Here is a 182,400-nt window from a genome sequence, read left to right as displayed (position 1 = left end):
TTACACCAGTAAGCCCAGTTGCACCAGTAGCCCCAGTCGTTCCTGTTCCGGTTGCACCTGTCGCACCAGTTACACCAGTAAGCCCAGTTGCACCAGTAGCCCCAGTCGTTCCTGTTCCGGTTGCTCCTGTCACACCAGTTACTCCAGTAAGTCCCGTTGCTCCGGTAGCTCCGGTTGTTCCCGTTCCGGTTGCTCCTGTCACTCCTGTTACTCCAGTAAGACCCGTTGCACCCGTGGCTCCCGTAGCTCCGGTTCCGGTTGCCCCTGTCGCACCAGTTACTCCAATAAGCCCTGTTGCACCAGTGATTCCAGTTGTTCCTGTTCCCGTTGCTCCTGTCACTCCTGTTACTCCAGTAAAACCCGTAGCTCCTGTGGCTCCTGTTGTTCCCGTTCCTGTTGCACCTGTCGCACCAGTTACTCCAGTAAGTCCCGTTGCACCTGTGGCTCCCGTAGCTCCGGTTCCGGTTGCTCCTGTCGCACCAGTTACCCCAGTAAGCCCTGTTGCACCTGTGGCGCCGGTCGTTCCCGTTCCAGTGGCTCCTGTCGTACCGGTTACCCCAGTAAGACCCGTGGCTCCAGTAGCCCCTGTAGCTCCCGTTCCCGTTGCACCTGTCACTCCAGTTACCCCAGTAAGACCCGTTGCACCTGTAGCTCCCGTCGTTCCTGTTCCCGTTGCTCCTGTCGTACCGGTCACCCCAGTTAAGCCCGTTGCACCTGTAGCTCCAGTTGTTCCTGTTCCGGTTGCACCTGTCACACCAGTTACTCCAGTAAGTCCCGTTGAACCCGTCGCACCAGTAGCTCCGGTTGTTCCAGTTCCGGTGGCACCTGTCGCACCTGTTACTCCAGTAAGACCCGTTGCACCTGTGACTCCGGTTGTTCCCGTTCCCGTTGCCCCTGTCGCACCTGTTACCCCAGTAAGACCCGTTGCACCGGTGGCTCCAGTTGCTCCGGTTCCTGTTGCACCTGTCGCACCTGTTACTCCAGTAAGACCCGTTGCACCGGTGGCTCCTGTTGTTCCCGTTCCCGTTGCACCTGTCACACCAGTTACACCAGTAGGCCCCGTTGCACCTGTGGCTCCAGTTGTTCCCGTTCCCGTTGCCCCTGTTACCCCAGTAAGTCCTGTTGCACCAGTGGCTCCAGTTGCTCCGGTTCCTGTTGCACCTGTCACACCAGTTACACCTGTTAAACCCGTCGCGCCTGTGGCTCCAGTTGTTCCGGTTCCCGTTGCACCTGTCACACCCGTTACTCCAGTAATCCCCGTTGCTCCGGTTGTTCCTGTACCCGTTGCACCTGTAGCACCAGTTACCCCAGTTGAGCCAGTGGCTCCAGTAGCCCCTGTAGCTCCCGTTCCTGTTGCACCTGTCACGCCAGTTACCCCAGTAAGTCCCGTTGCTCCGGTAGCTCCGGTTGTTCCCGTTCCGGTAGCACCTGTCACACCGGTTACCCCAGTAAGACCCGTTGCACCAGTAGTTCCCGTTGCTCCTGTCGTACCGGTCACCCCAGTTAAGCCCGTTGCACCTGTAGCTCCAGTTGTTCCGCTTCCGGTTGCGCCTGTCACACCAGTAAGCCCCGTCGCACCAGTAGCTCCAGTTGTTCCGATACCAGTTGCGCCTGTAGCACCAGTTACACCAGTTACACCCGTTGAACCAGTCGCGCCTGTGGCTCCAGTTGTTCCGGTTCCCGTTACCCCTGTCAAACCAGTTACTCCAGTAATCCCCGTTGCTCCGGTTGTTCCCGTTCCGGTGGCACCTGTCGCACCTGTTACCCCAGTAAGTCCCGTTGCTCCTGTCACACCCATTACGCCAGTAAGTCCCGTTGCACCTGTGGCTCCCATAGCTCCGGTTCCGGTGGCTCCTGTCGCACCAGTTACCCCAGTAAGCCCTGTTGCACCAGTGGCGCCGGTCGTTCCCGTTCCGGTGGCACCTGTCAGACCGGTTACACCCGTAGATCCCGTCCCACCAGTAGCTCCCGTTGTTCCTGTTCCCGTTGCCCCTGTCACTCCTGTTACCCCAGTTAAGCCCGTTTCACCTGTCGCTCCAGTTGTTCCTGTTCCGGTTGCACCTGTCGCTCCAGTTACTCCAGTAAGTCCTGTGGCTCCGGTTGTTCCCGTTCCCGTTGCGCCGGTTGCGCCTGTGGCCCCAGTTGCTCCTGTTCCGGTGGCGCCTGTCACGCCAGTTACTCCAGTAAGTCCTGTGGCCCCTGTCGCACCAGTTACCCCAGTTGAACCCGTCGCGCCGGTTATTCCCGTTCCGGTTGATCCTGTCGTACCGGTAACCCCAGTTAAGCCCGTTGCACCAGTAGCTCCAGTCGTTCCTGTTCCCGTTGCTCCTGTCACGCCAGTTACTCCTGTTCCGGTTGCACCTGTGTCCCCGGTTGTTCCAGTTCCGGTTGCGCCGGTCGCACCGGTTACCCCAGTAAGACCCGTTGCACCAGTGGCTCCTGTCGTTCCTGTTCCCGTTGCTCCGGTAGCTCCGGTTGTTCCCGTTCCGGTGGCACCTGTTAATCCTGTAGCACCAGTCGTTCCTGTTGTTCCAGTTCCGGTTGCTCCCGTCGCACCAGTTATACCCGTAGATCCCGTTGCACCAGTAGTTCCAGTAGTTCCCGTTCCTGTTACTCCTGTCACACCAGTTACGCCCGTAGATCCTGTTACCCCAGTTAAGCCCGTTACACCTGTGGTTCCGGTTGCACCGGTAGTCCCCATCTCTCCCATGGATCCTGTTGCTCCCGTTATTCCAGGATCGCCCGTGGCTCCTGTTATACCTGTGGTTCCAGTCGTTCCGGTAGCCCCAGTCACACCTGTATTACCTGTAACACCTGTCACTCCAGTGCTACCTGTGGTTCCAGTTACACCTGTTGTGCCCATTGCTCCAACGGCTCCAGTTGCTCCCGTCAAACCTGTGGTTCCTGTGGCTCCTGTTTCACCAGGATCGCCCGTTGCCCCAGTTATCCCTGTCGTGCCAGTCACTCCAGTGCTACCTATAGTTCCCATTCCAGTTGCGCCGGTTACACCTGTTATGCCCATTGCTCCCACGGCTCCGGTTGCCCCAGTCACACCTGTATTACCTGTAACGCCGGTCACTCCAGGATCGCCCGTCGCTCCTGTTACCCCTGTCGAGCCTGTTGCGCCTGTCACTCCTGGATCACCAGTAATTCCCGTGACACCTGTTTTCCCTATGGTTCCGGTTGATCCAGTCGCCCCCGTAATTCCTGTAACGCCGGGATCACCAGTTGTACCTGTAAGTCCTCGGATTCCGGTTGATCCCGTTATTCCTATCGAGCCAGTAGCTCCCGTATTCCCCATCCTACCTACTATTCCCATTGCTCCTGTGATTCCCGTAGCCCCGGTTACACCTGTCTTTCCTTGAAACCCTCTATATCCCCTCGGTCCACGTAACACAGGACATCTGGATCTGACAGCTCTTTTCTTTTTAAGCGCAAGCTTCTTTTTGGATTTACATTTTACTTTTCTTTTAATAGAAACACGAGTGCCTGCTTTTTTTAATTTGCGTTTGGTTGTACTGATTGAGGACATTTTGCGCTCCTTTTTGGACATATAGCTCACAAGAAAATCCCCCCTCCTTGTACACCGTATCTATTCTCCGCTTTTGCAATACTACACTCTATGTCTAGGACAGGTTTTGTGCACCGCCCATTAATGAAGTCATATCAGCATTCAGCATTTTGGTTTAGGTCGTAAGCATTAACCGATTCATAACACATTTTAATTATTGATTGATCAATTACAAATCGACATAACACATTTATTTCTTTTGCAGCTCACCTATCGTCTGTGTAATCCCTTCTTCAAAAGAAGTCATCTTCACCGGCCCAACCTTGGCCTCGTATTTCTTTTTACTCAACACCAGCGGTTCTTCTGTCAAATATAACATTTCAACAATTTCTTTCATTACCGGTACGGCCAATCCAAGCAGTGAAAGCCCTGTTTTGCCGAGGGCTATGACCGGTTTCGCTTTACCCGCCGCCTGTTGTGCAATACGTACGATTTCCTTACCAGATATTATCCCAGCACCAGGGATATTCCAGTTCTGCCGATAGGCATCATCTCTGCTCGCCAACTCCACAACCATGACCGCTGCATCTGGCAAATAGATATATTCTCGTGGCATTTTCATAGTTCCGATAAAAAAAGTCATTTTCCCTTCCGCTATTGCTTCAAGCGTAGACCCCAGGTAAGAAGCCTGATTGGCAGTAGGACCATAATAATCAGGCAAGCGAACAATCATCACTTGCGCTTTGCACCATTTGCTGCTAAATAACATCTGCTCAAAGGCAAGCCGAGTCTTTCCTTTTCGAGTATGCGGCTGCTTTGGATGTTCTTCAGTCACTTCTTTCATTTGTCTTCTGCCATACGGATAAATCCCGTCAATGACGACCACCTTTAGGCCCAATTGTTCTGCCGCCTCCATAACGGATTCACCCAGAGGAATCAGCTTGCTCTCCATTTCGTTATAAGGTACATTTGCGCAATGAAACATTACATCGGCTTCTAGTGAAGCAGCTATAATATCATCGAATCGGAATGCATCTCCAACAGCGATCTGTAGATGATCAGGCGAACCCAGTTTTACCGCAAGTTGCTCCAGTTTTTGACGTGAGCGACCAAAAATGATTGTAGAAATACCACGTTTAATCAATTCCTCTGTAATCGCTGCGCCCGTTCCACCTGTTGCCCCAACCACGATTGCTCTTTCCATTACATCTCAACCTCTTTCTCTCAATTAGTTATTGATCAATTACTTACTTCAACACAATATAACGTATATTTAGTGATTGATCAATAACTAAAATACAAAAAGGGACTCTTCCCTTTCTATCTATCCATAAGCTCTGGCATATCCAGTGCGGTTGATATATTACATAACATCCCGATTGCCAAGAATATCAACGTTCTTTGCTTTGGATTGGCACTGCCTGCGGCTGTAAAAGCTTCCAATACCATATCTCGCACCTCTGCGAATCCTTTTTGCATCGCTTGACGGATGACTTCTTCCTGAACCGTCTGCGCCTGCATTTGCAGCAAAATTTCGTTCTTGTGAGATTTAAGAATCTCTTCATAGGCTTCTGTTAACTCGTTCTCCAACTGATCTGGAGTAGCTGTCTCCACCACCGCTCGGAATGAATCAATCACTCGCGTCCAGGATACCTCAAGTGCTGTTAACAGCAAAGCTTCTTTGCTTTTAAAGAAACGAAAGATATACGGTTGCGAAATATTTGCTCTTTCTGCTACCTGAGCTGTGGTCGCCCGAAAATAGCCAATTTCAGCAAACACCTCAATCGCTGCGGATATGATATCACTACGTCGATTAACCGATACCGCTGCATTTTTAGCCATATTATCACACCTTCATTACATAGTAATTAATTGATCAATAGCTTGAAGTATATAGGAAAGTCTAATGCATTGCAAAGAGACTCATCCCTGCAATCTAAGCACAGCTTAGAAGCTCTCTATTGTTTAAACATTTCTGTGACGTCAATTTCATCCGTATGTATATCGCCTCATTACAGTTTATAATTATTCTCAACCACAATATAAATCGATATAAAGTTACTTGAATGGATAACCTACACCTACGGAACCAAGAAGAATATCGCTTTGGAATAGATGGATTTATCTTCTCATGACTACCCTGTTGCAAAATCAAAACACCCATGATATATTAATTGAGCCATCAATGATTGATGCATCAAATATTGATACGTCAAAGATTAACTTAGCAGATATTACTGACTAAGCAATGGCACTGTATAATGGCAACTTTATGTATTTTGTTCACATAAGCCGTTGTTCATGGTCGAGATTCACCCGGGAGGTCTAGTCATGACACGTGTGTTTTCCAAGGAGGAGCAGATCATCAATCTGCTCAACGGGCTGGGTAACAAGATCAGCCCCAAGTTCGAACGCTGTACGGGCATCAGCTCATCACGCTTTGAGATTTTGCATGAGTTGGACCAGGTGGACGAGATTAATCAGTCCATGTTGCAAAAAATCATTAATATCGACAGTGCGGCGATCACTCGCCATCTGAAGCAGCTTGAAGCCGATTCGATGGTCACCAGACGTAAAAATCCGGAAGACAACCGCGTTACCTTTGTCCGCCTTACGGATGAAGGACGGAAGCAAATCGAAGGTTATAAAGTTGAGAAAACCAATTTTATCAATCAGATTCTACAGGATTTTAGTGAAGAAGAAGTTCATCTGCTTGCTGATTTCCTGGAACGAATGCAAAACAATTTCTAAACCCATATATAGAGGAGAGAACCATACATGAGTACATTCCAAAGCACTTTTCAAAAGACAAATGATTTTAATGAAATTACTTACGGTCGCCGATCTGTAAAACTATACGATCCTGAAGTCAAAATCAGCCGTGAAGAAATGACAGAAATTCTGGCAGAAGCTTCTCGCGCTCCATCTTCCATCAATTTGCAGCCTTGGCGTTTTCTCGTTGTAGATACGGCTGAAGGCAAAGAAAAGCTTGCTCCTCTCGCGAAATTCAACCAAAATCAGGTTTTGACTTCCGCAGCAGTAGTTGGTGTATTTATTGATATGAACAATGTCGAGTATATGGACGAAATTTTTGGTAAAGCTGTCGAGCTCGGTTATATGCCACAGGAAGTCAAGGAAATGCAGCTCAAAACTGTAATGCCTTATTATGAAAATATGCCCGCTTCCGCTCTTCGCGATGTCAATCTGATTGACGCGGGTCTGGCTTCCATGCAATTGATGCTCGCTGCACGTGCTCATGGGTATGATACCAACCCAATCGGTGGTTATGAGAAAGATCAAATTGCTGAAGCATTCGGTATGGATAAAGATCGTTACCAACCCGTTATGCTGATCTCGATCGGTAAATCGGCCAAAGAAGGTCACCCTTCCTACCGTCTGCCTGTTGAGACAATTACGACTTGGACATAATATCAGTCAATGTTTTTATGTGCTCCAGCACCATTTACATTTCAAACAATAACAACATTCTAAATACACTAATGGAGGTTGAATATTATGATTATCATTCACGCTCACTTGCAAGTTAAACCAGACCAGGAACAAGCTTTTTTGGAAGCTACAAAAGTGCTGATCCCTGCAACACGTAATGAAGAAGGCAACATCAGCTATGATCTCGCCAAAAGTACTGAACGCGAACATCACTACACGATGATTGAGCTGTGGAAAGACGAAGCCGCTACAGCTTCCCATAATGCAAGCGCCCATTTCCAGACTTTCGTTCAACAAGCAGCAGCATTCATGGCCGCTCCAATGAACGTTGAAGTATTCGCTGGAGAAGCGGTTAAACACTAAAACATGAGCCTTACATTAATTAATTAAGCAGACCGACGAGATCGTCGGCTTGTGAAAAAGAAACCGCTCCTCGTCATGCTGACGGGTGAGCGGCTTTTTTGATATTGAACGAATTTTTTTATGATGAACATTTTAGTTTGTTGTATTTTATTTGGTATATAGATGCTTCATCAGCTCACGGTTTTTCTGCGTGAACAAGTCATTGTGCGAGGAAACCATTCCATGTGTATTGGCTTCGGGTGCCACGTACAGTTTGGCTTTGTTCACCGCATTGGCTGCGTCCTGGAACGCTCCTGCGATCAAATGAAGCTTCCCTTCATGATGCAAAATATCTCCCGCAGCAAAAATGCCCGGTACGGATGTTTCGCTGACTGGTGTGCCTGCGATCCAATGATCCTTCATATCAATCTTAATATGACTGTTCACAAGCAATTCCTTGTCCCTCTCATAACCGTAGTTAATGATGACCTCATCCACGGCCAGCTCCAATGAAGCTCCGTCCTCATTACGCTTCAGCACAACCGTCTCAATCTGTTGATGATCGTCTGTAGCGACCAGCTTCTCAATCGTTGTATTGAGCAAGCATTCGACTGAACTATTCTCAAGACGTGATATTTCAGCTTCATGGCCTTTCAGCGTATCTTTCCGATACGTTAAATAGACTTGTTTGGCAATAAGGGCAAGCTCGTTTGCCCAATCAATCGCCGCATTACCGCCACCCGAGATCAGAACCGTTTTGTCCTTGAAACGGGACAGCGATTTGACTGTATAATGTAAGTTCGTTACCTCGAAACGTTCTGCACCTTCAATTTCCAGTTTAATCGGCTTCAGAATTCCTCCACCAATAGCTAAAATCACAGTTTTGGAGTAATGTTTTTCCTCAGAAGCGGTGTGCAGTACGAAGTGTCCTTGCTCATCCTTGGATATGGACGTGACCTTTTCTCCAAGAACAACCTCTGGCTGGAAAGTCAGCCCCTGATTGACCATTTGTTCGATTAGTTGTGCGCCCGGAACGGGTTGTAAGCCCCCTATATCCCAGATCATTTTCTCAGGATACACATGTACCTTTCCGCCAAGATAGGGCTGGAATTCAATGATTTTGGTTTTCATTTCACGCAAACCGCTATAAAAAGCTGAAAATAATCCGGCAGGCCCACCACCAATAATCGTTACATCAAACAATTCATGATCTTTCATCTTGAATACCCCATTTCCGAATTGGTTTGTCCAACATTCTTCTTCCATTTATTCCTGCATGGTTAGAACGGCCGAGGACGCATCGAGAGAATAAATAGCTTTTATTGTATTCATCTCAGTCAGCCTTCCAAACCTTTATAATAATGATTCTCATTATCATTTAATACTATAGCAAGGATCATTGAAAATGCGAATGCACAAATCACCAATTTGGGATGTACTATTGTCTAATGGAGGCTTAATTAAGATGCGTGTATTCCGAAGGAGAAACACCAAATTTACTTTTAAAAATTCGACTGAAATAGAGCGGATTGGTATAACCAACACTGATCGCAACATCGCGAATCAAATAACTACCTGATTTCAGCAGCTCCCCTGCCCTCTCCATGCGATAATGAATAACATAGTCAATTGGGCGGAATCCCGTGTATTTGTGAAAAAAGTAGGAGAAACGCTTTGAACTCATGCCATGTAACTCTGCTAGCTCATCCAGTGTCAGCAGATTCATGTAATGTCCATGTATATAAGAGATGGCTTGCTCAATCACCTTTTCACTCGGCGAAGTTCCACTTTCCCGTTGACTGCAGCCTGTAAAAACCTGAACCATGATGCTCAAAAATAATTCTTTGACTCGAAGTTTGCCAATTCCCCCTTGCGCGTGTAATTGTTCCTGCAGCATAACCAGTAATTCAACAACCCTTGGATTGGCCCCGGAGTCCAATTTGAAATGAGAGTCGCATTCCTGAATGCTGTCGCCCTTTTCCAATAGGTCAAAACTATAAAATACTAAATAATATTCATACTCTGAATGACCATTCACTTGTGAGTCCAACTGCATGCCTGGTGCTGCATGAAAAACGGACCCGGGCTGTAATTCGTATATCGTTCCATCTACTGACATACTGGCTTCTCCCCGTACCACAAAAAGAAATCCATGATTTAATGTTCTGAAATCACGCAATATACTTTTGGGCTGTAAAACCAATCGATTGATTCCATCTATTTTAAAAGAATTATCTGCAAATACTGAAGCTAATTGATCCATATCTGTCATGGTAATTCCACCTATCTTTTAGAATCGGTTTAAACTGTGCCTATTTTATCTTATCACACGAATCAAGTCATACTGGGTTGCTTAGTTCACCTTTCCCCCGTCAAAACTACAAACAAAGGCCATCCCTTGTCTTGACGACAAAAGATAGCCTCATTAGCTATGTGTTCAATTAATCTAAAGATTTTTAGATTATTTCTTCAATAATAAATAGACAAAATACGGCACACCGATTAGGGAGACCATAATTCCTGCTGCAATTCCATCAGGATCAACCAGGTTGCGTCCAACCGTATCTGCAATTAATAGAAGCCAGCCTCCAAGCAGAACGGCTACAGGAATAAATAACGAGTTACGTGGACCGACCAGCGCTTTGGCGATGTGTGGAGCCATCAAACCGATAAACGCGATTCCTCCCGTAACCGATACAGCAGATGCGGCAGCTGCAACAGCAATCACCATGAGTACCAAGCGTTCCCGCTCCAGCTTCAACCCCACTCCGATTGCCGTTTCTTCGTTCAATCCCATGAGATCAAGCCGTCTGGTTCTGAACAAAGTAAGCGGGATTAACACAATCAGCCAAGGCAGCAAAGCCCATATGAATGGCCAGTCTGCCCCCCATATGTTTCCGGAGATCCACTTGGCAATAAAGTCGACCTTGGATCGCTCCGCCGAAGATATGATGACAATCATGATGCCTGACAGCGCCATCGAGAATCCAACCCCGACCAACACCATTTTTATGGGATCAAGTCCCTTGGTCCGGCTATAGGAGAACAGATAGATGAGCGCGGCTGTCAGTAATGCACCAATAAAAGCAGCTAACGGTAACATATAAACGAACGTGCCCACTTCAATCGGGAAATACAGAAAGAAGATGGCAACGGCAACACCTGCACCTGAATTGATTCCAATGATGCCTGGATCGGCCAAGTCATTACGCGTAATGCTCTGCAAAATAGAGCCTGACAGCGCAAGCGCCATACCAGCTAGTAATGTAATAAAAATTCGAGGTAATCGGACCGAAAACAGAACAAAGTCTTCTTTAAATGTACCTTGGCCAAATAACACCGGAATTACCCTTTTGAAAGACAACGAGGAATACCCCCAGCTCATACCTACCACAGCCGTGATGAGGATCAGCAGCAAACACACGAGCAGAATCAGTCGTTGCTTGCGAATTCGCGCAGACATTGTCATGAGAACGCTTTGCCCCCTCTACGCACAACGAACAGGAAGAAAGGTAATCCAAGCATGGAAGCAATGGCGACCACAGGTGTTTCGTAAGGTGCATTTATCGTTCGACCCAGTGTTTCGGCAACCAGCATAAACGATGCTCCGGCAAAAATGGATACGGGTATAATATACCGATAATCCGTGCCCACCAATTTACGGACAATGTGCGGGATCATTAAGCCGACAAAGGCCATATTTCCGATCAATGCAACCGACGCTCCGGTAAGCACGATGACCAGCAGGAACAGAACAGTTTTGACGAGTACAAGTTTCTGCCCCAGTCCAGTCGCCACCTCATCGCTCAGGCTAAGAATGTTGATCTGGTTGGAAAGAAACGGAACTACAGCTAAACCAATCAGTATGACAGGCGCAATAGCTTGAATCTGGCCCCATGTCGTTCCGATGAGTCCTCCCGAAGTCCACATGGATACATCCTTGGAAATTTTGAAAAAGATACTGATGCCATCCGAGATGGCATACATAAAAGCGGATACAGCTGCCCCGGCAAGCACTACCCGAATAGGGGATAAGCTCCCCCTCCGCATCGAGCCGAGCACAATAACCAATGCTGCTCCAAGTGCAGCACCAACAAAACAAGCGACCATAATTCCAAAATATCCGAGTGATGGCATGAAAACAAAAGCCAGGGCGAGTGCCATATTGGCACCTGAAGTCAAACCGAGCAGTCCAGGATCAGCCAGCGGATTGCGAGTAATTCCCTGCATGATGCCTCCGGAGACGGCGAGAGCCGCTCCGATCAGCATGGCAGCGAGTTCCCGTGGGAGTCTGATCTCTCGCAGAATAAGAATATTATCGTTCTTCGTCGCAGAGGTCAGGGTCAGCCATAGATTGCGGAATGTCGTTTCTTCTGCGCCAAACATCATGGCGATGATGAAACACACGATAAGTACGAGTACACTACCCAGCAGCTTGGTTGCAAACCGAAAAGGAAGTCGTTTATTTTTCATCGCGTTCAAGTTTTACTTGCCAAGAAAATGTTCGATAAAGAATTCCAGCTGGTATTCCATGCTGAGTGGATCATTGAAGTAGAATGCCTTGGCATCGGCTTCAAATACTCGATTATTTTTCACCGCATCAATATTTTTGTATGTTTCGGTATTTTGGAACGAATTGTCCTCATCGGCATTTTTACTGAATATTACATAGTCTCCCATGTAGTCTTTCAATACTTCGTTCGATACAGCAAAGAATCCGTCTTTCTTAGTAGCTTCCTTGACCTTAACTGGCATACCTAAACCGAATTGATTATAGAGTATTTCCGTTCCACGTCCGAAATTTTCACCATACACATAAAGTTGTTTATTGAACGTTTCAATAACGGATACAGTCGCATTGTCGCCAATTTTGGCTTTGATTTCTTCCCCTACTTTTTTGCTTCGAGCGTCAAAATCGTCAACCCAGGCCTGTGCTTCTTTTTCTTTGTTCACAAGCTTTCCGATCTCCAGTTGTTGCTTGAGGAAGTCCACCTTACCATATGTATAGGTGACTGTTGGAGCAATTTGCTTCAGCTTATCGATGTTCTTGATATCAGACAGGCCGATAATCAGATCTGGGTTCAATTCAATAATTTTCTCCAGACTTTCGTCGGTAACCGCCTCAGTATTCGCAAGTTTATCTTTGAAATTCGGGTTCTCCTTGGACATTTCATCCACACCGACCAGCGGCACATCCAGTGCCATCACGTTTCCTGTCAGGAATCGGGTCAGCACAACCACACGTTGCGGGTGGGAAGGAACTTCCACAGGACCTGTCTCCGATTGATATGTGAACGTACCCGAATCTGACTCGGATGAAGAACCTGTTGAATCCGTGTTCGAAGAAGTGGATTCGTTGGATGTAGTTGCATTCTCCGTTGTATCTTTGGCTGAGTTGCTTCCACAAGCGCTAAGCAATAAGACCAGAACTAATATAAATGGAACAAAAAGCTTTCTCATTAGATGACTCTCTCCCTTTTCTCTTTGAATATGAAAATCATTCTCATTACAATAGCTAATTATAGGCATGCAGGATGAACCTAACCATGCCTTTTTGTTTGAGAAAACCTTTGGATTATTGGATGCCAGTCCATAAGGATACAGCCCGTCCGAGCTGCAAACGAATGGAAACCGGGTTGTAGGGTATCCACTCTTCCTGCTCCAGATGATAGATCCGATTTCGCTTCACTGCCTCAAGCCCTTTCCAGTATTCCGAGTTAAATATACCTTCTGAATGAGCCTTGGACCCTTTTTCATCTGGAAAAACAATGACGAGCATACGAGTGCCCTCGTAATCCTGAAGTTCCGACAGTTGGATAGAGACCGAATGAAATTGGTCGCCAAACCTCTGTATTTCCTGGGCAATCTTGGCCGGAGGACGTAATCCGAGTGATTGATACATCACATATCCGACATTTCTGATTCCATATATTTGTAAAGTATCCGGTTTTATGACGAGAATGGTCAGCGTCTCATTCACAATCTGGCTCGTCTGAATGGCTTCCCGTGCCTGCTGTTCTTCCCTTTCAAAGTCTGCCAGCCATTGTTCTGCCTTCTCCCCCCTTTGAATGGCCTGTGCGATAAACCGCAGATGTTCTTTCCAACCAAGCTCCATCCAAGCAATTTCAACAATAGGAGCGATGGATCTCAGACGTTCAGAACTTAATCCGTTCATATGTAGATGCTGATTTGCTGCAATGATGAGCTCAATATTAGCATCTAGCAATGCGGACTTTATTTGTTCAGGTGAACTGTCAGAATGGATAAAACGTATCGTTTGAGGTGGGCTAACTCCCTCTGTGCTTACATATTCGCTGCTTTCCGAGATGACGACCGCTGGTTCCAATCCAAGTAACATTAGATGGCTTGCATAAGGTGCACACCACACAGCCACTCGTTGAGAAGGTCTGCGACGTGTGTAACCTGAAGGACTCTCTCCTGTCTGCTGCTTGAAGCGACGACTAAGATAGAATTCATCCTTATATCCGACCTTCAGCGCGATCTCACGAAGTGAAGCGGACCCGCCAATTAATAACTCTTTGGCACGGTGAACACGCAAGCGTGAGAGATACTCATTGGGTGAAAATCCAGTAAGCTGCTTAAATAGGATGGAGTAGTGAGAGCGACTGACTCCCGCAATTTCGGAAAGTCCTTCGGTTGTTATCTTCTCACTAACATGGTTTTCCATAAATGTGATGCTGCGTTCCATAGATGGTTGCTCACTCGCAATATATTTTGCTTCCATTCGTTCCAACAGACTCATCAGTACTTGATGAAACAGAATCTGGTTACGCATATGCCTGACTTCATTGCCAGGTAAACGATACATATAGAGCTCCTCAAGCTGTGCTGCAATCGCAGGTTCATAGAACTCAATAAGAGTTTCTGTTGCGAGCACACTGGACCGTCCCATGGCTATCATTGGCAGTGATCTCTTCTGTTCTTGCGTGCGAATGGAGAGGGTGTATATATGAAGTGGATGCATCTGATTCCCCTGTATAACGACATCACTCTGCGCCGGAATAAGGATTACCATGCCATCGGTGAGTTCGTATATGTGATCGTCGAGATGAAGTGAACCCTTACCACTTGAAACGGCCAACAGAACGGTTAGGTTCTCATGGATCCTATGTATCGGCATGGTTGACGTACTATACAATGATTGAATGCTGTCTGCTGTATATATTGGAAAATAGGACTCTGCCCATTCCGAGTTGTTCATTTTCTTATCCTCCGTGACTGTTATGACTGTTAGCGGAAAACTAAAATAATCGTTCCGTTCTGGGGTCACTCAGTCCACTTACTGATGATGGGATGATGCCTGATAAACGGCTCTGCATGACTATTTTAACATTAAGGCTTCCTTCAGAATACTAGCATTCCGATTATAAATAGCTTATACGATTGTCGCCATAACTATGTGAGAGTTCATAAGGAGAATTAGCATAGGTTAATTCAATGCAAAACACGTTCCATAGCATGTTTGTCTTATTATTGTTCTTCTCTTCATCTGGTGCACCTCATAGTCGGATCTTGTAATCATCTGAAAATAAAAAAAGCCCTAATTGAATTAGGGCCAAAGCATAAACCATTGTTGAGTAACAACAACCTTTACCAAAAATTCTGAACGTTATTGCTCTTGTTGGACTGATCTATTCAGCAGAACAGTTACGGCCTCCGCTCTAGTTGCTTTATCATTCGGCGCAAACATATGATTTCCTTTTCCTTGCATCAAACCTGCTTGCTGCACATAAAGGATGCTTCCACTTGCCCAAGCTGCAATATCCTTATCGTCAGCAAAGTTGGTTACAGCATTATTCTCAATGGTTATACCCGAAGCTTTAGCAAGCATGATGGCCATCTCTGCACGTGTAATGTGATCATTTGGATGGAAAGCACCATCGGTGTATCCTTTAATAATACCTGCTTGTACCGCCTGTGCAACTGCCGTCCTTGCCCATGTATCAATTTCGGTCTCGTCTGTGAACGATAGCGATACTGCTTCGCCCTGTGGTTTCAACACATTCATCAGCATCACCGCGAATTCTGCACGTGTTACTGTCGAATTAGGCTTAAACGTACCATCGGTGTATCCGTTGACGATTCCGCTTGCAATCGCTTTTTGAATATTGGCTTCCGCCCAATGTCCGGTAATATCACTGACGTTTATGGTCGGCGTTTTGTCGATGGACAGAACCGCAAACTTGGTGAAGTGATCGACATCGACAGTTATTTGATTTCCGATAACTTTACCACCAACTTCCACCCAAATCTTTTTGCCTTCATCATAATAAAAGACTGCAACTTGCTGCTTGCCTTTAACGACGGATGGATCAAACACGAAGGTCAGTGTAATCGGAGAATTGAAGTTTTCTGCAAAATTTTTCTCAAGCTCATAAACCGGGCTGGCAAGAATCTCGTTATTTTTTAAAAGGCTAAACGTATCCTGCACCTTTTTAATGATCAATTGCAGATCTTTCACAGTGGCGTTAGTCGGAATTGAGATTTTAATCTCGGTCCCCAAGCTAACCTCTCCTGCTTGGCCTGCCATAAGCTTTAGTTGACCATTACTTGAAGTAACCGGAGCATTGTTTGGCTTCGATAATGCCTCGCTAGGAAACGACGAACCGCCGCCCGTCGTTGGAGCCTCTGGTGGGTTCTGCGTCTGTGCAAGCAACGTAATTGTATAAGTTACCTTTGTTACTCCGTCCTCTGCTATAACAATGACTTTCCTGCCAGTTTCCAATGTTTGTGCTACATGAATCCCATCCGCATCGTAAACTTCAAATGTTGCATGTGCTGCAGGGGTAATGGCAGCTTTGAGCGCAGCAAGCGTTGTACCATATGGGATATTTTTAATCGTTTCCTGACTTGTCCCACCTTTACTTACTGTTCCAATAGTGGAATTCAACGTTGCTAATGTATTCACACTGACTTTTAAGCTGATGTCACCGGAGACACTTTCATAGAACGTATCGTCTCCTTCATAGGTTGCCGTAAGGGAATGATTGCCGATACCCAGCTCTGAAGTCGTAAAAGTTGCCTTGCCACTGGATAAAGATACTTGAGCAATTTGCTCCTCACCATCCTGAAAAACGACGTCTCCGGTGGGTGTACCGCCATCCGGACTATCTATCTTTGCTGTCAAGACGACTGAATCTCCGTGCAGTGTTTCCGATTTACTGCTCGTCAACTGAGCCGATGAACGCTTCAGATCAACTGCCTGTTGAAAGAAAGAGTGACTGCCTGCATAGAGGTCATCCCCGTTATACTTTGCCTCTATACTGTTTAATCCGACAGAAAAAGAAGAGACGGAAAGTGTGGCTATGCCATCAACTACAGTTGCTGAGCCTATCAAATGATTCGACCCGTTTATGAAATCAACTGTTCCTGTAAGAGTTTCCTGAAGATCTGAAGACGTTACTGACGCAATTAAATCAACAGACTTTCCTATCCGTGAAGGATTCTCGCTTGAGCTTAACTCGGTAAATGAAGGAATCCGGTTTACCTCATAACTCAATTCAGATGTTTCACTTGAGGAATAATTGGCGTCACCTGAGTACACAGCACGAATGGCGTGTGTGCCGATCCTTAGATCCGCTGTCGTGAAGTTGGCAATGGACGCAGGCGCGAGTAATTCTTCCAAACCCATTGTAATGCTATCATTGCCTTGCCCCCAGAAGGTGAGGGTCTGCGCAGCAGCATCCATAGTAATTTTCGACAAATAACGTGCCCCCCCTTTTGTCCATTGCTTCACGATGTTGCCGGAAGCATCGTAAGCGACAATATTCATAGCATTGTCATTATTGGTATAACTATAAGCCCAGTACGTGTATTGCCCCCACTGAACAATGGGACAGGTATTGTTAGGGCTGTCTGTGCAAACCACTTTACTTCCAGGAGGGATTAAAGCATTTGTAGAAGATGTTGTAATCTTAGGCTCAGGCTGCCTTAAAGGAGCCGTCACCAGAGCTTGTTCCCCATCCATAAAGGTTACCATCCCGCTTGGTATGGTTTGTTCGATTGCCGGATTCGTTACCGTGGCGGTAAAGGTAACTTCCTTTCCATAGGTCGACGATGCGGAACTCGCCGAAATTTCTGTTACCGTCCCCCCCTGTGCAAGAGCCGTGCCAGTCCCAGTATCCATCAGTGTAGGTAACGTCAAAGCGAGAATAACCAAGATTATTATCTTCTGTTTAATTCCGCGAATCATGTTGTGCACTTCTATTTCTCCTCTATATGAATAGTAGCATTGCTGAACTCTCGTTTCCCCTCAGTCACAATGCAGGAATTAACAGAGCTTGGCTGTTGTGCTCCTCCATACTGTACAGCAAAGCTTTCCTCTGTAATCTGAAAAGAAAGCGCTTCCTGTTAGGTATTATTGATATTTAAAATAAATAAACGGTAGTTACTGTTTAGACAGAATCTACCGTGTGCTACTTCAAATAAATTGGCGTGAAGGTTCGGAGCAAAACCGTTTGAAATCGAACCTCGATGACTCCTCATCTTGATCGAGTAGATCCCGAACAATCTCATAATAAGACCTTGCGTCGTCTTCCCTTTTCATCAGGAGCAGCAACGAAATCATTTTGACATGGAGCAGGCTACTCAAGGGATTTAACTCCGCCCACTTGCGCATCAGATTCAATGCGATATCGAAACGCTGTTGTCGCACGTAAACCTTAACTATTGCTTCAAGCAATTCTGCGTAGCCGAGCTCAAGCTCAGCTTGTCGCGTCGTTGCCCAAGCATAACCGCTCCCCGATAGATAACCCTCTCCATATAATTGGACAGCCTTCAGCGCATGTGTTAAGGATGAATTCTGTTTGAATAACCGTACCTCTTCTTCATATGAATCGACATCATCGAATGATACCCGCCAATTCAGACTGTAGCTGCCACCAGCCGTTTTAGTCTGAGATATAAGATCGGATATCCCCGAGACCTCCAAATCCTTACGAAGCTGATAAATCGTCGAATACAAATTGGTTTGCGTCCGCTGTTCGTCCTTCCCATACCATATTTCATCCATAATCTGCGCTTTACTGACCGCTTTTCCTTGATGATGATGAAGATAAGCCAAGAGCTCCTTGGACTTAGAATTACGAAAGCGAATCATGTCGCCGCTCTCCGCTAAAACGTTGAAGGGACCGAAGCGTTGAACTGCAATTCCACGTTTAGACTGATGCGTTGCCTCATTCTTGCTACCGTTCCTTTTCACGAGCCTTCCGATTGTTCGTTCCAGGTCATTCTGCAGAATGGGCTTCAATAAAAAATCGATGGCTTCTACCTCAAAAGCACTCTTGGCATACCCCTCATAGGCCGTCAGAAATGCGATATGAATCTCTGGCCTGCATTCCTGAAGTCGTCGTGCCAGCTCCAAACCGTTTATCATAGGCATCTCGATATCAAGCAAGGCCAAATCGATTCTTTCCGGCTCCGTTAAAATATATTCCAAGCAATCCGTCGAACTATGGAACAAGCCTACTATCTGAACTTGCGGAATCAGTTCCAATAATTTCGTAACTCTGCGAAGAGCTGGCTTCTCATCATCCACCGCAATGATTTGAATCATCCGTTCTCCTCCACTCCTATGACTTTGAGGGATGCTCTTAAAACCTTTGTAAAAATTAAAAAGCATAATATAGAAAAAAAGCCTTCAAACACTTGCAATCTTTGTGTTTAAGGCTTTTTGACATTGGAGCCTAGGGGGATCGAAGCCTCGAACCCCTGACCACATCGCTGCCAGCGATGTGCTCTCCCAGCTGCGCTAAGACCGGGATATAAAAACTCAATATTTCTTAATGGTATGTTTTACCCTTGAATCTTATCTATCGATTGAACCCATCGTCTGTAGCATCCTGATAAACACAACCGCCGCTTGCGCGCGTGTCGACTCCCCCTTTGGATCGAACGTATTTGCGCCCGTACCTGTCATGATATCAAGCTTGACCATCAGGCGAAGGTCCTCAAGATAGGCTGTATCCGCGTTTCCGATATCCTTGAAGCCATTAAGGCTCACCGGCTCTTTGGATATCGGCAACTGTTCAAGTCCCGCCACTGCCGCCAGCATACTAGCCATTTCCTCTCGTGTAAGCGGCTGATTAGGGGAAAAGCTGTTTTCTTTCACAAAGGCGAGCAGTCCGAGCTCCTTCGCTATGGATACCTCGCCTGAATACCACGTACCTGGTCTGACATCGTTGTAGGGCGAAATGTACTTATCAGATGTCCCGCGTCCAAGCGCCCGGACTAACATAGCGGTAAACTCTGCTCTGGTTAACGCTTTGTTGGGATCATACAGTCCTCCGCCTACGCCTTCGACTAAACCTTTGGCTGCAGCAAGATCGACATCTGATTGGCTCCAATGCTGCTGTACATCAACAAAACTTACCGTGTTTTGTGCCACAACGTAGACACTGTTTGAATAGGAGCTGATCTTTACAACCCACACGCCGTCAATCTGTTTCTTCTCAGCTGCAACAAACTCCAATTTCTTTGTCGTTACGTTATAGCGGAATGCCCCCCATTGAGCAGGCATGCCCCCCACGCTCTTGGGCATCGGAATCACTCTTGTAAGCGCCTTGCTGAACTTATCTACCGTTCCGATCGCTTGTCCCGTCTTGGTGTTGATGATATAGATATGAAAATCTACAATCGCACCCATTGCTTGAGCATTCGGGAGGCTGTTTGCAAATACTGCTTGGATGTCCTTATCGCCGGACTTGTCGGTTAGCGTAATTTTAAAGCTAATGTCATCGTTATTCACATTATTCTTAGCTAGCAAGTCCTTCAGCCCCGGAATGAGAGATGCCAGATTGACCGGCACTTGATAGCTGCCGTAAGGGGTCTTGATCTCGATGAAGAAGGTAGCGTTCTTGCCCTCAATGCTCGTTAAAATGCTTGCCGGTATGCTGACATAGGCAAAGCCGTCTTTTGGTGTAACTTCAAGAGTGACGGACGGCTTACTGCTATCGATTTTAGCCGAATCAATCATAATGCCGTTTTGGTCAATATCCAAATGGGTTGAAGCAAGAGGAGTAGTTCCAACAGGAGTAGTTCCACCACTACTGCCACTATTAACAACCTGCGTTACATTAAAGGTTACCGGCGTCATGCCCGATGCCGACACTGTTACCGTAGCTTTATACGTCCCGGCGGCGAGTTCGTCATTGGCTTTTACCGTAAAGGTCGTCGACGGCTTCCCACCATTGAGCGTTGTCACCGTCGGCTGCGTAATCGTAAAGCTACTGGCGTTTGTTCCGCCGAGCGTTGTCGTCAAGCTCACCAAGTCACCAGATCCCGTTCGCGTCAAATTGACCGTTTTCGTTTCCTGCATCCCCGAAGCATAGCCCGCAGTCAGCGCATTCAGCGCCTCATCTGACAACGGGCTAATCGCGTACGTAACAACAAACCTAGTAAATTGGGCTACTCCCGATGTCACCGATGTACCACCAGGCGTCGTTACCGTTACGTCTACGGTTCCTGCACTACCCGCCGGAGCGATGGCCGTGATTTGTGTCGCTGAGTTCACGGTATAGGACGCCGCCGTTGCACCGAACTTCACCGCCGTTGCATCTGTCAGATTCGTACCGGTCAATGTGACGATCGTGCCTCCGAACGTCGGACCCGATGTCGGCGACATGTTTGTAATCGTCGGTTCGGCATGGTACGTATATTGGTCCGCTGCCGATGTCGCCGATGTACCACCAGGCGTCGTTACCGTTACGTCTATGGTTCCTGCACTACCCGCCGGGGCGATGGCCGTGATTTGTGTCGCTGAGTTCACGGTATAGGACGCCGCCGTTGCACCGAACTTCACCGCCGTTGCATCGGTCAGATTCGTACCGGTCAATGTTACGATCATGCCTCCGGACGTCGGACCCGATGTCGGCGACACGCTTGTAATCGTCGGTTCGGCCATGAAGTATGTGTAGCCGCCCATCAACGTTGCGGTTCCTCCTGGTGTCGTCACCACGATATTTACGGTTCCTGCACTACCCGCCGGAGCGGTTGCCATAATTTGCATTGCCGAATTTACAGTATAGGACGTCGCCGCTCTTCCGCCGAACGTAACCCCAGTCGTCCTGGTCAGATTCGTACCCGTCAATGTGACGATCGTGCCTCCGGACGTCGGACCCGATGTCGGCGACATGTTTGTAATTGTGGGTTCAGCCAGGTACGTATATTGGTCCGCTGCCGATGTCGCCGATGTACCGCCTGATGTCGTTACCGTTACGTCTACGGTTCCTGCACTACCCACCGGAGCGGTCGCCGTAATTTGTGTCGCTGAGTTCACGGTATAGGACGCCGCCGCCGTTGCACCGAACTTCACCGCCGTTGCATCGGTCAGATTCGTACCGGTCAATGTGACGATCGTGCCTCCGGATGTTGGACCCGATGTCGGCGACATGCTGGTAATCGTCGGTTCGGCAAGGTACGTATATTGGTCCGCTGCCGATGTCGCCGATGTACCGCCTGATGTCATTACCGTTACGTCTATGGTTCCTGCACTACCCGCCGGAGCGATGGCAGTGATTGACGTTGCCGAATTTACGGTATAGGACGCCGAAGTTGCACCGAACTTCACCGCGGTCGCCCCGGTCAGATTCGTACCGGTCAACGTGACGGTCGTGCCTCCAGACGTCGGACCTGATATCGGCGACAACCCTACAATCGTCGGCGCGGCCATGGACATATACGTATACTGATCCACCGCCGATGTCGCTGAAGTCCCGCCCGACGTCGTTACCGTTACGTCTACAGTTCCCAAACTACCCGCCGGGGCGGTTGCCGTGATTGACGTTGCCGAATTTACGGTATAGGACGCCGCCGCCGTTGCACCAAACTTCACCGCGGTTGCCCCGGTCAGATTTGTACCGGTCAACGTGACGGTCGTTCCTCCTGACGTCGGACCCGATGCCGGCGACATACTTGTGATCGTCGGCGCGATTGCATTGACTAGCACGTTCGCCGTACTGCCCACGTTATTAAACATTAATGCTGCAGCGTTGCCTGCTTCATCCATAATTGATCCGCCATTTAGAGACAAGGCTCCAATAGTAATCCCGTTACTATCGGATAGTCCGGTTTGGACAGTATATCTGAATCGCAACGCGTTTGATCCCGAACCGCCTGCATAGGTTGCATACACAGTTGTTGTTCCTACAACTATAGAGATTGTTGGAGTGTCCGTAACAAACACGACCTCGTCCATGTTCACTGTAAAATTCAAGTCCTCTCCTGCACCATAAGTACCATTGGCAGGAACATCCACGCTTGTCACGGAAGGCCCAACTGTGTCAACAAAGTAATTGTTTGATATGGTGGTTCCGTTCCCCGCAACGCCTGCGGCAGTTACACCTGAGTGATCGAGCGAAATATGGAATGGACCGCTGAAATTGCTTAGGGGCGGCGTGAGGGTTGCGGTATAGTTAATATTGTCATAATTTGTTAATCCACCAAGAGTGCCGCTACCTATGGTCAAATCAGCAAGGTCAAACCCAGTCACCGCTTCTGAAAAGGTAATCCTCACCAGTGACGTTTCTCCGGAAGCCAGATGATCATCAGCTACAAAAATGACGGCTGTTGGAGTGGCCGCAAACGCCTTTTCAAATAAGTACAATGGCAGCAAACTTAAAATGATTACACACACAAATAACTTTCTTATTGTTCTTGTTTGATACATACCCTGTTACCCACTCTCTAAGTTAGGATTCACTTCGATATTCCAACCGGAAAAGAACGTTCTGAACAAATTTTCACACGAAAAAAAGGCTTAACCGTCGAACCATATAAGATGAACTAAGATTAAAATTGGAGCTGATTAATGACTCTGGTTGGCGATAAAATAATTTGTTTCATTAAATCAGCAGGGTTCAATTGCGGACTACATTTCAATCAGGAAAACGTAATTTCACGAAATGCTCTTTGCTCGACCGGTTTTGCTTGGGCAATGTATATATGGCTTTATTTGTGAAATGAAGTCGAACCGCCAAAAAACGCTCATACTGGCGTGTACTGTCTGTTTGTTTCATCCCTTCGGTTAGTTTTTGAATTTTGTTTTGTCATTGTCTATACCGACCTTCGGTTACTTTTTTTCGAATTGGGGAGATACAGCCCTTTTTAGAAACTATGAATTCAAATTATGTAGTAAAAAAATGCCCGTCCAGTTATTTGCTATTATATAACATTATGAGTTTTTTCGTTCAGTAAATTATCGAATGTTCTTGCGAAACGCACTTTCTTCGTTCTATCAGAATATGTCCATAAAAAACAAAAAAACGCAGTTCCCAAGGACTGCGTGCATTTACTATTTTGGTGGAGCCTAGGGGGATCGAACCCCTGACCTCATCGCTGCCAGCGATGCGCTCTCCCAGCTGAGCTAAGGCCCCAAATTATGAATGTAACAAGTTGTCCAACACTGCAATGCTCCGCAGGCGACTCCTATATCATATAAAATACAGCTTTTGCTGTCAACAACTTTTTCTTGAAGCTAAAGTGATTGGAGAAGAACAACCTTTTTACTGGAACACACAGATGGTAACCCCAGAATGCTCTTCCCCTTTTACCCGTTTCACTAATCCTCGTTGTTGTCTTTGGACAATAAAGATTTCAGTTCTTTCATGAACATATTGATGTCTTTGAATTGACGGTACACCGAAGCAAAGCGCACATAGGCTACTTCATCCACTGGAAACAGCTGTTCCATCAGCAGTTCGCCAATCTGACGGCTCTCTACTTCTGCATCGGCTGTATTTCGCAGAGACTTCTCTGCCTCAGATACCATCATTTCCAGTGTCTCCACAGAGACCGGACGTTTCTCACAAGCCCGAATCAGGCCACGGAGAATCTTGTCCCGGCTAAATTCCTCACGACTGCCATCTTTCTTGATGACGATCAGCGGTGTTTCTTCCACCATTTCAAAAGTTGTAAATCGACGGCTACATTGCTCACACTCACGACGACGACGAATCGATTTCGATTCATTGGCCGGCCTTGAATCAAGCACCTTTGTGCCCAGGTAGGCGCAATAAGGACATTTCAAATCAGATCACTTCCCACGTTTTACTTTTTACCAGAAATTGCCTGCATGCATTTAGTTATGAAAATCGTATTGCCGACACATAATACTTTTACCAACCGCGAGGAGGTGAACAGCAATGGCACAAAGCAATGGTAACTCCAACAACCTGGTGGTAACTAAAGCTTCCGCAGCTCTCGAACAACTGAAATATGAAGTTGCTCAAGAACTCGGAATCAGCATCCCACAAGACGGATACCAAGGTAACATGACTTCTTACGAGAACGGTTCGATCGGTGGATACATCACGAAGCGTCTGGTAACAATTGCAGAACAGCAATTGGCAGGTCAATACCAATAATATCTGCATCGTAATACGGTACACAGAGGAGCATGGAGCGGCCGGTGAACAACCGGCCTGCTCGGTGCTTCTACTTATTTTAGAGCATGAATCCAAAGTGTCTTAACTTAGAACGTATTATAGATCTTTACATATTGATTATAATAATAAATGACGCGTTGTACATAGTGCCGGGTTTCACCAAACGGAATATCTTTGACCGTCTCGAATGAACCGTCCCATACGCCATCCCTTAACCATGAGTTCACTTTACCTGGACCTGCATTGTAAGCAGCAATCATAGCCGCTTCATTCCCGTCAAATTGATCTGACAGATTACGTAGATACCAGGTGCCCAGCTGGATATTCCTTTCAGGCTCGTGCTTCAATTCTTCCAATGAGGTTCCCGGAATTTTGGCTTGCTCCATAATCCAGTTCGCGGTGTCAGGCATCAGCTGCATTAATCCGATGGCACCTCTCTTGGATTCCTTGCTTGTCTTAAAATTGGTCTCCACCTTGATGATGGAAGCGATGAGAAACGGATCAACCTCATAACTCTGAGACTGGGCCCGAATCTCTTCCTTATAATGAATCGGATAGAACCATGACATCCAATTGGTATTCAGGAACAGCACCAATACAAAAGACACAAACATCAACAACAGTACCCGTTTCTTACGCAGCAATCTCATATTAGGCCCTTACGATGCAAAAATGAAATGAGTTGCTGCTCCGTCTCTGACCACAAGCCGCTGTTATCGATAACCACGTCAGCACGCTGCTTCTTATCTTCAATATCCATCTGCACGTCTATACGGGCATCTGCCTGTTCTGCCGTCATTCCATCCCGGCTCATCAGTCGTTCTAGCTGCACTGACCTCGGAACGTAAACAACCATCACCTCTTCGAAGCCATCCTCCAGCCCTGACTCGTACAATAACGGAATATCCGATACGACCAGCTTGTCCGGATGTTCAAGCTCGTACAGAGCAGCGCGCTCGCGCATCTCCTTGCGGATCGCTGGATGTGTAATAGCCTCAAGTGCCTTACGTTCCTCTGGATTCTGAAAAACAATACTGCCAAGCTTTTTCCGATCCAGTGTTCCGTCCTCATTCAATATGGCTTGTCCGAACCGCTGAACAGCCGCAGCCAAAACGGGATGCCCGGGCAGCATTACTTCCCGGGCAATAACATCTGCATCAATGAGCAACGCTCCCTTACTGGCGAGAAAGGCGGACACGCTGCTTTTGCCTGTCGCGATCCCGCCGGTTAAGCCAATATTCATTATTTCACCTCACAACAACTTCATTATTCCCATAAACATTAATAAAAGCGCAGGTAACACAGATAATCTTCGCATCCACCGCAGAGCAGCAAAGCGCAACCCAACTTTCATGCCCAGTGACAGAAATGCCCCACTAAACAACGCAATAACTAATGCTGTCCACAAAGTCGGAAATCCCAATAATGCTGCCCCTAATCCTGCACCAAAAGCATCCAGAGAAAGGGCTATCCCCAGCCACATCGCTTCTTGGACGGATATACTGCCCGAGTTATCCATATCCGCCTTCGAGGGACTACGCAGGATCTGAATAACCACACCCAGCTTCCGCAGCTCAAGTGTAAAGACCATTCGTTCCAGAGATCCTCCAGAAGCAGATGGCTCAAGCTCCAGCGCGAGCACCTGATTCCTGCCCTTCGACTGAGCTTCTGGTGAGGCTTGCGTACTACTGCGGATTGTTCCTGCTCCTGCTCCTGTTCCCTCACCCACTCCATTGTCCGATTCCAGCTGTTCCTTGCCCCGTTTTCGAATGAGTTGCAGCAACGACCATGCGCCAATACCGATCAGAATAACCGCTCCAACAATTGAAGCCACGTCCGGAGATACGACATGAGACAGAAGCACACCTACTTGCATCGATAATGCAATAACCAGACCCGAACAGATGGAAATGACGACAATGGATAACAGCGGAATTTTAGTTCTCCGCAGCCCATATGTAATCCCGACTCCAAAACCATCTAAACTAAGCGCCAAAGCAAGCGCCAGTAATGAAATAAAATGATGCAGCACCCCGGATTCCTCCCCTGTGCGGAACTCGTTCCAACTGGCGGCTGCCAGTATGGGTATACGCCCGCTTATTTCTGCCATATCAGTATATGGAGGGAGGAATCCAAGGGTGCTACAATTTGACGATTTCGTTCATGCTACCAAACCCATCAACGATTTAGAGCAGCGGTTGACAGTTTGGACAGTAATGCGTGCCCCTACCACCTACAACACTCTTCTCGATTAATGTGCCACACGTTGCACAAGGTTCAGACTTGCGTCCATATATTTTCAACTGATGCTGGAACATTCCCATCTCGCCCTGTCCATTGACATAGGACTTAATGGAGGAACCTCCTGCATTCACCGCATCCTGGAGCGTAACCACGATCGCTTCATGCAGCACGGTTAACTGGGCTTCGGTTAATGTCTTGGCAATGGTTTCTGGATGAATTCCAGCGCGGAACAAGGCCTCGTCCACATAAATATTCCCGATGCCGACCACATATGCCTGATTTAACAAGACGGCTTTAATTTTGGTCGTGCGTTTGCCAACAGCCTCACGGAATGCAGCTACAGTAAACGCAGGATCAAGCGGCTCCAGCCCCAGTTTTAACAAAGGTTTGGATACCAGTTCCTCCCCTGCATTGAAGAGATGCATTGTACCGAATTGACGAACATCCTTGTAACGTAATTCTGTACCATCGGTAAAGTGAAAGATAACATGGGTATGCTTCTCCACTTCCTCATGTTGTTGGTATACCCCGTACCTGCCTTCCATCCGCAGATGGGAGACAAGCACCAGCCCGTCCAGCAAAATACGCAAAAACTTGCCTCTGCGCTCCACACCGATCACGGTATGTCCCTTAAGTTCCATTGCAAATGCATCTATGTCGTCCGGCCGCTGAATAATCCGCGGCAAGCTAACGGTAACGGAGTCAATGGTCTTGCCAACAATAAGTTGATTCAATGTTCTTCTGACTGTTTCGACTTCCGGTAATTCCGGCATGATGTTCTCACCTCCCCTATATTATAACGGAAGATGGCGCTCAGCGGGACCCCTTCTTGTGTCGAAAACAGTTGAAAAATATTTTGTAAAATAACGGAAAACCCGCTTGGGATCTATTATTTAGCCTCGTACCAGTTTTCTCCGTAGCTGACTTCCGCTTTTAGCGGCACTGACAGCTCCAATGCTTTTTCCATCACCGAAGGAACCAGCTCTTTCATCAGTTCCATTTCATCCGCAGGCACTTCGAATACAAGCTCATCGTGCACCTGTAATAGCATGCGGCTCTTCAGCTTGCGTTCACGCAGTGCTTCATCCATCTGTACCATGGCAAGCTTGATGATATCTGCCGCAGTTCCCTGGATCGGTGTATTCATTGCTGTCCGTTCCGCGAAGGAACGCAGGTTAAAGTTGCTTGCATTGATTTCTGGCAGATAACGACGGCGTTCCAGCAACGTTTTGACATAACCATCCTGACGGGCTTCCTTCACAATATCATCCATATATCGACGCACACCCTGGAATACTTCAAAGTATTGATCAATGAACTGTGCTGCCTCTTTCCGCGTGATATGCAGGTTCTGCGAAAGGCCGTAATCACTGATGCCATATACAATCCCGAAGTTAACCGCCTTGGCAGAACGACGCATGTCTCCATCCACCTCTTCTGGCTTCACGCCAAACACATCTGAGGCCGTCTTCGTATGGATATCCATGTCCTGGACAAAAGCTTCCTTCAGCCGCTCATCATCTGAAATATGTGCAAGGACGCGCAGTTCAATCTGCGAATAGTCTGCTGCCAAAATGGACCACCCTGGTTCGGAAGGAACAAATACCTTTCTGATTTTACGGCCTTCCTCCATCCGAATCGGAATGTTCTGCAAGTTCGGGAACTGGCTGCTAAGACGTCCAGTAGCCGCAATCGTCTGACGGTAAAACGTATGCACCTTGCCATCCTTATCTGAAATCTCTTTGAGGAGTCCTTCTACATATGTGGACTGCAACTTGGCAAGTTGACGATATTGCAGAATATGTTTGACTACATCATTATATGGAGCCAGCTTCTCCAATACTTCGGCATCCGTAGAGTATCCTGTCTTTGTTTTCTTCACCACAGGCAAACCGAGTTTATCAAATAAAATCTCACCCAGCTGTTTCGGTGAATTCAGATTGAATTCCGTACCGGAAAGCTTGTAGATTTCCGCCATCAACCTACTTATATTTTCTTCGAACTCACTACCCAAAGCCTTCAAATCTGCCGTATTAGCCTTAATCCCCTGTTTCTCCATATCTGCAAGAATACGTGACAATGGCATCTCCAGTTCATGGAAAAGTGCGTTCATCTCATTACTCTCCAGTGCCTGCTCTTGGAGTGGAATAATGGCTGCTACTGCCGCCGCTTTACGACATAGAAAATCGCCCAATATATTCGCCTCAGGCACTCTGTATTTTGCACCTTTGCCCATAACCGAATCATCCTCCACGAGGGAAGGCAGACCATACTTCGTGGTCAGGCCGCTAATCGTCTGATTCGATTCAGTTGGATCAAGCAAATAGGCAGCCAATTGCACATCAAAGGACGCTCCAGCAAACTCAATGCCATGCGCATGCAGTGCCAGATCAACACGATGTAGATCATAACCACGCTTGGGTTGATCTGCATTGCCGAGCCATTCTCGTACTGGGGCAGCTGCATCTGACTGGAGCAATTCGGAAGACAGGAATGTATAGGTTTCGGCTGAACCAACAGCAAGTCCAATGAGTTTCGCCTGATGCGGGTTATCACCATGTGTCTCCACATGCAGCACATCAATGGATTCGAGTGAACTGAACAGTTCACTAATCGTTTCTTCTGTTGCAATGGAGGATTCCACTACGGCCGCCGGAACGGCTTCCTGTTCAGAAACTACACTTGCACGGAATGACAGGCGCTCTAGCAAAGACTTGAATTCGAGCTTGGCCAAAGCCGGACCTGCCAGTTCCTCTTTTAAGCCAGCAAACTGCATATCTTCCCAAGTTTGTTCCAATGGAACTTCACGGTGGATCGTGGCAAGCTGCTTGCTCATACGTGCATCTTCGGCGTGAGCCTCAATTTTTTCTTTCATTTTGCCCTTTAGCTCACCTGTGCCGTTAAGAACTTCCTCAACCGAACCGAACTGGTGCAGCAGCTTCAGAGCCGTTTTCTCTCCAACACCAGGAATGCCCGGAATATTGTCGGACGCATCGCCCATCAGACCTTTGAGGTCAATGATTTGCAGCGGGGTCAGACCATAGCGCTCCTTGATCTGAGCGGGATCGTATAGCTCAATCTCGGTTACCCCTTTGCGCGTAAGCCCGATATGCACATGTTCAGAGGCAAGCTGCAGCATATCTTTGTCACCTGACACAACGAGAACCTGTCTTCCGGCTTCATCCGCACGTTTCGTTAATGTTCCGATAATATCATCCGCTTCAAACCCTGCAAGCTCAAACTGGGCAATCCCGAAGCCCTGAAGCAGCTCTTTCAGCAGCGGAAATTGTTCCGACAACTCCGGCGGTGTTTTCTCCCGACCACCCTTATACTCCTGGTAACCTTCGTGTCGGAACGTAACTTTGCCTGCATCAAATGCCACCATCACATGTGTCGGTTTATGCTCTTCCAGCAAGCGCAGCAGCATCGTGGTGAAGCCGTACACCGCATTGGTGTGCAAGCCTTTCGAGTTAGTTAGCGGTGGCATTGCAAAAAACGCCCTGTAAATAATGCTATTTCCATCTATAAGAATAAACTTGTCCATTCCAGCACCTCGCGTATCGTATGGTCAATCCTTCAATCACATCTACTCTCATGATACCATACACACCTGTTACAACAAAAAAATTAGTCATCTTTATAGGCCATGATCTGGCCTGCAAAAAAAAGAACTCCCTCCGCGGATGACCTGTTCACAGGCCGCCCGAGAGAAAGTCCCTTCATTTCGCTACGAATAATACCCCAATTCCACTAAAAACGGTTACCTATTGATTCAAATCAGGGCGTTTTCCTGTTACCAGATACACCGTGCTCTCACCAATGTTTGTTGCGTGGTCACCAATCCGTTCGATATAACGTCCTACCAACATCAAGAGCATCGCTTGGGAAGCCTTATTTGGATGGTCTGTCATAAACGAGTAGAGGTCACTGATCATATGACTGTACAATTGGTCAACCTGATCATCGGTCTGAGCCATTTTGTAGGCCAGATCCGTATTTTCTTTCAGGAAGGATTCAATGGATTCCTCAATCATGGACTTCACGATTTCCGCCATTCTTGGAATATCCACAAGCGGTTTAATGAGCTCCTGCCCATCCATACGAAGGGTCACTTTGGCCACATCCAGCGCAAGGTCACCCATACGCTCCAAGTCACTTGAGATTTTGAAGGCAACAATAATGCGTCGCAAATCCTTCGCTACCGGCTGTTGTGTAATGATGAGCTTGGAACCCAATTCCATAATCTTGTCTTCCAAGGCATTCAGATTCGCATCATTCTTGATGATGACCTGAGCTTTCTCGGCATCCATCGTCTGTAAACTTTCAATAGCACCATCCAACGCTGTGCCTACATGCTCACCCATTTGCCGAAGCAGTGTGCGCAGTTCCTCAAGCTCCTGATCAAATTCTCTTCTGCGAATCATAGATTCCATGTCCTCCTTATCCATCATCTCCGGACACGCCGGGATCGTTCGAACTCAGCTTGCTTATCCGAACCGTCCGGATATATAATCCTCGGTTCTGGAATCCTGCGGTGTGGAGAACAACGTTTCTGTATCTGCTGCCTCCACCACTTCCCCGTTCAGGAAAAATACCGTACGACCCGATACCCGTGCAGCTTGGTGCATGTTGTGGGTTACCATTACAATCGTGTATTTGTGGTGCAGTTCCTTGACCAGTTCCTCAATTTTAAGCGTTGAGATTGGATCAAGTGCAGACGTTGCTTCATCCATCAACAGTACGTCAGGCTGCACGGCCAGAGCACGTGCAATACAGAGGCGCTGCTGTTGTCCACCGGAGAGACTGAGTGCCGATTTTTTGAGCACATCCTTCACTTCATCCCACAGTGCAGCATGAACAAGACTCTGCTCAACCAAACGATCCAGTTCGGCTTTTTGCGTCACCCCGTGAAGTCGTGGTCCGTAGGCCACGTTATCGTAGATCGATTTTGGAAAAGGGTTAGGCTGCTGAAATACCATTCCGACCCGCTTGCGCAGCGTCTCTACTTCAATCTCATTACTATAAATGTCGGAACCGTCCAACATAACTTGTCCTTCCACACGTACGCCTGGAATCATGTCATTCATCCGATTCAATGTACGAAGCAAGGTCGATTTACCACAGCCCGACGGACCGATAAACGCGGTAACTGTCTTCTCCGGCAGGTCCATCGATATATTTTTAAGCGCGTGATGCGTATCATAGTATAAATTAAGTCCTTCAATGTGAATGAGGTCCTTCATGGATGTTCACTTCTCCTTCGCGGCAGGGACAACCAGATTCCCTTACGTAGACCGATGCCAATGATTGAACTTGGCTCTCGGTCATCTATAATATCCTACCCTCTCATTGTAAAAACAGTATCACTTTCATGTTAACGGAATGTAAAAAGAGACATCTTTCACACCCATGACCCTCCTATCCGATCATTGTGTATGAATGATGCCCAGCCTATCTTCGTTTAGTCATCCTCCCGAACCATATCTTCCAGTCTCTCCCGAATGTGCTCGGCCAATTCTCCAGCCGTTTTGCCTTCCTTCGCGATATCCTCTGCTATATGGGACATGCCTGCCACAGCCGTGTTCAGCTGTTTGAATGCAGCCCCTCCTTCGTTTACATGAACGGAGCTGCTGTCAATCTCTGCCGCGCTTGCTCTCACCAGTTCTACAGTCTGTCTGGTCAATCCTCCGATATCATCCAGTAAAGAGGACATATTTCCCGCAACCTCACGGGTCTGCTTGGCTAGTGCACGAATCTCACCAGCAACGACCTGGAAACCCCGTCCGTACTCCCCCGCATGTGCCGCTTCGATGGAAGCATTCATAGCGAGTAGCCCACTTTGGTCAGCCAATGAACGAATGGAACGTGCCATCCCGGAACCCATGTCGATAGAGCTCAGCATGTCATCAGCGTGTTTCTGCTGACCCTCCATATGCTGATATACACGGTTATAGGAAGCATCAACCTGACTGAGACTGCTCGCTCCCCGTTCGGATAACTGCATGATCTGAGACGCTTCTACCCCAGCCTTTTGAGCGGCTTGAACCAGTTTGGTGACGGAGTCGTTGATTCTCGTTATTTCCTGTCTGCTCTGTGTAATAATATGTACACGTTCTTCCGAAGCCACATGCTGCAGTTTACGGGAAAGGGACATAACATCCCTCATCGTCAACACACCCAGCAATCGGTCTTCTTCCGTAACGATCAAACAATCGTAGAAATATTGCTCACTGCGTGCAAGAGCGATGTCAATAATCGCGGTCGCTTCTGCGTGCACATCGACAATAACAGGAGAAGAGTCAGCTGCGTGTACAACCGGCTTACGATAGAAAAGATCTGCCGCGAAGCGTCCATTCAACATTCGGTATAATGTCTCTCGCATCAACAAACCTAATGGCCGCATGTGATCATCACATAATACAATACACGGATATTCCTGATCCTGATTGAGCAGGCTTGCCGCTTCCCCGCAGGTAGTGTGAACGTCAACTACAGGTATTTGACGGCAATAGTCCCGTAATGAAATTACATTCTCTTTGGTGACCCCAATTTCATCTTCATCTTTTTGTTCTCCCATGGGAGCTACAACTTGTTCCTGTTGCGTATTTATCATTTCTTCGGGCTGGTCGGGCTTCACTTCGAGCAACATGGGCATAAATGCGCAATCTCCTTTACGTATGAGCTCCGTCCTGAGGTGGAATATATAGGTATAAAGTATCACTCAGACAGCTTCATCCTACTCCCTATACGTAAAGGAAAATAATTGTTTATGTTAACGGAATGTAAAAAAAACTCCCCGATCATTGTTAACTTGAATGATGGGGAGTTTTTCTTTTTACAACCAATTTATAACCTACACCGCGAATCGAATCAATATGAACCGATTCCGGGTCCAGCTCCAACTTTTTCCGCAATGAACTGACATGAACGTCCACCGTGCGCTGTCCTCCGATATAATCGAAGCCCCAGACCGCATTCATCAGATCATCCCGTGTAAGCACAACACCCGGCTTCTTGGCCAGATAAAGCAGTACCTCGAACTCCTTGGGACGAAGACTGATGGATTGTCCACCCAGTGTCACTTCATACTTCAAAGGATAAATCTCAAGCTCTCCCAGAATAATACGGGAACCGTCTTTATCCTCTGGTTGCGGCAAATCTTCACCGTTCGAATAACGTCTTAACACTGCATCTACGCGAGCAAGCAATTCGGATACACCAAATGGCTTCGTAATATAATCATCGGCACCTGATTTTAAGCCTTGTACAACTTCGGCTTCACCGTTTTTGGCTGTGAGAATAATGACCGGTGTGCTAACACCCTGAATTCGTAACTTATTCAGAATATCCAGACCGTTCATTCCAGGAAGCATCAGATCCAGCAGAATCAGATCAAACTCCTGGGACAACGCCCGATCATAACCTGAAGATCCGTGATCCTCAGCAATAACATCATAGCCCTCTTGTGTCAGGTTGTACGTAAGCAATCTTGATAATGTTGGTTCATCTTCAATAACGAGCAAACGCTGCGCCATGATACCCCTTCTCTCCTATAGGTTGTCTGTTGCCACAACACTTTCATTATCATAGCACCTAATTGTTAACTCTGTGTAAAACAGCACATTCCTTTTACATTTCACTTCCATCGCACTAGATTTCTTCATCCTGAATTAATGGAAGGATAACACGAAACGTAGTCCCCATGCCAAGTTCACTCTCTACAGACAGTTTGCCATGGTGCAATTCTACCAGATGTTTCACAATTGAAAGTCCAAGTCCAGTGCCTCCCGAGTTACGGGATCTGCCCTTGTCCACCCTATAGAAGCGTTCAAAAATCCGCGGCAAATCTTTCTTCGGAATACCAATTCCTGTGTCGGATACTGCAAATACAACTTCTTCTTCGTCCTCATTATGTTCAACCGACACTTGTAATTTTACCCTTCCGCCCTCAGGCGTGTAATTAATGCCGTTGGATAACAGATTAATAAAGATCTGCTTCATTTTATCCTCATCAGCTTCAATATACAATTCTTCGGGAACATTCATCTCCAGGCGAATTTCTTTCTTCTCCGCCACCTTGGACAAGGTACCCAGGACCATCTCGAAGAACGAATGCACATGCACAGGTGAACACTGCAGGGGAGCCCGTTTGGACTCAATTTTGGATAACTCCAGAATATCTCCGATTAATCGATTCAGTCTGTCACCTTCATCATAGATAATCTGCAGGAATGAACGCTCCGTCTCTTTGTCCTGTACCCCGCCGCTAAGAAGCGTTTCGGCAAAACCTTTGACCGCAGCCACCGGCGTTTTGAGTTCATGAGATACATTCGCGACGAACTCACTGCGCATTGATTCCAGCCTGCGGATCGCCGTGACATCCTGTAGGAGAAAGAGCATCCCCCGATAAGCGCCGTCATCTTCGGACATCGGTACTCCATCAATGCGAATTAATTTTTCGACTGGATTGAACACACTTACTTCTTCATGCATCGGTTCTCGCAATGCAACACTCTCTTCAATCGTGCGTGTCAGCTCATAATGCCGCTTCAATTCAATATATGGTTTGCCAGTAACCCGCTCTGCCTGAATGCCGAGCATACGCTCCGCTTCCCGGTTAACCAGTGCAATGGATTGACCTGCATCAATCATAATAATGCCGCCCGTCATGTTGGCAAGCACACTTTGCAGCAGCGCTTCATTATCCCTGATCGTCTTCAGTTGCATCTGAAGGCTGTCTGCCATTCCGTTAATGGCAAGTCCCAGTTGACCGATCTCATCATTACGAGTTACATCCACTCTAGCATCATAATCCAGCTTGGTGATCCGGTGAGCCACCTTTGTAATATGCTCAATGGGTGATGTCAGTCCCCGCGCAACCCGGTAACTTACCAGAGCCACAATCAGGAACAGAAGGCCCAAGGTGAAGAACATCAAAATCCAGCCCTGCTGAAGACCCTGATCAACAGCTTCAAGACTCATGGATAGTCGAATGTAACCATCAAATTTCCCACTGGGTAACTCGATCATGTCGCTTTGATCCGAATTCACAGGAAGCGCCACATACAGCATGTCCTGCCCTAATGTTGCACTATAACGAATCGACTGACCATAATTTTGCCCAACCGCTTCTTTAATCTCCTGACGGTTCAAGTGGTTGTCCATTGAATTGGGATCGCTCTCCGAGTCGCCAATGACCGTTCCATCTTTATTGATAAAAGTTACCCGTGAATCCGTCAGTCGATCCAGCTCAACCGCACGTTCTGAGTAATATTTCTGTGTCTCTGCATTTTTTGGATTGGTTGCATCATGGAACGGGAACGTTGCTTTTAGCAAGTTGATCTCACGCACCATCGTTTGCTCCAATGCATTAATGTGAGTAGTCTTAAAAACTCTGCCCATCGTATACCCCGCCACAATGACGGAAATACCGATCAGCACCATCATAATGATGGCAAGGCGAATTCGGAACGGTCTCATCTATCTCTTCCTTTGTTATAAAATTAATAATTACATATCCATTTCTATTCGATCACCACGAGTGGTGGGTTGTGAAATGACAAGAAATTCTACGTCTGCTTCGCCCCGATTCTGCATCTGATGTGGCATGCCCGACGCAATTTCTATCCCTTCATGGAGTTCAAGCACAAACTCTTCCCCGTTAAGTTCCATACAAGCCTCACCGCTAAGAATAAAGAAAAACTGACGACTTATCGAATGGTAGTGCCGGGTTTCAGAAGTTCCTGCAGGCATACGTTCATGAATAATGCTCAGTGTTTCATCTTGAACGAGATGCCAACCATCGCACTGTCCACCCCATATATAGTGTGCCGCATTTTGTTTGCTAATCTTCATGTGACCGCCTCCGAAGCTTACTTGTCGGTCTATATCATATCACAGATAGCATGGAGACCCTGCCATTTTTGATTAGCAGCACGCGGCGTCAGTTCTAGAACTATCTCCAGGCAAGCCTAATGATAAAGTATCATGGTTGCATCAACGCCGATCCCGACTTTTGTAAACTGGATCAAAATCATATCTCTTCCGCTATATGCTCATTAAAAAAAGACGTACCGACCAGTCATGCTGGTAACGATACGCCTTCGTTTGAAATACGTCGTCAATAGATTATCCGTTGACCACTTCGCCGCCATTAACGTGCATCACCTGACCGCTCACGTAGGAAGAATCATCCGAAGCGAGATATACGTAAGCTGGAGCCAATTCATTCGGTTGCCCTGGACGTTTCATCGGCTGAGTAGCACCAAATTCACTCACCTTTTTCTCATCAAATGTGGATGGAATGAGCGGGGTCCAAATTGGCCCTGGAGCGACAGCATTCACACGAATTCCTTTCTCCACAACATTCATCGACAAGGAGCGTGTAAATGAAGTGATAGCTCCTTTCGTAGATGAATAATCAATTAACGTCGGATTTCCGCGATATGCGGTAATGGAGGTTGTATTAATGATTGTACTACCTTTCTTAAGATGTGGCAGAGCAGCCTGTGTAATATAAAACATGCCAAAAATATTTGTGCGGAACGTACGCTCCAGCTGTTCTGGAGTAATATCCTCCAGCTGCTGCTGGGGATGCTGCTCCGCTGCATTATTCACGACAATATCCAGCTTGCCTAGTTGATCCACCGTCTGCTGCACGGATTTCCTGGCAAAGGCATTGTCACCAATATCACCGGGAATCAATATGCATTTGCGTCCTTCCTGTTCGACCTGACGCTTGGTCTCTTCCGCATCCTCATGCTCACTCAGGTATACAATCGCTACATCCGCGCCTTCCTTCGCATATGTAACGGCAACAGCACGTCCAATTCCACTATCTCCACCCGTGATCAGAGCAACCTTATCTAACAATTTACCGGCTGCTTTATATTCAGGTTTCTCAAACTCTGGTTGGGGTGCATCTCCGATTCGATACCCGGGGGCTGATCCTGATGTTGGGCAGGCATCGTCTTTTTGTTTTGTGTGTCGGTTGACATCTGGCATTTCTCCTCTCTAAATGGAATGTCTGATCTAGTCTCATTCTGTAGGATGGCATGAACAATACAGATTATTCCCTTTTCCAATGCTCATGCTCCAAAGTCACTGTCTCTTGCCTCGATACATACTTACCACTCGCTTTTGGCGGTTAAACAGAAAAATTCCCAATACTCTAATGGCTGTTTCTTTATCGTTTCTCACAGACATGCTGTCAACTGAGGCAAAGCCGCATTGAATTCGACCTATTATGCCAATCATTCGAAAATTTTATCGAAATTGAACGGATTCACCAACCAAATTGTATTCCTATGCCGTATGAGCTGATGTACAATGTACAGTATACAGATAAGCTTTAAATAAAATTAATCCAGTTTGGATGAAGCGATGTCATGCAGTCATGCTTCCCAACTAAGCAAATATTCTGATCTAATATGGAGACCAAACCCATGGAATCGCACATTAATTCTTATATAACACTTGTAGCAACTTCAGCTGTGCTGAATGTTTTTCTGTGTTTATATACTTATGTTAGAAGAGCAGAAATCCCCAGTTCGAAAATATTCATTCTCTATACAGCAGCTCTGTCGGTTTACACCTTCGGTTACGCGATTGAACTCGCCAGCAATACACTGGAGCAGATGAAATTCTGGACGGTCGTCGAATACATTGGTATGCCTTTCTCCGCCTCTCTTGGGCTGATGCTCATGATGCAATACACGGGTAAAAAATTATCCAAAAAAGCTTCTGCTGCACTGTTTGTAATCCCTTCCATTACCTTGTTCATGGTGGCAACAAATGATTTTCATCATCTTTTCTATAAAAGAGTATGGTTAAGAGAAGACAGTTCCTTCCCTCTAATGGATATTGCCGTAGGGCAATGGTACGTTGTTCATGGTGCATTCACCTTTTCCTGTCTGTTATGTGCCTGCCTTATTCTCGTCGGACAATGGAAACATACCAAAAAGATGTATCGTCGTCAGTTACTCACATTGATCACTTCACAGCTTATTCCCATGGTAGCGGCCTTTGTGTATTTACTTGGTCTGACCCCAGGTGGTATGGATCCTGTTCCGGTTCTCATGTGCATTACATCCGCAATGTATATCTGGGCTATTCTATCCTCCCGTCTGTTAACCATCGTACCTATCGCCAAGGATAGTATCTTTGAGAGCATGCGTGAAGGCGTTATCGTGCTGGATAGTTCCAATCGTCTCGTCGACTATAATAAATCTCTGCGTGATATGCTGCCAGAGCTTGATTTCAGCATGGTAGGTCAACATCTGAACGATGTATGGCTGTCGCTTGCCGGTGAGACCTTTCCAGTGGAATATGGCCGAGAAGGTCTGCAAACCGATCTGTACTGGCAATTAAACGGAGAGACCGTCTGTTATCAGGTGAGAACCTCTTATGTGTATAACAAAGAAGGACAAGCCGTTGGCACACTGATTATGCTGATTGATATTACAGAGCAACGTTTCCTACAAGAACAATTGAAGCAACTGGCTTACTTCGATGGTCTCACCAAAATATATAACCGCACGCAGTTCCTGCTTAGAGGTCGAGAGATACTGAGTGAAGCCCAGCTTAATCTGCGGCCGACGGCCTTTATATTATTTGATATTGATCATTTCAAACGAATTAATGACACCTATGGACATGACGTTGGGGATCAGGCCATCATTCATGTGGTCTCTGTATGTAATCGTTATCTGAATTCGGAGATGTTGTTTGCACGTTATGGAGGAGAGGAGTTTGTTATCGCGGTACCCAATGCCTCCCTCCAAGACGGTGAGCAGCTTGCTGAGAAGTTACGCGTGGCTTTGTTGAATGACCCGCTGGAGGTACAAGGTACTCGTATTCCACTGACTTCAAGCTTCGGAGTGGCACAATATAATGGAGGGTCCGATTCTCTGGAATCCTTGCTGCGTGATGCCGATACGGCACTATATGAGTCCAAGCGTAACGGTCGTAACACCGTATTTGCCCACAGTGTGAGCCTGGGTTAACTAAATATTGTGTATAACTGCTTGAGCCCTTATATGCGTTAATTCAACACGATACACCATGATTGTTTTAAGAATTCCCCCCAGACCGAGCGAACAAAAATAGACAGCCTCTGGGCTGTCTATTTCAATACGGTTCAAGACCTTACTTTCTTATTCAGCTTGTCCCAACGTTTAAAGTGCAAACGCTTTAAGTTCAGCTCTCAAATAAAACTCATTCGCAGCTATTGTTAGATCACTTGGTTGTTCACCATCAGATACACCATAATGAGCAGGAATACGGCAAGCAATGTGCTGAACATACGAATCTTACTTTGTTCTGCACTGACATCACGGTTGCTTTTCACAGCCTCTGCTGCCAAGCGTAACGGTTTACCCATAATGCCACCGATTGCTGCAATAGCCAGCAACAGAACCACTACCACGCCCATCCACAGATAGGAATACTCACCCTTGGTCATCAAGTAACCACCCGTAAGAAGCTGAATTACAAGTCCGTACTGTGCGATACGGTTTAATGAACGGAGCGATGCAAATGCTCCCTCTTGAGCGGCAGCACTCAATGTACGGATTTTGCCCACAACGAATGGCAAGATCAGATAGAAGCCCATCGCCAGTGCTCCAATAATATGGAGCAAATACATAATCATTGTCAAAATGTCCATCCTCCTCAGAAATTTCAGTCAGTGTGCTATACATCACATCTCATTATACTGGGGAACTTATCCAAAGAAAAGAAAACCTCCGGATGATCCGAAGGTTTTCTGTCTGTTCCTGTCAAAAAGTTTTCAAACTTACAAGTTAACTACTGAAATGACGTTACGAACCGAATCCGCAGATTTGTCGAGTCCCGCTTTTTCTTCAGCAGTCAGTTCCAGTTCAAATATTTTCTCAATTCCGTTACCACCCAGAACGGTTGGCACACCAAGGAACAAGTCGTTGTAGCCATATTCCCCTTCAAGGTAAGCAATAACCGGAATGATTCGTTTTTTATCTTTCAAAATGGCTTCGGTCATTTGCACCAATGAAGCTGCTGGTGCATAATATGCGCTGCCGTTTCCGAGCAGGTTAACGATCTCACCCCCGCCAACACGTGTGCGTTGTACGATGGCTTCAATGCGCTCTGCCGGGATGAGGGTATCGATTGGAATACCGCCAACGCTGGAATAACGAACGAGTGGTACCATATCGTCTCCGTGGCCGCCAAGAACGAATCCACGGACGTCTTCAACCGATACATTCAGCTCTTGTGCAATGAATGTGCAATAACGTGCAGTATCCAGAACACCGGACTGGCCGATTACGCGGTTTTTAGGGAAACCAAGCGTCTGATAAGCTGCATATGTCATTGCATCTACCGGGTTGCTTAGAATAATGACGATGGAATCAGGGCAATATTTTTTCACATTTTCACAAACAGACTTCACGATTCCTGCATTCGTGTTGACCAGATCATCACGGCTCATACCTGGTTTACGGGCAATACCTGCCGTAATAATAACAATCTCCGAACCTGCAGTATCCTCGTAGTTGGAAGTACCGACGATATTGCTGTCGAAGCCCTGAACAGGACTAGCTTCCCACATGTCGAGCGCTTTACCTTTAGTCGGGTTTTCCAATTGCGGAATATCAACCAGAATAACATCCCCGAGTTCTTTTTGGGCAAGCATCAAAGCCGTTGTAGCTCCGGTAAATCCGGCGCCGACTACTGTGATTTTTTTGCGCTGAATAGTCACGATTCACATCTCCCCTTACAGGTTTTTAATGATTTGATCAGCAAATTCAGAACATTTCACTTCAGTAGCGCCGTCCATCAGACGTGCAAAGTCATAAGTAACTGTTTTGTTGTTGATGGATGTTTCCATACCTTTGTAGATCAGGTTAGCCGCTTCTTGCCATCCCAGGTGCTCAAGCAACATAACGCCGGACAAAATAACGGAACCAGGGTTCACGACATCTTTGTCTGCATATTTAGGTGCAGTACCGTGAGTAGCTTCGAAGATAGCATGTCCTGTTACATAGTTGATGTTCGCTCCTGGAGCGATACCAATTCCGCCAACTTGTGCAGCCAGTGCATCGGACAGATAGTCACCGTTCAGGTTCAACGTTGCGATTACATCGAACTCACCTGGACGAGTCAATACTTGTTGCAGAGCGATATCGGCAATAGCATCTTTCACGATGATTTTGCCAGCATCTTCAGCTGCTTTTTGAGCTGCATTAGCTGCATCCGTACCGTCTTTTTCTTTAATGATATCGTATTGTGCCCAAGTGAACACTTTGTCAGCGAACTCGTCTTCAGCAACTTCATAACCCCAGTTTTTGAAGGCACCTTCTGTAAATTTCATGATATTGCCTTTGTGTACCAATGTAACGCTCTTACGGTTGTGATCGATGGCATATTGTACTGCTGCACGTACCAAACGTTTGGAACCTTCGGAGGAAACTGGCTTGATACCAATACCGGAAGTTTCAGGGAAGCGGATTTTGTTTGCACCCATCTCCTGTTGCAGGAATTGGATTACTTTTTTCACTTCTTCTGAACCTTCTGCGTATTCAATACCTGCATAGATATCTTCCGTATTCTCACGGAAAATGACCATGTCTACCAACTCAGGACGTTTAACCGGAGAAGGTACACCATCGAAATAACGAACAGGACGCAAGCAAGTGTACAGATCCAGTTCTTGACGAAGCGCTACGTTCAGGGAACGAATTCCGCCGCCGATTGGTGTAGTCAATGGTCCTTTGATCGCTACGATATACTCGCGAATAGCTTCAAGCGTATCGTTTGGCAGCCACTCCCCGTATGTATCGAATGCTTTTTGTCCAGCAAACACTTCATACCATGCGATTTTTTTGTTGCCGTCATATGCTTTTTCAACAGCTGCATCCAATACACGTTTGGAAGCTTTCCAGATGTCACGGCCTGTACCGTCACCTTCGATAAATGGAATGATCGGGTTATTAGGTACTTGCAGTGTACCGTTATCAATTTGAATTTTTTCGCCTTCAGTTGGGTGAGCAAATTTTTCTAATTTCATTAGTATAATTCCTCCTTGGGTTTCGTAGATGCAGTATGATAACACACCGCTTGTCTTATTGGAGGAAGGGTTATGAACGTGCTGCTAATTTCAGCCAACATGTTACACCCCTTCACCCCGTCCTTTTTATTATACTGGTTTTGATGCCATTAGCGAAGTTCGATTGAAACGTACTTCTGATCTGTTGGGCCTGTGTACTCGGCACGCGGACGAATAATACGGTTATCCGCAAGCTGTTCCAGAATATGAGCAGTCCAACCTGATACCCGGCTAATCGCAAAGATCGGTGTAAACAGGACCTCTTCAATACCTAATTGGGTATATACGGAAGCGGAATAGAAATCTACATTTGGTTTCAGACCTTTTTGTCCTGTCAGCAGTTCTTCGATCTTCACTGACATATCGTACAGGCGTGTATCGTTGTTCATTTCACCCAGTTCCTTGGACATCTTTTGCAGATGTTTCGCACGTGGGTCTCCATTTTTGTAGACACGGTGTCCAAAGCCCATGATCTTCTCACGGTTGTTCAATTTTTCTTGAATAGCTGCTTCCAGACGATCAGGTGTTCCAATCTCATTCAGCATTTTCATAACGGCTTCATTTGCACCGCCATGCAATGGCCCCTTCAATGCGCCAATCGCAGAAGTTACTCCCGAATAGATGTCGGAAAGCGTAGCTACTGTTACACGTGCTGCAAATGTAGAAGCGTTCAACTCGTGATCCGCATGCAGGACAAGCGCTTGATCAAGGGCTTTAACAGCGGTCTCGGCTGGTTGTTCTCCAGTCATCATATATAAAAAGTTTTCTGCGATGGAAGCGCCTTCTTTTGGAGCCACAGGTTCTTTGCCCTGACGGATACGGGCTATGGCTGCCACAATGGTTGGCAACTGCGCTTGCAGCTTAACCGCTTTGTTCTCGTTCGCTTCCGCTGTCATCTCGTCAGCCTGCTCATCGTACAGAGCCAGTGCGGATACCGCGGAACGCAGTGCTGCCATGGTACTCATGTTTTTCGGATACAATTGGATTTGTGCAATCAACTCGCTCGGAATCGGCGCGTAATCGCTCAGGCTTTTGCGAAGGGATTTCAGTTCATCCGTAGTTGGCAATTTACCAAACCACAGTAAATAGGCAACTTCTTCAAAGCTTGCATGTTCTGCCAGATCGTCAATATCGTAACCACGGTATGTAAGCACACCGTCTACAATGGAGCTGATCGAAGAGGTTGTTGCAACGATGCCTTCCAGACCTTTGGTAGCTGTCATATTACATCTCTCCTTTAATAAACGAAATCAAGAACCCATCCAGAGTGTCATCTACGTGCTCAAACGCACTCGTCCTTCTTTTGTAACCATTTACATTTTAAAATTAATAAATACCTCAATATCCGGTTTTCATATCTGTCAATCGGTATTTCCTTATCTCATCATACTGGATTTTGTCGTTTATGTGAACATGATGCGAGGTCATCCGCACATCAAACTTCTTTATCGGACTGATAAAGCATTTTTGAAAACCTTTACAAAAACAAGGTTGACATTTTATTCTTTTTATATAAATCCATGCTATAAATCAAGTTTTTATTGCTATATTTTGTGAACATGAGGCATACTCTAGGCAAAAGAAAAGATATAATTCGACGACATCCTGGCGTTTCAAATCAGTGTATTTGCTCTATATTAACTAGATAGCTTCCTATGCTTCCTTCATGGTAGCTTGAAATGGAATAAGGAGAGTTGATGCTTGGATAGAATCATAATGAAACGCCTGTTGCGCGGTTTATGGGTGATTGTTGCGACCATACTCATTGCCGTTGCTATATACCTGCTGTTCCCGCTGTTATATCCTTTTGCCATCGCCTGGATTATCGCTTATGCGATGAATCCTCTGGTGAAGTTGCTTCAATACAAGGCCCGATTTCCCCGCTGGCTGGCTGTAACCTTATCACTAATCATTTATTTCGGGGCCATTGTCGTCGTATTGTCTGCTGCGGTAACCCGTATGGTCAAGGAAGTCATTTCACTAACGACGAGCTTCGACCTTCATGTCGATGAGATTAAGGCTACGTTCATCCGCTGGACCCAGAATGATACGATTCAGAGTTTAATTGGACAGATCAATGAATTTTACAAGGAAAATCCCAACTATCAGGAGACCATTAACAGCAATATTAGCAAAACAACCGAAACGGTAGGTACAGCTGTAACGGACCTGGTCACCGGATTTTTCAACATGATCCTGAACCTGCTCACTTCTCTCCCCAATATGGGAGCCGTATTAATCGTGGTTCTGCTGTCAACTTTCTTTATAAGCAAAAGTTGGACCAGACACAGTATTACCGTATCGGGCTGGGTACCCTCATCCATTCGCAAACCGATTACCGACATATGGAATGATCTGAAAAAAGCCCTGTTCGGTTATGCACGAGCCCAGTTGATCATGATCTCCATCACCGCATTATTTGTCATGATTGGATTGCTTGTGCTCCAGGTTAAGTCTGCCTTCACGATTGCTTTGCTTATCGGTCTGGTGGATCTGCTTCCTTATCTCGGCGTTGGCCTGGTGATGGTTCCCTGGGCAGCATACCTGCTTATGAATGGAGACTTGTACCTGGGGATCGGCATCAGTATTGTATATCTCATTGTGCTGATTGCCCGCCAAATCATTGAACCCAAAGTGCTTGCCAGCAGTGTCGGGTTGGACCCTCTGGCCACATTGGTTGGCATGTTTGTCGGATTGAAACTGTTCGGTGTACTCGGTTTGATCATCGGCCCTGTCAGCCTCGTTATCCTTGATGCATTTAATCGAGCGAACGTGTTCCGTGATCTCCGAACATATATTATTAACGGACGTGTCCGATGAATAAAAAAAGGCACCGCTCATCAGACTGAATCTGGTGGTGGGTGCCTTTCTTTAACTGATGCTGGTATATCCTATTTTTTCGGACCACGATAAAACTTAATACTTCCGTTTCTCATTTTTTTCTCCAGCCAGCCCAGGAAGAATAGACGGTACACTGAACGTGTTACTGGGAACAACAGTGTAAAACCGATCAGATCTGTGATAAATCCCGGGATCAACAGTAGAAAACCACCGACAAAAATAAATAGTCCATCTACCATTTTCCTTCCGGGCACCTTACCGCGCTCCATCTCGGATTTGGCATCAATAAGTACTTTTCGTCCTTCAAACTGCAACATTGCTATACCGATCAAGGACGTGAGAATCATGAGAAGCAATGTCTTTCCGGCTCCAATCCAGTCACTCATAAGAATGAAACCAAACAGTTCAATCACCGGAATGATTAATAGCAGGGCCCACATCCATCTTCGCATTACGTATTACCCCTTTCCTGAAAGCCACACTTTCTCAAGCGCGCTGTAGAGCTCAGAAGCTGCCTTATCCAGCCTGACTGGCTTCCAGTCCCCATTGACCCATACATGTTGGGTAGAGCCTGTAACCAATCGTTCACCAGGAAGGGACTCCTCAGATGACCATACTCGTTGCCCGCTGCCTATCTGCTCATTAAGGTCTGGAGTCATGCGCCTTATGTCATACTCATAGTTCAGTCGCAGACCACTAAATGCAACAATACGGGTGAAAATGATGATGTCATCATCATACCGGGCAGGTTTATGATATTTCACATCCAGTCCGGTTACCGGAAGCAGTAACCCCTGCTCCTCCATTTTACGATATGTATACCCCATTTGGCGAATCATCTCGGTTCGACCGATTTCAAACCAATTCAAATAGTTGGCGTGATAGACCACACCCATCTGATCACTTTCTTGATAACGCACGCGAAGGCGTGCCGTGTACCAACTGCCATTGCTTTGTTGTTGCATGTTACCGGCCTCCTTCGATATACCAATTATTACGTATCTAGCGACGATAAAGTCTCATAAAGATGGAAAAAAAGCAACGGGACGCAAACGCCCCATTGCTTCATTCCTGTTGCTTCTCGTCCAAACACAATTATGCGTTGTTTGGAATTTGGCTTACTTTGATCAGGTTAGTGGAACCCGAACGACCCAAAGGTACACCCGCTGTAATAACAACAAGATCTCCTTCTTTTACAAGTCCGGATTTCACGCCGCCTTCAATTGCATTTTCAAACAAAGCGTCAGTGGAATCAACAAGTCTTCCTTTGACTGGTGTTACACCCCAAGCCAGTGCAAGACGACGGGAAGTTCTGTCTTCCGTTGTCACCGCGATGATTGGAGATTCTGGACGATATTTAGAAATCATGCGTGCTGTATGACCGGATTCAGTCGAAGTAATGATCGCTTTAGCGTTCAGATCTTGAGCTGACAGGGCAACAGATTGGCTGATTGCTTCAGTAACTGTTGTTTGTTGTGCAACACGTTGTTTCAGATACAGCTCTTGGTAAGGTAGAGCAGATTCTGCTTTTTCGGCAATACGGGACATTGTCAGAACGGATTCAACTGGGTATTTACCAGCAGCTGTTTCACCAGACAACATGATTGCATCTGTACCGTCGAAGATCGCATTAGCCACGTCACTTGCTTCTGCACGTGTTGGACGCGGGTTGCGTTGCATGGAATCCAGCATTTGTGTAGCTGTGATAACCGGTTTGCCTGCAACGTTACATTTTTCGATCATGCGTTTTTGTACCAATGGTACTTCTTCCGCAGGAATCTCTACACCCAGGTCTCCACGAGCAACCATCAGGCCATCGGACACTTCAAGGATTTCATCCAGGTTGTCCACACCTTGTTGGTTCTCAATTTTGGAGATGATTTGGATATGTCCAGCATTGTGTTTTTCAAGCAATTCACGAATCTCAAGGACGTCGCTTGCTTTACGAACAAATGAAGCCGCGATGAAATCGACACCTTGCTCGATACCAAATACGATATCGTTAGCATCTTTTTCAGTAATACCCGGCAGAGAAATGGCAACGCCAGGAACGTTAACACCTTTTTTGCTTTTGATCGTACCGCCGTTAACGATACGGCATTTGATCTCGGTGCCTTGTACTTCCACCACAGTCAGTCCGATCAGACCGTCGTCGATCAGAATTGTAGATCCCGGTTCAACATCACTCGGAAGATCTGCATACGTAATGGAGAGACGTTCTTTGGTGCCCAGAATTTCTTCTGTTGTCAAAGTGATGTACTCGTCTTGAACCAATTCGATTGGCTCCACTTCGAGTTTACCTGTCCGAATTTCCGGTCCTTTGGTGTCCAGCAAGATCGCTACTGTCTTGTTCAGCTCTTCGCATGCTTGGCGAATTGCTGTGATCCGTCCGCCGTGCTCATCGAAATCACCGTGGGAGAAGTTCAAACGGGCCACGTTCATACCGGCCATAATCAATTTTTTGGTATTCTCCAATGATTCACTGGATGGACCAATCGTACATACAATCTTTGTTTTGCGCATTTTGGGTTTCCTCCGATTTTAAAGGTCTATCTTTTTATCTCTTTTTCTTTTTCCAACTATTAAATTTACTATACTTTTGCTCATTTGTATAGGAAATTCGTCACATCATTCAGCATTTCCCGACAAATTACCTGCTGTATCGACTTCAACAGGTACTTGAGGGGCCTCAATTTGCACCTCAGGTTCAAACGTGACTGATCCAATCTTACGGAATTTCTCATACCGATCCTGCTTCAATTGGTCACCAGTCCAGCCTTTCATCTCGTCCAGATGACGAACCAATGCCTCGCTAATTGCAGCCGCAGATTCTTCATAATCCCGATGAGCACCACCGCGTGGCTCAGGGATTATTTCTTCAATGACCTCCATCTCCAGAAGGTCTTTGGCCGTTATTTTCATCGCTTCGGCCGCCTGATCTGCCTTGGATGCATCTTTCCAAAGAATGGACGCAGCACCGTTCGGAGAGATCGCTGAGTAAATCGCATGCTCCAGCATCAACACACGATTACCCACAGCCATAGCCAGGGCCCCGCCGCTTCCGCCTTCGCCGATGACCACTATAATAACAGGCACCGAGAGCTTCGCCATTTCCAGCAGGTTACGGGCAATAGCTTCCGATTGACCTCTCTCTTCAGCAGTATTACCCGGATACGCCCCTTTAGTATCAACGAATGTAATAATTGGACGACCAAATTTGTTCGCTTGCTTCATGAGACGCAGCCCTTTTCGGAATCCTTCTGGATGTGCGCTCCCAAAAAAACGGGCGATATTATCCTTCGTATCTTTCCCCCGCTGTTGGCCGATGACCGTTACTGTTTTTCCGTTTAGCTTCGCCAGTCCGCCAACAACCGCCAGATCGTCTCCGAACATGCGATCACCGTGCAACTCAATGAAATCGGTAAATATCAATTGGATTAAATCCAGTGCCGTCGGACGCTGCTGATGCCGCGCCAGATGCATTTTCTGAGCAGCCGTTATGCCGGTATAAATCTCTTCTTCGAGTCTATGATAACGTTCTTCCAGGCGTGCAATTTCATCAGTGAAGTCGATGCCTTTTTCCTGTCCAAACTGTACGAGCTCTTCGATCTTCTTGCGCATCTCAACCAGAGGCGCTTCATATGGCAACTCACCCGCCATTTAGACCCCTCCTTTTTCACTATGCATGTCTAGAAGCTTGCCAAGGGTGGCTCGAAGTTCTTTACGATGGACCACCATGTCCAGCTGACCGTGCTGCAAATTAAATTCTGCCGTCTGGAAATCATCAGGCAGTTTCTGACGGATCGTCTGCTCAATGACGATTCTACCGGCGAAGCCAAATACAGCTCCCGGCTCGGCGATGATGATATCACCAAGGCTCGCAAAACTGGCCGAAACTCCACCTGTCGTAGGATCGGTAATGACCGAAATATACAATCCGCCCTGTTCATCCAAACGGGACAAAGCCGCACTAGTTTTCGCCATTTGCATAAGGCTAAGAATACTCTCTTGCATCCGGGCACCCCCAGATGTTGAGAAAATGATCAAAGGTAAGCGTTTCTCTGTTGCATGCTCAATCGCACGGGTAATTTTCTCCCCTACAACCGAACCCATACTACCTGTGAAGAAGTCGAAGCTCATGACAGCAACAACCACAGGCAAACCTTCTAAAGTTCCCTCACCCGTAATGACAGCTTCCTTCAGTCCTGACTTCAGGCGCTGTTGTTCCAGTTTGTTACTATATCCAGGGAATTCAAGTGGATCAACTGATACCATATCAGCGTCATACTCCACAAACCCTTGCTCATCTAGAACCATGGCGATACGTTCCATTGCATTCAAACGCATATGGTAGCCGCAAGCCGGACATACTTTCAGATTTTTTTCCAATTCCTTGCTATATTGAATCGTGCCGCATTTGCTGCACTTGTTCATAAGTCCTTCAGGTATTTCCCGTTTTGGACGTTCTCCAGCTTCCTGACCTTCGCCACGAAGCGCACGCTCGGAAGGTATGGTGGCGTACTTCCGTTTTTTCTGGAATATATCTTTGAACACAACTACACCTCTCCAGCCGTTGATTTGATGGCCGCAACCTGCAGTCCGTTGCATGTAGCAACTTCATCCGCGCGCTGCGGTAAACCGCTTACGACCCATACGCTGCCATGGGCCTTGTCCAGCATTCACAACAAAAAAATCCGCCGGTATAAGGCAAGGATCAGCGGCTTCTGTCAGCACGATTGATGTTACCTGCAATAACCGAAAGATTGTTGCGCTGATGTTTGAATCTGTCTTGGTAGGGTCTCTGGGAGCAATCTGGTCAGTCCTTGTCCTAACAAAAAAAGAAGGAAGGACAGCAGCATACAATACATGCAAGTCGATTCCTCTTTCCGCTTACGCGGTCAGTCCCTTATGTACCATTGGTACTTCTTCATCTGCCAAGGCACGTCTGATATCGAATGAATCAGGAATGCAGAATCGAATTCAGCACTTCCTGAACCTCTTCCAATTCCCCTGAAGGGACGCGAATCTCAAATTGCTGCTTGGATAAACTGATGGGACGGGTCTGTACCAGAAAACCTTCTTCCGAAAGCTTGGTCTTAATCTTGTCCGCAACCTTTGCTGTCGGTGCAATGTAAATCACCGTCCACATGCCATGTCCGCCCCCTAAGCTAATGTTCAGAGCCCGTATATTGGACTAATGATAACATACCTCACTTTTTTTCTGCAAGGAAGGGTTCGGGACCTTTGGGGAGAAAACGAGATCTAGAGGGACATTTGTCCCGCGAGGATAACCGATATGGTTGATGCAATGTTCCTAAGACTTTCTTTATCAAAAAGGAATTCGAGGCCGCTCAGGGCAGCAACAGCCACCCTGGATGACCTTTCATTGAACAAACAAAAGATACCAAATGAATGAAAACACAAATGAAGAAAATCAGATATCCGATGGATATTTCTTGGCTTTAATATTTTTGTGAGCAATTCGGGCAGAAGCAGCAGCGGCGAGCCCGGCAACCAGGTCGTCCAGAAAAACATGTATAGCTGGTCCTGCTTCGTTCAGATCATGAATGACACCAATCTTTTCTTTATCCAGATAACCAAAACTGGTTAAACCGATCATACCATACACATGGGTAATGCCAAGAGCAAGAGTCTCGTCCACTCCATACAGGGATTCATCCGCCTCCATAATTGCCTGCAAAGGCTGCGGCAAAAGGCGTTTCTCAGCAAGCTCGTCGAGGGCTATACCTGTGTACAGCGTATATTGCACCTCACGTTTCTGCAGTACTGATTTCACACTCGTGACACAGTCATCCATAGTCAGTTCCGGGTGGTACCCTTTTTGCAGACGATATACAATTTCCGCGATTGCATCAATCTGTACACCCCGCCGGGCCAGCATGGCTTCTACGATTTCATATGACATATCTCGACCTCCCGCATCGCTCCCCCGAGGACCCCCAGGTCCTTCGGTGTTCTCAAGTGTATGCGGCAAACTTCCAAAATGTTCATAAAAAATGCGGAATGCACATTCGCTTTGATAGTCTGCTTATCCTATAAATTATGTAAAAAGATTCACATATTACATTCTTGCTTGCGTTCAATATCTCCTTCGCCTGCATACCTGATGGAATTGGTAAAATAAATACAAAAAAACCTGCTCGGCAGTTGGCCGAACAGGTTTCATCATTGGAAATAAGAGAGGTGTCCCAAAAGTCATGAGCATGGCTTGAGATACCTTTCAAGTTTTATTCGATTCGGACCTAACGAATCCAGCGCACGTTATTAGCTCCAATTTCCACAGAACTGCGGTTTAACGAATCACAGAGATGTTATTTCGTCATTCTATAAAGTCGTGCCGCAGTTTTGTACCGGAGTAACGTCACTGAAGTTCGTTAAATTTTGCATTTTACGATCATCCGCCTTTAAGGCGCGGTAGATTCGTTAGCGCTTTGAATCGAGAAACAATCTCTTGCGTGACAGCCTATTATTTTATTTTGACCGTGCCCTCACCCAGCATTTTCTCCATCTCGGAGAACAAAGAGGGCGAAGGTTTAATCCGGTAGGCATCACTCAATGCGAGCAGCTTCTGCTGCTGTTCATAGAAGAGCACCGTCGCCACCGGGCCCGAATGCTGCTGAAGCAACTGTTTCAGTCGGGCCAGAAGCTCGGGCTTCTCCGACTGCGGGGTGATCTTCACGAACACCCGCTGCTCCGCCACTCGTGGCCCACGACTCTGCTCCGTGCCGCTAGCGGCCTCAGGGGCCCGACGAGCCACGGAAGCGGCCCCATTGGCATCGGCCGCCCCAGATCCACCCCCAGCGCTGTGCGACGCTGCCGGACCCTGGCCTCCGCTGCTGCGCTGAGCTCCAGCATTCACGCCTGCGCTGCTGCGTGCAGCTACGGCTCCCGCGCCGCTCGCCTGCCGTGGCGGAGCCGCCGGGCGCGAAGCACTGCCGCCGCCGGGCTTGCCGCGCCGTTCGCGGCTGCGCAGCTGCTGTTCCAGTGCCGCCGGTGACAACGGCGCCACTTCCTCAGCCAGCAGCTTGAACCCTTCGTCCTGCTGCTGCACTTTGGCGCGCACGACGAGCAGTTCACCTTTCCCGACATGCTGCTGGCTGCGCCGCCATACTTCGGGAAAGAGAACCACTTCACAGCGTTCAATCTGGTCTTCCAACTCCATGAACGCCATAGCCTTGCCCTGTTTCGTCGTAATCGACTTCACAGACACGACCATCCCGGCTGCCACGGCCATCGTATCGTCAGCCGCTTCCGTCAGCTCCATAATGCGATCTGCGCCGCTGGATTCAAGCACATCTTCATAGTCATCTAATGGATGACCAGATAGATACAAACCTAACAGCTCACGTTCCAACTCCAATTGCTGACTCCCGGAATAAGGCGGAATTTGAGGATATTCAATCTCCCAGTTCGGCGTCTCGACAAAATCAAACAATTGAATTTGCAGATCCTCGCGTTCTTTGCGCCATTTCAAAGCCGCTTCCACAGTCTCATCCAGCATGGCAAGTAATTGGGCACGGTGCCCAGGCAATGTGTCAAAGGCTCCCGCCTGAATAAGCGATTCAATTACACGTTTGTTGCATACCCGCAAATCGACGCGACGACAAAAATCGAGCAAACTGTCGAACGGTCTTTCCTGCCGTACAATCATAATACTTTCCATCGCCTGGGTGCCTACATTTTTCACCGCAGCCAGACCGAAACGTATCGCCCCGGTTGCTGTATCTGCATCAGAGTTCTGATTCGACAATCCATCTTTCTCCTGTACAGCAGACATTTCATGCTGTTCAGAATGCGAGGACTCCTCTTCCCCAGTTCCATGCAGACGTTCTGCTGTAGAAACAGTCACTACGCCCGAATTAATCCGATCCTCGGACTGCTCTGGCACAGCCGTCGCTGCCTGCCACTCATAGGCACTACCGTCTTCGTCTGGTGAGGGACCCGGGTCATCTGGTAGAGGTGCTTCACCGTACTCCGCTTGTCCGGAATAATGATCATCAACATGTATGGCATGTTCCATCGTAGAACTTGCTGTACCGTCCTCCCCATGTTCTCCCTCTAAACGTTGGGTTTCCGCCGCTTGTCCAGCCTTTGTTCTGTTGGATGATCCAAGTACAGGTGTAAACAGAATGCCGCTCTCATTCACATCTGGTGGAAGTACTTCAATATCCATGCGACGGCATTCCACAACGTACTCCGCTACTTTGCGGTGACTGCCCATAACGGCTGTTAACATCGATGCCATAAAATGAATGGGATAATGTGCTTTCAGATAAGCCGTCTGGAAAGCAAGCACGCCATACGCAGCGGCATGAGCACGCGGGAAACCGTAGTTGGCAAACTTGACGATCATGTCATAGACCAGGTCTGCCTCCGCTTCACTGTATCCTTGCTTAAGACTGCCCTGGACAAAATGTCCACGTTCGAGATCCAGTACTTCCCGTTTCTTCTTGGAAACCGCTCTACGGAGCAAATCCGCTTCGCCGAGAGAGAAGCCCGCCATCCGGGAAGCAATCTGCATAATTTGTTCCTGATATACAATGATGCCGTACGTATCCTTGAGGATGGACTCCAGATCCGCATGCGGGTAATCCACTTCGATCTGTCCATGTTTGCCCTGAATGTATTTGGAGATGAATTCCATTGGGCCCGGACGATACAAGGCCAGCACGGAAATAATATCTTCAAATACACTTGGCTTCAGCTCCTTCAGGACACGACGCACTCCTGCGGATTCAAGCTGGAATATCCCCATCGTGTCGCCTCGACCAAGCATCTCATATGTGAGTGCGTCGTCATCCGGAATATGACGAAAATCCGGAATTTCGCCATTTTCCCCAATCCAGCGCAGACAGCGTTCAATAATTGAAAGGGTACGCAGACCGAGGAAGTCCATTTTGAGCAGTCCAATAGACTCCAGGTTTTCCATGGAATATTGCGTTAAGGCCGTTCCCTCACTGCCCTCCTGAAGCGGAACAGCATCCGTCAGCGGATCACGGGAGATGACAACCCCCGCCGCATGTGTGGAAGCATGACGAGGCATACCTTCCACCTTCATGGCCATATCGAGCAATTCACGTGTTTTCGGCTTGGTCTCATACAAAGCCTTTAGTTCAGGGGTGGCTTCCATTGCCCGCTGAATGTTAATACCAAGCTGTGCAGGAATCAGCTTCGCTGCCTTGTCCACCTCGCCGTAAGGCACATTCAGTGCACGTCCGACGTCCCGAACGGCTGCACGGGCAGCCATCGTACCAAAGGTAATGATCTGGGCGACATGGGCTTTGCCATATTTTTTCGCCACATATTCAATGACTTCGTCCCTACGTTCATCGCTGAAGTCGATATCAATATCCGGCATGGAGATCCGTTCCGGATTCAAAAACCGCTCGAAGAGCAGGTTATACTTCATGGGATCAACGTCTGTAATACGCAAGGTATAGGCAACCAGACTACCTGCCGAGGAGCCACGTCCCGGTCCGGTAACAATTCCCTGCTGATGAGAATAGGCGATAAAATCCCACACGATCAGAAAATAATCCGAGAATCCCATACTGTCTATAACCCGGAGCTCATAATCCAGCCGCTGTTCAAGTGCGGCTCTGAGCTCCGAGTCCGTCCAACGTGATGATTCACTATAGCGCTCTTCCATTCCCTCTTCGCACAACTGACGCAGATAGGTAGAAGGACTTTTCCCTTCAGGAAGCGGTCTGTACTCCGGCAAAATGGATTTGCCGAATTCGAGCTGCAACTCACATGACTCCGCGATGCGAACCGTATTCGCCAAAGCCTCGGGCACATGTGGGAACAAACGCGCCATTTCTTGTTCACTCTTGAGATAGAGCTGATTGGTTCCAATGCGCAGCCGATTCTCGTCATCTACCGTTTTCCCTGTTCCGATGCAGATCAACACATCCTGAAGCTCAGCGTCCTCTTCGGACAGATAATGCGCATCATTAGTCGCCACCAATGGAATATCCAGTTCTGCTGCCAGACGAATCAGCTGAGGGTTCACTCTTTTTTGCTCAGATAGCCCATGATCCTGCAGTTCCAGATAGAAATCGGCACCAAAAATATTTTTGTAACGCAGCGCCGCACGCTTTGCCTCTTCCTCTCGTCCATGCAGCAGATGCTGGGGAACCTCGCCTCCCAGACATGCACTTAAACAGATGATACCCTCGTGATGGGCAGCCAGACTCTCCATATCAATACGTGGTTTGTAATGGAAGCCTTCCAAATGTCCGATGGAGCATAGTTTCATCAGATTTTGATAACCCGTCATATTTTTGGCTAGTAAAATCAGATGATGGATCGGCTGATCCTTGCGGCTTCCCCGCTCTTTGCGAGACCCGGCAGTCATATAAGCCTCACATCCAATGATCGGCTTAATTCCCCGCTCGACGCATGCTTTATAGAAAGGAATAGCACCATACATTACACCGTGGTCGGTCAATGCCAGCGTAGTCATTCCGAGATCCGCGGCCTTATTCACGAGATCCGGTATACGCGCAGCGCCGTCCAGCAAACTATATTCACTGTGAACGTGCAAATGCACAAAAGAACTCATGTTTTTTTCTTCCTTTCGCCATGGACAGTCGCATCAACCTTTTTGCATCAGGTTACTGCACTGTCTTCTTCTATCCGTATTTTTCATCCTTCGGTTCAGACCGAAAGTCGTTTTCTGTATTCATGTAAAATGCTCTATTAATGAAATGAATGAAATATAAGGATTCATCCTAATGGAGCGCGTTTTATTATTCTATTTTATCATAACGTTCGGGGGCACGCCCATACAATAGAAGTACAAGCCGCTCCCCCTGTTACGGACCGAAGACAGGAGGTGTGCTGCTGGGTCTGAAAGGGGTGTTGCCGGATGAGCACATTTTTGTCCAAAGCTATTCTTGATTTCTTCATTGCGTTTGGGATCGTGCTGGGCGGCGCGATGATTGGAGGTATAGGAGCGGTGGTCTCTCTCCAGCCTCCGACACAGACGATGCTTGATGTCGCTGGGAAAATTAAAATTTGGGCGCTCGCAGCGGCCGTTGGCGGTACAATCGATCCGATGCGGGTGATCGAAAGCAACGTGCTGGACGGCAATCTGTCTCCGGCAGTCAAACAAATTTTGTACTTGATATCCGCCTTTATGGGCGCACACATGGGTACTGAACTGGTGAAATGGGTTTGCGGTGGAGGACGGGGTTAGCATGACTCCAGGACAGCGCCCATGAGAATCCCGCCTTTTTCACGTTACCGCCCGCTTATGCGCATGACTGCTGTCTTTGTTCTGGGAATGATCGCCGGTTGTGTCGTGTACAACGGTGTATTTCACCTGAGTTACAACGAGTTGTGGCTCAACAATCAGGAGTTGCAGCTTCAGCTGCATCAGAATGAGGAGGATATTAAAACGCTGAAAAAATACAGTAAACGCCAAACCGTCATCAAGGAAATCAAGGTCCGTGCAGAAGACTCTGACAAAGGTCCGGACGAGGCCTCCCTAAAAGTGATGTTGCAGAAACTGGGGGATGAACTTGAGGTGCTCCGGGGTCGCGACGTCTTCAATATCGATGAGTACAGCAAAATGACGCGGATTATGCTGAACCAAAAAGTGTATACGGTCAGAGAAAAGGAATATACCGTCCAGGTGAAAACGATGCTGGTGATGGAAGGTGTGCTGCAAGTTTGGGTACAGATTCGGATGCACGTTCCGGCTTAGGAAATGGATGACAGCCCCGGAAAAAAACTGCCCTTGCCCTCTGCCTGCATGGTACAATAAGGGCAGTAAATGCTTTCCAGAAAAGGAGCTGCGTCTTTGTGTTCATCGATGTACTCAAATATGCCCTAATCGCCATCTTTGCCCTGGCCATGGTCTGTTCAGCTCTGAACAGCATTCGTTCGCGCAGGACCACTGATCCCATCGCCATAGGTCTTTATCGCTCATGGACCAACATCTGGATGGGTAGCATGCTGATTATTCTTTCCCTCATCCTGATGTTTGTGTTTACCGGTTCTACGCTATCCGTCGTTGTGGAAGCGCTATTTCTGATTATAGGAGCGTACAATCTGTTCGCCGGATTACGTAACCGCAGTTACTATGCTCGTCTTCAGCAGCATGCAGACGGTGGAACTGGCAAGACATCCGGACAATCTGCCTGATGCACTTAGCACGATGTCATTGCTTTTTGCCAAAAAGAGAGTATCCTCATCTATCGAACAAGCCTGAACCATGCCGATTTCGGGGTACAGTTCGCTCTTTCGATAAGAGGATACTCTCTTTTTCTAGGCATGGTCAATGGATTGTAGGGTCATTACCGCTTTGCATACAACATTCCCATCACGGGAAATGACAATATCCATTTTGCAGGTCCGACGACTTGTCTCCAAAATAATGGGACGAACCAGAATCTGATCTTCAATCTGTACCGGACGAACAAAATACGTTGTTACATTATCCACGACATGGTCGTTTCCTGTAACATCCCAGGCTGCGCGCCGTCCCGCCTGTGTCATCACATTCAGCAGAACGCCTTCCGAGATGGTACCAAGGTCTGTCGCCATCTGCGGAATGATGAATCCGTGGAAAAACAATTCGTTCTGCTCTCCGCGCTCTTCCGCAAACCCGTTCCAGATCAGATGATCAAACGTCTCTCCAAGCTGTGGCTGCTTCTGTGCATCACGCATCGCCTGCAATACTTCCTTACGTGTGACGGATGCAATCAGTTTACGGTTCCGATCTACAATCGGCAGGAAGTCAATGCCTTCCCACGTCATGATCTGTGCAGCCGAAGCCAGTGAGGTTTGCAGCGAAGCTGTGATCGGGCGGCGTACGACACACTTCTCAATACTCTGATCCTCTTTTAACTCGCTCACATCTTTCAGACTCACAATACCGATAACCCGGTTCCATTCATCTACTACCGGGAAGCGATGCTCTCCCGTTTCTGAAACCAGCAGATGAAAATCCGCAGCTGAACTGGTCACCTTAAGCACCTGAATGCGGGGTTTCTGACCGATGATATCCTCTACCAACATAATCTTTTTCTTAATCAGTCGATCAAAGATCGCACGGTTAATCATTGAAGCCACTGTGAACGTATCATGTCGGGAGGAAATGATGGGCAGACCCAAATCATCAGCCATCACTCTCACTTCACGGCTTGTACCGAAGCCACCTGTAATTAATACACCTGCGCCCTGTTCGAGGGCAAGGGAGTGTGCATTATCCCGGTTACCAACAATCAACAGGCTTCCCGCGTCAATGTAACGGGCCATGGCCTGCTCTTTCATCGCACCGATCACGTACTTGTGAAGCGGTTTGGCAAGACCGTCACTTCCACCCAGCACATGACCTTCGACGATGGTTACCACATCGGCAAAAGTCAACTGCTCGGTCATACCGCGAGGTCTTTTCTCGATCCGCACCGTTCCAATTCGTTCCTTGGTCACGACCAGGCCGAAGTTCTCTGCCTCTTTTACCGCACGATATGCTGTTCCTTCGCTTACGCCCAGCTCCCGTGCCAGTCCGCGCACCGATATTTTACTGCCTACCTTCAGTTGTTCAATATGTTGAAGCAATTGTTCGTGCTTCGTCACGTTTTCTTCCTGTCCGTCCATCTGTACCACCCCCGAAGATGCATCTGTACTATTCTGTATCTATTATAACACGACCTTAGGAAAATAACCCCATTCTACGTACCTTTCTCCTAAAGAACCTCGCTACATGGATCTGAATAATCGGAGCAGCAAATTACGGGTATAAAAAAAGACCGGTTCCTTTTATGCCAAAGGGAATCCGGCCTTACTTAGACAGATAGAACCATCTCTATTACCATGTCGTATGTGATCCAAACCTTATACAGATTTGCTCTGCTCCTGCTTGTCCACCAGTTTCATCTCCCACTGCCGCAGCTTTGCCCGTCGAACAGCTTCCAGTGCACGCTTCTTCTCTTCATCCACACCAAGAATAAAATGCAGATGTGCACCAATGATTAATAACGAGAACAGCACCCATACGATGCCAAAAATATTAACCCAGTCCATTCCACCAGCAAAGGAAATCCGCGGCAACGCAATAACCAGCATCGACAACGCGATAACCAGATAGATCACATGTTTTGCTTTCTTTAACCTTTTCACCATTCACAGCTCCTTCATTCTTGATCGACTCTATATGTCTAGTCTATGAACGATAAGGAGCTAATATGAGAGGTTCAGGCAAAAAAACGGGACAAGGTTTAGGTTTAGGTTTAGGTTTAGGTTTAGGCTTCAGCGCCACCGTACAGATGACCCAGGCTGTCTGCAATAATTTTGTTCACGTCTTCGATAATGACACTCAGGCGACGTTCAGCGTCAAACAGACGACGGATATTCAGGTTCAGGCTCAATACTTCGAACAGTTTCTCCATTTTCTCCATTTCGTCCGGTGCAGGCATATCCCCACTCATCATACGTTGTTGCAATTCCATCTGTTGATCACGAAAATTATCCAGCATAGCCTTTGCTTCCGGATCTACTTCGATCAGCTTCATCGCAGAAGTAATTTCTTCCACCTCGCTGCTTTCTCTCAGTGCTTTGGCCAAATCATTGGCTTTGTCATAAATGTTCACTATAATTCCTCCTCAAATTGGGTTGTTCTTCTGTTATTCATTCGTATTCATTCGCATTCTCATCGCAACGTTCACCCGTGTTAATACACGTATTTCACTTCCGTCAAACAAAGGTTGCGGAAACATGCCATCCATTACCTACCGAACATCAAATGCATTTAATCCAAATGGGTCAATCACCAAGGGTTATATGTCCTCATATGATGAAGCACATGCCATGTTCAGATGCCGTTCAACTTCGAGATCAGACATCAAGTTGCCGCCCGGAAGGAGATCCGTGATGTCCACTAAAAAAGTAACGATTCAGGTTACCGGCTCGGGCATCCTGCAGGACGACGTCATCATGCTCGGTGAAGGGCTGCTCAAGGCGCTTAAAATCCCTTCGGGAAGGCCGCTTCAGCTGCAATTCGGCTCTTTCCGCCGTGAAGTTACTGTCATCCCTGTTCCCAGGTATGACGGTCTGCGCATCAATCAGACGGTAGCCAGCAAGACCGGCCTTGTTTCCCGTTCGGTCCTGAGCATATCTTATCGTTCAACCAGCCGTACTTTGCGTCTTGGACCCTACATCAGTGTATTGGTCAGCCAGGATTACCCCGATCAGCCCGATCGGCCCTTTGGCTCCATCACGATGTTCTGTCAAGAACTGGTGAACGCCTGCCGGAAGAAGGGCGCCTATGTATCCTTTTTCACACCGGAGGATATTGGAGCGGTAACGGGTTATATGAAAGGCTGGGTGTATGATGACGGCTGGAAAAAGACCGTTCTGCCTATAGCAGACGTCGTCAATAACCGGCTGACGTCCCGTAAGCTTGAGAACAAACCTAGCGTACAGCATTTTATGAAAGAAGTAAAATCGCTCTACGGTACACAAACCTTCAACGAAAAGTTTCTGGACAAAAATGAAGTATTCGATGCCTTGAAGTCCATTTCAACACTGAAGAGGGTACTACCCGAATCCCATTTGCTCAAAGCTTCCGCCACACTCAAAACGATGTGCAATCGATATCCGGTTGTCTTTCTGAAGCCTGTTCGCGGGTCGCTTGGCAAAGGTATCATCCGGGTCTCTCGTCAAAGCGACGGCAGCTTCCTCACCCTCGCTACAAGCGTTGGGGGGACCCGAAAACAAACGTATGCTTCTCTGGATAAACTGTATGCCAGTCTGTCTGGGAAAATGAAAACAACGCGCTACCAGATCCAACAGGGTCTTTCCCTGATTGATAACAGCGGCAGACCCGTAGACTTCCGTGCGCTTGTGCAAAAAAACCGTACGGGCAAATGGAGTGTCACTTCCATCGTCGCACGTATTGCAGGCGGCAGTCACTATGTATCCAACCTGGCACGAGGTGGAAGTCTCAGCACCGTCAAGGAAGCTGTAGCCAAAACCCAATTATCCTCATCAGCCAAAGCTTCTGCGTATGCAGGATTGCATACGGCGGCGCTGGATATCGCCAAAGGCATTGAAGGTGCCATCCCCGCCCATTTCGGTGAACTCGGCATCGACCTTGCCTTGGACACCAGCGGAAGGGTCTGGCTGCTTGAAGTAAACTCCAAACCATCCAAGAACGATAATACGCCACTTAGCGAGAGCAAAATCCGGCCTTCGGTCAAAGCGATGCTGGAATACTCCACCTATCTGGCCGGATTCTGAAGAGTCATCCATTAGAGGAGGTGCAGCGGCATGTTCCTGCAACATCAGACAAACACACTAGCCATCCTGGTTCGGGCAACAGAAGGCTCGCCTCCTTTCGTGGATGAACTCTTCTGTCGTCGTCTCAGTTTGGAAAGCGACCGTTACGGCCTAAATATCATTGTGCTGGCCGTAGCGAATAACCCCAGCGTATCTCGGCTCACACAGGGCTATGTATTTGACAGAGGAGAATGGAACATCGTGCCTCTTCCTGCTGTGGACCTAATCATGGACCGCTGTCTGCTGCCACTTCCCAGAACATTCAAACAGCAGCTTCAGCAGCTAGTTTCCTCAGGCAACGGACACCACGGTCGTTACTGGTCTGCTTCCTTGCCTGGTAAATGGAAGGTATATCGCGCTTTGTCTACTGATATAAGACTGCGTGCTCTTCTTGCGCCTACGACACTTCTTCAGTCGGATACCCGATGGGAGAAATGGCTAGAGCGCTGGCCGAAAGGCATTTTCTTCAAACCTGTATCGGGCACCCATGGTAAAGATACGTTTCGCCTTTATCGCGAAGATCACCACACCTCCTGGATTATGGAGGGCAGAAATACTCGCAATGAATTGATTCACCGTACATTTGAGCATCGCCAGGATGTCTCTGCCTGGCTGGATTCACACAAGGCCGGTAAAAAGATGATCTTACAGCCGTACCTGGAACTGAGTCATCACGGACGACCATTCGACATTAGGGCCTTGATGCAAAAAAATGGGCAAGGACGCTGGTCTCTAACCGGATGTATGGTACGGGAAGGGCCGGCTGGCTCACTCACTTCCAATTTGCATGGAGGGGGAAAGGCGTACCCTGTGCATCCTTATCTGCTGGAACGATATGGGAGCAAGCAAACCAGCACTCTGCTGGAGAAGATCAGGCAGGCTGCTGCCCGCATCCCTACCCTGTTGGAAAGCCAATTTGGCAGACTGGCCGAACTGGGTCTTGATTTCGGAGCAGATGTTCAGGGTCGCCTCTGGCTGATCGAAGTGAATTCGAGACCGGGACGTTCCTCATTCGCAGAGGCGGTTGACCCCCGTATGCACAGTCTGACCTACACCCAGCCGCTTGCCTATGCCCGTTATTTGCTGCAACAACATGTTCTCACGGACGTGAAGCGTCCAATGAAAATGCCGAATACATCCAGCACAGCTGGCCTGAAACCCATCCCGATTCACGGCGGTTGAGGCACGCAGCGCCCCGCTGCCATGGAGCCGAAGGATCTTTTCAGGATAGGAGGATAAATCATGAGTTTGACCTTTTGCAATCTGCATTTCACACAGCAACCGGATAAAGTGGTTTATGTATCCAACGCATTAATGAAAAGCCTAAATCTAACCGGCAAAAAAACGATTCATCTGCGGTTTGGTCGTGACAGGGTGCCCGCAACCATCAAACCGATCAAAAAGGCTGGCAAACATCTCTATCTCGCTTCTGGCATACGCAATCTGATGAACGTTCCGAAACGGGGCAGCATCTACCTCCGCAACTTGCAGAACGATGAAGTCCAGTTGGGTCCACTGATTGGCGTGCTGTCTGACGGACCTTCGTCTGGCTCCAATCCGTTTGGTTCCCGTACCGGTTTTATCAAGCAGTTGCTTCGCGAAGGCAGCCGTAAATCCTATATTTATGCGTTCACTCCAAGAGATATCAACTGGCAGAACGAAACGGTATCCGGTTTTTTCCTTAACGACAATGGAAGCTTCAGTCGCAAAACCGTACCTCTGCCAGACGTCGTGTATAATCGGTTACCCAGCCGCCGCTCTGACTTCTCACCAGCGATCAACCAACTGCGGGAGCGATTCATTCGCCGCAAAATCCCTTTCTTTAACTGGAGTTTCTTTAACAAATCAGATATCTACAATTTGCTGGAGAATGACCCGGCAGCAGGGAGATATATACCTGAGTCCATCACCAACCCGACGGTAGAGCAGATGAAAGAAATGCTGGAACGCCATCAGTTTGTCTATTACAAACCAACAGCGGGAAGTCTGGGCAACGGTATCTATCGATTGACCTACTCTCCCAAACGTGGATATTTTGCCCGATATCGCAAAAAAAGCGGCAACGCACTTCTGCGCTTCGGCTCATTTAACAGCCTGATGCGCATGCTTCAAGGCAGACATGGCAAACAACTTCGCGGTTATGTTGTTCAACAAGGCATCCGGCTTATTGAGATTGACGAATGCCCCATTGATTTTCGTTTTCACATGCACAAGAATGGCAACAATCAATGGGTCGTCGTTGGCATCGGCGCCAAAAAAGCTGGTCGCGGCAGTGTAACCACACATATCAAAAACGGCGGCTCCCTGATGACACCTGAGCAGGCACTCAAACGAAACTTTGGTGACCGCTCTGGAGAAGTGCTTCAGCATGCCAAATCTGTCGCTATTACACTGGCCCAGGCGATTGAAACCCAGCACCAGCATCTGATTGGTGAGATTGGCTTTGATCTGGGCATTGATCAGGAGGAACATGTATGGATGTTCGAAGCGAACGCCAAACCCGGCCGCTCCATTTTCCGTCACCCTTCGCTGCGGCTGGAAGGAAAATCATCAGTGGAGCACATCCTGGAACATTGCCTGTATTTGAGCAAATTCCGGAAGAAAGACGGCATTTGATGAGCTTGCAGGATGATTTTAGACCCGTTATTGCTATCCTGACCATGCATGATGATCAACGGATGTTCAGAGGAAACCATCAAAACTTCCTGGATATTGTGCAGACGGGCGAAAATATGGGATATGTGGTGTACGTCGTGACTGTAAGAGATTTAAACGTGAGCGGCCCCACCGTAAAAGGATACACTTACAACAATGGGAGTGGGAGATGGACTTCACAGTCCTTCCCCCTTCCCCATGTACTCTACAATCGGATTCCCAACCGGGAAGATGAACGCAAATCTTCAGTACAGCGAAAAATTGAAGAATGCATGCATTCTGGAATCGAACTGTATAACCCGTTTTTTTTCAATAAATGGAATCTGTTCGAATGGCTTAAGAAATCCAAATCCACCCAGCAGCTGGTCCCCCATACTCGCCGGATGCGAACAGCAACTGCTCTCGGGACGGTGCTGCGATCACATCCCTACCTATATCTGAAACCAGAGAGCGGCAAGGCCGGCAAAGGCATCATGATGCTCAAGTTCCAGGAAAAAGAACGTCTTCCTTACCGACTTAAAATACAGAGTACCCGAAAAAGCACCACGTACAAAGCAGCAACCCTTTCCAAGTTATGGGCAAGAATTCGCAAGGAGACCGGACACACGCCCTATATCATGCAACAGGGTATTGAGCTGGCGTCATCTCACAAGCGCCCATTCGATCTCAGGGTACTCGTGCAGAAAAACGGCAAGGGACAGTGGAGCGTAACCGGTGTTGGCGCCCGTCTCGCTGGCTCCCGAAGCATTACCACCCACGTTCCGCGTGGAGGTACGGTGGAGGACCCGGAGAAGCTGCTCACCGATCTCTTCGGGGAAGAAATGTCGAATACACTGATGAAGCGGGTGAAGTCCACTTCATTGTTGATCGCGAGACAAGTGGAACGAGGCTCAGGGCATACGCTCGGTGAGATGTCCATGGACCTGGGCATTGACGATCTGGGCGAGATCTGGTTCTTTGAAGCGAATGCAAAGCCGATGAAGTTCGATGAACCGCAGATTCGGCGGAAGTCACTGGAACGTATTTTTCAGTACAGCGCCTACCTTGCCCGTCAGTCCAAACGATGATGAACAGGAATAACAGCAAAAGAAGGTGATTGTTTGTGTCCTCACCTGTTCTGGGCATTATGACGTTGTACTTAAATGAACATCGCGCTCTGGAAGAACGGAGCATATACCGCAGAATGATCCTTGAAGGGCGCAAGCGGGGACTCGATATATATGTGTTCACACCTGCCGATGTACATCCAGGAGGCAAACAGATTGAGGCCATGGTCTTTCATTCAGGAAAAGGCTGGTCCCGGGAATGGCGTTCATTCCCGGATATCATCTTCGACCGTTGCCGCATACAGCGCAATCGCAGATTCCAGCAGCTGCTTGCCTTTCGGCAAAGGTATGGTCACTTGCTCTTTCTCAACCGCCCATTGCGTAATAAGTGGACCATCCATCAGACACTCTCGGCGAAATCAGCCTTTCGTGAGCATTTGCCCGACACTTTTCTGTATCAGGATATGTCCGACGTCAATCGAATGCTGAAGGCCTCCTCCCTGCTCTACCTGAAGCCCATTAATGGAACCGGAGGGCGCGGAATTCTCCGCATTGAACGCAGTGGCAGCGAGGCCAATACAGTTCTCGTACAAGGACGGGACCAGAAGCGGCGGATCATCACCCCGCGTAAAGTCCATCTGTCACGCTTGGGTTCACTTCTCCAGAACTGGAATATGAAAGACAAATATCTGGTTCAACAGGGGATTCAACTCCAGCTTCCGAATGGCCGTGTTCATGATTATCGAATGCTGGTCCAGAAGAACGGCGAAGGACAGTGGGAATTGACCGGATGTGCCGGACGGATGGGTGCGGAGAAAAGTGTTACCTCTAATCTGCATGGTGGTGGTCAGGCCATAGCGATGCACAAACTGATGAAACAATGGATCACGGATGAGAAGCAGCGAACAGAAATTTACGCAACGGCCGAGAAATTCGGGATTGATGTAGCTACGTTTCTGGAAAACACCTATGGCAACTTGTGTGAATTGGCTCTCGATTTGGCGATTGACAAGAGCGGGCACATCTATCTGCTTGAAGTGAATCCAAAGCCTGCGCGTGAGGTGTTTGCCCGCATTGGTGAGAATGATATCTATTCCAAAGCGATCACCCAACCATTGGAGTACGCCTTGTGGGTGTACCGCAATCATGCAAATACAATTCGTCCCCCTCGGGGGGTGAAGGTAACTAAACCGGTCAAACGCGTAAAAGGTAAATCCGCCACCCTCAAAAGAACCAGAGGATCCCGGTGATGACCGTCAGACTTCATTGGTAGTGAACCAAATCCTCCTTGAACTAAAAAACCGACCACTCCAATGTCCGAATGGACTAGGGGTGGTCGTTTTTTTGGGTTTTGTTCTACTCGGCTTCCCGATACAAACGAAGCAGTTCCGTAAAATCAGAGATCAGTACATCTGATCCTGCCAGTTCTTCGTCCCGTCCGAATCCTGCATAGGCACAGCCGATGACGGTCTGGTTATTCATTTTGCCTGCCTCCACATCCGAAGAGCGATCCCCTACCATCCATGCATCCTGAATCCGATGCTTCTCAAGCAGGATCTGAACCAAGTTAACTTTGGAAGGGGTCTTGTACTGTCCAGCACTATACACGCCTTCAAAGAGCGGCATAATCTCATGGGCAAAGGCCACGCCTTTGACATAGTCCTCCAGCCCGTTGCTGGCGACAAACAACCGCACACCCTGTTCTTTCAACGCTTTCAGCGTCTCTTTTACTTGTGGGTACAGCTGCGAGCTTCCCCCATCCAACCCTTCAATCTCCAACTGAAGCAGCAATTCGTCTGCACGTCGATGGGCCGCAACTGAAGCTTCGGGCATAACTACTTTCCATATATCCTCTAGCAACATCCCCAGGCTTCCCAGCATTCGTTCTTCAGGAGGAGTCTCTCCCTCAAAATGCCCTTCGGCCCGCAATGTATCAAACAGCTGATGATAGGCTGGCAACAACAGAGTTTCCGTCTGAAACAAAGTACCATCCATATCAAAAATCATCGCTTCCGGTTTACGCAATACCGTCTCTTTTGTCATGTCCAATGTTCCTTTCGGATTGGGATATGTATTCGGAATCGTTCCCCTTCCATGATAAACATAAACGTTTGGCAGTGTAAACCGCGCAATGTAAAACATCTGTATCGTCGACGCCATACAAAATCCACAAACATTATACTTAAATTAAACAAACTATATACAAGTAAACATCCTTTAAGTATAATACTGAAAATAGTTCTTTAGACACCACACCTAAAGGACTATAATAGCTATTGTTCAAGTTTTTTCGACAAATACATATACCCCAAGGAGAGGCATAACAAACATGAAAAAGCACAGGACCTTCAAAATTTTTTATAAGATTGGTTTAGGTTATTTGCTCGTACTCGCGGTGCTCGCTGGCTCTATTTTATTGATTCAAAACAGTATCAGCCAGTTGCAACGAGAACTGGACTTTCTGGTGGATCACGATATGAAGGTACATGATCTAACCTATGAGATTGAAAATATTATGGTGAACATGGAGACAGGACAACGAGGTTATGTAATTACAGGACAAGAAAACTACCTGGACCCTTATAACACAGGCGTTCAACAGAAGAATATACTCAAGGATCAGCTTGCGGTGCTTGTCTCGGATAACCCGGCACAGCAGGCACTTCTTGAAGAAATCTCGGCTAAAATGGATGACTGGATTCAGATCGCTGGCGAACCGGTTATTGCGCTTCGAAAAGCGAATGATATGGCGGCGATCAGGCAATTTTTTGTGGAGGACCCCGGCAAGAAGGATATGGATGAGATTCGCGGTTTATTGAATACATTTCGCACCAATGAGCTGGCGTTGACTGAAAATCGCACCGAAGCGCTGAAGCAAAAGAACAAAATTTTGAACTGGGAGCTTTACGGAGCGCTTATCGTTGTGGCCTTGATCTCGATCTTTGCAGCCTTGATTCTATCCCGTTCCATTGTAAAAAACATCCGAACAGTAATCCGCGCGCTGAATGACATCGGCTCCTCCAATGGCGATCTGACACTGCGCATTGCCACGCCGATGAAGGATGAAACGCGGGAACTTGCGGAGGCAGCCAATACGATGCTCCTTGGTTTGCAGCAGATGATGCTGGACGTCCAAAGCAACGCTACCACCCTGAACGCCGCATCAGACCGGCTGGACAAAGGCGTGTCCGACAGTCATCTGGCTGGAAAAGAGGTTGCCGCAGCCATGGAACGTGTGGCCGAAGGCGCAGATGAGCAAGTTGCACTTACACAGACGATGGTTGCCGCCATGGAACAATCCCTGACCGGACTCAACCGGGTTGCTGGCTCCGCATCGGAGGCTGCTGAACGCGCTGTACGCACAGAGTCCATTGCACTCGATGGACAGCAGCGAATTAATAATGCGGTTGGCAAAATGGGGACCATCGAACAATCCTTCCTGTCTGTTCAGGGAGCCATTCATGAAATATCCAAAATGTCCGATCAGGTCATCAACATTGCCGATTCCATGTCAGGCATTGCAAGACAAACGAATCTACTCGCGCTCAATGCCGGAATTGAAGCGGCGCGTGCAGGGGAGAATGGACGCGGATTCGCTGTAGTCGCTGGCGAAATTCGGAATCTGGCAGATCAAAGCGCCACCTCTGCCAAAGAAATTACAAGCATTCTGGAGACGGTCGTAGCTGGTATACAGAGCACCGTTCATGAAGTCGAAGGCAGTACACAGCATGTCAGCGAAGGCTTACAGACGATTGAAGACGCGGGCCAAGCCTTTGCGAATATTACGCAGCACATTCAAGACCTCAGCGCTGAGATGCTGGATGTATCCGCTGTGGTTGAAGAGCTCACCACAGGCAGCGAAGCAGTAATGACATCCATTAACGAAGTATCAGCCGTTGTAGAGGACACCGCATCTGCCACGGAGGAAGTATCGGCTATGACCGAGGAGCAGCTTGCGTCGTTACAGGAAATGGCGGATACGTCCAAGCAATTGAACGAAATGTCAGATGCGCTTGATCAATTGGTTAACCGATTCAAGCTGTCCTGACCCTATTGATCAGTCCCAGATAACACAAAGAAGCAGATCCTACTCTATAGGGATCTGCTTCTTTTTTTCAAAATGAAAGAACATTTAACACGAATCCTTTTCTAGCTCAGTACCTTTTTCGATCAGGATTGATCCGGATTACGCAGCGCTTCAAGGACAAGCTGTGCATGATAGCCATCGTTGAAATCGTATATTTTGGCAGGTTGGCCTTGAATACGGGCAATGACGTGTTTAAGTACAGGCAGCTGGCTTAAGGATTCATCCACTTCGACGGGAACAAGCGGCTCTCCGATGCGCCCACTCCATAGTTGGTCCCAGTTTTCCAAGGCAATCGTTCCTTCTGTACCGTAAACCACCATGGATACACGCTCTTCACCTGCAAAATGAGCAATCCCATTTAATTGAATTCGGGTTCCATCCTCTAGCTCCATCGCGGCCTGAACTTCATGTTCACATTCACCTGTATTTTGAGGAAATTGAACCTCACTGTTAATCACACGGATAGCACCAAACACATTTTGGATCATATGAATCCAGTGGATTCCCACTTCAAGAATGAATCCGCCCTGCTCGCGGCTGGTAATCCAGGCATTTTGCTGCCACGCTCGTGGCCACTGAGGGAATTGCAGAATCAGATCGATTTTGCGAATCTCACCAATCGTTTCCTGACGAATCAGCTCTTGCAATTTCACTACTGATGGTTCATGCGGCATGGAGAAATGAATTGCATGTACTACACCAGCCTTCTCGGCTGCCTCGAGCATTGCTCTAGCTTCCTCCACGCTATTGGCCAGTGGCTTCTCACAGAATACATGAATCTTGCGCTTTAATGCCTCCATAACGACTGGATAATGATATTTAGGTGGAACTGCTATGTACAGCAGATCAACCGGATGTGTGTCGAGCAATTGCTTGAAATCCATATACGTCTTCGTCTCCGGATGCGAGGAAGCAAACGATGTCAAATTTTCCTCACTGGAATCGCACACTGCTACAATCTCTACTTTTTCGGATAGTTCTGCCTCTGTTGCCTGATGTATCATATGTATTCCCATTTTGCCCAGACCAATTACGGCCATTTTTATCGTTGTCATTCAACTCACTCCCATCGAATTTCAGTATAACAGAAAGCATAATATTGCCAATCCTTGCACGGATACGAAATGGAAAGCATACGCTTCTAATTTGATCTACACAAAAAAATACATCATATTATATATTATTTTACATTTAATTCTATAAATCTTGTTTATAGGTAATTCGTTGCAGGAATATATAACTAATTTATTTTCTCATATGGGACAAGACATTAAGCGTTTCCAACCTAAGAATCAGGAACTTATACTCATAAAAGCGGTTGACAAAAAACCACAAAAAAAGCTACTCTTCCTATTAACAAGGATTTATTTCCTTTTACAACCTTAGACAACGACATACACTCCAAAAATGGAACTTGACCTGTGGGTCCAAAAACCTATTTTATGAAGCGAGGTGTCCCGCATGAGAACAGTTGCGGACTATTTGGCAGAAGCTCTGCGTAATTTAGGCGTTACTCATGTCTTTGGTATTATCGGAAAATCCATCTGTCCTGCTGTCCTGAAAATGGTCGATTACGGTTTGGAATTCATTCCAGGTCGCCATGAATCCAGTTCAGGCTTTGCCGCATCGGGTTATGCCCTCCAAACAGGGAAACTGGGTGTGGCCTTCGCCACTTCTGGTCCGGGCGGAACCAACTTGCTCACCGCTGCAGCCCATGCCAAGGCCAATAATTTGCCCGTCCTGTTTATTACGGGTCATCAATCCATTCAGGAATTGGGGCTTCCGCAATGTCAGGACTCTTCTTCCTACTTGGCTGATCTGGCGGAGATGTTCCGTCCTGCCACGCTATTCAGCAAACTGGTGGAGCGTGGTGATCATTTCAGCACCATATTGAATCACGCCCTTTCCATTGCACTCGGTCCCAACAAAGGGCCCGTCCATCTCTGTCTTCCTTTTGATGTACAAACCGAACAGCTTGCTGACTTTCGGGTTTTCATCCCGGAGCCAGAACCCCTGATTAGCGTATCCAACTTGAATCGTATCCTCCCCTTACTTCAACAGTCCAGTCATCCTTTAATTATTGCAGGCAAAGGCGTCAGCCGCGCCAGAGCCCATGATGAATTGCTCCATTTTGCCGAACATTTCAATATTCCTGTCATTACTTCTCCTGGCGGAAAAGGTGCCATTGCTTGGGATCATCCCCTATATCGTGGGCCCTGCGGTGTTGGTGGCTTCCCTCATGCAGATGAACTACTGAATCAAAGTGATCTCTATATCGTACTCGGTTCACGTCTAAGTGATATGACGATCTGTAATTTGAAGCCTGAGAACCATCCTGCACATCTGATTCAATTCGACGCTGATCCTACATTCGTTGGTAAAATACTTAACGCTCAAACCTTACATATCACCGGAGACTTGAAGGACAACCTGCAGTTTTTGCTCGGTACACTGACAGAACAACCTATTGTTCCAAAAGAAACGACAACTGTAGATTACACCGTACCTCTCCCGGATCTGCCGAACCTGTCCCTGGCATCCGTGCTGGAAGAAATGAGTGAACTGCTTCCATATGATCATAAGCTGTTTGTAGATGATGGTAGTCATGGTTTTCATGCCGTTCAACGATATAAAGTCAAGAAACCCGGCAGCTTTGTGTTTGACGCCTACTTTGCCTGCATGGGTAATGCCATCGGCATGGCTATTGGGGCCAAGACTGCCGCACCGGAAGAAACCATCGTATGCATTACAGGTGACGGATGCTTCATGATGCTTGGAACCGAGATTAACACTGCTGTATGCAACAATCTGCATGTCATCTTCATCGTCGTGAACAATAAACAGCTGGATATGGCACTGAAAGGCATGGAAAAAACAACAGGCCGAATCGATGGCACCTTGTACGAGGTTCCCGTGGATGCGGCAAAGTTTGCGGAGTCTCTCGGCGCTGTTGCTTTCCGGGCGGAAACACGGGCCGAATTCACATCTGCTCTACAGACCGCGCAGCAGCTGAACCAAGTTACTGTAATTGAGCTTCTTACCGATCGCGACGAGATTCCACCCACGGCTCACCGTACCGTGACTTTGAATTAGGAGGAACATAGGCATGAGTGAACAAGTGACTCAAGGATTGGAGCGTTTTGCAAAGCTTTCGGGTGAATATGGTGCAAAAGCATTGGCACCCATTAAGGATCAGTTCCCTGAGCTCGCCGAATTTATTATGGGAACGGCTTACGGTGATATTTTTCAACGTACCACCATTACCGATCAATGGAAGGAAGTTGCGATTATCTCCTCACTGATCTCACAAGGGCAGTATGAGCAGTTGGGGGTTCATTATACGATGGCGCTAAGTGTCGGTGTAACTGTAGATCAGCTCAAAGGAATTTTGCTGCATCTGGCACCTTGTGTTGGAGCACCGCGGATCATCAGTGCTTTTAATATATTGCTCGCTACACTGGATGAAATCCAATAATTCACTCTTCTACATTTTTATACACGATTCGACTTTTTTATTGATCTTATTACATCTCTACCTTTATAATATGGTTAAATTATCCTTCGAATCCGCCTACATCTCAGAAGCATTCAGCGAGGGCCTCAAGGCCTATGTCTTGGTGAGCGGGATAGCCTTAACTCATTTAAAGGAGAGATAACAATCATGGGAAGTTTTATACTGAATACTGACGTTCCGAACAAGGTGTTGAACATTGAACTGGAGGGCTCTTTCTCTCAAGAAGACGGTTTACGTTCCATCTCGGCATATCAGGACACGATCGCTCCGATTAACACCAAGGAGTATGAGCTGAATATTGATTGCAAAAAGTTGAATGTTACCGCTCCGGAAATTGTGCCTCTTCTCGAGGGCTGCCTGCAGATGTTCAAAAAAGATGAATATAAAAAAGTGGTGTTGACGCTTGAGAATAATGCCATTCTGAAAATGCAGCTGTCCCGTCTTGGACGGTCTGTCGGACTGGAAAATCTTGAGATCATCTCCACGGTTACGACCTAATAAACCAGGCGGACAAGCTGAGGGTTCACCCATCCGCTCAGAAGGAGAATGAAGATGGCTGGAATTCGTATTGTAGATATCGATATCTATCATCCAACGAACAAGGTGGGCAATGACTTTTATATTGAACATTTTGATGCAAGAGGTGTAGATATTCGGGGATTGTTAAAGGCACTTGGGCGTGATACACGTTACAAAATTGACAACGATGATGAGAACTCACTAAGCATGGCCTTTGAGGCCGCCAGTAATTTGCTCGAAAAGACCGGACTCACCGGTGCCGATATCGATCTGATTGCTTATGCAAGTCAAACGCCGGAATACATCTTTCCTACGAATTCCTTAATGATTCATCGCCTGATTAACGGGGCATCCCATACGATCTGCATTGATAGCAATGCCAACTGTGCGGGCATGACCGCAGCCTTTGAACAAGTTAGCCGTCAGATGATGAGCAATCCCAGAATTCGTCGTGCTTTGATTATTGGCTCGGATTACGTGGCTCCTCACGCCAGTCCGGATGATCCTGTATACTTCGCGAATTTTGGGGACGCAGCAGCAGCTGTCATTGTTGAGCGGAATGAGCAGGCTGTCGGGTTTATTGACTCGATCTATCAGACCGATACCTGTGTGTACGGCAATTCTCTTTTCCCGGCACAAGGTCTTGCAAAACTGGGCCAAACCGGTGTTGACGCAGGAGCCTTCCATGTCAAATTCATACCGTTTGATGATTCCATCTGTGTAGGTGCAGCCTCTGAATCGATTCGAACTTTGCTGAGTCGTAACGAAATCGGAGCAGATGAGATCAAAGCCGCTTGTTTCTCCCAATTATCCATTGGCAATATACGTGCTGTATCCGAAAACATTGGCATTGGCGAAGATATCGCCGTCTACATCGGAGACGAGTTCGGGTACACCTCAACCAGCAGTCCGTTTATTGCATTACATCGAGCCATTACATCCGGCCAAATTCAGCGTGGTGATAAAGTGCTGTTCTGGACCGTTGGTGCTGGGTGGCAAAATGTTGCCATGGTCGTTGAATACTGAGAGCTTGACACGGAATTCCAAAAAGCAGGACCATCCTTTTTTAACAAAAAAAAAAGGATGGTCCTGCTTTTTTATTATTTTATATTTGAATGATAACTTACATTGGATAACATTCCATTCCCATTACTTCAAAACCAACGAGGAGCATGCTCTAAACGTTCCTTTCATCGCAAAAACCGCTCCCTTTGCAGAGAACGGCAATGAGAATTGATATGTTGTCCTCATCAGAAAATCTTCTTTGTCTCCCGATCATCCTTCAGAATCTCTACGGCCTCACGAAAACGCAAGGAATGCACAATCTCCCGTTCTCTCAGAAACTTGAGACTGTCCTGTAGATCCACGTCATCCGTAAGATCGATCAACCACTGATATGTAGCCCGTGCCTTCTCTTCCGCTGCAATATCCTCGTACAAATCTGCGATAGGATCTCCCTTCGAGGCAATATAGGCTGCTGTAAATGGCACACCGGAAGAATTCGTATAGAACAAAGCAGAATCACGCTGTGCATAGTTCGGCCCAAGCCCCGCTGCTTCCAGTTGCTCCACAGTCGCATCCTTTGTCAGCTTGTAGATCATTGTTGCAATCATCTCAAGATGAGCAAATTCCTCCGTCCCTATATCATTCAACAGCCCGATAATCTTGTCCGGAATTGTATACCGCTGGTTCAGATACCGCAGAGCGGCCGCCAGTTCTCCGTCTGCGCCCCCATACTGTTCCGCCAGCAATTTCGCCATATGAGGATCACATTTGCTAACCCGAACGGGATATTGCAATTTTTTCTCATACACCCACATGCAGACGCCTCCTCTTTTAAATCAAATCCTACCTGTTACGATCCCTCGAGTTCCCGGCCTGGAACGACTGCAAGGAAACCCGAGGATGTTATCTCACACTTGCCAAGGCCATGGTGTCTGGGACCATTCCCACGGATATTTGGAGAAAGCATGCCCAAAGTTCATCAATGGTCCGTACAATTGCTGAAACTCATGGGCAACCCTCATCCGCTCCTGGCTGAATTTGTTGTATTGCTCAATGCTCTGATAGTCGCCCGGGTGGGTGTCCAGATACAGATTCAGCTCAACCAATACAAAATCCAGGGCCTGAAGTTCCTCCAGCAGCTCATAGTATTTTGCATCACAGGCTTTGGGTGCTTCAGGTTCCATCTGCTTCCACCTTCCTTCCCTTCGAGCTCGCAGGTGTATAAGGACTGTATAAAGCAGGCCACAACGTTCCAATTCTTAAAGCTTCTGCGGGACTGTACTGCGGCCAGCCCATCGGCTGAAATGGGATAAACAATTGCGGAGGAACCAGGTACGTCCGAATCGTCTTCGGTGGACATGGATCAAACGGCCCCACAAAAGGGGCGTAAGCACGAAGCTGCGGATCTGACACAGAACAACGCCTCCTTCATCACTGATTTGGTACATTCGACATCCCTACATTACAAGCTTTCATTTCCCGTCTCTATAACCATATGTCGCTGTCCCCCAAGTTAATCCCATATTTAGCGGAACGCAAAAAAAGACCTTCGAACAACTTCCCCCGCTGGGCAGTGTCCAAAGGTCACTTCATTTGATATGGCGGCATAAGCATCAATGATTATTTCATCAATACTCAGTCCCTGTTACGTTCACGATCATCATCCTGCATCGAACCTGGTTCCTTTTCTTCCATTTCCACCTTATCTTCTTCAGGATCGGGTCGCTTATATACCTTCACACGGGTAATTCGGAGACGGGTGGATTCTTCCACTTCAAAGACATAACCGTTTTGCTCCCGTGTTTTACCTTTGACCGCGCTGCCTTCCAATTCCTTGAACAGCCAGCCGCCAATCGTATCGACTTCCTCATCCTCGATGACAGCTCCCGTCCATTCATGGACCTCTTCAATCAGGGAACGACCATCGATGGAAAAGGCTTCTCCACTGCGCTCCATATGCGGACGTTCGTCCTCGAACTCATCATACAGATCACCAACGATCTCTTCCAAAATCTCTTCAGCAGTCAGCAGGCCGGCTGTGCCGCCATATTCGTCAACCACCAGTGTCATCTGGGAGTGCTTTTTCTGCATCAGACGAAGTACATGACTGATCTCCATGGATTCAGGAACATTCAGAATTGGTCGAACAAGCGCAGCCAGATCATGCTGCTGGTCTGGTTCTGCCAGAAGCAGATCGGTAATGTGGATAAATCCGATAATCTCATCCTTATCCTCAACAGCTACAGGGTAACGGGAATGCTTCGTTGCATTAATTATTTTCAGGTTTTCTTCCAGCGACATATGAGTGTACAGACAATCCATATCCGTACGTGGCAGCATAATTTCACGTGCCAGCATATCGGAGAAATCAAAGATGTTATCCATCAGTTTGATTTCATCCTTGTCGATAACACCACTCTTCGCACTTTGCTTCATCAAGATGCGAAGCTCATCTTCCGAATGGGCCTCCCCTTCGCTGGCGGGTTCGATGCCCGCCAAACGCAGCAGTGCATTGGCTGATACGTTCAGTACCCAGATGAATGGGAAGAAAATTTTATAAAATAACAGCAACGGCGCCGATAGCAACAAAGCCACTCCGTCTGTTTTTTGAATTGCCAGAGATTTGGGCGCAAGCTCACCCAGCACAATGTGCAAGAACGTAATGATACAGAAACCAATGATGACCGATACCGTGGATATAAGTCCTGTGTCCGCTACACCAAGCTTGAACATCAGAGGTTCTACCAGCAATTCGGAAATAGCCGGTTCACCTAGCCAACCAAGCCCCAGCGATGTCAGCGTGATTCCGAACTGGGTTGCCGATAGATAGGCATCCAATTTACCATTCACCTTCAGTGCATAACCAGCCAACTTATTCCCTTCACTCTGTAATTGAGTCAGGCGTGTTTGTCTAACTTTGACCAGAGAAAATTCCGCTGCGACAAATACACCATTCAAAAATACGAGCAGAAACACACAGACCAGATTAAAAACCAACTGCCCAAGATGAAATTCGGTATGAATACCCAAGTCGAAACTCCCCTTTTCTCTCTATTTCAGGAATACACCTGGAATATCAACGTGTAATTGCTTTTCTCGATTTGAAATCCACACCTTTATAATACATATCTGCCACCAGAAGATTCGGACCGCAGCAAGAAGCAGCATCACAATGACAGTTCACTGTCTGATTCAAAGGATGTTCCGCCGACCACTCATGGAATACGTCATCCAGCTTCCGGTCACTAATGTTGCCAAACGCCGGGATGTCGGCAAAATCGGTAACATACACGTTCCCAGTGAACATGTTCACGTTAACGCGGTTACGACCATCGGGATCATTACGAACCGTCACTTTAGGCTCGCTATACAGGCGGTTGATCAGTTCGCGATCCTGCTCTGCTGCACTGCATGCGAAGAACGGAAGTGTACCAAACAGCATCCACATATCCTTGTCACGCACATCTAACAAACGATGAATTGCTGCTCTCATATGATCAAGGGAAAGCACCGGCAGCGAAGAAGCAAAATTCGAATTATACATCGGATGCACTTCATGACGGACACAGCCCATCTCACGGATCAATTGATGAATGCCCTCAAGCTTGTCATGAGTACGGAAATTAATCATGGACTCCGCAGAGATAAACATGCCCGCTTCACTGAGTTTTTGGGAATTTTCAATCATTTTCTCATACATCTTCACCGCGACTTCCCGTTTTACAGGTCTACCACTGTTGGCAAACCCCACTTGGTGAAAGTCATCGGCATTCAGATAATTGAATGAGATATGCATAACGTCCAGATAAGGCAGAAGCTGCTCGTACCGACGGTAATCCAGCGTCAGATTCGAGTTGATCTGGGAACGAATGCCCCGTTCCTTGGCATATTTGAGGAGCGGAATGATCATCTCATCCACAGTCTTCTGGCTGAAGCTCGGCTCACCGCCCGTCAGACTAATGGTCTGAAGGTGCTCCACCTCATCCAGCCTTTTAAGCATCAAAGGCAGCGGAAGCGCTGGTGCTTCACGCATCGTTAACATATCTCCTACCGCACAATGCTCGCAGCGCATATTGCACAGATGAGTCACGGTCATTTCTACACTGGTCAGCACATGGCGTCCATATGTACGCAAAGAGCCGATCGGATCCCAAGGATCATTAGTCGGCGATAAAGGCATCGGTTCTACCGATCCTGAGTTTAGCATGGTCATTGTTCTTCACCTTATTCCTTTTATTAACCTAAAAAGTTTTATTTACAACATACCCCGTCTGCAACTTTTGGAGTTATCTTTAATCATAGCACAATTTCCTGTGCTCTGGCATGAGCATGCTCTGTCCATTACATGACAAAAAACGCCCGCGTAATATCAAGGCCTTGCTGGCCCGGATATTACGAAATGAGCGTTGACCCATTCTCCATTTGACGTCAGGATATCAAAATAATTCGCCACGCGCTGAAGCTGGCGTAGCGTCTTCCACACCCTCAACACCTGTAATCATAACAGACAACGCTGTAGACAGATCGATCTCGTAGGGTGCACTTAATGTCTGTCCGTCTGCATCCTTGAGAACACGAATACGTGGTCGTTGCGGAATGCGCGTATGGATGTCTGCAACAACCCCGACCTCCCCTGTACTCAGCGTGACGGAGATACCTAAGGGATAAATGGCTACGCAGTCACGGAACTTCTCCAGCATTCGCTGTTCATATAAAGTTCCTGAACCCGTGTATAATACTTCCACAGCTTGATGTGGCAGCAAAGCTTGTTTATATACCCGATTGGTTGTCATCGCATCATACGAATCGGCAAGAGCTAGCCATTTGGCGTACTCATGAATCTCTTTGTCTTTCAAACCAAAAGGATAGCCGCTGCCATCAATCCGTTCATGGTGTTGTAATGCGCAATGGGCAGCAAGGAGCGGTATACCCGGTTCGTCTTTGAGAATACGATGTCCATATGTAGTATGCTGCTGTATGATTTTAAATTCCTCATCGCTCAATTTGGCAGGCTTGTGCAGAATTTCTGGAGCAATCTGTGTTTTTCCAATATCATGTAACAAGGCACCCAGACCAATCTCCATTAATTGCTGGCGGGTATAACCCGATGCCACACCAAGAACCAGCGTATACACACATACATTAAGAGAATGATTATACAGGTCAAAATCACTGGCGTTCATATCCATCAGCATAATCATTGCTTCCTTCTGACTGCCGATGTCCTCCAGAATCGTATTCATTAACCCGCTAAGTGCTTTTCCGAAGTGTGGGATTCGGCTTTTGGTTTTGAGACCCGACATACTCTGAAACTGCTGTTTGATCTCAACTAACGCTCTGCGCCTGGTCTCTTCCTGCAGCATATCCGGAATGATGATATCCTCTGTTGCTGCATCCGAAATATACACATATCCAATCCCCAGGTCCTTCAGACGTCCAATCAACCGACTGGTCAGCTCCACTCCCTCACTGAGCAGAACCAAACCCTCTTCACTATAAATTCGTTTCCCCAGCTTCATGCCAGGCTGCAATAGGTTTATATGTACTAAACGCACAGCCTATCCTCTCCCGCTCCGTAGATGTAATTTCCACTAGCCGCCGCTTCAGCAGAAGGCAAGTACTTGTTAGATTTTATGCCAACGGGATCGCAGGCTGTCATCCAGCGCCCCAGGCCTTTTTAATTCCGTTTCGAGCAGGTCACGTATGAATTCAGGAAGTCGATACGATATATCCGTTCCAAGAGCAAGGGACGGATATCCCACGTTAAAGGTAAACATGTCGAGTGTTCCTACCACATATTCATGTTCATCATGAACCGGCTCGCCCTCAATATATATGGCACGGATTTTCTCATATGGAGGCGAATGGGGGTCATACTCCACATCCATACCATCCATGCACAATGTTCCTAAAATATCCCCACGAAATCCAAACCCGATAATCGGTTTACGTGAAAACTCTGACAACAGGGACTGCTCCAGAGCCTCCCGAATCTGAATTCCATTCAAGCATATTGTACAGGCATTAATGGGAGATGGACATAGGGAATGTAACATTCCCTTCGTGATATTCCCCTGCGGAAGATTTCCAAGGAGCTGCCCGGCGTTAACAAGAGACAACTGCGCTCCAGTGAACTGCCGAACTGCCTGGGCAAGCAATGACGCAAACGGTGACTCATGATCGTAATCAATGGTCAGCGTCCTGTCCGTAATAACTGCTGTTTGGCCCAGCGCACGCTCAGCTTCCGTCCGGTGTGTATCTATAGCCAGCGATACGCTTTCTTCGAGCAACATGTTCTGGACCGGAACACAGCCGCTGCTCACCAGTGTAAGTTCATTCGCTTCATATTCCCGCTCCAGTACCACCTTACCGAGCCACTGGCCATACTTGCCTGCCGCTCCAAGCACCGTCTGACCAATGATTAATGGTTCTTCCAGTACATGATGTGTATGTCCGCCCAGAATGACATCGATGCCCTGGATCTGTTCGGCCAATCTGCGATCTGTGGAAAGCCCCAGATGAGACAATATAACAACTACATCCACCTGAGGACGCAAAGCTTCAACTTGCTCACGCAGCGTCTCTACCGGGTCCAATACATCCCAACCCAACAATTCATAAAAAGCGGTAAAGGGTGCTGTAGCACCAAGCAAACCGATGCGAAAAGGCCCCTTCTCCAAAATGAGAGAGGATTTCATCCAGACTGGTGGCAGGCCTGTAGCCTGGTCCACAACATTTCCACATACAACAGGACACAGAAGTCCAGAGTAAGACTGCGCCAGTTGCTCGGATGTAAATGTTAGTCCTTCGTTGTTTCCGATCGTTACCGCATCATAACCGGTCAGGTTAATGACATCCACGTTGGCTGCCCCCAGGGTACCCTCCGTCTCAACTGCCATCCGGTCCATATGATCTCCGATATCCACTACCAGAAATTCTCCAGCCTGTTCCTTCTCGTGTCCGATCATGGCGGCGATGGAGCTCATGGAGCCAAAATGACTATGGATGTCATTGGTGTGTAGAATCGTTAATGTTTGCGCCTTCTTGGTGCTCATCACACCGCCTCCCTCATATCGTCGATAACGTACATTCCTCTAATGGATAAGCATAACATTTTCCGCGTCGTTATGATATATTTATAGGGTTTAGAGATTAAAAAGAGGTGAGTAATTTCCATGAAATTAACAATTCAACTATTTGCAGGAATCGCTGAACGTCTGGGCACATCCCTGCTTGAATATGATTATCCCGGAACGGATCCAACTCCTTTGCAATTAAAAGAAAAACTGGGCCTTGCTTACCCTGAAGCGGCTGCTCAAATACGTGTTTCTTTTCTTGCAGTAAACCAGCAGTATGCTTCTGCCGATATTATAATCAAGGCCCAGGATGAACTCGCCTTAATCCCCCCCGTATCGGGAGGAGATGGTTCCCATTTGAATGGTGACGGACATCGTTCTACCCATCCTGAGCATCGTACGGATGACGGATTATTCCTGATCACCCAGTCCCCACTGTCCGTCGAAGCTACAACGGAGCTCGTCATTACGTCAAACCATGGAGCTGCCCTTACCTTTGTTGGCACCACCCGTGAAATGACCGGACAACAACGAACGGTTCATCTTGAATATGAGGCCTATGTACCTATGGCACTTTCTCAGATGGCAGCTATCGGTAGTGAAATCAATGAACGCTGGCCAGGCGTAAAATGTGCGATTAGCCATCGGATTGGGAAGGTAGACGTAGCAGAGATCAGCGTCGTTATTGCCGTTTCCTCCCCTCATCGCAGTGACTGTTATGACGCAAGCCGTTACGCGATTGAAAGACTCAAACAGAATGTACCCATCTGGAAAAAAGAAATATGGGAAGATGGTTCCGAGTGGAAAGGTCATCAACTAGGACCCTGGAACCCTACAGACAATTAAATAACTAGTCATTCGACCTGTTCGACGGGTGATGAAATTAGTAAATAAGTCGTTGTCAACCCATTTTTTTCTTGTTATTATAATCATATATGTCGATATTAGTCGAGGAAAAGGTGGTTTATACGTGAGAGTGCATGTTACTGATCTTAAAACTGGCGACCTGTTAAAAAATGATGTGTACAACAGTTCGGGTCTCCACATGCTGATGAAAGGTTCCACACTCAGCGACGATGATATTGCCAAGCTGCTGCAGCACGGAATCGATTACGCAGATGTAGAGCATACAACATCTGACCTCCACTCTGATGCACAAACCTTACCTTCCGATCAAACCCGTCTGTTAACTAACCTGTTTAACGATACGATCAAAGGTACAGAATCTCTGTTTGGACAAGCGATGGAGAAGGGTTTTATTGATGAGACTCAGGTCGATGAAATACTGATAACCCTAACGGGACAGCTTGAAAAACAAAAGGACGTTGTCTCCTTGCTGCTGATGCTTGACGGGGATAACGACTATACCTACAACCATTCCTTACAAGTCGGAATGCTCGCTTTTTATATCGCCGGCTGGATGGGCTACAATCCTGAGGAGTGTCTAACCGTGGCCAAAGCAGGATATCTTCACGATATTGGCAAGTCCAAGATTCCTTCTGAAATTTTACATAAGCCGGGCAAGTTAACGCCGGAAGAATTCGAAGAAATGAAGAAACATACCTTATATGGTTATGAGATTGTCAAAGAGTCCACTCAGGACGAGATCCTTGCAACCGTTGCCCTCCAGCATCATGAGCGCGAGGATGGAAGTGGCTACCCTTACGGACTGAAAGGTGACGAGATTCACCCATTTGCCCGTATAACGGCTGTAGCCGATGTGTACAGCGCGATGACGACTAATCGGGTGTATCAGACCAAGCAGGAATTAATCTCCGTGCTATGCGAACTGTACAGCCTCAGCTTCGGCCAGTTGAATGCTGAAGTTACGCAGGAACTCATCAAACACATGCTACCCAATTTTATTGGCAAAAGGGTTCTGCTCACGACCGGCGAAACCGGTCTGATTATCTTGAACAACCCTGCGGATTACTTCCGCCCACTCGTTCAGACCTCTACAGCCTTCATTGATTTAGCGAAGGAAAGAGATGTAGCTATCGTTGAAATTTATATCCAGTAACCATTAGTATTTAGGTATGCGCAGCAGCAGTTAGAGTAACCCAAGCTCAAGTGAACTTCTTACACAGTTATATTATTTGACGCAAAAAAGGGGAGCCGTTAAGGCTTCCCTTTTTGAATACCGATTTGTTCATATCATATTAAATAAAGAATGCTTTAGTGATGATAACCAACAGAATGAACAGTACCAAGATCGCACCCGTGTTTGTGAACATATTGTATCCGCCTACGCCGCCTACGTTGCCCCCACAGCCATATCCTACTTCGCTCATGTGATTGCCTCCTCTTCATCAGGTATACCCTAACATATGACGTTTGCGTTGGGATGAACCGGGCGAACTGGAAACATTCAATAAATGGTTGTCTGCCTGCTTTTGCCTAAATCAATCTTCACATATACTCCTGATCTGTTCGTTAACTTGAGGAACTGGAAGAGACCTTGATTCCCTTCTCCTTACGATACATGATGACAAGTAATCTCCAAAAGTCATAACTGCCTGTTTCGTTCATTATATATGGTTGGTAGTAATGATAAGCTTCCTCAGCCCAAGACGGACAAGCCATACTGGAAATGCTCTTCTGCTGCTGAATCCAGGCTGACTGGGATTCCAGCGTCTTCTCCATCGCTGTTAATCGTGCCCTTTCCTCCGTCGTCATTGGGGTCCCCTCCTGTCCTTCAACCGTCGAACTATATTCAGATTGCAAATATATCCCTGGATCAACAACACCATTTTCACTAGCCGTGTATCCATACGAAGGGGAGCTCGTTTTGCGTACCTCATAATGCACATGCGGACCCGTGCTTTCACCCGTGCTCCCCTGGTTGCCAAGAAGCTGTCCTTGTTTCACTTGCTGTCCAACTTTCACTGCAATTCTAGAAAGGTGAGCATAACAATGCAAGTAGCCCCTATGATCCTGTACTGCAACCGTAAGCCCGTAACCGCCGAATCCTGAGCCTGTAGCACCTTCCGCAGCAAAACGTACAGTCCCGTCCATAAATGCATGTATGGGCCCATTCCATGGCTCTGTGACGAGATCGATTCCACGATGAAATGTCTGACCGCCAGAAATAGGATGAATTCGATAGCCAAATGAACTCGTAATCCGATATCCCTTAAACGGATTTATGCTCATGTATTCACATCCTTTTCTATCATTAGATGCTTAAATCTAGTAAATGGCTTGTGCTATTGATCTTATTTTATTACAAATAAACCCAGGATAGAGCATCCCAGTTCGTTTCTACTGCAATAAAAAAAGATCGAGGGATAAACTCCCTCGATCTTTCTTGATCTGCTATTTAGTTCACGTGAAACTGATTCAGCACAACTTTGCCACAATCAGAATCGACGTTTCGAAACGGGTTAGGGCAGTTGGATTAACCAATTGACCCTTCCATTTCGAATTTGATCAATCTGTTCATCTCTACCGCATATTCCATCGGCAGTTCCTTCGTGAACGGTTCAATAAAGCCCATGATGATCATCTGTGTTGCTTCTGCATCGGTCAAACCACGGCTCATCAGGTAGAAGAGTTGATCCTCGGACACTTTGGATACCGTAGCTTCATGCTCAAGCATGATGTTATCATTCATGATTTCATTGTAAGGAATCGTATCGGATGTGGACTCATTATCCAGAATGAGCGTATCACATTTGATATTGGATTTTGCGCCCTCCGCTTGGCGACCAAAGGAAGCCAGACCACGGTAGGTTACTTTACCACCATGTTTACTGATCGACTTGGATACAATCGTTGATGTTGTATCTGGAGCCAAGTGAATCATTTTCGCGCCTGCATCCTGATGCTGATTTTTACCAGCTACAGCGATGGACAGAACCGAACCTTTAGCTCCGCGGCCTTTCAGTACAACTGCTGGATATTTCATCGTCAGTTTGGAACCGATGTTGCCATCGACCCATTCCATCGTTGCATTTTCTTCAGCAACCGCACGTTTCGTAACCAGGTTGTAGATGTTTGGTGCCCAGTTTTGAATCGTTGTATAACGAACACGAGCATTCTTCTTACAGATGATCTCAACAACCGCACTGTGCAGTGAGTTCGTGCTGTAGATTGGAGCTGTACAGCCCTCTACATAGTGAACGAAGCTGTCTTCGTCCGCAATGATGAGTGTACGCTCGAATTGTCCCATATTTTCGGAGTTAATCCGGAAATAGGCTTGCAGAGGCACTTCACATTTTACGCCTTTAGGCACGTAGATGAAGCTTCCTCCGGACCAGACGGCACTGTTCAATGCAGCGAATTTGTTATCTGCTGGTGGAATAACGGTTGCGAAATATTCACGCAGGATTTCCGGATGCTCTCTAAGTGCAGTATCCGTATCCATGAAGATTACGCCCTGATCTTCCAATTCTTTTTGCATGTTGTGGTATACAACCTCGGACTCATACTGAGCCGATACACCTGCGAGGAACTTTTGCTCCGCTTCAGGGATACCCAATTTATCAAAAGTTTCCTTGATTTCGGAAGGAACTTCTTCCCATGTTTTTCCTTGCTTGTCAGAAGCACGGACATAATACTGAATTTCGTTGAAATCCAATCCGTCAAGATCTCCGCCCCATTTAGGCATCGGCATTTTTTCGAATTGTTTCAGGGATTTCAAACGGAATTCCAACATCCATTCCGGTTCGTTCTTGATTTTGGAAATCTCCGTAACGACTTCTGCAGTCAGACCTTTACCGGTTTGAAAGATGGATTTGTGCTCGTCGCGAAAACCATATTTATACTCTTCCATTTCTGGTGCTTTTTTAGCCATCTTGCTCTACCTCCCTATCGTTATTGTACATTGTCCTCTTCGTCAATTCCTTTGCGTAAAGCATTCCAGGCCAATGTGGCACATTTGATGCGTGCAGGGAACTTGTTCACACCGGATAGGGCTTCGAGATCTTCATAATCGTCGAAATCGACTTCTTCCCCTTTCATCAGTGAGGAGAAACGGTTAGCCATGTTGAGTGCCTGATCCATCGTTTTGCCTTTGACTGCCTCGGTCATCATTGATGCCGAGGACATACTGATGGAACAACCTTCCCCCGTATACTTGGCTTCCTGAACGATTCCGTCTTTCAGCAAAAGTTGCAGTGAAATCCGGTCGCCGCACGTTGGATTGTTCAAATTCACCGTGACAGCTTCATTATCAAACGTTCCGCGGTTCCGCGGGTTTTTGTAGTGGTCCATTATGACACGCCGGTACAGATCATCAAGTTGCATCGCCAAAATACTCCTTTGTCTGGATTAAGGCGCTGACAAGCCGGTCCACATCTTGTTCGTTATTGTATAGATAGAAACTGGCACGAGCTGTTGAACTGACTTCAAGCCAGCGCATCAGCGGTTGGCAACAGTGGTGTCCAGCACGAATGGCTACGCCACTCGCATCAAGCACAGTTGCCACATCATGCGGATGTACATCACCGAGGTTAAATGTAACCACTCCGACATGACGCTTAGCTGGCCCATAAATGGTCAGTCCGTCAATCTCGGCCATACGTTCCGTTGCATAAGCTGCCAGCACACTTTCATGATGAGCAATCTCATCCATGCCAATCTGCTCCAGGAAATCGATAGCAGCGCCCAATCCAACCGCACCTGCGATAATCGGTGTTCCACCTTCGAATTTCCAAGGAAGCTCTTTCCAATTGGATTCATAGAGACCCACATCATCAATCATTTCACCGCCGAACTCAACCGGCTCCATGGACTCCAGCAGCGCCTTTTTGCCGTAAAGTGCACCGATCCCGGTTGGTCCGCACATTTTATGGCCGGATAATGCGTAGAAATCACAGTCCAGATCCTGCACATCCACCTTCATGTGCGGTGTGCTCTGTGCGCCATCCACAACGATGACAGCACCATTGCGGTGTGCAATTTCAGCAATTTGTTTTACCGGATGAACAACACCCATAACATTGGATACATACGCGATTGCTACAATTTTGGTATTGTTCGTAATCGTCTTCTCCACATCAGCCAAATCAATGTTGCCATCCGGCTGTAGCGGAATGTATTTCAATGTCGCTCCCGTTTCCTTGGCTACTTGCTGCCATGGAATCAGATTGCTATGGTGTTCCATCTGCGTAATAACAATCTCATCGCCTTCTTTGCAGACTGAGCGTCCGTAGGACGAAGCCACCAAATTCAGAGCGGTCGTTGTCCCACGGGTGAAAATAATCTCCTGTGTGCGCCGTGCGTTGATAAACTTGGCAACCTTCTCACGTGCGCCTTCATAAGCATCCGTTGCACGGCTTCCAAGCGTATGAACACCACGATGCACATTGGAGTTCTCAAATTCATAATAATGTTTAATCGCTTCGATTACAGCCAGCGGCTTCTGGGAAGTCGCTGCGTTATCTAGGTATACGAGCGGGTGTCCGTTGATTTCCTGGTGGAGGATCGGGAACTGCTCGCGGATAGCCGGGTTCATTGTCCCAGTTTCCGTTCGATGAGAGACTGCAATTGGGTACGCAGTGCTTCCAAAGGAATATCCGCCACCACCGGAGCCAGGAAGCCGTAAATGATCAGGCGTTCCGCATCCGTACGGTTAATCCCGCGCGACATCAAGTAATGAATTTGCTCCACATTGACTTGACCTACAGAAGCCGCGTGACCAGCTGTTACATCATCCTCATCAATGAGAAGGATTGGGTTGGCGTCTCCACGTGCTTTCGGGCTCAGCATCAGTACTTTCTCTGTTTGCTGTCCGTCCGCTTTGGTAGCACCTTTCTCAATCTTCGTGATTCCGTTAATGATTGCAGAAGCCTCTTCACGCATAACTGCACGTGTAATCATCTGACTTGGCGTGTTTTTGCCAAAGTGACGAGCTTCTGTTGTGTAGTTCAGTTTTTGGGAACCGGAACCTACTGCGATAACTTTGGAATCGGAGCTTGAGCCGTTCCCTTTAAGAACCGTCATCGTGTTGCTTGCAGTATCACCGTTGTTCATCTCACCAACGATCCACTCAATCGAAGCGTCGTTCTCCACCACTGCACGGCGGAAAGATACGTCAGTAACACTTGTGCTCAGTTGGTGAACTGATGCGAAACGGACTTTGGCACCAGCTTTCACGAATACTTCCACAACACCGTTATGGAATACAGGTGAAGACAGTTCGCCAGATACATAGTTATCCACATAAGTAACGGAGCTGTTGGACTCAGCAACTACAAGCACATGCGGTGCAAATGTTGCAGTAGCATCATCTGTAAGCAGTACCGCTTGCAGCGGAACTTCAATCTCTACGTTTTTCGGAACATAGAGGAATACCCCACCGTTCCAAAGTGCTGCATGCAGTGCAGCAAGGGAATGCTCATCTGCTTTCACAGCCGTATTCAGATATGGTTTTACCAGATCGCTGTGTTCGCGAACCGCTGTAGCAAGATCCGTGAAGATAACTCCTTTTGCTGCAAGATCAGCAGACAACTTGGAATATACCGTACCGGAATTACGCTGGATAACCAGACTGCCTTCCGCTTGGTCCTTAACCAGATCTTTAATGGAAGCTGGTACTTCCTCAAGGGAAGCAATCGCTTCACTAGCTTTATACGTGCCGTACTCGCTGACATTCCAGCGTTCGATTTTTTGTTTTTCCAGTTTAGGAAGCGCAAGCCCACTTGCTAGCTTAAGGGCTTCGAGACGCTGCTCGGTCAACCAGCCGGGTTCATTGTTGCTTTCCGACAAGGCGCGAAGCGCTTCAGATTCAACCGGAAGAATTGTTTGTGTAGTCATTGATTATCCTCCTCCGTTTTGTCTTTACGCTTGACCTACAGTTTCGTCTGTGATTCCCAGCTCTTCCTTAACCCAGTCATATCCTTCAGCTTCCAGACGGTGAGCCAGTTCAGGTCCGCCAGATTTCACGATACGACCTTGCATCATTACGTGTACATAGTCAGGAGTAATGTAGTTCAACAGGCGTTGGTAGTGAGTGATGATCAGGAAGCCACGATCTTCGCTCTTCATTGCGTTTACACCGTTTGCTACGATTTTCAGAGCATCGATATCCAGACCGGAGTCGATTTCATCGAGTACTACGATTTTTGGATCAAGCAGCATCATTTGCAGAATCTCGTTCCGTTTTTTCTCACCACCGGAGAAACCTTCATTCAGGTAACGGTGAGCAAACTCAGGGTTCATGTCGAGTTCTTTCATTTTACCTTCCATTTGGCGAATGAACTTGATCAGGGAGATCTCGTTACCTTCACCACGACGTGCGTTAATTGCGCTACGCAGGAAGTCAGAATTCGTTACGCCAGCAATTTCACTCGGGTATTGCATAGCCAGGAACAGACCTGCACGAGCGCGCTCGTCTACAGCCATATCCAGTACATCTTCACCATCAAGTGTAATCGTACCTTCTGTTACTTCATATTTAGGGTGCCCCATAAGTGCAGAAGCCAGTGTTGATTTACCTGTTCCGTTCGGACCCATGATTGCGTGGATTTCTCCACCTTTCATTTCCAGGTTGATGCCTTTCAGGATTTCCTTACCTTCGATCGTCGCTTTCAAACCTTCAATGACGAAATTCGTAGCCATGTGTATTGTTTCCCTCCATTGATTAAATTGATGTTTACTGTCGAAAACGAAAAAGCACCTATTAATATCTGAACAGGGCTTCCCCTGAATTTCTCCTGTACTCCAATCTCCAAAGCAAGAATCACTTTAGAATAATTCTAAACTGATTCTCAATGATTATCAAGTCATTTCCTAAGAACTCTTGTCCCTTACAGGAAACATTATTCTATCTGATTCTATAATAAAAGCCAGATTGAATCAAATGACAAAACTTCTACGTCATAAATAGACAGTGAGAAAAATCACAGGGATTCAATCTTTTATCAAATCTGATCCTCTCAATTGAAAAAGGACCTATCCATATCATGGACAAGTCCTTCCGATAAATAACATTACATTTTGAGCATCTCGTTAATCTTCTGTACCTGTTCGTCAAAATCCGCAACGTCCACCACCGGCGTCATTTCGCGCGGCACCGGACCATTCGGAATGGAAATCCATGAACGGCATCCGTTGTATTCAGGTAATACGGGAATCTCCATCGGTTCCTTCAAACGGTACACTCGGAGTATCAATACGTGGAGTGGATCTTTGCGTTTCCACTTTAGTCGGTCTTCGGCAAAATCCGCTGTCCACATATGAAAGTCAAGAAGTCGATCCAGCATCTCCTGATCTCTGATCTCCAAATCCTGTGTCACTTCAGCATATGCAGTGAGACGGATCGTCGAAGCTTCCGGCACCCATTCGGCCAATGATTCCTCAACATAGAAATGATCAGAGGACTTTATCAGTTCTTTACGCTGATGTTCATAAGTCGGATACAGATAGAACGCTGGACTTTTCAACTCAAAACGTCGGGTTTCCTCCACAATCCCGCCTTTGCGCATCACCATAACTTGGCGACCCGTTTCCAGCGCTTTGATTGCGGAGGCCCATTCTTTTAACGCTGGTATCATTGTGCCTATCATAAAGTTCTCCTCCCCAAGTCAGTCTTGTCAGCAGTATAGACGCTCGGCGTCGTCCTGGCAACGTGAAAGATAGGTTAGAGTAACTGTATGATTTATAAGGCAACCAAATCGGTAAATGAGGATGGAATCAGCCCAAGAAAGAGCGAAGCATCCACATATGTTTCTCCAGATCAGCCTTGAAGCCTGTCAGCATATCAGATGTTGGTTGGTCTTCTGCAGCGTCCGCCACTTCAATACCTTCCTGGTACTCGTTCGACAATGTAGCAAAATCCTCGATCAGATTCTGTACCATTGTGTTGGCATCTTCGCCACCAGCTGCTTCCTGAATGGAGGAAATCTCCAGATATTCTTTCATCGTAGCCGCTGGGCTACCTTTGAGGGTAAGAATACGTTCAGCAATTTCATCCATTTGTACAGTCACTTCATTGTAGAATTCTTCGAATTTTACGTGCAGTGTGAAAAAGTTAGGTCCTTTTACATACCAGTGATAGTTATGGATTTTAACATACAGGACGTTCAGGTTTGCCACCTGACGATTAAGTACTTGTTCCACCGATTTTGCTTGATCTGTTTTGTTTTTTGTAGCCATCTTAATCCCATCCTTTTATTATAAAATTAGTCTGACATTCACTAAAAGCAGGTTATCCTGCCGTAAATGACAGAGATTTAACATTTCGGCACCACCCAGTGGTGGGGAGCCTTGTCGGCGGTATTTCTGTCAACCGTCCGGCCTATTTGTTTTTACCCGTACACCGGAAGTTCGAAACAAGTCCAGTATGGGCTGTCTCAAAAAAAGGGTACAAAATCACAGTTATTTCCGATATACTGACATATACCAAGCAAAGAAGTGGGTTTTCCTGTTTCTTCATATATATGGAGGTGGCATTCTTGTCCCAATATCACCCTTTTACACCCCAGGATGCAATCGAACTGGCCAAAACTTTACCGGGTCCGTTTGCGGCAGATGCGAATCTGGAATGTCGTGAGATCGGTGACGGCAATCTGAATTTGGTCTTCCATATCACGGATCAGAACTCCGATAAAAGTATCATTATCAAACAGGCTCTTCCTTATGCGAAAGTGGTCGGAGAATCATGGCCATTGTCTCTGGTACGTGCCAGAATTGAACGGGAAATCCTACAGGAAGAGTATCGTCTATGTCCGGGAATGGTGCCGGAAGTGTACCATTATGATGATGATCTCGCCTTAACCGTGATGGAAGATTTGAGCGATCATGTGATTATGCGTAAAGGCCTCATCGATGGCGGAACATATCCTCTTTTTGCACAACATATTGGGGAGTTCATGGCAAGAACATTGTTTTTCACGTCAGATCTTGGCATGAACCAGCAATTGAAGAAAGAGAAACAGGGCAGATTCGTCAATCCGGATCAATGTAAAATAACCGAAGATCTGATCTTTGATGAACCGTATCGCATTGCGGAGAAAAATAATTATGAGGCTTCCATTGAAGATGAAGCGGAAGCACTTCGTACAGATGGAGAACTTCATCTTGAAGTAGCCTTGCTGCGCGAGAAATTTCTCACCCATGGTCAAGCTCTACTTCATGGTGATTTGCATACAGGCAGTATTTTTGTCACACCTGAATCCACGAAAGTCATTGATCCCGAATTTGCCTATTTCGGCCCAATGGGATTTGATGTAGGAGCCGTGCTTGCCAATCTGCTTCTCCACTACGCCTCGCTGCCAAGTCGAATCCAGGATCAGACGGCTCTTCATGAGCGTGAAACGATTTTGCTGGATATGGTTCGTGACGTATGGACTGAATTCGAATCCCGCTTCCGTGGTCTGTGGACTTCCGACCTGGTTGATCCTATGGCCAAAGCGCCTGGATATGAAGATCTTTATGTACAACAATTATTCAGAGACTCTGCTGGCTTTGCTGGTGCGAAAATGGTCCGTCGTATTGTTGGACTCGCGCATGTCGCAGATATCGATACGATTGAAGATGCAACACAACGTGAACGTGCTCAGCGCAAAGCGCTGGCGATTGGTAAAGCACTCATCAAACGTAATCGCAATCTGAATACCATTGGTGAACTTCTAGATACAGTAGCTACTGCGGTTACTTCTATTAAAGCCTAACTCAAAGAATGATACGGCATAACTCAAGGAACGGAGGAACATCCATGACAACCCCTGAACATCAGCCTCTGTCCTCCCTTATATGGAAACAGGACAAGCTTGAAATGCTTGACCAACGTCTGCTGCCTGAAACAATTCTGATGCTGAAACTGTACACGCCCGAAGAGGTATGGGAATCCATCCACTCGATGAAAGTACGCGGTGCTCCCGCGATCGGGATCGCTGCTGCATTTGGCGTCGTGCTCGGTGCCAAGGCATATGACGGACTTGCCGTACAAGGCTGGTTGGATCATGTAAAATCCATCTGTGCTCATCTTGCCACTTCCCGTCCAACGGCTGTTAACCTGTTCTGGGCGCTGGATCGTATGATGCAAAAAGCCAGTGACCTCGCTGAATTCGGTGCAAATATCGAAGATAGTAATGCTGCTCTTGAAGCGGAAGCTCTCTTGATTCAAAAAGAAGACGAAGAAGTCTGCCGCCTAATCGGTGAAAATGCTCTTCCTTTGTTCGCAGACGGTATGGGTGTCCTCACACACTGTAATGCAGGCGGACTTGCAACCGCGAAATACGGAACGGCGACTGCACCGATGTACCTCGCTCACGAGCGCGGCATCAACCTGAAAGTATTCGCAGACGAAACTCGTCCTGTCCTTCAGGGTGCACGCCTTACGGCCTTTGAGCTCCAGCAAGCCGGTATTGACGTTACTCTGATCTGCGACAACATGGCAGGCATGGTCATGTCCAAAGGCTGGATTCAGGCAGTTATCGTGGGTACAGACCGCGTCGCTGCCAATGGGGATGTAGCTAACAAAATCGGAACATACAGCGTAGCGGTCCTTGCCAAAGCGCACAACATTCCATTCTATGTAGCCAGCCCACTGTCCACCATTGACCTGTCTACGCCATCCGGAGACCTCATTCCGATTGAGGAACGTGCTGCGGAGGAAGTAACCGAAGGATTTGGCAAACGTACAGCACCGCAAGGTGTGAAAGTATTCAACCCAGCGTTTGACGTCACACCTAACGAATATGTAACAGCCATTATTACGGAAAAAGGCGTCGTTCGCGCTCCTTTCAAAGAGAATCTAGCTGCCTTGTTCGCCAAGGATGAAGCTTAATTAGTGGAAACATGTTTTATCGTTTGATATAGGATTTGTACATGTAAATTAAAGAGAGGACTTCCCAGTAGGGGAGCCCTCTCTTTAATTGTTGATTATTCAGGGATTAGATCATCTTGAGCAATGCTTCTACACCCGTCATGCCAACCGTAATGCCCATAGCTTCGGCTTCCGTTGTCACCGACTCCATAGGTGCATGCAGCAGCTGTTCCAATGTGCGCACGCCAACCGCCCGAGCTGCAATAATTTTGCGATCCCCAAGCTTCTCATTAAGTAATCCCACATCGAGTGCTCCGCACATGATATATCCTTTGGATGTATTAATCGTCAGTAATGTCGTTTTGGGCAACTTCACTTCTACCCCGACCAGAACATGTTCTCCAACCACAATCGGCTCCATCGTCACCATAATTTCCCGATACACCTCCTCTTCCACAGGTCACGATAATTGTATGCCTCATTCTGGATAGCGGTGTGGACACCTGCGGAAAAGGATTGGAAATGCATATGGTTTTACTTGATTTCGCCTAAGTGGTTGCTCATTTTCTATGTCTCCAGCACTATGATTATTGCCTTTTTAATGATATAGTGTATTGAAGCATGTTTTTGCTGACATATCTTTTAACGGGGCTGGGATCAATGAAAGAAACCTTATCCAACGAAGAAGAAATCGGCTTTTTATTCAATGTCGATATTCTTATTAAGAGCCGCTCGAATGCATTGGCACTGCAGTCCCTGTTGGAGTTTATAAACAAAGAGGAACAAATTGCAGACTTCCGGATTCAATCCGGCATAGAGCTTGGCAAAATTATTGAAGTGACTCTGCAGTCCAAAAAGGACTCATTCGCCTTTCTTCATAAAGAAAGAAAAAAATCACAATCCAATGCAAGACAGAAGAACTCTTCACCAAATCAAGCGACGGCTTCAACCGTTCCAGTTAAACCACAAAGTGAAATCGAAACACCTGCTTCCCAGAAAGCTCCTTCAACCGAAGCATCCAACACTACCAACGGAAATTCATTCGATGTATGGATTGATACCCTTATCAAAGAAAACCGTCTTACTCGGATCGTTGTGAACAACAAGAACGGCCGGCATCAGAGCATTCCATGCCGAATCTTGAATTTTGATCGGGATACCAGCATTGTAAGCGTCTACCATGTGGATGAAAAACAAGTGTATACGTTCCGAACCAATGAAATTGATGAGTTTCTCTAACTCAATGAGCATTCAAACAAAAAGCAACTTACGGGGGAATTCCATAACATTTCCCAGGCAAGTTGCTTTTTTAGGTATTCATTCATGTAACAATGAACTGGTACATCGTAAGTTGTCCATAACTATGCCCATCCATTGTAAATCATCATGAGCGATCTTTTCCCCGCTGCCAGACGTCTATTGCTAATAACAACCATCCGACAATAAAGGCTACCCCGCCAATTGGGGTGATGGCTCCCAATATTTTAATACCTGAAATACTCAGTACATACAGACTACCCGAGAATATGATAATTCCGATAAATAGCAGGCGTGCTGCCCACTTGAGCTTGGTGGACGGTCCAAGTTGACCCGCTGTAAGACCAATAATCAGCAGTGCGATTGCATGTATCATGTGGTACTGCACTCCGGTTTCATACACGGCTATGGCGTCTGCACCAATTTTTTCCTTGAGCATATGTGCACCAAACGCACCAATAGCTACCGAAAGCATTGTCAGTACAGCACCAAGCATCATCCATTTCCGTTGCATTTAACTTCTCTCCCTTAATTCATCTCTCAACTATTATTTTAGCGAATCCTTGCAGTGTTTACCAGCCAGCTCCGATGCGGAAGGCATTTATATGTCTGGTTATATATACTTTGTTGCGCTTTTGCCTCAAAATCGACGAAAACTGGCGTTAAACCTTGATTTTTATCGATTTTTATGGAAAAGTAAAAAGGAATGCCTTCATTCTCTTGATGAGAATCATAATACCCGGATTAGGTTAATTACACTCATGACCACGATTAAGGGAGGGATAAACCATTTATGGATAATCAAAATAACCAGAATAACAATAATCCTTATCAATCCGGTTACGGCACGAATTATTCAGATCCCAATCATGACAACCTGTTTACACCTTCCCCCTCCGCCCTTGAAGATCCATCCATGGGTCGATTGAAACATTCCGGGCCTGGTATTGCAAGTTTTGTGATTGGATTGGTCTCAATCATTGGTTACATGCTGACTTTTTTTATTGCCACAATGGCTATAAATAGTTCAATTGGCGTTGTAACCACACCGATCCAAGTGGAGGAGATTGCATTACATCCAGCAGTTGCCCTGGCTTCTCTGGCTGTTCTAGTTTGTCTGATTCTTAATCTGGCCGGAATCATTCTCGGCGTGATTGGGCTTATTCTCAAAAATCGAAAAAAAGTCTTTGCTATTATTGGAACCATTCTCAGTGGAGCCATGATCCTGGCGTTTGCAGGGCTTATTATTGCAGGTATCTATATGATGTAGAAGCGTATATCCGCTTTACATTCATTCTTCAAAAATGATAATGAAATAACACTGATTCATCTCAACATGATCCATTTGATCCATTCTATTGCCAAATTTTCGTATCCAAAGGAGATTGACATGTCACGAATCAAAATTTTCACGGACAGCACAAGTGATCTGGCCCCAGCATGGATCCAGCAGCACGATATCGGTATCATCCCTTTATATGTCGTGTTCGGTGAGGAATCACTGAAGGACGGTGCTGAAATTAAGCCGGAGCAGCTCTATGAACGTGTAAGCAGGGATGGGCGTCTGCCCAAAACAGCAGCACCTTCACCTGCTGATTTCATGACGGCATTTCAACCTTACATAGAACAAGGGTATGATATCTTATATATCAGCTTGTCCTCTGAACTTTCGTCAACTTACCAAAATGCAAGATTGGCCAGTTCCGAGTTCCCGGAAGGTCGCATCTCTGTCGTGGATTCTCTGAATCTTTCTTCCGGGATTGCCCTGATGGTGATGAAGGCAGTTCATGCAGCAGAAAAAGGGCAAAGCCTGACGGAGATTACACATCTCGTTGAAGCCATCAAGCCAAATGTGCGAACTGAGTTTGTCATCGATACGTTGGAGTATCTGTATAAAGGTGGACGCTGCTCGGGCATGCAAAACCTGATTGGCAGTCTGCTGAAAATTCGCCCCGTCATTCGGGTAACCGATGGCAAGATGTCTCCTGCCTACAAAGTCCGTGGCAAACGGGAAAAGGCGCTGGAACAAATGCTGCAAAACACACTTAACCATAAGGAACAGATCGATCGCGATCTCGTTATCGTCGTGCATACCATGGCCGAGGAAGACGCGCTTGATTTGCAAAAGTCTCTGCAGGAGCAGACTGGAGCACGAGTGGAATTAACTACGGCTGGTTGCGTTATATGTAGTCATTGTGGTCCCAAAACGATCGGTATCATTTACAACACGGTTTTATAAAAGGCCTCTCATCACACAGCATGTTTCCTTAATGATTAGAATCATGTCTGCTGAAACCATTAAAGACCAAGCCAGAAAGGGCATCCCAAGCTATCGTAGCTCAGGATGCCCTTTTTCTATTGTAAACATGTAACATTAATAACTTTTTGTTTTCAGGTCGTTCAAACTTTTGAACGCATATCCTTGCTTACGTGCCTCATCAATGATGGAAGCTAGCGCCTCCGTGTTATCCTTCGACACAGAGTGAAGCAGAATGACTGCTCCCGGATGAAGCTGTTTCAGTACCTGCTGACGTGCATACTCTGTCCCACGTTGCACTTTGGTATCCCAATCTTTATAAGCAACAGACCAAAACACATTAACGTAACCTTGGGCGTGGCTCTCTGCAAGCGTCCGGTTGTTAAAAATGCCACGTGGTGGCCGCAAGAAGGTCGCTTGCTGTCCAGTCAACCGATTGACCTCAGATCGTACCTGATCAAGCTCTGTTCTTATTTTTTCATTGGAAACTCGAGTCATATCGGGATGGCTCCAGGAGTGGTTACCCACAATATGGCCTTCTGCTGACATTCGCTTCACCAATTCAGGCTGGTCTTTCAGATAATGTCCGGTGACAAAAAAAGCAGCTGGCACCTTTTTGTCGCGCAGAACATCCAATATAGCTGGCGTAAACCCATTTTCATAACCGTTATCAAACGTAAGATACAGCTCTTTCTGTTTTGTATCCCCCAGGAAAATGGCATCATTATGCTGCAATATCTCCTTAAATCCTTCCTGATCAATGGAAGGCAACTGGCCGTTTTGGCTCTTTTTGAAGCCAAAATGATAAGCTCCATTTATTGGCGATGCTTCAGTATGTGCCGGTAATGTACCGAACGTCAATACAGCCAGCAGCATGTAAAGAACCATTCGCTTCATTGCTATCCGCTCCTGTTCCTGAAAAATTCGGTTTGTCGTTTCCTATCACGAACACCTTCAGGTAATATGCCACAGGAACAGCTAATGTATGTAAATTTCGATTACAGATCGCTTCACATACTTACACACCATGGAGCCCAGTTCTCATTTCTCCGTTCAAAACCGTTTATTGTCTCGCTCGGGATGATGAAACAATTCAAGTAAGGTCTGAGGTTTTCCACTGGAAGCCAACCATTCTCTAACCATCTCTATTGCACGTGTCTGACCATCACCACTATCCCGCCAGGTTAGCAGCTCAATGACTTTAATAATTAGGGCAGACATATTATGATTATCATGCTCAGAGCGATCTGCGCGCAATTTATGATATAGAGCCTCCTGCTCCCAATCAAGTAAAATCTCGTCACCAATGGTAGGCTTCATTAATGTGTATGCTCTACCACACTCTGAACAGCGAACCGCACTCACCTGCTCTTGAGCAAAGATTGCCCGAATATCCTGATCGCAATCCGCGCACTGAAAATATACCTGTATGTTGTGTATGTTATTGTTCATGTTGGTCTTCCTCCTGCTATGTATGTACTACATCTATACCCGAATTGTCGTTGATTCACGCTAAATTCCGCCAAATTCAGAAGGTGCTATAATCTTGTAAATATGTTAAAATATTATACATATCATAAGTAGGAAGAGGCGGATATTCATGTCAAAGGAAGAGCGTAATATTACTTGGCAGCAATCCAGCTTAAACAGACAGGATAGGGAAAAACATAATGGTCATCGCAGTCGTGCCTTATGGTTCACCGGCCTATCCGGCGCAGGAAAATCCTCGCTTGCATTTGCCCTCGAGCAGTATCTGTACGAAAAAGGGGTTCATTGTTACGTACTTGATGGGGATAACGTACGTCATGGACTGAATCGGGATCTTGGGTTCACGGCCGAGGATCGGCAAGAAAATCTGCGCCGAATTGGTGAAGTATCCAAGCTGATGGTAGATGCCGGGTTATTTGTTCTTTCCGCCTTTATCTCGCCAGATGCACAAGACCGGAATATGGTTAAACAGCTCTTTGAAGCGGATGATTTCATTGAAATTTATGTTCGTTGTTCGATTGAAGAGTGCGAACGACGTGATCCAAAGGGACTTTACAAAAAGGCCCGCAGCGGTGCCATTCCACATTTCACAGGGATTTCTGCCCCTTATGATATTCCAGAAGATCCTACACTGATTATTGATACCGAAGAGCTGTCCATCGAAGAGGCCGTGCATGAAATTGTGCAGCATCTGGAACGTGTTGGTGCTTTTCAGCTGCCGCAACCTGTTAGTAATGCCATCGTTCACTAAATGCAAATGGCAATCAGATTGAATTACTTCCCTACTACACATAGATCAAAGGCGCTGCCTCTAATGGCGCGCCTTTTTGCTTTATTCATTTCCGGATTTACCGAGAGACTCATTGCCCCACGACACCTGCCTGCATGTTTAACAGTTTGCTGAACGTGCCTACCGGATCAGTAGACAATTGCTGATAACCCCCTTGTTGGATAACCCGGCCCTCATCCAATACAATCACTCGATCTGCTGTTCGAATAGTGGATAGTCGGTGGGCGATAACAATAACCGTCACATGCCCTTTCAGGCGCTCGAGAGCCTCATGAATGTGCTGTTCATTCTCACTATCCAGCGCACTCGTCGCCTCATCCAATACAAGTACAGAAGGGTTCCGAAGCATGGCGCGGGCAAGCACCAAACGCTGACGTTCACCGCCGGACAGGCGGATGCCCCTATCACCGATAATGGTATCCAGTCCTTGGGGAAGTTTGCGGACAAACGCTGCAGACGAAGAAAACTGTAGTGCTTGCCACATCTGTTCCTCACTGGCATTTGGATCTACCAGACGCAAATTTTCACGAATACTCGTATGGAACAGAAAAGGGTCCTGAGAGACATAACCGATTGAACTTCTCCAGGCTAACAATCGATTCTCGGTTAACGGCACCCCATCCACCAAAATCTGACCACTCTCCGGACGTATGAGTCCCATAATCAAATCAATCATCGTGCTCTTCCCTGCTCCAGACTTGCCTACAATGGCTGTCATACCTCTCGCAGGGATGGATGCATACGCTTCGAATAACGAGTAGGTATCGCTGCCTTCGTAGCGATAATTCACTTGCTGACACTCGATGGACTCCTTAAGTACCAGGGGTTCAATAGGTAGCATATTGCCATCTTTCTGCTGCTCATTCAGCTTGGCCTGGGCCTTCATTCTAACGGAACGAGGACCGGGAATCGTTGACTCCTCATCATATGGTTCACTAGCATTACCCGTTTTTTCGCTAATCTCACGGCTTTTCTCGGTCTCTGTCTGTAACTCTCTCACAATCTGAAACGCGGGCAGCATCGAACTCATATACTCCAGATTGGATTGAATGGATGTAAATCGTGGCCACAACCGTGAAAAGATCAGAATGATAAGCAACAAACTTGCCGGAGGCACAGCGAGCACATGCAGGGATAAATAGATAAAAGCAGCAATAATGACAGCAGCCGATATTCTATGAATCAATTGTGTGCCACTGTTCAACTGGCTGAACTGAATCACATTACGTTCAATCCGCCCACACATACGTTCAAACCAGCTAATATGTGATTTTTCAAGCATATTGCTCTTAATGTCCTTGATTCCGTTAAAGTGCTCTGTAATACCGTTATAATAGCTCTGGGAATATTCCGACGTCTGATCCCCAATCTGTTTTGCTCGTTTCACGAATTTTCTCAATACAATAAACAGTACCAATCCGCAGACCAAGACAAGGGTAGTTAACTTGGCAGACAACCAGAAGGCCAGGCCGATTTGAATTCCGGTGAAGATCAAGGAAGCCGCCATTTGCAGCATAATATTCGTTCCCTGACTGACACGGGCAAGTTCGGTCGTTAATATATGATTAAAATCGGATTTTCGTTTTTGGAGAAAAAAAGACCACTGCGCCATAATGATGGCACGATAGGTTTCCATGCGCAGCGTTCGAACAAATTGCTGCTGAATTCGAGTGTTGCGAATCGTCTGAAGACGTTGTAGCCACGCCTGTCCAGAGACAATGAGAACAAAGGTCAACAATACCAGCAGCAACCGGCCATTTTCCGGAAAACGATTTAAAAATTCAGATATCCAGGGTAAGTGCAGACCTGTTGAACCCATTTCAAAAATACCAATAAGACTTAACATCGGAACGAGCATATATATGCCTATTCCTTCCATCAGACTGATGCAGATCATGCCCAGCAGGTTCCAATATAACACCGGGCCCGTTACACGATGCAGTTTCCGCATAAAGAATTGTAATTCCGAAATCATACGTTATCCCCTCTCCGTCATCGTGTTCCTTTTGATTCGCCGCCAGAACCAGAGAAACGGACGTAACGGAAAATACAAAAAATGCAATGAACGCGGAAGTGGTAGTTGGTCTACATCCCAGGTACTCGGATACAAACGTTCGATGAAGAAAAACAGCTTCTGCCTTGTGCTTCGCAGTGCGAATAGATAGGAACGATAACTCTTTACATCTGCCGGGCTCTCAATCATCTCATTCATGAACACTACGCCGCGTCTGGCTAATTTCTCTCCCGCACGTTCGTGAGCAGACAATAAAGCAAGATAATTGGCATCCAAAGGGGTGTCCATTAATACCGAAGCCAGATGAAGAGCTTGTGAACCGATAGATAATCTGCCTTCTGCTTTCAGGCGTCGCTCCACTTTTTTGACATCCAGTGGCATATTGCGAATCATCTGGTCGATATCCAGTAACCAGCGCATTCTGAACCACCCGTGTCTTGCGCCGTGCGTCACCAAATATGTCCACAGATCCTCCCTTTCCAGCATACGGACAGGCGTCTGGGTATAGGTGCTGAATCGGCTGCGTTTCCACAGTAATTCAAAATCGGTTTCTCTTCCGGAATCCGGATTAAGACGCCAATGGATCTCGACTTGGGTTCTTTTGACCGGGTGTTTGTAACAGATATGATGTTCCCGCCATTTCCAGCTGGCAACAGTTGGTGTTCTCTTGCCTTCCTTTGATTCATAACCAAGTGATTCAAGAATCTCTTCCGCGAACTCCACATCATCAAAGGGAATGAGAATGTCCAGATCTTTAGAGGTCCGCAACGAAATATCTCCGTATAGATCATGTGCCAGCGCAGGCCCTTTGAGCGTAATATTCCGTATGCCTCGTTCACGAAAAGCACCACACACCTGCTCCATTTCGGCAGTCAGATGTAACATGCGGAACGTATTGGCTGTATATTGCTGCTTCAGGTTTTCCACTACAAAAGCGGGAATAAGCGCTGAATCCAACTCTTTTATGTTCAGATAGAGTACAGAGTACAGTCGATGATGATGGGCAAGCTGCAAAAAGAGCTGCCAGTCCATGTCCTTCATCCGTATTTGGGCATCCTCAGGGGTTATTGCTGTTAGATCGCCTTTAATCATGCTCAAAATCAGCTTAAGCTCCTGCGGAAAATCCGCTGTATATTGTTCCCACTCATGAATCGTAAACAATCTCCCCAGCTCCCTTCTCAGGACACCGCTTGCCAAACACCCCGACAACCGTATATTGGTCCATTGTATCTGCTCCGGTCACAATCAATTTCCCACTGCGCAGCCATGCATGAGCCATCATTTGGCCTTGTTTATTCCGTGCAGTACCCATATATAGAGTACTCTCCACTCTACGGCGTTCCAGCATCTTCATCGCTGCAATTGCCATGACAAGGCAACGACTCTCCCATAATGTATACCTGCTGGCAATGAGTATAGCTTTAGAAATATTTCGTATTGTCGTCACATCACTTCGAATGAGTCCCGTCATCGGTGTTTCGTACATCGGTGTACCGAGACCAGGAGCAATCTTGGCAAAAGGCATCGCCTTTAGTATTCGTGCCCATCCAAGGTGGACATAGGCTTCCCATACCAATCCACGAATTTCACGAGGCAATGAACGATATGCTTTTATTTTTCGCAACATGGCTCTACTCTCCGCGGGTAACGTCAATTAATCCTTCATGCGTCAGATGCTCAAGAAATTGAATAACCTGCTCACGGCATAGGTCTAGTTCAATCTCATATTCTGAGGCTAACACTTCAACCAATTCGGTCAATGTTCGTTCTTCACTGATCAGATCCCAGATTCGTCCACCCGTGCTGCCCAGATTATAGTACTTTCCGTTATGGATGCTCATCATGACTTTTTCCCCGCCCATGTCACTGACAAGATTGCCTTCCTTACGCAACACACGGTCTTCCCCATTCATTGGCTTCGTTGCTGTCATTGTCCCGTATACACTCCTTTGCGCGCATATTCTGTAATTCGGTCAGCCATCTCAAATGCCGTAAAATCAGAGCCTGACCTCGTGATTCTAAAAACTTCAATACCGGCGGACAGCCGTGAAACCGTCTCGAACAGCCATTGTGCCAGACCCTGCCTGGAAACAAGTCCACTACGAAATGTATGAGAGCACAGCATGTGAAGGCGTTCCAATCCGGCAACTTCCTTCAGCTGTACGGGTTTCAGCATCTCTTCCGGTTTCGGATCAAGTTCAAACACAGCCGCAAGCGGAACAGGTCTATCATGAAAATAGTGCTGAACCGGTATCGCGTATTTCGTAATCTCCGCATGAACCGTTGCGTAATCCTGTTCCTTCATGCCGAATCCGTCTAGACTAGGCTGCCATAACTTTTGCTGCGGATAACCCGGTGATACGATTGCTCTTCCTCCTGCATCCCATGTCAGTGCCACGACATCATCCGTTAAGAGTGGAAAGCCGCGTGAGGCAAGTGCAGCTGATAAAGTGGATTTGCCTGCACCCGAGTGTCCAACAAATGCATAAGCCCAACCATCAATGACCACCGCACTTCCGTGGAGCGGAAGAATGCCGCGCTGCATCATAATGACGGCCATACATGTGCCCAGCACAAATAATCTAACCTTTTTGTCATCTGCTCCCACTTGAGGGGATACCACGATACGGCGTCCTTGTTCCATGAGAAACAGACCTGTATCTTCGATCCGAAAAAAAAGACTGCCATTCCGGGATACAAAGTTATCACTCCCCACATCCCACGCTTCCCACTGTGCCGCCAAATCAGCTATTTCAATGTGTACGTCCGTATAGGCAGCTAGAGAATCTGTATCGTTCTGTACGATTTGGAGTTCAGGCATCGGGAATTGGCTCAACCAAGACAAGTCATACGCTTTATACTGCACAGGCAACAATGAATGACTCCTCCTTCGCAATTCTGCATGTAAGTAAAAAAAGCCCTTATATTCGTAATGCTCAATATAAGGGCGGAGGCGAAAAGTTGGAATATTGCCCTTTCCGCCCTTCTAAGTATGATGGCACATGTTAAAACTAAACAACTTAGGAAGTTGGATCGTAGAGATCAGCATCGTGGACAGTAACCCAGTCGATCTGTCTGTAACCTACTCCTGCCATCGTTTGGTTCACTTCCAATACTTCCAGTGCTGGTGCTTGCCATTCCTTTTTTTCCATTTGCATCGTGTTCACCTCCTCTCGTGAGTCAACTGATTAATGAACCTGTAACCCGGTTCATATCGCTACGCCCACTAGCTACATCAGAACTTTCGGATGAATCGATACACGATCAGGCTATGCATCATCAACCGCAAGTCGGGGTGGGAAGCAAGCTCCGGCCGAGGGTTTGGAAAATTCGCAAGTGCGGACTTGATTCGCTCTGTGTTCAATATGCCAGCGACCCGGCTGTCAGAACATAACGCACGCAATTCGGCAGTAAAATCACCCCAATTGGGAATCATGCGGTGCAACCAATCCGCGGGCTGAACACCGCGCACTCGCTGGTTTAACCTCACTTTGTCAGGCAGCTCAGGCGATGTAGCCCTCCGAATCAAAGCACGGTCCGTTCCTTGATTAACATATTGTTCAATCGGTACAGACAGACAGAAACGAATCACTCTGGCGTCACTCGTAGGATCACGCTCCCACGCCCGATAACGAAGGGAGCATTTGGTGGCGACAGCACCATTTTTGTTCGCAATGGCCAGGTTGTTGAATTTCTCTGCCCGTACTTTGAGCGCATCTGCCTGCGCACCACCTTGCAGAACGATAATTGATTTGAGCCGATCCAATACGCCTGTTCTTCTAGCAAACTCCGGATGGATTAATTGCACCGATGCGGCTTGGGCAGCTCCCTTTGACATGGATTTAAACAATTCCGGATACGCTTTACGGCCCGTAATTTTGGCAATTCGTGAGAACTTCATTCCGGTTCGTTCACTGTACTGCTGCATTTCCCGGAGCCACCGGAACCAACGTCCGCTTTTTAGCAAACTGGCGTAATAATCTAGTGCTGGGCCCCAGGAGACCGTGAAGTTGCCCCGCGCTCCAGTCAGTAGAATGCCTGCATCCTGCTGGCTCGCTTTTTCATAAAAACCACGAATCCAGAAGGAGTTCTCAAAGTATTTATAAGGCATTTCCATAATATCAAGCCAGGTGTCTACCTCACTAAGTGGGCTTCTCCCCTCAAAATCAAGATAATTCTCTGTGATATTACCCACATGATTAACCGTAGACTGGATAAACGGTCGTTCATCTGCTAACAGTGTTTTCGATGTATAATCCGTGAAGTCAGGCACCGGAACATAGCTATACGCATTTAACGTTTTTCCCTGTCTCCGCAGTGTTCCTGAGGCAAATCCAACCACAGCTCCGGAATCCAGCCCTCCGCTTAAAGCAGCAGCCACCTGTCGATGCGTTCGCAAACGCGATCCAACAGCTTGACCAAATACCTCGCGGAATGCTTCTACATATTCCCCATCGGACTTGAGCCGTAAAGGCTCCACTTCGTCCCAGCGATGATATTGTTTCTGTTCCAGCCTTCCATCCCTGAAGCTAAGCGTATGGGCAGGGGGCAGCTGGCTCACTCCGCGATAGACGGTAGAATGGATATCTGCTGAGTCATGCATGTCGGGAATGGCAAGAAATTCGGACAACCAGATCTCATCCAGTTCTTTATGTACACCTTCCAATTGCAGCAACGGATTCATTAAAGTACAGAAGGCAAACCGCTCACCATCATGCCGAAAATAAAAGGATCTCATGCCCGTAATATCTCTGGCAGCGAAGAGTCTGCGCTTGCGATCATCCCAGATTGCGAAGGCGAAATCGCCAAGCAGTTTCTCTGCCATATGTTCATCCCACCGCAGATAGGCTCGCAGGATCAGTTCACTATCCGACAATCCTGCTAACTCCGCTCTTGATATGGACATTTGGTCTGCCAATTGCTCCCGATTATCCAAAATGGCATCCGACGTGATAGTCAGACCGCTCACTTCATCATATAAGGGCAATTGCTCGCTGACCGACTCCGGCGTAATCCACTGGGCGTGGCAGCTCAGAAAAGCTTCATTTCCTTTCCAGACCCCCGTTGTATCCGCCGGAACGTGGCCTAGACTGGCATATAGGCGCCAACTGTCCTCCCACAACGCTTGCTGACCATCGGTGTGAACAATTCCTGCTATAGCGCTCATGACTTTCCTCCCCGGAGTATCTTGCGCTGTGAAGCCCAGGCGCTTATCTGGTTACCAAACGGAATCAAGGATTTGATACGCTGAATCTTACTGTGAGCAGAGGCAAGCTGTACCTTCAATCGTTCCCGCTCACTGTACCCTCGCTCCAGCCGATTATCGGCTGCACGTAATGCGGCTTCCAACTGCCTGATCGTTGCCAATGCGGCCAGTGTCGGGTCAATTGCATCGGGTTCATTCGCTGCCTGATTATCCCTGTTTTCATCTGGAGTATTGCTCACTAGGTCTACCGGCTGCATCCGGTAACCTTGCTGCCAGCTGCTGCCCGTTGCTTCGGAGAATTGACGCGTTAACTTGGATATGACTTCCTCATCCGGGCCAGCTTCGTAACGTACACCCGTCCATCGCTCGGCTTCTTCGAGCTGTTCACTGTAGCCCATCCGATGGAACAGATCTGCGCCTATCACTCGGCAATAGAATTCAACTTCCTGTGGATTGAGTATTTTTTTCCAGTTGTTAACAGAATCTTGATGAGCTTCCTGATGCGAGGACAGAAATGGATCACCGACACCCATACTATAGAACATATTGGACTTTGTACTGTCCACAAAGCGTCCATATTGCTCAATTCCCTCTTCATATCCGATGCCAAGAAAACCGCATAGCTTTTCCATTTCGTCCCGAGGGTTGGAGACAAGTTGTTCGTACTGAACTTCATAGGCATTCGTGTGTTTGTCCGCAAAATAATCGTTCAAACGGAGCATACCCAGTGTGAGATCAACTGCTTTCATATTAAGGTTCGGACTCTGCAAGCTGCCAATCAGTTCGAATCCTTCTCCTGTATGGCGGTTTACCTTTTTGTAGGAAGCAGCTATGGCAAGGGGGTTACGCTGGAGATGAATGCGCTTGGACTGTGGAAACAGGCGATCAAGCCATTCCAGCATATAATAGTAACGAGGAGATTTATCTACGATGAAGTCTGCCCCACTCCCCTCCAGAAATCCGTTATAGATTTCAAGAGCAAAGCTTCTGCACGCCTTCTCAAAACCTTCGTCTGATACCATAGCGCTGTAAAACTGACGGATAATTGCACTTCCACCATAGGGGTGGGAATCAGCCTTCTGCAAATCTACAAGATTCATCAGAAACCACATCTCCTGTGTGGCAAATACACGGCTGTGATTTTGCAGCATCACGGTGGATAGCGAACTTCCACTGCGAGGTACACATAGTAGTAAGACAAGTCCGTTACCATGAACATCTACCAATGGCAGCCTCTCCTCTGTAAAATTAAAATAAGCATGCAGTTGGTATAGCTCTTTATATCAAAATCCGCTAATAATCCTACTTGGGAATAGGTAATATGGATGATGTACTTTCGACAATTTTTAGATACGATATGTATTCATACTTTTACTCTATGATACAAAATGTATCATGTCAATCTTTTATTTTCACCTTTTCATAATATCTTTCTATCCACTCTATTCTGTTCTCTGTCGTTTAAGCACTTATACTTATTCTATGACCCTCAACATCTATAACTGTTGCATAAACATGAAAAAGCTCCAGAGCAGTTTACGAATAAACAGGCCCACGGAGCTACTATTATTAATGATGAACATTCTATAAAAGGTTAATAACTACTCATCCAGTCGATCTTGCCTCTGAGCTTTTCCCCGATATGGGACGATGCATCCATCCCTGCCCTTCTTCCTGATCCGCCTGAATCGCATCCGACATCCCCTGCTGCACTTTCACAGTCACTAGCACTGCAATCCCCACAGCGAAAAAGAAAATTAGAGACAGAATCCCCCAACGGGTTGACCCTGTTAATTGGCCTACCCAACCAAATACAAACGGCCCAAAAATGGAAGAAAATTTGCCTGTAATATTCACAAATCCAAAATACTCTCCAGTTCTGCCAGCAGGCATCAAATTGCTAAACAAAGAACGCGCTGTCGATTGACTTACGCCCTGCACTACGCCAACCAGCCCAGCGAGCAGATAAAAATGGATGGCAGATGTCATGAAATATCCTAAGATAACGATGCATATGTAAATGGACAAGCTTATCATCAACACCTGCTTCGCGCCCCAACGCTGTGCCCATGCCCCCAGCAGCAATGTACAAGGAAATCCGATAAACTGGGTCAGTAACAAAGCAAGCATCAGATCTGCTGTCCCGATCCCAATGCTTGTTCCATAAATCGTTGCCATCAGGATAATCGTGTTAATGCCATCATTGAAAAACCAGAAAGCAACCAGCATGCGCATCAGCTGCGGAAAACGCCGGATCTGGCGAAAAGTTTGGCCAAGTCTGCGCACGCCCACACCGGCATATGCTTTCCATGACTTGGGCATGTCCGGTGCTGCAGGACGGCGTGGTGCATGGCGGAATAACGGAATGGAAAATACCAACCACCACAACGCTACGGAGATAAAAGCAAGTCTTGTTCCCGCAAGTGTGCTCGCCATCCCAAACCACCCAGGCTGCTGAATCATGAGCATATTGATCGCAAGCAACAATCCTCCACCAATATAACCATAAGCATAGCCTTTAGAGGAGACCATATCTCTTCGGTCCGCTGATACCAGATCAGGCAGCATCGCATCATAGAACGTGTTACCACCCGCAAAACCGATTGTCGAAATGACCAGCAGTGCAGAAGCGAGCAGCCAGTCTCCCTCCCCAATGAAGCTGAATCCGAGTGTTGCAACGATGCCAATGATGGAGAATACTCGCAGAAAATCACCTTTGCGCCCCGATAAATCCGCTAATGTCCCCAGCAAAGGGGTTAACAGCGCTACACATAACATGCCGATGGAATGGGTGTACGCCAGATATGATGCTGCAGTATCTGTATCCAGTGTAGCTGCAGCCACGGAAGCGTAGAAGACGGGAAGAACGGCTGCAAGTACCGTCGTCGCATAGGCCGAGTTGGCCCAATCATACATAATCCATGCCTTAACTGCCCGTTTATTCAAATGGGATCCTTCCTTTGCACACATCCCTCAACGGGATGCCAAGTAAACACCTTGTCCCTATTGTAAAGGAAGTTCGTCACACTTGTTCATCGTTTCTGTAAAAAAGTTCCGGACGATCTGTACAATTTTAGTTGATCCCGGAAGGCAAACTCGCGTAATTGTATCATTTTATCTACTCACTCATCACATATCGTCCCCGCCCGTGAATATACTTAATTACCGACAGGCCAAACTGTGCCGCGTAATCAATGGGGGGTGCCTACATGTCAAATTCACACCAGCCTTACTCGTTCGTCGTATCCCGGGAAGATTGGTCGCTTCACCGCAAAGGGTACCAGGACCAGCAACGCCATCAGCAAAAGGTTAAAGATGTCATCAAGCAGAATCTGCCTGATTTGATTACTGAAGAAAACATCATTATGTCCGATGGACAACAAATCATCAAGGTACCAATCCGCAGTCTGGATGAGTACCGTTTTGTGTATAACTACCAAAAGCAAAAACATGTGGGGCAGGGAGACGGTGACAGTCAGGTCGGGGATGTCATTGGTCGTGATCCCGCTTCGAAGAAACCAGGCAAAGGTGAAAAGGCCGGAGATCAGCCCGGGCATGACATTGTTGAAGCCGAGGTGAGCATCGAGGAATTGGAAGATATGCTTTTTGCGGAACTGGAGCTTCCGGATCTGAAGCAAAAAGACAAGGATCAGATTGAGACACATACAGTGGTATTCAACGATATTCGCAAAAAAGGCATGCAGTCCAATATTGACAAGAAACGCACCATATTGGAGAACTTGCGCCGCAACGCCACTACCGGCAATCCGGGTATTCACCATATCAGTCCGGATGATCTGCGTTACAAGACGTGGGAAGACAAAATCATTCCACAGTCCAATGCAGTCATTATCGCCATGATGGACACTTCCGGGTCCATGGGCTCCTTTGAGAAATATTGCGCACGCAGCTTTTTCTTCTGGATGACCCGTTTCCTCCGCCGTCAGTATGAGAAGGTTGAGATTGTTTTCCTAGCCCATCATACCGAAGCCAAGGAAGTGACCGAGGAAGAATTTTTCACCCGCGGCGAAAGTGGAGGCACCATTTGCTCCTCTGTATATATGAAGGCACTGGAAATTATTGATAGTCGTTATCCGCCTTCCAGCTACAACATCTACCCTTTCCATTTCTCGGACGGAGATAACCTGACCTCGGATAATGAGCGGTGTGTCAAACTGATTGGTGAGCTGATGAAGCGCAGCAACATGTTTGGTTATGGCGAGGTGAACCAATACAATCGCAGCAGCACACTGATGTCCGCCTATCGTCATATCAAGATCGACCAGTTCATGTATTATGTGATCAAAGAAAAAGGCGAAGTGTATAAAGCTTTGCGCAGCTTTTTCCAGAAACGGGAAGGAGGTAGCGTAAGATGACAGATGAAATCCGCGACCTTGAATACGCCATTGCCGAGATTATGGAGATTGCCGATGGATTCGGCCTGGATTATTATCCGATGCGTTATGAAATATGCCCTGCCGATATCATCTATACCTTTGGAGCGTATGGTATGCCGACCCGGTTCAGTCACTGGAGCTTCGGGAAGACTTTTCATAAAATGAAGATGCAATATGATTTTGGACTCAGTAAAATTTATGAGCTCGTAATCAATTCCAACCCTTGTTACGCCTTCCTGCTGGATGGCAACTCGCTGATCCAGAACAAGCTGATTGTCGCACACGTGCTGGCTCACTGCGATTTTTTCAAAAACAATGCTCGCTTCTCCAAGTCGAATCGTAATATGGTGGAGAGCATGGCCGCGACGGCTGATCGGATCAGCAACTATGAGATGGAATATGGTACAGAGGCTGTTGAAGCGTTCATCGATGCCGTTATTGCGATTCAGGAACATGTTGATCCACAGTTGATCAAACCCCGCCATTTGGACAAACAACGTTATATGGAGATGAAAATGCGGGAGCAGCGTGGGGAGAAAACGCCAAAGCCGGAAGGTCGCTATGATGACTTGTGGTCCCTTGATGATACCCAGCCCGAGGAAACACCTGCGGAGGGAATACAAGTGCATCACTTCCCACCAGAACCGGAAAAGGATGTCATGTGGTTTATCCAGGAATTTTCCGAAGTGTTGACCGATTGGCAGCGGGATATTATGAGTATGATGCGTGAGGAAATGCTCTATTTCTGGCCGCAGATGGAAACGAAAATTATGAATGAAGGCTGGGCCTCCTACTGGCATCAACGTATTATACGGGAGCTGGACCTGAACAGTGAGGATACGATTGAATTTGCCAAATTGAACTCTTCCGTCGTGCAGCCATCCAAGCAAAGTTTGAATCCCTACTATTTAGGGCTGAAAATATTCGAAGATATTGAACGTCGCTGGGATAACCCGTCCCGCGAAGAAAGAGAACGTTTTGGGCGTCAACCAGGGCAGGGTCGTGCCAAAATGTTTGAGGTACGCGAATTCGATTCCGATACCTCATTTATCCGCAACTACATGACCAAGCAATTAACCGAAGACCTCGACCTCTACGTATTCGAGAAAAAGGGCCCGGACTGGAAAATTACCGACAAGTCCTGGCAAAACATACGGGATCAGCTTGTATTTTCACGCATCAACGGTGGTTCTCCGTATCTCGTCGTTCAGGACGCCGATTACCTGCGCACCGGAGAACTCGTGCTCAAGCATCAATACGAGGGCATCGAGCTGGATCTGAAGTATATGGAACGGACCCTGCCTTATCTGTACCGGCTTTGGGGGCGTACCGTCCATGTGGAAACACGGGTGGAAGATAAACCGATCTGGTTCACATATGATGGCAAGAAGCACCACCGCAAGTTTTTATCATAAGAACACAAAAAAGCGGCAAGTCCCTGGCATAAGGCGGGGACTTGCCGCTTGGCATTTCAGTGAACTTAGAGAATCGATGGAGTTCCATGCAGCCGCAGTGGCACAAAAAAGTCATGCTCCACTTCGCTTGCCGGCAATGGACGACTGAAATAATATCCCTGAATTTCGCGGCAATCATTTTGCATCAGAATATCCAGCTGTCCTTTCGTCTCGATCCCTTCCGCGATCACTTCCATCTTCAGATTTTGAGCCATCGATATGATCGTGGCCACAATCGCCTGATCACTCCGGCTCTCCGTAATATCCGTCACGAAGGAACGGTCAATCTTTAACTTATGAATTGGAAAATGCTTCAAATAACTCAGCGAGCTATATCCTGTCCCGAAATCATCCAGGCTGATTTTGACTCCAAGCGCTGTAAGTTCATTCAGAATACCTGTGGATACGGATGCATCCATCATCATGCTCTCTGTAATTTCCAATTCAAGATAGCGGGCATCGAGGCCCGTCTCCGTGAGTGCATTTTTGACCTGCTCCACTAGGTTGGATTGATGAAACTGCTGACTAGACAAGTTAACGGATACCGGAATGAGTGGACCGCCACTGGCATGCCAAAGTTTCATCTGTCTGCACGCTTCGCGCAATGTCCAGTTCCCGATCTCATAGATCAGGCCTGTCTCCTCAGCTAGTGGAATGAACACATTCGGAGACAGAACGCCTTTGTCTGGATGATTCCAGCGAATCAAAGCCTCCACGCCGATCATACGGCTGTCTTCTGTACGTATCTGGGGTTGATAATACAAGACCAGCTCATCTCGTTCCAGTGCCTTGCGCAAATACCCTTCCAGTTCAATTCGTTCATACAGCTCCGAATCCAGTTGGGCCGTGTAAAACTGAAAACCGTTCTTGCCGTTTTTCTTGACTTCATACATGGCAGAGTCTGCATGCTTCAACAACGCATCCGCTCCTGTTCCATGATACGGATACATTGCGATCCCGATGCTGGCTGTAACGTAAAAGTCATTTTCCTTTAATCGATAAGGTAGCTGAATCGCTCGAACAATCCGTTCGGCCAGTTCGGCCACCCGTTCTTCATTCCCCTGCTCATTGGTAACAACCAGTGTGAATTCATCGCCCCCCATACGAGCAAGCATGACATTATCCGTCGCGTTCGGGTCTGAATCTTGGATTGCACTCATAATTCTGCTGCTCACTTCTCGAAGAAACATATCTCCAATGGAATGTCCCAGAGAGTCATTAATCATTTTGAAACGGTCAATATCCATCACCATAACCGCAAATGAACTTCCTGCTGCCCCCGAAGTCGCGATCGTGCTCTCCAGCACATCATCCAGCTTGCGTCGATTAGGGAGCCCGGTCAGCGGATCATGCAGAGCCTGATGGCGGATGCTTTCCTGAGCCTGTTTCTCCTCGGTGACGTCTTTAATCAGAATATGGCTTCCCTGATGTTTACCATCAATCAGTACAGGTACTACAGCGATACTTAGATCAAGAAGATTTCCCTGAACGTTTTTCATTTTGCCCATGAAATGCTGCTGCTCACGGCTATCATCATCCCATTCCACATGATGCATTTCACTTGCCCAATGAATATCAACATGCTGTGAAATCTCATCAATAGAATGATGTATGATCTCTCTTTCCTGGTATCCTGTAATACGTGTGACTGCAGCATTAATCCCCTTGATAGCCCCTTGCTTATCCACCGAAATAATGGCATCTGAATGGTTTTCGTACAAGGCTTGATACCACTGTTCATTTTCATGAATCCGGCGATCCTTCTGAGTTAGACGCTGATTAATAAAGATACCGAACAAGGTCAACCCTAATGCAATAAAAGTACCCGCTGCGATCAGATACGCAAGAAGTGAAGGCTCAATCTGCATCCCCGAACCAGCCATTGCATCATGTGCATGATGAAATTGTGCAGCTGACATCCCCGTATAATGCATTCCCGAGATGCCCAGCCCCATAATGAGTCCGCTGCCCATCTTGTACACCCATGTATAACGTGACTGATGCTGCCGGAAGAAAAACATGAGCCACAAGGCAGCAAATGAAGCTAAAGCTGCGATCAGGATGGATAACAACACTATGCCTGGTTCATATGTGATGGTAACCGACATGGCAGCCATTCCGATGTAATGCATGCTGCTAATGCCTGCGGTCATGAGCACCCCTGCGATCAGGAGCTTGCTTATTTTACCTGACTGCTGACCTGCAATATTTAACGCAACACCAGATGCAATGATTGCAAGCAGAACGGATAGAAAGACCTCACCTGTGGAATACGACACATGCATGGGAAGAACAAAAGCCAGCATGCCCACAAAATGCATGGACCAAATTCCCAAACCCATAGAGACTGCGCCGCAGGTAAGCCAGACATTTCGGGACATGCCCTTAGCCAGACTTACTCGGCCCGCAAGGTCAAGCGCTGCATAAGAAGCCGACGCTGCAATAATGTAAGATAAAATAACCAGTTCTAAGTTGTACGTTCCATGTAGGTGCTCCACTCACTTTGTCCTTTCAACCGGGAAATGCCTTGTATGTATGCAAAATGTAAAAAAAAGCGAGTGCGCTGTCTGGATGACAGGCACTCCCTCCACATCATTTGTCTGGAGACCACCGACTTATTATAAAGCCAAAGTCATACATCTCTAACCCGTTAATATTGATGTATATAGTCTAAACGTCCCAGACGTGAAAATCAACACTTTTTTCCAGATAAAACGAATGTTTAATATTGTCGAATTCCCATTCACCACGCGCCTTGCAGGCGCTTATCCCTCCATGCCATCCTTTCCTCGCCACCTTATTCACCTTGGACCAGTTTTGCCTTCTTGCGAACTTCTTCGGTCATCGTCTGTTCATAGCCCTTCACATCGAGCTTGTTGAATTCCTTCACATATTCATCCCAGACCTTGTTAAAGTCAGCCGGACTGGAGAGGACTAGTTTGGGCACATATTTCTTTTGCAAATCTGTACGTTTCTGTCCATAGATATGGGCTGGGGAACCTTGATCAAAAGCAATGCTCCAAGCCGGGTACCATGGACGTTCATCCGGCGCAGCGAACAGTTGAGAGAACGTCTCCACGCCATACTTCTCCAGAATGAGCTTATCTCCATCCGTATAGGAGAATTGGGCAACTTCGGGTTGTCGTTCTACACCGACAGAATTACCGTCAGGCAGAGTCGATCCATTACCGTAACGCGGCCAGCTGTACTCAAAATATTTGAATCCGAACGATTGACGGAACTCATCTGAATCTGTTTTCCGGATCATTTCCGCAGAGCGCGTAAACCGCCCCTTGTCATCCACTTCGTAGGTTTCTCCTTCGATCCCCCAGTTGGACAGAATCTGATTCTCATCCGTTAATAGGTTATCGAAGAATTGGATGATACGGACCGGATCTTCTGCACTTACGGTAATGCCAATCCCCCGGTTATTAACAAAGCTCGGCGGATCAGTATACTGATCCTTGGTGTTTGCGTCGTACACAATCGGCAGTGCCATATAACGCAAATCGTCATTACCGGCTTCCTTCAGATTGTTCATTTCCTGCCCTACCTGCCAGGCATAATCAAAGAATCCAAGCACTTTCCCACGGGTCACTTTCGCAAGATACTGGTCATAGTTATCGACAAAGGAGGACTTATCAAACAGCCCTAATGAATTCATTTCATTCAACTTCTTCATCCAGCGTTTGGTCTCTTCGGTAAGCCCATAGTCCTTGGCTTCCTGTGTCTGCATATCCACCATAATGGCCCCATCATTCGGATAACCTGCAAGGTGCATGGCCGGATTAGTGATCGTAAAAAATTTATCATCATACGTCAATGACAGGAATCCAGTCAATCCTTCATCCTTATGTTTGTCAGCGTATTGTTTAATCAGATCCATGTATTCATCCAGTGTGGTGATCTTTGGATATCCAGCCTCCTTCAATACACGCCGCTGTATCCAGAATGCACCTTGATCCACATTCGGATTAGGCAAATAGTTTCCAACCACTGCGCTCATGGGCAGAAAATAAATGTTACCATCTTCCTCTTTCATCAGGTTGTAGTACGACTCATACACCCGTTTAATGTTGGGTCCATACTGATCAATCAGATCGTTGAGAGGAATAAATGCACCCGCATCCACGATTTTGTCAATAGCCCCATCCGGGACCATCACATCCGGGTACTTGTTGCTTGCAATCATCGTTCCAATTTTGGTATTAATATCACCAACCAGGTATTCAATTTTGAAATTAACCCCGGTTTGTTCCTCCAGCTTTTTGCCGATTGTGGTTTCATTTGTATTGATGTCCTTGCCTGAACCCGCTTTAAAATACGAGAATGTCACTTTCTCTGTGCTTACTTTGCCGTCTCCCCCCGCTCCAGCTTCCGGTTTAATCTCACTTCCTCCCCAGGAACAAGCCGTCACCATGGTTAAAGCTAATACTGCCGGCAGCCAGCGCTTCAGCATGTGATTAACCAATATGAACGCACCCTCTTTCCCCCCTCTAATGTAAGCACTCTCATTATAAGGTTGATGACAAACTTTGTTTACCGGATAAACTATAGGTTTATGCCTTAGAATGTTTAATGCTTTGGTGGATTGGATGAATCTTCAAGGGGTAAACCAATTTCCACACGTGTGCCTGTCCTAGGAGCGCTATCGATCTGAATATGGAACCGGCTATCGTAGATCAGCTTCAGACGATAGATGACATTCTGTACACCTACGCGATCACCCATTGAATCTTCCGTTTCCACGTAAGAGAGTAGCTGCTTTCTTTTGTCCTCTGTCATACCTGCCCCGGAATCCTCCACCACACAGATCAGTTCTGTGCCTGTTCGTCGAATACAAAGCCGAATTTCCCCGCCTTCCTTCAGTGGTTCGATCCCATGAATGCTGGCATTTTCAACAAAAGGCAACAATGTCATCTTGGGAATGGAACAATCCGCAGCCTCTGGGTCCAGATCAATCGTATAATCCAGCTTGTGACCAAAACGATATTTCTGGATTTCAAGAAAACAGGTCACATACTCCAATTCCTCCCGTATGCTGACTTTATCCCGATTCCAGGTGAGGGCATTCCGAAAAATTTTAGCCATATGATAAATAATTCGTGCCGTCTCATCCTCATCTTTCATGAGGCTGCGCATGCGGATGGTCTCCAGCGCGTTAAACAAAAAGTGTGGATTAATCTGGCTCTGCAATGCGTTTAATTGGGCATGCCGCCGCTGTAACTCCAAATTTTTATGTTGAATGTCTGCTACATAGACGTCGTTAATCAAACGATGGATCGTCATCGTCATGCGATTGAATTCGGCTGTCAGCTGCCCAATCTCGTCCGACGATTCCGGCTGTCTGATCGGTTCAAATCGCTGATGCTTCACTTTTTCCATGTGTTTCAGTATTCGAGCCAGCCTCACGTGGATTGTGCGTGTCATCCAGATAATAATCCAGGTCGGCAGGATCAGATTGATACAGGCCAGCACAACGACAAGGTGACTGGGTTTGCCCAGTTCCTTGTAAATCTCGGATTCATCGAACATTCCGTTGATTTTCCATCCCTCCATTTCACCGGACAATGGATAGGCCATTTCGAACTCTTTCTTACTTTGTTGATCCATGACATCACTATAATTCACGAGTTGACTGGACCATGGGATACCAGAATCCGTCGAGTAGTCTATTTGTCCAGCCGGATTAATCAGATACAGTTTGCCCTGTACATTAAGGTTGGTGAAAATTTGGCGAATCGTCGACGGCTTCAGATCCAGTCGTACGAACTTTTCCTTCCAGCCGGGAAGAGCTTCATAATAATTGAGTTTGCGTAAAATGCTGAACGTCTGCCGATTCCCTTCAGGTCCGGATCTTATCAGAATGGGTGCGGAGTGTTCACTGTTTGCCAGCAGGCTGTATGGCTCGGACTGTCGAACCTCTTCAGTCAGAAACTCAACTCCCCCGGAAGGCAGTACACTTTTGTTATCCACATATATCGTCAAACCTTGGAGGGAGCGGTAGCCAGAGTAATAGGTATTCAGGATTTTGCGAAGATAAGAATCGTAGGCTTCGATATACTGAACCGGATTGGTGTAATTCACATCCAGCATGTCATTTAATATACTGTCCGTATAAAAGCTTGAGGAAAAATCGGCCGCATTGCGAATTTCCCCCATAAATTGACTTCGAATCTGTTCCATTCCTTTGGAGAGGTCAGCCATTCGCTGGGATTTTACGTTCGCTATGGTCACCTGATAGAAAATAACATTCGTCAGGATAACGGGTACGAGTACAAAGCAAAGATACAAAATCAGCATTTTATCCCGTAGGCGGATATTATTAAAAAAGTTGAGCTTCACGGTGTCATCTCCCTACCCTTCATCCAGAATGCGATTTCGATATTCCGTAGGGGAACATGATTCCTTTTTCTCAAATTGAGTCGCGAAATAGTCACTGCTTCCGAACCCAACCCTCTCGGCAATTTCATATACTCGCATATCCGTCTGACGCAGCAGCTTCTTGGCTTCCTCCATCCGAAGCTGAAGCAGGAAGTCATTGAAATACACGCCATACACCTTGCGGAAGCGTTGACCCAAATAGACCGGGTTCATGTAAAATTCGGAGGCAATACTTCTCAAACTAATATTGCTGCTGTAGTTGGCTTCAATATAATGTTTGATTTTTGTCATGGCACCCCTGTGATTGTACTGACGCTGTTCCGCCAGCTTCCGCGCTGAATCTAGCATGAAAACCGTCAACAACTGTCTGGCCTCAGCCAATGTTCCCCGCTCCGCTTGCCATGCCAGAATGGGTTTGAACGAAGGTATCTCTTTCACATTCGCCTCAGCCGATTTCAGAATCGATAGTACCGCTGAGATCAGTTGGTGGATTGCAGACGTCACTGCAACAGGAGCGTAATTGGCCGTTCTCATATCGGTGAACCATTCACCCATTGCATACTCTAACGCCTGAATCCGTTGTTCCTCCATAAGTGTCAGGAGCTCCTGCTCCTTTTCATGATCGATATGCACCCACTGTACAGACTCATGCAGCATGTTATCATACAGAACGATCCCACTCTTCTCTGAAATAAATTTATAGGAAATCGCCTTCAGTGCGGTTTGATAGGCATGTCCAATGAGTAAAGGTTCATAACAAACCTTCCCGATATATATGCATACAGAGTCATGACCCATTTCGGCGAAGCAGGATTGCATTTGCCCGGCAACCGCATGTAGATTCATTGAATAAGGGCGTAGATGTTCCGCAGTTAACAGAACTCCGATACGTTCGCCGTGCTCTTTTACATGCAGATATGAGCGATTTGCATACATCTTTCCAAGAACAGACTGTACAATCCGGCCAAAATTTTCTCCGTTCCTGGCCCCCGGCCCCTCCTCTTGAACAGTATCCGAAACCTGGAAATGGGGCGTGTTATTCTCAAACAGCAGATATGCCAGCGGATCGTTAGCACTTGTACCCGTCAGTTCAATCCATTGTTCAACCGTTTCCAAATCCGATTCGCCATAAATAAACTGATTAAGTAATCTGACGTATTCCTGCTCACGTCGGGTTTGTTCAGCATGCTTGCGCCGATTCAACTCCTCCGCCAGCTTACGTAAAGTCCTTTCCAGTTCAATCTCATCAATTGGCTTCAAAATATAATCCTGTACCCCGTACCTCACGGCCTGCTGGGCATAAGCAAAATCATTATATCCACTCACGATAATAAAATAGGGCTGTTTGCACTTATTTAGAACCTGCTCATTACGCTCAACCGTGCGCCGGATCAATTCCAGTCCATCCGTCTCCGGCATACGTATGTCCGTAATGACAACGTCAGGCTGTAGCTCTTCGATCCGGGTACTAGCCTCATCCCCATCATTCGCCTCTCCAGCCACTTCGAACCCGCATGCTTCCCAGCGGATCAGTTTTCTAAGTCCTTTTCGTGCGTATACTTCATCATCAACCAGCAGTACCCGGTGCATGTCCATCACCCTTCCCTTTGAATGACAATTGCAGTGTCCCTATATTCATCAGTAAAAAGAAAGCGATTACATAAAATTTTGTATTATTCTGCCTTTTATTGTTAAGGTCTATGTGGTAAAAAGTCAACAGCTTTTCCTGCCAGCATTGCACAACAACTTCCGATATCCGTTATTTCCCAAAAAGAAATGGCATACCAAAAAAGCACAGCCCATAGGCTGTGCTGGTTTGAAGACCTCTACGATTGCACAGGTGCAGTCGTTTGACGAATCACCAGATTGGATGGCTCCGTTATGACTGGTGGAGTATATGCAGGATTCTCAATCATGGCGATCAGATATTCGATGGATTTGATTCCAATGGAATGAATGTTTTGATTAATCGTGGTCAACCCTGGTTTGAACACTTCCGCATAGTATGTGTTATCAAATCCGACAACAGATACATCCTCAGGCACCCGTAAACCATGCTTCTCAATTTCGTGGATCGCACCAAAAGCAGACATATCTGAAGCACAGACTATCCCCGTAGGCTGGTCCTTCAATGCAAGCAATCGGCGAGCTGCCTTACTGCCACCATCGAAAGAATAGTCACAGACCTCCAGATACACCGTTGAATATGGAATGCCGCAGACTCGCAAACCTTCCCGATATCCATCCAGTCGAAGATTCGCTACGGCAGGCCCAAGTGTACCTGAAATATAGGCAATTTTCTGGTGACCCAGTTCATGCAAATGCTTCACACTCATGGCAATGGCATTTGCATTATCCGTCGTTATGTATCCTGCCCGCTTGCCAAACAAGTCGGTATCAACGAACATCGTCGGAATCTCAGCAGTAACCAATTCCTGAATACTCTCGTTGTCTCTTCCTTCCCCGAATACAACAACGCCATCCACATTTCGGCTGCGGCAATGTTTAATAAACGAGTATGTCGGATCATCAAAACGTGTAGATAAGCGAACAAGATCGTATCCGCTGTTTTCCAGCGCTGTTTTGATTCCTTCAAGCAACTCCGATACAAACGGATTGGTAAAAGGAACCGTCAACAATACACCTACCGTCCAAGAACGGCGTTTTACAAGTCCACGTGCAACCACATTCGGTTGATATTTCAATAGTTCGATGGCTATATTGACTTTTTTGCGAGTTTTGTCACTTACATCGGGATAATCGTTCAGCACTTTGGAAACGGTTGCAACAGATACGCCCGCCTCTTTGGCCACATCATGGATAGAAGCCACCTGATCACCTCAACCTCTTTCAAATCCCCTGTCTCCGGCTGCATTCACTATAACATCGGCAGGTTTGTCTACCCATTATAGCTTAAAACAGCCAGAAACGGTATCTCAGCTTCCAGCCAGTATTACCGCTTATTCCTGTTGATCTAATTTCCTGAGATCAAGTGCCAGTTTCTCCATAGTGGTAGCAAAAACCGCAAGCTCTTCTGAACGGGATGCCTGACGCCTTGCTCCCGAAGCAGTGTGCTCTGACTCCTGTTGAACACTGCCCAGCTTCTTCATGATCTGTGCCAGGTTCGACTGAATTTTTCCTTGAGCTTCTCGGGAACTAGCCGCAAGCTTGCGAACCTCACTGGCAACCACCTCGAATCCCCGTCCAAATTCTCCTGCATGTGCGGCTTCAATGGCGGCATTCAAACCCACTAGATGACTCTGATCCGAGATTTCACGAATGATCTCACCCATTTTGCCAATCTGATGAATTTCCTTAGTCAGCTCTTCCAACAGTCCATTGGCCTGATCCTGAGAGGCAGCCGTTTCTCTGGCCACATCAGAGATCGCCTGAGCATTTTCGTTCAATTCACTAATCATGCCCGTCAACTGCTGGGTAATCTGCGTGATCGCCAGCAACGTATGCTGCTGATCTTCAGCGAGTTGATTTAATTTTTCCTTTTCCTTCTTCTCGTAAGCCTCCAATACAAGCTGTGAGTCGAGGTTGAACATTTTACTAAGGGCCTGAATGACCACATGCCAGCGTTCAGGAATGACTTGCTGGAATATGCTTGTTGCAATATCGAGATAAACCATATACGTGCCCAAGTAATAATCTTCGGACAAACCAATGCGGGAATGGACTAGTCCGATTGCAATGCGCTGTTCAATGTATGCATCATCAACTACACCATCGGTCATGGATAACCAGTATAGCTTTTGTGTCTCCTTCAAACGATCGATGGAAGAGAAGCGGGCAATCAGATCGACCAAATTCGGATAATTGCCCACATGATTGTAGAAGTGGTCCACCACTTCGTCCACGACTTTCTCAAAAGCAGGTCGATGATCAGCAAGCAATTGCAGATCTCCGGCGGTCAATCCAATATAATCAAGTTGTTGTTGTCTTGCTATAGCAATACTCATAACTAGTTCTGTCAGCTCCTTAATAACCACAAAAAATATTAAATTGTAAATATCTGTATCGATTATAGACTAAATGACCTAATTTAACATATACCATAAGAACTAATTTGTCATGGAATTGACCTTCTTTGTCAGTTTATTAGTCTTAATTGTACATCTCCCCCATATAAAAAGACCCCTGACCCTGCTGTGAAGGAGCCTCACAGCAGGCGTCAGGAGCCTGATCCGGAATGGTTCGTTGCAGATCAGCGATTCAACAGGCTGCCCACATAACGGAGCAGTTCATTCGCGCTGGCTGCGGTATATCCATGTTCTTCAATCAACCGTTTAATCACTTCATTCATTCGTTTCAGTTGCGTCGCATCTGGTGTCTTGGTTGAAGTTGTAATCTTCACAATATCCTTCAAGTCAGTGAACAGTTTCTTTTCAATCGCTTCACGCAAACGATCATGACTGCTGTATTCGAACTTCCGTTCCTTGCGGGAATAAGCCGAGATGCGGATCAATATCTCTTCCCTGAAAGCCTTTTTGGCATTTTCGGAAATACCGATCTGCTCCTCTATCGAACGCATCAAGCGCTCATCCGGGTCCATCTCCTCATCCGTCAGTGGATCACGAATTTTGGCCCAGTTGCAGAATGCCTCGATATTATCGAGGTAATTTTCGAACAGCGTTCTGGCCGACTCTTCGAACGAGTAGACAAACGCTTTCTGCACTTCCTTCTTCGCCAGCTCATCATATTCTTTCCGAGCCAGGGCAATAAAGTTCAGATAACGCTCACGTTCCTCTTTTGAAATCGAAGCATGCTGATCCAGACCATCCTTGATCGCCCGGAGAATATCCAGCGCGTTAATGCACTGAAGGTTTTGCTTAATCAAAGCACTGGATATCCGGTTGATGACATAACGCGGGTCAATGCCCGACATGCCTTCATCCAAATATTCATTTTGCATCTCACGCAGATCAGCTTCTTTGTACCCTTCGACTTCTTCACCGTCATACATCCGCATTTTTTTGACCAGATCCATGCCTTGTTTCTTCGTTTCTTTCAAGCGGGTAAGTATGGAGAAAATGGCTGCAGTCCGCAGGGCATGCGGTGCAATATGGACATGCTTCATATCACTTTGCTGAATGAGCTTGCCATAAATCTTCTCTTCCTCGGAGACCTTCAGGTTGTAGGGAATTGGCATGACGATCATCCGGGATTGCAAGGCTTCATTCTTTTTGTTGGAAATAAATGATTTGTACTCGGATTCATTCGTATGCGCCACAATCATTTCATCCGCACTGATCAAGGCAAATCGGCCTGCTTTAAAATTTCCTTCCTGCGTCAGTGATAACAGGTTCCACAGAAACTTCTCATCACATTTCAGCATTTCCTGAAATTCCATCAATCCACGGTTGGCCTTGTTCAATTCACCGTCAAAACGATAGGCGCGTGGATCGGACTCGGAGCCGAATTCAGTAATGGTTGAGAAGTCGATACTTCCCGTCAGATCGGCAATATCCTGGGATTTGGGATCGGATGGACTGAATGTTCCGATTCCCACCCGGTTATCCTCGGAAATGGTGACCCGTTCCACTCGCACCTTGCTGATATCACCGCCATATTCGGTCCGAAGACGCATCTGGCAGGATGGGCAGAGATTGCCCTCAATGCGGACACCGATCTCCTTTTCCACTTCGGGACGAAGCTCCAGCGGAATCAGATGCAAGGGCTCCTCATGCATTGGGCATCCGTCAATGGCGTATATAGCACCCTTCTCTGTGCGGGAGAATTGTTCAAGGCCACGTTTCAGCAGCGTTACCAGTGTTGACTTACCTCCGCTGACCGGACCCATAAGCAGCAGAATCCGTTTGCGAACATCCAGACGGCGTGCTGCCGAGTGGAAATATTCTTCCACCAGCTTTTCAATGGACCGATCTAGCCCAAAAATCTCCTGTTCAAAAAACTTGTACCGTTTGTGCCCCCCAACTTCTTCCACGCCAAATGATTCAATCATCTGGTACACTCGTGCGTGAGCCGTCATTGCCGGAGTCGGGTCCTCTCTCAGCAGTGCAATATAATCTTCAAATGTCCCGTTCCATGATAAACGGTCACTCTCTGCCCGATGTTCCGCAACGCGTTCAAAAATATTCATGCTTGGTACCTCCCATGGCTCCTTTAGTGTGATTGTCAACCATTCCGAATGGTATGAAGAAATCAATAGAATTACGGCTTGTGCTTGAATACCAATCTTGCGGTCCGGATTAGTCCCGCCACCCTCTGTCCAAACATCATGTATTGTTGTGAAAAGTGTATTACATACCTATGCGGCAAATCGGATAAGTTGACCTCTTTTTTTCAATCTGCAGGTCTTAATTTGAGGCTTTCCCTGTTCTATCAGACATCTTGTGCGCTCAGAAAAAAAAGAACGGATATGATATAATGAAGGTTCTAAATTCAGAAAACGGAACAATAGTGGCCAGAGACGAGCCACTTCAGGAAAGGAGCAGAAACGATGGCAGTAAAGTACGAAACCGAGTTATATTCGCCTGTAAAGGCTTTTTTCGAACGACGCGGCTACGACGTGAAGGCTGAAGTCAAACATTGTGACCTGGTTGGGGTCAAATCGGATCAGAATGAACCACTCATTGTGGAGATGAAAAAAACATTTAATCTGTCTCTGCTGTTACAGGGAATGCAGCGCCTGAAGCTCAGCCCCTTCGTGTATCTGGCAGTTGAGCGGAACCGCAGCAAGCGTGGTGCCGTGAACCAGCGCTGGGGCGAATTGACCGCACTGTGCAGACAACTTGGGCTAGGGCTTATCACCGTTACGTTCTACAAAACCAAATCACCTCTGATTGATGTGCTGTGCGAACCTGCTGCCCAAGCTCCTATGTCTGGTAGCGGCAGCACCGGTGTCCGTAAAGGCGGTATCCGGCGGCAACGACTGCTGAAGGAATTCGACGAGCGAAGTGGTGACTACAACACAGGAGGAAGCACACGCAGGCAGCTGGTCACCGCTTACAGGGAAAAAGCAATACGTGTGGCTTCCGCCCTTCGCGCTCAGGGAGAAGCCTCCCCCGCCTTGATCAGTAAACAGACTAGTGTGGGTTCCGCTGCGGCCATTTTGCAAAAAAACTATTATGGCTGGTTCGAGCGCTTATCCCGTGGACGATATGTGCTGACGGTTAAGGGTGTGCAGGCACTAACTGAGCATGCTCACATGCTTGAGGATAATGATATGATTGAACGGAGTATAAATGAACTAGAAATGGTTATTTCCTTGAATCAACATGACGACAGTGAGCTTGAGTTTATTGCGGAAGTAGCGGAGCCCTACCTGATCCATGGAAAGAATGACTGAAGCAACAGGTAACGTAGCTTCATGCAAAATGAAGATGCGAAAAAGCCCATCATCTCTAATGGAGATGATGGGCTTTTTCGTGTTTCTATATATTAGGCTATTAGAAGCTTGCTGCTACTTCGGAAGCCAATTTCAGACCTGCTGCTACGATCTCTTGGGAACGGTCAGGTGAAGCATTGTGGCCTTCAACGATAACCAGTTCAGGGTTTTGGATACCCCAGAAGTTCAGTACATTTGTTACATATTTAACGGACATTTCAGCGGATGCCATAGGCTCTACGGAGTAAACTCCGCCACGTGCGTTCAACAATGCCACTTTTTTGTCGCCTACCAGACCTACAGGGCCTTCAGCAGTGTATTTGAACATTTTGCCAGCTTGGCTCAGGTAGGAAATGTAGTTCACCAGTGGTGCTGGAACAGTGAAGTTCCACAGTGGGAATGCAAATACTACTTTGTCTGCTGCCAAGAATTGATCTTGCAATTGTGCTGCCAGTGCAGCTGCTTTTTGCTCTTCAGCAGTTGCTTCGATACCATTAGCGGCTTTGTATCCACCTGTAATTACAGTGTTGCCGTAGTAAGGAATATCTGTATTGTAGAGATCCAGTTCGGTAACTGTGTCACCTGGGTGGGATTCTTTGTATGCGCTCAAAAATGCATCGTACAATTGTACGCTGACTGCTTGATCTGCAGGACGGTCGTTTGCTTTGACAAATAAAATGTTAGACATGTTCGTTCCCCCGTTAGTTAAAATATATGAGTGCTTCTCCTGAACTTGCAATTATTCCAGCTTATATAAAGAAAACAACAACTCATTAATACATATTATATATAAAAATGTTAGTGGATGCAATAACGTAATTACTTTGGGGGTAACCTATTTGCTTCCAAATCCAATGCCTGGAACTTCTGCTGTCCCAAGTTCCAGGCATGAATTTGACCCTACATTCTTTCTTTTCTAAATCCGGTTTAGCTCCGGGCTGTAAACTCTGTTATGGACTCACTGATCAGATTCATGCCAAGCAGCAACTCATCCCGGCCGGGATGACTGAAGTTCAACCGGATGTACCGATGATCCTGTTCACCCGTGGAGCAGAGGGAACCGGGAAGGAAGGACACCCCTTTTAACAGCGCTGCTTTGAGCAGAGCTCCGCTGTCCAATCCATCCGGTAACTGTACCCACAGATACATCCCCCCTTCAGGAATGCTATACTGACTGCCTTTCCAACCCGGGCGCTTCAACAATTCGAGCATAAGCTTGAGTCTGGTCTTATACTCCCTGTTCAGCATGGAGAGATGATCACTCCACTTAAAAGGAGAATGGGCAAGCAGTTGATACAATAACCGCTGATTCATGGGACTGGACTGTCCGTCTGCTATCCGTTTCACGGAGGCCATAGCCTGGATCAAGGCCGGATGTCCGGCAGCCCAACCTGTACGCAGGGCAGGTGCTACAGTTTTGCTAAACGAACCAATGTAGAGAACATGTCCACCCTGATCCGCTGTATCCAGCGCAAAGAGGGAAGGATATTTCCGGTAGAAGTCTGCTGGTTCCAATCCATCGAAATGAAGTTCACCATAGGAATCATCTTCCACGAGCAGTACGCCATAACGTGAACACAGATCAAGAACAGCCTCACGCCGCTCCATACTCCACAGCACGCCAGTTGGATTGGAAAAACTGGGTGCAGCAAAAAGCAGCTTCGGTCTCACCTGCTGCATGTGATGCTCCAAAAGGTCAGGCAAAATGCCATCCCCATCGCCTGTGACGGGCACGATTTTGGCACCTTGCATCTCCAGAACCTCGAGACAGCCTGGAGAGGTAGGATGCTCGACCAGTACGGAATCTCCAGGCTCAAGCAGCAAACGCATCACAAGATCGATGGCCTGCTGAGTCCCTGTGGTCAATAAAATCTGCTCTGGGACTGTCCGTATGCCCTTGCGAGCATTCCAATCGTTGTCCAGCCATTCTCTCAACGGTCTGTACCCTGCCGGCTCGCCATACTGCAATGCGGAGGGTCCGGAACTAAATACAGACACCGCTGCTTCTTCCAGCAGTTTGAATGGAAACAGCTCCTCCGCAGGCAGTTCTTCTGCCAGAGAAATGAAATAATCCCGACCAGACATCTCACGTATGTCCCTCAGCGGTGATGTCAAAAGCCTGTTTGTACGGGAGGCGAAGAAATACTTCATCGGTCCGTTCCCCTTTCATCCCTAATCCGAACTTTGCTCGCAGTCCGTAGCCCCTACAACCTATTCCTGTTGGACACTGAATATGACCAGACCGGACACTTGACGAGTCATCGTACATAGGGATTCATGGAACCATGCTCGTCAGGATACGGTTTTGGTCTGCCTCGCATATAAAGCGTAACGTTCAATCGCCTGTGCCCTGCTGCTTACATCCAGTTTCACGTATATTTTACGCAGGTAATTATCAATCGAACGTCTGCTAACGTTAATCTCACTGGCTATTTTATCATAGGTTACGCCCTGAACAATTCTTTCCATGATAAAAGTTTCGGTTTCTGTTAATTCAACAATAAGTTCTTCTGCCGGAGATTCGACAGGCTGGGCCCATTCCGAGCTGGCTAACCACGATAAAGGAATGGATACACATCCCTCACGCAGCCCGGAAATCAGATGAATCAGCTGGCTAGGGGAAGCCTGTTTGGACAGCATACCACTAGCACCAAGACTGATCAGATGACGAAATAATTTTACATTGTCCTCGTCCGTTAGAATAATGATGTGACTATGAGCCGACAGATTTTTCATTTGGGATATATACTGATCCGCCTGGCCCTCAGGAAGCCGGTAATCCATCAAAATCAGATCGGGCTGGTGAATGTTCACCAGGTCAAGACCTTCGGACCCGGTCGAAGTCATCCCCCGTACCAACAGATCCTGCTGTTCTTCCAAAATCAATTTTGTTCCCAGCATGCTGGTGGGGTGGATATCTACGATGACCACCTGCCATACTTTTTTCATTGTTGTTCCCCCTGTTATGTATTGGACAAATTCCTTTTCTACCATCAGCCATGATGATGCCTCTATCCTTGCGACAGTCCGTGTATAGAAGAAGTAAAAGTCGGATAATGTCGAAAAATAGAAAAACACTTGATACAGCTGTAAGAACAGCTCTATTTCTACTGTATTTTGCTGTCGTCACATCAGGACTTTTGTCTTCCCAAGCGAAGAAAGATCAAAATATAGTATAAATTTCCTGCATTTCTATCTAAAAAAGTCGAAAAACTTGCCCAAAGTTCCTACTTATTGCATCTATAAGAAATTGTATCCTAGGACTTCCTTCCGATGCAATCTCTTTTTATCCTATTACTCAAAGAATTTCATTTTTGCGTAATCAATAGTGGCATGATAGAATGAGGACTGGAAAATTTTTTGTACCTATAAATAACCAGGAGTGATGATATGAAACCTTCTGTCCAACCCTCTGACATCCATCACACCCGGAGCGCCAAAGGTAAGGCCGGATCTTCAGTCAAGCTGTTTCTGGTCATGTGGATTGTTCTCATTGCACTTGGAGTACTCGGAACCTACTATTATAGTAACCACCTCCAGCAACAGATGATTAATCAGCTTCAGACCCATAATCAACAGCAGATTGCAGCGCTCAAAGCCGACTACGAAAAGCAGCTAACAACGATATCCAAGGAAGTAGCGGACCTGCAGGGCCAGGTGCAGTCCTTTAATGAATTACTGACTTTCACCAAGGATAATGCAAACGATAAAACCGACAACAGCAACAAATTGTATACCCAACTGAGCGAAGTCAAAAAACAACTGGAGACACTCCAGAAAAAGATGGACCTGCTCAAATGATTACACCCGTAAAAAAGGTTAATCGTTTATTTATGCTTGCACTTGCTCCTTTTGTTGGATTGATGTTATGCATGCTGCTGATTCGTCCTCCGCTTGAACCGGGAGACTTCATTCATTCCGGTCTGGCTGAAGAGAATGTTACACCCCGGACCCAGGCAATTAGCCAAGAGCTTGCAGGGGCAAAAGAAGCTGCTGTTCAGACTTCTTCTTCTATTAAAAGAACAACACAGCTGTACAATCAGACAACGAGTACGATGTCGACGCTTGTACAGAAGGCTACGGTTCAAGCCGCTCGCCCGGAAACGATCTACAATCAACGGATCTCATCCAAGCTGGGCGTTCCGTTTGAACGGATAGACAGTGATCGAGTTACGATTGAACTCTATAGGGTCAATCCAGGCGCCTATAAGGGCTATGCGATGAAAATCAAGCTAAAAGACCCCATGGCCATGAAGATGGCTCTGGACAGCGAGCCAGGCCGATCTGAGACAACTATGCAGGCGGTCAAGCGCAGCGGTGCCATTGCCGGAATTAATGCCGGAGGATTCGCCGACAGCGGCGGAAAACGGTATCCGCTGAGTACTACCGTTATGGACGGCAAGTATGTGAATGGTTTTCAGGCCAGCTTTAAGGATCTGTTTTTTGTAGGTCTTGATGATGCCGGTAAGCTGGTAGGCGGTAAATTTTTCGACAAAAGTTCCCTGGATCGCCTACAACCCCAATTTGGTGCCACATTTGTACCCGTGCTCTTGCAGAATGGACAAAAAACGGTCATTCCCGCCAAATGGAAAGTCTCACCCAAGCGGGCTCCACGCACCGTGATCGGCAACTACAAGGACGATCAATTGTTGATTATCGTTGTTGACGGGTATAACGAAGGGGGCAGCTCAGGAGCCACCCTGGAAGAGCTGCAAGGACGTTTGTACAAACTTGGCGTCATGGACGCCTATAATCTGGATGGCGGCGGATCGTCCTCACTCATCGTGAACAACCGGGTTGTGAATAACCCTTCGGATGGGAGCCTCCGACCGGTACCTACTCACTTTTTATTTTACAAATGATGGAGTGAAGCATTTCTTTTCTTCCTATAATGGTTATAATAGAAGTAAAGATTTTGCAGGAGGTGCTATGGTATGTCATTTTCACTGACATTTTGGATTATTGCAATTGTATTGGCTCTCTTCCTTACAGGCATTCTCACTTCATCCTACAACAATGACAAAACTAAGGGCCTTTAAGGGCCAAGCCTCTCCTGGTGAGAGGTTTTTTCATTTTATAATGGGTCAAATAAACAAGCTAAACAAGAGACAAGGCTTAAAAGAATGCTTCAATTCTTCTAAGCCTTGTCTCTTGCTGTACAGTCGTCGTTTAACACAACATCCATGGAATGAAGAGGGGGCAGCGTCGTCAATAGCTAACCGCCTTTTCACCTTGGGCTTGTGCAAGATATGCTGACTGTACCTTGCTGTTTACCGACCCGCCCTCCACCAGTGTCACGTAGATGCGTTCATGATCAACAGGCTCTCCGGCAATAATCTTGATTAATTGTTCGGCTGCCAGTGCGCCCCATTTTCGTTTGGAATAATCAATCGTGACCAGTCTTGGCTGCACATATTTGCTAAGTTCAATATTATCAAATCCGATAATATCAATCTCCTGACCAATGTTTAACTCGCTATCAGCGAGCCGGTCACACATCCCAATCGCCATCTCGTCATTGAGACAAAACACCCCAACTGGTTGAGTATATTCCTGAATAATACGTTCGGCTGCCCGTTCTCCGCCACTCTTCTCGAAATCTCCGGTAATTTCGATCCATTCCACATTCGCTTCCCGCTCCGATACTTGCCTCACAGCCTTCAACCGCTGAGCCGAGTCAAATGAACCTTCAGGACCTGTCACGACATAGATCTTCGTGTGTCCCTGTTCGATCAAATGCTCCATCGCAAGGGTTGCTCCTGCCTTGTTATCCAGTAGAACCTGATTAATATTGGGGTGATCCAGTTCCCGGTCAAGAACGACAATCTTGTGTCCTATGTCTGCATATTGCATTAGTTCCTTGCTCGCAAATGTATGATCCAGAATGACAGCACCATCAATCATTCGCTCCGGAAGCATTCGATGAGATTGTTTCCCGCTGCACACAATCAGGTCGTACCCTTGCGCGTTACATACAGATTTCATACCACTAAGTAAGTCTCCATATACATCCCCGCTAAAATCCGTCAGAAATACACCCAGAATTTTGGATTCTCTCTTCTTCAATGTTCTGGCAGCAGCATTGGGAACATAGTTCAGCTCTTTGGCGATAGCCAAAATTTTGGAACGGGTCTCATCTGTCACTTTGTTGCTACCATTCAGAGCGTATGACACGGTAGAGATCGAAACTCCCGCCTGTTTGGCGATATCCTTGATACTGACCACATTCTTCGCTCCCCTGTTATGTTCATCAGGCCCTTCGAAATCGAAGGACCTGACATCTAAAATATTTATACTTGATAAAATAGACTAACGTTTACACGATTAACTGAAAATCTCAATCACGTTATTCTCGCTCAGGCTCTGTTCAAGCTCCTTACGTGAAATACGCAGTCCACCAAGACGATAAGGTTGTTGCAACCTAGTCGCATCCAGTTCCTTGCCATTCAGCACAATACGTTGTACGGCCTCTCCGCTGAGATGATAGACGAAGGTTACCTTTTTGCCGGCAAATTGGAAATCAAAATGCAAGCCATCCAAGCTGACAGGTAACACAGGGTCCAGAACCAGATCTTCTTCCTCCTGGCGAATACCCAGGGCGTTCGAAATGAGCTGATTCATGTAGATTCCCGGTCCACTGGAGTAGATTCTCCAGCCGCCCTTCACCTGCACATCTCCGGTGCGAAGCTTATCGAACTGCTCCTGCGCTGCATAACGGTTGTTGAATTTCCCGTCAGAACTGCTGAAGTAGGCATTACTCTGGCGTAGATCTGCGTTAGGAACAGCTTCCTGAATACCCACTGGATTGATAATGCCCAGCCCATTCCAGACCTCATCCGGGTTGCCCAGCTTCGCCATGGCTTCAATATAACGGATGTGAGCATGAACATATTGCAAGCCCACTTCACGTCCGAAGTTGGATGCCTGCTCTGCACGTTTGAAATGAGTGCTGACGCCGCCATCATATTGTGCTGGACGATTCATCAATCTGACACCATCCGGGCAGTACAGCTTGTCCTTGATCAGTTCATAATGGGATTGCGCTTGCTCAGGTTCCAGCAACTCGGCAATCATGCTGCGTGTCATCGGCAGCAAACGGTACTGAATACCTGTCTCGCTGTCATCCGGATGCAGCATGCGCTTCGCTTGTGCCGGATCTTCCATATATACAAAGCCCGGAATCACATCGGTATCCAACATATACTTGCTGAAGTCCCTTTTCACACCCGCTGCCATATCGCTTAATTCCGAAGAAAGCTCCGGTTTCACAGGCGCAAGCGCTCTGGATAGCTGCTTCAACGTTTGATAGGTGAGCGCCACAGTCCAGCTGCTGACCATATATTGCTTCAATTGAGCATTGGCAGGCTGTAATGTATCGTCCCAGTCCCCGTCACCATATGAAGAGAGGAATGTATCATGCAGGAAATGACTGCGGATATACTCCAGTTCTTTCTGGGCATGCTCCAGCACGCTGGCTGTCTGATCAGTAAAGTCAAAACCATGTTTTACGGTATAAGGTACTTCCTCATTCAGAATCGAATAATCCTTGGTGGCAATCAGATAATCACTTAGCACTTTGAGAGGCCAAACAATAATGTCACCATGGCTTTCTTCCTGCTGAACTTTGAAATAACGATCGAACATAAACCATTGCGGCCAGTTACCGTCATCCTCATACTGATGCGAATATACCGTCTTCAGAATGTCGCGAACCTGCTCATACTTTTGTGTAGCCATAAAGTATTCGACCGGACCCTGGCAGACATCCCGTGTACCCCAAGCTGCACCGCCATATTGCTCCAATCCGTGAGGAACAGAGTAATGCACCAGCATATTGTGGGTGTACCACCATGCAAGAGCATTCACTTTGAACAACTCATCTGCTCCTTGCTTCTGAGGTTGAGACAAATGGAACCCATTCATCACTTCTGCATAGAAGGTACGATAAGCTGCCACTTCCTCTTCGAAGCTGCGTGTCGAGGATGCAATCTGTCCTCCTTCCAACAGCCCTTGAATGGTCAATGTCCATTCAGCACTGCTGTCCAGTCGTAAAGTCGTCAGTGAGTCGTCGCCTGCGTTTACTCCACTAGCCAGTTCAGTCTCATCGCCAACCGTCACTCCTGCTCCGCTTACCCGCATGCGGTACTCAAGATTAGGATATACTTCGGCACTGAGGGAGCTGTGATCTGCCTTGAAGCTCAGTTCACCATTCTGCTCGGTAACATGAACGGGAAGTTCATATTCATTCACATTCATCGTAATCTGATTGGTGATCAGGTATCGGTAAGCTGTTCCTTTTTCCGACTTCACATGAAGATGTACTTCAGGAGTATCCAAAGTTGTATAATTTGTGATGATCAGCGTATCCTCAGCTGTTTTGTAATACCAGCGAACATAGTTGAAGCCCATTTCAAACAGGGAAGGCATCGTGAGTAGGTGGAAGATTCCTTCAACCTCGACGTAGATCCGCTGACCGGATGATTTGGGTATGTTGAGTGCGCTACGTGCATTGCTCATCATTTTATTGAAGTTCGTATTTCCCACAACCACATGGGAATTGAAGATACCATACATATAGGAAGACGTTGTGATTACGTTCTGACCCAGCTTCACATTGTTACCACTCATCAGAATATGTCCATGCGGACGTTCCACACGCATTTCCTTTTCCTTGAGCACAATATGCTCATACGTATCTGTAAAGAACGCCAGCAATTTACCATCCGCGCGCTCCTCTTGATGTCTCTTCAAAGACGGGAAACGGGAATTCACTTCTTCTTCGGTCATCGATAAAGTAGGCAATGGTTCACCCATTACCGGATGGAGAGATACTTTTGGGAATACGTTGGATACTGCTTGTACCGTGCTTGTATTCTCTTGACGCTTCGCTTCATACTCGTCCCAAGCCTGTTGGAGAACATCCTGGTATTCGAGTTCCTTCACCGCTTCAGCGTGGTTGGCCTGAAAGAGTCCATAGAACACAAAGCGAGCTTCGCCACTCAACACCACTTTTTCGGACTGCAGAGCTGTGTATGCAAATTCATACTGGTACACTTCATTCGCAAGTGTTGGCTTACCCAGACTTTCAGGGACATTCGTCTTCTTGTAACTCAAGCCAAAGAACTGAAATCCATCTGTGGAGTAACCTGCTGCACGGGTTAATGAACCCTGTTGAAGATAAGGAAAAGCCCCGCCCTGCGGTTGATTCTGCCGTGAAGCTACGATATATCCAAGTTTCGCATCCTCAAATACGGCATGGTCAATATATTGCGACAAGTAAGCCTCATTGCTGCGTACCGCACCTGGATCAGCATTGCCGACATCCTGGCCATAGACCACGTCGACCTCTTCTCCATTACCGTTTACGGTTACATCCCAGAACCATACACCTTGTGCTGTTGGAGCAAATACAACCTGATAGCCTACGCCCTCAGCGGTACCTGTCCATACCATACGACTGCCGTCAGTGCTCACCTGGCTGTCGGAGTGAATGCCAAGCATTGGCACAAAACGAATGCCGGATTCACTGTGAAACCGCAAGTATAGATTGTTCATGGAGCCGTCCACCGGACTAGCCATCCACTGATTAATCATCGTTGTTCCACTTACAGCCTTGAACAAATCACCGCTTTCCCAGAACGTAAAGCACAGGTCGCCGGATTGTACGTTGATTTGAGATTTATTCATGGTCTTCATATATCTATTCATATCCTCCTATCCTGCCTTGTTCCCTGCTGCTGAACAGAAGAGAAGAAGGCAGTGCAGATTTGCTGCTTTTGTATGATGAGTTCAATCATTCATCGATATGAGGTGTATCCCATTACACCAGCTTGAATGTGCTCTCCAATGTATCGCGGCTATTCGGCCCTACGAAAATGTGGAATGTTCCCTTATCACTGCGATGACTCAAATCGGAATGATGATAACGAAGCTGTTCTTCGTTTAATGTAAATGCAGCCGTACCACTTTCACCCGGTGCGAGTGACAGCTTGACATACCCTTTCAGCTCACGCATTGGACGTACAACTTCACCAGTGACATCACGTACGTACAACTGAACCGTCTCTACGCCAGCACGTTCGCCAGCATTGGTTACACGCACTTGGATTGTCAGAGGTTGATCAGCAGTCATTTCATTGCTTGAAACTTCCAGGTCACCATACTCAAACGAGGTGTATGACAAGCCGTAGCCAAACGGAAGCAGCGGATCATTCGGACTATCAATATATTTGGAAACATAACGCTCTTCCGTCTTTTGCGGATTGAGTGGACGTCCTGTATTAAAATGATTGTAATATACCGGTATCTGACCTACAGATTGCGGGAAGGACATCGTCAGACGCGCAGATGGATTCACCGCACCTGTCAATACATCGGCAATGGCCGCTCCACCTTCACTGCCGGGGAACCACGCTTCAAGCACAGCATCGGATTCTTCAAAAACACCATGTAAGTCCAGAGGGCGACCGTTGAAAATAACGCTGGCGATTGGTTTGCCGGCTGCTTTGAGCTGTTTAACCAATTCCAGTTGAGCTGCTGGCAAACGAATATCCGTACGCGATCCACCTTCACCACTCATTTCGGAATCTTCACCAAGTGCAAGCACGATCAGATCGGCTTTGCTTGCTACTTCAAGCGCTTCAGCAATCTGTTCAGCGGTGATCGTGTGAACGTTGCTGCCTTGAGCCATATGAACTTTCCCGGCAGTAAGACGTTCCTGCAAAGCAGTTCCGAGTTTAACGGCATCTTCTTTGACACCTTCACAGGACCACCATCCGAGAATGTCTTCACTTTGGGCAAAAGGTCCAATTAACGCAACGTTGGCTTCTGGCTTCAGCGGAAGCACGTGATTATCATTTTTCATCAATACAGCGGATTTGGTTGCAAGCTCATACGATACCTGACGATGTTCTTTCGAGAACACGATCTCGCGCTCACGCTCCGGATCCGCTGCACGCAGTGGATTATCGAACAATCCCAGCTTTTCTTTCAGTTGCAAAATACGCAGCACCGCTTCATCAACGAGCTTTTCTTCCACTTCTCCGTTCTTGATCAACTCTGGCAGATGATGAACATAACAAGGTGTCATCATCTCGATGTCCACTCCTGCACGAATGGCGCGGTATGCAGCTTCACGATCATCTTCAGCTGCGCCATGAGCAATCATCTCGCGAATGGAAGCCCAATCCGAGATCAATACACCATCAAAGCCCCACTCGTCACGCAAGATGTCACGCATGAGCTTCTCATTTCCGCTCGCTGGAATACCTTCTACGGTATTGAATGAAGCCATAACCATTTCAACGCCTGCATCCAATGCTGCCTTGTAAGCCGGTAAATAGTACTCACGCAAGTTGCGTTCAGACATGTCGACCGTGTTGTAATCACGACCACCTTCTGCTGCCCCATATGCTGCAAAGTGTTTTACACAAGCAGCCAGACGATCCGGCTCATCCTTCAAACTGTCGCCCTGATATCCACGTACAAATGCCGCAGAGAACAGACTGTTCAAATAAGGATCTTCGCCTGTCGTCTCCATTACTCGACCCCAGCGCGGATCACGAACAAGATCGACCATCGGTGCAAAAGTGACATGGAGGCCAGATACGGCGGATTCACGTGCTGAAATCTCAGCACTTTTCTCAGCCAGTTCGGTGTCCCATGAACAGCCAATGGCTAGCGGGATGGGGAAAATGGTTTTAAAACCATGCACGACGTCCGCCATGAACAAGAGCGGAATGCCGAGACGGCTTTTTTTCAGGTAAGCTTGCTGTACATCTATAATGGCCTGTGCACCAGACAATCCCAGAATGGAGCCACTGGCATCCACGGACTGCTCCGTGATTCCCATCTCTTCCATTGGACCTGTGATCTGACCTTCAACATTGGTTCCTTCATAAAAGTTAGCGGTCAGCTGAAGCAGCTGGGCCGTTTTTTCTTCCAGGGTCATTTGGTTTACAAGGACTAGCAACTGCTCGTTATTCATAGACATTATCCTCCACTACATGTTGTTGAAATAAAGAACCCGGCTGCGTTCGGGGAGAGACCGCGCACCGGGTTCGATTGGATGGGACAGACAGAACACACCTGTCATACCCCATCTTGCTAATTACTGAATGATTACTTGAATTCTTTGTTCAGTTCATCCAGATAAGGTTGAACCAGGGACATTTTACTGTTTACCCATTCTTTCCAGTTCGCTTCAAGATCTCCATTTTTGAGGATCAAGTTGGCATATTCATTCTGGTAGTCGAATGAAGCCTGACTTTTAGCTTTGGAATCGTACAGGTTGATATCCCAGTCGTATGTTGCGAGTGACTGACCTTCTGTACCGAGTTTTGCTTTTTCCTCGAACAGCTTCACAGCTCTATCACGGTAATCCTTTTTAATTGCAGGGTTTACAACACTGAAGTCGTCACCCAGCAGGTACAGACCTTCGAAACGTGCTGGGTATTTGTCTTCCAGAACAGTTCCTTCTGGCAGCAAGCTAACCAGTTCTTTGTTTTCATCATATTTCCAATCTTTACCTTCGAAGCCCATGTTGATGAGCAGTTGTCCTTCTTTGGTAGTCGAGTAGTCGATCAGATCCATGATCCGTTCGAATTTCTCGTCACTGATGTTCGGATTGAAGATCAATGCAGACCAGAAGTTCGCTTGCTCCATGTTGCGGTATTTCCCATCATCGCCCAATACGATTGCTGTGTGTACCAGGTCATCACTATCTACACCCAGATTCTTTTTCATATCGGAATCCAGACCTTGTCTGTACGAAGCCAGTCCGCCCAGACTTGTTACTGCAGCTGTACCTGTTACTTTGAAGTTGTTTTGACCTTCATTGTTTTTCCATGTGTAGAACTCAGGATTGAGCAAGCCATCTTTGTAGGCTTTTTGCATCAATTTAAGTCCTGTCAGAGTTTCAGGATCTGATGGTCCCCAGTGGAACTGGCCATCTTCTCCTTTATAGAACGGAGAGTCAGTCATGGCATGCACACTGTTCGGCATAATGATATTCGTCATGGCATCTGCCGCATTGTAGGACAAAGGTACAAGTTTGTTGCCCACTTTGCCTGGATCTTTTTCTTTCACAAGCTCAGCGTATTCATTCAATTCAGTAGTTGTATATGCATCTTTCAGTTCGAAACCAACCGCTTCAGCCCAGTCTTTGCGAAGCGCAATGACACCAATTTGGTTCGTCAATGGGTCAGCAGGTTTGTTCTCGAAATAGATTGGTCTTGGCAGGACGTATGTTCCACCCGTCAGTTCTTCCAGCTTGTCTCCAAGACCGGTCAACTTGTAGGCTGCTGCCACGTTAGGCCAGCGTTCTTTCCAGTCATCCGGGAATTTGTAGAACAGGCCTTGATCAATACTGTTCATGGCATCGCCATGCACGTAGTTCCATACTGCTACATCCGGCAAATCGCCAGAGTTGATCCACAGACGAAGCTTCTCGCCCCATGAATCCCAATCGATATAGTTGTAATCCCATGTTACATTGAACTTGTCTGTCCAGAACTTGTGGAAGTCATTATCCAAGTTCCCGTTTTTAATTTCTGTCAGGTTAGCTACTGAGATGGTCAGGTTGTCTTTGTAATTTCCCTCTGCATCTTTTTCGTTACCACCTGAAGCTCCTTGGCTGGAACAAGCGGTCACCATCAGCATAACTACACTAAGCGTGATGGCAAAGAGAGCTCTTACTGACAACTTTTTGTTCGTTTTCATGTTTTACCCCCATGTTTTTTAGTAGAATTTTAATGCAAAATCCTATACGTATAATCAGGTCTTGATAGCCCCTGTTAATACCCCTTTGGCAAAGTGTTTTTGCAGCATTGGGAAGAAACACATAATTGGTACCATGGTGACAAATACTGCCGCCATCTTCATACCCATTGAGAAATTGCTTGCTTGGGCAGCATCCACACTGGATGCATTGGATGCGTTCGTCTGGGATGTGACGATAATGTTTCTGAGTACATTCTGGAGCGGTAACTGATCCGCTTTTCGAAGGAATATCATCGCATCATACCAACTGTTCCAGTACGCCACACCGTAGAACAACGTGATTGTAGCCATAATTGGTGTAGCCAGCGGAAGAACAACTGAGAACAGAATTCTCCACTCTCCTGCTCCATCCAATCTCGCCGATTCCATCAGCGATTCAGGCAAGGTATAGAAGTAGTTCATCATCAGAATCATGTTGAAAGCACTGAAACTTCCCGCCAGGATAACGGACCATAGCGTACCTGTAAGGTGAAGTGATTTCATGATCAGGTACAGCGGTACAATACCACCATTAAAGATCATGGTGAACAGTACTAAGAAAAAGAGAAATTTCTTGAACGGAAATTTGTTGCGACTAAGGCCATATGCCATGCTTGTTGTCAGGAACAAGCTGAGTGGCAAACCGATGACTAGCAAAATAATTGTATTTTTGTACCCCGACAGAATCGTTCCGTCAGCGAACAACGCCTTATAGGAATCCAATGTCCATTCTTTAGGGAACATCAAAAATGGATTGTCAGCATATTCTTTTTGTGTTGCGAACGAGATCATGATGACATTCCAGAACGGAATCAGAATCATCAGAGCAAGCACAAGTAAAATGGCGAAAATAATGTAATCGAGAAATGTCATTTTTTCTGTACCAATTCTCGGTTTTTTGTTAGACTTCTTACTCATTTCATTTTTCCTCCTCTCTTATCGGAACAAACCGTCTCCGCCAAGCCACTTGGCAAATCTGTCTGCGAGAAGCAGCAAGACCATATTCACGAGGGAACGGAACAAGCTGACCGCTGTCGAGAATGAGAAGTCCGTTGAGGACTGGAACGTAATCCGATAGATATATACATCCAATACTTCCGATACATTTTTAGTTGCGGCATTTGCCAAGTTGAAGATCTGGTCGAAACCGGAAGACATCAATCCACCAACCGACAGAATGAACATGACGGTGATTGTTGGAAGTATGTTTGGCAATGTAATCTTGAACATCTGCTGCATACGGGAAGCGCCGTCAATCTGCGCCGATTCATACTGATCCTGATCAATACCGGAAATGGCTGCCAGGAAGATAATCGCACCCCATCCGCTTGATTTCCAAATATCCGTCAACAGCAGCATCGGTACAAAGTTAGACTCGGAACCAAGGAAGTTAATGGTTGGCAATCCAAGCAAACCAAGTGCGCTGTTTACCAGTCCGTCATAAGCCAAGACGTTGATGACTACCCCGGATACGATGATCCATGAAAGGAAGTGAGGGAACGTAAGAACCGTCTGGAACCACTTTTTCCCTCTGCGCATCCGCAATTCATTCAACAACAGGGCCAGAATAATCGGGAACGGGAACTGAATAATCAGTTTTAGAATGTTGATGTACAGCGTCCGCCATACCGCGTCAATAAAGGTTGGATCCCGGAAAACGTATTTGAAATTCTCAAATCCGCTCCATGGGCTTCCCCAGATCCCCAGGTTTGCCTTGTAGTCTTTAAACGCAAGAGACAGGCCACCCATTGGCATGTAGGCAAACAGGATCAGCCAGACGAGCCCTGGAATAAGCAGGGTGTACGTCATTCTGTGCTTCCAGATTTCACTCCAGAGCGAATTGCCTTTCAAGTTTCCCTTCAGCTTTTTGCTAGGTCCTTCGGCTGCAGGTTTCAAATTGCATCTCCTCACTCTACTTTGGTCTTGTCGTTATACAGAAAATCAAACATTGTTCTCAGGTGTTGCTCCCAGAATCTCCATTCATGGGTACCCGGTGTCTCCACATACCGAAACTCAAAATCCGTTTCCTGCATGTATTCCGCGAATTTGCGATTCATATCCACAAACGGATCAATGTCACCACAACAACTCAGAATATCCGGTAAATCTCCACCTTGCTTCAACAGCTTGGCAGACAGTGCGTACAGGTCCTGATCAGGTTTTACCTGTAACCGTTCTCCAAAAACCGCTTTCATTTCCTTGATCATGCCTGATGGCATCTCCGGATCGTGAAGCCGGGTCTGAATATCAGTTACACCTGATAAGGACACCGCTTTGCGGTACCTCTCGGGATATGTCAGTGCACATTTCAATGCACCGTACCCACCCATGGATAGACCGGCTACGAAAGTCTTTGCCGGGTCTGTATTGAGATTGAGCTGACGCCTGCAGAATTCAGGCAGCTCCTGAGTGATGTAATGGAAGTAATTCAGGCCGTATTCCATATCGGTGTAATAGCTTCGGTTCGCTTCCGGCATAATGATGGTACAGCCATATTGTTGCGCATACATTTCAATTGTAGTCAAACGTTGCCATGTACTTGCGTTATCGCCTGCCCCATGCAGCAAATATAGCGTACCGCCTGAAGTGTCTCCGGAGTCACTGGACACTACATGTATGCTTGTATTCATGCATAACGTAGGCGATCCGGTTTCGATCGTTATATGCGCCATATGTAACCCCTTTCATCGTCGGCTGCTGTCTGTAAACTTCTGTTTCTCTGCCTTTTTGTTGCAACTTCCAGTGATTCCCCCGTATTTCGCTCGGTTATCGAAACGATTTTCTCGAATCGTTTCAAAACATAGCCAACGTTGATTTACTTGGACTTGATTACAACACATTTTACGTGGAAGCGATTTCTTCGAATCGTTTCGAATAAATCATAATCCCGAAGTACAAACCCTGTCAATAACCTTTTTACAAATTTCGCGCTTTTTTCTCAAAAAACTGATTTTCCGTGATAAAATTTGCGTCAAAAGGCACTTTTAATTTGAAACAATTTCCTTTAAGTAACCGTTTGCACCTATTCATTGACATTGAACTTCGTTTGTACTAACATAAGTTCTAATTTTTGATCCAGATTGCGGAAACGTTTCACCAACAGTTAAAATTCTTCTTTTTTAGAAAGGATGTTAAGATGTCTAGTATTATTAATTCTTTTGTTCATCATATAGATAAGCAGCAGTTAAACGTTCATTCTGTTCGGGTATTGCAGAGAGGGGTTACAATCGGAGCGTGGGATCGCACCAGCGATATGCGCCGCTTACAGCATTCTGTCAGCAAATCGTTCACCTGCATGGCGGTTGGACTTGCTTTGGATGCGGGCACACTTACACTTGAATCCAGACTAGGAGACTATTTCACATCACCAACACCTGCTTCCCATTTAACAGCCTTCCCTCCTGCGGACCTCACCCTGTACGATTTGCTGCGAATGTCATCGGGGCATGACGTACCTGTGTTATGGGCAGAAGAGCGAGCCACCCTTCCTGAGAAAGATTGGGCGAAATATTACATGTCCCTTCCTTTGAACAGAGTTCCTGGTGAAACGTTTACATACAGCAGTGCAGATACGTTTATGATCTCCGCCATGTTCCAGGCTGCCTCTGGTCAAACCGTTAAGGACTATCTGATTCCCCGGCTATTCGAGCCACTGGGCATTACGAATGTAGAGTGGGAGACTTCTCCCTTGGGCATTACATTGGGCTGTGCGGGCCTGCAGCTCACCAATGAGGAATTAGGCAGGTTCGGTCAACTGTTGCTTCAGGAGGGCCACTGGAACGGCGAGCAGCTCATTCCTGCGGAATGGATCCGATTAGCGACAACACAACAGATCCCTACACCAGGAGACGGCGACTGGGGACAAGGTTATGGATATCAATTCTGGAGATGTTCCCATAACGCTTACCGTGCTGATGGCGCCAATGGTCAACTATGTGTTGTCCTACCGGAGCTGGAGTCCGTCGTTGCCATCAATAGTGATGAACAAAATATGCAAACCATTCTTGATCATGTATGGTCAGATATATTGCCTATTCTGGAGGGGAACATTTGATTATACGAGCAGCCACTCAGGCAGATTATGCGGAGTTGAGAATCATCTATCTCGAGTCGCGACGTGCCCGGTTCCACTGGGCTAAGCCGGAAGAGCTGTCCCTACAGGATTTTGATACAGACACCGTTGAAGAATATATCCTCGTGGCTGAAAATGAAGAAGGACAGCTTCTCGGCTTCGCTTCGCTATATCTTCCCGAGAACTTTATTCACCTTCTGTTTATCCATCCCGGTTTTATCGGCGGGGGTACAGGTTCACGCTTACTTGATGCATCAATTTCACTTATGCAGCAGCCTGTTCGATTGAAATGTGTATCTGATAATCATAAAGCAATTGGCTTTTACGAACGACAGGGTTGGAAAAAAGTCATTGAAGAAGGTATACCCGGGGAGAAATATTGGGTGATGGAGTACGACTCTAATAGCTGATTCCATTCGTTTGATCCCGATAAACAACAAGAAGTGGAAATGCTTTTCCCACACAAAAAAAGTATCATGACCTTCAGAGGCCATGATACTTTTTATTTTACCCGTGCTGTGGAAGCTGGGTCATTTCATCTAAACATTGTGCGCATATGTAACGCTCTTTGAACTCATTGACTTCTTCCATCGATCCACAAAAAATACATTTTGGACGGTATCTCTCTAGAATGATATGGTCCCCTTGTACTAAGATCTCTACAGGATCTCCCTCATTCATTTGATACCTTTTACGCAAAGATTTAGGCAATACGATCCTACCCAATTGGTCAACTTTGCGAACGACTCCAGCTGGCTTCATAGCTACGGCACACCTCTCCTATCTTACTCTAAATTTCTAGGTACATTTGTACTATGTTTATTAATTCGCCAAGATTTTGTCGAATCCTGCTGGAAATAAACATTTTTTGTCCTTTTTTTTGAAAAATGTTTTTTTAGCGAATTCTAACCGTCACTTATACGCGAATTGGATTAATCAAGACCCGGGAAATTAAGTTGACGCAATGCCTCATACACAATGATTGCTGCTGAGTTTGACAAGTTCAATGATCTGACATCATCTGTCATTGGCATCTTCATACAAGTATCTGGATTAGCAGCAATTAACTCTGTAGGAAGGCCTTTGGTCTCTTTACCGAACACCAGAAAATCCCCATCCTGAAACTTAAAATCGCTATAACGGTTCTTTGCCTTCGTGGTTGCGTAGAAAAAACGCCCATCTGGATACTGTTCCTGAACCTCGGCAAACGAATCATGATATTCAATATGAACGGCATGCCAGTAATCCAGACCCGCGCGTTTCAGTGTGGCATCATCCGTACGGAATCCGAGTGGACGCACGAGATGCAAATGTGTGCCGGTAGCCGCGCATGTACGAGAAATATTGCCCGTATTTGCTGGAATCTCCGGTTCAACCAGAACGATATGTAAAGCCATATGTGTTCAATCTCCTTTTCATTTCATGTAAACGACAATTCTCTAATCTTAAAGAAAAGCCCTCCACACGTCAATGTGGAAGGCTCTGGTAAAGCACAAGTGTGAATGCTTGAATTCACAACTCGCTGCCAGGTTATTTATCCATTGGTCTTCTGGAAGTGGCTCATGAAGTCCGTAAGTGCTTTAACACTTTCATATGGAGCAGCATTGTAAATGGAAGCACGCAGGCCGCCAACACTCCGATGCCCTTTCAGACCAACAAATCCTTCTTGCTCCGAAGCCTTGATAAACTGTTTCTCCAAGTCCTCGTTAGCTAAGCGGAAGGTCACATTCATCAGGGAACGATCTGCCGGATTTACACAGCCACGGTAGAAGTCTCCGGAGGAATCGATCGCATTATAGAGCAAATCCGCTTTCTTCACGTTCTTCTGTTCAATTCCAGCCAATCCGCCTTGTTCCTCGATCCATTTCAAAACCTCATTCACCATGTATACGGAGAAGGACGGTGGTGTATTATAGAGAGAATTGTTGTCCACATGTATACTATAACGAAGCATCGTCGGAATCGTTTTAGGAGATTCACTAACCAGTTCTTCGCGAGCAATAACAACCGTAATCCCTGATGGGCCCAGGTTCTTCTGTGCACCCGCATAGATCATGCCGAATTGATTAAGGTCAAACGGTTTGCAGAAAATGTCACTCGACATGTCGGCAATAAGCGGAACTGAACCGGTATCCGGGAATGACTTGAATTGAGTTCCCTCAATTGTTTCGTTAGACGTCAAATGAACATAAGCTGTGCGATCCGGGAAGCTAAGATTCGACACATCCGGCAATTTCATATATTTATCCGCTTCGGAAGATGCAGCGACCTGCGTCTCCCCAATCAGTTTCGCCTCAGACAGTGCCTTCTTGGCCCAGCTGCCTGTCATGACGTAACTGGCTGTCTGCCCTTCCCCGAGCAGGTTCATCGGCAGCATGGCGAACTGAGTGCTGGCTCCGCCCTGAAGAAAGAGGACCTTATATCCTTTGGGGTTGCCTAGTAGAGACAACAAGCGCTCCTGAGCTTCATTATGTACAGATTCGTACACCGCTCCACGGTGGGACATCTCCATAATCGACATCCCTGTATTCCGAAAATCAACAAATTCTGCCTGAGCACGCTCTAGAACCTCAAGTGGCAACGCCGCAGGTCCTGCATTAAAATTATACGCTCTCTTTGTCACAAAATCCCCCGCCCTTTCCATCCGTAGCTGACATATGAAGTGAATATTATCGCTATGATATCAGTATTCCCTATCTGCTTCAAGGGCAATAAGCACCGAAGCTGCGAATCAGGGTTATCAAATTCCTTTATCACCCTGCAAAGTTAATGCACTACATCGTTCAATTCAAGGAAAAGCCTCCGAGAGCGAGTCCCGGAGGCTTTACATTGGGAACAGTTTCTGTTCCGACTTGATTAGCAGTCGAAGTAGAGGCTGTACTCATGCGGATGAATGCGAATTGCCACTGCTTTTGCTTCATCACGTTTGAGGTTGATATAGTTTTCGATGAATTCTTTCGTGAAGACGCCGCCTTCAGTCAAGAATTCGTTGTCCGCTGCCAGAGCGTCAAGCGCTTCTTCCAGGGAAGCTGGCACACTGCGGATATTTTCTTTGTCTGCATCAGACAAATCATAGATGTTTTTGTCGAGTGGACCATATCCAAGCTCAGTTGGGTTGATTTTGCGTTTGATTCCATCCAGACCCGCCATCAGCATTGCAGCGAACGCCAGATAAGGGTTAGCTGTGGAGTCCGGTGTACGGAACTCGATACGACAACCTTTTGGTGTCACAGCTGCAACCGGAATACGTACTGCTGCCGAACGGTTACCTTTGGAGTAAACCAGGTTAACCGGTGCTTCATAACCAGGTACGAGACGTTTGAATGAGTTCGTACTAGGGTTAGTCAAAGCAATCAGAGCTGGTGCGTGGTACAAAATGCCTCCGATGTAGTGCAGAGCCATTTCGCTCAGGTTTGCATATCCCGCTTTGTCATAGAACAATGGGGAATCGCCATCGAAGATGGATTGGTGAACGTGCATTCCGCTACCATTGTCACCAAACAGTGGTTTTGGCATGAATGTTGCTACTTTACCATATTGACGTGCAGTGTTATGCACGATGTATTTGTATACAAGCAGGTTATCTGCTGTTTTCTTCAACGTATCAAAACGGAAGTTGATTTCGGCTTGACCAGCTGTCGCCACTTCGTGGTGATGACGCTCGATCGACAGGCCCGCTTCTTCCAAAATGCGACACATTTCACTACGAATATCTTGTTGTGTATCCACTGGAGCTACAGGAACGTATCCGCCTTTAGTGCGAACTTTGAAGCCCAGGTTACCGCCATCTTCCTTACGGTTGGTGTTCCAAGAAGCTTCTTCGGAATCTACGAAATAGGAAGAGCTGTTCGTGCCGCTCTCATAACGTACATCGTCGAAGATGAAGAATTCGGATTCAGGTGCGAAAAATGCTGCTGTACCTACTCCACTTTCTTTCAGGAACTCTTCGGCTTTGACTGCGATACCGCGTGGGTCACGCTCATAACGCTCCCCATCCGGAGTGAAGATATCACACATAACATTCAATGTAGGGTGTGCTGTGAACGGATCGACAAAAGTCGCTTCAGGATCTGGAATCATAACCATATCGGACTCTTCAATTCCGCGGAAACCTTGAATAGAAGAACCATCAAAGGCTACTCCATTTACAAAAGTGTCTGCGTCAACTGCCGAAGCTGGTAACGAGATGTGGTGCGCACGACCAGATAAATCTACAAAACGAAAATCTACCCACTCGATGTTGTTCTCTTGAATTGATTTCAATACGTTTTCAACCGACATGTATTCGTCCTCCCAAATATTCCGAACATTAAACAACCCCGCTAAGAAAATGTCCATATTCGAATTTTTTTCTGTCGTCATTATAAAATCTCAAATGTGACATCGTCAATACTTATGTAAGGTATTTTTTGCAACTATGTGAGCTATGCTAACATTTTATAAACCTATTGATTTCACTTAACAACGTAAATACACTATATTTAACTGGTTTAATGCGGTAAAGCAGGGGTATATTTAGCCTAAATTATGGAAATAACATTACATCATAAATGTTTCTTATCACCTATGATTAATAAATGCGTTCAAGGCTCCAAATAACATAAAAACCGGACATTTTGTCCTAGCCTCATTCTCATCGAACGGAGCCAGGGCAGATGCCCGGATGATATATATTACCTATACTATGAAGATCAGTTATACGCCTACTCGTGCTGGAAAGAACTCCGCCGGTTGTTTGGCTGTGTTGAATGTTTTACCCACGATTGGTGCCAATTTCTCCAGATCCTGAAGCAGGTTGGCAAATTGATCAGGGAACAAAGATTGTACACCGTCACCCGTCATGGAGTTATCAGGGTCCGTATGCATTTCGATAATTAGGCCGTTAGCACCAGCAGCAACAGAAGCCTTCGTCATCGGTTCAACCAGCTCACGGCGACCCGTACCATGACTTGGGTCCGAAATGACCGGCAGATGACTGAGAGACTGCAGAACAGGGATGGCCGACAAGTCGAGCGTATTGCGTGTGTAGGATTCGAATGTACGAATACCACGCTCACACAACATTACATTCGGGTTGCCACCCGCAAGAATGTATTCAGCCGCATTCAACAGCTCATCATAAGTTGCACTGAAACCACGTTTCAGCAGTACCGGTTTGCCACACTCACCCAATTTGCGCAGCAAATCGAAGTTCTGCATGTTCCGTGTACCTACTTGCAGAATGTCTGCGTACTCGGCACAAATATCCACATATTCAGGCGTCATGACTTCTGTAATGGTCAACAGGTCATGTTTCTTGCCTGCTTCAGCCATCATGATCAGACCTTCAACACCCGTTCCCTGGAAGCTGTACGGACCTGTACGTGGCTTAAATGCACCACCGCGAAGCACCTGTCCACCAGCAGCCTTAACCAGCCCGGCAATCTCATCAATCTGTGCAGCTGATTCAACCGCACAAGGTCCGCCCATAACGACGAGTTCTTTGCCGCCAATATCTACTCCTTTGATGGAGATTACGGTATCTTGAGGATGGAAGTCACGGCTTGCCAATTTGTAAGACTTCGAAATCTTGACGACATTCTCCACACCTTTCATTTGACGGAGATGCTCAGCCATTTTCGGCTCTACTTTACCAATCAAACCAATGATGGTGCGGTCCTCTCCACGCGAGATATGAACCTGAAGCCCTTCCTTTTCAATTGTAGCGACGATATCCTGAATATGTTCCTCCGGAGTAGCTTTACCTGCAATAACGATCATTATAAATCCCATCCTTCCTTGTATGAGAGCGCCTAAGCGCGTCTGATTTAATCTCCAAAACTCTTCTTCACTTAAACGCTTGTTCGCTTTTAAGCTTTTATCCACTAAAGTAAATATAACATATTCACCCTTTTCAGTCAAGCCGACTCTTATCCCCTTAAAAAAAAGAATCCTGCAGTCAGTCACCGGATTTCGGCTCTGTACTGCAGGATTCTTATAATAATGTTTGTTTACGTTGTACGAGTCTTTTCCCTTACAGGAGGTAATAGCTTGCTCATATTCACCGTACGCTTGATTTCCCATGTTTCCGGCTTGTCATGTTCATATTGCTCCAGATACAGGATGACTTCCTTCGTGATCGGTGTTGGTGTAGATGCGCCCGAAGTAACCGCCACCTTATTCACACCTTTCAGCCATTCCTGCTGAATCTCAGCCACATCTGATACACGATATGCCGTTACACCCGCAATTTCCTCCGATACTTGTGCAAGTCGGTTGGAGTTATTACTGCGAGGATCACCGACAACAATGACCAGATCGGCTTGCCCTGCCTGTTCAGCAACAGCTTCCTGACGTACTTGGGTAGCCAAGCATATCTCATTATGAATTTCTGCGCCTGGATACTTCTCCAGAAGACGGCTCATAATGTGTTTAATGTCCCATTGGCTCATCGTTGTCTGATTCGTAATAAGGATTTTGCCGGGAGGTACGTTCAGTCCGTCAATCTCCTCTTCCTTCTCGATCAGATGAACATGATTGGGTGCAACACCAACCGCACCTTCAGGCTCTGGATGGCTCTTTTTCCCGATATAGATAATGTCATATCCTTCAGCCGTCTTCTCTCGAATAAGGTCATGGGTTTTGGTTACATCCGGACAAGTTGCATCCACTGTAGTCAAACCTTTATCACGTGCCATCTTGCGCACTTCCGGAGATACACCATGGGCAGTAAAGATCACTGTTCCGCTCTCTACTTGGCTCAAAATATCAATCCGGTTCGGTCCGTCCAGTGTAATAATGCCCTCATCTTCAAAAGAGTCCGTCACATGTTGGTTATGCACAATCATACCCAATATATAAATAGGCCGTGGTAGGTCCAGATTGCGTGCCGCCTGGCGCGCGAGCACCATCGCATCCACAACTCCATAACAATATCCCCGCGGCGAAATTCGCAGTACTTCCACTTGGTTGCCACCCGCTTTCTTTCTCGGCAAAGATAGCCGATGTAATTGCAGTCCTGTCTATTATAACCTTATTCGATAGGCGGAGCAAAGACAACCGGCAACCAAATGATAAAGGTCGTTCCTTCTCCACGTCTGGTTACAACCTCGACAGATCCTTGGTGTTCCTCAATGATCCACTTGGCGATCGACAGTCCCAGACCTATGCCTGGTGTGGCACCGCGCGACTCATCTGCCCGATAGAACCGGTCAAAGATAAATGGAACTTCATCCCGATCCATTCCGATGCCCGTATCACTGATGCGCAGTCCTACCTGACCTTTATAAAGTATTGCATCAAGCGTAACCGAGCCATCTGGAGTGTACTTGAAAGCATTCTCGATAAAAATAAACAACATTTGCTGCAAATAGTCCTTGCTGCCGTTCACATAAATGCCATTCAAAATCGATAGATCACCTGGACGCCAGTCAGCCTGGTGATCAAGGAATTGCGATCTGCGAGCCACTTCCTGCACCAGAATCTGCAACGGGATCGGATTCAGTTCGATTTTCTGTCCTGTATCGGCTCTGGCCAAAGACAACATGTCACTGATCAGTCTGCTCATGCGTTTGCCTTCATCCGCCATGTCCTCTATCGCTTCAAGCGACATTTGTTTAACCGTTTCTTCGTCCAGATTCGGTCGGTCCGTGCTCTCCTGATCCCATAGCTTCTTAAGGAAGTCCACATTGCCACGGATCGTGGTCAGCGGTGTACGCAGCTCATGTGAAGCATCAGATACAAATCTGCGCTGAGCTTTATTCGTCTCCTCGAGCCCGCGGAATGACAGCTCTGTTCGTTCAAGCATATTATTAACTGTTTCAATCAGACGCCCAATCTCATCCTTGGGACCTGTGTATTGAATACGCACACTAAGGTCATCCCCGGATTGAATCTGATTGGCGGCATCAATCACATTGACGAGCGGACGCATGGATTTACGAGCCAGAATCAGACCCGAAGTAATGGCAAGTGCCATCGCTACAAGCCAGCCAAAAACCAGAATATTTCGCAGAGCTTCCAGCAATCGTTCCTGGGAACTAACATTGGCACCGACTTGAAGGAGCCCCCTTATTTCATTGGTCCCCTGAAGAGACAAGGGCTGTTGATTCACCAAGAAAGGGGTCCCATTGACATAGATCTTGGATATGCCACGCTTTTTCTGAATCTCATTGGATTTCACAACGGGAAATTGAATCTGAAGCTTCTCCATATTGCCTGAGATTTTACCAGATCTGCTCTGATAGTCCCACAACTGGATGTATATCTGCGCTTCCTGAAGCTGACTTTCTGTAAAAGGGTCCAGGTCCAGCGACTGTGAGAGCGGATTGACACCAATCTGATTCGTAATTCGTTCACTTTTATCTTTCAGTTGCTGTTCCACTTCTTGATACGTATTAAAATAAACAAAAGCGTAGATCACAACTCCCCAAAAAATGAGCACGGCTGCCAAGATGCCTGAATACCACGCGGTTAATCTTAACCGAATGGACATGTCAGGAGTCACCCCTCAGAATATAGCCGGCTCCCCGGATCGTCTGGATCAAACGTTTGCCGCCGTATTCTTCGGTTTTTTGTCTGAGCATGGCAATATACACTTCGAGCACATTGGATTCACCACTGTAATCATAACCCCAGATTTTATCCATAATCAGATCACGGGACAGCACACGTTTCGGATTTTGCATGAACAGATTCAGCAATTCGAACTCCTTGGCAGTCAGTTCCAGACGCTGACCGTCACGCAACACCTCACGAGAATCATTATCCAGAATGATATCCTCATACATAAGTCGATTATCAGGCGTGTCTGCTATATCCGCTTTACGACGCAATAAGGCACGGACACGAGCCAACAGTTCTTCAAGCGCAAACGGCTTCACGAGATAATCATCTGCACCTGTATCGAGCCCAATTACCCGGCTCTGTACTTCATCTTTGGCAGTGAGCATTAGCACGGGCACTTTGCTCCCCGCTTCTCTGAGTCTGCGGCATACTTCAAACCCGTCAATTTGCGGCATCATGACATCGAGAACCACGATATCCGGCTCTTTATCCATCAGCTTACTGAGGCCCTCCGCCCCATTCGAAGCTGTCTGTACCTCATATCCTTCAAAAGCAAGTCCCCGCCGAAGCATGGAAACGATTTTTTCATCATCATCAACAATCAGAATAGTTGAGCGCATGGTCTTTCTCCTTTATCCCTTAACGTTTTAATCTTATTGTAACAGCCAAAAGCGCAATCTGCATCTTTCCAAACACCTTGTTGCTTTGCGAGTCAGACCTTGATGGAGTACAAACGAATATAGTGCAAAAAAAGCGAAAGGGCCCTCGAACCCTTCCGCTCTTCTAAACCTTATTCTATAACCCATGTTTCGGCATTATGGTTGTTGTTGCTGTTGTTGATCCGTTGTTTGTGTAGTATCGTAATCATTTTTGTTGCCGATTTTGAGTTTCACATCCATTTTTTTACCGTCCCGAACAACATTCAGTGTCACTTCACTGCCAATTTCCTGTTTCTTGATGAAATCAATCAAATCCTGACTTGTGCTGTATGCTGTGCCATTGGCACCTGTGATGATGTCATAAGCACGCAGGTCTGCTTGGTAAGCAGGGGATTGATAGATCGTGCTGGCTACAACTGAACCTTCAGTGATATCCGTTCCCATCTGTTTAGCCACTTCAGGCGTGAGGGCCATCAGAGATGCACCAATGAACGGTACGGGCTCTTTGGGAACTTCTTTGTTTTCTTTCAAATATTTAACCGCATCCGAGATTACACTCGAAGGAATGGCAAACCCAATACCCTGGGCATCCGCGCTAACCGCAACGTTCATACCAATGACTTCACCATTCAGGTTAAGCAATGGTCCACCGGAGTTACCAGGATTGATGGAAGCATCCGTTTGTAACAAGTGGCTGTACTCACGAGTTTTGCCGGTTTCTTCGTCCGGAATGCTGATGGTACGTTCTTTCGCACTCAACACACCTGCAGTAACTGTATGTTCAAATCCTTCCGGGTTACCAATAGCTACAAGCCATTCACCAACTTGAGTACTGTTAGAATCGCCCAGTGGAGCGACAGGGAAAGCATCATCGCCACTGTTTTTCTCAATTTTCAATACGGCAAGGTCAAGGTCGAAGCTGCTTCCCAGCAATTTTGCTTCATACGGTTTGCTGTTGTTCTCCAGCGTTACCTGAATCACATCTGCACCCTGAACCACGTGTTGGTTCGTCAGGATGTAGCCTTCTTTGTCAAAAATAAATCCGGAACCAATGCCGAGCGGAACCAACTGATTGCTGCTTTGTTGCTGTTGCTGCTGATTATTTTGGCCTTGGTAGCTATCTGTTCCACCATTGCTTCCGTTACCAAAGAAGTATTGGTACAATGGATCGCTCATCGTAGAACCACCCTGGCTGCTGCTGCGTGTAGACTGCTTGGCAAGTGTTTCGATTTTGACGACAGCCGGACTTGTACTGGTTACTACAGAGGATACATCCTCTTTGCCCGTTGGCAGTAATGACGCTGTCACGTTATTGCTGCTGCCTGAGTTAGTAGGAGAAGATGACTGACTGGAGCTTTCATTGTCTGCACTTGTCAGCGCTTCCTGTGGTGTAAACATGTTTGTTCTGTCCGCTGTATACATCAGCACTGTAATGACCAGCATCCCGGCGATAAAAGAGAACAGGAGCGATCTTACGGAAGAACGTGGCCGACGGTTATTATAATTCCAATTCCCATTGTTCTTGCCGCCGTTCCCCTGATCTCCTCCGTTGCCTGAACCATTGCCGCCGCCCCCTCTGGAGGACGTATTAGCTTGATCAGATGATTCGTTATTGTAATTACTGTAGTAAGTAGGTACGGGCTTCACGGGTTCAGGTCTTGTAATCTCTACATTTCCTTCTTCACGTTGATTATGTTCCCCATTATGACTTGCTGTATCTTCCTGATTCACGGACTGAAAAGGTCCGTAAGAATAATAATAGGAGGAATCGTCCGTCCCTGATGAATTGCGATTCTCCGCTTGTTTAGTTTCATTTTCCTCGTCTTGACGGTTCGCTCTGTAATTACGTTCGTCCATGCCTCTCTACCTCCCAATCTCTTCTTCGCAAGAGATATTCTTTAACTGTCCTTATTTTGTACTTTAAACCTTAACCGTACCTTAAAAACAATTAAAAAGGAGATAAAAGCACGCTGTTATAGAACATTTTTCCCGCCAAATCTGCATTCTAACCCTTATTCTTCACCCAGCCCTGACGATGAGCGTAGATTGCCAGCTGTGTCCGATCGTCCATTTCACATTTCATCAGCAGATTGCTCACATGAGTTTTGACGGTTTTGATACTAATATGTAGTTCTTCCCCGATGTCCTTATTGGTCTTGCCCTCTGCAATCAGCAAAAGCACTTCCTTTTCCCGTTCCGTCAGGCCGGATTCGTTCTCTCTTGCTGTGCGCTGCCTGATGCCACGGGTCAATGCCTGTGATACGTCGCCTGTCATTACAGGCATACCTCGGTATGCTCCTTGCAGAGCGTAGATCAACTCTTCAGCAGATACTGTCTTCAGCACATAACTGACGGCACCGGCTTCAATCGCTTGTACCACAAGGTCATCCTCCAGAAAACTGGTCAGCATCACAATTTTCATCCCCGGAAATTCGGTCATAATCGCTTGTGTCGCTTCCGCGCCATTCATTACCGGCATCATCAAGTCCATCAGGATCAGGTCAGGGAGTTCGTTTTCTCCCAGCTTGCGCAGCTGATTCAATGCATCCTGTCCGTTACCCGCTTCCCCCATCACATGAAATGTAGGCTCCAGCATAAGATACGTTTTTAACCCCATCCGCACCATATCATGATCATCCACAATCATTACATTTATTATTCCGCTCATTCCGTTTCCCCCTCTGGTTCTTTCGGGAATTTCGGGATGAATACCCGCACCGTCGTCCCCGCTCCCGGCTTCGATATAATCTGAACCTGACCCCCAAGCTTCTCTGCCCGTTCACGCATCGTTGATAATCCGTATGAACCAGGCCGTTCCGCTTGCTGCAAAAACCCCTGACCGTCATCGCTAATGCTCATGCTGATCTGATGTTCACTCTCTCGTATGGACAGACTGACTAGACCCGCTTCCGCATGTTTGACCACATTAGCGACCGCTTCCTGAATAACAAGAAACAGCTGGTGCTCGATGGCATCGGAAATTCCGCCATCCAGTTCCAGCTCTTTCACTCCTTTTAAACCATTCTGCCTGCAATAATCCGGGAACCAGCTATCCAGCGCTTCGCCAAGATTCCTTCCCTCCAACTCCACTGGGCGAAGCTGAGCGATAAGCCCACGCATCTGCCGCTGTGCGATATGCGACATCTGAATAAGTTGCTCCAACACTTTGCTGCCATGCTCGGGATTCATCTCCAGCAAACGTGGTAAGGAAGAAGCCGACATATGCATGGCAAAAAGCTGCTGGCTGACCGTATCATGCAAATCTCTTGCCATCCGTTTGCGTTCTTCAATCACAGCGCGTTCGGATGCCTGTTCCTTTTCAATGACTTCCTGCTCACCAAGCCGCTGAAGCAATCTCATTTTTTTCTCAATCGAATCCATCATGACATTGAATTCCTGATATACCCGTCCGAAGGAGGCATCATCTGCCTCAGGCATACGAACAGCGAGATTGCCCTTGGACACTTTCAGCATGTTGAGATCCAGAAGATCAATCTTGCGTTGAAGCCGTAAGGCGGCAATATATCCCGTGATTATGGTAGCCAGGAGAACAACAGCAACATAGGTCCACGCACGCTGACGCCCTGTTCCCATCAGCACTTCCCCGTACAGCAAGTAAAACCCGCCCAAAGTAATGAGTCCGGTCAGCGCAAAATACATCATCAGTTCCCACTTATTTGCCTTGAGAATCGTTCGAATCATGCGTTAACCCACCTTGTTCACTTTGACATCTCCAATAAACACACTAACGACAATCCGTACTTTTTTTCCTGCTTCGCGATAATGCGCCGTTTCAGCCTGAGCACTGCTTAGGAATCCACCCCGTTTTTGATTTAACAGCGACATGTCCCCAATAAACGAGTTTGTCGTCACAGTCACACCGAGATCCATATCTTCAGGAACAAATACCTTCACATCCCCAATAAAAGAGGAAATGTTAATTTTCGTCTCACCGTAAGGTATTTGCGCCTTCGTCAAATCAATCACCGTATCGCCAATAAATGCCGAAATATTCATCGGTTTCAGGGAGAACACTTCCTGTCCCATATACATATCACCGATAAATGCCGATTTGTTAATTGTATTCCCATGGCCACCATAGTAATTCGGATCATCATCATAGTGGTCATCGTTATCAAATGTTCCATATTCCTTTTTACTTGAACCGTAACCTTTATGCTTGTGATGATGATGATGATGTTGATGTTGATGTTTATGATGGTGTTGATGTCCGTGTGTTTTAGGGTCTTCCTTATCTGTATAGAATGAGCCATGTGAATCATTCTTGTGTTCCTGTTCCGGTTTGCCAAATGTTTTCTCGAACTGTTCATCAAACGAAGACGGCATTTCCAGGTCCTCAGGGGACAATGGCTTATAAGGTGGCTCCGGTGGAGGAGGCGGTGGTACTTGGTCATGGTGTTTCCGGTCACGACGACGGGGTCCGATCAGAACGAACAATCCCCCACCAATCAGCATTACCGGAATTAGGTAGCGAATGAACTCGCCCATGGAATAATCAATCCACCCCAGATTGCGTGCCAAGAAGTATCCACCAATCGCCAGTACAATGGCCGGTCCAATCAATGCATGACTCCCATTACGCCGAATTTCGGTTATACCTTTTACACCCCACCAAATCAAAAATAACGGCCAATATGTTCTGAACATGTATCCGATATCTATGTCATAGCCCAATTGCCTGAACAATATTATTGCGCCAATCGCAATAAGAGGAATGCCAACCCACCAGCGGTCCCGCGTAGATCGTTTCATCGCTCATGTCTCCTTTGTCTGTATTCTGTATCCAGTTTACATCAGACAAGGATTGGTTAACAGCGGCGGCAGATGGAATTGATCTCAGTCTCCAGACCGAGACGGAAGGGTATTTATGTAAAATATTAAAAACACCCTGGAGAAATTCTCCAAGGTGTCTGTGCATTGATTTACTTTTGTGATTTGCCTGTGTTCTCAGTACCGAACTCAGCATTGTATTTTTCATCAGGTGTTTGGAAGTTATCCTTCACTTTGTTTTGGTGCGATTGTTTCACTTTGCTTGCTGCATTCTCTTCTCCAAACTCTGCATTGTACTTCTCGTTTGGCGTTTGTGAACCTTGAGATTTCTTAGCCACGACGATCACCTCTCTCTTCATATTTACATTGCATGTCTGCAACGCGGGGTTCGTCCCCAGAGAGTATTATGTGAAGAGTGCGCGTGCGTTATTCATGTATTAAAATTCATCATCATTATACGGCCTTGTCCAGCCATGAATCGGGTACGGATTTGTACACATCGATGGCTTCCGATAATTCTTCCAGCATTTTTTCAGTGCATTTTCCAGCACCTTGTTTGATCACCTGTACTTCGACGTCCTTTTTGCCCCATTCTTTATACACTTGCTTTGTGGTAGGGAAATAAAGATCAATTTTATTGCCCTTGATCGCCGAGCCCGTGTCTGCAACGATGCCGTAACCGTAACCGGGAATATATAAAATGGAACCCAGTGGGAACAGCTTCGGATCAGCTGCAATCGTTGAGACCGTTTCTTTATCACGGCGCACCTTTACACCTGAATACGTGATTCCGTATTGAGGATGTTTTGGGCCTTTTCCGGTTGATTCCACACCTGCAGTGTATCCGGTAGCAGTCACTTTATGCGTGTCCAACACCTGTTCTGTACGCGGAGCGAGCACCGGCATGGATGGGTCAACTCCGGTCTGCTTCTCCGGAACTTCCGGCCGTGGAATAACAATAGGCTTTGGAGACCATAAAAACCCCATATAGACCAAGGTTGTGAGTTGAGCCTGATCGCTGTATTCATAAACTGCCGTTTCAGAATGTACGCCTTCAAGCTCTCCTGAAGTTTCGCTGTGCTGATTCTCCACATACATGACTTCATTTTCCTCTTCGAAGGTATATGCTTCTACCTGATTCCAGCCCAAGACTACTCCGGTGAACACCACACAGCAAGAGATGATGAACCTTATGTTTTTCTTTTGAATTAAGAATTGCTTTTTCATTATAGAACCTCCCCCTTACTGCAAAGGTTTTCCAAAATGAAAAAATTCTATACTTTTCACCTATTAAGGCTTTTAAACCGGATGTCAGAAAACCAGAAAACAACAAAAAAAACCGTCTGAACCCTTGGATTTACTCCAATATGATTCAAACGGTTTTCTATTATAGAACCCACAATTCAGGATTACACCAGTCTTGTTGCAATCTCTTCTTTGAGCTGGGCTACAATTTCGTCCACAGGTTTCATGCCGAGGTCGCCTTCTCCACGTTTCCGCACAGATACACCCTCTGCATTACGTTCATTTTCACCAACGACGAACATGTAAGGCATTTTCTCAAGCTGTGCTTCACGAATTTTATAACCAAGCTTCTCGTTACGCAGATCCGCTTCAGCAGAGATGCCTGCACGTTTCAGCTTCGCTTCCACTTCACGTGCGTAGTCGTCGAAGTTGCCGGATACCGGAATAACCTTCGCCTGTACAGGAGACAACCACAGTGGCAGAGCCCCTGCAAAGTTCTCCAGCAAGAATGCAGTGAAACGCTCCATCGTACTGATTACACCGCGGTGGATAACGACCGGACGATGTTTCTGCCCATCATCTCCCACATATTCAAGCTCAAACCGCTCTGGTAAGAGGAAGTCCAATTGAACGGTAGACAATGTCTCTTCTTTGCCCAGTGCTGTCTTGATCTGAACATCCAGTTTTGGACCATAGAATGCCGCTTCGCCTTCTGCTTCATAGAATGGAAGGTTGAGTTCTTCCACAACTTCACGGAGCATGCGTTGGGACATTTCCCACATCTCGTCATTCTGGAAGTATTTCTCGGTATCCTGAGGATCGCGGTAGGACAGACGGAAACGATATTCGTGAATGCCGAAATCTTTATAAACCGTTTGAATCAGCTCAATAACACGAGCGAACTCTTCCTTGATCTGATCCGGGCGTGCGAATATATGAGAATCGTTCAGCGTCATCGCACGTACACGGTGCAGACCTGTCAACGCGCCCGACATTTCGTAACGATGCATCATGCCAAGCTCGGCAATCCGGATCGGCAGATCACGGTAGCTGTGCATGCTGGACTTGTACACCATCATGTGGTGAGGACAGTTCATCGGACGAAGAACAAGTTCTTCATTGTCCATAACCATTTTCGGGAACATGTCATCCTGATAGTGCTCCCAGTGACCTGATGTTTTGTACAATTCAACATTACCCAGCACCGGTGTGTACACATGCTGATATCCGAGGCTCTCTTCCAAATCCACGATATAACGCTCCAACGTCCGGCGCAGCTTGGCACCATTAGGCAACCAGATTGGCAGACCTTGTCCAACCAGTTGGGAGAATGTGAAGATTTCGAGTTCCTTACCCAGTTTACGGTGATCCCGTTTACGAGCTTCTTCCAGGAAGTGCAAATGCTCATCAAGCTGTGCTTTTTTCACAAAAGCTGTACCGTAAATACGTTGCAGCATTTTGTTTTTGCTGTCTCCACGCCAGTAAGCACCGGCAACATTCATCAGTTTGAATACTTTGATTTTGCTGGTGGATGGTACGTGTGGTCCACGACACAAGTCGAAGAATTCACCTTGCTCATAAATAGTGATAACACTGTCTTCTGGTAAGTCACGAATCAATTCGAGCTTGTAAGGATCGCCCACTTCTCCGAAGATTTTGATCGCTTCCTCGCGGCTAACTTCCTTACGTACAATCGGCAAGTTCTCATTAACAATACGTTCCATTTCCTTCTCGATCTTTTGCAGATCTTCGGGATTGAGAGGTTGTTCCAGATCCATATCATAGTAGAAACCATCTTCAATGACAGGACCAACGCCGAGATGTACCTCTTTGTTTCCATATAAACGCTTCACAGCTTGAGCGAGCAAGTGAGCTGTACTATGACGCATCACTTCCAGGCCTTCTGGTGAATCCAGTGTTACGATCTCCACCAATGCTCCCTCATGAAGTGTTGTGGACAAGTCCACCACGATTCCATCCAGTTTGCCGGCTACGGCATTTTTGCGAAGCCCGCTGCTGATCGAAGCGGCCACATCTTCAATGCTGCTTCCGTCGGCATACTCACGAACCGAACCATCGGGTAGTTTAATGTTAACTGCCATTTGTCTCATTCCTCCTGTAAATTCAACCTCTGTCCATACATGATCATGGATGGATAATCTATTGCTGTTCCTGCAATTTTTGCAAAGGAACGCAAAAAAACACCCGTCCCGGCAAAGGGACGAGTGTTGTATACTCTCGTGGTTCCACCCTAATTCAGCTGCTTCATCCGTATTGGAAGTACAGCCCTCATTGGCATGACGGTAACGGGCATGACCCGGCATATCCTTACTCATGGATGACTACCTGTATTATAGAGGCAATATTTATATCCATTTTCAAAACTGCAGCTACAAAGGGGTAAACCAAACGTGGCATCCGGAGGAAATTTCAGCCTAGTTCCCTCTCTCTGCACTGACCGTGCGTATGGTTCTTGTCTTTGTCAACGCTTTTGTTTATTGTTCCATAACAACCTCAAATAAATATCATGGATCAACAGTTATTATAATTGCCGATATCACTTGCGTCAAGACCTGTCAACAATCCGGAGCGCAGCACTTCACACTCAGGGCAATGATGGCATAATTGCACCTTGTCTTCAAAGATCTGACGGATCGTAGAGATGATAGGCAGATCTGGAGTGCGTGTATGCAGCATGACCTTTTCAGGCGAGATGGAGATCAGCGTACTCACGATCATGTCTTCGATATCCATTTCCAATTCAAGTCCAGGCATCTCTACAACGACCTGTTCATCCTTTTGTACGGGCAGCACATTAAGCGCAGCATCCAATACTTGAAATTCATGCAAACCTTTGTGTATCAAATGTACAAGAGGTACTTTCGCCTCCTGAAAGAACACAAAATATTTGAGTAGCCCCATAAACTCTTCATATTGACGATCCATCCAGAATTCATCCAGCGCATATTCTACCAGCTCATGAAGTTCCTGCTTATATGGCCGAATCCGGAAATTAAGAATGCCTTCAAGATTAAAAAAATGCACCTCTTCCAAATCTTGCTTCAAACCATTGGCCAAAGTGGTACGGCGACGCTCGCGCAGGCCTGGCTGATCCAAGTCACCATTGAATAATAAAGGCATGCAAATCCGATTTACCTTCTCCACCTCATGTTCATCCATGACTGAGCAGGCCTTTGAGATCATCTCTTCCACCATAATACGTTCACGTGTATCCATGATGTAATCTGCAAGTCCAGTGGCAAGCAAATCACTGATCTGAGGCAGCCACTGCTGGAAGTCAGCGTGATTCTCATTGCCTCTGCATACCCAGGCCGCTCTTCCGTCATTATGTTTGAAGGTGAGCCGAAATCCTCTTTTGCTTATATGTAAACCTTTGGTTTTTTCCTTCACACAACGATAAAATTGATCCGCTTCCTCCTGCCCTGATACATCGGTCCATACGGCGAACAGTTCCATAAGAATCACTCCTTTCCTTCCTGTTCAAAGTATATGGCAAGGCTGATAGGGATATACGAAGCGGATTGATGGAAAGCGTGTCATGATTTCTCAGTATATTATCAATCTGTTTGGAGTTAAGACAAAAATGTGTTATTATTTTTATAACAGTATGTTTCACGGAAAAGGGGGGAAGCCAAAATGAGACAACAACCAAGAATACTCCGTTACGCTTTTATTATCATTTTGTGCGTATTCCAAGCGTTGTCCTTTCCTATTCCGATGCAGTCGGAATCCGCTGTCGAGGTAACCGTTGAGACGACTTCCAACAAGGAAGTGCTTGTCCACACATTGGAGTCTCAGCAGAAACCTGCCATTCGCAAATACCCACAAGTCATGTCGAAGTTGATTGCGGTCACGCATAACAAACCTGTCTTTCTTGTGCTCGCTTTGTTGCTAATGCTGCGAATTCCTACACCGCGTCTACCCTTTAAACCGTTGATTTGTCTGTTTAAACGCAGATTATTTCTGCTACCCATCAAATTCACCAGTATGTATGTATCTCCCACCCCTATAGCACCAAAATACGTGAACGCTCTTAACTAGCCTTTACACCGTATTTTAGGTTGCTTTGCATGGAGACACCTCTGTCTGATAGACGGTGTGCTTGTGCATAACTTTTAACCCTTTTAGCAAATGTTAGATATCGATCAGCCTCATTGGCAACACCTATTTGTTAGCATCTATTTTGTTATCCCCATTTTCAAATTCACAACACAAGGCTGTGTGTCAGGAGTCCCTGGCTCTGTTTACCCGCATCATTTAATGTTCCTAAGTTCAGCTGTTCATTCTATTTTCGGGAAATAAGCCTGTCTTCTGTGGCCAGCCCTCAATTTAAGGAGGCATACTATCCATGGATGTACGCGAAACAGATTTGCCGGGAATCGGCAAGAAATTTCAGATTGAAACGAGCAGTGGAGATAAAATTATTGTCATTATTCACGATGACGGTCGCCGGGAAATGTACCATTTTGAGTACGATGATCCAGACCAAAGCATCTCCATGATTACACTTGATGACTATGAAGCAAGACAGATTGCTGCCATCGTTGGTGGATTGACCTATAAACCAAAGCAGCTTGAAAATATTGAAGTAACGTTTGACGATCTGATTATTGAATGGTACAAAATCGAGCCATCCTACGGATGTATCGGTAAATCTATTGGTGAACTGGACGTACGTCAAAACTCAGGGGCAACGGTTATTGCCGTTGTAGAGAAGAATCACAAAAAACATATCAGCCCCGGTCCGGAGGTCGTGATTAGTGCAGAGTCCACGGTAGTAGCCGTTGGCGAACGCAATCAGCAGAAACTGTTTAAATCCCTCCTCCTGACTGGAAGGGGGTAAATAGATGGATCATTTGATATTCGAAGTAGGTCTGGCCCTTGTGCTCATTGCGGCAGCCGGCCTTTTATCGGCAAAACTAAGATTTTCGGTCGTTCCGTTTTATATTCTGATCGGGATGGCTGTTGGGCCACATGCTATGAAAATCTGGCATTTGGACTTCCGTTTCATTGAAAGTCAGCCGTTTATTGAGTTTATGGGCCGCATTGGTATTCTCTTCCTACTCTTCTATCTAGGGCTGGAATTCTCGGTTGGTCGTTTGATCAAATCGGGTAAATCCATTGCAGTCGGCGGGTCTATCTATATTGGGATTAACTTCACGCTGGGATTAATATTCGGTTTTATGTCCGGTTTCCCAGTTGCAGAAGCACTTATTATCGCAGGTATAACTACCATCTCTTCCAGTGCCATCGTGGCCAAGGTACTCGTGGATTTGAAACGAACGGCCAATCCTGAAACAGAGATGATATTGGGTATTATTATGTTCGAAGATGTATTCCTCGCTGTATATATCTCGATCTTGTCCGGACTTGTGCTTAGTGATTCATCCTCCATCGGAGGCGTCATCATGTCCGCACTTATTGCTCTCGGATTCATGCTTATCGTGATTATCCTTGGACGCAAAGCAACACCGCTACTAAACAAATTGCTTAAAATTCGATCGAATGAGCTATTCTCTCTCGTTGTATTCGGAGCCTTGTTCCTGGTAGCCGGCTTCTCTGAAACCATTCATGTTGCCGAAGCGATTGGTGCATTACTGGTTGGTCTGGTGCTTGCTGAAACAGAACACGCGAAACGGATTGAGCACTTGATTCTACCGTTCCGTGACTTCTTCGGAGCAATCTTCTTCTTCAGCTTTGGATTGTCCATTGATCCGTTGTCCTTGGGTGGCGAAGCCGTATGGTTAGCTCTGATTGCAGTTGTTATTACATTGTTCGGTAACTTCCTGGCAGGTATGATGGCCGGACGCAGTGCAGGACTATCGCCCAAAGCATCGGCGAATATTGGATTAACCATTGTGTCACGGGGTGAATTTTCCATCATCTTGGCCAACATGGGTAAAGCCGGAGGACTGTTGCCAATGATTCAACCGTTTGCCGCGCTCTATGTCCTAATTCTGGCCATTCTGGGTCCTTTATTAACCAAAGAGTCCAAACATGTATTCCGTTTATTGGATAAAATATTCAAGTTCAAGGATCCTCGGAAAAAGAAAGAAGAACCAAAGGTTCTGCAGAAAGAAGGATAATTCCTTATGTCTGTACAGAACAGACACACTAACGTACTTCGCGGCTCTTATGCCGATCTTTCTGTGACTAACCCAGGGAGAATGGCTCGAAAGCCGCACTAAGGAGGATGACCTATGAAAGCACCTCTGATATCGGCTAATCCGGTGCCACAAACCGCCAAGACCAGATTATCATCTGCCCGTCGCATGTTGAATTTATTGTTTGTAATCGCGGGTGGAATTCTGGCCTCCGTGGGACTTGAATTGTTTCTACATCCCAATAAGATCATTATTGGAGGCATTACAGGTATCTCTTCGTTGTTCGCCCACTGGACCGAAATGAGGATTGGTTTGTTCCTGTTTTTGTTCAACGTTCCGTTTATCTTTCTGTCCTATAGACTCGTGCAAAAGAAATTCGTACTGGTCACTGTTCTGGGTTTGGTTGTCTTTTCGATTGGTGCCATTGTGCTTCATCCCATGCCGCCGCTTGTCGAGCACCCGCTGGCTGCCGCCATGTTTGGCGGATTATGTCTCGGTCTAGGAATCGGTCTAGTCGTGCGGTATGGTGGGACACTGGATACGCTGGAAATCGGTGATCCGTCCTCCCGTCCACCTGAACGTGTATTTAGCGGGAAACGGATGCTTATCGAAAAAATAATCATGCTGCTCAACTTGTTGATTCTAACCGCCGCTGGTGTTGTCTTCGGTTGGGATCAAGCGATGTACTCGGTAATTGCTTATCTCATTGCATATGAAATGGTGTATATTGCATTCCGCGGATTCACAGCTAAGCGCAAAATATGTATTTTAACTACACAAAGCGCTCAAGTTGAAAAAGCCATCCGTAAACGGCTGCGCCGTGAACCTGGAACATTGGCTGCTTCAACGGATCCAGGGCATCCAGCTGTCGCTGAAGGTTGGATCCAACACGTTCCGGGAGCGCTCTACTATGAGATTCATTTCCTCGAAATGATCTGGCTCAAATCCATTGTGCGTCATATTGATCCACATGCAGGTATTGTGACAAATCCGGAAAAATAATAGCTCATGTATGTTGAACTAAAGATATTTACACTGACACTACGATGACAGAACAACCTTCCAATCGCTGTTATCCCCAGATTTTTTCGATTCCCTTTTCTGAAGGGAAAAATCCGGGGATAAAGGCGAACGCTTCGCTTTTTCAGGTTTTTTCTGTCCTCTTCGTTATCGTGTAATTTTAATTCAACTTACAAAAAACGCTCTCTTCCCCTATGGATGGACAGTATTGTCCAGTAAGGTCAGAGAGCGTTTTTTTTTGTTATCAGACTTACTTGTTATTATAGCTCAACGATGGCTTTGACTACATGTGAATCTGGCAATAACCATTGATCTATTGCAGTAGGTAACTCATCAAATTCCACTCGGTGTGTGATATACCCATCCATGCTTAATTTCTTTTGACGCAAGGTCGACAGGACTTGTTCAAAATCTTCACGGGTTGCGTTTCGACTGCCCAAGATACTCATCTCCCGCTTGTGAAATTCGGGGTCATGAAAGGTAACATCCGCTTTCACCAGTCCCACGAAAATAAGTTGACCACTATGAGCAACATATTGAAACGCCTCATTCATCGAATTCACGTTACCTGTTGCATCGAAGACAGCTGTAGCATAGTCGCCTCCCGTAATTTCAGCCACTTGTTGTACAGAATGTTCATTGGCCTGTACCAGATCATCCGCTCCAGCCCAAGTCCGGCTAAGCTCCAGCCTGTCCAGATTACGATCAACGGCAATAACACGCGCCCCCGCCTGTTTGGCAAATGCCATCACACCCAGACCAATCGGTCCAGCTCCAATGACAACAACCTGTTCACCAGGCCTTAGTGCTGCTCTTCTGACCGCATGAGCACCAATACTGAGCGGTTCTACCATCGCTGTTTCATCCAGTGTAAGTCCTTCGGCTTGGATCAGATGGGAGACAGGCACAACGATTCTCTCTCGCATGCCGCCGTCCACATGTACACCCATCACCTGCATGGACACACAACAATTCGTTTTCCCTGATCGACAGGCGATACAATGCCCACAATGCAAATACGGAATAATACTTACCTGATCTCCCTTCTTCAGGCCCGCTTCATTCTCCCCGATGTCTTCAATAATCCCTGCAAGCTCATGACCCAATACACGAGGATAGGTGAAAAAAGGCTGATTGCCCTTGTAGGCATGCAAATCTGTGCCACAGATTCCAATTCGTCGGATAGTTACCAACGCCTGATTCTCGGTTCTTTCGGGTTCAGGTATGTCTCGCAACGCCAAACGATTTATTTCTTCACATATAACTGCTCTCATTCCTGTTCCCCCTTCGATGATGCTTGTGACTTCATGTTATATTCAGGACGGCCGCTGGCCCAGCTCTCATTATGAACCGGAGCCAGGATTCGGAGCACCTCCGATAACAGTTCCTGGTCTAATGGTTCCTCAATCCAGGCTGCATTGTTGCGGATATTATGTTCACTTGCACTGCTGACCAGTGTCGTTGGAATCCGTTCATTGGCTGTTGCAAACTGCACGGCAAGCTTCGCAATATCGCTGCCCTGTTCCGCGCAGAACCGCGCCGCTTGCAGGCAGACCTGCTTCACGCGATCATCTGCCGGGTGCCAGGCAGGAGCTCCTCTTGTGCTTAATAAGCCCATAGAAAGAGGCGAAGCATTCACAAGGCCAACTTCTTTCTTTTCCAAAAGGGGTAGCAAGGACAGCAGTGAAGTATCATTTAATGCATAATGGCAGTAGGAAATGATGGCGTCGGCATCAATCTGTGACAATACCGTTTCGAATAACCGCAGCGGTAATCCACAAATTCCTGCATGGCGAATGACTCCCTGCTCCTTTAGGCGGAGTAAGGTTGGGAAAGCTTCTTCAATAATAATATCGGCCGGGACAAACTCGATGTCATGCAAGAACAAGATGTCAATATAATCGGTATGTAGTCGATCCAGACTCTCTTGTACACTATCATGTATCCGCTTACGCGAAAAATCAAATGCATTCTCCCCATAACGTCCAGCCTTGGTCGACAACGTAAACGAGCTGCGTGGCAAACTACGGATGGCTTCTCCAAGCACCGATTCAGCCTTCGTTAATCCATAATAGGGCGAAACATCTATATAATTCATCCCTGCATCTACAGCGGCGTGAACCGTACGAACACCCTCTCCTCGGTCAATATCACGAAATACCGAACCTAGAGAGGATGCTCCAAAGCTCAGTACAGGTACTTCCAATTCCGTCTTCCCAAGTCTTCTTGTTTTCATCGGCCTGCCCCTTCCCAGCATGTCTGCTTACTCACGTGTCCTTTCATTGTAACAGTTGAATTTCAAACTAAAATATCGCCAAATGCGTAATATGTACTGTTTGATGATCTGTGAATAATCGCTTGGTGTGAAGTGAAATTAAAAAGTCCGCCGATTCCCCCTTAAAGAGTAATCAACGGACTTCATATCCAAACTGACTGAATGATTCTTATCCATTCAATTCATCAGCGTGATGTACTATAAAATAAATATTAGTTCTGCATTACAAAATCTTGTTGAATGGCATTATTCTCATCAAACGTCCGCAGGATGTCATATCTTGTGTTACGCTGTGCCGGAATATAACCGGACTCCCGAATCAGTTGCGTAATGGAACCAATGTTGACTTTGTACGTTGCGCCTGCAGCAGATACCACGTTCTCTTCAATCATGGTGCTACCAAAGTCATTGCAGCCAAATTCGAGTGATTTTTTGCCGACTTCAGGTCCCATCGTTACCCATGAGGATTGAATGTTTTTGATGTTGTCCAACACCAGTCGACTGATCGCTACCGTCTTCAGGTACTCTTCTGGCGTCTGACGCTCCAGCTTCAGGTTTGTATTATCCGGTTGGAATGTCCAAGGAATGAACGCCAGGAATCCTTCGGAATCATACTTGTTCGCAATGCACTCATCCTGAGCTTCACGTACACGAAGCAGGTGCAGTGCGCGCTCTTCCATCGTTTCACCAAGGCCGATAACCATCGTTGCCGTTGTGTTCATACCGATACGGTGAGCTGTCTGCATAACATCCATCCAATCGCGCCATGAACCTTTCAAACGGCTGATTTTGCGGCGTGTACGGTCATCCAGGATTTCCGCACCACCACCAGGCAGAGAATCGAGTCCCGCTTCGTGAATTGCACGTACAACCTCTTCCAAAGTAAGACCGTCGGACACTTCAACCATTTTCATAATTTCAGCTGGCGAGAAGGAGTGCATCGTAATATTAGGGAAACGCTCCTTGATCGCTTTGAGCAGGTCAGTGTAATAGCTAAACGGCAGATTCGGATTCGTTCCGCCTTGCATCAAAATCTCGGTACCATTTACGTCTTCGGTTTCTTGAATCTTCTGGAAGATGACTTCATCGGGAAGTACATATCCTTCGTCAGAGCCAGGTCTGCGGTAGAAAGCACAAAAACGGCAGTACACATCACACACGTTCGTGTAGTTGACGTTACGCCCAATTACAAATGTTCTGTATGGTTCGGGGTGCATGCGTTTTACAATCACATTGGCGGCGGCCCCGATTTTGTCTACTTCATTTGATTCAAACAGCTGAATCGTGTCTTCCAAGTCCAAACGTTCGCCCCGAAGGGCTTTATCTAAGATACGGTCTACCGTACTCATCGTAAAAAAGCCTCCCTCATGAAGAGAAAATATAATCACGATCCGTCCCAACTTGCTCATATAGATGAAAGTTTTGGTGGCAACATCGCATTTCTGTACTCCACATATCGTAACACAGGTTACATGTGAAAAAAAGCACCTTATGAGAAGGTGCTTTAAAAATTAATAAAAATGTTTACATATGCTATCTATTTCATTTCTTTTTCAGCGGGCTCTAACACCCGAGTTTCAATACTATCGACTCTACGAGTCCTGAAGTGCCTGATCCAGATCTGCAATCAGGTCATCGATGTCTTCCAGACCAACCGAGAAGCGCAGTAATCCGTCAGTTATACCCCGATCACGGCGAACCTCAGCCGGCATAGCCGCATGAGACATCATCGCAGGATAAGACAAGATACTTTCAACCGCACCCAAACTCACGGCAACAATTGGCAATTTCACACGATTAAGTACAGCCTTGGCCCGATCGCCTGAACCTACGTCAAACGACACGACAGCGCCGTATCCGCTTGACTGACGTTCATGAGCTTCACGGCCGGGATGATCCAGCAGCCCCGGATAAAATACAGCCGTAATATCACTGCGTCCACTAAGCCATGCAGCCAGCTTCGCTGTGCTCTGTTCACTGTGTGCCATACGCGCACCCAAGGTCTTCATACCACGCATCAGCAGCCAGGATTCCTGAGCCCCGAGCACGGTTCCAAGTCCATTCTGCAATTGTTTTAGCTGTGTACCCAATGAATCCGTACGAGCAACGGCTAAACCTGCCAGCACATCACTGTGTCCGCCAAGAAACTTGGTCGCACTATGTACGACAATATCCACCCCGAGCTCAATCGGACGTTGGTAATAAGGCGTCATGAAGGTGTTATCAAGAATGGAGATTAACTCATGTTCCTGTGCCCAGGAGGTGACTGCAGCAATATCCGTGATCCGAAGTGTCGGGTTGGATGGTGTCTCCATATAGACTGCCTTCGTGTTCGGTTTGAGTGCTGCCTTTACTTCCTCAATATTGGTCATATCCACAAAGGTAGTCTCAATCTGCATCCGGCTCAGAATGGAAGTAAGCAGTCGATACGTTCCTCCATATACATCTTCCGTCACAATCATGTGATCGCCTGCCGAGAACATCATGAACACACTGGAGATGGCAGCCATGCCTGAGGAATAGGCAAATCCTCGTGCCCCACCCTCCAATAATGTAATGTAATCCTCCAATGCCTGACGAGTCGGGTTACCGGAACGACTATAATCATGTTGAGGTGGATTAAAAATATCAAAATGATGGAATGTGGAGGCCTGATAAATTGGCACACTGGAAGCCCCGGTGGTTTTATCGATTTCGTCACCGAAATGCAGCAGCTTGGTATCGAACTTCAGGTCGGAATGAACATTCCGTTCATGATTGTTGGCATTATTGTTTTGCTCACTCATGATGCGTTCCCCCTTCTATCTCCTGCTGTGCAGCTGTGAGTGCATTGCCCAGATCGGCAATCAGATCTTCGGCGTGCTCGATCCCTACAGAGAAGCGCAACAGACGGTCATCTACACCTACCGCGTCACGAATTTCAATCGGAATATCCGCATGGGTCTGTACCGCAGGATAAGTCATCAATGACTCTACACCCCCGAGGCTTTCCGCAAAAGCAATCAGTTTGATGTGACGAAGCAACGGTTCAACATAACGAGCATCCTTTACTTTGAAAGAGAAAATGCCTGTATTTCCACTGGATTGTTTATTCTGTATTTCAAATCCGGGATGATCCGACAAACCAGGATGATACACTTCATTAACGGCTGGGTGCTCCAAAAGGTACTTGGCAATCGTCAAAGCATTATACTCATGCCGCTCCATGCGAAGAGCGAGTGTCTTCATGCCTTTCATCAGCTGATAGGAGTCGCTTGGAGACAACACTGCTCCAATAGAATTGTGCAGGAATGCCATTTCGGCCGACAATTCTTCCCCTTTGGTAATAATTAATCCGGCAAGTACATCATTATGACCACCCAGATACTTCGTGGCACTATGGATGATGATATCAGCACCGAGTTCAATTGGACGCTGGAAGAATGGAGTCAGTAGTGTATTATCCACAATGGTCAGCAAGTTATGGCTCTTGGCCCAGGAGCATACCGCTTCCACATCCGTAATCATCATTAGTGGATTGGTTGGTGTCTCAATAAATACCGCTTTTGTATTCGGCTGACGAATACTTTCCAGAGCTGCCAGGTCATTGGTATCTACGTAACTTGCCGTCACACCAAATCGAGACAGGATGCGTTCAAGCAAACGATACGTTCCGCCGTACAGATCCAGCGATACAATCAGATGATCCCCTTGTCCAAATAAAGCGAAAATCGTTTGCAAAGCAGCCATGCCGGAGCTACAAGCAAAACCTGCATCACCGGATTCCAACGCTGCCGCTGCTTCTTCCAACACTTTACGGGTTGGATTGGTCGTACGAATATAATCAAATCCCGTGCTTTGTCCAAGCTTTGGGTGGCGAAACGCAGTGGATTGATAGATCGGAAAATTAATGGCGCCCGTTACCGGTTCATTGATAGACCCAATTTGGGCCAATCGACTTTCGATTTTCAACTTGTTGTCTTCCATTGCAGCATCCTCCTGTAATGTCGATTAGATTTGCGGACCAATATCGTAAGGTGTCTCTTGATACACATAGTAATTGAGCCAATTAGAGAATAATAAGTTTGCATGTGCCCTCCAAGTGGCCGGGGGAACACGGGAAGGATCGTCATTCGGGAAATAATGTCTAGGCAGCGCAATGTCCATGCCTTTAGCTGCATCACGGTCATATTCCCATTTCAATGAAAGCGGGTCATACTCAGCATGTCCGGTTGCAAAAATCTGTTTGCCGTCTTTGGTAGCAACCAGGAAAATACCCGCTTCCTCTGATTCAGCCAATATTTCAAGGTTTTCATTTTTTTCAATATCTTCACGTCGCACTTCCGTATGGCGGGAATGCGGGACGTTGAATACTTCATCAAATCCGCGCAGCAGCTGCACATTGGATCTGTTGATCGTATGTGAGAATACGCCAAAACATTTTTCATCCAATGGAACTTTGGGAACTCCGAAATGATGGTATAAACCCGCTTGGGAAGCCCAACATATATGCATGGTCGAAGTCACATTGGTTTTGGTCCATTCGAAGATCTCCTGGATTTCTTTCCAATAGTTCACGTCTTCAAAGTCCATTTGCTCTACAGGAGCGCCTGTAATGATCATGCCGTCAAAACGGCGGTGTTCAATCTCATCAAAGGTTTTGTAGAACAAGTCCAAATATTCCTGGGAAGTATTCTTGGACGTATGAGACTTCGGATGAACCAGAACGATATCTACCTGAATTGGTGTGTTACCCACCAGACGAAGCAATTGTGTTTCTGTCGTTTCCTTTGTGGGCATCAGGTTTAATATAGCGATACGTAGTGGACGAATGTCCTGCTGGTAAGCAGATGTCTCGTCCATGACAAAGATGTTCTCTCCTGCAAGTACTTCCTTGGCAGGCAGTGTGTCTGGAATTTTGATTGGCATGGTGTTTCTAACTCCTCCTTGTGCATAAATAGATGCAGCCACTGCGGATTCGATACGATTCGCATCCGTGCAGTTATAGGCTGCCATGAGCTTGCCTGCAGGCGCTGAATTGCAACCACATTGCTGGCGGCAAGCTCAAGTTCCTTAGCGAAAATCACTGCTGAGAAGTCGGTGCATATAACAAAGACCTTCCTCGGATTCCGAGAAAGGTCATATGTAAATAGATATGCGCCTCTCTCATCTCTCAGTTACAACAGTGTCACTTGGACACTTGGTCGCTGCAAGAATTAGCACCGTGCGGTATACCGCCGGTTGCCGGGTTTCATCGGGCCAGTCCCTCCACCTACTCTTGATAAGATTTCGCTTTATTCAATTGTAAAAACTAGTGTGGTTCACCTTTTACTTTAAGACATTAATCCCCTCACGTCAAGGTGTAGTTCAATGTCTGTTCCTCAGGATCGGAACCGTTCATCATCCGTTGTCATACACTGGTCCAGGGCGCGAAATCGACACATTTTTGCGCTTGAAAGGACCCTGTACCAGCGGTATACTAGACAAGTGTTATAAACCCTTATGTGAGAGGTGACATATTCAATGGATGGCGACCCGAGGCCTGACTGGCAGCCGAATTCCGACAAACTGCATAGAGAATTGATATCAGCATGCCGGCAGCGGGACGTTACTTCCGTTTGATTATAGAGCGAACGCAGTCCTGACTTCCAGGCTCCGCTGCCGACCGGCTGATCTGTTCTTTTTGCGCCCATATTGATGAAATCCGCCCATTTGGCGGGTGCAGAAGGAGTAGATGAATAATGAAAATCCGGTTGGTAAATAACGGTGTATTTATTCCGGTGGACGACATTCAGCAGGCGCTGACTCCACCAGCGGAGGGGTTTTACTGGATTGATGCGGACGTAGACGATTTGGCGGTACTTCAACCGCTGTTCATGATGCATGATCTGGCCGTAGAAGACTGTTTGAGTGACGAAGAACAACGTCCGAAGATTGAAATTTATGAGAGCCATTATTTTATTGTTATTAATAGCATTCGTTTTGATGATGAAGAGATTTTTTTACGTGCCGTCAACTTGTTCCTTGGCAGACACTTTATTATCAGTGTTACCAAACAGAAAGTCAGCGAATTGCGAACATTGAAACCGATCCTATGGGAACAGGAAATCAGTACGCCGGATAAGCTGCTGTATCTGCTGGTTGACTTGATTGTTGATAATTATTTCACCGTAGGTGACCGAATTGAAGCGCGTATCGAGAAGCTAGAAGAAGACATTCTGATGCACACCAAGAAGTCTCATCTGAATGAGATTATCGGGTTGCGCAGTGAGATTCTGTGGCTGAAGAAAGTGCTGGGACCTCAGAAAGAGGTCATTAACACACTCAATAAAAAAGATCTGCGTCTTATTGATGATCAACTGCAAAAGTATTTCAGTGACATTTATGAGAATGCTGTGAAAATATCCGAAACCTTTGAGACTTATCGCGACTTGATGGGGAACTTACGAGAAGCTTACCAATCCAGTATCGCCAACCGGGCGAATGAAATCATGCGTGTGTTCACCGCCATTACCACGGTGTTCATGCCGCTGACCGTTATCACTGGCATCTATGGGATGAACTTCACGAACATGCCTGAGTTGGACTGGAAATATGGTTATTTTGTGGTCATTGGCCTAATGGTTACGCTGGGCCTAAGCATGTTCTTTATTTTCCGCAAAAAAGATTGGGTTTGAAATAGCAAAAGACGAAGGGCTCCACTTTTGGAGACGCTTCGTCTTTTTTTATAATTAGTTTATTGTATGACAACTAACGTCCTATTTCCAATCTAGCCTGCATTCTGCTCTGTCTCTGTGTGACGACGAAACCGGATGCGAATCATGCGCAGTCTTTCGTAGACCTGCTCCAGATTGCTCCCGCCAGGCTTCTCTTCTCCATACACCTTATGTAACACGGGCTTCAGAAACGTATCTCCCAGCTCCTCGTAGGCGCTCCATACCGCCTCTTGCTCCTCTTCGGGCATGACAGCAAGCTCCGCATCGAGTAGACAATCTGTGTCATACCCCTCCAAATCCAGTGCCTCTAACAGTTCAATTAGCTCCCGACGGGACAATCCGGAACGATTCACGATCTCCTCTAACGTATATCCTTCTTTCATCCCTTCAAGTACCTGCTTCCGTGTGGTAAATCTGTCTAGCTCCTGCTTGTATTTCTGCTCTCTCTGTTTGTACAACCAGCTCTCATATTCTTGTTCCTTCAGAACCGAGTACACCCACTCTAGCGGAAAAGATGTGGAACGTTCCAGTCCATTCGTAAGCTCCAACCATTCAGCTCCGTACTCGGAAGCCTTGCTCTCTCCTACGCCAGGCAGTTGCATCAATTCATCGATGGTTTGTGGAACAAATGCACTGATCATGCGTAACAACCGGTTCGTTGCAATAAAATAGGGGGCCTTCCGGTCAGACGCTGCTCTCTTCCTGCGCCATATGCATAGGTCCATATACAGCCCCTCATTGCCATATAATTCACTGTAACAATGAAGACGTTGACCGCCATAACTGCGCGACTTCAAATCATCATTTTCGTGAAACATACCCTGCAGCAACGGACGATATCCTTCGCCCATCTGTATGGCTAACTGATGACGATAAACATGTAACAGCTCGTCCCACGAACTGCCAGCATACCAGATGTCATCCGTTCGATCTCCTTCCTCATATCGGCTCCATCCCAGATGCCACGCTCCTTCTTCTTCACCGATCCACAGCTGGGCATGTTCTTCATTCTGATCTGACATTCTGGATAATCTGTTCATGAAAATGACTTCCATATCATGTCCCTCCTTCAATAGTTCAGCTCGACACAGTCTGTATTGTGCTAAATTAAGCAGCACAAAAAAACACCTCTCCTGCAAAATCCATGCAAGAGAGGTGCTTCCTCATTAACCGTGCTATGCTGTTGCTCATAATATTACCACAATGGAAAAATTAGTCAACTGCTTGTTTGTAAAGCTATTTACTTGTTCAAAGCCAATTTGGCCAACGCAAGCGAACCACACAGTCCTGCGTTATCGCCAAGTCCCGGTGAAACGACATACTGGTCAATTTCGGACTGAAGTGCAGGATGCTGAACGTATCCAGCGAGCAATTCCTGCAGTTTGCTGCGAACCATTGGGAACAGATGCTGCTGCTTCATCACACCGCCACCCATTACAATTTTCTGAGGTGTGAGGATCAATACATAATTCATCAGAGCATGCGCCAGGTAATGTGCTTCAATCTCCCAGGCCTTGTGATCGGATGGCAGTTCGTAAGCCGGTTGCTCCCAACGTTTATTGATGGCAGGACCTGCGGCAAGCCCTTCGAGACAGTCCCCATGATACGGACAGAACCCTTCATACGTATCTTCAGGATGTCTGCGTACAATGATGTGTCCCATCTCTGGATGAGACAATCCATGGACCATTTTGCCACCTACAACTGCGCCTGCACCAATACCCGTTCCGACAGTAATATACAGACAGCTATCCAGGCCCTGTGCAGCCCCCCAGGTTGCTTCCCCAAGCGCAGCACCGTTTACATCCGTGTCGAACGTCATCGGTACATCAAAGTGCTCCTTGAGCTTACCAATCAGGTTATACTGACCCCAATGCGGTTTGGGTGTTGTTGTGATGTAACCATAGGTCGGGCTTCCTTCAATCGGATCAATTGGACCAAATGAACCTACACCCAAAGCTTCAATACCTTTACCTTCAAAAAAAGCGATTACTTGAGCCATCGTCTCTTCCGGTGTCGTCGTTGGAAAGCTTACGCGCTCAATAACTTCTCCTTCTTCCGTACCGATACCACATACAAATTTGGTTCCTCCAGCTTCAATTGCGCCTAAAATCGTCATGTTAGTCACTCTCCCAAGTAGTTTAAAATTAAAATGGATCTTCGAATCTGTTCTCTAAACGAGAGCATGAATTAATCCTGTTCAGCAGTTTCGAGCTTGGCCAATCGCTTCAATAAGGTCTGCTTCCAGCTGTCGGCTAACGTTGGAATGGCCAGCAAAGCACGCATAGCAACGGCATCCTGCTTCCCCTGATGCATAATTCGATTGGCTTCCAGAATGGTCATTGATGCAGGGTTCGTGCTTATTCGTCTGAATATTGCAGAAGGAGTTATCTCGCCCTCTTGCAACACCCGAAAATAAAATCCGGTATGCCCGCTATCCTGAAAATAAACAGGCAGCTCTTTGTAATCATACCGTGCACCAAGCTTGAAGCAAGGCTGTCTTGGCTGGCTGACCTGTACCGTGGCTTCCCCCAATTCATACACATCACCAATCCGGACTTCTTCCTCCATACAGCCTTCAACTGTCAGATTTTCTCCACAAGCTCCCCAGTTCAGCTTGCGATCCAACAGTTGTTCAAGCGCCGGATAACGACTGTAATCGTATACACAAACTGCCTTATCAGGCCCACCATGATGCTCGAGATCCGCCTGGGCATCCCCTGTCATTCCGGTGAATGACAGGAAGACCGGGCTGGATATGGGATGTTTCACAATGCCGCTCATCACTTCGCGCTTCTGGCCAGGCAAGGCCTGAACTTGCCCTACGTTTACAGCTAATACCGCCGTTTTGCTTTCATCTGGCTTCCGGTTATGTGTGAGTGTCATCTGATCCTACCTCCCATATTAGCTTTCTTTTAACGAACAGAGACACCAAAAACAAGTGTATTACTTAACAAGCGGCCCGGGGAAGTAAGCATTTTGCCGCCAGCATACATGCCAGAAGATGCACCACCATCCAGGTTCATTGCCTGCTTGGCACCAAGCTTCTGCATGACAGCAGCCCATTCCTTAATCGTCGCTCCTGACACGGTAGCCAACATAACCGAACCGTCGGCCATAATGGCTATACCGCTTCTTGCGCCGGAGGCATTGAGAATTTTGGTATCCTTGAAGCCCTCACTCGTTGGATTTACGGCAACTTTGCCGTCTTTCACCAGACGCGGACCTGCACCCACAGCGGTGACTACATCTTGCCAAGGGATCTCTTTGCCTGCTGCATTGGTGTATTTATAATTCATCTCTACAGTTGATCCAACAGTGAAGCGGTCCGACGAAGATTTCTGATTCCCCGTGAAGACCAGCACCGAGCCATTCTTCGGAATGGCTACATCGGTATTCGGTACTTTCTTGGTGACAATCCCTTTCTCCATCACAACCGCCGTACCTCCTTTGAACCCGACTGTAGATCCCCGCTCTGGCGTGTATAACATCGTAATACTCGCATTCGCGGAAGGTGTTCGGTTAATGAAGGTCGCATACCAACTACGTGACTTTCCTTCTGTATCTGTTACTTTACCTGTCAGACTGACTTGAAGCGAATCCATGATGGCTGAACCATCTTCCTTAAACCCAATCGTTGTTCCGTATCTTCCAATATGTATAACCTTGCCATTTGCTATTAACATGCCGTATGGATCTGGAGCTCCGTTATAAGCTTCAAAAAATGCTCCGTTAATGGACGCTTGTGCGCCATATGCCTTAACAATCGAAGGTAATGTTGCGGTCTGACCGACCTGCTTCTTCGCCAATCCTACGGTAACTGGTGTACCCTTGGGAATACTAACCGTCTGCACGGTAAAACTGCGTCCTGCTGCTTTTACTTTCTGTACCTTGGAGCTAATTGCTGCTTTGGCATCCGCTGTCTGTGGAGCACTCACCGCTCCTGAAAGGATTACCGGCAAAGCAAGGACGAGGGCCATAGCCCCTGTCCACCACTTTTTGCCCGTCCTTTTTGTCTGCATACTACTCACCCTATTGCCACTCCCATCCAAGAGCCCAGGCTCTTCATCTCAAGTTGTTCGAACTTGTCCATCACCATATCCGGATCAAGACGCAATTCACATACATCCAGTGCACAAGCTACCGGAACAGCACAGTGAATCTCTGCCAGTTTACGAGACAGATGAAGCATATCGAGATCATTCTCAATCTTGTTACGTACCGAAGGGGTAAGTTTATCCATATTGTCCAAAATGCCTTCTATGGAGCCAAACTCCTGCACAAGTTTCAAAGCCGTCTTCTCCCCAATGCCCCGTACCCCAGGATAATTGTCACTGGCATCGCCCATCAGACCTTTCATGTCAATCACTTGACGAGGTGTCAGTTGTTTCTCCGTCATTAGAGATTCAGGCGTATACACCATGTAATTGCCATGACCTTTTTTCATAATAATAATGCTTGTGCGGTCATCAATCAGTTGCAGCATATCATGGTCACCCGTAAGTACCATCACGTTCATATCCGTCTGCTCGGTGTAGTACTTGGCAAGTGTACCGATGCAATCATCAGCCTCATATCCTTGAGCGCCAATATTCGGAATGTTCAAACTATCCATCACTTCACGAATCAGAGCAAATTGAGGAATCAGATCATCCGGAGCTTCCGGACGGTTCCCCTTGTACGCTGCATACTCTTCACCGCGAAAAGTCTTGCCCCCCATATCCCAACAGCATACGACATGACTTGGCCCAAAGGTCTGAACCGCATCCCAAAAATAACGGATAAATCCGTATACTGCGTTGGTTGGCACGCCTGCCTTTGTACGTCTGATATATCCGCTTGCAGATGTTGCATAGAATGCACGGAACAACACCGCCATACCATCTACCAGCAACAAAGTAGGTTCATTACGTTGATTCACTTGAATTTGTTCTCTCCTGTCCTGTATCTAGCAAATAAAATATCGAACTAATTCTATCATTATAGCATAGTTCCGCCAAGGATCGACCAGCCAAAAAAGCCCTGAAATTTGAACATTCAGAGCCTTTTTCACCTTGGTTCATTTAACAATCAATGAAATCATTCATCTATAAATTACGCGTTGTTCCATTCCTGCTCATACGTGTCTTCTTTGAATCCTACGGTCACTTTGTGACCATCCGTAACGATTGGACGTTTAATCAGACGACCATTGGAAGCCAGCAAACGAATCTGCTCTTCTGTGGACAACCCTGGCAGCTTGTCCTTCAATTGCTGCTCCTTGTACACTTCTCCACTCGTATTAAAGAACTTCTTCACTTCAACTCCGCTCTTCTGAATCAACTCCGTTAATTCTGCTTCGGATGGAGGTGTGTAGAAAATAGGGATTAATTCCAGCTCATGCCCCTGAGCTTCCAGCCATTTTACGGCTTTGCGGCACGTGCCACATTTGGCGTATTGATATACTTTTAGATTACTCATCGTTACTTGTCCTCCTATGTGTGCTCCGGTGGTGCTCCGGTTTCGACTTCTCGCTTCCCTTGGTTTGCTTTGCAAATCCAAAAGTCGCTCCAAACCGATACCATCGCACTGTAATTTTAAACCTCTTTTCGAATGAGAAAAATATACATTCGGTTATATCATTTTAGGATCAAGGCACTATGACCTAAGAGCTCTAGAACCAAAGAGCTTATAATCGCAAGACCTTAGCCTACGGCATATTGTTCGGATACATCGCATCCCTCACATGGGTTATCTTACATCCAGTTGATATGCGGACGCACCATGCACTGAAGTCCGCACACAGAGCAAATCACAGGCCGTTTGACAGCATTTCACAA

154 protein-coding genes, 2 tRNA genes, 2 pseudogenes and 1 riboswitch (1 of these 159 cut by a window edge) are annotated in these 182,400 nt (G+C 46.8%); of the genes and pseudogenes, 39 read left to right on the top strand and 119 right to left on the bottom strand.

Going from position 1 to position 182,400, the window contains the following annotated elements:
• The 3 genes and pseudogenes from AC4PM4_RS19480 to AC4PM4_RS19470 form a co-directional block, all read right to left on the bottom strand.
• Positions 1-3,301: pseudogene (locus tag AC4PM4_RS19480) on the bottom strand (hypothetical protein); the annotation flags it as partial.
• 460 nt (positions 3,302-3,761) lie between these two features.
• On the bottom strand, positions 3,762-4,715 hold the full coding sequence (locus AC4PM4_RS19475; protein ID WP_491614312.1) for an NAD-dependent epimerase/dehydratase family protein: 954 nt from the start codon (positions 4,713-4,715) through the stop codon (positions 3,762-3,764).
• Between the two features lie 116 nt (positions 4,716-4,831).
• Positions 4,832-5,353: a TetR/AcrR family transcriptional regulator gene (locus tag AC4PM4_RS19470; protein ID WP_063568300.1), complete on the bottom strand. Its 522-nt coding sequence runs from the start codon at positions 5,351-5,353 to the stop codon at positions 4,832-4,834.
• 489 nt (positions 5,354-5,842) lie between these two features.
• On the opposite strand from AC4PM4_RS19470, the gene AC4PM4_RS19465 reads away from it, so the two are divergent.
• The 3 genes from AC4PM4_RS19465 to AC4PM4_RS19455 all read left to right on the top strand — a co-directional run bounded on the left by AC4PM4_RS19465 (position 5,843) and on the right by AC4PM4_RS19455 (position 7,324).
• Positions 5,843-6,262 carry a MarR family winged helix-turn-helix transcriptional regulator gene (locus AC4PM4_RS19465; protein ID WP_063568299.1) on the top strand — a complete coding sequence of 140 codons (420 nt, stop codon included), beginning with the start codon at positions 5,843-5,845 and terminating at the stop codon, positions 6,260-6,262.
• A gap of 27 nt (positions 6,263-6,289) precedes the next feature.
• Entirely contained in the window at positions 6,290-6,940 is a 651-nt protein-coding gene (locus AC4PM4_RS19460) for a nitroreductase family protein (protein WP_491614311.1), read from the top strand.
• An 87-nt stretch (positions 6,941-7,027) separates the two neighbouring features.
• On the top strand, positions 7,028-7,324 hold the full coding sequence (locus AC4PM4_RS19455; protein WP_063568297.1) for a putative quinol monooxygenase: 297 nt from the start codon (positions 7,028-7,030) through the stop codon (positions 7,322-7,324).
• A 147-nt stretch (positions 7,325-7,471) separates the two neighbouring features.
• On the opposite strand, the gene AC4PM4_RS19450 is transcribed toward AC4PM4_RS19455, so the two are convergent.
• The 12 genes from AC4PM4_RS19450 to nrdR all read right to left on the bottom strand — a co-directional run bounded on the left by AC4PM4_RS19450 (position 7,472) and on the right by nrdR (position 24,347).
• Positions 7,472-8,521, bottom strand: a complete 1,050-nt coding sequence (locus tag AC4PM4_RS19450; protein ID WP_274570364.1) for an NAD(P)/FAD-dependent oxidoreductase — start codon at positions 8,519-8,521, stop codon at positions 7,472-7,474.
• Positions 8,522-8,759: 238 nt separating this feature from the next.
• A complete protein-coding gene (locus AC4PM4_RS19445) occupies positions 8,760-9,575 on the bottom strand; it encodes a helix-turn-helix domain-containing protein (RefSeq protein ID WP_491614310.1) in 816 nt (271 codons plus the stop codon).
• Positions 9,576-9,764: 189 nt separating this feature from the next.
• The gene (locus tag AC4PM4_RS19440; protein ID WP_063568295.1) at positions 9,765-10,772 is read right to left on the bottom strand and encodes a FecCD family ABC transporter permease; all 1,008 of its coding nucleotides are present in this window, start codon (positions 10,770-10,772) and stop codon (positions 9,765-9,767) included.
• Positions 10,769-11,776 (bottom strand): FecCD family ABC transporter permease, encoded by a 1,008-nt coding sequence (locus AC4PM4_RS19435; protein WP_274570510.1) that lies wholly within the window; start codon positions 11,774-11,776, stop codon positions 10,769-10,771. Before AC4PM4_RS19435 ends, AC4PM4_RS19440 begins: the two co-directional genes overlap by 4 nt.
• A gap of 12 nt (positions 11,777-11,788) precedes the next feature.
• Positions 11,789-12,763 (bottom strand): iron-hydroxamate ABC transporter substrate-binding protein, encoded by a 975-nt coding sequence (locus AC4PM4_RS19430; protein WP_063568294.1) that lies wholly within the window; start codon positions 12,761-12,763, stop codon positions 11,789-11,791.
• Between the two features lie 115 nt (positions 12,764-12,878).
• Positions 12,879-14,225, bottom strand: coding sequence for a helix-turn-helix domain-containing protein (locus tag AC4PM4_RS19425; protein ID WP_491614309.1), 1,347 nt, complete (start codon positions 14,223-14,225; stop codon positions 12,879-12,881).
• A 708-nt stretch (positions 14,226-14,933) separates the two neighbouring features.
• Entirely contained in the window at positions 14,934-17,516 is a 2,583-nt protein-coding gene (locus tag AC4PM4_RS19420; RefSeq protein WP_491614324.1) for an Ig-like domain repeat protein, read from the bottom strand.
• A gap of 228 nt (positions 17,517-17,744) precedes the next feature.
• Positions 17,745-18,878 carry a response regulator gene (locus AC4PM4_RS19415; protein WP_274570362.1) on the bottom strand — a complete coding sequence of 378 codons (1,134 nt, stop codon included), beginning with the start codon at positions 18,876-18,878 and terminating at the stop codon, positions 17,745-17,747.
• A gap of 124 nt (positions 18,879-19,002) precedes the next feature.
• A tRNA-Ala gene (locus AC4PM4_RS19410) sits at positions 19,003-19,077 on the bottom strand.
• Between the two features lie 53 nt (positions 19,078-19,130).
• A complete protein-coding gene (locus AC4PM4_RS19405; RefSeq protein WP_491614307.1) occupies positions 19,131-22,955 on the bottom strand; it encodes an IPT/TIG domain-containing protein in 3,825 nt (1,274 codons plus the stop codon).
• 663 nt (positions 22,956-23,618) lie between these two features.
• Positions 23,619-23,694: transfer RNA gene (locus tag AC4PM4_RS19400), tRNA-Ala, on the bottom strand.
• 185 nt (positions 23,695-23,879) lie between these two features.
• On the bottom strand, positions 23,880-24,347 hold the full coding sequence (gene nrdR, locus AC4PM4_RS19395; protein WP_063568108.1) for a transcriptional regulator NrdR: 468 nt from the start codon (positions 24,345-24,347) through the stop codon (positions 23,880-23,882).
• A 115-nt stretch (positions 24,348-24,462) separates the two neighbouring features.
• On the opposite strand from nrdR, the gene AC4PM4_RS19390 reads away from it, so the two are divergent.
• Complete coding sequence (locus AC4PM4_RS19390; RefSeq protein WP_053783555.1) at positions 24,463-24,684, top strand: alpha/beta-type small acid-soluble spore protein; 222 nt, start codon at positions 24,463-24,465, stop codon at positions 24,682-24,684.
• A gap of 107 nt (positions 24,685-24,791) precedes the next feature.
• On the opposite strand, the gene AC4PM4_RS19385 is transcribed toward AC4PM4_RS19390, so the two are convergent.
• From AC4PM4_RS19385 to AC4PM4_RS19330, 12 genes and pseudogenes are all read right to left on the bottom strand, one after another.
• Positions 24,792-25,355 (bottom strand): lytic transglycosylase domain-containing protein, encoded by a 564-nt coding sequence (locus AC4PM4_RS19385; RefSeq protein WP_063568107.1) that lies wholly within the window; start codon positions 25,353-25,355, stop codon positions 24,792-24,794.
• Positions 25,352-25,948: a dephospho-CoA kinase gene (coaE, locus tag AC4PM4_RS19380; RefSeq protein ID WP_063568106.1), complete on the bottom strand. Its 597-nt coding sequence runs from the start codon at positions 25,946-25,948 to the stop codon at positions 25,352-25,354. The genes AC4PM4_RS19385 and coaE overlap by 4 nt, the downstream gene beginning before the upstream one ends.
• A 9-nt stretch (positions 25,949-25,957) precedes the next feature.
• A complete protein-coding gene (locus AC4PM4_RS19375; protein ID WP_491614323.1) occupies positions 25,958-26,737 on the bottom strand; it encodes a manganese efflux pump in 780 nt (259 codons plus the stop codon).
• A gap of 154 nt (positions 26,738-26,891) precedes the next feature.
• A complete protein-coding gene (gene mutM, locus AC4PM4_RS19370; RefSeq protein WP_090954530.1) occupies positions 26,892-27,722 on the bottom strand; it encodes a DNA-formamidopyrimidine glycosylase in 831 nt (276 codons plus the stop codon).
• A 116-nt stretch (positions 27,723-27,838) separates the two neighbouring features.
• Positions 27,839-30,493 (bottom strand): DNA polymerase I, encoded by a 2,655-nt coding sequence (gene polA, locus AC4PM4_RS19365; protein WP_072733975.1) that lies wholly within the window; start codon positions 30,491-30,493, stop codon positions 27,839-27,841.
• A gap of 220 nt (positions 30,494-30,713) precedes the next feature.
• Positions 30,714-31,373, bottom strand: coding sequence for a phosphate signaling complex protein PhoU (gene phoU / locus AC4PM4_RS19360; RefSeq protein ID WP_063568102.1), 660 nt, complete (start codon positions 31,371-31,373; stop codon positions 30,714-30,716).
• A gap of 63 nt (positions 31,374-31,436) precedes the next feature.
• The gene (gene pstB / locus AC4PM4_RS19355) at positions 31,437-32,192 is read right to left on the bottom strand and encodes a phosphate ABC transporter ATP-binding protein PstB (protein WP_063568101.1); all 756 of its coding nucleotides are present in this window, start codon (positions 32,190-32,192) and stop codon (positions 31,437-31,439) included.
• A gap of 218 nt (positions 32,193-32,410) precedes the next feature.
• Positions 32,411-33,604: a methyl-accepting chemotaxis protein gene (locus AC4PM4_RS19350; protein ID WP_491614306.1), complete on the bottom strand. Its 1,194-nt coding sequence runs from the start codon at positions 33,602-33,604 to the stop codon at positions 32,411-32,413.
• 151 nt (positions 33,605-33,755) lie between these two features.
• Positions 33,756-34,484, bottom strand: coding sequence for a response regulator transcription factor (locus AC4PM4_RS19345; protein ID WP_053783546.1), 729 nt, complete (start codon positions 34,482-34,484; stop codon positions 33,756-33,758).
• A 115-nt stretch (positions 34,485-34,599) separates the two neighbouring features.
• Positions 34,600-36,429, bottom strand: coding sequence for a two-component system histidine kinase PnpS (gene pnpS, locus AC4PM4_RS19340; RefSeq protein ID WP_064639306.1), 1,830 nt, complete (start codon positions 36,427-36,429; stop codon positions 34,600-34,602).
• A gap of 30 nt (positions 36,430-36,459) precedes the next feature.
• A complete protein-coding gene (locus AC4PM4_RS19335; protein ID WP_079697696.1) occupies positions 36,460-36,804 on the bottom strand; it encodes a cupin domain-containing protein in 345 nt (114 codons plus the stop codon).
• A 273-nt stretch (positions 36,805-37,077) separates the two neighbouring features.
• Positions 37,078-37,946, bottom strand: a pseudogene (locus tag AC4PM4_RS19330) (SDR family oxidoreductase).
• 447 nt (positions 37,947-38,393) lie between these two features.
• Between AC4PM4_RS19330 and AC4PM4_RS19325 the strand changes: the two are divergent.
• Entirely contained in the window at positions 38,394-39,953 is a 1,560-nt protein-coding gene (locus AC4PM4_RS19325) for a histidine kinase N-terminal 7TM domain-containing diguanylate cyclase (RefSeq protein WP_491614305.1), read from the top strand.
• 227 nt (positions 39,954-40,180) lie between these two features.
• On the opposite strand, the gene AC4PM4_RS19320 is transcribed toward AC4PM4_RS19325, so the two are convergent.
• The 4 genes from AC4PM4_RS19320 to citZ all read right to left on the bottom strand — a co-directional run bounded on the left by AC4PM4_RS19320 (position 40,181) and on the right by citZ (position 44,256).
• Entirely contained in the window at positions 40,181-40,606 is a 426-nt protein-coding gene (locus tag AC4PM4_RS19320) for a hypothetical protein (RefSeq protein ID WP_231952601.1), read from the bottom strand.
• Positions 40,607-40,744: 138 nt separating this feature from the next.
• Entirely contained in the window at positions 40,745-41,686 is a 942-nt protein-coding gene (gene mdh, locus AC4PM4_RS19315) for a malate dehydrogenase (protein ID WP_072733980.1), read from the bottom strand.
• Positions 41,687-41,701: 15 nt separating this feature from the next.
• The gene (gene icd, locus AC4PM4_RS19310) at positions 41,702-42,994 is read right to left on the bottom strand and encodes an NADP-dependent isocitrate dehydrogenase (RefSeq protein ID WP_063568094.1); all 1,293 of its coding nucleotides are present in this window, start codon (positions 42,992-42,994) and stop codon (positions 41,702-41,704) included.
• 149 nt (positions 42,995-43,143) lie between these two features.
• On the bottom strand, positions 43,144-44,256 hold the full coding sequence (citZ, locus tag AC4PM4_RS19305; RefSeq protein WP_491614304.1) for a citrate synthase: 1,113 nt from the start codon (positions 44,254-44,256) through the stop codon (positions 43,144-43,146).
• A gap of 478 nt (positions 44,257-44,734) precedes the next feature.
• Here citZ and ytvI point away from each other — a divergent pair, with 478 nt between their 5' ends.
• Entirely contained in the window at positions 44,735-45,853 is a 1,119-nt protein-coding gene (gene ytvI / locus AC4PM4_RS19300) for a sporulation integral membrane protein YtvI (RefSeq protein WP_491614303.1), read from the top strand.
• 71 nt (positions 45,854-45,924) lie between these two features.
• On the opposite strand, the gene AC4PM4_RS19295 is transcribed toward ytvI, so the two are convergent.
• The 8 genes from AC4PM4_RS19295 to AC4PM4_RS19260 all read right to left on the bottom strand — a co-directional run bounded on the left by AC4PM4_RS19295 (position 45,925) and on the right by AC4PM4_RS19260 (position 56,459).
• Positions 45,925-46,326: an FxsA family protein gene (locus AC4PM4_RS19295; RefSeq protein ID WP_063568091.1), complete on the bottom strand. Its 402-nt coding sequence runs from the start codon at positions 46,324-46,326 to the stop codon at positions 45,925-45,927.
• Between the two features lie 6 nt (positions 46,327-46,332).
• A complete protein-coding gene (locus AC4PM4_RS19290; protein WP_491614302.1) occupies positions 46,333-46,839 on the bottom strand; it encodes an acyl-CoA thioesterase in 507 nt (168 codons plus the stop codon).
• A 130-nt stretch (positions 46,840-46,969) separates the two neighbouring features.
• Entirely contained in the window at positions 46,970-48,397 is a 1,428-nt protein-coding gene (gene pyk, locus AC4PM4_RS19285; protein ID WP_063568089.1) for a pyruvate kinase, read from the bottom strand.
• A 105-nt stretch (positions 48,398-48,502) separates the two neighbouring features.
• Positions 48,503-49,534, bottom strand: coding sequence for an acetyl-CoA carboxylase carboxyltransferase subunit alpha (locus AC4PM4_RS19280; RefSeq protein WP_063568088.1), 1,032 nt, complete (start codon positions 49,532-49,534; stop codon positions 48,503-48,505).
• Positions 49,535-50,428 carry an acetyl-CoA carboxylase, carboxyltransferase subunit beta gene (accD, locus tag AC4PM4_RS19275; RefSeq protein WP_063568087.1) on the bottom strand — a complete coding sequence of 298 codons (894 nt, stop codon included), beginning with the start codon at positions 50,426-50,428 and terminating at the stop codon, positions 49,535-49,537. It abuts the gene before it with no gap.
• Between the two features lie 406 nt (positions 50,429-50,834).
• Positions 50,835-51,023: a hypothetical protein gene (locus AC4PM4_RS19270; RefSeq protein WP_017689496.1), complete on the bottom strand. Its 189-nt coding sequence runs from the start codon at positions 51,021-51,023 to the stop codon at positions 50,835-50,837.
• A 285-nt stretch (positions 51,024-51,308) separates the two neighbouring features.
• A complete protein-coding gene (locus tag AC4PM4_RS19265; protein ID WP_024629130.1) occupies positions 51,309-51,800 on the bottom strand; it encodes a phosphatidylglycerophosphatase A family protein in 492 nt (163 codons plus the stop codon).
• A gap of 561 nt (positions 51,801-52,361) precedes the next feature.
• Positions 52,362-56,459, bottom strand: a complete 4,098-nt coding sequence (locus AC4PM4_RS19260) for a DNA polymerase III subunit alpha (protein ID WP_274570353.1) — start codon at positions 56,457-56,459, stop codon at positions 52,362-52,364.
• A 306-nt stretch (positions 56,460-56,765) separates the two neighbouring features.
• On the opposite strand from AC4PM4_RS19260, the gene AC4PM4_RS19255 reads away from it, so the two are divergent.
• The 3 genes from AC4PM4_RS19255 to AC4PM4_RS19245 all read left to right on the top strand — a co-directional run bounded on the left by AC4PM4_RS19255 (position 56,766) and on the right by AC4PM4_RS19245 (position 58,045).
• A complete protein-coding gene (locus AC4PM4_RS19255) occupies positions 56,766-57,095 on the top strand; it encodes a YtrH family sporulation protein (protein WP_024629128.1) in 330 nt (109 codons plus the stop codon).
• Between the two features lie 21 nt (positions 57,096-57,116).
• Complete coding sequence (locus tag AC4PM4_RS19250) at positions 57,117-57,605, top strand: sporulation membrane protein YtrI (protein ID WP_063564310.1); 489 nt, start codon at positions 57,117-57,119, stop codon at positions 57,603-57,605.
• A 98-nt stretch (positions 57,606-57,703) separates the two neighbouring features.
• Positions 57,704-58,045, top strand: coding sequence for a YtpI family protein (locus AC4PM4_RS19245; RefSeq protein ID WP_244552145.1), 342 nt, complete (start codon positions 57,704-57,706; stop codon positions 58,043-58,045).
• Positions 58,046-58,168: 123 nt separating this feature from the next.
• On the opposite strand, the gene AC4PM4_RS19240 is transcribed toward AC4PM4_RS19245, so the two are convergent.
• From AC4PM4_RS19240 to AC4PM4_RS19230, 3 genes are all read right to left on the bottom strand, one after another.
• Positions 58,169-59,503 carry a DRTGG domain-containing protein gene (locus tag AC4PM4_RS19240; RefSeq protein WP_274570352.1) on the bottom strand — a complete coding sequence of 445 codons (1,335 nt, stop codon included), beginning with the start codon at positions 59,501-59,503 and terminating at the stop codon, positions 58,169-58,171.
• 237 nt (positions 59,504-59,740) lie between these two features.
• A complete protein-coding gene (locus AC4PM4_RS19235; RefSeq protein ID WP_063564309.1) occupies positions 59,741-60,028 on the bottom strand; it encodes a hypothetical protein in 288 nt (95 codons plus the stop codon).
• Between the two features lie 119 nt (positions 60,029-60,147).
• Positions 60,148-60,495, bottom strand: coding sequence for a YlbF/YmcA family competence regulator (locus AC4PM4_RS19230; RefSeq protein WP_024629123.1), 348 nt, complete (start codon positions 60,493-60,495; stop codon positions 60,148-60,150).
• A 280-nt stretch (positions 60,496-60,775) separates the two neighbouring features.
• On the opposite strand from AC4PM4_RS19230, the gene AC4PM4_RS19225 reads away from it, so the two are divergent.
• From AC4PM4_RS19225 to AC4PM4_RS19205, 5 genes are read left to right on the top strand one after another with little or no spacing between them, the layout of a single operon-like run.
• The gene (locus tag AC4PM4_RS19225; protein ID WP_063564308.1) at positions 60,776-62,143 is read left to right on the top strand and encodes a YheC/YheD family endospore coat-associated protein; all 1,368 of its coding nucleotides are present in this window, start codon (positions 60,776-60,778) and stop codon (positions 62,141-62,143) included.
• 30 nt (positions 62,144-62,173) lie between these two features.
• Positions 62,174-63,364: a YheC/YheD family endospore coat-associated protein gene (locus AC4PM4_RS19220; protein ID WP_274570350.1), complete on the top strand. Its 1,191-nt coding sequence runs from the start codon at positions 62,174-62,176 to the stop codon at positions 63,362-63,364.
• Between the two features lie 60 nt (positions 63,365-63,424).
• Entirely contained in the window at positions 63,425-64,798 is a 1,374-nt protein-coding gene (locus AC4PM4_RS19215) for a YheC/YheD family endospore coat-associated protein (protein ID WP_090954515.1), read from the top strand.
• Positions 64,798-65,904, top strand: a complete 1,107-nt coding sequence (locus tag AC4PM4_RS19210) for a YheC/YheD family endospore coat-associated protein (RefSeq protein ID WP_274570508.1) — start codon at positions 64,798-64,800, stop codon at positions 65,902-65,904. The genes AC4PM4_RS19215 and AC4PM4_RS19210 overlap by 1 nt, the downstream gene beginning before the upstream one ends.
• A 35-nt stretch (positions 65,905-65,939) precedes the next feature.
• A complete protein-coding gene (locus AC4PM4_RS19205; protein WP_063564304.1) occupies positions 65,940-67,133 on the top strand; it encodes a YheC/YheD family endospore coat-associated protein in 1,194 nt (397 codons plus the stop codon).
• A 106-nt stretch (positions 67,134-67,239) separates the two neighbouring features.
• Here AC4PM4_RS19205 and AC4PM4_RS19200 read toward each other — a convergent pair whose 3' ends face one another.
• Complete coding sequence (locus tag AC4PM4_RS19200) at positions 67,240-67,926, bottom strand: HAD hydrolase-like protein (RefSeq protein ID WP_064640984.1); 687 nt, start codon at positions 67,924-67,926, stop codon at positions 67,240-67,242.
• Positions 67,927-68,212: 286 nt separating this feature from the next.
• On the opposite strand from AC4PM4_RS19200, the gene AC4PM4_RS19195 reads away from it, so the two are divergent.
• Entirely contained in the window at positions 68,213-69,931 is a 1,719-nt protein-coding gene (locus AC4PM4_RS19195; RefSeq protein ID WP_274570348.1) for a methyl-accepting chemotaxis protein, read from the top strand.
• A 122-nt stretch (positions 69,932-70,053) separates the two neighbouring features.
• Here AC4PM4_RS19195 and AC4PM4_RS19190 read toward each other — a convergent pair whose 3' ends face one another.
• Positions 70,054-71,025: a Gfo/Idh/MocA family protein gene (locus AC4PM4_RS19190; RefSeq protein ID WP_072733986.1), complete on the bottom strand. Its 972-nt coding sequence runs from the start codon at positions 71,023-71,025 to the stop codon at positions 70,054-70,056.
• Positions 71,026-71,431: 406 nt separating this feature from the next.
• Between AC4PM4_RS19190 and AC4PM4_RS19185 the strand changes: the two genes are divergently transcribed.
• The 4 genes from AC4PM4_RS19185 to AC4PM4_RS19170 all read left to right on the top strand — a co-directional run bounded on the left by AC4PM4_RS19185 (position 71,432) and on the right by AC4PM4_RS19170 (position 75,029).
• Positions 71,432-73,063 carry a thiamine pyrophosphate-binding protein gene (locus AC4PM4_RS19185; RefSeq protein WP_274570345.1) on the top strand — a complete coding sequence of 544 codons (1,632 nt, stop codon included), beginning with the start codon at positions 71,432-71,434 and terminating at the stop codon, positions 73,061-73,063.
• A 13-nt stretch (positions 73,064-73,076) separates the two neighbouring features.
• Positions 73,077-73,445 (top strand): carboxymuconolactone decarboxylase family protein, encoded by a 369-nt coding sequence (locus AC4PM4_RS19180; protein WP_024629113.1) that lies wholly within the window; start codon positions 73,077-73,079, stop codon positions 73,443-73,445.
• A gap of 186 nt (positions 73,446-73,631) precedes the next feature.
• The gene (locus AC4PM4_RS19175; protein ID WP_063564300.1) at positions 73,632-73,982 is read left to right on the top strand and encodes a hypothetical protein; all 351 of its coding nucleotides are present in this window, start codon (positions 73,632-73,634) and stop codon (positions 73,980-73,982) included.
• A gap of 54 nt (positions 73,983-74,036) precedes the next feature.
• Positions 74,037-75,029, top strand: coding sequence for a 3-oxoacyl-[acyl-carrier-protein] synthase III C-terminal domain-containing protein (locus AC4PM4_RS19170; RefSeq protein WP_063564299.1), 993 nt, complete (start codon positions 74,037-74,039; stop codon positions 75,027-75,029).
• Positions 75,030-75,253: 224 nt separating this feature from the next.
• Here the strand turns inward: AC4PM4_RS19170 and AC4PM4_RS19165 are convergent, their stop codons facing one another.
• From AC4PM4_RS19165 to AC4PM4_RS19135, 7 genes are all read right to left on the bottom strand, one after another.
• Positions 75,254-75,823: a manganese catalase family protein gene (locus tag AC4PM4_RS19165; RefSeq protein ID WP_063564298.1), complete on the bottom strand. Its 570-nt coding sequence runs from the start codon at positions 75,821-75,823 to the stop codon at positions 75,254-75,256.
• Between the two features lie 93 nt (positions 75,824-75,916).
• Positions 75,917-76,192, bottom strand: a complete 276-nt coding sequence (locus tag AC4PM4_RS19160) for a spore coat protein CotJB (RefSeq protein WP_063564297.1) — start codon at positions 76,190-76,192, stop codon at positions 75,917-75,919.
• A complete protein-coding gene (locus AC4PM4_RS19155; RefSeq protein WP_063564296.1) occupies positions 76,182-76,421 on the bottom strand; it encodes a spore coat associated protein CotJA in 240 nt (79 codons plus the stop codon). The genes AC4PM4_RS19160 and AC4PM4_RS19155 overlap by 11 nt, the downstream gene beginning before the upstream one ends.
• Positions 76,422-76,643: 222 nt before the next feature.
• Positions 76,644-78,032 carry a hemolysin family protein gene (locus tag AC4PM4_RS19150; protein WP_491614322.1) on the bottom strand — a complete coding sequence of 463 codons (1,389 nt, stop codon included), beginning with the start codon at positions 78,030-78,032 and terminating at the stop codon, positions 76,644-76,646.
• Positions 78,033-78,084: 52 nt separating this feature from the next.
• On the bottom strand, positions 78,085-79,221 hold the full coding sequence (yfkAB, locus tag AC4PM4_RS19145) for a radical SAM/CxCxxxxC motif protein YfkAB (protein ID WP_491614300.1): 1,137 nt from the start codon (positions 79,219-79,221) through the stop codon (positions 78,085-78,087).
• Between the two features lie 223 nt (positions 79,222-79,444).
• Complete coding sequence (locus tag AC4PM4_RS19140) at positions 79,445-80,563, bottom strand: HD-GYP domain-containing protein (RefSeq protein ID WP_063564294.1); 1,119 nt, start codon at positions 80,561-80,563, stop codon at positions 79,445-79,447.
• 69 nt (positions 80,564-80,632) lie between these two features.
• Positions 80,633-82,063 carry a bifunctional metallophosphatase/5'-nucleotidase gene (locus AC4PM4_RS19135; protein ID WP_491614299.1) on the bottom strand — a complete coding sequence of 477 codons (1,431 nt, stop codon included), beginning with the start codon at positions 82,061-82,063 and terminating at the stop codon, positions 80,633-80,635.
• A gap of 120 nt (positions 82,064-82,183) precedes the next feature.
• Between AC4PM4_RS19135 and AC4PM4_RS19130 the strand changes: the two genes are divergently transcribed.
• A complete protein-coding gene (locus AC4PM4_RS19130; RefSeq protein ID WP_491614298.1) occupies positions 82,184-82,930 on the top strand; it encodes a molybdenum cofactor biosynthesis protein in 747 nt (248 codons plus the stop codon).
• A 124-nt stretch (positions 82,931-83,054) separates the two neighbouring features.
• The gene (locus AC4PM4_RS19125) at positions 83,055-84,104 is read left to right on the top strand and encodes an HD-GYP domain-containing protein (RefSeq protein ID WP_079697685.1); all 1,050 of its coding nucleotides are present in this window, start codon (positions 83,055-83,057) and stop codon (positions 84,102-84,104) included.
• Between the two features lie 139 nt (positions 84,105-84,243).
• On the opposite strand, the gene AC4PM4_RS19120 is transcribed toward AC4PM4_RS19125, so the two are convergent.
• The 9 genes from AC4PM4_RS19120 to AC4PM4_RS19080 form a co-directional block, all read right to left on the bottom strand.
• Positions 84,244-84,375, bottom strand: coding sequence for a YjcZ family sporulation protein (locus AC4PM4_RS19120; protein WP_211754048.1), 132 nt, complete (start codon positions 84,373-84,375; stop codon positions 84,244-84,246).
• Between the two features lie 142 nt (positions 84,376-84,517).
• Positions 84,518-85,237, bottom strand: coding sequence for a M23 family metallopeptidase (locus AC4PM4_RS19115; RefSeq protein WP_491614297.1), 720 nt, complete (start codon positions 85,235-85,237; stop codon positions 84,518-84,520).
• Positions 85,238-85,481: 244 nt separating this feature from the next.
• Positions 85,482-86,879 (bottom strand): Fe-S cluster assembly protein SufB, encoded by a 1,398-nt coding sequence (gene sufB / locus AC4PM4_RS19110; RefSeq protein WP_024629097.1) that lies wholly within the window; start codon positions 86,877-86,879, stop codon positions 85,482-85,484.
• Positions 86,880-86,899: 20 nt separating this feature from the next.
• Positions 86,900-87,331: a Fe-S cluster assembly sulfur transfer protein SufU gene (sufU, locus tag AC4PM4_RS19105; RefSeq protein WP_491614296.1), complete on the bottom strand. Its 432-nt coding sequence runs from the start codon at positions 87,329-87,331 to the stop codon at positions 86,900-86,902.
• Complete coding sequence (locus AC4PM4_RS19100) at positions 87,321-88,541, bottom strand: cysteine desulfurase (RefSeq protein WP_063564288.1); 1,221 nt, start codon at positions 88,539-88,541, stop codon at positions 87,321-87,323. The genes sufU and AC4PM4_RS19100 overlap by 11 nt, the downstream gene beginning before the upstream one ends.
• Entirely contained in the window at positions 88,538-89,842 is a 1,305-nt protein-coding gene (gene sufD, locus AC4PM4_RS19095; protein ID WP_491614295.1) for a Fe-S cluster assembly protein SufD, read from the bottom strand. The genes AC4PM4_RS19100 and sufD overlap by 4 nt, the downstream gene beginning before the upstream one ends.
• A 24-nt stretch (positions 89,843-89,866) precedes the next feature.
• The gene (sufC, locus tag AC4PM4_RS19090) at positions 89,867-90,646 is read right to left on the bottom strand and encodes a Fe-S cluster assembly ATPase SufC (protein ID WP_063564286.1); all 780 of its coding nucleotides are present in this window, start codon (positions 90,644-90,646) and stop codon (positions 89,867-89,869) included.
• A 371-nt stretch (positions 90,647-91,017) separates the two neighbouring features.
• Complete coding sequence (locus AC4PM4_RS19085) at positions 91,018-91,593, bottom strand: DUF1802 family protein (protein ID WP_491614294.1); 576 nt, start codon at positions 91,591-91,593, stop codon at positions 91,018-91,020.
• Between the two features lie 127 nt (positions 91,594-91,720).
• Positions 91,721-92,182, bottom strand: a complete 462-nt coding sequence (locus AC4PM4_RS19080; RefSeq protein WP_063564284.1) for a Dps family protein — start codon at positions 92,180-92,182, stop codon at positions 91,721-91,723.
• 299 nt (positions 92,183-92,481) lie between these two features.
• Between AC4PM4_RS19080 and mtnK the strand changes: the two genes are divergently transcribed.
• Together mtnK and mtnA are read left to right on the top strand one after the other, a co-directional pair.
• Positions 92,482-93,699: an S-methyl-5-thioribose kinase gene (gene mtnK / locus AC4PM4_RS19075; protein ID WP_400346475.1), complete on the top strand. Its 1,218-nt coding sequence runs from the start codon at positions 92,482-92,484 to the stop codon at positions 93,697-93,699.
• 44 nt (positions 93,700-93,743) lie between these two features.
• On the top strand, positions 93,744-94,817 hold the full coding sequence (mtnA, locus tag AC4PM4_RS19070) for an S-methyl-5-thioribose-1-phosphate isomerase (protein WP_090954492.1): 1,074 nt from the start codon (positions 93,744-93,746) through the stop codon (positions 94,815-94,817).
• Between the two features lie 106 nt (positions 94,818-94,923).
• Here the strand turns inward: mtnA and AC4PM4_RS19065 are convergent, their stop codons facing one another.
• A complete protein-coding gene (locus AC4PM4_RS19065) occupies positions 94,924-95,226 on the bottom strand; it encodes a YunC family protein (protein WP_017689545.1) in 303 nt (100 codons plus the stop codon).
• A gap of 230 nt (positions 95,227-95,456) precedes the next feature.
• Here AC4PM4_RS19065 and AC4PM4_RS19060 point away from each other — a divergent pair, with 230 nt between their 5' ends.
• On the top strand, positions 95,457-96,035 hold the full coding sequence (locus tag AC4PM4_RS19060; RefSeq protein WP_053780514.1) for a hypothetical protein: 579 nt from the start codon (positions 95,457-95,459) through the stop codon (positions 96,033-96,035).
• 145 nt (positions 96,036-96,180) lie between these two features.
• On the opposite strand, the gene AC4PM4_RS19055 is transcribed toward AC4PM4_RS19060, so the two are convergent.
• On the bottom strand, positions 96,181-96,567 hold the full coding sequence (locus AC4PM4_RS19055) for a DUF423 domain-containing protein (protein WP_063564280.1): 387 nt from the start codon (positions 96,565-96,567) through the stop codon (positions 96,181-96,183).
• A gap of 279 nt (positions 96,568-96,846) precedes the next feature.
• Between AC4PM4_RS19055 and AC4PM4_RS19050 the strand changes: the two genes are divergently transcribed.
• The gene (locus tag AC4PM4_RS19050; protein WP_491614293.1) at positions 96,847-97,323 is read left to right on the top strand and encodes a hypothetical protein; all 477 of its coding nucleotides are present in this window, start codon (positions 96,847-96,849) and stop codon (positions 97,321-97,323) included.
• Positions 97,324-97,443: 120 nt separating this feature from the next.
• Positions 97,444-98,292: a DegV family protein gene (locus AC4PM4_RS19045; protein ID WP_491614292.1), complete on the top strand. Its 849-nt coding sequence runs from the start codon at positions 97,444-97,446 to the stop codon at positions 98,290-98,292.
• 135 nt (positions 98,293-98,427) lie between these two features.
• Here AC4PM4_RS19045 and pdaA read toward each other — a convergent pair whose 3' ends face one another.
• Together pdaA and AC4PM4_RS19035 are read right to left on the bottom strand one after the other, a co-directional pair.
• Positions 98,428-99,207: a delta-lactam-biosynthetic de-N-acetylase gene (pdaA, locus tag AC4PM4_RS19040; RefSeq protein WP_063564277.1), complete on the bottom strand. Its 780-nt coding sequence runs from the start codon at positions 99,205-99,207 to the stop codon at positions 98,428-98,430.
• Between the two features lie 156 nt (positions 99,208-99,363).
• Positions 99,364-99,762 (bottom strand): hypothetical protein, encoded by a 399-nt coding sequence (locus AC4PM4_RS19035; RefSeq protein WP_053780509.1) that lies wholly within the window; start codon positions 99,760-99,762, stop codon positions 99,364-99,366.
• A 148-nt stretch (positions 99,763-99,910) separates the two neighbouring features.
• On the opposite strand from AC4PM4_RS19035, the gene cysC reads away from it, so the two are divergent.
• On the top strand, positions 99,911-100,549 hold the full coding sequence (gene cysC / locus AC4PM4_RS19030; protein ID WP_063564275.1) for an adenylyl-sulfate kinase: 639 nt from the start codon (positions 99,911-99,913) through the stop codon (positions 100,547-100,549).
• Positions 100,550-100,658: 109 nt separating this feature from the next.
• Here cysC and AC4PM4_RS19025 read toward each other — a convergent pair whose 3' ends face one another.
• The 9 genes from AC4PM4_RS19025 to AC4PM4_RS18985 all read right to left on the bottom strand — a co-directional run bounded on the left by AC4PM4_RS19025 (position 100,659) and on the right by AC4PM4_RS18985 (position 110,754).
• Positions 100,659-102,563, bottom strand: a complete 1,905-nt coding sequence (locus AC4PM4_RS19025; protein ID WP_090808705.1) for an ABC transporter ATP-binding protein — start codon at positions 102,561-102,563, stop codon at positions 100,659-100,661.
• A 3-nt stretch (positions 102,564-102,566) separates the two neighbouring features.
• The gene (locus AC4PM4_RS19020; RefSeq protein WP_491614291.1) at positions 102,567-103,763 is read right to left on the bottom strand and encodes a nucleotidyltransferase domain-containing protein; all 1,197 of its coding nucleotides are present in this window, start codon (positions 103,761-103,763) and stop codon (positions 102,567-102,569) included.
• The gene (locus tag AC4PM4_RS19015; protein ID WP_491614290.1) at positions 103,747-104,229 is read right to left on the bottom strand and encodes a lasso peptide biosynthesis B2 protein; all 483 of its coding nucleotides are present in this window, start codon (positions 104,227-104,229) and stop codon (positions 103,747-103,749) included. The genes AC4PM4_RS19020 and AC4PM4_RS19015 overlap by 17 nt, the downstream gene beginning before the upstream one ends.
• Before the next feature lie 4 nt (positions 104,230-104,233).
• Entirely contained in the window at positions 104,234-104,533 is a 300-nt protein-coding gene (locus AC4PM4_RS19010; protein WP_269054983.1) for a lasso peptide biosynthesis PqqD family chaperone, read from the bottom strand.
• On the bottom strand, positions 104,530-105,477 hold the full coding sequence (locus AC4PM4_RS19005; protein WP_491614289.1) for an HPr kinase/phosphorylase: 948 nt from the start codon (positions 105,475-105,477) through the stop codon (positions 104,530-104,532). Before AC4PM4_RS19005 ends, AC4PM4_RS19010 begins: the two co-directional genes overlap by 4 nt.
• A 145-nt stretch (positions 105,478-105,622) precedes the next feature.
• Positions 105,623-105,760, bottom strand: coding sequence for a paeninodin family lasso peptide (locus tag AC4PM4_RS19000; protein ID WP_170867850.1), 138 nt, complete (start codon positions 105,758-105,760; stop codon positions 105,623-105,625).
• Between the two features lie 77 nt (positions 105,761-105,837).
• Positions 105,838-107,769 carry an asparagine synthase-related protein gene (locus tag AC4PM4_RS18995; RefSeq protein WP_072734013.1) on the bottom strand — a complete coding sequence of 644 codons (1,932 nt, stop codon included), beginning with the start codon at positions 107,767-107,769 and terminating at the stop codon, positions 105,838-105,840.
• Positions 107,766-109,034, bottom strand: a complete 1,269-nt coding sequence (locus AC4PM4_RS18990; protein ID WP_491614287.1) for a sulfotransferase family protein — start codon at positions 109,032-109,034, stop codon at positions 107,766-107,768. The genes AC4PM4_RS18995 and AC4PM4_RS18990 overlap by 4 nt, the downstream gene beginning before the upstream one ends.
• Positions 109,035-109,413: 379 nt before the next feature.
• Entirely contained in the window at positions 109,414-110,754 is a 1,341-nt protein-coding gene (locus tag AC4PM4_RS18985; RefSeq protein WP_063564269.1) for an MFS transporter, read from the bottom strand.
• Positions 110,755-111,017: 263 nt separating this feature from the next.
• Between AC4PM4_RS18985 and yhbH the strand changes: the two genes are divergently transcribed.
• Positions 111,018-112,184: a sporulation protein YhbH gene (yhbH, locus tag AC4PM4_RS18980; RefSeq protein ID WP_053780501.1), complete on the top strand. Its 1,167-nt coding sequence runs from the start codon at positions 111,018-111,020 to the stop codon at positions 112,182-112,184.
• Positions 112,181-113,620, top strand: a complete 1,440-nt coding sequence (locus AC4PM4_RS18975; protein WP_063564267.1) for a SpoVR family protein — start codon at positions 112,181-112,183, stop codon at positions 113,618-113,620. Before yhbH ends, AC4PM4_RS18975 begins: the two co-directional genes overlap by 4 nt.
• Before the next feature lie 65 nt (positions 113,621-113,685).
• Here AC4PM4_RS18975 and AC4PM4_RS18970 read toward each other — a convergent pair whose 3' ends face one another.
• The 7 genes from AC4PM4_RS18970 to AC4PM4_RS18940 form a co-directional block, all read right to left on the bottom strand.
• Positions 113,686-116,157 carry an EAL domain-containing protein gene (locus AC4PM4_RS18970; RefSeq protein WP_491614286.1) on the bottom strand — a complete coding sequence of 824 codons (2,472 nt, stop codon included), beginning with the start codon at positions 116,155-116,157 and terminating at the stop codon, positions 113,686-113,688.
• 299 nt (positions 116,158-116,456) lie between these two features.
• Positions 116,457-118,118, bottom strand: coding sequence for an ABC transporter substrate-binding protein (locus AC4PM4_RS18965; protein WP_491614285.1), 1,662 nt, complete (start codon positions 118,116-118,118; stop codon positions 116,457-116,459).
• Between the two features lie 116 nt (positions 118,119-118,234).
• Positions 118,235-120,004, bottom strand: a complete 1,770-nt coding sequence (locus AC4PM4_RS18960; protein ID WP_491614284.1) for a sensor histidine kinase — start codon at positions 120,002-120,004, stop codon at positions 118,235-118,237.
• 12 nt (positions 120,005-120,016) lie between these two features.
• The gene (locus tag AC4PM4_RS18955; RefSeq protein WP_491614283.1) at positions 120,017-121,633 is read right to left on the bottom strand and encodes a response regulator; all 1,617 of its coding nucleotides are present in this window, start codon (positions 121,631-121,633) and stop codon (positions 120,017-120,019) included.
• A gap of 236 nt (positions 121,634-121,869) precedes the next feature.
• On the bottom strand, positions 121,870-122,874 hold the full coding sequence (locus AC4PM4_RS18950) for a LacI family DNA-binding transcriptional regulator (protein ID WP_063564263.1): 1,005 nt from the start codon (positions 122,872-122,874) through the stop codon (positions 121,870-121,872).
• Between the two features lie 129 nt (positions 122,875-123,003).
• Positions 123,004-124,008 carry a globin-coupled sensor protein gene (locus tag AC4PM4_RS18945; protein WP_063564262.1) on the bottom strand — a complete coding sequence of 335 codons (1,005 nt, stop codon included), beginning with the start codon at positions 124,006-124,008 and terminating at the stop codon, positions 123,004-123,006.
• 245 nt (positions 124,009-124,253) lie between these two features.
• Complete coding sequence (locus AC4PM4_RS18940; RefSeq protein ID WP_063564261.1) at positions 124,254-126,149, bottom strand: PrkA family serine protein kinase; 1,896 nt, start codon at positions 126,147-126,149, stop codon at positions 124,254-124,256.
• A gap of 360 nt (positions 126,150-126,509) precedes the next feature.
• Between AC4PM4_RS18940 and AC4PM4_RS18935 the strand changes: the two genes are divergently transcribed.
• Positions 126,510-127,358 carry a DUF2161 domain-containing phosphodiesterase gene (locus tag AC4PM4_RS18935; RefSeq protein WP_491614282.1) on the top strand — a complete coding sequence of 283 codons (849 nt, stop codon included), beginning with the start codon at positions 126,510-126,512 and terminating at the stop codon, positions 127,356-127,358.
• A gap of 100 nt (positions 127,359-127,458) precedes the next feature.
• Here the strand turns inward: AC4PM4_RS18935 and AC4PM4_RS18930 are convergent, their stop codons facing one another.
• The 3 genes from AC4PM4_RS18930 to AC4PM4_RS18920 form a co-directional block, all read right to left on the bottom strand.
• Positions 127,459-128,085, bottom strand: coding sequence for an FMN-dependent NADH-azoreductase (locus AC4PM4_RS18930; RefSeq protein ID WP_063564259.1), 627 nt, complete (start codon positions 128,083-128,085; stop codon positions 127,459-127,461).
• Between the two features lie 239 nt (positions 128,086-128,324).
• Positions 128,325-129,548, bottom strand: coding sequence for an aminotransferase-like domain-containing protein (locus AC4PM4_RS18925; RefSeq protein ID WP_063564258.1), 1,224 nt, complete (start codon positions 129,546-129,548; stop codon positions 128,325-128,327).
• Between the two features lie 141 nt (positions 129,549-129,689).
• On the bottom strand, positions 129,690-130,346 hold the full coding sequence (locus tag AC4PM4_RS18920) for a response regulator transcription factor (RefSeq protein ID WP_063564257.1): 657 nt from the start codon (positions 130,344-130,346) through the stop codon (positions 129,690-129,692).
• Between the two features lie 441 nt (positions 130,347-130,787).
• Between AC4PM4_RS18920 and AC4PM4_RS18915 the strand changes: the two genes are divergently transcribed.
• Together AC4PM4_RS18915 and AC4PM4_RS18910 are read left to right on the top strand one after the other, a co-directional pair.
• Entirely contained in the window at positions 130,788-131,198 is a 411-nt protein-coding gene (locus tag AC4PM4_RS18915; protein ID WP_063564256.1) for a hypothetical protein, read from the top strand.
• Entirely contained in the window at positions 131,195-132,259 is a 1,065-nt protein-coding gene (locus AC4PM4_RS18910; protein ID WP_491614281.1) for a phosphodiester glycosidase family protein, read from the top strand. Before AC4PM4_RS18915 ends, AC4PM4_RS18910 begins: the two co-directional genes overlap by 4 nt.
• Before the next feature lie 346 nt (positions 132,260-132,605).
• Here AC4PM4_RS18910 and AC4PM4_RS18905 read toward each other — a convergent pair whose 3' ends face one another.
• From AC4PM4_RS18905 to AC4PM4_RS18875, 7 genes are all read right to left on the bottom strand, one after another.
• Positions 132,606-133,622, bottom strand: a complete 1,017-nt coding sequence (locus AC4PM4_RS18905) for a LacI family DNA-binding transcriptional regulator (protein ID WP_063564254.1) — start codon at positions 133,620-133,622, stop codon at positions 132,606-132,608.
• A 99-nt stretch (positions 133,623-133,721) separates the two neighbouring features.
• On the bottom strand, positions 133,722-137,093 hold the full coding sequence (locus tag AC4PM4_RS18900; RefSeq protein ID WP_491614280.1) for a GH36-type glycosyl hydrolase domain-containing protein: 3,372 nt from the start codon (positions 137,091-137,093) through the stop codon (positions 133,722-133,724).
• 124 nt (positions 137,094-137,217) lie between these two features.
• Positions 137,218-139,383, bottom strand: coding sequence for a glycoside hydrolase family 3 N-terminal domain-containing protein (locus AC4PM4_RS18895; RefSeq protein WP_491614279.1), 2,166 nt, complete (start codon positions 139,381-139,383; stop codon positions 137,218-137,220).
• A 134-nt stretch (positions 139,384-139,517) separates the two neighbouring features.
• Positions 139,518-141,116 carry a type 2 periplasmic-binding domain-containing protein gene (locus AC4PM4_RS18890; protein WP_465115902.1) on the bottom strand — a complete coding sequence of 533 codons (1,599 nt, stop codon included), beginning with the start codon at positions 141,114-141,116 and terminating at the stop codon, positions 139,518-139,520.
• A gap of 54 nt (positions 141,117-141,170) precedes the next feature.
• Positions 141,171-142,073: a carbohydrate ABC transporter permease gene (locus tag AC4PM4_RS18885; RefSeq protein ID WP_063564250.1), complete on the bottom strand. Its 903-nt coding sequence runs from the start codon at positions 142,071-142,073 to the stop codon at positions 141,171-141,173.
• 18 nt (positions 142,074-142,091) lie between these two features.
• On the bottom strand, positions 142,092-143,051 hold the full coding sequence (locus tag AC4PM4_RS18880; RefSeq protein WP_063564249.1) for an ABC transporter permease: 960 nt from the start codon (positions 143,049-143,051) through the stop codon (positions 142,092-142,094).
• Between the two features lie 11 nt (positions 143,052-143,062).
• On the bottom strand, positions 143,063-143,827 hold the full coding sequence (locus AC4PM4_RS18875; protein WP_064639416.1) for an alpha/beta hydrolase: 765 nt from the start codon (positions 143,825-143,827) through the stop codon (positions 143,063-143,065).
• A gap of 464 nt (positions 143,828-144,291) precedes the next feature.
• Here AC4PM4_RS18875 and AC4PM4_RS18870 point away from each other — a divergent pair, with 464 nt between their 5' ends.
• A complete protein-coding gene (locus AC4PM4_RS18870) occupies positions 144,292-145,209 on the top strand; it encodes a serine hydrolase domain-containing protein (RefSeq protein ID WP_491614278.1) in 918 nt (305 codons plus the stop codon).
• Entirely contained in the window at positions 145,206-145,637 is a 432-nt protein-coding gene (locus AC4PM4_RS18865; protein WP_063564246.1) for a GNAT family N-acetyltransferase, read from the top strand. Before AC4PM4_RS18870 ends, AC4PM4_RS18865 begins: the two co-directional genes overlap by 4 nt.
• 97 nt (positions 145,638-145,734) lie before the next feature.
• On the opposite strand, the gene AC4PM4_RS18860 is transcribed toward AC4PM4_RS18865, so the two are convergent.
• The 16 genes from AC4PM4_RS18860 to AC4PM4_RS18785 all read right to left on the bottom strand — a co-directional run bounded on the left by AC4PM4_RS18860 (position 145,735) and on the right by AC4PM4_RS18785 (position 163,943).
• Entirely contained in the window at positions 145,735-145,989 is a 255-nt protein-coding gene (locus tag AC4PM4_RS18860; RefSeq protein WP_024629045.1) for an AbrB/MazE/SpoVT family DNA-binding domain-containing protein, read from the bottom strand.
• 170 nt (positions 145,990-146,159) lie between these two features.
• On the bottom strand, positions 146,160-146,624 hold the full coding sequence (gene trmL / locus AC4PM4_RS18855) for a tRNA (uridine(34)/cytosine(34)/5-carboxymethylaminomethyluridine(34)-2'-O)-methyltransferase TrmL (RefSeq protein WP_491614277.1): 465 nt from the start codon (positions 146,622-146,624) through the stop codon (positions 146,160-146,162).
• A 137-nt stretch (positions 146,625-146,761) separates the two neighbouring features.
• Positions 146,762-147,871 carry a 3-phosphoserine/phosphohydroxythreonine transaminase gene (serC, locus tag AC4PM4_RS18850; RefSeq protein WP_491614276.1) on the bottom strand — a complete coding sequence of 370 codons (1,110 nt, stop codon included), beginning with the start codon at positions 147,869-147,871 and terminating at the stop codon, positions 146,762-146,764.
• Positions 147,872-148,083: 212 nt separating this feature from the next.
• Positions 148,084-149,508 (bottom strand): type I glutamate--ammonia ligase, encoded by a 1,425-nt coding sequence (gene glnA, locus AC4PM4_RS18845; RefSeq protein WP_063564243.1) that lies wholly within the window; start codon positions 149,506-149,508, stop codon positions 148,084-148,086.
• 414 nt (positions 149,509-149,922) lie between these two features.
• On the bottom strand, positions 149,923-150,987 hold the full coding sequence (gene aroF / locus AC4PM4_RS18840; protein WP_063564242.1) for a 3-deoxy-7-phosphoheptulonate synthase: 1,065 nt from the start codon (positions 150,985-150,987) through the stop codon (positions 149,923-149,925).
• 230 nt (positions 150,988-151,217) lie between these two features.
• Positions 151,218-152,171, bottom strand: coding sequence for a 4-hydroxy-3-methylbut-2-enyl diphosphate reductase (locus AC4PM4_RS18835; RefSeq protein ID WP_063564241.1), 954 nt, complete (start codon positions 152,169-152,171; stop codon positions 151,218-151,220).
• A 68-nt stretch (positions 152,172-152,239) separates the two neighbouring features.
• Entirely contained in the window at positions 152,240-153,700 is a 1,461-nt protein-coding gene (locus AC4PM4_RS18830) for a sensor histidine kinase (protein WP_063564240.1), read from the bottom strand.
• 1 nt (position 153,701) lies between these two features.
• Positions 153,702-154,391 (bottom strand): response regulator transcription factor, encoded by a 690-nt coding sequence (locus AC4PM4_RS18825; RefSeq protein ID WP_063564239.1) that lies wholly within the window; start codon positions 154,389-154,391, stop codon positions 153,702-153,704.
• A gap of 195 nt (positions 154,392-154,586) precedes the next feature.
• The gene (locus AC4PM4_RS18820; protein WP_063564238.1) at positions 154,587-156,287 is read right to left on the bottom strand and encodes a S1C family serine protease; all 1,701 of its coding nucleotides are present in this window, start codon (positions 156,285-156,287) and stop codon (positions 154,587-154,589) included.
• A 148-nt stretch (positions 156,288-156,435) separates the two neighbouring features.
• Positions 156,436-157,098 (bottom strand): response regulator, encoded by a 663-nt coding sequence (locus tag AC4PM4_RS18815; protein ID WP_072734028.1) that lies wholly within the window; start codon positions 157,096-157,098, stop codon positions 156,436-156,438.
• Positions 157,095-158,132, bottom strand: a complete 1,038-nt coding sequence (locus AC4PM4_RS18810) for a HAMP domain-containing sensor histidine kinase (RefSeq protein ID WP_063564236.1) — start codon at positions 158,130-158,132, stop codon at positions 157,095-157,097. The genes AC4PM4_RS18815 and AC4PM4_RS18810 overlap by 4 nt, the downstream gene beginning before the upstream one ends.
• 3 nt (positions 158,133-158,135) lie before the next feature.
• The gene (gene liaF / locus AC4PM4_RS18805; protein ID WP_491614274.1) at positions 158,136-159,203 is read right to left on the bottom strand and encodes a cell wall-active antibiotics response protein LiaF; all 1,068 of its coding nucleotides are present in this window, start codon (positions 159,201-159,203) and stop codon (positions 158,136-158,138) included.
• A 170-nt stretch (positions 159,204-159,373) separates the two neighbouring features.
• Positions 159,374-159,580 carry a hypothetical protein gene (locus AC4PM4_RS18800; RefSeq protein WP_079696589.1) on the bottom strand — a complete coding sequence of 69 codons (207 nt, stop codon included), beginning with the start codon at positions 159,578-159,580 and terminating at the stop codon, positions 159,374-159,376.
• A gap of 94 nt (positions 159,581-159,674) precedes the next feature.
• On the bottom strand, positions 159,675-160,448 hold the full coding sequence (locus AC4PM4_RS18795; protein ID WP_491614272.1) for a 3D domain-containing protein: 774 nt from the start codon (positions 160,446-160,448) through the stop codon (positions 159,675-159,677).
• Positions 160,449-160,630: 182 nt separating this feature from the next.
• Positions 160,631-162,568 carry a threonine--tRNA ligase gene (gene thrS, locus AC4PM4_RS18790; protein WP_063564234.1) on the bottom strand — a complete coding sequence of 646 codons (1,938 nt, stop codon included), beginning with the start codon at positions 162,566-162,568 and terminating at the stop codon, positions 160,631-160,633.
• Positions 162,569-162,998: 430 nt separating this feature from the next.
• Complete coding sequence (locus AC4PM4_RS18785) at positions 162,999-163,943, bottom strand: putative sporulation protein YtxC (RefSeq protein ID WP_063564232.1); 945 nt, start codon at positions 163,941-163,943, stop codon at positions 162,999-163,001.
• A gap of 180 nt (positions 163,944-164,123) precedes the next feature.
• Here AC4PM4_RS18785 and AC4PM4_RS18780 point away from each other — a divergent pair, with 180 nt between their 5' ends.
• From AC4PM4_RS18780 to AC4PM4_RS18765, 4 genes are all read left to right on the top strand, one after another.
• Positions 164,124-164,528: a hypothetical protein gene (locus tag AC4PM4_RS18780; RefSeq protein ID WP_063564231.1), complete on the top strand. Its 405-nt coding sequence runs from the start codon at positions 164,124-164,126 to the stop codon at positions 164,526-164,528.
• A gap of 307 nt (positions 164,529-164,835) precedes the next feature.
• The gene (locus tag AC4PM4_RS18775) at positions 164,836-165,330 is read left to right on the top strand and encodes a cation:proton antiporter regulatory subunit (protein ID WP_053780467.1); all 495 of its coding nucleotides are present in this window, start codon (positions 164,836-164,838) and stop codon (positions 165,328-165,330) included.
• Between the two features lie 4 nt (positions 165,331-165,334).
• The gene (locus AC4PM4_RS18770) at positions 165,335-166,573 is read left to right on the top strand and encodes a cation:proton antiporter (protein ID WP_063564230.1); all 1,239 of its coding nucleotides are present in this window, start codon (positions 165,335-165,337) and stop codon (positions 166,571-166,573) included.
• A 114-nt stretch (positions 166,574-166,687) separates the two neighbouring features.
• Complete coding sequence (locus AC4PM4_RS18765; RefSeq protein ID WP_063564229.1) at positions 166,688-167,593, top strand: YitT family protein; 906 nt, start codon at positions 166,688-166,690, stop codon at positions 167,591-167,593.
• Between the two features lie 278 nt (positions 167,594-167,871).
• Here the strand turns inward: AC4PM4_RS18765 and AC4PM4_RS18760 are convergent, their stop codons facing one another.
• From AC4PM4_RS18760 to metA, 6 genes are all read right to left on the bottom strand, one after another.
• A complete protein-coding gene (locus AC4PM4_RS18760; RefSeq protein WP_491614271.1) occupies positions 167,872-168,885 on the bottom strand; it encodes a zinc-binding alcohol dehydrogenase family protein in 1,014 nt (337 codons plus the stop codon).
• On the bottom strand, positions 168,882-169,847 hold the full coding sequence (locus tag AC4PM4_RS18755) for an aldo/keto reductase (protein ID WP_491614270.1): 966 nt from the start codon (positions 169,845-169,847) through the stop codon (positions 168,882-168,884). The genes AC4PM4_RS18760 and AC4PM4_RS18755 overlap by 4 nt, the downstream gene beginning before the upstream one ends.
• Before the next feature lie 251 nt (positions 169,848-170,098).
• Entirely contained in the window at positions 170,099-171,235 is a 1,137-nt protein-coding gene (gene mqnC, locus AC4PM4_RS18750) for a cyclic dehypoxanthinyl futalosine synthase (RefSeq protein ID WP_063564227.1), read from the bottom strand.
• A gap of 243 nt (positions 171,236-171,478) precedes the next feature.
• On the bottom strand, positions 171,479-172,672 hold the full coding sequence (locus tag AC4PM4_RS18745) for a trans-sulfuration enzyme family protein (RefSeq protein WP_072734033.1): 1,194 nt from the start codon (positions 172,670-172,672) through the stop codon (positions 171,479-171,481).
• The gene (locus AC4PM4_RS18740; protein ID WP_053780460.1) at positions 172,665-173,852 is read right to left on the bottom strand and encodes an aminotransferase class I/II-fold pyridoxal phosphate-dependent enzyme; all 1,188 of its coding nucleotides are present in this window, start codon (positions 173,850-173,852) and stop codon (positions 172,665-172,667) included. Before AC4PM4_RS18740 ends, AC4PM4_RS18745 begins: the two co-directional genes overlap by 8 nt.
• A gap of 24 nt (positions 173,853-173,876) precedes the next feature.
• Entirely contained in the window at positions 173,877-174,794 is a 918-nt protein-coding gene (metA, locus tag AC4PM4_RS18735; protein ID WP_063564335.1) for a homoserine O-acetyltransferase MetA, read from the bottom strand.
• 234 nt (positions 174,795-175,028) lie between these two features.
• Positions 175,029-175,153: riboswitch (SAM riboswitch) on the bottom strand.
• A gap of 453 nt (positions 175,154-175,606) precedes the next feature.
• Between metA and corA the strand changes: the two genes are divergently transcribed.
• Complete coding sequence (gene corA, locus AC4PM4_RS18730) at positions 175,607-176,542, top strand: magnesium/cobalt transporter CorA (RefSeq protein WP_053780458.1); 936 nt, start codon at positions 175,607-175,609, stop codon at positions 176,540-176,542.
• A gap of 92 nt (positions 176,543-176,634) precedes the next feature.
• On the opposite strand, the gene AC4PM4_RS18725 is transcribed toward corA, so the two are convergent.
• From AC4PM4_RS18725 to AC4PM4_RS18695, 7 genes are all read right to left on the bottom strand, one after another.
• A complete protein-coding gene (locus AC4PM4_RS18725) occupies positions 176,635-177,636 on the bottom strand; it encodes an HRDC domain-containing protein (protein ID WP_491614269.1) in 1,002 nt (333 codons plus the stop codon).
• Positions 177,637-177,821: 185 nt separating this feature from the next.
• On the bottom strand, positions 177,822-178,700 hold the full coding sequence (locus AC4PM4_RS18720) for an ROK family protein (RefSeq protein ID WP_491614268.1): 879 nt from the start codon (positions 178,698-178,700) through the stop codon (positions 177,822-177,824).
• A gap of 71 nt (positions 178,701-178,771) precedes the next feature.
• Positions 178,772-179,467 (bottom strand): MOSC domain-containing protein, encoded by a 696-nt coding sequence (locus AC4PM4_RS18715; protein WP_491614267.1) that lies wholly within the window; start codon positions 179,465-179,467, stop codon positions 178,772-178,774.
• 29 nt (positions 179,468-179,496) lie between these two features.
• Positions 179,497-180,603: a phosphodiester glycosidase family protein gene (locus AC4PM4_RS18710; protein WP_491614265.1), complete on the bottom strand. Its 1,107-nt coding sequence runs from the start codon at positions 180,601-180,603 to the stop codon at positions 179,497-179,499.
• A 5-nt stretch (positions 180,604-180,608) separates the two neighbouring features.
• On the bottom strand, positions 180,609-181,502 hold the full coding sequence (locus AC4PM4_RS18705) for a 5'-3' exonuclease (RefSeq protein ID WP_072734037.1): 894 nt from the start codon (positions 181,500-181,502) through the stop codon (positions 180,609-180,611).
• Between the two features lie 173 nt (positions 181,503-181,675).
• Positions 181,676-182,041, bottom strand: coding sequence for an arsenate reductase family protein (locus AC4PM4_RS18700; protein WP_491614264.1), 366 nt, complete (start codon positions 182,039-182,041; stop codon positions 181,676-181,678).
• Positions 182,042-182,394: 353 nt separating this feature from the next.
• Positions 182,395-182,400: the final stretch of an RluA family pseudouridine synthase gene (locus AC4PM4_RS18695; protein ID WP_491614263.1), read on the bottom strand. Its footprint extends 978 nt past the window's final position; 6 of the gene's 984 nt are visible here — the last part of the coding sequence; its start codon lies beyond the right edge, outside the window; its stop codon occupies positions 182,395-182,397.

It is taken from the genome of Paenibacillus sp. MDV22-iso6 (assembly GCF_058408365.1).
This window is presented reverse-complemented; position numbering and strand designations above follow the sequence as displayed.

What these genes read in the sequence shown, in the direction of transcription:
- AC4PM4_RS19475 (WP_491614312.1), bottom strand. Translation starts at nt 4,715, where the DNA reads ATGGAAAGAGCAATCGTGGTTGGGGCAACAGGTGGAACGGGCGCAGCG.
- AC4PM4_RS19470 (WP_063568300.1), bottom strand. Translation starts at nt 5,353, where the DNA reads ATGGCTAAAAATGCAGCGGTATCGGTTAATCGACGTAGTGATATCATA.
- AC4PM4_RS19465 (WP_063568299.1), top strand. Translation starts at nt 5,843, where the DNA reads ATGACACGTGTGTTTTCCAAGGAGGAGCAGATCATCAATCTGCTCAAC.
- AC4PM4_RS19460 (WP_491614311.1), top strand. Translation starts at nt 6,290, where the DNA reads ATGAGTACATTCCAAAGCACTTTTCAAAAGACAAATGATTTTAATGAA.
- AC4PM4_RS19455 (WP_063568297.1), top strand. Translation starts at nt 7,028, where the DNA reads ATGATTATCATTCACGCTCACTTGCAAGTTAAACCAGACCAGGAACAA.
- AC4PM4_RS19450 (WP_274570364.1), bottom strand. Translation starts at nt 8,521, where the DNA reads ATGAAAGATCATGAATTGTTTGATGTAACGATTATTGGTGGTGGGCCT.
- AC4PM4_RS19445 (WP_491614310.1), bottom strand. Translation starts at nt 9,575, where the DNA reads ATGACAGATATGGATCAATTAGCTTCAGTATTTGCAGATAATTCTTTT.
- AC4PM4_RS19440 (WP_063568295.1), bottom strand. Translation starts at nt 10,772, where the DNA reads ATGACAATGTCTGCGCGAATTCGCAAGCAACGACTGATTCTGCTCGTG.
- AC4PM4_RS19435 (WP_274570510.1), bottom strand. Translation starts at nt 11,776, where the DNA reads ATGAAAAATAAACGACTTCCTTTTCGGTTTGCAACCAAGCTGCTGGGT.
- AC4PM4_RS19430 (WP_063568294.1), bottom strand. Translation starts at nt 12,763, where the DNA reads ATGAGAAAGCTTTTTGTTCCATTTATATTAGTTCTGGTCTTATTGCTT.
- AC4PM4_RS19425 (WP_491614309.1), bottom strand. Translation starts at nt 14,225, where the DNA reads ATGATAGCCATGGGACGGTCCAGTGTGCTCGCAACAGAAACTCTTATT.
- AC4PM4_RS19420 (WP_491614324.1), bottom strand. Translation starts at nt 17,516, where the DNA reads ATGATTCGCGGAATTAAACAGAAGATAATAATCTTGGTTATTCTCGCT.
- AC4PM4_RS19415 (WP_274570362.1), bottom strand. Translation starts at nt 18,878, where the DNA reads ATGATTCAAATCATTGCGGTGGATGATGAGAAGCCAGCTCTTCGCAGA.
- AC4PM4_RS19390 (WP_053783555.1), top strand. Translation starts at nt 24,463, where the DNA reads ATGGCACAAAGCAATGGTAACTCCAACAACCTGGTGGTAACTAAAGCT.
- AC4PM4_RS19385 (WP_063568107.1), bottom strand. Translation starts at nt 25,355, where the DNA reads ATGAGATTGCTGCGTAAGAAACGGGTACTGTTGTTGATGTTTGTGTCT.
- coaE (WP_063568106.1), bottom strand. Translation starts at nt 25,948, where the DNA reads ATGAATATTGGCTTAACCGGCGGGATCGCGACAGGCAAAAGCAGCGTG.
- mutM (WP_090954530.1), bottom strand. Translation starts at nt 27,722, where the DNA reads ATGCCGGAATTACCGGAAGTCGAAACAGTCAGAAGAACATTGAATCAA.
- polA (WP_072733975.1), bottom strand. Translation starts at nt 30,493, where the DNA reads ATGGACAAGTTTATTCTTATAGATGGAAATAGCATTATTTACAGGGCG.
- phoU (WP_063568102.1), bottom strand. Translation starts at nt 31,373, where the DNA reads ATGATTCGCAGAAGAGAATTTGATCAGGAGCTTGAGGAACTGCGCACA.
- pstB (WP_063568101.1), bottom strand. Translation starts at nt 32,192, where the DNA reads ATGAAGGACCTCATTCACATTGAAGGACTTAATTTATACTATGATACG.
- AC4PM4_RS19350 (WP_491614306.1), bottom strand. Translation starts at nt 33,604, where the DNA reads ATGCCCATGTTGCTCGAAGTGAAGCCCGACCAGCCCGAAGAAATGATA.
- AC4PM4_RS19345 (WP_053783546.1), bottom strand. Translation starts at nt 34,484, where the DNA reads ATGGCGCAGCGTTTGCTCGTTATTGAAGATGAACCAACATTATCAAGA.
- pnpS (WP_064639306.1), bottom strand. Translation starts at nt 36,429, where the DNA reads ATGAGACCGTTCCGAATTCGCCTTGCCATCATTATGATGGTGCTGATC.
- AC4PM4_RS19335 (WP_079697696.1), bottom strand. Translation starts at nt 36,804, where the DNA reads ATGAAGATTAGCAAACAAAATGCGGCACACTATATATGGGGTGGACAG.
- AC4PM4_RS19325 (WP_491614305.1), top strand. Translation starts at nt 38,394, where the DNA reads ATGGAATCGCACATTAATTCTTATATAACACTTGTAGCAACTTCAGCT.
- icd (WP_063568094.1), bottom strand. Translation starts at nt 42,994, where the DNA reads ATGAAATTAGAAAAATTTGCTCACCCAACTGAAGGCGAAAAAATTCAA.
- citZ (WP_491614304.1), bottom strand. Translation starts at nt 44,256, where the DNA reads ATGACAGCTACCAAAGGTCTGGAAGGCATCGTTGCAACAACCTCTTCG.
- AC4PM4_RS19295 (WP_063568091.1), bottom strand. Translation starts at nt 46,326, where the DNA reads ATGCGAAGATGGATGTGGGCCCTGCTATTAATCATTCCGGTGATTGAA.
- AC4PM4_RS19290 (WP_491614302.1), bottom strand. Translation starts at nt 46,839, where the DNA reads ATGCAACAACAAAGCAATGGCAGTTGGTACACGGCACGCCTTCGCGTG.
- pyk (WP_063568089.1), bottom strand. Translation starts at nt 48,397, where the DNA reads ATGCGCAAAACAAAGATTGTATGTACGATTGGTCCATCCAGTGAATCA.
- AC4PM4_RS19280 (WP_063568088.1), bottom strand. Translation starts at nt 49,534, where the DNA reads ATGGCGGGTGAGTTGCCATATGAAGCGCCTCTGGTTGAGATGCGCAAG.
- AC4PM4_RS19270 (WP_017689496.1), bottom strand. Translation starts at nt 51,023, where the DNA reads ATGTGGACGGTGATTTACATTGCACCGACAGCAAAGGTTGCGGACAAG.
- AC4PM4_RS19265 (WP_024629130.1), bottom strand. Translation starts at nt 51,800, where the DNA reads ATGTCATATGAAATCGTAGAAGCCATGCTGGCCCGGCGGGGTGTACAG.
- AC4PM4_RS19260 (WP_274570353.1), bottom strand. Translation starts at nt 56,459, where the DNA reads ATGAGTTCTTTTGTGCATTTGCACGTTCACAGTGAATATAGTTTGCTG.
- AC4PM4_RS19255 (WP_024629128.1), top strand. Translation starts at nt 56,766, where the DNA reads ATGAGCACATTTTTGTCCAAAGCTATTCTTGATTTCTTCATTGCGTTT.
- AC4PM4_RS19250 (WP_063564310.1), top strand. Translation starts at nt 57,117, where the DNA reads ATGAGAATCCCGCCTTTTTCACGTTACCGCCCGCTTATGCGCATGACT.
- AC4PM4_RS19240 (WP_274570352.1), bottom strand. Translation starts at nt 59,503, where the DNA reads ATGGACGGACAGGAAGAAAACGTGACGAAGCACGAACAATTGCTTCAA.
- AC4PM4_RS19235 (WP_063564309.1), bottom strand. Translation starts at nt 60,028, where the DNA reads ATGGTGAAAAGGTTAAAGAAAGCAAAACATGTGATCTATCTGGTTATC.
- AC4PM4_RS19225 (WP_063564308.1), top strand. Translation starts at nt 60,776, where the DNA reads ATGTCCACTAAAAAAGTAACGATTCAGGTTACCGGCTCGGGCATCCTG.
- AC4PM4_RS19220 (WP_274570350.1), top strand. Translation starts at nt 62,174, where the DNA reads ATGTTCCTGCAACATCAGACAAACACACTAGCCATCCTGGTTCGGGCA.
- AC4PM4_RS19215 (WP_090954515.1), top strand. Translation starts at nt 63,425, where the DNA reads ATGAGTTTGACCTTTTGCAATCTGCATTTCACACAGCAACCGGATAAA.
- AC4PM4_RS19210 (WP_274570508.1), top strand. Translation starts at nt 64,798, where the DNA reads ATGAGCTTGCAGGATGATTTTAGACCCGTTATTGCTATCCTGACCATG.
- AC4PM4_RS19200 (WP_064640984.1), bottom strand. Translation starts at nt 67,926, where the DNA reads ATGACAAAAGAGACGGTATTGCGTAAACCGGAAGCGATGATTTTTGAT.
- AC4PM4_RS19195 (WP_274570348.1), top strand. Translation starts at nt 68,213, where the DNA reads ATGAAAAAGCACAGGACCTTCAAAATTTTTTATAAGATTGGTTTAGGT.
- AC4PM4_RS19190 (WP_072733986.1), bottom strand. Translation starts at nt 71,025, where the DNA reads ATGACAACGATAAAAATGGCCGTAATTGGTCTGGGCAAAATGGGAATA.
- AC4PM4_RS19185 (WP_274570345.1), top strand. Translation starts at nt 71,432, where the DNA reads ATGAGAACAGTTGCGGACTATTTGGCAGAAGCTCTGCGTAATTTAGGC.
- AC4PM4_RS19180 (WP_024629113.1), top strand. Translation starts at nt 73,077, where the DNA reads ATGAGTGAACAAGTGACTCAAGGATTGGAGCGTTTTGCAAAGCTTTCG.
- AC4PM4_RS19175 (WP_063564300.1), top strand. Translation starts at nt 73,632, where the DNA reads ATGGGAAGTTTTATACTGAATACTGACGTTCCGAACAAGGTGTTGAAC.
- AC4PM4_RS19170 (WP_063564299.1), top strand. Translation starts at nt 74,037, where the DNA reads ATGGCTGGAATTCGTATTGTAGATATCGATATCTATCATCCAACGAAC.
- AC4PM4_RS19165 (WP_063564298.1), bottom strand. Translation starts at nt 75,823, where the DNA reads ATGTGGGTGTATGAGAAAAAATTGCAATATCCCGTTCGGGTTAGCAAA.
- AC4PM4_RS19160 (WP_063564297.1), bottom strand. Translation starts at nt 76,192, where the DNA reads ATGGAACCTGAAGCACCCAAAGCCTGTGATGCAAAATACTATGAGCTG.
- yfkAB (WP_491614300.1), bottom strand. Translation starts at nt 79,221, where the DNA reads ATGACCATGCTAAACTCAGGATCGGTAGAACCGATGCCTTTATCGCCG.
- AC4PM4_RS19135 (WP_491614299.1), bottom strand. Translation starts at nt 82,063, where the DNA reads ATGAGCACCAAGAAGGCGCAAACATTAACGATTCTACACACCAATGAC.
- AC4PM4_RS19130 (WP_491614298.1), top strand. Translation starts at nt 82,184, where the DNA reads ATGAAATTAACAATTCAACTATTTGCAGGAATCGCTGAACGTCTGGGC.
- AC4PM4_RS19120 (WP_211754048.1), bottom strand. Translation starts at nt 84,375, where the DNA reads ATGAGCGAAGTAGGATATGGCTGTGGGGGCAACGTAGGCGGCGTAGGC.
- AC4PM4_RS19115 (WP_491614297.1), bottom strand. Translation starts at nt 85,237, where the DNA reads ATGAGCATAAATCCGTTTAAGGGATATCGGATTACGAGTTCATTTGGC.
- sufB (WP_024629097.1), bottom strand. Translation starts at nt 86,879, where the DNA reads ATGGCTAAAAAAGCACCAGAAATGGAAGAGTATAAATATGGTTTTCGC.
- sufU (WP_491614296.1), bottom strand. Translation starts at nt 87,331, where the DNA reads ATGCAACTTGATGATCTGTACCGGCGTGTCATAATGGACCACTACAAA.
- AC4PM4_RS19100 (WP_063564288.1), bottom strand. Translation starts at nt 88,541, where the DNA reads ATGAACCCGGCTATCCGCGAGCAGTTCCCGATCCTCCACCAGGAAATC.
- sufD (WP_491614295.1), bottom strand. Translation starts at nt 89,842, where the DNA reads ATGACTACACAAACAATTCTTCCGGTTGAATCTGAAGCGCTTCGCGCC.
- sufC (WP_063564286.1), bottom strand. Translation starts at nt 90,646, where the DNA reads ATGGCTACGAATTTCGTCATTGAAGGTTTGAAAGCGACGATCGAAGGT.
- AC4PM4_RS19085 (WP_491614294.1), bottom strand. Translation starts at nt 91,593, where the DNA reads ATGATAGGCACAATGATACCAGCGTTAAAAGAATGGGCCTCCGCAATC.
- AC4PM4_RS19080 (WP_063564284.1), bottom strand. Translation starts at nt 92,182, where the DNA reads ATGGCTACAAAAAACAAAACAGATCAAGCAAAATCGGTGGAACAAGTA.
- mtnA (WP_090954492.1), top strand. Translation starts at nt 93,744, where the DNA reads ATGACAACCCCTGAACATCAGCCTCTGTCCTCCCTTATATGGAAACAG.
- AC4PM4_RS19065 (WP_017689545.1), bottom strand. Translation starts at nt 95,226, where the DNA reads ATGGTGACGATGGAGCCGATTGTGGTTGGAGAACATGTTCTGGTCGGG.
- AC4PM4_RS19060 (WP_053780514.1), top strand. Translation starts at nt 95,457, where the DNA reads ATGAAAGAAACCTTATCCAACGAAGAAGAAATCGGCTTTTTATTCAAT.
- AC4PM4_RS19055 (WP_063564280.1), bottom strand. Translation starts at nt 96,567, where the DNA reads ATGCAACGGAAATGGATGATGCTTGGTGCTGTACTGACAATGCTTTCG.
- AC4PM4_RS19050 (WP_491614293.1), top strand. Translation starts at nt 96,847, where the DNA reads ATGGATAATCAAAATAACCAGAATAACAATAATCCTTATCAATCCGGT.
- AC4PM4_RS19045 (WP_491614292.1), top strand. Translation starts at nt 97,444, where the DNA reads ATGTCACGAATCAAAATTTTCACGGACAGCACAAGTGATCTGGCCCCA.
- pdaA (WP_063564277.1), bottom strand. Translation starts at nt 99,207, where the DNA reads ATGAAGCGAATGGTTCTTTACATGCTGCTGGCTGTATTGACGTTCGGT.
- AC4PM4_RS19035 (WP_053780509.1), bottom strand. Translation starts at nt 99,762, where the DNA reads ATGAACAATAACATACACAACATACAGGTATATTTTCAGTGCGCGGAT.
- cysC (WP_063564275.1), top strand. Translation starts at nt 99,911, where the DNA reads ATGTCAAAGGAAGAGCGTAATATTACTTGGCAGCAATCCAGCTTAAAC.
- AC4PM4_RS19025 (WP_090808705.1), bottom strand. Translation starts at nt 102,563, where the DNA reads ATGATTTCGGAATTACAATTCTTTATGCGGAAACTGCATCGTGTAACG.
- AC4PM4_RS19015 (WP_491614290.1), bottom strand. Translation starts at nt 104,229, where the DNA reads ATGTTGCGAAAAATAAAAGCATATCGTTCATTGCCTCGTGAAATTCGT.
- AC4PM4_RS19010 (WP_269054983.1), bottom strand. Translation starts at nt 104,533, where the DNA reads ATGACAGCAACGAAGCCAATGAATGGGGAAGACCGTGTGTTGCGTAAG.
- AC4PM4_RS19000 (WP_170867850.1), bottom strand. Translation starts at nt 105,760, where the DNA reads ATGCAAATGGAAAAAAAGGAATGGCAAGCACCAGCACTGGAAGTATTG.
- AC4PM4_RS18995 (WP_072734013.1), bottom strand. Translation starts at nt 107,769, where the DNA reads ATGAGCGCTATAGCAGGAATTGTTCACACCGATGGTCAGCAAGCGTTG.
- yhbH (WP_053780501.1), top strand. Translation starts at nt 111,018, where the DNA reads ATGTCAAATTCACACCAGCCTTACTCGTTCGTCGTATCCCGGGAAGAT.
- AC4PM4_RS18975 (WP_063564267.1), top strand. Translation starts at nt 112,181, where the DNA reads ATGACAGATGAAATCCGCGACCTTGAATACGCCATTGCCGAGATTATG.
- AC4PM4_RS18965 (WP_491614285.1), bottom strand. Translation starts at nt 118,118, where the DNA reads ATGCTGAAGCGCTGGCTGCCGGCAGTATTAGCTTTAACCATGGTGACG.
- AC4PM4_RS18955 (WP_491614283.1), bottom strand. Translation starts at nt 121,633, where the DNA reads ATGCACCGGGTACTGCTGGTTGATGATGAAGTATACGCACGAAAAGGA.
- AC4PM4_RS18945 (WP_063564262.1), bottom strand. Translation starts at nt 124,008, where the DNA reads ATGAGTATTGCTATAGCAAGACAACAACAACTTGATTATATTGGATTG.
- AC4PM4_RS18940 (WP_063564261.1), bottom strand. Translation starts at nt 126,149, where the DNA reads ATGAATATTTTTGAACGCGTTGCGGAACATCGGGCAGAGAGTGACCGT.
- AC4PM4_RS18935 (WP_491614282.1), top strand. Translation starts at nt 126,510, where the DNA reads ATGGCAGTAAAGTACGAAACCGAGTTATATTCGCCTGTAAAGGCTTTT.
- AC4PM4_RS18930 (WP_063564259.1), bottom strand. Translation starts at nt 128,085, where the DNA reads ATGTCTAACATTTTATTTGTCAAAGCAAACGACCGTCCTGCAGATCAA.
- AC4PM4_RS18925 (WP_063564258.1), bottom strand. Translation starts at nt 129,548, where the DNA reads ATGAAGTATTTCTTCGCCTCCCGTACAAACAGGCTTTTGACATCACCG.
- AC4PM4_RS18920 (WP_063564257.1), bottom strand. Translation starts at nt 130,346, where the DNA reads ATGAAAAAAGTATGGCAGGTGGTCATCGTAGATATCCACCCCACCAGC.
- AC4PM4_RS18915 (WP_063564256.1), top strand. Translation starts at nt 130,788, where the DNA reads ATGAAACCTTCTGTCCAACCCTCTGACATCCATCACACCCGGAGCGCC.
- AC4PM4_RS18910 (WP_491614281.1), top strand. Translation starts at nt 131,195, where the DNA reads ATGATTACACCCGTAAAAAAGGTTAATCGTTTATTTATGCTTGCACTT.
- AC4PM4_RS18900 (WP_491614280.1), bottom strand. Translation starts at nt 137,093, where the DNA reads ATGAAGACCATGAATAAATCTCAAATCAACGTACAATCCGGCGACCTG.
- AC4PM4_RS18895 (WP_491614279.1), bottom strand. Translation starts at nt 139,383, where the DNA reads ATGAATAACGAGCAGTTGCTAGTCCTTGTAAACCAAATGACCCTGGAA.
- AC4PM4_RS18890 (WP_465115902.1), bottom strand. Translation starts at nt 141,116, where the DNA reads ATGAAAACGAACAAAAAGTTGTCAGTAAGAGCTCTCTTTGCCATCACG.
- AC4PM4_RS18885 (WP_063564250.1), bottom strand. Translation starts at nt 142,073, where the DNA reads ATGAGTAAGAAGTCTAACAAAAAACCGAGAATTGGTACAGAAAAAATG.
- AC4PM4_RS18875 (WP_064639416.1), bottom strand. Translation starts at nt 143,827, where the DNA reads ATGGCGCATATAACGATCGAAACCGGATCGCCTACGTTATGCATGAAT.
- AC4PM4_RS18870 (WP_491614278.1), top strand. Translation starts at nt 144,292, where the DNA reads ATGTCTAGTATTATTAATTCTTTTGTTCATCATATAGATAAGCAGCAG.
- AC4PM4_RS18860 (WP_024629045.1), bottom strand. Translation starts at nt 145,989, where the DNA reads ATGAAGCCAGCTGGAGTCGTTCGCAAAGTTGACCAATTGGGTAGGATC.
- trmL (WP_491614277.1), bottom strand. Translation starts at nt 146,624, where the DNA reads ATGGCTTTACATATCGTTCTGGTTGAACCGGAGATTCCAGCAAATACG.
- serC (WP_491614276.1), bottom strand. Translation starts at nt 147,871, where the DNA reads ATGGAAAGGGCGGGGGATTTTGTGACAAAGAGAGCGTATAATTTTAAT.
- glnA (WP_063564243.1), bottom strand. Translation starts at nt 149,508, where the DNA reads ATGTCGGTTGAAAACGTATTGAAATCAATTCAAGAGAACAACATCGAG.
- aroF (WP_063564242.1), bottom strand. Translation starts at nt 150,987, where the DNA reads ATGATCGTTATTGCAGGTAAAGCTACTCCGGAGGAACATATTCAGGAT.
- AC4PM4_RS18830 (WP_063564240.1), bottom strand. Translation starts at nt 153,700, where the DNA reads ATGTCCATTCGGTTAAGATTAACCGCGTGGTATTCAGGCATCTTGGCA.
- AC4PM4_RS18825 (WP_063564239.1), bottom strand. Translation starts at nt 154,391, where the DNA reads ATGCGCTCAACTATTCTGATTGTTGATGATGATGAAAAAATCGTTTCC.
- AC4PM4_RS18820 (WP_063564238.1), bottom strand. Translation starts at nt 156,287, where the DNA reads ATGGACGAACGTAATTACAGAGCGAACCGTCAAGACGAGGAAAATGAA.
- AC4PM4_RS18815 (WP_072734028.1), bottom strand. Translation starts at nt 157,098, where the DNA reads ATGAGCGGAATAATAAATGTAATGATTGTGGATGATCATGATATGGTG.
- AC4PM4_RS18810 (WP_063564236.1), bottom strand. Translation starts at nt 158,132, where the DNA reads ATGATTCGAACGATTCTCAAGGCAAATAAGTGGGAACTGATGATGTAT.
- liaF (WP_491614274.1), bottom strand. Translation starts at nt 159,203, where the DNA reads ATGAAACGATCTACGCGGGACCGCTGGTGGGTTGGCATTCCTCTTATT.
- AC4PM4_RS18800 (WP_079696589.1), bottom strand. Translation starts at nt 159,580, where the DNA reads ATGAAGAGAGAGGTGATCGTCGTGGCTAAGAAATCTCAAGGTTCACAA.
- AC4PM4_RS18795 (WP_491614272.1), bottom strand. Translation starts at nt 160,448, where the DNA reads ATGAAAAAGCAATTCTTAATTCAAAAGAAAAACATAAGGTTCATCATC.
- thrS (WP_063564234.1), bottom strand. Translation starts at nt 162,568, where the DNA reads ATGGCAGTTAACATTAAACTACCCGATGGTTCGGTTCGTGAGTATGCC.
- AC4PM4_RS18785 (WP_063564232.1), bottom strand. Translation starts at nt 163,943, where the DNA reads ATGGAACTGTTCGCCGTATGGACCGATGTATCAGGGCAGGAGGAAGCG.
- AC4PM4_RS18780 (WP_063564231.1), top strand. Translation starts at nt 164,124, where the DNA reads ATGAGACAACAACCAAGAATACTCCGTTACGCTTTTATTATCATTTTG.
- AC4PM4_RS18775 (WP_053780467.1), top strand. Translation starts at nt 164,836, where the DNA reads ATGGATGTACGCGAAACAGATTTGCCGGGAATCGGCAAGAAATTTCAG.
- AC4PM4_RS18770 (WP_063564230.1), top strand. Translation starts at nt 165,335, where the DNA reads ATGGATCATTTGATATTCGAAGTAGGTCTGGCCCTTGTGCTCATTGCG.
- AC4PM4_RS18765 (WP_063564229.1), top strand. Translation starts at nt 166,688, where the DNA reads ATGAAAGCACCTCTGATATCGGCTAATCCGGTGCCACAAACCGCCAAG.
- AC4PM4_RS18760 (WP_491614271.1), bottom strand. Translation starts at nt 168,885, where the DNA reads ATGAGAGCAGTTATATGTGAAGAAATAAATCGTTTGGCGTTGCGAGAC.
- AC4PM4_RS18755 (WP_491614270.1), bottom strand. Translation starts at nt 169,847, where the DNA reads ATGAAAACAAGAAGACTTGGGAAGACGGAATTGGAAGTACCTGTACTG.
- mqnC (WP_063564227.1), bottom strand. Translation starts at nt 171,235, where the DNA reads ATGAGTACGGTAGACCGTATCTTAGATAAAGCCCTTCGGGGCGAACGT.
- AC4PM4_RS18745 (WP_072734033.1), bottom strand. Translation starts at nt 172,672, where the DNA reads ATGAGTGAGCAAAACAATAATGCCAACAATCATGAACGGAATGTTCAT.
- AC4PM4_RS18740 (WP_053780460.1), bottom strand. Translation starts at nt 173,852, where the DNA reads ATGGAAGACAACAAGTTGAAAATCGAAAGTCGATTGGCCCAAATTGGG.
- metA (WP_063564335.1), bottom strand. Translation starts at nt 174,794, where the DNA reads ATGCCAATCAAAATTCCAGACACACTGCCTGCCAAGGAAGTACTTGCA.
- corA (WP_053780458.1), top strand. Translation starts at nt 175,607, where the DNA reads ATGAAAATCCGGTTGGTAAATAACGGTGTATTTATTCCGGTGGACGAC.
- AC4PM4_RS18725 (WP_491614269.1), bottom strand. Translation starts at nt 177,636, where the DNA reads ATGGAAGTCATTTTCATGAACAGATTATCCAGAATGTCAGATCAGAAT.
- AC4PM4_RS18720 (WP_491614268.1), bottom strand. Translation starts at nt 178,700, where the DNA reads ATGACGATTTTAGGCGCAATTGAAGCTGGAGGAACCAAATTTGTATGT.
- AC4PM4_RS18715 (WP_491614267.1), bottom strand. Translation starts at nt 179,467, where the DNA reads ATGACACTCACACATAACCGGAAGCCAGATGAAAGCAAAACGGCGGTA.
- AC4PM4_RS18710 (WP_491614265.1), bottom strand. Translation starts at nt 180,603, where the DNA reads ATGCAGACAAAAAGGACGGGCAAAAAGTGGTGGACAGGGGCTATGGCC.
- AC4PM4_RS18700 (WP_491614264.1), bottom strand. Translation starts at nt 182,041, where the DNA reads ATGAGTAATCTAAAAGTATATCAATACGCCAAATGTGGCACGTGCCGC.